General features: G+C 74.0%; 192 protein-coding genes, 1 tRNA gene and 4 pseudogenes. 86 read left to right on the top strand and 111 right to left on the bottom strand.

Going from position 1 to position 229,418, the window contains the following annotated elements; genetic code table 11:
• A partial coding sequence (locus ABT263_RS01930; RefSeq protein ID WP_352286511.1) for a PLL family lectin occupies positions 1-1,161 on the top strand: 1,161 nt, incomplete at its 5' end.
• 93 nt (positions 1,162-1,254) lie between these two features.
• Here the strand turns inward: ABT263_RS01930 and ABT263_RS01935 are convergent.
• The 6 genes from ABT263_RS01935 to ABT263_RS01960 all read right to left on the bottom strand — a co-directional run bounded on the left by ABT263_RS01935 (position 1,255) and on the right by ABT263_RS01960 (position 9,598).
• Entirely contained in the window at positions 1,255-2,100 is an 846-nt protein-coding gene (locus ABT263_RS01935; protein WP_352286512.1) for a DeoR/GlpR family DNA-binding transcription regulator, read from the bottom strand.
• A gap of 126 nt (positions 2,101-2,226) precedes the next feature.
• Positions 2,227-4,452: an RICIN domain-containing protein gene (locus ABT263_RS01940; RefSeq protein WP_352286514.1), complete on the bottom strand. Its 2,226-nt coding sequence runs from the start codon at positions 4,450-4,452 to the stop codon at positions 2,227-2,229.
• A gap of 126 nt (positions 4,453-4,578) precedes the next feature.
• Positions 4,579-6,468, bottom strand: a complete 1,890-nt coding sequence (locus ABT263_RS01945) for a DUF5107 domain-containing protein (RefSeq protein ID WP_352286516.1) — start codon at positions 6,466-6,468, stop codon at positions 4,579-4,581.
• Positions 6,465-7,277, bottom strand: coding sequence for a carbohydrate ABC transporter permease (locus ABT263_RS01950; RefSeq protein WP_352286517.1), 813 nt, complete (start codon positions 7,275-7,277; stop codon positions 6,465-6,467). Before ABT263_RS01950 ends, ABT263_RS01945 begins: the two co-directional genes overlap by 4 nt.
• A gap of 55 nt (positions 7,278-7,332) precedes the next feature.
• The gene (locus ABT263_RS01955; RefSeq protein ID WP_352286519.1) at positions 7,333-8,292 is read right to left on the bottom strand and encodes a carbohydrate ABC transporter permease; all 960 of its coding nucleotides are present in this window, start codon (positions 8,290-8,292) and stop codon (positions 7,333-7,335) included.
• A gap of 7 nt (positions 8,293-8,299) precedes the next feature.
• Positions 8,300-9,598 carry an ABC transporter substrate-binding protein gene (locus tag ABT263_RS01960; protein WP_352286521.1) on the bottom strand — a complete coding sequence of 433 codons (1,299 nt, stop codon included), beginning with the start codon at positions 9,596-9,598 and terminating at the stop codon, positions 8,300-8,302.
• A 192-nt stretch (positions 9,599-9,790) separates the two neighbouring features.
• On the opposite strand from ABT263_RS01960, the gene ABT263_RS01965 reads away from it, so the two are divergent.
• Positions 9,791-11,065: an ROK family protein gene (locus ABT263_RS01965; RefSeq protein ID WP_352286522.1), complete on the top strand. Its 1,275-nt coding sequence runs from the start codon at positions 9,791-9,793 to the stop codon at positions 11,063-11,065.
• A gap of 136 nt (positions 11,066-11,201) precedes the next feature.
• On the opposite strand, the gene ABT263_RS01970 is transcribed toward ABT263_RS01965, so the two are convergent.
• From ABT263_RS01970 to ABT263_RS02000, 7 genes are all read right to left on the bottom strand, one after another.
• Positions 11,202-12,086: a class II fructose-bisphosphate aldolase gene (locus ABT263_RS01970; protein ID WP_352286524.1), complete on the bottom strand. Its 885-nt coding sequence runs from the start codon at positions 12,084-12,086 to the stop codon at positions 11,202-11,204.
• A 31-nt stretch (positions 12,087-12,117) separates the two neighbouring features.
• Positions 12,118-13,035 (bottom strand): 1-phosphofructokinase family hexose kinase, encoded by a 918-nt coding sequence (locus ABT263_RS01975; RefSeq protein ID WP_352286526.1) that lies wholly within the window; start codon positions 13,033-13,035, stop codon positions 12,118-12,120.
• A 58-nt stretch (positions 13,036-13,093) separates the two neighbouring features.
• Positions 13,094-13,978 carry an SIS domain-containing protein gene (locus tag ABT263_RS01980; RefSeq protein WP_352286528.1) on the bottom strand — a complete coding sequence of 295 codons (885 nt, stop codon included), beginning with the start codon at positions 13,976-13,978 and terminating at the stop codon, positions 13,094-13,096.
• A 445-nt stretch (positions 13,979-14,423) separates the two neighbouring features.
• Positions 14,424-15,389 (bottom strand): ROK family protein, encoded by a 966-nt coding sequence (locus tag ABT263_RS01985; RefSeq protein ID WP_352286530.1) that lies wholly within the window; start codon positions 15,387-15,389, stop codon positions 14,424-14,426.
• A 136-nt stretch (positions 15,390-15,525) separates the two neighbouring features.
• A complete protein-coding gene (locus ABT263_RS01990) occupies positions 15,526-16,425 on the bottom strand; it encodes a carbohydrate ABC transporter permease (protein WP_352286531.1) in 900 nt (299 codons plus the stop codon).
• Positions 16,422-17,360: a carbohydrate ABC transporter permease gene (locus ABT263_RS01995; RefSeq protein ID WP_352286533.1), complete on the bottom strand. Its 939-nt coding sequence runs from the start codon at positions 17,358-17,360 to the stop codon at positions 16,422-16,424. The genes ABT263_RS01990 and ABT263_RS01995 overlap by 4 nt, the downstream gene beginning before the upstream one ends.
• 122 nt (positions 17,361-17,482) lie before the next feature.
• A complete protein-coding gene (locus ABT263_RS02000; RefSeq protein WP_352286535.1) occupies positions 17,483-18,757 on the bottom strand; it encodes an extracellular solute-binding protein in 1,275 nt (424 codons plus the stop codon).
• Positions 18,758-19,289: 532 nt separating this feature from the next.
• Between ABT263_RS02000 and ABT263_RS02005 the strand changes: the two genes are divergently transcribed.
• The 4 genes from ABT263_RS02005 to nagA all read left to right on the top strand — a co-directional run bounded on the left by ABT263_RS02005 (position 19,290) and on the right by nagA (position 22,556).
• Entirely contained in the window at positions 19,290-20,177 is an 888-nt protein-coding gene (locus ABT263_RS02005) for a LysR family transcriptional regulator (RefSeq protein WP_329485510.1), read from the top strand.
• Between the two features lie 243 nt (positions 20,178-20,420).
• Positions 20,421-20,837, top strand: coding sequence for a VOC family protein (locus tag ABT263_RS02010; protein WP_329485508.1), 417 nt, complete (start codon positions 20,421-20,423; stop codon positions 20,835-20,837).
• Complete coding sequence (locus ABT263_RS02015; protein WP_352286537.1) at positions 20,834-21,034, top strand: hypothetical protein; 201 nt, start codon at positions 20,834-20,836, stop codon at positions 21,032-21,034. The genes ABT263_RS02010 and ABT263_RS02015 overlap by 4 nt, the downstream gene beginning before the upstream one ends.
• A gap of 349 nt (positions 21,035-21,383) precedes the next feature.
• Entirely contained in the window at positions 21,384-22,556 is a 1,173-nt protein-coding gene (gene nagA, locus ABT263_RS02020; RefSeq protein ID WP_352286539.1) for an N-acetylglucosamine-6-phosphate deacetylase, read from the top strand.
• 67 nt (positions 22,557-22,623) lie between these two features.
• On the opposite strand, the gene ABT263_RS02025 is transcribed toward nagA, so the two are convergent.
• Positions 22,624-23,409, bottom strand: a complete 786-nt coding sequence (locus tag ABT263_RS02025; protein WP_352286541.1) for a DeoR/GlpR family DNA-binding transcription regulator — start codon at positions 23,407-23,409, stop codon at positions 22,624-22,626.
• Between the two features lie 128 nt (positions 23,410-23,537).
• Here ABT263_RS02025 and ABT263_RS02030 point away from each other — a divergent pair, with 128 nt between their 5' ends.
• On the top strand, positions 23,538-24,518 hold the full coding sequence (locus ABT263_RS02030; RefSeq protein WP_352286543.1) for an ROK family protein: 981 nt from the start codon (positions 23,538-23,540) through the stop codon (positions 24,516-24,518).
• 203 nt (positions 24,519-24,721) lie between these two features.
• Positions 24,722-25,396 carry an RDD family protein gene (locus tag ABT263_RS02035; protein ID WP_352286545.1) on the top strand — a complete coding sequence of 225 codons (675 nt, stop codon included), beginning with the start codon at positions 24,722-24,724 and terminating at the stop codon, positions 25,394-25,396.
• A gap of 120 nt (positions 25,397-25,516) precedes the next feature.
• Here ABT263_RS02035 and glsA read toward each other — a convergent pair whose 3' ends face one another.
• The gene (gene glsA, locus ABT263_RS02040; RefSeq protein WP_352286547.1) at positions 25,517-26,881 is read right to left on the bottom strand and encodes a glutaminase A; all 1,365 of its coding nucleotides are present in this window, start codon (positions 26,879-26,881) and stop codon (positions 25,517-25,519) included.
• Between the two features lie 400 nt (positions 26,882-27,281).
• On the opposite strand from glsA, the gene ABT263_RS02045 reads away from it, so the two are divergent.
• A complete protein-coding gene (locus ABT263_RS02045; protein ID WP_352286549.1) occupies positions 27,282-28,583 on the top strand; it encodes a hypothetical protein in 1,302 nt (433 codons plus the stop codon).
• Between the two features lie 84 nt (positions 28,584-28,667).
• Here the strand turns inward: ABT263_RS02045 and ABT263_RS02050 are convergent, their stop codons facing one another.
• Together ABT263_RS02050 and ABT263_RS02055 are read right to left on the bottom strand one after the other, a co-directional pair.
• Positions 28,668-29,564 carry a class I SAM-dependent methyltransferase gene (locus ABT263_RS02050; RefSeq protein WP_352286551.1) on the bottom strand — a complete coding sequence of 299 codons (897 nt, stop codon included), beginning with the start codon at positions 29,562-29,564 and terminating at the stop codon, positions 28,668-28,670.
• 23 nt (positions 29,565-29,587) lie between these two features.
• The gene (locus ABT263_RS02055; RefSeq protein ID WP_352286553.1) at positions 29,588-31,051 is read right to left on the bottom strand and encodes an FAD-dependent oxidoreductase; all 1,464 of its coding nucleotides are present in this window, start codon (positions 31,049-31,051) and stop codon (positions 29,588-29,590) included.
• A gap of 841 nt (positions 31,052-31,892) precedes the next feature.
• Here ABT263_RS02055 and ABT263_RS02060 point away from each other — a divergent pair.
• Positions 31,893-32,636: a class I SAM-dependent methyltransferase gene (locus ABT263_RS02060; protein ID WP_352286554.1), complete on the top strand. Its 744-nt coding sequence runs from the start codon at positions 31,893-31,895 to the stop codon at positions 32,634-32,636.
• A gap of 86 nt (positions 32,637-32,722) precedes the next feature.
• Here the strand turns inward: ABT263_RS02060 and ABT263_RS02065 are convergent.
• Both ABT263_RS02065 and ABT263_RS02070 read right to left on the bottom strand, forming a co-directional pair.
• A pseudogene (locus tag ABT263_RS02065) lies at positions 32,723-33,178 on the bottom strand (hypothetical protein); the annotation flags it as partial.
• A 79-nt stretch (positions 33,179-33,257) separates the two neighbouring features.
• Complete coding sequence (locus ABT263_RS02070; RefSeq protein ID WP_352286556.1) at positions 33,258-33,644, bottom strand: hypothetical protein; 387 nt, start codon at positions 33,642-33,644, stop codon at positions 33,258-33,260.
• Positions 33,645-34,011: 367 nt separating this feature from the next.
• Here ABT263_RS02070 and ABT263_RS02075 point away from each other — a divergent pair, with 367 nt between their 5' ends.
• Positions 34,012-34,467, top strand: a complete 456-nt coding sequence (locus ABT263_RS02075) for an ATP-binding protein (RefSeq protein WP_352286558.1) — start codon at positions 34,012-34,014, stop codon at positions 34,465-34,467.
• A 72-nt stretch (positions 34,468-34,539) separates the two neighbouring features.
• Here ABT263_RS02075 and ABT263_RS02080 read toward each other — a convergent pair whose 3' ends face one another.
• From ABT263_RS02080 to ABT263_RS02090, 3 genes are all read right to left on the bottom strand, one after another.
• Positions 34,540-37,164, bottom strand: a complete 2,625-nt coding sequence (locus ABT263_RS02080) for a SpoIIE family protein phosphatase (RefSeq protein ID WP_352286560.1) — start codon at positions 37,162-37,164, stop codon at positions 34,540-34,542.
• Positions 37,165-37,213: 49 nt separating this feature from the next.
• Positions 37,214-41,809 (bottom strand): HAMP domain-containing protein, encoded by a 4,596-nt coding sequence (locus tag ABT263_RS02085; protein ID WP_352286561.1) that lies wholly within the window; start codon positions 41,807-41,809, stop codon positions 37,214-37,216.
• 359 nt (positions 41,810-42,168) lie between these two features.
• Positions 42,169-42,324 (bottom strand): DUF6131 family protein, encoded by a 156-nt coding sequence (locus ABT263_RS02090; protein ID WP_352286563.1) that lies wholly within the window; start codon positions 42,322-42,324, stop codon positions 42,169-42,171.
• A gap of 212 nt (positions 42,325-42,536) precedes the next feature.
• Here ABT263_RS02090 and ABT263_RS02095 point away from each other — a divergent pair, with 212 nt between their 5' ends.
• Positions 42,537-42,980: a DoxX family protein gene (locus ABT263_RS02095; protein WP_352286564.1), complete on the top strand. Its 444-nt coding sequence runs from the start codon at positions 42,537-42,539 to the stop codon at positions 42,978-42,980.
• A gap of 57 nt (positions 42,981-43,037) precedes the next feature.
• Here ABT263_RS02095 and tkt read toward each other — a convergent pair whose 3' ends face one another.
• A complete protein-coding gene (gene tkt / locus ABT263_RS02100; RefSeq protein ID WP_352286566.1) occupies positions 43,038-45,182 on the bottom strand; it encodes a transketolase in 2,145 nt (714 codons plus the stop codon).
• 225 nt (positions 45,183-45,407) lie between these two features.
• Between tkt and ABT263_RS02105 the strand changes: the two genes are divergently transcribed.
• The 4 genes from ABT263_RS02105 (at position 45,408) to ABT263_RS02120 (ending at position 50,452) form a co-directional block, all read left to right on the top strand.
• Positions 45,408-46,775: a mycothione reductase gene (locus ABT263_RS02105; RefSeq protein WP_352286568.1), complete on the top strand. Its 1,368-nt coding sequence runs from the start codon at positions 45,408-45,410 to the stop codon at positions 46,773-46,775.
• Positions 46,776-46,881: 106 nt separating this feature from the next.
• Entirely contained in the window at positions 46,882-48,603 is a 1,722-nt protein-coding gene (locus tag ABT263_RS02110; protein WP_352286569.1) for a bifunctional phosphatase PAP2/diacylglycerol kinase family protein, read from the top strand.
• Positions 48,604-49,575, top strand: a complete 972-nt coding sequence (locus tag ABT263_RS02115; protein WP_352286570.1) for a YihY/virulence factor BrkB family protein — start codon at positions 48,604-48,606, stop codon at positions 49,573-49,575.
• 10 nt (positions 49,576-49,585) lie between these two features.
• Positions 49,586-50,452, top strand: coding sequence for a phosphatase PAP2 family protein (locus ABT263_RS02120; protein ID WP_352286572.1), 867 nt, complete (start codon positions 49,586-49,588; stop codon positions 50,450-50,452).
• Positions 50,453-50,533: 81 nt separating this feature from the next.
• Here ABT263_RS02120 and ABT263_RS02125 read toward each other — a convergent pair whose 3' ends face one another.
• A complete protein-coding gene (locus ABT263_RS02125; RefSeq protein WP_352286573.1) occupies positions 50,534-50,977 on the bottom strand; it encodes a hypothetical protein in 444 nt (147 codons plus the stop codon).
• A gap of 138 nt (positions 50,978-51,115) precedes the next feature.
• Here ABT263_RS02125 and ABT263_RS02130 point away from each other — a divergent pair, with 138 nt between their 5' ends.
• A complete protein-coding gene (locus ABT263_RS02130; protein ID WP_352286574.1) occupies positions 51,116-51,367 on the top strand; it encodes a hypothetical protein in 252 nt (83 codons plus the stop codon).
• Between the two features lie 81 nt (positions 51,368-51,448).
• Here the strand turns inward: ABT263_RS02130 and ABT263_RS02135 are convergent.
• The 4 genes from ABT263_RS02135 to ABT263_RS02150 all read right to left on the bottom strand — a co-directional run bounded on the left by ABT263_RS02135 (position 51,449) and on the right by ABT263_RS02150 (position 55,286).
• Positions 51,449-51,522 (bottom strand) — tRNA-Met (locus tag ABT263_RS02135).
• 145 nt (positions 51,523-51,667) lie between these two features.
• The gene (locus tag ABT263_RS02140) at positions 51,668-53,302 is read right to left on the bottom strand and encodes an ABC-F family ATP-binding cassette domain-containing protein (RefSeq protein ID WP_352286575.1); all 1,635 of its coding nucleotides are present in this window, start codon (positions 53,300-53,302) and stop codon (positions 51,668-51,670) included.
• A gap of 267 nt (positions 53,303-53,569) precedes the next feature.
• The gene (locus tag ABT263_RS02145; protein WP_329491987.1) at positions 53,570-54,058 is read right to left on the bottom strand and encodes a TetR/AcrR family transcriptional regulator; all 489 of its coding nucleotides are present in this window, start codon (positions 54,056-54,058) and stop codon (positions 53,570-53,572) included.
• A 166-nt stretch (positions 54,059-54,224) separates the two neighbouring features.
• Positions 54,225-55,286 carry an alpha/beta fold hydrolase gene (locus tag ABT263_RS02150; protein WP_352286576.1) on the bottom strand — a complete coding sequence of 354 codons (1,062 nt, stop codon included), beginning with the start codon at positions 55,284-55,286 and terminating at the stop codon, positions 54,225-54,227.
• Between the two features lie 354 nt (positions 55,287-55,640).
• Between ABT263_RS02150 and ABT263_RS02155 the strand changes: the two genes are divergently transcribed.
• Together ABT263_RS02155 and ABT263_RS02160 are read left to right on the top strand one after the other, a co-directional pair.
• Positions 55,641-57,083, top strand: coding sequence for an aldehyde dehydrogenase (locus ABT263_RS02155; protein ID WP_352286577.1), 1,443 nt, complete (start codon positions 55,641-55,643; stop codon positions 57,081-57,083).
• A gap of 85 nt (positions 57,084-57,168) precedes the next feature.
• A complete protein-coding gene (locus ABT263_RS02160) occupies positions 57,169-57,600 on the top strand; it encodes a GNAT family N-acetyltransferase (protein WP_352286578.1) in 432 nt (143 codons plus the stop codon).
• 70 nt (positions 57,601-57,670) lie between these two features.
• On the opposite strand, the gene ABT263_RS02165 is transcribed toward ABT263_RS02160, so the two are convergent.
• The 3 genes from ABT263_RS02165 to ABT263_RS02175 all read right to left on the bottom strand — a co-directional run bounded on the left by ABT263_RS02165 (position 57,671) and on the right by ABT263_RS02175 (position 61,726).
• Positions 57,671-59,284: an alpha/beta fold hydrolase gene (locus tag ABT263_RS02165; protein WP_352286580.1), complete on the bottom strand. Its 1,614-nt coding sequence runs from the start codon at positions 59,282-59,284 to the stop codon at positions 57,671-57,673.
• A gap of 122 nt (positions 59,285-59,406) precedes the next feature.
• Positions 59,407-60,330 (bottom strand): GNAT family N-acetyltransferase, encoded by a 924-nt coding sequence (locus ABT263_RS02170; protein WP_352286582.1) that lies wholly within the window; start codon positions 60,328-60,330, stop codon positions 59,407-59,409.
• A gap of 412 nt (positions 60,331-60,742) precedes the next feature.
• Positions 60,743-61,726, bottom strand: coding sequence for a hypothetical protein (locus ABT263_RS02175; protein WP_352286584.1), 984 nt, complete (start codon positions 61,724-61,726; stop codon positions 60,743-60,745).
• A gap of 131 nt (positions 61,727-61,857) precedes the next feature.
• Here ABT263_RS02175 and ABT263_RS02180 point away from each other — a divergent pair.
• Positions 61,858-62,233, top strand: a pseudogene (locus ABT263_RS02180) (transposase); the annotation flags it as partial.
• Positions 62,234-62,239: 6 nt separating this feature from the next.
• Here the strand turns inward: ABT263_RS02180 and ABT263_RS02185 are convergent.
• Together ABT263_RS02185 and ABT263_RS02190 are read right to left on the bottom strand one after the other, a co-directional pair.
• Complete coding sequence (locus ABT263_RS02185; protein ID WP_352286586.1) at positions 62,240-62,530, bottom strand: DUF2695 domain-containing protein; 291 nt, start codon at positions 62,528-62,530, stop codon at positions 62,240-62,242.
• Between the two features lie 160 nt (positions 62,531-62,690).
• Positions 62,691-63,140: a MarR family winged helix-turn-helix transcriptional regulator gene (locus ABT263_RS02190; protein ID WP_352286588.1), complete on the bottom strand. Its 450-nt coding sequence runs from the start codon at positions 63,138-63,140 to the stop codon at positions 62,691-62,693.
• A gap of 123 nt (positions 63,141-63,263) precedes the next feature.
• On the opposite strand from ABT263_RS02190, the gene ABT263_RS02195 reads away from it, so the two are divergent.
• Positions 63,264-63,665, top strand: a complete 402-nt coding sequence (locus ABT263_RS02195) for a nuclear transport factor 2 family protein (protein ID WP_352286590.1) — start codon at positions 63,264-63,266, stop codon at positions 63,663-63,665.
• An 82-nt stretch (positions 63,666-63,747) separates the two neighbouring features.
• Here ABT263_RS02195 and ABT263_RS02200 read toward each other — a convergent pair whose 3' ends face one another.
• The 10 genes from ABT263_RS02200 to ABT263_RS02245 form a co-directional block, all read right to left on the bottom strand.
• Positions 63,748-63,966 (bottom strand): FCD domain-containing protein, encoded by a 219-nt coding sequence (locus tag ABT263_RS02200; RefSeq protein ID WP_352286591.1) that lies wholly within the window; start codon positions 63,964-63,966, stop codon positions 63,748-63,750.
• 5 nt (positions 63,967-63,971) lie between these two features.
• Positions 63,972-64,394 (bottom strand): hypothetical protein, encoded by a 423-nt coding sequence (locus ABT263_RS02205; RefSeq protein WP_329485468.1) that lies wholly within the window; start codon positions 64,392-64,394, stop codon positions 63,972-63,974.
• The gene (locus ABT263_RS02210) at positions 64,391-65,170 is read right to left on the bottom strand and encodes a class I SAM-dependent methyltransferase (protein WP_352286593.1); all 780 of its coding nucleotides are present in this window, start codon (positions 65,168-65,170) and stop codon (positions 64,391-64,393) included. The genes ABT263_RS02205 and ABT263_RS02210 overlap by 4 nt, the downstream gene beginning before the upstream one ends.
• Positions 65,167-65,946, bottom strand: a complete 780-nt coding sequence (locus ABT263_RS02215) for a DUF2071 domain-containing protein (RefSeq protein WP_352286595.1) — start codon at positions 65,944-65,946, stop codon at positions 65,167-65,169. The genes ABT263_RS02210 and ABT263_RS02215 overlap by 4 nt, the downstream gene beginning before the upstream one ends.
• A 137-nt stretch (positions 65,947-66,083) precedes the next feature.
• Positions 66,084-66,995: a DUF3419 family protein gene (locus tag ABT263_RS02220; protein WP_352286597.1), complete on the bottom strand. Its 912-nt coding sequence runs from the start codon at positions 66,993-66,995 to the stop codon at positions 66,084-66,086.
• On the bottom strand, positions 66,992-67,396 hold the full coding sequence (locus tag ABT263_RS02225) for a DoxX-like family protein (protein ID WP_352286598.1): 405 nt from the start codon (positions 67,394-67,396) through the stop codon (positions 66,992-66,994). The genes ABT263_RS02220 and ABT263_RS02225 overlap by 4 nt, the downstream gene beginning before the upstream one ends.
• A gap of 309 nt (positions 67,397-67,705) precedes the next feature.
• Positions 67,706-68,617, bottom strand: coding sequence for an SDR family oxidoreductase (locus ABT263_RS02230; protein WP_352286600.1), 912 nt, complete (start codon positions 68,615-68,617; stop codon positions 67,706-67,708).
• Complete coding sequence (locus ABT263_RS02235; protein ID WP_352286602.1) at positions 68,614-69,231, bottom strand: TetR/AcrR family transcriptional regulator; 618 nt, start codon at positions 69,229-69,231, stop codon at positions 68,614-68,616. Before ABT263_RS02235 ends, ABT263_RS02230 begins: the two co-directional genes overlap by 4 nt.
• A gap of 155 nt (positions 69,232-69,386) precedes the next feature.
• Positions 69,387-69,683, bottom strand: a complete 297-nt coding sequence (locus tag ABT263_RS02240) for a hypothetical protein (protein ID WP_352286604.1) — start codon at positions 69,681-69,683, stop codon at positions 69,387-69,389.
• An 85-nt stretch (positions 69,684-69,768) separates the two neighbouring features.
• Positions 69,769-70,350 (bottom strand): helix-turn-helix domain-containing protein, encoded by a 582-nt coding sequence (locus tag ABT263_RS02245; RefSeq protein ID WP_352286606.1) that lies wholly within the window; start codon positions 70,348-70,350, stop codon positions 69,769-69,771.
• Between the two features lie 80 nt (positions 70,351-70,430).
• On the opposite strand from ABT263_RS02245, the gene def reads away from it, so the two are divergent.
• A complete protein-coding gene (def, locus tag ABT263_RS02250; RefSeq protein ID WP_352286608.1) occupies positions 70,431-71,093 on the top strand; it encodes a peptide deformylase in 663 nt (220 codons plus the stop codon).
• A 165-nt stretch (positions 71,094-71,258) separates the two neighbouring features.
• On the opposite strand, the gene ABT263_RS02255 is transcribed toward def, so the two are convergent.
• Together ABT263_RS02255 and ABT263_RS02260 are read right to left on the bottom strand one after the other, a co-directional pair.
• Positions 71,259-73,346 (bottom strand): HelD family protein, encoded by a 2,088-nt coding sequence (locus tag ABT263_RS02255; protein WP_352286610.1) that lies wholly within the window; start codon positions 73,344-73,346, stop codon positions 71,259-71,261.
• A 210-nt stretch (positions 73,347-73,556) separates the two neighbouring features.
• Positions 73,557-73,754, bottom strand: a complete 198-nt coding sequence (locus tag ABT263_RS02260) for a DUF8189 domain-containing protein (RefSeq protein WP_352286612.1) — start codon at positions 73,752-73,754, stop codon at positions 73,557-73,559.
• Between the two features lie 74 nt (positions 73,755-73,828).
• On the opposite strand from ABT263_RS02260, the gene ABT263_RS02265 reads away from it, so the two are divergent.
• The 3 genes from ABT263_RS02265 (at position 73,829) to ABT263_RS02275 (ending at position 77,710) form a co-directional block, all read left to right on the top strand.
• A complete protein-coding gene (locus ABT263_RS02265; protein WP_352286614.1) occupies positions 73,829-74,812 on the top strand; it encodes an aldo/keto reductase in 984 nt (327 codons plus the stop codon).
• A 389-nt stretch (positions 74,813-75,201) separates the two neighbouring features.
• Positions 75,202-76,065 (top strand): helix-turn-helix domain-containing protein, encoded by an 864-nt coding sequence (locus ABT263_RS02270; RefSeq protein ID WP_352286616.1) that lies wholly within the window; start codon positions 75,202-75,204, stop codon positions 76,063-76,065.
• Positions 76,066-76,306: 241 nt separating this feature from the next.
• Entirely contained in the window at positions 76,307-77,710 is a 1,404-nt protein-coding gene (locus ABT263_RS02275; RefSeq protein WP_352286618.1) for an amidohydrolase family protein, read from the top strand.
• A 167-nt stretch (positions 77,711-77,877) separates the two neighbouring features.
• Here ABT263_RS02275 and ABT263_RS02280 read toward each other — a convergent pair whose 3' ends face one another.
• The gene (locus tag ABT263_RS02280) at positions 77,878-78,738 is read right to left on the bottom strand and encodes an NAD(+)/NADH kinase (protein WP_352286620.1); all 861 of its coding nucleotides are present in this window, start codon (positions 78,736-78,738) and stop codon (positions 77,878-77,880) included.
• 175 nt (positions 78,739-78,913) lie between these two features.
• Here ABT263_RS02280 and ABT263_RS02285 point away from each other — a divergent pair, with 175 nt between their 5' ends.
• Entirely contained in the window at positions 78,914-79,786 is an 873-nt protein-coding gene (locus ABT263_RS02285; RefSeq protein ID WP_352286622.1) for a serine hydrolase, read from the top strand.
• Between the two features lie 294 nt (positions 79,787-80,080).
• On the opposite strand, the gene ABT263_RS02290 is transcribed toward ABT263_RS02285, so the two are convergent.
• From ABT263_RS02290 to ABT263_RS02320, 7 genes are all read right to left on the bottom strand, one after another.
• Positions 80,081-81,250: an acyl-CoA dehydrogenase family protein gene (locus ABT263_RS02290; protein WP_352286624.1), complete on the bottom strand. Its 1,170-nt coding sequence runs from the start codon at positions 81,248-81,250 to the stop codon at positions 80,081-80,083.
• A 170-nt stretch (positions 81,251-81,420) separates the two neighbouring features.
• Entirely contained in the window at positions 81,421-81,735 is a 315-nt protein-coding gene (locus ABT263_RS02295) for a hypothetical protein (protein WP_352286626.1), read from the bottom strand.
• Positions 81,736-81,887: 152 nt separating this feature from the next.
• Positions 81,888-84,263 (bottom strand): serine/threonine-protein kinase, encoded by a 2,376-nt coding sequence (locus ABT263_RS02300; RefSeq protein WP_352286628.1) that lies wholly within the window; start codon positions 84,261-84,263, stop codon positions 81,888-81,890.
• 2 nt (positions 84,264-84,265) lie between these two features.
• On the bottom strand, positions 84,266-86,515 hold the full coding sequence (locus ABT263_RS02305) for a serine/threonine-protein kinase (RefSeq protein WP_352286630.1): 2,250 nt from the start codon (positions 86,513-86,515) through the stop codon (positions 84,266-84,268).
• Positions 86,516-86,575: 60 nt separating this feature from the next.
• Positions 86,576-86,962, bottom strand: a complete 387-nt coding sequence (locus tag ABT263_RS02310) for a GDSL-type esterase/lipase family protein (protein WP_352286631.1) — start codon at positions 86,960-86,962, stop codon at positions 86,576-86,578.
• 78 nt (positions 86,963-87,040) lie between these two features.
• A complete protein-coding gene (locus ABT263_RS02315; RefSeq protein WP_352286633.1) occupies positions 87,041-88,540 on the bottom strand; it encodes an FAD-dependent oxidoreductase in 1,500 nt (499 codons plus the stop codon).
• A gap of 225 nt (positions 88,541-88,765) precedes the next feature.
• Positions 88,766-89,275: a GNAT family N-acetyltransferase gene (locus ABT263_RS02320; RefSeq protein WP_352286635.1), complete on the bottom strand. Its 510-nt coding sequence runs from the start codon at positions 89,273-89,275 to the stop codon at positions 88,766-88,768.
• 194 nt (positions 89,276-89,469) lie between these two features.
• On the opposite strand from ABT263_RS02320, the gene ABT263_RS02325 reads away from it, so the two are divergent.
• The 6 genes from ABT263_RS02325 to ABT263_RS02350 all read left to right on the top strand — a co-directional run bounded on the left by ABT263_RS02325 (position 89,470) and on the right by ABT263_RS02350 (position 95,973).
• Positions 89,470-90,687: an aminotransferase class V-fold PLP-dependent enzyme gene (locus tag ABT263_RS02325; RefSeq protein ID WP_352286636.1), complete on the top strand. Its 1,218-nt coding sequence runs from the start codon at positions 89,470-89,472 to the stop codon at positions 90,685-90,687.
• 122 nt (positions 90,688-90,809) lie between these two features.
• Entirely contained in the window at positions 90,810-91,196 is a 387-nt protein-coding gene (locus ABT263_RS02330; RefSeq protein WP_352286637.1) for a VOC family protein, read from the top strand.
• A gap of 266 nt (positions 91,197-91,462) precedes the next feature.
• Positions 91,463-91,723, top strand: coding sequence for a co-chaperone GroES (locus ABT263_RS02335; RefSeq protein WP_329485443.1), 261 nt, complete (start codon positions 91,463-91,465; stop codon positions 91,721-91,723).
• Between the two features lie 24 nt (positions 91,724-91,747).
• Positions 91,748-93,193 (top strand): NADP-dependent phosphogluconate dehydrogenase, encoded by a 1,446-nt coding sequence (gene gnd / locus ABT263_RS02340; RefSeq protein WP_352286639.1) that lies wholly within the window; start codon positions 91,748-91,750, stop codon positions 93,191-93,193.
• A gap of 541 nt (positions 93,194-93,734) precedes the next feature.
• Positions 93,735-94,919 carry a zinc-dependent alcohol dehydrogenase gene (locus ABT263_RS02345; protein ID WP_352286641.1) on the top strand — a complete coding sequence of 395 codons (1,185 nt, stop codon included), beginning with the start codon at positions 93,735-93,737 and terminating at the stop codon, positions 94,917-94,919.
• 64 nt (positions 94,920-94,983) lie between these two features.
• Positions 94,984-95,973, top strand: a complete 990-nt coding sequence (locus ABT263_RS02350; RefSeq protein WP_352286643.1) for an SDR family NAD(P)-dependent oxidoreductase — start codon at positions 94,984-94,986, stop codon at positions 95,971-95,973.
• A 117-nt stretch (positions 95,974-96,090) separates the two neighbouring features.
• Here the strand turns inward: ABT263_RS02350 and ABT263_RS02355 are convergent, their stop codons facing one another.
• The 6 genes from ABT263_RS02355 to ABT263_RS02380 form a co-directional block, all read right to left on the bottom strand.
• On the bottom strand, positions 96,091-97,260 hold the full coding sequence (locus tag ABT263_RS02355) for a hypothetical protein (protein ID WP_352286644.1): 1,170 nt from the start codon (positions 97,258-97,260) through the stop codon (positions 96,091-96,093).
• A 169-nt stretch (positions 97,261-97,429) separates the two neighbouring features.
• Positions 97,430-97,918: a GNAT family N-acetyltransferase gene (locus ABT263_RS02360; RefSeq protein WP_352286646.1), complete on the bottom strand. Its 489-nt coding sequence runs from the start codon at positions 97,916-97,918 to the stop codon at positions 97,430-97,432.
• A gap of 116 nt (positions 97,919-98,034) precedes the next feature.
• Complete coding sequence (locus ABT263_RS02365) at positions 98,035-98,394, bottom strand: nucleoside triphosphate pyrophosphohydrolase family protein (RefSeq protein ID WP_352286647.1); 360 nt, start codon at positions 98,392-98,394, stop codon at positions 98,035-98,037.
• Positions 98,395-98,670: 276 nt separating this feature from the next.
• Positions 98,671-99,531, bottom strand: a complete 861-nt coding sequence (locus tag ABT263_RS02370; RefSeq protein WP_352286649.1) for a hypothetical protein — start codon at positions 99,529-99,531, stop codon at positions 98,671-98,673.
• A 25-nt stretch (positions 99,532-99,556) separates the two neighbouring features.
• Positions 99,557-100,120, bottom strand: coding sequence for a C39 family peptidase (locus tag ABT263_RS02375; protein ID WP_352286651.1), 564 nt, complete (start codon positions 100,118-100,120; stop codon positions 99,557-99,559).
• A 312-nt stretch (positions 100,121-100,432) separates the two neighbouring features.
• On the bottom strand, positions 100,433-100,918 hold the full coding sequence (locus tag ABT263_RS02380) for an NUDIX domain-containing protein (RefSeq protein WP_352286653.1): 486 nt from the start codon (positions 100,916-100,918) through the stop codon (positions 100,433-100,435).
• A 783-nt stretch (positions 100,919-101,701) separates the two neighbouring features.
• Here ABT263_RS02380 and ABT263_RS02385 point away from each other — a divergent pair.
• Positions 101,702-104,401: an SdrD B-like domain-containing protein gene (locus ABT263_RS02385; protein WP_352286654.1), complete on the top strand. Its 2,700-nt coding sequence runs from the start codon at positions 101,702-101,704 to the stop codon at positions 104,399-104,401.
• Positions 104,402-104,526: 125 nt separating this feature from the next.
• The gene (locus ABT263_RS02390) at positions 104,527-105,432 is read left to right on the top strand and encodes a hypothetical protein (RefSeq protein ID WP_352286656.1); all 906 of its coding nucleotides are present in this window, start codon (positions 104,527-104,529) and stop codon (positions 105,430-105,432) included.
• A 93-nt stretch (positions 105,433-105,525) separates the two neighbouring features.
• Here the strand turns inward: ABT263_RS02390 and ABT263_RS02395 are convergent, their stop codons facing one another.
• Positions 105,526-106,710 carry a right-handed parallel beta-helix repeat-containing protein gene (locus ABT263_RS02395; RefSeq protein ID WP_352286658.1) on the bottom strand — a complete coding sequence of 395 codons (1,185 nt, stop codon included), beginning with the start codon at positions 106,708-106,710 and terminating at the stop codon, positions 105,526-105,528.
• 289 nt (positions 106,711-106,999) lie between these two features.
• Here ABT263_RS02395 and ABT263_RS02400 point away from each other — a divergent pair, with 289 nt between their 5' ends.
• On the top strand, positions 107,000-108,157 hold the full coding sequence (locus ABT263_RS02400; RefSeq protein WP_352286660.1) for a Dyp-type peroxidase: 1,158 nt from the start codon (positions 107,000-107,002) through the stop codon (positions 108,155-108,157).
• 441 nt (positions 108,158-108,598) lie between these two features.
• On the opposite strand, the gene ABT263_RS02405 is transcribed toward ABT263_RS02400, so the two are convergent.
• Positions 108,599-110,404, bottom strand: a complete 1,806-nt coding sequence (locus tag ABT263_RS02405) for a hypothetical protein (RefSeq protein ID WP_352286662.1) — start codon at positions 110,402-110,404, stop codon at positions 108,599-108,601.
• Between the two features lie 232 nt (positions 110,405-110,636).
• Positions 110,637-111,386 (bottom strand): FadR/GntR family transcriptional regulator, encoded by a 750-nt coding sequence (locus ABT263_RS02410; RefSeq protein ID WP_352286664.1) that lies wholly within the window; start codon positions 111,384-111,386, stop codon positions 110,637-110,639.
• Positions 111,387-111,611: 225 nt separating this feature from the next.
• Here ABT263_RS02410 and ABT263_RS02415 point away from each other — a divergent pair, with 225 nt between their 5' ends.
• The 8 genes from ABT263_RS02415 to ABT263_RS02450 all read left to right on the top strand — a co-directional run bounded on the left by ABT263_RS02415 (position 111,612) and on the right by ABT263_RS02450 (position 121,747).
• A complete protein-coding gene (locus ABT263_RS02415; RefSeq protein WP_502885737.1) occupies positions 111,612-113,186 on the top strand; it encodes an amino acid permease in 1,575 nt (524 codons plus the stop codon).
• A complete protein-coding gene (locus ABT263_RS02420) occupies positions 113,183-114,538 on the top strand; it encodes a glutamine synthetase family protein (protein ID WP_329485423.1) in 1,356 nt (451 codons plus the stop codon). Before ABT263_RS02415 ends, ABT263_RS02420 begins: the two co-directional genes overlap by 4 nt.
• 192 nt (positions 114,539-114,730) lie before the next feature.
• Positions 114,731-115,471 carry a gamma-glutamyl-gamma-aminobutyrate hydrolase family protein gene (locus ABT263_RS02425; protein ID WP_352286666.1) on the top strand — a complete coding sequence of 247 codons (741 nt, stop codon included), beginning with the start codon at positions 114,731-114,733 and terminating at the stop codon, positions 115,469-115,471.
• A complete protein-coding gene (locus ABT263_RS02430; protein WP_352286668.1) occupies positions 115,468-116,841 on the top strand; it encodes an aldehyde dehydrogenase family protein in 1,374 nt (457 codons plus the stop codon). The genes ABT263_RS02425 and ABT263_RS02430 overlap by 4 nt, the downstream gene beginning before the upstream one ends.
• A complete protein-coding gene (locus ABT263_RS02435; protein ID WP_502885738.1) occupies positions 116,838-117,614 on the top strand; it encodes a 3-oxoacyl-ACP reductase in 777 nt (258 codons plus the stop codon). The genes ABT263_RS02430 and ABT263_RS02435 overlap by 4 nt, the downstream gene beginning before the upstream one ends.
• Positions 117,615-118,140: 526 nt before the next feature.
• Entirely contained in the window at positions 118,141-120,231 is a 2,091-nt protein-coding gene (locus ABT263_RS02440) for a transglycosylase domain-containing protein (RefSeq protein WP_352286671.1), read from the top strand.
• Between the two features lie 134 nt (positions 120,232-120,365).
• The gene (locus ABT263_RS02445; RefSeq protein WP_352286673.1) at positions 120,366-120,983 is read left to right on the top strand and encodes a hypothetical protein; all 618 of its coding nucleotides are present in this window, start codon (positions 120,366-120,368) and stop codon (positions 120,981-120,983) included.
• On the top strand, positions 120,980-121,747 hold the full coding sequence (locus tag ABT263_RS02450; protein ID WP_352286675.1) for an isocitrate lyase/PEP mutase family protein: 768 nt from the start codon (positions 120,980-120,982) through the stop codon (positions 121,745-121,747). The genes ABT263_RS02445 and ABT263_RS02450 overlap by 4 nt, the downstream gene beginning before the upstream one ends.
• A 75-nt stretch (positions 121,748-121,822) precedes the next feature.
• On the opposite strand, the gene ABT263_RS02455 is transcribed toward ABT263_RS02450, so the two are convergent.
• Positions 121,823-123,082: a PA0049 C-terminal domain-containing protein gene (locus ABT263_RS02455; protein WP_352286677.1), complete on the bottom strand. Its 1,260-nt coding sequence runs from the start codon at positions 123,080-123,082 to the stop codon at positions 121,823-121,825.
• 165 nt (positions 123,083-123,247) lie between these two features.
• Here ABT263_RS02455 and ABT263_RS02460 point away from each other — a divergent pair, with 165 nt between their 5' ends.
• Positions 123,248-124,471 carry a saccharopine dehydrogenase family protein gene (locus tag ABT263_RS02460; RefSeq protein WP_352286679.1) on the top strand — a complete coding sequence of 408 codons (1,224 nt, stop codon included), beginning with the start codon at positions 123,248-123,250 and terminating at the stop codon, positions 124,469-124,471.
• A 55-nt stretch (positions 124,472-124,526) separates the two neighbouring features.
• Here the strand turns inward: ABT263_RS02460 and rph are convergent, their stop codons facing one another.
• Complete coding sequence (rph, locus tag ABT263_RS02465; protein WP_352286681.1) at positions 124,527-127,124, bottom strand: rifamycin-inactivating phosphotransferase; 2,598 nt, start codon at positions 127,122-127,124, stop codon at positions 124,527-124,529.
• A 772-nt stretch (positions 127,125-127,896) separates the two neighbouring features.
• Between rph and ABT263_RS02470 the strand changes: the two genes are divergently transcribed.
• A complete protein-coding gene (locus ABT263_RS02470; protein WP_352286683.1) occupies positions 127,897-128,127 on the top strand; it encodes a hypothetical protein in 231 nt (76 codons plus the stop codon).
• 134 nt (positions 128,128-128,261) lie between these two features.
• On the opposite strand, the gene ABT263_RS02475 is transcribed toward ABT263_RS02470, so the two are convergent.
• From ABT263_RS02475 to ABT263_RS02485, 3 genes are all read right to left on the bottom strand, one after another.
• Entirely contained in the window at positions 128,262-130,451 is a 2,190-nt protein-coding gene (locus ABT263_RS02475; protein WP_352286686.1) for an alpha-N-acetylglucosaminidase, read from the bottom strand.
• A 201-nt stretch (positions 130,452-130,652) separates the two neighbouring features.
• Complete coding sequence (locus ABT263_RS38835; RefSeq protein ID WP_502885739.1) at positions 130,653-131,573, bottom strand: immunity protein TriTu family protein; 921 nt, start codon at positions 131,571-131,573, stop codon at positions 130,653-130,655.
• A 346-nt stretch (positions 131,574-131,919) separates the two neighbouring features.
• Positions 131,920-132,855: an oxidoreductase gene (locus tag ABT263_RS02485; RefSeq protein WP_352286689.1), complete on the bottom strand. Its 936-nt coding sequence runs from the start codon at positions 132,853-132,855 to the stop codon at positions 131,920-131,922.
• Positions 132,856-133,064: 209 nt separating this feature from the next.
• Here ABT263_RS02485 and ABT263_RS02490 point away from each other — a divergent pair, with 209 nt between their 5' ends.
• Positions 133,065-133,679, top strand: a complete 615-nt coding sequence (locus ABT263_RS02490; RefSeq protein ID WP_352286885.1) for a TetR family transcriptional regulator — start codon at positions 133,065-133,067, stop codon at positions 133,677-133,679.
• A 502-nt stretch (positions 133,680-134,181) separates the two neighbouring features.
• Here ABT263_RS02490 and ABT263_RS02495 read toward each other — a convergent pair.
• The 3 genes from ABT263_RS02495 to ABT263_RS02505 form a co-directional block, all read right to left on the bottom strand.
• Complete coding sequence (locus ABT263_RS02495) at positions 134,182-135,429, bottom strand: serine hydrolase domain-containing protein (RefSeq protein ID WP_352286692.1); 1,248 nt, start codon at positions 135,427-135,429, stop codon at positions 134,182-134,184.
• 197 nt (positions 135,430-135,626) lie between these two features.
• Positions 135,627-135,893 carry a hypothetical protein gene (locus ABT263_RS38840; protein ID WP_502885740.1) on the bottom strand — a complete coding sequence of 89 codons (267 nt, stop codon included), beginning with the start codon at positions 135,891-135,893 and terminating at the stop codon, positions 135,627-135,629.
• A 191-nt stretch (positions 135,894-136,084) separates the two neighbouring features.
• Positions 136,085-136,585: a hypothetical protein gene (locus tag ABT263_RS02505; RefSeq protein WP_352286695.1), complete on the bottom strand. Its 501-nt coding sequence runs from the start codon at positions 136,583-136,585 to the stop codon at positions 136,085-136,087.
• Between the two features lie 267 nt (positions 136,586-136,852).
• Between ABT263_RS02505 and ABT263_RS02510 the strand changes: the two genes are divergently transcribed.
• Entirely contained in the window at positions 136,853-138,022 is a 1,170-nt protein-coding gene (locus ABT263_RS02510; RefSeq protein ID WP_352286698.1) for a serine hydrolase domain-containing protein, read from the top strand.
• Positions 138,023-138,077: 55 nt separating this feature from the next.
• Here ABT263_RS02510 and ABT263_RS02515 read toward each other — a convergent pair whose 3' ends face one another.
• A complete protein-coding gene (locus tag ABT263_RS02515) occupies positions 138,078-139,064 on the bottom strand; it encodes an ArsR/SmtB family transcription factor (RefSeq protein WP_352286700.1) in 987 nt (328 codons plus the stop codon).
• A gap of 107 nt (positions 139,065-139,171) precedes the next feature.
• Between ABT263_RS02515 and ABT263_RS02520 the strand changes: the two genes are divergently transcribed.
• The gene (locus ABT263_RS02520; protein WP_352286703.1) at positions 139,172-140,473 is read left to right on the top strand and encodes an MFS transporter; all 1,302 of its coding nucleotides are present in this window, start codon (positions 139,172-139,174) and stop codon (positions 140,471-140,473) included.
• Entirely contained in the window at positions 140,466-141,269 is an 804-nt protein-coding gene (locus ABT263_RS02525) for a methyltransferase domain-containing protein (RefSeq protein WP_352286706.1), read from the top strand. Before ABT263_RS02520 ends, ABT263_RS02525 begins: the two co-directional genes overlap by 8 nt.
• 78 nt (positions 141,270-141,347) lie before the next feature.
• Here ABT263_RS02525 and ABT263_RS02530 read toward each other — a convergent pair whose 3' ends face one another.
• Entirely contained in the window at positions 141,348-142,355 is a 1,008-nt protein-coding gene (locus tag ABT263_RS02530) for a PI-PLC domain-containing protein (protein WP_352286709.1), read from the bottom strand.
• Positions 142,356-142,517: 162 nt separating this feature from the next.
• On the opposite strand from ABT263_RS02530, the gene ABT263_RS02535 reads away from it, so the two are divergent.
• The 3 genes from ABT263_RS02535 to ABT263_RS02545 all read left to right on the top strand — a co-directional run bounded on the left by ABT263_RS02535 (position 142,518) and on the right by ABT263_RS02545 (position 144,320).
• Complete coding sequence (locus tag ABT263_RS02535; RefSeq protein WP_352286711.1) at positions 142,518-142,778, top strand: hypothetical protein; 261 nt, start codon at positions 142,518-142,520, stop codon at positions 142,776-142,778.
• A 21-nt stretch (positions 142,779-142,799) separates the two neighbouring features.
• Positions 142,800-143,099, top strand: coding sequence for a DUF4352 domain-containing protein (locus tag ABT263_RS02540; protein ID WP_352286713.1), 300 nt, complete (start codon positions 142,800-142,802; stop codon positions 143,097-143,099).
• Between the two features lie 591 nt (positions 143,100-143,690).
• Positions 143,691-144,320: a DUF5134 domain-containing protein gene (locus ABT263_RS02545; RefSeq protein ID WP_352286716.1), complete on the top strand. Its 630-nt coding sequence runs from the start codon at positions 143,691-143,693 to the stop codon at positions 144,318-144,320.
• A gap of 23 nt (positions 144,321-144,343) precedes the next feature.
• Here ABT263_RS02545 and ABT263_RS02550 read toward each other — a convergent pair whose 3' ends face one another.
• On the bottom strand, positions 144,344-144,766 hold the full coding sequence (locus ABT263_RS02550) for a hypothetical protein (protein WP_352286718.1): 423 nt from the start codon (positions 144,764-144,766) through the stop codon (positions 144,344-144,346).
• 205 nt (positions 144,767-144,971) lie between these two features.
• On the opposite strand from ABT263_RS02550, the gene ABT263_RS02555 reads away from it, so the two are divergent.
• A complete protein-coding gene (locus tag ABT263_RS02555) occupies positions 144,972-146,456 on the top strand; it encodes a tyrosinase family protein (protein WP_352286720.1) in 1,485 nt (494 codons plus the stop codon).
• 423 nt (positions 146,457-146,879) lie between these two features.
• Here the strand turns inward: ABT263_RS02555 and ABT263_RS02560 are convergent, their stop codons facing one another.
• Together ABT263_RS02560 and ABT263_RS02565 are read right to left on the bottom strand one after the other, a co-directional pair.
• Positions 146,880-147,602, bottom strand: coding sequence for an aspartate/glutamate racemase family protein (locus tag ABT263_RS02560; RefSeq protein ID WP_352286722.1), 723 nt, complete (start codon positions 147,600-147,602; stop codon positions 146,880-146,882).
• Positions 147,603-147,850: 248 nt separating this feature from the next.
• Positions 147,851-148,030, bottom strand: a pseudogene (locus tag ABT263_RS02565) (hypothetical protein); the annotation flags it as partial.
• A 122-nt stretch (positions 148,031-148,152) separates the two neighbouring features.
• Here ABT263_RS02565 and ABT263_RS02570 point away from each other — a divergent pair.
• Complete coding sequence (locus ABT263_RS02570; protein WP_329485390.1) at positions 148,153-148,464, top strand: NIPSNAP family protein; 312 nt, start codon at positions 148,153-148,155, stop codon at positions 148,462-148,464.
• Positions 148,465-148,771: 307 nt separating this feature from the next.
• Here the strand turns inward: ABT263_RS02570 and ABT263_RS02575 are convergent, their stop codons facing one another.
• Positions 148,772-149,377 (bottom strand): CGNR zinc finger domain-containing protein, encoded by a 606-nt coding sequence (locus tag ABT263_RS02575; RefSeq protein ID WP_352286725.1) that lies wholly within the window; start codon positions 149,375-149,377, stop codon positions 148,772-148,774.
• A 164-nt stretch (positions 149,378-149,541) separates the two neighbouring features.
• Here ABT263_RS02575 and ABT263_RS02580 point away from each other — a divergent pair, with 164 nt between their 5' ends.
• Both ABT263_RS02580 and ABT263_RS02585 read left to right on the top strand, forming a co-directional pair.
• Positions 149,542-150,609, top strand: a complete 1,068-nt coding sequence (locus ABT263_RS02580; RefSeq protein ID WP_352286728.1) for an alcohol dehydrogenase catalytic domain-containing protein — start codon at positions 149,542-149,544, stop codon at positions 150,607-150,609.
• A gap of 30 nt (positions 150,610-150,639) precedes the next feature.
• Entirely contained in the window at positions 150,640-151,635 is a 996-nt protein-coding gene (locus tag ABT263_RS02585; RefSeq protein ID WP_352286731.1) for an alpha/beta hydrolase, read from the top strand.
• Between the two features lie 146 nt (positions 151,636-151,781).
• On the opposite strand, the gene ABT263_RS02590 is transcribed toward ABT263_RS02585, so the two are convergent.
• The 5 genes from ABT263_RS02590 to ABT263_RS02610 form a co-directional block, all read right to left on the bottom strand.
• Positions 151,782-153,482 carry a hypothetical protein gene (locus ABT263_RS02590; RefSeq protein WP_352286734.1) on the bottom strand — a complete coding sequence of 567 codons (1,701 nt, stop codon included), beginning with the start codon at positions 153,480-153,482 and terminating at the stop codon, positions 151,782-151,784.
• Positions 153,479-154,228 (bottom strand): ABC transporter ATP-binding protein, encoded by a 750-nt coding sequence (locus tag ABT263_RS02595; protein ID WP_352286736.1) that lies wholly within the window; start codon positions 154,226-154,228, stop codon positions 153,479-153,481. The genes ABT263_RS02590 and ABT263_RS02595 overlap by 4 nt, the downstream gene beginning before the upstream one ends.
• 177 nt (positions 154,229-154,405) lie before the next feature.
• The gene (locus ABT263_RS02600; RefSeq protein ID WP_352286738.1) at positions 154,406-154,849 is read right to left on the bottom strand and encodes a nitroreductase family deazaflavin-dependent oxidoreductase; all 444 of its coding nucleotides are present in this window, start codon (positions 154,847-154,849) and stop codon (positions 154,406-154,408) included.
• A gap of 220 nt (positions 154,850-155,069) precedes the next feature.
• Positions 155,070-155,765, bottom strand: coding sequence for a DUF1062 domain-containing protein (locus tag ABT263_RS02605; RefSeq protein ID WP_352286740.1), 696 nt, complete (start codon positions 155,763-155,765; stop codon positions 155,070-155,072).
• A gap of 397 nt (positions 155,766-156,162) precedes the next feature.
• Positions 156,163-157,311, bottom strand: coding sequence for a winged helix DNA-binding domain-containing protein (locus tag ABT263_RS02610; protein ID WP_352286743.1), 1,149 nt, complete (start codon positions 157,309-157,311; stop codon positions 156,163-156,165).
• Positions 157,312-157,457: 146 nt separating this feature from the next.
• Here ABT263_RS02610 and ABT263_RS02615 point away from each other — a divergent pair, with 146 nt between their 5' ends.
• A complete protein-coding gene (locus tag ABT263_RS02615; protein ID WP_352286746.1) occupies positions 157,458-158,675 on the top strand; it encodes a glycosyltransferase in 1,218 nt (405 codons plus the stop codon).
• Between the two features lie 58 nt (positions 158,676-158,733).
• On the opposite strand, the gene ABT263_RS02620 is transcribed toward ABT263_RS02615, so the two are convergent.
• From ABT263_RS02620 to ABT263_RS02640, 5 genes and pseudogenes are all read right to left on the bottom strand, one after another.
• Positions 158,734-159,270, bottom strand: coding sequence for a GNAT family N-acetyltransferase (locus tag ABT263_RS02620; RefSeq protein ID WP_352286749.1), 537 nt, complete (start codon positions 159,268-159,270; stop codon positions 158,734-158,736).
• A gap of 94 nt (positions 159,271-159,364) precedes the next feature.
• Positions 159,365-161,371, bottom strand: a complete 2,007-nt coding sequence (locus ABT263_RS02625; protein ID WP_352286751.1) for a P-loop NTPase family protein — start codon at positions 161,369-161,371, stop codon at positions 159,365-159,367.
• 435 nt (positions 161,372-161,806) lie between these two features.
• Positions 161,807-162,490 carry a hypothetical protein gene (locus tag ABT263_RS02630; protein WP_352286754.1) on the bottom strand — a complete coding sequence of 228 codons (684 nt, stop codon included), beginning with the start codon at positions 162,488-162,490 and terminating at the stop codon, positions 161,807-161,809.
• Between the two features lie 551 nt (positions 162,491-163,041).
• Positions 163,042-164,106, bottom strand: a complete 1,065-nt coding sequence (locus ABT263_RS02635; RefSeq protein ID WP_352286756.1) for a hypothetical protein — start codon at positions 164,104-164,106, stop codon at positions 163,042-163,044.
• Positions 164,107-164,244: 138 nt separating this feature from the next.
• Positions 164,245-164,436: pseudogene (locus ABT263_RS02640) on the bottom strand (ADP-ribosylglycohydrolase family protein); the annotation flags it as partial.
• A gap of 121 nt (positions 164,437-164,557) precedes the next feature.
• On the opposite strand from ABT263_RS02640, the gene ABT263_RS02645 reads away from it, so the two are divergent.
• Complete coding sequence (locus tag ABT263_RS02645) at positions 164,558-164,962, top strand: hypothetical protein (RefSeq protein ID WP_352286758.1); 405 nt, start codon at positions 164,558-164,560, stop codon at positions 164,960-164,962.
• Positions 164,963-165,011: 49 nt separating this feature from the next.
• On the opposite strand, the gene ABT263_RS02650 is transcribed toward ABT263_RS02645, so the two are convergent.
• Positions 165,012-165,740, bottom strand: coding sequence for a dienelactone hydrolase family protein (locus ABT263_RS02650; protein ID WP_352286761.1), 729 nt, complete (start codon positions 165,738-165,740; stop codon positions 165,012-165,014).
• Positions 165,741-165,885: 145 nt separating this feature from the next.
• On the opposite strand from ABT263_RS02650, the gene ABT263_RS02655 reads away from it, so the two are divergent.
• The 4 genes from ABT263_RS02655 (at position 165,886) to ABT263_RS02670 (ending at position 169,155) form a co-directional block, all read left to right on the top strand.
• A complete protein-coding gene (locus tag ABT263_RS02655) occupies positions 165,886-166,428 on the top strand; it encodes a GNAT family N-acetyltransferase (RefSeq protein ID WP_352286763.1) in 543 nt (180 codons plus the stop codon).
• 175 nt (positions 166,429-166,603) lie between these two features.
• Positions 166,604-167,281, top strand: a complete 678-nt coding sequence (locus ABT263_RS02660) for an excalibur calcium-binding domain-containing protein (RefSeq protein ID WP_352286764.1) — start codon at positions 166,604-166,606, stop codon at positions 167,279-167,281.
• Between the two features lie 324 nt (positions 167,282-167,605).
• Positions 167,606-168,013, top strand: a complete 408-nt coding sequence (locus ABT263_RS02665) for a YciI family protein (RefSeq protein ID WP_329485370.1) — start codon at positions 167,606-167,608, stop codon at positions 168,011-168,013.
• Positions 168,010-169,155: an RNA polymerase sigma factor gene (locus ABT263_RS02670; RefSeq protein WP_352286767.1), complete on the top strand. Its 1,146-nt coding sequence runs from the start codon at positions 168,010-168,012 to the stop codon at positions 169,153-169,155. Before ABT263_RS02665 ends, ABT263_RS02670 begins: the two co-directional genes overlap by 4 nt.
• A gap of 388 nt (positions 169,156-169,543) precedes the next feature.
• Here ABT263_RS02670 and ABT263_RS02675 read toward each other — a convergent pair whose 3' ends face one another.
• Positions 169,544-170,398, bottom strand: coding sequence for a helix-turn-helix domain-containing protein (locus tag ABT263_RS02675; RefSeq protein WP_352286769.1), 855 nt, complete (start codon positions 170,396-170,398; stop codon positions 169,544-169,546).
• Positions 170,399-170,524: 126 nt separating this feature from the next.
• Here ABT263_RS02675 and ABT263_RS02680 point away from each other — a divergent pair, with 126 nt between their 5' ends.
• Positions 170,525-171,589, top strand: a complete 1,065-nt coding sequence (locus ABT263_RS02680) for an aldo/keto reductase (protein ID WP_352286771.1) — start codon at positions 170,525-170,527, stop codon at positions 171,587-171,589.
• 457 nt (positions 171,590-172,046) lie between these two features.
• On the opposite strand, the gene ABT263_RS02685 is transcribed toward ABT263_RS02680, so the two are convergent.
• The gene (locus ABT263_RS02685) at positions 172,047-173,351 is read right to left on the bottom strand and encodes a hypothetical protein (protein WP_352286773.1); all 1,305 of its coding nucleotides are present in this window, start codon (positions 173,349-173,351) and stop codon (positions 172,047-172,049) included.
• Positions 173,352-173,710: 359 nt separating this feature from the next.
• Positions 173,711-174,970, bottom strand: a complete 1,260-nt coding sequence (locus ABT263_RS02690; RefSeq protein ID WP_352286775.1) for an NADH:flavin oxidoreductase/NADH oxidase family protein — start codon at positions 174,968-174,970, stop codon at positions 173,711-173,713.
• A 90-nt stretch (positions 174,971-175,060) separates the two neighbouring features.
• On the opposite strand from ABT263_RS02690, the gene ABT263_RS02695 reads away from it, so the two are divergent.
• From ABT263_RS02695 to ABT263_RS02705, 3 genes are all read left to right on the top strand, one after another.
• Positions 175,061-175,684: a TetR/AcrR family transcriptional regulator gene (locus ABT263_RS02695; RefSeq protein WP_352286778.1), complete on the top strand. Its 624-nt coding sequence runs from the start codon at positions 175,061-175,063 to the stop codon at positions 175,682-175,684.
• Between the two features lie 100 nt (positions 175,685-175,784).
• A complete protein-coding gene (locus ABT263_RS02700; protein WP_352286780.1) occupies positions 175,785-176,744 on the top strand; it encodes an NAD(P)H-quinone oxidoreductase in 960 nt (319 codons plus the stop codon).
• Between the two features lie 127 nt (positions 176,745-176,871).
• Complete coding sequence (locus ABT263_RS02705) at positions 176,872-177,228, top strand: hypothetical protein (RefSeq protein ID WP_352286783.1); 357 nt, start codon at positions 176,872-176,874, stop codon at positions 177,226-177,228.
• Positions 177,229-177,336: 108 nt separating this feature from the next.
• Here the strand turns inward: ABT263_RS02705 and ABT263_RS02710 are convergent, their stop codons facing one another.
• Complete coding sequence (locus tag ABT263_RS02710) at positions 177,337-178,038, bottom strand: type 1 glutamine amidotransferase domain-containing protein (protein WP_352286785.1); 702 nt, start codon at positions 178,036-178,038, stop codon at positions 177,337-177,339.
• Between the two features lie 252 nt (positions 178,039-178,290).
• Between ABT263_RS02710 and ABT263_RS02715 the strand changes: the two genes are divergently transcribed.
• Positions 178,291-179,265 (top strand): alpha/beta hydrolase, encoded by a 975-nt coding sequence (locus ABT263_RS02715; RefSeq protein WP_352286787.1) that lies wholly within the window; start codon positions 178,291-178,293, stop codon positions 179,263-179,265.
• A 15-nt stretch (positions 179,266-179,280) separates the two neighbouring features.
• Here ABT263_RS02715 and ABT263_RS02720 read toward each other — a convergent pair whose 3' ends face one another.
• Both ABT263_RS02720 and ABT263_RS02725 read right to left on the bottom strand, forming a co-directional pair.
• On the bottom strand, positions 179,281-180,879 hold the full coding sequence (locus ABT263_RS02720; RefSeq protein ID WP_352286789.1) for a succinic semialdehyde dehydrogenase: 1,599 nt from the start codon (positions 180,877-180,879) through the stop codon (positions 179,281-179,283).
• Between the two features lie 15 nt (positions 180,880-180,894).
• A complete protein-coding gene (locus ABT263_RS02725) occupies positions 180,895-181,818 on the bottom strand; it encodes an acetoacetate decarboxylase family protein (RefSeq protein WP_352286792.1) in 924 nt (307 codons plus the stop codon).
• A 626-nt stretch (positions 181,819-182,444) separates the two neighbouring features.
• On the opposite strand from ABT263_RS02725, the gene ABT263_RS02730 reads away from it, so the two are divergent.
• On the top strand, positions 182,445-183,074 hold the full coding sequence (locus ABT263_RS02730) for a hypothetical protein (protein WP_352286794.1): 630 nt from the start codon (positions 182,445-182,447) through the stop codon (positions 183,072-183,074).
• A 107-nt stretch (positions 183,075-183,181) separates the two neighbouring features.
• On the opposite strand, the gene dacB is transcribed toward ABT263_RS02730, so the two are convergent.
• The gene (dacB, locus tag ABT263_RS02735) at positions 183,182-184,789 is read right to left on the bottom strand and encodes a D-alanyl-D-alanine carboxypeptidase/D-alanyl-D-alanine endopeptidase (protein ID WP_352286797.1); all 1,608 of its coding nucleotides are present in this window, start codon (positions 184,787-184,789) and stop codon (positions 183,182-183,184) included.
• Positions 184,790-185,008: 219 nt separating this feature from the next.
• Between dacB and ABT263_RS02740 the strand changes: the two genes are divergently transcribed.
• The 3 genes from ABT263_RS02740 to ABT263_RS02750 all read left to right on the top strand — a co-directional run bounded on the left by ABT263_RS02740 (position 185,009) and on the right by ABT263_RS02750 (position 187,148).
• Positions 185,009-185,527 (top strand): MarR family winged helix-turn-helix transcriptional regulator, encoded by a 519-nt coding sequence (locus ABT263_RS02740; RefSeq protein ID WP_352286799.1) that lies wholly within the window; start codon positions 185,009-185,011, stop codon positions 185,525-185,527.
• A 177-nt stretch (positions 185,528-185,704) separates the two neighbouring features.
• Positions 185,705-186,169, top strand: a complete 465-nt coding sequence (locus ABT263_RS02745; RefSeq protein ID WP_352286802.1) for a hypothetical protein — start codon at positions 185,705-185,707, stop codon at positions 186,167-186,169.
• A gap of 121 nt (positions 186,170-186,290) precedes the next feature.
• Positions 186,291-187,148: an SDR family oxidoreductase gene (locus ABT263_RS02750; protein ID WP_352286805.1), complete on the top strand. Its 858-nt coding sequence runs from the start codon at positions 186,291-186,293 to the stop codon at positions 187,146-187,148.
• Between the two features lie 116 nt (positions 187,149-187,264).
• On the opposite strand, the gene ABT263_RS02755 is transcribed toward ABT263_RS02750, so the two are convergent.
• Entirely contained in the window at positions 187,265-187,780 is a 516-nt protein-coding gene (locus tag ABT263_RS02755) for a MarR family winged helix-turn-helix transcriptional regulator (RefSeq protein ID WP_352286888.1), read from the bottom strand.
• Between the two features lie 128 nt (positions 187,781-187,908).
• On the opposite strand from ABT263_RS02755, the gene ABT263_RS02760 reads away from it, so the two are divergent.
• On the top strand, positions 187,909-189,414 hold the full coding sequence (locus ABT263_RS02760; protein WP_352286808.1) for an MFS transporter: 1,506 nt from the start codon (positions 187,909-187,911) through the stop codon (positions 189,412-189,414).
• Between the two features lie 102 nt (positions 189,415-189,516).
• Here ABT263_RS02760 and ABT263_RS02765 read toward each other — a convergent pair whose 3' ends face one another.
• Entirely contained in the window at positions 189,517-190,287 is a 771-nt protein-coding gene (locus ABT263_RS02765; protein WP_352286810.1) for an anti-sigma factor, read from the bottom strand.
• Positions 190,284-190,868, bottom strand: coding sequence for an ECF RNA polymerase sigma factor SigK (gene sigK / locus ABT263_RS02770; protein WP_502885741.1), 585 nt, complete (start codon positions 190,866-190,868; stop codon positions 190,284-190,286). Before sigK ends, ABT263_RS02765 begins: the two co-directional genes overlap by 4 nt.
• Positions 190,869-191,126: 258 nt before the next feature.
• On the opposite strand from sigK, the gene ABT263_RS02775 reads away from it, so the two are divergent.
• Positions 191,127-192,701 (top strand): molybdopterin-dependent oxidoreductase, encoded by a 1,575-nt coding sequence (locus ABT263_RS02775; RefSeq protein ID WP_502885742.1) that lies wholly within the window; start codon positions 191,127-191,129, stop codon positions 192,699-192,701.
• A 59-nt stretch (positions 192,702-192,760) separates the two neighbouring features.
• The gene (locus ABT263_RS02780; protein WP_352286814.1) at positions 192,761-193,456 is read left to right on the top strand and encodes a fasciclin domain-containing protein; all 696 of its coding nucleotides are present in this window, start codon (positions 192,761-192,763) and stop codon (positions 193,454-193,456) included.
• A 79-nt stretch (positions 193,457-193,535) separates the two neighbouring features.
• On the opposite strand, the gene ABT263_RS02785 is transcribed toward ABT263_RS02780, so the two are convergent.
• Entirely contained in the window at positions 193,536-193,877 is a 342-nt protein-coding gene (locus ABT263_RS02785; protein WP_352286817.1) for a hypothetical protein, read from the bottom strand.
• 256 nt (positions 193,878-194,133) lie between these two features.
• Positions 194,134-194,553, bottom strand: a complete 420-nt coding sequence (locus ABT263_RS02790) for a DUF8189 domain-containing protein (RefSeq protein ID WP_352286819.1) — start codon at positions 194,551-194,553, stop codon at positions 194,134-194,136.
• 284 nt (positions 194,554-194,837) lie between these two features.
• Between ABT263_RS02790 and ABT263_RS02795 the strand changes: the two genes are divergently transcribed.
• Positions 194,838-195,452 carry a dihydrofolate reductase family protein gene (locus ABT263_RS02795; RefSeq protein WP_352286822.1) on the top strand — a complete coding sequence of 205 codons (615 nt, stop codon included), beginning with the start codon at positions 194,838-194,840 and terminating at the stop codon, positions 195,450-195,452.
• Between the two features lie 148 nt (positions 195,453-195,600).
• On the opposite strand, the gene ABT263_RS02800 is transcribed toward ABT263_RS02795, so the two are convergent.
• The 6 genes from ABT263_RS02800 to ABT263_RS02825 form a co-directional block, all read right to left on the bottom strand.
• On the bottom strand, positions 195,601-196,221 hold the full coding sequence (locus ABT263_RS02800) for an L-threonylcarbamoyladenylate synthase (RefSeq protein ID WP_352286824.1): 621 nt from the start codon (positions 196,219-196,221) through the stop codon (positions 195,601-195,603).
• A gap of 223 nt (positions 196,222-196,444) precedes the next feature.
• Positions 196,445-197,548, bottom strand: coding sequence for an o-succinylbenzoate synthase (menC, locus tag ABT263_RS02805; RefSeq protein ID WP_352286827.1), 1,104 nt, complete (start codon positions 197,546-197,548; stop codon positions 196,445-196,447).
• A complete protein-coding gene (locus ABT263_RS02810) occupies positions 197,545-198,402 on the bottom strand; it encodes a GNAT family N-acetyltransferase (RefSeq protein ID WP_352286830.1) in 858 nt (285 codons plus the stop codon). The genes menC and ABT263_RS02810 overlap by 4 nt, the downstream gene beginning before the upstream one ends.
• On the bottom strand, positions 198,399-199,481 hold the full coding sequence (locus tag ABT263_RS02815; RefSeq protein ID WP_352286894.1) for a M20/M25/M40 family metallo-hydrolase: 1,083 nt from the start codon (positions 199,479-199,481) through the stop codon (positions 198,399-198,401). Before ABT263_RS02815 ends, ABT263_RS02810 begins: the two co-directional genes overlap by 4 nt.
• Positions 199,482-199,726: 245 nt before the next feature.
• A complete protein-coding gene (locus tag ABT263_RS02820; protein WP_352286833.1) occupies positions 199,727-201,439 on the bottom strand; it encodes a PucR family transcriptional regulator in 1,713 nt (570 codons plus the stop codon).
• 151 nt (positions 201,440-201,590) lie between these two features.
• Positions 201,591-203,372 (bottom strand): penicillin-binding transpeptidase domain-containing protein, encoded by a 1,782-nt coding sequence (locus ABT263_RS02825; protein WP_352286835.1) that lies wholly within the window; start codon positions 203,370-203,372, stop codon positions 201,591-201,593.
• A gap of 393 nt (positions 203,373-203,765) precedes the next feature.
• Between ABT263_RS02825 and ABT263_RS02830 the strand changes: the two genes are divergently transcribed.
• The 4 genes from ABT263_RS02830 to ABT263_RS02845 all read left to right on the top strand — a co-directional run bounded on the left by ABT263_RS02830 (position 203,766) and on the right by ABT263_RS02845 (position 208,503).
• Positions 203,766-204,716: a ricin-type beta-trefoil lectin domain protein gene (locus ABT263_RS02830; protein WP_352286838.1), complete on the top strand. Its 951-nt coding sequence runs from the start codon at positions 203,766-203,768 to the stop codon at positions 204,714-204,716.
• Positions 204,717-205,008: 292 nt separating this feature from the next.
• Positions 205,009-205,128, top strand: coding sequence for a pyrimidine/purine nucleoside phosphorylase (locus tag ABT263_RS02835; protein ID WP_502885743.1), 120 nt, complete (start codon positions 205,009-205,011; stop codon positions 205,126-205,128).
• A gap of 207 nt (positions 205,129-205,335) precedes the next feature.
• Entirely contained in the window at positions 205,336-206,547 is a 1,212-nt protein-coding gene (locus ABT263_RS02840; protein ID WP_352286840.1) for a 4-hydroxybenzoate 3-monooxygenase, read from the top strand.
• 177 nt (positions 206,548-206,724) lie between these two features.
• Positions 206,725-208,503 (top strand): methyltransferase, encoded by a 1,779-nt coding sequence (locus ABT263_RS02845; RefSeq protein WP_352286842.1) that lies wholly within the window; start codon positions 206,725-206,727, stop codon positions 208,501-208,503.
• A 351-nt stretch (positions 208,504-208,854) separates the two neighbouring features.
• Here ABT263_RS02845 and ABT263_RS02850 read toward each other — a convergent pair whose 3' ends face one another.
• A complete protein-coding gene (locus ABT263_RS02850; RefSeq protein WP_352286845.1) occupies positions 208,855-209,055 on the bottom strand; it encodes a hypothetical protein in 201 nt (66 codons plus the stop codon).
• A 1,037-nt stretch (positions 209,056-210,092) separates the two neighbouring features.
• Here ABT263_RS02850 and ABT263_RS02855 point away from each other — a divergent pair.
• Together ABT263_RS02855 and ABT263_RS02860 are read left to right on the top strand one after the other, a co-directional pair.
• Positions 210,093-211,238: a serine hydrolase domain-containing protein gene (locus ABT263_RS02855; RefSeq protein WP_352286847.1), complete on the top strand. Its 1,146-nt coding sequence runs from the start codon at positions 210,093-210,095 to the stop codon at positions 211,236-211,238.
• Between the two features lie 162 nt (positions 211,239-211,400).
• A complete protein-coding gene (locus ABT263_RS02860) occupies positions 211,401-212,567 on the top strand; it encodes a serine hydrolase domain-containing protein (RefSeq protein WP_352286850.1) in 1,167 nt (388 codons plus the stop codon).
• A 59-nt stretch (positions 212,568-212,626) separates the two neighbouring features.
• Here ABT263_RS02860 and ABT263_RS02865 read toward each other — a convergent pair whose 3' ends face one another.
• Together ABT263_RS02865 and ABT263_RS02870 are read right to left on the bottom strand one after the other, a co-directional pair.
• Complete coding sequence (locus ABT263_RS02865; RefSeq protein WP_352286852.1) at positions 212,627-212,863, bottom strand: ATP-binding protein; 237 nt, start codon at positions 212,861-212,863, stop codon at positions 212,627-212,629.
• A gap of 368 nt (positions 212,864-213,231) precedes the next feature.
• Positions 213,232-216,402 (bottom strand): TIM-barrel domain-containing protein, encoded by a 3,171-nt coding sequence (locus tag ABT263_RS02870; RefSeq protein WP_352286855.1) that lies wholly within the window; start codon positions 216,400-216,402, stop codon positions 213,232-213,234.
• A 572-nt stretch (positions 216,403-216,974) separates the two neighbouring features.
• Here ABT263_RS02870 and ABT263_RS02875 point away from each other — a divergent pair.
• Positions 216,975-217,694 (top strand): 2-phosphosulfolactate phosphatase, encoded by a 720-nt coding sequence (locus ABT263_RS02875; protein ID WP_352286856.1) that lies wholly within the window; start codon positions 216,975-216,977, stop codon positions 217,692-217,694.
• 60 nt (positions 217,695-217,754) lie between these two features.
• Here the strand turns inward: ABT263_RS02875 and ABT263_RS02880 are convergent, their stop codons facing one another.
• On the bottom strand, positions 217,755-220,061 hold the full coding sequence (locus ABT263_RS02880; protein WP_352286859.1) for an ATP-binding protein: 2,307 nt from the start codon (positions 220,059-220,061) through the stop codon (positions 217,755-217,757).
• A gap of 197 nt (positions 220,062-220,258) precedes the next feature.
• Between ABT263_RS02880 and ABT263_RS02885 the strand changes: the two genes are divergently transcribed.
• From ABT263_RS02885 to ABT263_RS02895, 3 genes are all read left to right on the top strand, one after another.
• Positions 220,259-223,105, top strand: a complete 2,847-nt coding sequence (locus ABT263_RS02885; protein ID WP_352286862.1) for a helix-turn-helix transcriptional regulator — start codon at positions 220,259-220,261, stop codon at positions 223,103-223,105.
• A gap of 637 nt (positions 223,106-223,742) precedes the next feature.
• Positions 223,743-225,359, top strand: coding sequence for a DUF6351 family protein (locus ABT263_RS02890; RefSeq protein ID WP_352286864.1), 1,617 nt, complete (start codon positions 223,743-223,745; stop codon positions 225,357-225,359).
• 292 nt (positions 225,360-225,651) lie between these two features.
• Entirely contained in the window at positions 225,652-226,422 is a 771-nt protein-coding gene (locus ABT263_RS02895; RefSeq protein WP_352286867.1) for an alpha/beta hydrolase, read from the top strand.
• A gap of 179 nt (positions 226,423-226,601) precedes the next feature.
• Here ABT263_RS02895 and ABT263_RS02900 read toward each other — a convergent pair whose 3' ends face one another.
• Together ABT263_RS02900 and ABT263_RS02905 are read right to left on the bottom strand one after the other, a co-directional pair.
• A complete protein-coding gene (locus ABT263_RS02900) occupies positions 226,602-227,033 on the bottom strand; it encodes an Ohr family peroxiredoxin (protein ID WP_352286897.1) in 432 nt (143 codons plus the stop codon).
• Positions 227,034-227,181: 148 nt separating this feature from the next.
• Positions 227,182-228,024, bottom strand: coding sequence for an alpha/beta fold hydrolase (locus ABT263_RS02905; RefSeq protein WP_352286870.1), 843 nt, complete (start codon positions 228,022-228,024; stop codon positions 227,182-227,184).
• Between the two features lie 414 nt (positions 228,025-228,438).
• On the opposite strand from ABT263_RS02905, the gene ABT263_RS02910 reads away from it, so the two are divergent.
• Positions 228,439-228,867, top strand: a complete 429-nt coding sequence (locus ABT263_RS02910) for an SRPBCC family protein (RefSeq protein ID WP_352286873.1) — start codon at positions 228,439-228,441, stop codon at positions 228,865-228,867.
• Positions 228,868-229,418: the final 551 nt, after the last annotated feature.

Genomic DNA, 229,418 nt, shown 5'->3' on the forward strand with positions numbered 1-229,418 from the left:
CTGTCGGGCCCCGGCAGCGCCGCCCCCACCGGCGGGATCGCGGCGGTGTCGCGGATCCCGGGCAGCATGGAGGTCTTCTTCGTCGGCGCCAACGGGTCGGTGCAGGACCGGTACTGGTACGAGGGCGCCGCCTGGCAGGGCTTCGAGCTGTCGGGCCCCGGCAGCGCCGCCCCCACCGGCGGGATCGCGGCGGTGTCGCGGATCCCGGGCAGCATGGAGGTCTTCTTCGTCGGCGCCAACGGCTCCGTCCAGGACCGCTACTGGTACGAGGGCGCCGCCTGGCAGGGCTTCGAACTCTCGGGCCCCGGCAGCGCGGCCAGTACCGGCGGCGTCGCGGCCGTCTCCCGGATCCCCGGGAGCATGGAGGTGTGGTTCGTCGGGCCCAACGGGTCGGTGCAGGACCGGTACTGGTACGAGGGCGCCGCCTGGCAGGGCTTCGAGCTGGCCCCGGCCGGCAGCGCCTCCACCCACACCGGCATCGCGGCGGTCTCGCGGGTCCCCGGCAGCATGGAGGTGTGGTTCGTCGGCGCCAACGGCTCGGTGCAGGACCGGTACTGGTACGAGGGCGCCACCTGGCAGGGCTTCGAGCTGTCGGGCCCCGGCAGCGCCTCGATCACCAGTGGGGTCGCGGCCGTCTCGCGGATCCCCGGGAGCATGGAGCTGTGGTTCGTCGGCGGTGACGCCTCCGTCCGGGACCACTTCTGGTACGACACGTCGAGCAAGAACTTCGACCAGGACGTCACGACCGACATCGCCGTCGGAGGCTCGGCGCACGTCGTGATGCGGCAGGACGGGTTCTACTCGTTCACCACGCACGCCCACGACAGCGGCTTCGACAACATCGACTACACCATCTCGGCCGCCGTCATGACGCCGGACGGCACGGTGTTCACCTTCCAGCGCTCCGGCCACACCGAGGGGACCGTCGCCGGACTGCCGTTCGGCACCCCGGACCGCAACGACGACTTCACCTTCGTCGGCAACAACCCGCAGATCACCGCCAAGTGGGACGGCATCCTCAACGGCACCTTCAAGGCCACCCTGGACGGCACCGACACCCTCGCGGCCGGCGTCACGGGAGCCCTGGGCGACCTGGTGAAGGCGATCGTCTCCGCGGCGGGCAAGGCTGCGGCCGAGGCGGTGATCAAGCTCGTCGCCTGAGTGTCCCGACCGCCCCGACCCGGCGGCACCGGCCCGGCTCCCGAGGGGGGAGCCGGGCCGGTGCCCCGCGTTCCGCGCCCCGGTGCCTTCCGCTCAGCGCCGGACGGCGGACGCGCCTCCGGCGGCGTCGACCACGAGCAGCGTGCCCACCCGTCTGGCGGCGGCCGCCCGCTGGGCGGCGGGCAGGTCGGTGCCGGTGACCAGGACGTCGACCTGGTCCAGGCTGCCGAAGACGGCCAGCCCGCCGCTGCTCCACCTGGAGCGGTCGGCGACGAGCACCACCCGGCGGGCGGCGTGCAGGAAGGCCCGCTGGGTGGCCGCCTCGGTGAGGTCGGCGAGGGTCAGGTCGCCCCGGCGGGTGATCCCGCGGCAGTCGAGGAGGAGGAGGTCCAGCCGGGTCGAGCGGACGGCCTGGTCGGCGATCGGGCCCACCAGGGCGCCGGAGGCCGTCCGGAGGCCGCCGGTGAGCGTGACGGCGGCGGTCGGGGCCACCCCGGGCGGACCGTCGGGGTGGGTGAAGACCCGGGCGATCCGGAGGGAGTTGGTGACGACCGCCAGGTGGTCCACGGCGGTCAGGTGCCGGGCGACGGCGTAGGCCGCCGGGCCGGCGCCGAGGCCGACGACGTCGCCCGGCCGGACCAGCGCGGCGGCGGCCCGGGCGAGCACGTCGAGGTTCGGCAGCGGGCCGGTGTCCGGCGGAACCCGGCGTCCGCCCCCGCCCCGGGCGGCCTCGGAGCGGACGGCTCCACCGCGGGTCCGGTGCAGCAGGCCCTGCTCGGCGAGCGCGCACAGGTCACGCCGGACGGTGGCGGCGGAGACGCCGAACTCGTGGGCGAGCTGGCCGGTGACGGCGGTGCCGTGCTCCCGCACACTGGTGTGGATCAGCCGGCGGCGCTGTTCCGCCAGGAGGGCCGCCGGCGGCCGGGTGTCCTGGATCATGTCGTGGGCCTCCTGGTGCACGCGTGGGGGTGGGCACCGCCGTCGTCCTCGCCGGTGTGCCGACGCCGCTCCGGCTCCGGCCCCGCAGGCTGCCGCCCGCGGGGCCGGAGCCCCGGCGGACCAGCCCTAGTTGACGGACCAGATCTGCCGGGCGGACCCGGTGTCCGGCTGCTGGGTCACCAGGGCGCCGTTGGCGGTGCCGGCGGTGGTGAGGAGCAGGCCGCTCGCCTTCGAGGCGACGGTGTAGCCGCCGCTCACCGGGGTGAGGATCCAGCGCTGGTTGGTCGCGCCCGTGCAGGCCCACTGGATGATCGGGTTGCCGGCCGCGGTGGAGCCGCCGCTGTCGTCCAGGCAGAGCGCGGACTCGCGGTTGGTGAGCCGGTAGCTGCCGTCGGACTGCCGGGCGAAGGTCCAGCTCTGGTTGGTGCCGCCGTTGGCGGTCCAGGTGACGAGCTGGGTGCCCTGGGTCTTGGAGTGGTCGGGGACGTCGAGCGCCTGGCCTCCGGTGGTGAGCGTGTGGATCCCGTCGAGTGAGCCGCCGGCGTCACCGGTGGCGGTCAGGGTCAGCACCTGGTCGGCCGCGGTGGCGCCGCCGCCGACGGGGTTGCCGGTGGTGTCGGTCCAGCTGCGGGTGGGCGTGGTGCCGGTCAGCGCGCCGGCGGCGGAGGTCATGCCGAGCACCAGCCCGCTGTAGCGGTTGACCAGCCGGAAGGCGCCGGTCGACGCGCCCGCGGCGGTCCTGCCGGGGATGACGAACCACTGCTGGCCGACGGCGGGCCCGCCCGGTCCGGCCGCGGTGACGGTCGGCGCCGTCCCCCAGGCGCGGCCGGCCTTGCCGGTGGAGCCGACGTCCAGCAGGCCGCCGGTGGCGGAGTTGACGACCCGGTAGGCGCCGTCGCCGGTGGGGGCGAAGCTCCACGACTCCAGGCCCGATCCGCCGGCGGCGGCCGTCGAGGTGGTCGCCTGGCTGCCGGAGACCTGGGCGAGCACCCGGCCGGTTCCGTTGGCGATCCGGTAGGTCTTGGCCGGGTCGACGGGCGCGGGCGCGGGGGACGAGGAGGTGATGCCGAGGTTGACGTACTCGCCGGAGGCGCCCGCCGAGCAGCCGAACGCGCAGTAGGCGCGGAAGTTCTTGCCGACGATCGTCGAGTTCGTCCGGTTCGCGCTGTCGACGAACCAGCGGTACCACGAGGCGGTGTGGTAGCTGCCGGTGTCGCCGATCGGGAACCACTTCTGGGTCGCGAGGTCGTCGGTCGCGTAGAGGTACTGCGGCGAGGTGCCGTCCTGGTTGACCGCCTGGGGCTCACCGATGTACAGGCCGAGGTAGGCGTTGTAGGTGATGTCCATGACGAAGAGCGGCGAGGTCGGCGGCATCTTCCCGGCGGCGATCTGCTGGGCCGCGGTGCCGGTGTTCGCCGGGTCGTACTCCTTGGCGACGGGGGTGTACCCCGTGCTGCTGGCCGCGTCGACCGGGACCATGTTGCTCTCCCGGCCGCCGACGCCGGGCTGCGACCACGCGCCGTCGTACCACTTCTGCCAGGAGTCGGGCGCCATCTTGGCGGACATCGGCGCCCGGGCGACGTGTTCGTAGAACGCCTTCCAGCTGCCGCCCTTGTCGACGATCCGCGAGCCGTAGTAGACGTAGAAGTAGCCGGAGGCGGTGTCCACGAAGAGCCGCGGGTCACCGTCGCCGTAGTCGTAGGTCTGGTTCGGGAAGGCGGCGGTGTCACCGCGTACGGTGCTGTACGGCGAGGTGATGACGTGGTTCCTGATGGTCCACGTCCGGCCCTGGTCGGTCGAGACCGTGTAGTCGATCGCGTCGAAGTGCAGGCCGTCCCCGAACGGCTGAGGGGTGAACTCGTTGTGCACCAGGCCGTACCAGTCGCCGGTGTCCGGGTCGACCCAGACCCCGGTGAGGTCGCAGTAGTTCTTCTGGGCGTAGCCGGAGCCGCTCGGCGCGAAGCTCGACTCCCGGCCGGTGGGGCTGTTGTTGCAGCGCCAGGTCGTGTTGTTGTTCGCGTCCTGCGGGTTGGCGGGGTTCACCGCGTCGCTGATCGCGGCGGACCTGGTGGCGGAGTCGAAGTCCGCGCCGGTGAAGAACTCCCACTCACGCGGGTCGGTGGCACCGTACAGCGCCGCGGACTGCTGGAAGTAGAAGGTGCCGTCCTTGTCGGTGTACGGGGCCGCCGTGGTGTCGGTCGGGGTGGGGTAGCGGCCGGTGGAGCCGACGCTGACGGTGTAGCCGGTGACGGCGGGGGCCGCCGACGCGGGTGGGGCCGCGAGGGCGCCGCCGGCCAGGGTGAGGGTGGCGGCCGTGAGGGTGGCCACGAGGGTTCTGGGAAGGGATGGCACGAGCACTCCTTCGGGGGTGGGGGCGTACTGCGGTGCGCGGACCCGGGGTCGGTCCGCGGCCGCGGCGGCCACGGAGGGAGGGCCGCCGCGGCTCCGCCCCGCCGGGGCGGGGCGGAGGTCGGGGGGTCAGGTCTGCGACATCCGGAAGTCGTAGACCGGCGGGACCGGCGTCCCGGGGTGGACGGCGAGCCAGAGGGTGTCCAGCGAGTCCTCGCCCTCGCGCATGTTGTCGACCTGGATGCCCTCGGCGAGCAGCCGGCGCACCCGGTCCTGGTCGCCCAGGGCGTGCGCCGCCCTCGCCTCGGCGAGGCGGATCCGGCCGTGCCGGCGGGCGCTCCCGGTCAGGCCCTCGACGACGGCCAGGGCCTGCCGGTGGCGGCCGGCCGCGGCCAGGGCGTCGAGGAACTCGACGGTGAGCTCCAGGAGGTCCGGGCGCAGCCGGAACGCGTGGGCCAGCAGGTCGGCCGACTCCTCGGGGGAGTCGGTGAGGAACGCCAGGGCGCGCAGCGCCCACGGGGTCGGCCGTTCGGCGACGGAGCGCTTCCAGGCGGTGCGGGCGGCGTCGTCCTCGCCCTCGGACAGGTACACGAGAGCGAGCTGGTGGAGCACGTGCCAGTCCGGCTCGGCGGCCTCCAGCCGTTCGCGCCAGTGGCCTCCGGTGACCGGGGCGGCCGGCGGGTCGCAGAGCGGCAGCCGGCCGGTGGCCAGCAGCTCGGCCCACGGCCGCTGTTCGGCCCGCGCGTCACCGAACGGCCGGGCGGCCGAGGCGGGCAGTGCGCCGGCCGCGATCTCCAGCGCTCCCCAGCCGGACCCCTCGCCGAGCAGTTCCGTCGGTTCGCCGAACTCCGCCACCCGGGACAGCGCGTCCTCCAGGCGGCCGGGCGGGACGAGGGCGGCCAGTGCGGCCGCGGCGGCCGCGCGGGCCGTCCCCCAGTCGCCGTGCGCGGCGGCCGGGTCGACCTCCAGCAGCCCGTAGGCCTCGACCCAGGACCAGCTCTCGCCGGCCGGCATCGGCAGGTGCTCCAGCTGGGTCCTGGCCAGGCCGGCCTGGATCTCCAGGTAGGGCGCGTCGGGACCGGAGAGCCACTCCTGCCAGTGCGCGCCGCCGGTGGCGGTGCCCCAGTGGAAGAGCTTGCGGCCGCGCAGACGGTCGGTCGAGGCCTGCACCAGGCCGGCGCCGGTGCCGTCCAGGGCGGTGATCCACCGGCGCTCGGCGTCCGGGATGTCCAGGAAGTAGTCCGCCGCGCGGGGCAGCCGGCCGGGGTAGCTGCGGTCGGCCCCGTCGTAGTCGGGGAACGGGACGTGCCGAAGGTCGGCGGTGTAGTCGAAGTGGAAGGCGTGGTCGGCGGGGCCGACCACCCTGGTTCGCCCGGTCTCGGGGACGGCGATGTTGGACCACCAGTAGACCGGGACCTCGGCGTCGTTCGGGTTCTGGACGGAGACGTGGACGTACAGCACCGGCGAGCCGGCCGGCAGCCAGGCGTCGATCTGCAGCACCAGCCGCCGCAGCCGTTCGAACTCGTACATCCGCAGCACCGGCGTGCCGTCCGCGGTGGTGGTCCGGACGGCGTGCAGCGGCTCGCAGGTGAGCGGCCAGTGCCCGGTGGTGCCGAGGTTCCACTCCACCCCGCCGGCGATCCAGGCGTCCCGCAGGGCGAGGTTGGCGGGCTGCAGGACGGGGTTGCGGTGCAGCAGTTCGCGACCGGAGGGGCGGTGCACCAGGGACCAGAGCCGGCCGCCGTAGCCGGGCAGGAAGGTGGCGGTGAGGTGCTCGTTCTCCAGGACGACGGTGGGCAGTTCACGCGTGGTGCGGGAGCGGTCGTAGCGGTCCTGCCGGGTGTAGGGCAGCAGGGTGTGCGGGCGGCCGTAGCCGAGGTTGCGGCGCATCTCGGGGTCGGTGGCCCCGGCGTCGTCGGCGGTGCGGGCGGGCAGTCCGCGCAGGATCGGGAGGCAGCCGGCGGCCGGGTCGGCCGCGCCCTCGATCCGCAGCAGGCCGGTGCGCAGGGTGGAGGTCATTTGCCGATCCCCACCGTCATGCCCTGGATGATCCGGGTGCCCAGCCAGGAGAAGAGGGCGAGCATCGGTGCGAGGATGAGGCAGACGCCGGCGAACATGGTCCCCCAGTCCATTCCGTTGAGCTGCTCGGTGGCGACGAAGTTCGCCAGCGCGACCGGCAGCGTGATCTTGTCCTCGCCGTGGTTGAGCACCAGGGCGAAGAGGGTCTCGTTCCAGGCCCCGATGACCTGGAGCAGGAAGGCGGTGATGAGTCCGCCCCGGGCGACCGGGACGATCACCTGGAGGAAGGTCCGCAGCGGCCCGGCCCCGTCGAGGGTGGCGGCCTCCTCCAGGACGGCCGGGACCCCGCTGAAGAAGCCGGTCAGCAGGTAGACGGTGAACGGCATCGCCAGGCCCACGTAGACCAGGCCGAGGCCGAGCAGGCTGTCCGTCAGGTTCACCTGGGCCAGGCCGATGAAGAGCGGCACGACCAGGACCTGCCCGGGGACGCCGAGTCCCATGGCGAAGGTCATGGTCAGCGCCGAGGAGGTGCGGGTGCGGCGCCGCGCCAGCATGTAGGCGGCGGGTGCGGCCAGGGCGACGGCCGCCACCGAGGAGAGCGCGGCGACGAGCACGCTGTTGAGCGCGGCCCGGCCGAAGCCGCCGTCGTCCAGTGCGCGCCCGTAGTTGTCCGGGTGCGGGTCGGTGGGCAGGCCGAAGGGGTGGGCGAAGATGTCGGTGCTGCCGCGCAGCGAGGTCAGGAAGACCCACAGGATGAGCAGCAGGTCGACGGCGACGACGACCCACACCACGCCTCTGGCGATCCGCATCGCAGGCCCCGCGGCTCTGTGCTTGGTACGCACGGGAGTTGCCTTTCTGAGGGGGTCAGTATTCGACGGCGGCGCGGCGCATCAGCCGGCGCAGCGCCAGCGTGATCACCCCGACCATCACCAGGCTGACCAGGGCGGCGGCGGTGGCCATGCCGAGCTGCGGCGCCGAGGTCTGCGGGAACGCCTCGGCGTAGACGTACATCGCGGTGTTCCAGGTGTCGACCGGGGGCTGGCTGGAGTTGCTGCCGCCGTACATCAGGATCAGTTCGAAGATCTTCACCGAGCTGACCGTCCAGAGCACGGCGCAGACCGAGATCACGTCCCAGGCGAGCGGCAGGGTGATGTGCCGGAACCGGCGGAAGGCGTTGGCGCCGTCCAACTCGGCTGCCTCGTAGAGGTATTCGGGGATCTGGTCGACCGCCGCCATGATGATCGCGGTGTAGTAGCCGGTGGCCGTCCAGACCAGGGTGGCGACGATCATCGGGAAGAGGTTGTCGGTGGCGAGCCACTTGGGCGGGGTCGCGGTGCCGAGCCAGTGCAGCACGGTGTTGACCGGGCCGTCGGGGGAGAACAGGAAGCCGGCCGCGATGCCGAACACCATCGCGTTCACCAGGCACGGGAAGAAGAGCACCGAGCGGGCGAACAGCCGGGCCCGCATCTCGCGCAGGACCAGGGTGAGCGCCAGGCTGATCGCGAAGGTGATCGCGCCGCCGACGAAGAGGATCTCCAGTGTGTTGACCAGGGAGGTCCGGAACGCCGCGTCCTCGAAGAGGATCCGGTAGTTCCGCAGGCCGCGCCAGTGCTTGGCGCCCATGCCGTCCCACTTGTAGAGGCTGGTCCAGGCGGCGTAGCCGATCGGGACCAGGAACAGCACGCCGTAGACGAGCAGCGCGGGGCCGACGAACGGCCAGAAGACGCGCCGGTGCTGGCGTTCCAGCGGTGAGGTGCCGGCGTTCACCGGCTGCGCGCGCCCGCCGCCGCGCACGGCGGGCGGGTCCTGGAGTGCGGTGGCCATCGTCGCCTCAGCCCTGGCTCTTCCAGAAGGAGGCCTGGTCGGACTTCATCTTCGCGACGAACTGCTCGGCGGAGGTCTTGCCGTGCCAGAGGTCGAGGAAGTTCTGGTTGAAGACCTTGGTGGGGTAGTCGCCGGCCACGCCGTCGTAGGTGAGGCGGACGGGCGCGGCGTCCAGCGCCTTCTGGATGTCGGTGAGCGCGGCCGGGGCGGGGATGTCGGAGCGCGGCGTGATGTTCCCGGCCTCGGTGGAGATCCCGGCGAGGGTCTTCTTCTGCAGGAAGTAGGCGATGAACCTCTTGGCCGCGGCGGAGTGCTTGGCCTTCTTCGGTATCGCGAAGCCGAACATCATCGAGTCCGCGTTGACGGCGCCGGGCGGCAGCATCGCGCCCATCTTCCAGTCCGCGGGGAGCTGCTTGGCCACCTCGTCGGTGACCCAGCTGCCGTCCGGGTAGAACGCGGCCTTGCCGGCGGCCCAGTTGGTCTCCTGGGCGGGGAACTTGGTGGCGTCGTAGCCGCTGATCAGGTGGCCGCCCTTCACCAGTTGCTCGGTCTGCCTGGCGGCGGTGAGCACGGCCGGGGCGTCCCAGCCCGCGCCGGACGGGTCGGAGCTCAGCGCGCTGAAGCCGACCCCGCCGGCGGACAGCAGGTAGTCCAGGATCAGGCCGTTCTCCCAGGCGAGTTCGCCGTCGGTGGCCAGACAGGCCCGGCCCCTGGCCTTGAGCGCGTCGCAGACCTTGAGGAAGTCGGCCCAGCTGGCCGGCGGGCTCGGCATGGCGGCGGCGATGTCGGGGTCGGCCGTGTTGTAGAAGAGGGCGCCCGAGGAGATCTCGTACGGGATCACGTAGTGGTTCCTGCCGTCCGGGTCCTTGGGCAGGGCGTCCAGGTACTTCGCGGGGACGACGTCGGACACCTTCCTGCCCTCGCCGGGCACCTCCATGCCGAGGACGTCGGACAGGTCGAGCGCCTGGCCGGCCTGGGCGGTCGCCCCGTAGACGCCGTCGGCGCCCTGGTCCCACAGGTCGGGGGCCTGGTTGGTGGCGATCGCCGGGCCGATCTTCTTCTTGACGTCGCGTCCGGCCCAGGTGATGTCGACCTTGATGCCGGTGTCGGTCTGGAACTGGTCGATCGCCGCCTTGATCACCTTGGCCTGGGCCTCGTCGGCCCGCCACATCGACCAGTAGGCGAAGCTGCCGGACGAGCCGCCGGCCGTGCTCTCGGAGCCGCTGCCGCAGGCGGTGGCGGTCAGGGCCAGCACCGCCACGGTGGCGGTGCCGAGGACCCGGGTGGTGGTCGAGGTTCTGCCCATCGTGTGATTCCTCTCCAGGGGACAAGCGGTGGAGGGGGCCTGGGGGGAAGGCCGCACCCTCGGGCTTGTTAGTTCGGCTAGTGTCTGAACTAAGGTGGGTATTGTCAAGGTCCAGCGCCGGCAAGGCCGTTATTCCGATCGCCGCGACAACTACCATGGGCGCCGTCGGCACCCTCGGGAACAGGAGAGACAGTGCAGGAAGCACGGGGCAGTGGCACCACCGGGGCCGCCGGCATCATGGCGGGCTACCCCGACGCCGCCGACAAGGGGTCCATGCGCCGCAACAACCTGGGCCTGGTGCTGCGCCTGCTGAGGGAGAGCGGCGAGCAGTCGCGCACCCGGATCGCCGCCGTCGCCGGGCTGCCGAAGGCCACCGTCTCGGTGCTGGTCACCGAGCTGATCCAGCGCGGCCTGGCCCGCGAGGGCGAGCTGGACCGGGCGGGCGCGGTGGGCCGCCCGCACCGCATGGTCACGCTCGACGGGCGCTGGGTCTGCGGGGTCGGCGCCGAGCTGGGCGTCGATCACATCACCGTGCTGGCGGTGGATCTGAGCGGCACCGTCGTCCACGAGCGGCGGCGCGGGATCGACCTGCCGGAGCTGAGCCCGCAGGAGACGCTGCACGAGGTCGCGGGGATGGTCCGCGCCTGTCTGCGCGAGATCGGCGCCCGGGGGATGAGCGCGGCGGGCGTCACCCTGGTCACCCAGGGCGAGGTCGACGCTGGGTCGGGCACCGTCCTGGTGGCCACCAACTTCGGCTGGCGCGACGTGCCGGCCGCCGCCGAACTGCGCGCGCGGCTCGGCCCGGCCGCCCCGCCCGTCCTGCTCGCGAACGACGCCGAGTCCGGGGCACTGGCCGAGTACCTCCGCGCGGCCGCCGACGACGTCCGCGAACTGGTCTACGTCACCGGCGGGATCGGCGTCGGCGGCGCCAGCCTCTCCGGCGGCAAGCTGCTGCGCGGCTCCGAGATCGGGCACATGCACGTCGACCGCCGGGAGCGCCCCTGCGCCTGCGGCCGGACGGGCTGCTGGGAGACCGCGGTGGGCCTGCAGGCCTTCCTGGACGCGGCCGCCGACCGCACCGACCGGGTGCACGACCGGTCGGTCGACCTCGCGCAGCGCCTGGACGAGCTGCTGGCGCGGGCCGACCGGGGCGAGCCGCGGACGCTGGCTGCGCTGGCCCTGATCGCGGACGACCTGGCCCTCGGGCTGGGCATCCTGGTGGACGTGCTGAACCCGCCGAGGATCGTCCTCGGCGGGTACTTCGCGGTCTTCGGCCGCTATCTGGTCGACGCCGTGCAGCGGGTGCTCGACGAGCGCCGGATCAGGCCCACCGCCGAGCGCGTCGTGGTGGCCGCCTCCACCCTCGGGCTCTCCAACGCGGCTCAGGGCGGGGCGTATCTGACCCTGGAGGGCATCTTCCTCGACCCGACGAGCGCGCCGGAGCGCCGGGTGGACGCGGGCGCCTGAGGAGGCCGGTGCGGGGAAGCACGCCGAGGGGCCGCGACGGCCTGCCCGGCCGGCGCGGCCCTGTCCGGTGCGCCATTCCGCGCGGTTCCGCCGGCCCGGGCCCGCGGGACCGGCGGGCCGGGCCGGCCGCCGCCCGTCAGCCGCTGGAGACCGGGACGCCGCCCCGGTCCGCCGCGCCGACGGTCGTCAGGAGCTGGGCGGTGGTGTCGGTGACGGCCTCGCGGCCGGCCGCGAGGTAGTGCCGCGGGTCCACGCCGTTGGGGTCGCCGCGCAGGTGGGACCGGATCGCGCCGGTCATGGCGATGCTCAGGGCGGTGCCGATGTTGACCTTGCTGATGCCGACCCGGATCGCGCGCTGGAGTTCCGGGTCGCTGACGCCGGAGGAGCCGTGCAGGACCAGGGGGAGGTCCAGGGCGTGGTGCAGCGCGGCGAGCAGGGTGTGGTCGATCGTCGCGTCGCGGGTGGTCATGGCGTGCGAGCTGCCGACGGCGACGGCGAGCGCGTCGATGCCGGTCTCGGCCACGAAGCGCCGGGCCTCGTCGGGATCGGTGCGGGCCCCGGGGGCGTGGGCGCTCAGCGGCCCGGTGCCGTCCTTGCCGCCCACCTCGCCGAGTTCGGCCTCCAGCCAGAGGCCGTTGGCGTGGGCCCAGTCGGCGGCCCGGCGGGTGGCGGCGACGTTCTCCCCGTAGGACAGGTGCGCGGCGTCGAACATGGCGGAGCTGAATCCGCAGTCCGCGGCCTCGCGGAGCAGCGCCTCGCTCTTCACGTGGTCGAGGTGGAGTGCCACCCGGGCGCCGCTGCGGCGCGCGGCGCTGACGGCGGCCGCGGCTATCGGGTGCGGGCGGCCGCCGTGGAACTTCACGGCGTTCTCGCTCACCTGGAGGATGACCGGCTCCCCGGTGGCCTCGGCGGCGGCGACGACGGCCTCGATGTGTTCCAGGGTGATGACGTTGAACGCGGCGACGGCGCCGCGCCGGGCGGCGGCTTCGGCGACCAGTTCGCCCGTGGTGCTGAGAGGCATGGCGGACCCTTCTCGGGGTGAGGGTGGGTGGTCAGGCCGGGACGACCTGGACCTGGGGGACCAGACGCCGGTAGCCGTCGCGGTCGAACATGCCGGCGTAGCGGGCCTGGACGGTGGCGGCCGACAGCGCGACGGCCCGGGTCAGCGCGACCGGCAGCGGGGTGTGCTCGGCGAGGCCGACGGCGAGGGCGGCCACCACGGAGTCCCCGGCTCCGGTGGGGTTGCCGCTGATGCCGGCGTCCGTCGGGAGGAAGGCCCGCCAGGCCCCGGCCGGGTCGACGGCCAGCAGGCCGTCCGGCCCGAGGGAGGCGACGACCGTTCCGGCGCCCGCCCGCACGAGCGCCCGGGCGGCCGTCGGCGGATCGTCCGTCCCGGTGGCCTCCCGCAGTTCGGCGCCGTTCGGTTTGATGATCGTCGGCCGGGCGTCGAGGGCTTCGGTGAGCGCCGGGCCGGCGGCGTCGAGGATCACCGGGACACCCCGGTCGCGGGCGAGCCGCACCAACGCGGCGTAGCCGCCGGGCGGAACGCCCCGGGGCAGGCTGCCGGACAGCACCAGGGCCCGGGCGGCCGGCACCAGGCTCGCCACCCCCGCGCGGAGCGCGGTCCACTGGAGCGCGGACAGCTCCGGCCCGGGTTCGTTGAGCATCGTGGCGTCCCCGTCGTGCACGACGGCGATCGTCCGCCGGGTCGCCGCGCCGGTGAGCGGGATCGCCAGATGGACGATCCCCGACCGGTCGAGGTCGGCCTTGACGGCGCTCCCCGCGGCCCCGCCGAGCGGCAGGACCGCCGTGGTCCGCCGCCCCAGGGCGTGCAGCACCCGGGCCACGTTGACGCCCTTGCCGCCGGCCTGCTCGTGGACGGTCTCCACGCGGTGGCTCTCGTGCGGCCGCAGCGCGGCGAGGGTGTAGGTGATGTCGAGCGCCGGGTTGGGCGTGACGGTCACGATCACGACGGCTGCCTCCCTGCCGCTGCGGTACGCCCGGCCGCGGGGAGCTGGACGGTGGGGGTCACGCGTCGGCGAGGATCACGGAGCGCGTCAGGTTGCGCGGCTGGTCGGGGTCGAGGCCCCTGGCCGCCGCGACGGCGACGGCGAGGCGGTGCACGCGGACCAGCTCGGCCAGCGGGTCGAGCCGGCCCTCGATCCAGTGGGCACCGGTCGAGTCGACCTGCTCGGCGAGGCCGACCGGGGCGTCGCCGAGCATCCAGGTGGCGGTGGACGGCGCGGCGATGCTGATCGGGCCGTGGCGGTACTCCATGGCCGGGTACGACTCGGTCCAGGCGAGGGCCGCCTCGCGCATCTTCAGCGCGGCCTCGTTGGCCAGGCCGACCGTCCAGCCGCGCCCCAGGAAGGTGAACTGGCCGCACTCGACCAGGCCGGCCGGCAGGGGCTCCGCCAGGGCGCGGCGGGCGTCCTCCTCCACCGCCTCGGTGTGCAGGCCCAGGTGCGCGCGCAGGAACGTCAGCGCGGTGGTGGCGAAGCGCGTCTGCACGACGGACCGCTCGTCGGCGAAGTCCAGGACGACGACGTCGTCCGCGGCCGACATGACGGGCGTGTTCGGATCCGCCGTGATCGCACTGGTCCGGACCTTTCCGCGCAGGCCGTCGAGCAGTTCCAGTACCTCGGTCGTGGTGCCGGAGCGGGTGAGTGCGATCACGCGGTCGTAGGAGCGGCCGGTCGGGAACTCGGACGCGGCGAACGCGTCGGTCACGCCCTGGCCGCCCGACTCGCGCAGGGCGGCGTAGGCCTGGCCCATGAAGTACGACGTCCCGCACCCGACGACGGCGACCCGCTCGCCTGCTCCGGGCAGGGCGGGGTGGCCGGCCGCGGCCAGGGCCGCCGCGCGCGCCCAGCACTGCGGCTGGTCGGCGATCTCTGCCTCTACGTGCGTCATTGCTGACCCCTCTCAAGATCATCTGATGAAAGCTGAGCTAGATGATGCACATTTAAGCATCTTCAAGCATGTGATACCAGGGTGGTGCGGCCCGATGCCGACTTTGAAGTGCGCATGCAGAAGTTCCCTCGCGATCGGCCTCGACCGACCGTCCGACGGATCAACCTCGGGGAATGGCGCGTGAGCTGGGGCGATCACCCGGGCGTGGAGCGGGGAGCGATCGCCGAACGACGCCGTTCGCCGTCTCGGAGGGCGTGATCGCCCATGAGTCAAGAGTGAGAGTTTGCGACAGTATTGATCGCAGATTCCCCTAGGATCCGGGCGCGCGCCCGCGGACCCCCGCGGGGCCGCGCCGGGTCCTGCCGGACGAGCGGTGCGGGCGGGGGCGGTGCGGGGGGCCGACGGGGGCCGGAGGGGCCGGAGGGGTGCCGGTACGGCGGCCCGGTCAGTGACGGCCGGGAGCGCCCAGCGCTGTTCCCAGCCGGTCCACCGTGTCCCAGGCGTGCAGCCCGGCGCCGAGGCAGCCCGCCTCGTCGCCCAGCGCGGCGGCCACCAGGCGGGGGCGCCGGTGGAACGTCAGTCTCCGGTCGAGGCCGGCCCGCAGCGGGTCCAGCAGCAGGCCGGCCGACTCGGCGAGCCCGCCGCCGAGGACGACGACCTCGGGGGCGAGCAGCGTCACGGCGGTGGTGAGCGCGGTCGCCAGCCCGTGGACGGCGCGCTGCCAGACGGCCAGGGCGGCCTCGTCCCCCTCGGCGAGCAGGGCGGCGACCTCGGCGGCGCCGTGGACGGGCCGGCCGGTGCGGGCGCTGTAGGCCGCGGCGATGCCCGCCGCGGAGGCGATGGTCTCCAGGCAGCCCCGGGCGCCGCAGGGGCACGGCCGGCCGTCCGGTTCGACGACGAGGTGGCCGAGCTCGCCCGCGTAGCCGCCGGCGGTCAGCAGCCGGCCGTCGTGGACGATCGCGGCCGAGATACCGGTGCCGATCGCGACGAACAGCGCGTCCCGGGCGCCCCGCGCGGCGCCCAGCCGGACCTCCGCCAGGCCGCCGGCCCGTACGTCGTGGCCCAGCGTGACCGGCAGTCCGGTGCGTTCTTCGAGCAGGGCGGCCAGCGGCAGGTCGCGCCAGCCGAGGTTGGCGGCGTAGACGGCCACGGCCCGCTCGGCGTCGACGATGCCGGGGACGACCACCCCGGCCCGGCGGACGGTGAGGCCGAGGTCCGCGGCCTGGCCGGCGAGGGACCGCAGGGCCGCCGTGACGGCGTCGACGACGGCCTCGGGCCCGGCCGCCCGGGGCGTGCGGCGCCGCTCGGTGAGCAGGACGCCCGACCGCCGGTCGACCAGCGCCCCCTTCATCCCGGTGCCGCCCACGTCCAGGGCGATGACGCACTCGTCGGGCCGGGCGTGCTCAGCCATCGCGCGCCTCCGATGCGATGGGGTGACGGGCTCTCGTACTGCTCTCGGGCACGGTGGGCTCCCTGGTGCTCGGGGGGTGGTCACAGCGGCCTGCCGACCGCCGGTCCTCGACGGTCGGCGGGTGCGGGCCGGCGGGCTACTTCACGGATCCGGCGGTCAGTCCGGAGACGACCTGGCGCTCGATGAAGGCGAAGAGCACCACGACCGGGAGGATGGCGACGATCGACCCGGCGAACAGGAAGTTCCACTGCACGGTGTAGTTGCCGACGAAGCTGTTGATGCCGACGGTGAGCGGCTGGCTGTCGGGCACGGTGGACAGGGTCAGGCCCATCACGAACTCGTTCCAGGCCGCGATGAAGGTGAAGATCACGGCGGTGACGACCCCGGGCAGCGCGAGCGGGAGCGTGACGCGCAGGAGCGCCTTGAACCGGCTCAGACCGTCGATCATGGCCGCCTCCTCCAGCGCCACCGGGATGGAGCCGATGTAGGCGCTGAGGATCCAGATCGCGAACGCCAGGTTGAAGGCGGCGTTGCAGAGGATCAGCGTCCAGACCGAGTTGAGCATGTCCAGCTGGTAGAACTCGCGGTAGAGGCCCACCAGGAGCGACGTCGGCTGGAACATCTGGGTGACCAGCACGAGCAGCAGGAAGAGCTTGCGTCCGCGGAAGGTCATCCGGGCCGTGTAGTAGGCGGCGGGCAGCGCCACCAGCAGGACCAGCACGGTGGACCCGCCGGCCACCAGCAGGGTGACGCGCAGGTTCGAGCCGAGGTTGGACTCCCGCCAGACGTCGACGAAGTTGGACCAGGCGAAGTGCTCCGGGAGGTAGGTGTTGTCGCGCAGCTCGTCGGCGGGGCGCAGCGCGGTGATCACCATCTGCGCGTAGGGCAGCAGGAAGACGGCGGCCAGCAGCCAGGCGGTGGCCGCGACGACCACGGTCCGGGGGCGCAGGCGCCGTGCGGCCGGCGGCGCGGCCGGGGCGGCGGGCCGGCGCCGGCGCTGCGCGGTACGGGGCTCGGTGAGGGTCTGCTGGGTCATCGGTTCTCCTCCTCGTTCCAGCGGCTGACCTTGAGGAAGAGCAGCACCATGACGACGACCAGGGCGAAGTTGACGACGGACATGGCCGCGCTCTCGCCGATGTCGGTGTTCTTCAGCTGGTACATGAAGACCGTGGTGGTGGCGGTGTCGCTGCTCGGCCCGCCCTGCGTCATGCCCCAGATGATGGGGAAGGAGTTGAAGACGTTGATCAGGTTGATGACGACACCGACGAGGAAGGCCGGGCGCAGCAGCGGCAGGGTGATCAGGCGGTAGGTGCGCCAGGTGCCGGCGCCGTCGACCTCCGCCGCCTCGTAGAGCTCCGCGGGCACGGTCTGCAGACCGGCGAGCAGGGTGTAGGTGGTGAAGGGGAGCGAGACGAAGACCGCCACGAACATCATCCACGGCCAGGCGGTGGACGGGTCGCCGAGCCAGTCCTTGGGGCCGTCGATGATCCCGAGGTCGACCATCGCGGTGTTGAGGACGCCGGCGGTCTGGTTGAGCATCCACTTGAAGCCGATGGCGGTCATCAGGACGGACGCCGCCCAGGGCGCGATCAGCGCCCAGCGGGTGAGGCGGCGGCCGGGGAACTGCTGGTTGAACAACTGGGCGAGGGCCAGTGAGGCGACCATGGTGATGCTGACGACGACCACGGTCCAGACGACGGTGGCGGTCAGGACGTGTCCGAGGTCGGTCTCGTCGAAGAGCTTGCGGTACTTGTCGAAGCCGGCCGAGCCGCGGACGAAGCCGCTGGTGCTGATCCGCTGGAACGAGGTGTGGACCATCTCGTAGACGGGCCACAGGACGACGGCGATGATCAGCAGGACGGCGGGGCCGATCCAGGGGAGCGGGCCGAGGCGGTCGAGGCCGCGTCGGCGGGAGGGCTTCGGGCCGGGGGCCGGCCCGGCCGCCTTGGTGCGGGAGGGGTTGAGGGACACCGGAGGCGCCTTCCGTGCGCGTGCGGCCTGGGTGCCGCACGGAGCGGGACGGTGGTGGTGCGGGGGGCGGCGGCGCTGAGTCAGGGCGGTCCGCCGCCCCCGCGGTCGGGGGGCCGGGGCGCCTACTTGGTGTCGGCGGCCGCGGCTTCGGCCTTCTTCTGCAGGTCGCCCAGCACCTTGGCCGGGTCCTCCTTGACGGCGGTGCCGATGGTCTTCTTCATCTCGGCGGAGACGGTGTCCCAGCTGGTCTTGCCGAGCGGGTAGAACTTGGCCTGCGGGAGCAGCGCGAAGAACGGCTCCAGGTCCTTGTGCCTGCCGCTGGCCGTCATCTCGGTCAGGGTGTCCTGGGTGACGGGCATGAGGTTGTAGAGCTCGTCGAACTTCAGCGTGTTCTCCTTGGAGTACGCGAAGTCCAGGAACTGCTTGATCTGCTCCTTGTGGCCGTTCTTCTTGAAGGCCATCGTCCAGTCGGCCACGCCGAGGGTGGACTTGAGCGCGCCGTCCTTGCCGGGGATCGGTGCGACGCCGTAGTCGACCTTGCCGTCGGCGGCCATCTGGATCAGGGACGGGTGGCCGTTGAGCATGGCGGCCTTGCCCGCGGCGAAGTCCGCGAAGGCGGTCTTGCGGTCGGTGGTGGCCGGGTTGGCGTAGGTCAGGCCGGGGTCGACCAGGTTGGTCTTCAGCCACTTGAAGGTGTCGACGTTGGCCGCGCTGTCGAGCGTGTAGTTGCCCGAATCGTCGGTGATGGCACCGCCGTTGCCGAACTCCCACATCGCGCTCTCGCCCTGGGCCTCCTCCGGGCCGAGGGGGAGCGCGTACGGGGTGACGCCGGGGACCTTGGCCTTGATCAGCTCGGCGTCCTTCTTGACGTCGTCCCAGCTCTTGGGGGCCTCGGTGATGCCGGCCTGGGTGAACAGGGCCTTGTTGTAGAAGAACGCGCGGGCCGAGGAGACGAACGGTATGCCGTACTGGACGCCGTTGACCTCGCCGGCCGAGGCGAAGGTGGAGATGAGGTTGGCCTTGGTGGCCATCGAGATGACGTCGTCGGCCTTGTAGAGCAGGTCGTCCGTGACCTTGTCGGCGTACCCGCCGGTCTGCAGGATGTCGGGCTCGTTGCCGCTCTGGATCATCGTCTTGACCTGCTTGTCGATGTCGTTCCAGTTCACGACCTGGACATCGACCTTGATCTTGGGGTTGGCGGCCTGGAAGCGCTGGGCGACGTCGTCCCAGTAGGCCTTGGAGCTGTTGCTCGCCTTGTCCCCGTAGTCGGCCGCCACCAGCTTGAGGGTGACCGTGCCGTCCGCTGACGCGCTGTCGCCGCCGCTGCTGCCGCAGGCGGTGAGGGCGAGCGCGCCGACCGTACAGGCGGACAGGAGCGTGAGCGCGCGGTTCTTCATGGGAGACCTCCTCTGGCCCCGGGGGCGATGCCGGGTGCCGGACGTGTTCTTCGAGCCACGGAACGTCGCATCCGGGCTGCTGGGAGGACCGTCGTCAGACCTGCTCGACCGACGGAGAGACTGCGACTTGCTGCGCGAATATGCGCAAATCTAGCAGCAATGAATCATCTTGTGGCGTCTTCTGATGGCTCAGTGTTCATCAGCCGTTCGAGCCGGTCCAGCCCCGTTGCCAGACCGTTGTCAATGCGACACCCACTATCGACCCTTGACGTGTCATCGCGATACACCCCGTGACGAGTCAGCTGCACTGCGCGCCCATGCTCGGAAATCGACCCGAAGAATCACAATCAATCACGCCAAGCGGCCCCGCGTCGTCGTCGCCGGGAGGGGCCTCGACGGCGCGTCCGCCCGCTCCCGGAACCGTCGGTCCGAGGCCCCTCGGCGGCGGCCGCCCGTCATACCGGCCAGGGGGCGGGCGCCGTAGACTTCGCGGCGATCGGAAGATCGGCACGGGGAACATCGGGGGACGCTGGTGGAGCTGCGGGACATCGAGATCTTTCTGGCGCTGGCCGAGGAACTGCACTTCGGCCGGACCGCCGAGCGGCTGCACATCTCCCCGGCCCGGGTCAGCCAGGCCATCAGGAAGCAGGAGCGCAGCGTCGGCGCGATGCTGTTCGAGCGCACCAGCCGGACGGTGCGGCTGACCGAGGTCGGCCGGCAGCTGCGGGACGACCTGCGGCCGTGCTACCAGGGCCTCCAGGACTCGCTGGAGCGCGCGCGGATGGCCGCCCAGGGGGTGAGCGGGCGGCTGCGGGTCCTGATGATGCCGTTCAACGTCGGCGACCTGCACGTGTACTGGAAGACGTTCCGCAAGCGCCACCCCCAGTGGGAGCTGCAGGTCCGGCTGTCGGTCCTGGACGACCCGTTCGGCAAGCTGCGCGACGGCGAATGCGACGTCTTCGTCGCCTGGCTCCCCGTCGAGGAGCCCGATCTGACCGTCGGCCCCACCCTGTTCACCGATCCGCGCATCCTCGCCGTGGCGGCGGACCACCCGCTCGGCGGCCGGTCGTCGGTCCGGCTCGAGAACCTCGCCGACTTCCCGCAGGGCAGCGGCCGGATCGGACTGGACTACTGGGAGGAGGGGTACCTGCCCTTCACCACCCCCAAGGGCCGCCCGATCGAGCGCGCGTACCAGGTGACGCACTCCTCCGAACTGATCGACCTGGTCGCCATGGGCGACATCGTCCAGCCCTTCCCGAGCCACGTCACCCGGTACTGGGGCATGCCCGACGTCCGCTGGCTGCCGATCACCGACCTCGCCCCGCTCTCCTTCGCCCTCGTGTGGCGCACGGAGGCGGAGGACGACGCCATCCGCGCCCTCGCCGCCACCGTCCGCGACCTCGGCGTGTTCGCCTTCTAGGGCCCGCCCGGCGGACCGGTCGGGCGGGTGGTCCGCCGGACGCCCGGAGCGCCTCGGGGCGCCGGGAACCGGGCGACGTACTCGGCGAAGGGCGGGACGCTTTCTGGGGTCCGCGTCACGCCGTCCGCCTCACGCCTTCCGCGGCGGGGCCGCTCGGCCCGACCGGATCGTGAAGCCGGGGGTTAACGATCGTTGCGAGAATCGCCGTTGTTCGCTCCCGGCACGGCGATCAGGCTGGACGGCATGAACATCACGTCCACCACCGTGGCGCTGGTGGTCGGTGACCCGGCCGCCTCCAGCCGTTTCTTCACCGAGCACCTCGGATTCCGTGAAGTCCTGCGCACGGACGGCTTCGTCCAGCTCGAACGGGACGACGCCGCCACCGACATCACCCTGGTCCTGTCGGACTTCGCGGTGGCACCGAACCCCCCGCTCGACGGCTACGTGTCGTTCACCGTCACCGGCATCGCGGAGGAGGCGGCCCGCCTGGTCGCGGCAGGGGTGAAGGTGACCGCGCCGCTGACCCTGCAGCCGTGGGGCGCGTGGACGTTCGGGGTGCTCGACCCCAACGGCATCGACGTCCAGCTCGCGGAGTGGAGCGAGCCCGGGGGAGCGGCCCGGTCCTCCGGCGTCCGCACGGGCGAGGGCGGCCGGCCGTGACCGACGTCCATCCGTCGCCGCTCGTCGAAGGGCCCGCCCCCGCCCTGCTGGACCCCGCCGTCGGTCCGCGGGCGCCCGGCGGCGACCGGAAGGCCCTGGGGGGAGGCGGCTTCGGGGTGGTCGCCGACACGGTGTTCGGCCTGTTCGTCCCCGCGCCGCGGACGGAGCCGCCCCGGTGCGGATCCTGCCGGCCCTGACCGCCGGACGCTGCGCGCCCGCAGCGCCCTCGCCGTCGCCGCGGCGGCGACCAGCAGCAGCACGCTCACGATCCCGGTCAGGAACACCCGTGACGCCTCCGGGCGGACCGCCGATGACTGCGCGCCTCGTCGGCGGTCCGCCCGTCCCGGCCCCCGGGAGCCCTTGCGTGCAACTTTCGGCTCATCCACAATGATGAGATCTGATCGCAGAGCCCGCGAGTGCTGCACAAGAGTGCAGATCTGCCGCGTCCAGCGCCCTCCCGGGGCCGCCCTGCTCCTCGCCGCACGACCGCCGCAAGAGAGGCTCCATGGACCACGCGAACGCTGCCCACGGCCCGACGGGCGCCGCATGACCGCCACCCGTACCTCCCTGTCCGGGGCTCGCCTGGTGACCGCCACCGGCACCGTCGACGGCGGACGCCTCACGGTCGAAGGAGCCCTGATCACCGGGTTCGGGGGCACTCCCGAACCCGGTGACGTGGATCTGACCGGCCACCTGGTCGTGCCCGGTTTCGTCGACCTGCACGTCCACGGCGGCGGCGGCGCCTCGTACACCTCCGCCGACGGCGGGGAGGTGATGGCCGCCGCGCGGTTCCACCGCCTGCACGGGACCACCACCACCGTCGCCAGCACCGTCACCGCCGAGCTGGACGAGCTCTGCCGCCAGGCCGCCGTACTCGCCGAACTCGCCCAGGACGGCGTACTGGCCGGGGTCCACTTCGAGGGTCCGTTCATCGCCCGCGGCCGGTGCGGCGCCCACGCGCCCGCCCTGCTGCGAGACCCCGCCCCCGAACCGCTGCGCCGGCTGGTGGACGCCGCCAAGGGCCACGCCCGCATGGTCACCCTCGCGCCGGAGCTGCCCGGGGGGCTCGACGCCGTCCGGACCCTGGTGGACGCGGGGGTCGTCGCGGCGGTCGGCCACTCGGCCGCGGACTACCGCACGGTCCGCGCCGCCATCGACGCCGGGGCCACCGTGGCCACCCACCTCTTCAACGGCATGCCCGCCCTCGGCCACCGGGACCCCGGGCCGGTCGGCGCGCTGCTGGAGGACGACCGGGTCACCGTCGAGCTCATCAACGACGGCGTGCACGTGCACCCCGCGGTGGTCGGCCTCGTCCACCGCGCGGTCGGTGCCGGGCGGATCGCGCTGGTCACCGACGCGATGAGCGCCGCGGGCATGGGCGACGGCGCCTACCGGCTGGGTCCGCTGGACATCCGGGTCCGTGCCGGCGTCGCGGAACTCGCCGACGGCAGTTCCATCGCCGGCTCCACGCTGACCCTCGACCGGGCGTTCAAGCGGGCGGTGACGGTCGACGGGTTCACTCCCGAGCAGGCCTCGCGGTCGCTCTCCGCGGTGCCCGCCCGACTGCTGGGGCTGGGCGACTCCGTTGGCTCGCTGGAGACCGGCAAGCGGGCCGACCTGGTGGTGCTGGACGCCGCCCACGACGTCGTCGCCGTGATGCAGAAGGGCGTCTGGGTCGCCGGGGCGGGCCATCTGCCGACGCTCCGCGCGAAGTCCTGAGGCGGTCGCGCGCGAAGGGGCCCGGCGGCTGCCGGGCCCCTTCGAACGTCGCGCGTGCCGGGGGCGGTCAGACCGAGTGCACGTCCACGCCCTGGGCGATCAGCTGCTCGACGATCTCCTCCGGGGCGTCCTTGTCGGTGATCAGCACCGTGAACTCGTTGACCGCGCAGACCTGCGCGAAGGCGCGGCGGCCGATCTTGGTGGCGTCCGCGACGATGATCACCTTGTCCGCCCGCTCGGCCATGGCGCGGTTGGCGCTGGCCTCGCCCTCGTCGTGGGTGGCGGCGCCGTTCTTGGCGTCCACGGCGTTGACGCCGAGGATGGCGTAGTCGAGGGCGAGACCCTGGAGCACCATGGTGGCCAGCGGCCCGGTCAGCTCGTAGGAGTTCGGGCGGGCCACTCCGCCGGTGACCACCGTCTTCACGTACGGGCGCACGGCCAGCTCGTTGGCGATGTTGATCGCGTTGGTGACGACGGTCAGCGCGGTTCCGTTGCTGTGTTCGGCGAAGTCGGGCCGGGTCGCGAGCTCCCGGGCGACCTCCGACGTGGTGGTGCCGCCGTTGAGGCCGACCACCGCCCCCGGCGGGATGAGCGCGGCCGCGGCCTTGGCGATCCTGAGCTTCTCGTTCGCCTGCCGGGCGGTCTTGTACCGCAGCGGCAGGTCGTACGCGACACCGCTCAGCACCGCGCCGCCGCGGGTGCGCACCAGCAACTGCTGGTTCGCGAGCTCGTCCATGTCACGACGCACGGTAGCCGCGGAGACGCTCAGCAGCTCGACGGCCTCGCCGACCTCCAGCCGACCCCGGTCGCCCAGGATCTCCAGCAGACGCGTCCACCTCTCGTGCGTCCCCATGGTCTCTCCCTTACATGTCGTGTCGGCAGGTGAAGCCTATCGCGGGCGCAGTGACCGAACCGCCAGAGATCGTGCATCTCTGTGATTGGATTAGCTAGACAGTTATCATATTCGATCACGGGGAGCAGGTGGAGATCACGGCTGCGGAGAACCCCGTCGCCCCCCACGCCGAGGTCCCGAGCGCCGTGGTGATCGGGCTGGAGGTCGGCGTCGCACAGATCCGGGCCGTCGCGATCGCGCCGGACGGCTCGCTCGTGCACAGCGGCCGGCGGCCGACCCGCGCCGACCGCGGACCGGACGCCGTCCTGGAGACCGTCCTGGAGTACGCCGCCGACCTCGCCCGGCACCACGCGCCGTCGGCGGCCGGCATCGCGGTGCCCGGCCTGGTCGGTGAGGCGACCGGCACCGCCGTCTTCGCCGCCCACCTGGGCTGGCGCGGGATTCCCGTCCGGTGCTGGCTGGCCGAGGAACTCGACGTCCCGGTGGCCTTCGGCCACGACGTCCGCGCCGGTGGCCTGGCCGAGGCCCGGCTCGGCGCCGGCCGCTCGTGCCGTTCCTTCCTCTACGTCCCGGTCGGTACCGGCATCGCCGCCTCGATGGTGCTCGACGGGCACGCGCCGGGCGGCGACGGCGAACTCGGCCACGTCGTGGTCCGCCCGGGCGGCGAACCCTGCCCCTGCGGCGGCAACGGCTGCCTGGAGACGATCGCCTCGGCCGCCGCGATCGCCCGCCGCTACCGCCTCGCCACCGGCGAGGCGCGCGTGACCGCCAGAGACGTCCAGGCCCGGGCCGCGGCGGGCGACGGGACGGCCGCCGCCATCTGGCAGGAGGCCGTCGAAGGCCTCGCCGAGGTCCTGGCCGCCGCGGTCGGCGACACCTCCCCCGAACGGATCGTCATCGGCGGCCCCCTGTCCCTCGCCGGGCGGACCTACCTCGACCCGCTCCGGAAAGCCCTGTCCGGGCGCCTGACCTCCCCGGACCCACCCCGCATCGTCGCCTCCGCCCTCGGCCGCCGGGCCGCGGCACTGGGCGCGGCCCTGCTCGCCCAGGACCTGCGCCCACCCCGTCACCCGGCCGGCGCGGAGGCCGCCGGGCACCACTCCGCGTAGCCGGGGGGTGGCGAGACGCCGAACTCCCCATCGCCCGGAGTCCGGTACCGGTGGACGTGTCCGGCCGCGAACGAGGGTGCCGGGGGCGGGTGACGAGGGGGCAGGTCCGGGGTATTCACGTAACGGTTGGCCCCAGGGTCTTCCTAAACGATCGTCGGAGCCACTAGACCCGAGGGACAAGCCGCGACGAAACGAGCAGGACGATGACGAACCCACCCCCCGGCTACGGCTACCCGTCGGACGAGAACCCGTACGGCAAGCAGCCGCCGCCGGCGCAGCCGGGCTACGGGGCCCCGCAGGGCCCCTACGACCCGCAGCCCGGTGCCGCCTACCCGCCGCCCGGCTACGCCCAGGGCGCTCCCGGCTACCCGCCGCCCGCGCAGGGCTACCCGCAGGGCGGCGGCCAGCTCCCGCCGTGGGTCGGCCCGGCGGGTCCGTACGGACCGCCGCCGCCCGGGAGCCGGACCCTGGCCACCCCGGCCGACCGCTTCCTGGCCCGTCTGATCGACCTGGGCGTGCTGCTGATCCCGTTGATCGTGCTCCAGCTGGCCTTCACGACCGTGGCGGGTTCGATCCTGGCCGCCGTCATCGGCGCGCTGGTCGTCTTCGCCTACGAGGCGGCGATGATGCTCAGCCAGGGCCAGCAGACCGTCGGCAAGAAGGCGATGAAGCTGCGGGTGGTCTCGGCGACGCACGGCGGCCGCCCGAGCGACAACGAGCTGTGGACCCGCAGCGCGGTCTACGGCCTGCCCCAGGCGGTCTACTGTGTCGGCTCGGTGTTCTCGCTGGTGAACGTGTTGTCGCTGCTCTGGGACAAGCCGCTCCAGCAGTGCTTCCACGACAAGGCGGCCAAGACCGTGGTGGTCAAGGAGTCCTGACCGCGGGCCGGTCCGCCCGGCGGGCCCGATGGAGCCCGGTCGCCCCGATCGCAGTCGGCGGCGACCGGGCTCCGTGCGTTCTGGTCGCACCGGGCAGCCCGGCAGCACGCCCCGACGAGGTCAGCTCGGGGCGGACGGGGCGAGGGGCGCTTCGCCGGCCAGGAGCCGGTCCTCGCACCAGGCCACCGCGTCGTCGCGGCTGGTGAAGGCCTGCCAGTCGGGGTGCCCGTCGGCCGCGGCCAGGAACGGCTCCTGGGCGGCGACGACGATCCGGTGGCCCCGCTGAGCGATGTCCGCCAGACCGGCGGCGAGCATCGCGGCGGAGCCGGGGCGGATGCCGGTGACGGCCATCAGGTCCAGCACCAGCCAGCCGGGTGTCGCGGGGACGGCCCCCTCGACGGCGCCCAGCAGCTGCTCGGTCTCGGTGAACTCCAGCTCGCCCTGGGCGCCGACGGCGATGATGCGCTGCCGGCTGCGGTTGAGCAGCGCGGTCTGCTCCGGGCTGCGGGTGCGGGAGGAGCGCGCCCCGTGCCCGGTGTCGGTGACGGTGGCCGTCAGGTGCACCGGTGCGTGCATGAGGTGGAGGGTGAGCCGCTCGGACATCGCGGTGAGCGCGGCCACGCCCCGCACGGAGTTGCCCTCCCGGTCCAGCGGCGGGCTGTAGACCGCGACCCCGAACCGGCCCGGGCTGGCCGCGATCAGCCCGCCGGCGACCCCGCTCTTGGCCGGCAGCCCGACGTTCAGCAGCCACTCCCCGGCGCCGTCGTACATCCCGCAGGTGGCCATGACCGCCAGGGTCCGCACCGCCACGCTCCGCTCCACGACCCGCTCGCCGGTGACCGGGTTGCGGCCGCCGTTGGCCAGGGTCGCGGCCATCACCGCGAGGTCGGCCGCGGTGACCAGGACGGAGCACTGGCGGAAGTAGGTGGCCGTCACGGCGTACGGGTCGTCGGTCAACGAGCCGGCCGAGCGCATCAGGTAGGCCAGCGCGCGGTTGCGGTCGCCGCTGGCGGCCTCGGAGGCGTACACCTCCTCGTCGTAGCCCAGTCGGCGGCCGGCGAAGGCGGACAGGCAGTCCAGGATCCGGGCGGACCGCGCCTCGGGGTCGGCCGCCGCGACCAGGGCGGTGGTGGCGATCGCGCCGGCGTTGACCATCGGGTTGGCCGGGCGCCCGGTGACCGGCTCCAGGCTGATGGCGTTGAAGGCCTCGCCGCTGGGCTCGGCGCCGACCCGTCGGAGCATCTCGTCGGGCCCGAGGTCGGTGAGGGCCAGTGCGTAGACGAAGGGCTTGGAGACCGACTGGATGGTGAACTCGGTGTCGGCCTTGCCCGCTTGGTAGCGGCGGCCGCCCATGCTGGTGAGGGCGATCCCGAAGTCGTCGGGGTCGGCCTGGGCGAGCTTCGGGATGTAGGAGGCGACTTCGCCGTCCGTCAACCCGCTGATCCGCCGGTGCAGTTCGTTGAGCGCCTTCGTCACCGGGTCCATGCGCGCACCCCTTCCGTTCCCGCTCCGCCGTTCCGGGCTCCTGGGCCCAGGGCGCCCGCTGCCGCTGCCCACCGGGAGGCCCACCGGCCGGCTCACCGGTCGGGTGGGGCCGGCCGAAAGCCGCGCTCAGCAGCATGCCAGGGGCGCGGCCCGCTCCCGCCCGCGACGCACCGGCGGCGGTCGCCGCCCCGCCGACCCGGGGGGTCGCCGGTGCCCGGCGCGCCCGGTGCACGGGGCCCGCTCGGGCGCGGCAGCCGTTCAGCGGGTGCCGGGAACGGACGCTGACCGGCCTTGGTGTGATGAGCCCTCTATTCGGGACATCTCGCGGAAGGCTGTCCGGATCCCTCCGCAGGCCCGATCCTGGACGGACGAGTGGTCACCCACCCCGGGGGAGTGCCGAGTGTGGTCCGCAGCTGTCTCCTGGTCCCTCCCCGAGGGCGCCCCGGGCCCGTGGCAGGACGTGCTCTTCCGGGCCCTGCTCACCGTCGTCGTCCTGTCGGCCGCCCAGGAGCCGCTGCGCGGGCTGGGAGTCGGTGCGACCTGGCGGCCGGGCACGCTCGGCGCGCGGGTGGGCGACCGCCTCGTCGGGCCCGCGGTCCGGACCGCCCTCGCCGCCGTGCTGGTGCTCGCCGGGTGCGCGTTCACGGCCGGTCTCCTCCCGGTGACGGCGACGGTGGCCATGGCCGCGGTCTTCGTGCCGGTCACCACCGTCCACCTGTCGCAGGAGTTCGCCGGGTACGTCACCGAGGACGACGACGGCACCCGCCACTTCAAGGTGCACCACCACCTCCACCTGACCGGGATGGCGCTGCTCGCCATGGCGGGTGCCGGGCTCGCCGCCGCTCCCGGCGCCGGTCCGCACCGGATGACCGCGTCGATGGCCGGAGGACTGTGGGGGGCGGTGGCGGCCCACTACTTCGTCTCGGCCGTCTCCAAGGTGCGCAAGCGCGGGCTGCGCTGGCCGGACCGCCGGCTCTTCCCCTTCTACCTCACCCTGTTCGACCGGTTCCGGACCGGGGACGGCGAGCGCGTCCGGGACGCCGGCCCGGTCCGCCTCCTGGTCCGCCGGCCGGGCGCGGGCGTGCCGCTCCTGTGGGCGACGCTGCTGCTGGAGGCCGGCACCCCGCTGATGCTCGCCGGGTTCTGGCCGCGCGCGGCGATCGGTCTGGGCCTGGTGCTCTTCCACCTGGGCTCGCGGTGGCTGCTCGCGGTCGACTTCCGGGAGAACGCCGTGCTGGCGGGGCTGGTCGCCCTGCCGCTGCCGGCCGGTGCGGGGCCGGGCCTCACCCCGGACTGGACGGGCCCGGTGGCGTTCGCGGCGTGCGCGGTGCTCTCGTTCGCCCTGGACGACCGGGTCTACCCCTTCTCGAACCTGCCCATGTTCGCGGACGCCTACCGCCCCTCGCCCGTGGTCACGCTCCGCTGCTCCAACGGTGCGGACATCCTGCCGGCCCCCGCGACGGCGGGCTGCTCCACGGCCGGACTGTCGCGCGAGTACGCCGCCGCCGACGGCGATCCGGACGCCTTCTGCGCACGGGTGCGCGAGCGGGTGGCCGCCACCGGAGCCGTCCTCCCGGCGGACACCGCGGTGTGGGTCGAGACCGTCGACGTCACGCCCGGCGGTACGGTCGCCGCGGCGCTGCGCCGGCTCCGGCCGCTCGCGCCGGTCGACGAGGAGCGGGAGCCGAGCCCGGGCGCGTGACCCGCCGTCGGGCCGGGGTCCGGGCGCGGTGCGCCCGGTGCTCCGGTCCGAGCACCGGCCCGGCGGCCCGGCCCGGCGGGCAGGTCAGCGCCGGGGCTTGTGCGCGAACACCCAGCGGTTGCCCGCCAGCGCGTCGTTCTGCTCGGGCAGCGGGCCGCGGCCGTGCCGGTGGGTGAACTCGAAGGGGGTGCTGACGGAGGTGGTCCAGCCCCGGTCCGCCAGGGCGCCCGCCGAGTCGGGCCGGGGTTCGAGGTTGAACAGGGTGAGCAGGTCGATCCCGATCTGCTCCCTCGTCGCGGTGTAGAGCGGGCTGTCGCGGTACCGCAGCAGGTCCGGTTCGAGCTTGGCCTCGTACGCCAGGGCGCTGCCGCCGGTGCTCAACCGGTCCACCGCGCCGACGAGGTGCGACTCGACGGCGCTGGGCAGGTAGAACAGCAGCCCCTCGGCCAGCCAGACGCTCGGGACGGCCGGGTCGAAGCCCGCGCCGGTCAGCGCCCCGACCCAGTCGGCGCGCAGATCGGCCGGGACGGGGACGCGCGCCGCCCTCGGGACGGCGGACAGCCCGTCGAGGACCCGGTGCTTGAATGCCAGCACCCCGGGCCGGTCGATCTCGAAGACCACGCAGCCGGGCGGCCAGTCCAGCCGGAACGCCCGTGCGTCCAACCCGGCTCCGAGCAGCACCACTTGGCGGGCGTCGGCGCGGACCGAGCGGAGCAGGAAGTCATCGAGGACCCTCGTTCGCAGACCGAAGTAGCGGGCGAACCGCCCCCAGAGCGGGTTCGCGTCCCCGCCCGGGGCCTCCCGCCCCCGGACCGGCCAGCCCGCGGAGGCCGGGGCGGCGCGCACGAAGTGCTCCGCGAAGGCGTCCTGGGCCAGGCTGTCCCGGCGGTGGGTCTCGATCGCCCGTGCGGCGGCGACCAGCAGCGCGGTGACCCCGACGCCCCCTTCCACGCCGCTGTTCCGATCCGTGGTCTCGGTCATGCGTCCCTCCCTGGGGTGAAGCCCTACCGCGAGGGCGTGGTCGAGGACGGCGCTTCCGTCGCCGGCCCGGGCACCGGGTGGCCGGCGGTGCGGGGCGTCGGCGTGGTGCGGGCCGGCGGCGCGGCACGGCGGCGACGCAGCGCCGCGCCGACGACCTTCCGCAGGACGGAGGGCTGGAAGAGCAGGGTGGGCGGCGCGACCATGTTGGCGACCCGGACGAACCGGGACCACACCTCCGGGTCGTGCACCGACACCGTGAAGACCTGGGAGTTGTACCAGTGGGCCACCCGGGCCGGCAGCGGCCGCTCGTCCGGGTTCCACATCAGGTCCGAGTTGCTCGACAGCGTCCAGGGCACCAGCAGCACGCGGGCCAGCCGGCGCTGGAACCGGCGGCCCAGTCCGTCCAGTCCCTCGCCCCCGGCCCGGCGGGCGGCCAGCATCCGCTGCAGGAGCCGGGCCTCCAGCGCCGCCACGGTGAGCCCCTGCCCGTACACCGGGTTGAACACGCAGACCGAGTCGCCGACGGCGAGCAGGCGCTCGGGCCAGTCCCTGGCCCGGTGGTACTGGCTCCACTGGTTGTTGGGATTGACGTACCGGCGGGTCGGCTCCGGACGGGTGCGGCGCTCGATCAGCTCGGCCAGCAGGGGGTTCGCCAGGCTCCGGGCGAAGTCGAGGTACCCCTGGTCGTCGGTCGGCGGCACCTGGTCGTCGAAGCCGAACAGCGAGCACGTCCAGCGGTTCCGCTCGACGGCCAGGATGACGCCGCCGCGCGGGATGCCCGGCGCGAAGGTCATCTGGTAGGCGGCGTCGAAGTCCGGGCGGTCCCGCTCCGGCCGGGCGAAGACCATCGAGGTGTAGGTGATCTTCGCCTTCACCACCCGCGGCGCGGGCACCCGCACGCCCAGGGCGTCGAGCCGGCCGTCCAGCCCGCCGGCGCGCCCCGAGGCGTCGACCACCAGGTCCGCCGCCAGGGTGGCCGGCTCCTCGGCGCCGGCCACCCGGTACACCACCCCGGTCACGGCCCCGGGACGCTCCGCGAGCAGACCCTCGCAGCGTGCCGGGGCCAGCAGCCGCACACCGGGCAGGGCCAGCACCCGGCGCCGCAGCCGGCGTTCCAGCTCGTCCCGGGTGAACGACTGGATCAGCACGCCCGTCGGGTGCCGCGGGGCGAAGCCGGCCGGCTGCAGGAAGCTCATCCGCTCCCCGTAGTCGTAGACCGGGGCGCCGAGTTCGCGCAGTTCCTCGCGCAGGCCCGGGAAGAGCGTCTCCAGCACCTCCGCGCCCCGGGCCAGCATGGCGTGCGCGTGGTGGCCCTGTGGGGCGTGCGGGTGGACGCCGGTGTGCTCGTCCACCTCGTCCCGCTCCAGGAGGACGACCTCGCGGAAGCAGTCGGTCAGCACCCGCGCCGTGACGAGACCGGCGTACCCGCCGCCGATGACCACGGCCCTCTCCCAGCGGCGGTCCGACTCGTGCGCCCGCGTTCCCATGGACCCCTCCTCCGACGGCCCGGTGCCCGTCTCCCGCACCAGGGTGCAGGCGCGTCGGGACGGCTGACCAGAGCGCCGCCCGCCCACTGCTTCCACGCGCCCCCAGCGTGCCCCGTCGCACTCCGTCGGTCGTACCGCGGCCGCCGGGGGTCCGTCCGGGCGGGGCGGCGGGGGTCGGGGAGCCGTCCCGCGTCGTCCTGCCTGAGGATCCGGTCCTCGGTCTCCGGAGGTACCCGCGTCCGCCGGGTGAAGGAGACTGTGCCGCGGCGGAGTTGGGTGAATCCATGCGGACCGGGCGGAACCCCGGTCGCCTCGGCCGGCCCCTCGCGCCCGACCGGCTCGCCAGAGTGGGTCGCCGGCTGCTCCCAGCCGCCGAGGGTACGAACGCCGCGCGGCCGACGCCACCGCGATGTTCCCCGACACCGTGCCCGTGCTCGGCACCACCTCCCTCACCGGCGCCGGCCGCGACCCGGCCGAGCCGCCCCGCCGGGCGACCACCACGCTGCGCCTGCACGCCGACGGCCGGATCGACCTGCGCCGCCACGGCGCCCAGGACCACCCCCACGGGAGCGCCGACCGGTACCTCGAACGGATCCGGGCCGGCTACGGGGCGCGGCGGCCCCGAACGGCCGCCCCTGAACGAGGTGTGACGTCGTGTCGGGACGCCGATGCCCGCGCGTCACCCGGCCGACTTCTTTGTGTCATCCGCCAGTACGGCCGTCGCACCGCGCGGAGGAGACTCGTCGCCACGGCCCCGGCGGGCCTCCACCCGCCGCGTCCGGCGAGCCGGAGTGGCCGCGTACCGGACGAAGCACGGGCGAAGGACAGAAGGGGGCGGCACGTGAGCGTGCAGCAGTACGACGGGATCGGCGAGGCGTTCGAGGGTTTCAAGTCCCTGCCGCTGATGCGTTACGGGGAGGTGCCGAGCTTCCTCGGCATGGTCGGGGACGTGAAGGGCAGGTCGGTCCTCGACCTGGCGTGCGGCACCGGCTTCTACAGCAGGGAGTTCAAGCGGCGCGGCGCCTCCGAGGTGTTCGGCGTCGACATCTCCGTCGAGATGATCGCCGCCGCGCGGGACATGGAACGGCGTGAGCCGCTGGACGTGCGCTACGAGGTCGGCGACGTCGCCGAGCTGGCGCCGCTGGACCGGCGGTTCGACCTCGCGCTGGCCGTGCAGTGTCTCAACTACGCCGAATCCGTCGAGCAGTTGGAGCGGATGTGCCGCAACATCCATCGGAACCTGGTGCCCGGCGGCGAGTTCTTCGTGTTCGCCCAGCGGCCCGACTACGCGTTCGACTGTCCGTCCCTGGAGCGGTACGGGTTCCACTGCGAGCCGACCGGTGAGGAGGCCGGGACCGGTCCGCGGGTGCGGGTCACGGCGCTCCTCGACCCGCGGCCGATCAGCATCGTCAGCACCGTTCCGCGTCGCGAGGTCTACGAGGAGTGCCTGCGGGCGGCCGGATTCCGTGACCTGGAGTGGGTGCCGATCCAGGTGTCCGAAGCCGGCCTCCGCGAGTTCGGCGCGGAGTTCTGGGCGGACCTCCTGGCCAAGCCGCCGCTGGTGATGCTGCGCTGCCGTGCCTGAGGTGTGTGCCTGAGGTGCGTGCCTGAGGTCGCTGTCGGGTCCGGCGCCGAAGAAGCTTCGGCGCCGGACCCCGGGCACTCCGGCCCTCAGAGCGGGAGGACGGGACGGACCGAGAAGTCCTCGCAGAGACCGTCCCCGTCCGGGCCGTGGACGAACTCGGCCATGAAGGGGTTCCGGTCGGCCGTGGCCAGCGGGAGCCACCCCAGCAGGAAGCCGTACCCGCCGCACACCGACTCGCCGCCGTCCCCGCCGTGGACGGACGCGGTGTCGCTGCTCACCTCGGTGCGGTAGGTGTCGTAGGCGATGCGCAGCCCGAAGGCGTTCGGCCGGCTCTGCGGCCCGTCCGGCTCTCCGTGGGGGATGCGGTCGAGCGGGCAGTCGTCGCCCCAGCGGAAGAGGGTGGTGGCGCCGGCCCCGCAGGCGTGCTCCCACTCGTCCGCGCTGGGCATCCGCAGCCCGCGGGCCGCGAGGACGGCCGGCATGTCGCAGGAGGCCTCGGTCAGCTCCTCGTCCTCCACGGCCATCAGCACGGTGACCAGGGTGCCGCGGTCGGCCGAGCGGGCAGGCTCCGGCCCGTCCTGGCGGAGGTCGGTCGTCGGCTACCGCTCCCATGGCGCGCAGTCAGTGGTTCGCGTCCTGGGCCTGCCAGATCAGTCCCCGCCCGGCGGCCGCACTGGCGTAGGCGTCGTCCCAGTTGTCGTAGTACAGGGTGCCGGCCGCATCGTTGAACCGCGATGCGGCCCCCCGGAGGAGGTCCTGCAGCTCCTCGGTGAAGCACGGAGCCGCGTAGGACAGCTGGGCGGCGTCCGTGAGGCCGACGGCGGCGTTGCCCTTGTCCCGGTAGCTGATGGCCTGCTGGGCCTGGGCGGCGATGTCGTCGATGGTGTTGAGGGCGCTCCCGCAGGCAGGTGTCGCGGGGCGGGCGGTGGCCGTCGTGACGACGCTGCCCAGGCCGAGGGCCATCGCCGCGGTGACCACGGCGAAGCGGCCGAGGGTCTTTCGCATCATGCTTCCTCCACTCATGCCGCCGGAGCCGTGCGCGATCTCCGGGGCTCGTTCCCGGTCGAGGTGTCCCGCCGGGCTCTCCACCTTCGCGAGAGCTCAGGTTGTCCACAACAGGAACGGGCGGAACCGCAGTTCGGCCGCGGACAATGGCCATTGTCCGCGGCCGGAAGCCGTGCGTCCGCCGTCGGCGGCCGGGCGTGCCGGTCCGGCCGGGCGCCCGCCGCGCCCCGTCGCGGCGCAGGAGGGCGCCGGCGCCGACCGACGACGGGCGGGATCACCGCCCGGCATCGGCTCCGGCCCTCGGGTGCGTGGGGGCGGGTTTTGGGGGCAGGCGCTGGATACGGACTGAAGAGGGACGGAGGATCGGGCCATGGGCGACGCGTCGGTGAGGGCCACGGGATGGGCCCGCTCATTCCCCATCGCGGGCGGTGTCCGGGCGGGGCGGCGGTGGACTCGGAACCACCTGCGCTCGCTCGCGTGGACGCGGGACGCGCCCGAGACCGTGGACGCCGTCCTGCTCACCGTCTCCGAGCTGCTGACCAACGCCCACATCCATGCCCACAGCAGCGCCGAGCTGGTGCTGGTGTGGGACGGCCGGTGCCTGCACGTGTCCGTCCACGACGGGAGCACCGCGGTGCCGGAGCCGCGCAGCGCGGGCACCGACGCGCTCAACGGGCGGGGGATGGCGATCGTGGACGCCCTCGCCGACGAGTGGGAGATCCGCCGCCAGCAGGAGGGGAAGACGGTGATCGCCTGTTTCCACCCGCCGGGCGAGCGGGACCCGCACCCGCGCGACACCGCCGGGCGGCTGTGTGGCCCGGCCTGAAGGCGCCCGGCCTGAGGGCCCGCCGGGGGCCGCCCGCCGGTGTCGCGGTCGGCCTACGTCACGGACCGCCGCTCAGCGGACCTTGATGCCGATCAGGCAGGTGTCGTCGTCGGTGTCCGCGTTGCTGTACCGCAGCAGGTGGTCGAGCCGCCGCTCCAGCTCGGCCGGGTCGTCCGAGCGCTCCGGCGCCTCGGCGCCGGCGAGCAGGTCGTCGAGGGAGTCCTGGAGCGAGCGGTCCCGCCGTTCGATCAGGCCGTCGGTGTACAGCATGAGGGTGTCGCCGGTCTTCAGCTGGATCTCGCCCTCCTCGTACTCGGCCTGGTCGATCGCGCCGAGCAGGATGCCGGCGACCGCGGGCAGTTTGCGGGCCTGGCCGTCGCGCAGCAGGAGCGGCGGCAGGTGGCCCGCCCTCGCCCAGTGCAGCACGTGGGTGCGCGGCTCGTAGAGCGCGCAGACGGCGGTGGCGGTCACGTTGTCGGTCAGGTGGTGCGTCACGCTGTTCAGCCAGGCGAGGAGCTGGGCGGGGCCGGCGCCGGTGGCGGCCAGGCCGCGCAGCGCGTTGCGCAGGGCGACCATGCCGGTGGCGGCATCGATCCCGTGGCCGGCGACGTCGCCGACGCACAGGAGGACCTGGCCCGTCGGCAGTCCGACGGCGTCGTACCAGTCGCCGCCGACCAGGTGGTCCTTCTCCGCCGGGCGGTAGCGGACGGCGACCCGCAGGTCGTGCAGGTCCAGGGAGCCCCGGCTGGGCGGCATGATGGCGTGCTGCAGTTGCAGGGCGAGCCGGTTGCGCTCGGCGGACTGCTGCTCGGTGTGGGCGAGTTGGTCGCGGGTGGCGGCGAGGGCGACCTCGGTCCAGTGCTGGGCGGAGACGTCCTGGTAGGCGCCGCGGACGGCGATGATCCGGGCGTCCGCGCCGATGACGGGCTCGGCGACCACCCGGATGTGGCGGGCGATCCCGTCGGCCCGTTTCAGCCGGAAGGCGGTGGAGGCGGACCGCCGGTGGTGCAGCAGGGTGCGCAGGAACCGGCCGATGGTGTGTCCGTCGTCCGGGTGGGCGTGTTCGGCCAGGTTCTCGATCGACAGGGGGTCGGCGGTGAGCGGCAGCCCGTGGAGGTCGAAGAGCGTGTCGTTCCAGGCGATCTCGCCGGTCCGCAGGTTCTCCTCGAAGCCCCCGATCCGGCCGAGCCGCTGGGCGTGCTGGAGGAGGTTCGCGACCTTGGCCGTCGCGTCCTGCGTCCGCCAGAGGACCACCACGTGGGAGCCGTGCCGGCTGATGTCGACGGCGGCCTCGGTGGTCAGCGGTACGCCGCCGACCAGCGCGGAGAGGCTCATCGCGGGGGAGCGGAACGACTCGCCGGTCGCCAGGACGTGCTCGATCTTCTCGAAGAGGCCGCCCGGCTCGGCGGCCAGCGGGTAGGCCTCCAGCAGGCGGGCGCCGGCGATGCAGCTGCGGGGCCGGCCGGCGAAGTCGACGAAGCCGGGGTTGATGTGCTTGATCAGGTAGTCGGTCGGCAGGTCGGCGGCGCCGAACACCGGCTGCAGCACCAGGCAGGGGTGGGGCATGCCGTGGACCAGCTCCAGGAGTTCGGCCGTGCGCGGTGCCTGGGCGTCCGCGTCACCGGCCGGGCAGGACTCCAGGGCGGTCGCGCAGAGTTCGGCGAGCGTCTCGAACTGCCGCTGGAGCGACTGGGACCGCGGCGGGAGCGCGCCCGGCCAGCAGATCTCCAGCACGCCGGTGATCCGGCCGCCCGCCCCGGCGGGCACGGCCAGCCGGCCGCCGGTCAGCTCGCGCTGCCCGATGGACGGGAGGCCGGCCGCCGCCAGTGACTCGTACGCGGTGGCGGCCCGCGCGACGAGCGCCTGGCGGGCCGGGGTCTGCACGCCGGGGGGGACGTGCCGCCACAGCGGCGCCTCCTGGGCGCCGAAGCCGGCGCTGCCCGCCAGCGTCAGGGACTGGTCCGGATTGGCCGACCAGATCGCCACCGCCTGCGCCCCGAGCGGCCGCAGCGCGTGCTCCAGGGCCGACTCGGCGACGGCCTGCACATCGTCGGCGCCGAGGATGCCCGTCTCCGCGCTGCGCAGCCGCAGGCCGACCGGCGGCTCGCCCGCGGCCGCCACGAACTCGCGCGCGACGTCGGCGATCCGGTCCCGGGAGGCCTGGTTGACCACGTCGGCCGCCAGCTCCAGGACGGACACCTTCGACCGGCCCGCGAGCCCTTCGAGCTGCCGGTACGCGTCGGTGGGGCCGCAGCCGAGGCGCTCGACCAGGACGCCCTTCGCCAGCTCGACCAGGGCCCGGCCATCGGCCTCGGACCGGGCCAGGGCGAGTTCGGCGCGCAGCCGCTCGACGGTGGACATGAGGTGGCCGACGACGCCTATCTCGGCCGCCGTCGCGGGCGCCCGGGTGGCCGCGTTCCGCTGGGTGACGGGCCAGGAGTGCCCGCCGGCCTCCCAGTCGGAGCGGCTCTCCCAGTCGGGGCGGCTCTCCCGCTCGGGGCGGCTCTCCCGGTCGGGGCGGCTCTCCCGGTCGGGGCTGCTCTCCCGCTCGGGGCGGCCCTCCCAGTCGGAGCGGCCCTCCCGCTCGGGGCGGCCCTCCCACTCGGGGCGGCCTTCCCACTCCGGGCCGTCCTCCTGGTCCGGCACGGCGAGGTACGGTCGGCTTCCGGCGCCCCGAAGCGGCTCGCGGTCGCGCATCGTTCCCTCCTCGGATTGTGTGGTCTCGGCCGGCCTGGGCGGATCGCGACTACGGGCGCAGCCAGCGCTCGATGCAGGCGATGAGGTCGCGCGCGTCGACGGGCTTGGTCACGTGGTCGCTGGCTCCGGACGCGAGGCTCTTCTCCCGGTCGCCCATCATCGCCTTGGCGGTGACGGCGATGATCGGCAGGTCGGAGTGGTCCGGCATCGCGCGGATGGCGGTGGTGGCGGCGTAGCCGTCCATCTCCGGCATCATCACGTCCATCAGGATCAGGTCGATGCCCGCGGTCCGGGTGAGGGTGTCGATCGCGGCGCGGCCGTTCTCGGCCTGGAGGACCCGCATGCCGTGCAGCTCCAGGATCCCGGTGAGGGCGTACAGGTTGCGGTCGTCGTCGTCGACCACGAGCACCGTCCGCCCGGCGAGCGAGCCGTCGACGTGCTGGGCGAGCGGGGTCGCGGTGTCCTCGGCGCGCACCAGGGGCAGGACGTCGCCCGGCTGCTCGGCGCTGAGGTGCAGGGCGATGCGCTCGCGCAGCTCGTCGAGGCTGGACAGCAGCTCCAGGGGCTGCGCGGCGGCGCGTTCCTGGAGCAGCCGTTCCTGTCCGGCGCCGAGCCGGCGGTTGTTGTGGGCCAGGACGGGCACGCTGTGCAGCGCGGCGTCCGCCGCCATCTCCTCCAGCAGGTCCAGCGCCGCGCCGTTCGGCAGGTCCAGTTCCAGGACGACGCAGTGGCACGGCATCGCCGCGAGCGTCTCCGCGGCCTCCCGCGCGCCGACGGTGGTGATGATCTCGACGCCCTCGCGGGGGTCGCCGAGGTCCGCGTGGCGGGTCAGGTCGGCGATGGCGCTCTCCGCGACGAGGGACAGCAGCCCGCGCGGGCGCTCCTCGATGACCAGCAGCCGCTTGGGCTGGGCGGCCGGCGGCGGCGCCGGGTGGCCGGCCGGCTCGTCCTGGTGGGGCGCCGCCGCGTCGGCCGGCCCGGCCTCCGCGGTGGACTCGGGCTGCCGGCCGCTCAGTTCGACGTAGTCCGCCCGGGCGGCGGGCAGGTAGAGCGTGAAGACGCTGCCCTGACCGGGGGTGCTGCGCGCGGTGATGGCGCCGCCGAGCAGGAAGGCGATCTCCCGGCTGATCGACAGGCCGAGCCCGGTGCCCCCGTACTTGCGGCTGGTCGTCCCGTCGGCCTGCTGGAACGCGCCGAAGACGCTCTCCAGGTGGTCGGGTTCGATCCCGATGCCGGTGTCCACCACGTGGAAGGCGATGACCGGCCCGTCGTCGCGGCGGGCCATCTCCGGCACGTCGGCCGGGTTCGCCACCTCGATCCGCAGCCGGACGCTGCCCCGCTGGGTGAACTTGACCGCGTTGGAGAGCAGGTTGCGCAGCACCTGGCGCAGCCGGTAGTCGTCGGTGAGCAGCTCGGCCGGTACGTCGGGGGCGGTGGTGACCTCGAAGGTCAGGCTCTTCTGGGTGGTGAGCGGGCGGAAGGTCACCTCGACGTAGTCCAGCAGCTTGCGCAGCGGAAGGCGCTCGGGGGCGACGTCCATCTTGCCGGCCTCGACCTTCGACAGGTCGAGGATGTCGTTGATCAGCTGGAGCAGGTCCGAGCCCGCGGAGTGGATGATGCCGGCGTACTCGACCTGCTTGGCGGTCAGGTTGCGGGTCGGGTTCTGGGCGAGCAGCTGGGCGAGGATCAGCAGGCTGTTCAGCGGGGTGCGCAGCTCGTGGCTCATGTTGGCGAGGAACTCGGACTTGTAGGTGGAGGCGACCGAGAGCTGGTGGGCGCGGTCCTCCAGCTCCTGGCGGGCCTGCTCGATCTCCAGGTTCTTCGTCTCGATGTCCCGGTTCTGCGCGGCGAGCAGTGCCGCCTTCTCCTCCAGTTCCGCGTTGGAGGACTGCAACTCCTCCTGGCGGGCCTGGAGCTCCTCGGAGCGGGCCTGCAGTTCGGAGGTGAGGCGCTGGGACTCGCCGAGGAGCTCGTCCGTCCTGGCGTTGGCGACGATGGTGTTGACGTTGACGCCGATGGTCTCCATCAGCTGTTCCAGGAAGGCCCGGTGGACGGGGGTGAACGCGCGGACGGAGGCGAGTTCGATGACGCCCAGCACCTGCTCCTCGACGACGATCGGCAGCACGATCAGCGAGGCGGCCTCGGCCCGGCCCAGGCCGGAGGAGATGCTGACGTAGCCGGCGGGCAGCGAGTCGACCGCGATGGTGCGCCGGCTGCGGGCGGCCTGGCCGACGAAGGACTCGCCGAGCCGGAAGCGGGTGGGGGTCGCGCCCGGCGGGAACGCGTAGGACCCGATCAGCTGGAGGAAGGTGGTGGAGGCGCCCTCGGCGGTCGCGGCGGTCTCCTCGGCGAGGTAGAACGCCCCGTACTGGGCCGAGACGAGCGGGGTGAGCTCGTCCATGATGAGTTCGGCGACGACGGGGAGGTCGCGCCTGCCCTGCATCAGGCCGGAGATCCGGGCGAGGTTGGACTTCAGCCAGTCCTGCTCCTCGTTGGCCCGGGTGGTCTCGCGCAGGGACTCCACCATGAAGTTGATGTTGTCCTTGAGGTCGGCGACCTCGCCGGAGGCGTCCACGGTGATCGAGCGGGTCAGGTCGCCCTCGGCGACGGCGCTGGTCACCTCGGCGATGGCCCGGACCTGGCGGGTCAGGTTGCCGGCCAGTTCGTTGACGTTCTCGGTGAGCCGCTTCCAGGTGCCGGAGACTCCCTCGACCTCGGCCTGGCCGCCGAGCCGTCCCTCGCTGCCGACCTCGCGGGCCACCCGGGTGACCTCGGCGGCGAAGGCCGAGAGCTGGTCGACCATGGTGTTGATGGTGGTCTTGAGTTCCAGGATCTCGCCGCGGGCGTCCACGTCGATCTTGCGGGTGAGGTCGCCGTTGGCCACGGCGGTGGTCACCTGGGCGATGTTGCGGACCTGGCTGGTGAGGTTGTGGGCCATGAAGTTGACGTTGTCGGTGAGGTCCTTCCACGTCCCGGCGACGTTGGGCACCCGCGCCTGGCCGCCGAGGGTGCCCTCGGTGCCGACCTCGCGGGCCACCCGGGTCACCTCGTCGGCGAACGCCGAGAGGGTGTCGACCATGGTGTTGATGACGCCGGCCAGCGCGGCGACCTCGCCCTTGGCCTCGACGGTGATCTTCTGCGAGAGGTCGCCCTTGGCGACGGCGGTGGCCACCTGGGCGATCGAGCGGACCTGCCCGGTCAGGTTGGAGGCCATCACGTTGACGTTGTCGGTGAGGTCCTTCCAGGTGCCGGACGCACCCCGGACGGTCGCCTGGCCGCCCAGGTTGCCCTCGGTGCCGACCTCGCGGGCCACCCTGGTCACCTCGTCGGCGAACGCGGACAGCTGGTCGACCATCGTGTTGATGGTCTCCTTGAGTTCCAGGATCTCGCCGCGCGCGTCGACCCGGATCTTCTGCGAGAGGTCGCCCAGCGCGACCGCCGTCGTCACCTGGGCGATCGAGCGGACCTGCGCCGTCAGGTTGTCCGCCATCACGTTGACCGACTCGGTCAGGTCGCGCCACGTCCCCGAGACGTCCCGGACGTCGGCCTGGCCGCCGAGCCGTCCCTCGGTGCCGACCTCGCGGGCGACCCTGGTCACCTCCCCGGCGAAGGAACTCAGCTGGTCGACCATCGTGTTGATGGTCTCCTTGAGTTCCAGGATCTCGCCGCGCGCGTCGACCCGGATCTTCTGCGAGAGGTCGCCCTTGGCGACGGCGGTGGCCACCTGGGCGATCGAGCGGACCTGCGCCGTCAGGTTGCCGGCCATGAAGTTGACCGAGTCGGTGAGGTCGCGCCAGGTGCCGGCCACTCCGGGGACCTGGGCCTGGCCGCCGAGCCGGCCCTCGGTGCCGACCTCGCGGGCCACCCTGGTCACCTCGCCCGCGAACGCGGACAGTTGGTCGACCATGGTGTTGACGGTGTTCTTCAGCTCCAGGATCTCGCCCCGGGCGTCGACGGTGATCTTCTGCGAGAGGTCGCCCTTGGCGACCGCCGTGGTGACCTGGGCGATGTTGCGGACCTGGTCGGTGAGGTTGCCGGCCATGAAGTTGACCGAGTCGGTGAGGTCGCGCCAGGTGCCGGCGACCCCGGGGACCTGGGCCTGGCCGCCGAGCCGGCCCTCGCTGCCGACCTCGCGGGCCACCCTGGTCACCTCGGCGGCGAAGGAGGACAGTTGGTCGACCATGGTGTTGACGGTGTTCTTCAGCTCCAGGATCTCGCCCCGCGCCGCCACGTCGATCTTCTGCGAGAGGTCGCCCTTGGCGACCGCGGTGGCGACCTGGGCGATGTCCCGCACCTGCGACGTGAGGTTGCCCGCCATCGCGTTGACCGAGTCGGTGAGGTCCTTCCACGTCCCGGAGACTCCGGGGACCTCCGCCTGCCCGCCGAGCCGGCCCTCGGTGCCCACCTCGCGGGCGACCCGCGTCACCTCGGAGGTGAACCGGGAGAGCTGGTCGACCATGCCGTTGAAGACGGTGGCGATCTCACCGAGCAGCCCGTCCGCGTCGTCCGGCAGCCGGGTGCCGAAGTCGCCGTCGCGGACGGCGGTCAGGCCGCCGAGCAGCCGCCGGAGATCGGGTTCGTCGACCTGCGCGGTGCCGTCGCCACCGCCGGTGTGTGCGGTCTGGGACCTCGTCGCGCCAGCCATCGGACGCCGCCTTCCTGATTGAGCACCCGGCCGCGGATCAGGCCCGGTCCCCGGGTGCCACACGGTCGGAAGCCGTATGAACCCCGGGGACCGGGCCTCGGAACATGCTGTCGGGGACGCTACCGTACGTGTTCTGTCGAGGGCGAACTCCCCTCATCCCTGCCCGGAACGGATCGGCCCCACCCGCCGTTCGCGGTCCTGGCGGGTTGCCTCGGGGGCAACGGCGAGGCGGACGGTGGCGAGGACGGGGCGGGCAGGCAGCTCGGCTGCCCGCCCGTGAGGGCCCTGGGGCCGGGAAGGCGGCCGGCACCTCCGGCGGTCCCGGGACGGCGCTGTGCTCGGTCGGTCGACGGCCTCCCTCACCAGTAGTGCTTGCGCCCGCCGACGGCGTGCCCGACCGCTCCCAGGATCCACAGGATCAGTCCCACGACGACGAGGACCGCTCCGATCGTCCACAGGAAGCCGAGGCCGGTGAGGAGACCGATGACGAGAAGGATGATTCCGAGGACGATCATGCCGCGCTCCTTGGGCTCTGTGAGCTCTTCCCCCGCGCCGTGCGTCTGCCCGATTGCCGACGGGTCAACCGGCCCTCGCCGGTTTGTTGTCGCCCGGACGGGTCGGCCCACCCGAACGAGCCCGAGGGGACCCGCCGAGCCCCGTGCCGCCCGTCGGGGGAACGCCCCGCGCGACGGGGATTGGCCGCCGGTGGACCGGAAAGACGCCGGGTATGTCCATCCTGCGAGCCTGTGCACGACCGATGCTGGCGTCGATGTTCCTCTACGGAGGCGCCGACGCCCTACTGAACCCCGCCCGGCTGGAGGTCGCCGCCGAACCGGTGGTCGACCCGCTCGCCGAGCACGTCCCGGCCGTTCCGCGCCGGCCCGAAACGGCGATCCGGCTCAACGCCGGGGTCCAGGTGGTGGCCGGCGCGCTGCTGGCGTCCGGCCGTCTCACCCGGCCCGCCGCGCTCGCGCTGGCGGCGACCCTCGTCCCGGTCACCCTGGCCGGCCACCGGTTCTGGGAGGTCAAGGACGAGGAGGAGCGCGCCCGGCAGCGCATCCACTTCCTGAAGAACCTGTCGATGTGCGGCGGCCTGCTGATCACGGCCGCGGACACCGGAGCGGGGCCGTCGCTGGCCTGGCGCGCCCGGCACCGGCGGTGGACCGGCTGACACCCGCTCCCGGTGCGGCCGCCCGCGACGGGCGGGCGCACCGGGGCGGACCCGGCGTCAGCCGGCCGCCGCGAGGCTCTCCCGCGCGGCCCCGGCCACGGCCTCGGCGGTGAGGCCGAACTCGCTGTACAGGCGCCGGTAGTCGGCGGAGGCACCGAAGTGGTCGAGGCTGACGATCCGGCCGTGCGGGCCGACCAGCTCGCGCCAGCCGAGCGCCACGCCCGCCTCCACGCTCACCCGCGCCGCCACCGCGGGCGGCAGGACGTCGTCGCGGTACTCGCGCGGCTGCGCGGCGAACCACTCCAGGCACGGCAGCGACACCACCCGGCTCGCCACGCCCTCACCGGCCAGCTGCTCCTGCGCCGCCAGCGCGAGGTGCACCTCGGAGCCGGTGGCCAGCAGCAGGACCCGGGGCGGGGCGCCGTCGGCCGGGTCGCGCAGCACGTAGCCGCCGCGGGCGGCGCCGTCCGCCGGTGCGCACCCGCCGGTCCCGCGGTCGAGGACGGGCACCTTCTGCCGGGTGAGGACGAGGCCGGTCGGCCGGTCGTGGTGCTCCAGCAGCGCGTGCCAGCAGGCGGCCGTCTCGTTGGCGTCGCAGGGACGCACCACGTCGAGGCCGGGGATCGCGCGCAGCGCCGCGAGGTGCTCCACCGGCTGGTGGGTGGGGCCGTCCTCGCCGAGGCCGATCGAGTCGTGCGTCCAGACGTAGACGGTCGGGAGCTCCATCAGCGCGGCCAGTCGCACCGCGGGCCGCATGTAGTCGCTGAAGGTCAGGAAGGTGCCGCCGTAGGGGCGGGTCAGGCTCTGCAGGGCGATCCCGTTGAGGATGGCCCCCATGGCGTGCTCCCGGATCCCGAAGTGCAGGGTGCGGCCGTACGGGCCGCCCTTCCACTCCGCGGTCTCCACGCCCTCGGGCAGGAAGGACGGCTCGCCGTCCATGGTGGTGTTGTTGCTCCCGGCGAGGTCGGCCGAGCCGCCCCACAGCTCGGGCAGCACCGGTGCGAGCGCGGTGAGCACCCGGCCCGAGGCGGCGCGGGTGGCCAGCCCCTCCCGGTCCGGGGGGAAGGCCGGCAGGTGGTCGGCCCAGCCGTCCGGCAGCCGGCGCTCCGTCAGCCGGTCCAGCAGCGCCGCGCGCTCGGGGTGCTCGCCGCGCCAGCGCTCGTAGCGCGGGGTCCAGGCCTCGTGGAGTTCACGGCCGCGCTCGCGTGCCCGGCGGGTGCGGGTGAGGACCTCGTCCTCGACGGTGAAGCTGCGCGCGGGGTCGAAGCCGAGCAGTTCCTTGGTGGCGGCGACCTCCTCGTCGCCGAGCGCGGAGCCGTGGGCCTTGCCGGAGTTCTGGAGGTTGGGGGCGGGCCAGCCGATGACCGTCCGCAGCACCAGCAGCGAGGGCCGGGTGGTCTCCGCGCGGGCGGCCCGGAGCGCGTCGAGGACGGCGTCGACGTCCTCGACGTAGCGGCCGGTGCGGGTCCAGTCGACGGTCTGCACGTGCCAGCCGTAGGCGCGGTAGCGGGCGGCGACGTCCTCGCTGAACGAGACGTCGGTGTCGTCCTCGATCGAGATGTGGTTCTGGTCGTACACCATGGTCAGGTTGCCCAGCCGCTGGTGGCCGGCCAGCGAGCTCGCCTCCGCGGTGACGCCCTCCATGAGGTCGCCGTCCGAGGCGAGGACGTAGACGTGGTGGTCGAAGGGGCTCTCGCCGTCCGGGGCGTCCGGGTCGAGCAGGCCGCGTTCCCGGCGGGCCGCCATCGCCATGCCGACGGCCGCGCCCAGCCCCTGGCCGAGCGGGCCGGTGGTGATCTCCACGCCCCGGGTGTGCCGGTACTCGGGGTGGCCGGGGGTGGCGGAACCCCAGGTCCGCAGGGCTTCCAGGTCGGAGAGCTCCAGGCCGTAGCCGGTGAGGTACAGCTGGACGTAGAGGGTGAGGCTGGTGTGTCCGCAGGACAGCACGAAGCGGTCGCGGCCCAGCCACTGGTCGTCACCGGGGTCGTGGCGCAGGACGTTCTGGAACAGCAGGTGGGCCAGTGGCGCCAGGCTCATCGCCGTCCCGGGGTGGCCGTTCCCGGTGCGCTGCACGGCGTCGGCCGCGAGCAGCCGGGCGGTGTCCACGGCCCGGACGTCCACGGCGTCCCAGCCCGCCCGTGCGGCGACGGGGTCGGCCAGCGACTGGTGGCGGGTCGCGGGGTGCTTGTCGGGGGGTGTCACGGGTGTCCTCCCAGGGGGCCGGTCGGGGTCGGTGAGGTCGCCGGGGACGGTTCGGCGCGTCCGCGCGGCCTCCAGCGCCTACCCGGTGACCGGACCCGCATGGCCCGATCCGGTCCGGGATTCACCCGCCCGGTCCGGCCGGCGCGCGGCTGCCCCGTCCGCGACCCGAAGGGCGGCCCCTCCGCACTCCGGTGTCGGGGCGGCGCGCGGGGGTAGCCTCCGGACATGCCACACCACGATCTTGTCGTCCTGGGCGCGGGCTCCGGCAACACGGTGATCGACGACCGCTTCGGCGGCCTCGACGTCGCCGTCGTCGAGGAGGGGCCGTTCGGCGGGACCTGTCTGAACCGGGGCTGCATCCCCAGCAAGATGCTCGCCCACACGGCCGACGTCGCGGACACCGTGCGGGAGGCCGGCCGCTTCGACGTGGACGCCGCACCGGGCGTCCTGCGGTGGCCACGGGTACGCGACCGCGTCTTCGGGCGCCTCGACGGGCAGGCCGCGGAGGGGGAGCAGGGCCGGCGCGACTCGGACTTCGTCACCGTCCACCGCGGCCGGGCGCGCTTCACCGGCGAACGGACGCTGGTGGTGGAGGGCGACGGGAGAGAGGTGCACATCACCGCGGACCGGGTCGTGGTGGCGGTCGGCAGCCGCCCGGTGGTCCCGCCGCCGGTACGCGACAGCGGGCTGCCCTACGAGACCTCCGACACGATCATGCGGCGCCCGACGCCGCCGCGGCACCTGGCCGTCCTCGGCGGCGGCTACATCGCCGCCGAGCTGGCGCACGTCTTCCACGCGGCCGGCAGCCGGATCACGGTCATCGAGAAGCAGGAGACCCTGCTCGCCCCGCAGGACGAGTCGGTGTCCCTCGCCTACACCCGACTGGCCCGCTCCGCGTTCGACGTGCGCACCGGCGTCGAGCTGACCGGACTGGAGGGGGAACCGGGCCGGCTGCGGCTGCGCCTGGACGACGGCTCCGCGGTCGAGGCCGACGCCCTGCTGGTGGCGGTCGGCCGGACCCCCAACAGCGACACCATCGACGCCGACCGGGCCGGCATCGCCCTGCGGGAGGACGGCCGCGTGGTGGTGGACGCCCACCAGCGGACCACCGCGCCGGGCGTCTTCGCCCTCGGTGACGTGTGCACCCCCGTGCCGCTCAAGCACGTCGCCAACCGGGAGGCGCAGGTGGTCGCGCACAACCTGCTGCACCCCGACGACCTGATCGCCACCAGCCACGACGCCGTCCCCGCCGCGGTCTTCACCCGCCCCCAGATCGCCCAGGTGGGCCGGACCGAGCAGGAGTGCCGGGACGCCGGCCTCGACTACACGACCGCCACCCGCCGGTACGCGGACGTCGCCTACGGATGGGCGCTGGAGGACACCGCCGGCTTCTGCAAGGTGATCGCGGACCCGGGGACGGGCCGCCTGCTGGGCGCCCACATCCTCGGCCCGCAGGCGTCCACCCTGATCCAGCCCCTGGTCGTCGCGATGAGCCTCGGCATCGACGTCCCCACCCTGGCCGGCACCCCGTACTGGATCCACCCCGCCCTCACCGAGGTCGTCGCCAACGCCCTGCTCGACCTCGACCTCTGACGGCGGCGCCCGGCCGGGCAGGCGGCGCATCCCGTCCGGAGGGCGCCGTCCGGAGGGGATGCGCCGGCCCGGCCATGAAACGGCGGTGTCCGGGCAGACGAATGGCGTGACCACAGGGGTAAGGCGTCCGCTCCGAACGATCGCACCGGCACTGCTCGCCCAGACGGTGCTCATGGTGCTGGCCGGTCTCACGATCACCCACCCGCCGCTGCACCTCTGGCGGCCGGGGGAGAACGCGCTGACCGACCGGCTCGCCGCGGGCCGGGTACCCGTCCTCGACACCGTCACCGCGTGGCTCTCGGTCCTCGCGAGCACCGGGGCCGTGATCGCCGTGGCGGGCGCCGCCGTGCTCGCGCTGCTGCTGGGCGCCCGGCGGTGGCGCGAGGCCGCCTTCCTCGGCGGCGCCGTCGCCGCCCAGTCCGCGGTCTTCCTGCTGGTCACCCTGTGCGTGGACCGGCCCCGGCCGACCGCGCCCCGGCTCGACGGCGCACCGCCGACCTCCAGCTTCCCGTCCGGCCACGTCGGCGCGGCGGTCGCGCTGTACGGCGCACTTGCCGTCCTCGCCGCCCTGCGTCTGCGGGGACCGCTCCGGCTGCCGCTGTGCGCCCTGGCGGCGCTGCTGCCGGTGCTGGTCGGGTTCAGCCGGCTGTACCGCGGCATGCACCACCCGACCGACGTGCTGGCCGGGCTGGTGAACGGCGGCGCCGTGCTCTGGATCATGTGGCGGGCTTTCCTCTCCGACCCTAGGGAGACCACCGTGGCAGCCGTACCCGATCACCCGTCCGCCGGCCGGGCGGTGGTGGTCTTCAACCCCGTCCTGGTCGACGAGGACACCCTCGACCGGATCGACCGCGTCCTCGCCGGCCACGGCTGGGCGGCGCCGACCAGAACCGCCACCAGCGAGGCCGACCCCGGCCGGGGCGCCGCGGCGGCCGCGGTCGCCGCCGGGGCCGACCTGGTGGTGGCCTGCGGCGGCGACGGCACCGTGACGGCGTGCTCGCACGCCCTCGCCGGTACGGGCGTCGCGCTGGCCATCGTCCCCTGCGGCACCGGGAACCTGCTCGCCCGCAACCTCGGCCTGCCGGCGGACCCGGCGCGGGCGCTGGCGGACGCCCTCGCCGGCGGGCCCCGCCGGATCGACCTCGCCACGGCCGACGGCGACGGCATCACCGCCACGGTGGTCAGCGCCATGGCGGGCATCGGCCTGGACGCCGCGGCGATGGCCGGCACCAGCCGCCGCGCGAAGAACCGCTGGGGCTGGCCCGCCTACGTGCCCCCGCTGCTCCGCCACCTCGGCGACCGCCGGATGCGGCTCACCGTCACCCTGGACGACGCGCGCCCCATCCACCGGCGGGCCGCGATGGCCGTGATCGGCAACGTCGGCGCACTCCAGGGCGGGATCCGGCTGCTGCCCGGCGCCCGGCCGGACGACGGCCTGCTCGACCTCGTCCTCGTCCACCCGCGCGGCCTCGCCGGCTGGCCGGCGGCGGCGGCGCGGCTGCTCACCGGGCGGACCGGCGCGGGGGGCGGGTCGGCGCCGTTCGAACACTTCCAGGCGCGCCGGATCCACCTCACCGCCGACCGGGACCAGCCGCGGGAGCTCGACGGGGAGTGCCTGCCGGCCGGCCGCACCCTGCGGCTGGCCGTCCGGCCCGGCGCCCTGCTGGTCCACACGCCGACGGCCGGCGGGCCCCCGGTCGGCGGGCCCCCGGGCGAAGGAGCCGCGGTCGACGGAGCCGCGGGCGACGGGGCTGCGGGCGACGGGGCTGCGGGCGACGGGTCCCACCCGGTCGGAGCCGATCCCGTCCCGGCCGAACGGAGCAGCTGAGTGGGAACCGCCACCCGCGTCGGCCCCCGCGGCCGCGAGCCCGAGGAGCTCTCCGCCGACGAGGCCGTCACGACACTGCGCGCGTACGGCCGGTGGCAGCTGCTCAGGGACGCCTTCCTGCGCTTCCGCTACGCCGACGGCTTCAGCCACGCCCGGGCCCTCGCCTTCCAGACCGTGCTCGCCCTCGTCCCGTTCGCGATCGCGGCGGTCGGCCTCTCGTCCGTGCTGCACACCCAGTGGCTCGGCCGGGTGACCGAGCTGACCATCGCCCGGCTCACCGCGGGCCCGAGTTCCGACCTGGTCGACCAGGTCCTGCGGAGCGGCCGCGAGCGCGCGGGGGACGGCGGGAGCGTCGCCCTGTGGGGCGGCGCCGTGTTCTCCCTCGTCAACGTCGCCACCGCGATGTGCCAGATCGAGCGCGGGGCCAACCGGATCTACGGCATCGAACGCGACCGGCCCTTCCACCGCAAGTACGCGCGCGGACTGCTGATGGCCGTGCTGGCCGGTCTGCCGCTCGGCCTCGGCTTCGTCCTGCTGGTGGCGGGCCGGGAGATCGCCGCGGCGGTCGTCGAGGCGGGCGGACCGGGAACCCATCGGGAGGCCCTCGTCTGGGCGGTCCTGCGGTGGCCGGCCGGCATCGTGCTCGCCCTGCTGTCCGCGAGCGTCATCTTCCACCGGGCACCGCGCCGCCGACAGCCCGGCCACACCTGGCTCGCCTTCGGCGCCGCCGTGTACCTGGTGCTGTGGGTCGGCCTGACCGCCCTGCTCGGCCTGTACCTGCGGCTGAGCAACTCGATCGACGCGGTGTACGGGCCGCTGAGCGTGATCATCTCGCTCCTGATGTGGGCCTACCTGACCGCGATCGCGCTCTTCCTCGGGATCGCCTTCGCCGCGCAGCTGGAGGCCGACCGGGCGGGCGTCGAGGAGCCGGTGCTGCCCGACCCCGAGGATGACTCCGCAGGTCGTGGGTAGACGAGCCGTGATGACAGCTGACCGGAGGCCGCACCGAAGCCCCGCCCGTACCCGGGTCCCCGCGCTGCGCCGGCTCTCCCGGCGCTGGCTCACCCGGCGCCGCTTCTCCCAGCGCCGGGCCGACCGGCGCTTCGGGGAGCGCCTGCTCGGGGCCGTCCTGGCGTTCGCCGTGGCGGCGGTGCCGGCCGCCGTCCTGCTGGTGCTGATCGAGGCCGGCTGGGAGCCGCTGCGCGAGCTGGACGCCGGCGCGGCGGTGCACCTGAACGAAGTCGTCCGGCACCACCCGCTCCTGCTGGAGACCACGCGGGTACTGAGCAACTGGGTCTGGGACCCGGTCACGATGCGCCTGCTGGTGGCGGCCACCGTCGGCTGGCTGCTGTGGCGGCGGGCCTGGCGGCTGGCCCTGTGGGCGGCCCTCACCGAGCTGGCCGCCGGTCTGACCGGCCTGCTGGTCAAGGTGACGGTGGCCCGGGTCCGGCCCCGGCTGCCCGATCCCGTCGCCCACGCGCCGGGCTTCTCCTTCCCGTCGGGGCACGCCATGACCGCCATGGCCTCGTGCGCGATCCTGCTGCTGGTGCTCCTGCCGGTCGTGCCCCGGCGGGCCCGCCCGGTGGCCTGGGCGATCGCCGCGGTGACCGTGCTCGGGACGGGTCTGACCAGGATCGCCCTCGGCGTGCACTGGGTCAGCGACGTCCTCGGCGGCTGGCTGCTCGGGTTCGCGCTGGTCGCTTCGACCGCCTGGGCGTTCGAGGCCTGGCGGCGGGAGAGCGGCCTCCGCACGCCGAGGCTCCCGGAGGGCCTGGAACCCGAACTCGCCACGGACGACGACCCCGGCCCGCGGCCGGCCGGCAGCCGCCCGCACCGACCGGTGGGGTGAGGCGCCGGCCGGCCGCCGGGGGCGGGCGGGAAGCCGGAGCGGCCCGCCGGTCGGACCGGCGGGCCGCCCCGGAGGCCGAGGTCAGAAGAGTTTCTTGAACAGGCGCGACGCTCCCTTGACCACCTTGTCGCCCCCGAGCTTCTTGGCCAGCGGCCAGCCGACGGTGCTCAACGTCAACCTGCCGACCGAGTGCATGAACTCCTTGCTGGTCCACCCGTACCCGTAGCCGGTCAACAGGACGTTGGCCACGCCGGCTTCCAGGGACATCCGCGTGAGCTGGGCCGACGCGGCGGGACCGATCACCGGGATGAACCGCGCGGGCAACGCCAGCATCCCGGTCACGGAACTCACCTGGCGGGTCGCGGCCGCGTACTGGCGGGCCAGGGCCCGGTAGTCCGGCGGGCCGGGGAGCTCGATGCCGCCGTTGGGCCTGGGCAGCGGCGTGACGCTGTCGTTGCGCGGGTGGTCCGCCGGGTTGACGTTGTTCGCGGCGACCTGCCGGGCCTGCTCCGCGGCCCTGGCCACCTCCTGGGTCTGCTCCTGCGCGGTCTTCCGGACGCGATCTTCAAGGAGCGCGGGATCAGGCTCAAGCGGGGCGACGGACACATCACCCTCGCCACCTGCGACAGCGCGCCCGGCCTGCTGGAGGTCACCGCCCGGGCCATGCAGACGACCGACCCCGTCGGCCACGGCCGCTTCTGCTTCAAGGTCACCGGCGCCCCCGGTTACCTCGGCCTCGAACTCCCCGCCGTGTACGGGGCGAAGGGGAACGACTACGCGGTGAGCGTCCACATGGTGACGGGCACCGAGGCCAAGTCCTTCGACCTGCAGAAGAACAAGTGGACGCCGGTCGGCGAGACCGCCGATCCGCAGGAACGCGACTTCACGCTGCTGGAGATCGTCGCCAAGGCCTGAGCGTCCGGCGGATCGGGCACCGGGTGAACGAACAAGGCCCGGGGCCGGCGCACACTGTGCGCCGACCCCGGGCCTTCGTCGTAGCGGGGACAGGATTTGAACCTGCGACCTCTGGGTTATGAGCCCAGCGAGCTACCGAGCTGCTCCACCCCGCGTCGGTGAACCCGACTGTACGCCATGACGGGGGCGTGGGCGAAATCAGCGGCAGCGACCGGGCGGGCGCGGCGCAGCCGTGCGGCCCGGGGGCCTCGCGGGCCCGGCCGGCGCCGTCCCTCCGCGCCGGCCGGACCTGAACGGCGCTCACGCCTCGGGCGCGGCCACCTCCTCCAGCGTGCCGCCGGCCAGTCGCAGCCACCGGTCCACCCCGATGCCGGCCAGGAAGCGCTCGTCGTGGCTGACCACGACGAAGGCGCCCTGGTAGGAGGTGAGGGCGCTTTCGAGCTGTCCGACGCTCACCAGGTCGAGGTTGTTGGTCGGCTCGTCGAGGAGGAGCAACTGGGGCGCGGGGTCGCCGCACAGCACACAGGCCAGGGTGGCGCGCAGCCGCTCGCCGCCCGAGAGCACACCGACCGGGAGGTGGGCGCGGGCGCCGCGGAAGAGGAAGCGGGCGAGCACGTTCATCCGCTCGGGCGCCGGCAGCTCCGGTGCGGCCGCCGCGAAGTTGTCCGCCACGCTGCGGTCCGGGTCCAACAGGTCCAGCCGCTGGGAGAGGTAGGCGACCCGGCCGTCCGAGCGCCTGAGCCGTCCGCCGTCGGGGGCGAGGTCCCCGACCAGCAGGCGCAGGAGGGTGGTCTTGCCGGTTCCGTTCGGTCCGAGCAGGGCGATCCGCTCGGGCCCGCGGACGGTCAGATCGACGCCGCCACCAGCGAACAGGGGCGTGCCGCCGCGCAGCACCTGGAGGTTCTCGCCGACGAAGAGGTCGCGCCCGCTCGGCACCCGGGTGCCGGACAGGTCCAGGGTCAGGCGCTGGTCGTCGCGCAGGGCGCGCTCGGCCTCGTCGAGCCGGGCCCTGGCCTCGCCGAGGCGGGCCGCGTGGACCTGGCCGGCGCGTCCTGCGGACTCCTGGGCGCCGCGCTTCATGGTCCCGGCGAAGATGCGGGGCAGACCGGCGTTCTTGAGGTTGCGGCCGGCGTTGCTCGCCCGGCGGTCGGCGCGCTCCCGGGCCTGCTGCAACTCCCGCTTCTCCCGCTTGAGTTCCTGTTCGGCGTTGCGGATGTTCTTGGCCGCGACCTCGCGCCCGGCCTCCGCGGCCTGCTCGTAGGCGGTGAAGTTGCCGCCGAACAGCCGCAGTTCGCCGGAGTCGAGCTCGGCGATCCGGTCCATCCGGTCGAGCAGCGCACGGTCGTGGCTGACCAGCAGCAGGCAGCCGGGGAAGTCCTCCAGGACGCCGTGGAGCCGGTGGCGGGCGGCGAGGTCGAGGTTGTTGGTGGGTTCGTCGAGCAGCAGCACGTCGGGCCGCTTGAGCAGTTGCGCCGCGAGGCCGAGCTGGACGATCTGGCCGCCGCTGAGGGTGCCCAGCCGTCGGTCCAGGCCGACGCCGGCCAGGCCGAGACGTTCGAGCTGGGCGAGGCTGCGCTCCTCGACGTCCCAGTCGTCGCCGATGGCGGTGAAGTGCTCCTCGGCCACGTCACCGGACTCCATCGCGTCGATGGCGCGGATCACCCCGGCGACGTCGAGGACGTCGGCGACCGCGAGGTCCGCCGTCAGCGGGAGGTCCTGCGGCAGGTAGCCGGGCGTGCCGCTGACGGTCAACGATCCTGCGGAGGGCGTCAGTTGACCGGCGATGAGCTTGAGCAGCGTGCTCTTGCCCGCGCCGTTGGGAGCGACCAGACCGGTGCGGCCGGTGCCGAGGGCGAAGGAGAGGTCGTGGAAGACGGGGGTGTCGTCGGGCCAGGAGAAGGAGAGCTGGGAGCAGACGATGGACGCATCGGACATGAGGACAACCCGGAGGATGGGCAGGCGGAGACACCTCGGCCTGCGAGCAGACAGGGGGAAGGGGAACGACGAACGAAGCCGTTGGCCCGGGGCACCGATGCCCGCCGACGGCTTCAGGACCGGGTCTCACCCGGAGATGTCGTCGTCACCCGCCATGTCTGCTCCACGCTTTCCGTCAGATGGGTTTTCCGCCGTCGAGCATAGCACCGTGTGTGGGCGATCGGTCGGGGCCGGCCTGCGGGGGGCCGGCGCGCCGGGCCGGGCGCGTCACGGCGCGCCGGCCCCCCGCAGCAGGGTGTCGACCACCAGGTCGGCCGCCGGTCCGGCGGCCAGGTCGGGCGCCTGACGTGTCACCAGGTGCACGAGCTGGGGCAGCAGGGCGGCGACCCAGCCCTCGGGGAGGCCGGGGCGCAGCAGCCCTTCGGTGACGGCGCGTCGGAGGAAGTCCCCGACCTCGGCGACGGAGCTGTCGCGGCGCCTGCGGGTTTCCTCGTCGGCGAGCATCCGGGCCAGGTCCACCGGCCAGGCGCGGTTGACCTCGATGACGTTCTCCACGTAGCGGTGCAGGGCCACGGCGACGGGGGCCTCGCGCAGGCGGGCGTCGGCGATGGCCCGCTCGACGGCGTCCAGGCGGGCGGAGTGGATCGCGGTGAGGAGTTCCTCGCGGGAGCTGAAGCGCCGGTAGACGGTCCGCCGGTCCACCCCCGCCTCGGCGGCGATGCTCGCGATGCTCGCGCCCGGGTCGGCGGCCAGCATCCGCGCTCCCGTCGTCAGGACGGCTTCGATGTTCCGCGCGGCGTCAGCTCTCACGGGGGGAGTTTAGCGGCGGTGTGCAGCTTCGGCTCGCGACCACCTCGTCGCTGTGTCAGTAGTGCGGGTACCTGCGCCGGGAGGGGGCCGGTCCCCTCCCGGCGGCGCGCCTTCAGAAGTGGTCCACGTCCACGACGGCCTGGGCGAACGCGGTCGGCGCCTCCTGAGGCAGGTTGTGGCCGATGCCGCCGAGCGTCCGGTGCTCGTACTTCCCGGTGAACATGGCCCGGTACGAGGCGCCGTCGCCGGGAGCGGTGAACGGGTCCAGCGCGGGGTCGAGGGTGATCGTCGGCACCCCGATGGTCGGCTTCAGGGCCAGCCGGTCCTCGTAGCGGTCGTAGCGGCGCTCCCCGTCGGCGACGCTGAGCCGCCAGCGGTAGTTGTGGATCACGACCGCGGCGTAGTCGGGGTTCTCGAAGGCGGCCTCCGTGCGCTCGAAGGTCGCGTCGTCGAACTTCCAGGTGGGGGAGACCTGCTGCCAGACGAAGCGGGTCAGATCGTGGCGCAGGCCCTTGTCCTCCATGGCCTTCCTGCCGCGTTCGGTGGCGAAGTAGTACTGGTACCACCAGGTGTGCTCGCCCGCCGGCGCGATCGGGTCCAGCTGTGCCCGGCGGTTGGTGATGAGGTAGCCGCTCACCGACACCAGGGCCTTGACCCGTTCGGGCCACAGGGCCGCGAGGACGTCCCCGGTCCGGGACCCCCAGTCGAACCCGGCCACCACGGCGCGGTCGATCCGGAGGGTGTCCAGCAGGGCGACGACGTCCATCGCGATGGCGGCCTGCTGGCCGTTGCGGAAGGTCCGGGGCGACAGGAACCGGGTGGTGCCGTGTCCGCGCAGGTAGGGGACGATCACGCGGTACCCGAGGCCGGCCAGGAGCGGCGCGACGTCGACGTAGCTGTGGATGTCGTACGGCCAGCCGTGCAGGCAGAGCACGACCGGTCCGTGCGCCGGGCCGAGTTCGGCGTATCCCACGTTCAGCAGCCCGGCCTCGACCTGCTTCAGCCGCGGGAAGGACGTGTGCGTGCCCGGGGTGATCGTGGGCACGACCGGGGCCGCGCCGGGGCCGCCGGGGACGGGCGCGGCGTCGGCCGTGCCCGGCAGGGTGGCCATCGAGACCGCGGCCGCACCGGCACCCAGTCCCAGGGCCCTGTTGAAGCTACGCCTGTCGATCATGTTGAGCCTTCCGTGTGACGCGGATGTGTCCCCGGACGGGGCGGGTGTCCGTCCTGCCCGGCGCACCGCACTCTTCCGTTCCCGGCGGGCCGGCACATCAGTCAGTTGACGGTCTGGGCGGCGGCCGCGACGCGCCCCGCCGGGCGTGTCCGGGTCCGCAGTCGAATGACTGATGCCGCGCGCCGACGCCGTGCGGAACCGTCGTGACGGGGCGAGGCCCCCCGGTCCGCGCGGCATCGGACCTCGGCGGTCGGACGGACCGCCGGCACCGCACCACCATCAGATGCCACGACATCGAGTTGCATCAGCAAGTAAGTGCTACTGTCGAGTGACAGATAGCGAGGGAGTGGAAGCGTGATCGTCTATGACCGGCTCTTCATCGCAGGCGCCTGGACCGAGCCGAGTGAGGCCGCCCTGCTCGACATCCGGTCCCCGCACGACCGGACGGTGATCGGCCGCGCCGCACAGGCCCGGCGGGCGGACGTCGACCGTGCGGTGGCGGCGGCCCGGGCCGCGTTCGCCGAGGGCACCTGGCGCGACACCCCGCCGCCGGAGCGCGTGGCGGTGCTGCGGCGCTTCAACGCGCTGCGCGAGCGGCAGGCGGAGCGGATCGCTGCCCTGATCGCCGCCGAGAACGGGTCCGCGGGCTGGTTCACCCGGGCCGGCCAGCCGGGCCTGACCCGCCAGGCCAACGCCTACCTGAAGGCGGCGGAGGAGTTCGGGTGGGAGGAGACCCTGCCGCCCTCCGACCCGGCCTCGCCGGTGCGGAGCGTGGTCCGTCGTGAGGCCGTCGGCGTGGTGGCCGCCGTGATCCCGTGGAACTCGCCCTTCTCCTCCGCGACCACGAAGATCATCCCGGCGCTGCTCGCCGGCAACTCGGTGGTCCTGAAGGTCTCGCCGGAGAACTCGCTCAGCATGGGCCTCCTCGCCGACCTGCTGGCCCAGGTGGGGCTGCCCGCCGGGGTGATCAGCGTGCTGCCCGCCGACCGCGAGACCAGCGAGTACCTGGTCTCCCACCCCGAGGTCGACAAGATCGCCTTCACCGGCTCGACCCCGGCCGGCCGGCGGATCGCCGCGATCGCGGGTGAGCAGCTCAAGCGGGTCAGCCTGGAGCTGGGCGGCAAGTCCGCGGCCGTCATCCTGGCCGACGCCGACATCCACCGGGCGGTGCAGGGGCTGAAGTTCTCCTCCCTGCTCAACAACGGCGAGTCCTGCATCGCCCAGACCCGCGTCCTGGCCCCGCGCAGCCGCTACGAGGAGGTGGTCGCGGAACTCAAGGCGCTCGTCGAGTCCCTGAAGGTCGGTGACCCGGCGGACCCGGACACCTTCATCGGACCGATGATCCGCCCCGACCAGCAGGAGCGCGTCCGCCGGTACATCGCGATCGGCATCGAGGAGGGCGCCCGCCTCGTCACCGGCGGCCCCGAGGTCCCGGCGGGGCTGGAGGGCGGCAACTACGTGACCCCCACCCTCTTCGCCGACGTGGACAACGCCATGCGCATCGCCCAGGAGGAGATCTTCGGCCCCGTCCTGGTGGTCATCCCCTACGAGGACGAGGACGACGCCGTCCGCATCGCCAACGACTCCGAGTACGGCCTGTCGGGCGGCGTCTGGTCCGCCGACGAGGAGCACGCCCTGGCGGTCGCCCGCCGGATCCGGACCGGCACGGTGACCGTGAACGGGGCCGGTGTCGGCTTCGACGGCCCCTTCGGCGGCTTCAAGGCCAGCGGCATCGGCCGCGAGTTCGGCGCCGTCGGCCTCGGCACCTACACCGAGTACAAGACCATCACCCTCTGACGCGCGCCCGCGCGGCGGTGGCCGGACGCCCGGCCGCCGGGCCCGCACCTGGAACGGTGGGGGCCCGGCCTGGTTGGATTCCGGTATGACGAATGACCTCTCCGACGGCTACGAGATCTCGACGGACCCGGCGCGCCTCGATGCCGAACTGATCCACCGGTGGCTGTCCCAGGACGCCTACTGGGCACGCGGCCGCCCCCGGGAGAAGCAGGACACCGCGATCGCCGCCTCCCTCAACTTCGGCGTCTACGACCGGGCTGCGGGTACCCAGCTCGGCTACGCGCGGGTGGTCACCGACCGGACCACCTTCGCCTGGCTCTGCGACGTGTACATCGAGCCCTCGGCCCGTGGCAGGGGGCTCGGCACGGCCCTGGCCGCCGCCGTCCGCGACCACCTCGCCCCCTACGGGCTGCGCCGCGTCATGCTGGCCACGGCGGACGCCCACGAGGTCTACGCCAAGGCGGGGTTCGTGCCGATGGAGAAGCCGGAGAAGTGGATGGTCCTCGGCGAGGAGTGAGAGCGCCGCGGGGCGGGGAGCACCCACAAGGCTCCGGCCGTCCCGGGGTGGGGACGGCCGGAGCGGCGCGCTACTTCGCGCAGGTCCGGTCGCCCTTCGGCAGCCGGCCCCCCGCCAGATAGGCGTTGACCGTGTCGTCCACGCAGGCGTTGCCGTACATGCCGTACAGCCCATGCCGGTTGGCGCCCTCCAGGGTCAGCAGCCGGGAGGCGGGCAGCAGGCCGTGCAGCGCGACGCTGTCCCGGTAGGTGGTGCGCGGGTCGCCGGTGGCGGCGACTATCAGCACCTCGGCGTCGCGCCGCACCTCGGTGCGGGCCTCGCGCGGGCGGTCCCAGAAGGCACACGGGTTGATGTTGTTGACCAGCGGGCCGAACAGCGGGTGCTCGGCCCGGCTGCGCTCGATCTCCCGCCAGTACGCCTCGGGGTCGCGCGGCGCCGGGGCGTCCGCGCACAGGATCGCCTGCTGGGAGCTGCCGGTGGGCGACGCCTCTTCGCTGAACGCGAACCGGAGGACGGCGGTGAAGGCCGCCGACGGCAGGGCCGGCCGCCCCGCCGCCGCCTCGCCGAGCACCGCGACCTGCTCGGCCAGGTTCGCGCGTGCGGCGTCGGTGTCGTCCGCGAGTCCGGCGAAGACCAGGAGCGGCACCCGGGTGTCGTCCAGTCGGAAGGTGTCGGCGCCGCTGCCGACGGTCAGCGGGGCCCGCGCCGACGCCTCGACGAGCCGCCGGATGCCCGCCGTCACCTCCTCGGCGGTCCGGCCGAGCCGGTAGGTGTCGTGGCGGCCCGCCGCCCAGGCCGCCCAGTCGGCGAGCGCCTGCTCGTTCTCCGCCAGCAGGCGGGGGAGCATCACCGGCCCGTAGGAGCGCGGGTCGAGCGCCCCGTCGAGGACCACCCGGTCGTAGCGGCCGGGGAACATCTGGGTGTAGACCGTGCCCAGGTACGTCCCGTACGAGACCCCCAGGTAGGAGATCCTCCGCTCGCCGAGCGCGCCGCGGATCACGTCCATGTCGCGGGCCGTGTTGCGCGTGCTGGCGTGCGGCAGCAGCGGTCCGGCCGCCGCCCGGCACTTGGCGGCGAGGTCCTTCTGGAGAACGACCTGCCGGTCGAAGCTCGCCCGGCCGAGCCCGGCCGAGACGAGGTTGGTGCCGATCGGCCAGCCGCAGTCCAGCGGGGTGCTGCGGCCGACGAAGCGCGGGTCCATGCCGATGATGTCGTAGCGGCCGGCGGTCTCCTTGAGCGCCGTGTGGACGCGCGGCGGGGTCCCGAGGGTCTCACCGCCCGGGCCGCCGTCGTTGAGCAGCAGCGGACCGATCCGGTGGCGGGTGTCGGTGGCCTTGATCCGGGAGATCGCGACGGTGATCGTACGGCCCCGGGGGTCGCCGTAGTCGAGCGGCACGGTGACGTCGGCGCAGGTCGCGCCCGCCTCCTCCAGGCCCGCGCCGACCTGGTCGTCCGGGCCCTGGACGCAGCTGCGCCAGTCGAGGGGCTGGTGGTAGAAGCGCTCCAGGCCCCGGGGGGTGGAGGCGGCGCTGTCGGCGGAGGCGGACGCCGCCCCGGCGGCGGGGGCGGTCACGGCGGACGCCACCGTCAGGCAGGCGGCGAGGGCGAGGCCCGCCGCCGTGGCCCGGCGGGCGACCGGCCGTGCCACGGCGGCCGGACCGAAGGGAAGCTGATGAGCTGTCATGTGACCAACGCTAGGAACCTGGCGGCCGAAGATCACGGCAGCACGCCCCCGGACCCGCCCGGGGGACAGCCCCCGCCGCCGCCTTCCCTTTCGGGCAGGAGCACCGGCCGTCGGCCGCCCGGTCAGGAGTCCCGGCGGAGGCGGGTGACCATGGTCAGCGCGTCCTCGCCCTCGCGCGGGTCGTGCACGCGGAAGCCCTCGCGCTCGTACAGCCGGAGGGCGGGGTTGTCCCGCTCGACGCTCAGCGAGACGCGGTCGACGCCGGCCTCGGCGGCGGTCCGCAGCAGACGCCTGATCAGCAGGGTTCCGATGCCCCGGCCACACTGGGCGGCGGTGATGCCGATGCTCAGCTCCGGCACGGCCGGGTCGACGAAGCCGTAGCCGGGGTCCTCCGCCGGGAGGTACCGCAGCCACGCGGCGCCGACCGGGAGCGGCTGCCACCCGGTGGCCTCCCCGGTCGAGAGGGCCACGATGCCCAGGTCGCCCCGACCGGGCCAGCCGTCCACGTAGTGGGCGTTGCGCGGGTCGGAGAGCACCGCCTCGCGCGAGACATCCCGGCCGGGTGCCCAGTTGACGGCGGCGACCACCAGGTCGCGGAGGAACTCGGCGTCGTCGGCGAGCGCGAACCGCGTGTGGATGTCGGACGGGCCCCCGTCGGGGTAGATGTCGTCCTCCCTGCCTTCGGGGGCGATCTGCCGCAGCCTCGGGCCGTGGAACATCCAGACCCGGAAGTAGGACTGCTCCTGGTCCATCACGAACAGCTGCACCAACTCCGGGTGGACCCACGGGACGCGCTCGACATGGGCGACCAGTCCGGCGAGGTCCGCGTGGTTGAGCGCACCGGCGAAGACCTCGCACTCCGGGTACTTGCCGCCGCCCCAGTGCGTGTCGCTCCCGGTCGTCTCGTTCAGCGACCCGACCCACCCGACGGCGCCCGGTTCGTAGCCGCGTCGCGGGGCGGACGTCCGCAACCACTGGCTCAGCGCTTCGACGGCCGGCCGGTCGGTGAACTCGACGGAGATCATGATGTTGGCCACGTGACTCACGCCGGAAGTCAACACGACCACTGATCGACCTGCCACCGAGTTCCCGCGTGGTGGGGCACCGCCGACGGTCGGGCGGTCTCCGACCCCGGCGCGGCGGCAGCGGTCCCTGCGGGATGCTCCGCACATGCGGGTGCTGCTCGACGGGCGCCGCGCCCGTCTCCCGGATGCTGCCGCACTCCGACGTCCGTACTCCGACTTCCAGGTCGGACCGGACCGGTCGGTGTCCGTCGAGGCGGGCGATCGGCTCTCGTACGAGGAGGGCGACATCGTGTCACCCGCCCCGGCGGTGGGTGGCAGCGGCCCCGGGCGGGCGACAGCTACCGGATCTGCCGCTGAACCGTTCGCGGCCCCGCTCCGGGAGGACCGGCTCCGCCGCGTGCCCGCCTGTGGGGCACCGGGTGACCGGCGGCGCTCAGCCCGGCTGTTGGTCGTCGTCGCTCTGCGACACCCGCAGGCGCTCGGCCGCCTCCTGGAGGGCTTCGTGGGCCTTGGCGGCCCGGTCGTCGGCGGTGCGCGCCGCGTCCTCGGCGGATCGCGCCTGCTTCTCGGCGCGCGTGAGGCGCTCCCGGGCGAGGGCTTCGCGGTCCTGCGCCTCGGCAAGCGCGGCCCTGGCCTGCCCGGCTTCGGTCTCCGCCCGTCGGCGGGCCGACTCCGCCTCGTCGAGGGCCCGAGCGGCGTCCGCGGCCCGGGCATCGGCCGTGTCCGCGGCCCGTTCCGCGCCGGCCAAGGCCTTGCGGGCCTGTTCCTGTTCGCGCCGGCGCCGCCGTTCGGCCGCGGCCTGTGCCTTCGTGGGGCGCGAGTCGCGCGCCGACACGGGGGACGTTTCGGCGGCCTTCTTCGTCGCGGCCCCGGTCCCCGGCTTCCGGCTCCCCGGCTTCCCGGCGCCCGGCTTCCCGCTGTCCGGCTTCCCGGCGCCCGGCCACAGCACCGGGTCCAGCGGAGCCGTCAGCCGCCCCGCCGCGAGGGCGCGGGCGGCGTCCGGGTCCGCCAGCGCGGCGCCCAGCGTCCGGTCCACCTCGGCGACGGCGTCGGCGCCGAGCGGGTGTCCGGCCTCCGCCGCGTCGCGCTCGGCCTGCCCGGTCAGCGCCCGCACCAGCTGCCGCCGCTGCTCGGTGAGCGTGCGCAACTGCTCCCCGGCGAGGTGCTCCTGGGCGTCGCGCAGTGCCTGCCCGAGGTCCAGCAGCTGCCCGACGAGGTCGCCGTGCCGGTGGGCGAGGAGGTTGGCGGCCCAGGCGGCCTGGGTGGGGCGGCGCAGCGCACGGACCTGCTGGGCGAGCTGCGGGTCGGTCTTCTTCAGGGCGTCCGCGTGCCGGTTCCGGGCCGCCGTGAAGTCCTGCGGGGCGAGGGTGTGGAGCTCGTCCGCGATCGCGTCGAAGTCGGGTTCGTTGCCGGCCATCGTTCGGGACCCTACGGGCGCGGGCCGCTCCGGCCCGGTACGACTCGCCCGGTCGGGCACGGTCGACACCGCCGGCCGCCGGCCGGGTCGTCGGCAGTGGACCGAGCGCGGCCGCCAGCAAGAGGACCCGCCACATCAAGAAGACCAAGAACCGCACCAAGTTCCTGGGGTTCTGCCGCTTCCTGCGCTCACTGCATCCGGCGGGCGTGCGGATCGCGATCGTCTGTGACAACTCCTTGCCGCACCTGACGACGAGGCGGTGGCAGCGGGTCAGGACATGGGCGGCCGCGACCAACCTGGAGATCGCCTACACCCCGACCAACAGCTCCTTGCTCAACCGGGTCGAGGCCCAGTCCACCACCCTGCGCTACTTCGCCCTCGACGGCACCGACCACGCCAGCCACAAGGCCCAGGGGCAGCATGATCCGCCGCTGCATCATCTGGCGGAACAAGCACGCCACCGACGAACGCCTACGCGAGGTCGTCACCAGGGCGAACGTCGCCTGAGCGGCATCAGACCCGTTCGTCTGGATCCACGTTCGCGAGCACCTCGCAGTCGCAACCGCCGCCATCGGCCAGCAGGCCCGCTTCCAGCTCGGACCACGCCACTGAACTGGAGTCGGCCCAGGACCGGGAGTGCCTCAGCGTGTGATCACATCCGGCCTCCGCGAGACGCTCTTCGACGTGACCGAGGAGGTCGTCGAGCTGTTCACGGTCGATGCCGAGAAGGTTCCACTCATCACGCTTGCGCTCTGCCTTGTAGGCGTCGCGAAGGATCCGCCGTCGTTCCCTCTCCGAAGACATCTGCGCAACTCGTTTCTCATCAGACCAGCTGGAGCCCCAACCCTAAGGCCGTCGACACCTGAGCCCGTAGCCGGGACGGAATCACGATGTCGTCCTCTGAACAGGGCGAAGGTTGTCCTGATGCGGCACTGTCCGTACCCCGGCCGGTGCCCCGGCCGCGTCACTCCGGTCGGAGCAGGCTGCCCGTGACGAAGCGGTGGAAGCCGCGGGCGAAGGCCCGGGCCTCGTCGGCGGGCCAGTCGGCCAGCGAGGCCTCGATGTGGGCGGCGAGGCGCTCGCGCGTGGTCCGGATGACGCGCTCGCCGGCGTCGGTGAGGGTCAGCAGCGTCGCGCGCCCGTCGTCGGGGTCGGGGACGCGGCGCAGCAGGCCGCCTTCTTCGAGGCGGCTGGCGCGGCGGGTGACGCCCGAGCGGTCGAGGCCGATCTCCTCGGCGAGTCTGGCGGCGCTGCACGGCCCGGTGCGGGCGAGCGCGCTGAGGACGGGGTAGGTGACGGCGTCCAGCGCCCCGTCCAGGCCGCTGGTCAGGAGCTCGTAGAGGTGTGTGCGGGAGCTGCGTCGGAGGACGACGGCAAGTGCGTCGGCGATCTCGTGTCCCACGTCGTTCGGCATGCGTCCAAGAATAGCGTGCGCAACGCACGCACCGTGGGGTACTGTTCAGATGCGTGCTCGACGCACGCAAAGTCTCGTCACTCCGACGCTCACGCGTCACTCCGACGCCCAAGGGGACCCGTCATGACCACCGCCACGCGGACCGACATCGCCACCGCGCTCACCGACCTGCTCTTCACCCCCGGGCTCGACCTGGCCGAGGCCGTCGACCGGCACTTCGCCCCGGACTACCGCCAGCGCACCGACGGCAGCTGGGCGGACCGGGCGGAGTTCACCGCCCACATCGCCCACCTGCGCGAGGTCGTCGCGAGCGGCCGCGTCGAGGTCCTCGACGAGCTGGTCCAGGGGGACCGCTACGCCGACCGCCACGTGGTCGACGTCACCAAGACCGACGGCTCCACCGTGCGCATGGAGGTGTACGTGTTCGCCGAGTTCTCCCCCGACGGCCGGTTCCGCCGCCTGGAGGAGACCACCCTGATGCTCCGGGGCGGCGAGGAGGACCGCGACCTCGGCAGCGCCCGCTGACCGACGACGACCCGGCCCCGCCCTGCCACCCCGCCGAGCGCGGCGGGGCGGAAGGGCGGGGCCGCCGTCCGTCCGGGGCCGCTCAGTCCTCCTCGGCCACCTCGTGGTCGGCCTGCGAGCCGATGTGGGCCCGCGCGGCCCGCTCGGCCGCCTCCGGGTCCCCGCTGCGCAGCGCGGCGGTGATCGTGTCGTGCTCCTCGAGGACGGCCTTCCAGTTGTGGAGGACCGGACGACGGTCCCGCCACAGGCGGTTCCGCCGGGCGGTCGTCGGCGCGGGAACCGCCCGCCGGGGCTTCGGCACGGACCCTAGAGGACCCGCCAGAGGGCGAGCGCGAAGACCGCGGCGACCCAGGTCCAGAGGACGGAGAGGCCGATGTGCGCGGCGGTCCGCAGGGGGTCGCCGCGCCAGAGCCTGGGGGAGAAGACGGCGAACTCGAACAGCCAGCGCAGGCCCCAGAAGAGCGTCTGCCCGGCCAGCAGGGCGGTGCCCAGGCGGGTGCCGGCGAGGAGGTCGGGGGCCAGGCAGAGCGGCATCAGGCCGAGCAGCGCGCAGGTCAGCGCGATGAAGAAGAGGTGGACGTAGGAGACCTGGCGGGTCAGCAGGCTGGCGCCGGACAGGTCGGCCGGCCACTGGACGATGCGTGGCAGGACGGCGTGGAACAGGCCCATGCCGACCAGGGCCGCGCCGACCAGCCTCAACTGGGCTTCCAGGGTGAACAGTTCGGTCATGCGTCGGGGCTCCGGAAGGCGAAGGCGGTGATCAGTGTGGCGATCCGGCGTTCGGCGGCCGGGTGCAGTCCGGCCTCGGCGGCGTGCCGGAGCCAGGTGGCGCGCGGCTGGAAGTGCCAGGCGCCCGGGCCGTAGGCGGCGGTGTTGGCGAGGTCGCGCAGGTGCTCCACCAGCAGCAGGGTACCGCCGGGCCGCAGGGTGCGGACGGCCTCGGTGAACAGCGCCGTGCGGTCGGCGGGCCGACGCAGTTCGTGGGCGGCGAGGACGGTGAGCACGGTGTCGAGGGAGCCGGTGGCGGCGGGCAGGGCGTCGGGGCGGGCGGAGACGGTGCCGGGGGCGGGCGGGGCGTGGCGACGGGCGCGCCGGATCGAGCCCTCGGTGGTCAGGGCCGGGTCGTAGAGGTCGGCGACGAGCTGGCGGGCGGTGGGGTACCGGGCGGCGATCGGGCGGCTGGCCTCGTCGAGTCCGGTGCAGACGACCAGGTGGTCGCCCGGGCCGTCGGGGAGCAGCTCGGACAGCCAGTCGTAGGAGTGAAGTTCGGAGCGGTCGTAGACGTGCCAGGTGGCCAGGGTGCTGGTGGTGAGGAGCGCGGCGGCGCCGGCCGAGGCGGCGCGGGCGAGGGCGGCGGGCCGGGCGGGGAGGCGGCGGGCCAGCGCCCAGCCGGTGGCGGCGGTGACGGCGCCGGCGGCGTACATCGGCCAGTTGTAGCGGATCACCTCGCGGACACCCGAGGGGCGCCGCGCGGGCCCGGCGGGCCGGGCGGGCCGGGCGTTCATCGGCGGGCTCCGTCCAGGGCACGGCGGTGGCCGGCCTCCCAGCCGTAGTCGACGTCGGCGACGTGGAAGGCGTTGGCGAGGACGGGGCGGCTGCCGGTGAAGGGGCCGTGGTCGAAGAAGGTCAGCCGGGGGACCTCGACCGTCACCGGGACGGGGTCCCAGTGGGTGCGGGTGGCCTTGACGACGATCATGGAGCGGGTTTCCGGCTCGTACTCGAAGGTGTAGGGCAGCGGTCCGGCGAACCGGCGCGCGGCCCGGGCGTCGGCGAACGGACTGCCGGGCGGTAGGGGGGCGGGGCTGCTCGCGAGGTCGGCGCGCACATGCAGGTCGGCGCGGCCGTCGGTGCTGAGCACCTTGAACTCCAGGGTGTCGCCGAGTACCCGGGTGCCGATCCTGGCGGAGCGGTAGTGGTAGCGGGAGAAGAGGTTGCCGCCGGCGGCCATCAGCCGGTTGTCGGTGTCGGAGCGCAGGATCCGCAGTCCGCGCATGGTGCGCCCGCCCGGGGTGGGGAACCGGGTGAAGATCCGGTAGCCGGTGAGGATGAAGTCGCGGCCGAGGCGGGCGGGCAGGGCGGCCGGGCGCAGTGCGCGGGTGTCGACGACGGCGGCGGCGACGAAGCCGTGTTCGGTGCCGGTGGGGTCGGTGTAGGTGTCGAGGGCGAGGCCGGGCGGCACGAGGGGCGCGAGGAGGTGCGGCGGGAGGGCGTAGGTGAGGACGAGGGAGTGCGCGAAGTGGGTGCGCATCGGGAAGGGGTGGCGTTGGAGCAGGTGTCGCACGGTCGACTCCGGTGGTGGGCGCGAAGCGGTGGGTGGTCTACGGAACCGGGGGCCTTGAGGGCCGGGGGCTTTCAGAGCCGGTGGGCCCTCAGGTCCGGGCGGTCTTCGGAGCTGAGTGGTCCTCGGAACCGGGGCCCTCAGAGCCGGAGCACCCGGATGACGCCCCAGAGCAGGGAGCGGTCCTCGGCGGCGGCGCCCGGGCCGGCCGGGCCCGGTTCGCGGATGCTGCGCAGGACGGCGGTTCCGCCGGGGCGGACGGCGTGCTGGATGGCGGCGCGCAGGCGCCGGGCGAAGGCCGGGCCGGGGCCGTCCAGGACGTTGGAGAGCGTGACGGCGTCGTAGTGGCCGGCGGGGGAGCGTTCGAGGTGGTCGAGGACGTCGCCGGCGAGCAGCCGGACGGGGGCCGCGGCCGGCTCGGCGGGGATGGCGGGCGACCCGGGCAGATCGCGGCCGAGGAGCAGGCGCCAGGCGTAGGGGTTGCCGGCGTTGGGGTGGCGGGCGACCCCGCGGGCCAGCCGGGCCCGCAGGGCGGTGTCGAAGCGGTGGGGCAGGACGTCCCGGAAGGCGGGCCGCACGGCGGTGGCGAGCGTACCGGCGGGGCGCAGGGCGGTGGCGAGCAGCAGGCGCAGGCCGGGTCCGTCGAGCCGGTGGCGCCAGTGGCGGGCCTGGGCGGCGGGGTCGTCCAGGCGCAGGAAGCGTTCCAGGGCGGCGGGTCGCCAGGCCGGGAGGACGGCGGCGGCCGCCGCCCGGCCCGCGGCGAGCAGGTGTTCCGCGGAGCCGGTGGCCGCGGGCGCGCCGGTGGTGAGCCGGCCGCGGGCGTAGGCGAGCTGGGCGGGGTTGAGGTCGATGGCGGTGACCTCGTACCCGGCGGCGGCCAGTGCGGCGGCGGTGTCGCCGGCCGAGGCGATGCAGAGCACGCGGGCGCCCGGTGCCGGGAACGCGCCGAGTTCGACGGCCGGGTCCTCGTACATCCGGCCGAACAGGACGCGCGGGCGGCGGGTCTGGAGGCTGAGCAGTCGGCCTTCGGTCCAGGGCGTGGCGGTGCTCATGCGGCGACCGCGATCGGGCGGGTGCGGTCGCGCCGGGCGGCGGGGAGGGTCCAGACGAGGGCCAGGAAGGCGATGTCCTGAACGACGAGGCGGCCCGGTTCGGGGATGCGGTCGGCGCCGAACAGCAGGCCGCCGGTGTTGAACCCGACGACCAGCAGGGTCTGGACGATCGCGGCGAGCCTGGCCCGGCGTCCGCTGAGCACCCAGGCGCCGAGGGCCAGCTCGGCCAGGCCGATGGTGATCAGCAGGGGCGTCACGGCGCTCCCGGGCAGGAGCGGCAGGCCCTCCACGATGGCGCGCTGGTCGGCGCGGCCGGGGAAGATCTTGCACCAGAGGCCCTCGTAGCCCCACATCAGGGCGACGGCGGAGGCGGTCAGCCGGGTCTGCCAAGGAGTCGGCACGGTGGACGGTCCTTTCTTCCGCTGCCGGCGAGCGCGGGTGCGCCGGGGCAGGGCGGGGCACGGCGGGGTGGCCCGAACCCCCCGGTCGGGGTCGGGGGCTCCCGTTCGGGATCATCATGGCGCACGGGTTTGAACATGTTCAACTGGGGGGTGTGCCGATGTGCCGGGCGGGCGCGCGGGCGCCGTGTCCGCCCCGGGGACGCCGAAGGGCGCCCGCTCGGATCGAGCGGGCGCCCAGCGGCGGGTCGGAGGGCGGGCCGGTCGGAGCGGGCGCCCACGGTCGGGACGGCGGGCCGGTCGGAGTGACGGTCAGAGCGGATCTCCCAGCGGCCCGAACTCCGCCTCCAGGGAGTCGGCCCAGTGGGCGGCGAAGTCCGGTCGCGTGCCGTCGGCGTCGGTGAACCCGTACTCGCGGTAGAGGCCCCAGGTGGCGAGCGCCCGGCCGGTCTTGGCCATGACGGCGGGGTCGGCGGCCAGCGCGGCGACCGCCCGCCCCAGGTAGGCGGGGGTTTCCGAGTGGGCGAAGTTCGGGTCCTGGGCGACGCCGTCGCGCCAGTTGGCCTCGGTCACCCCGAAGTGCTCCAGCACGGCCTCCGAGCGCAGGAAGCCCGGCGTGATCGCGACGGCCGCGACGTCGTGTGCCTTCAGCTCGGCGGCCTGCGCGACGGCGAGGCGGATCACCGCGGACTTCGCGAGGTCGTAGAAGAACGAGCCGCGGTAGCGGGCGGTGTTGCCGTCGGTGACCTCCACGACCAGACCGCTCCGGCGCGCGACCATCAGCGGCAGCGCGAAGCGGCTGGTGATCACATGGGTCTCCACCGCCCGCCGCAGCAGCCGGAGGCCGGTGTCGAGGTCCTGCTCCCACAGCGGGTGCGTCCAGTCCGTCAGCTGGTCCCCGCCCCACACGGAGTTGACCAGGACGTCGAGCCGGCCGTCCTGTTCGGCCGCGATCCGGTCGACCAGGGCGCGGACCTCCTCCGGGCGGCTGTGGTCGGTGCGGACGGGGATGCCGACGCCGCCGGCGGCGGTGATCCGCTCGGCGGTCTCCTCGACGGTCTCCGGGCGGTCCAGGTCGGAGCGCCCGGCCGTGCTGCTGCGGCCGGTGACGTACACCGTCGCGCCGGCCGCCCCGAGCTCGACGGCGATGCCCCGCCCGCCGCCCCTGGTCCCGCCGGCGACCAGCGCCACCTTCCCCGCCAGCGGCCGGGTGTCGTTCGTCATGCTTCCTCCAGGTCGTGGCGGTGCCGGGGTGGGTGGTGCGGGGCCAGGAGGGCGTCGAGTTCCCGGCGCAGCCGCTGCGCGAGGGTGCCCCGGTGGTCGAGCGCCCAGACGAGGCCCACGCCGGCGGTGACCGCCTGGACGGACCCGGCCACCGCCGCGACGTCCGTCCCGGCCCGGAGTTCGCCGGCGGCGACGGCCTCCGCCAGCAGTGCCCGGATCACCCGTTCCTGGGCCCGGTGGGCGGCCAGGGCGGGCTCGTAGAGCTGCGGGTCCGTGAGATCCGTGCACAGGAAAGCCAGGTGGTTGGCGAAGCTCTCCGGTGTGGCCATCGGAGCCATCGACTCGACGACCAGCGCGGCCAGCGCCCCGAGGACCGATGGGTGCGCCTCCCGCACCCGGCCGTGCAACGCGTCCGCGTCCTTGACGGACTGTTCGGCGAGCGCCACCAGCAGGCCGTGCTTGGAGCCGAACCGCTGCACGAGGGTGCCGGGCACCAGCCCGACCTCGCGGGCCACGGCGGCCAGCGTCAGCCCGGCGGGGCCCACCCGGCCGATCACCTCGGCCGTCGCGCGCAGGATCACCACGTCGTCCACGCCTCGGGGACGTCCGGCCATCGCTACCCCCTCATTAGTAAATGCCTGTTCATTTATTAAAGCCCCCGATCGCCCGCAGGGCAACCGGGGGCCTCGGGCCGCTGCGACGGCCCGTCTCACCGCCGACGGAACCGGGCCCCTCGATCACGCGGTCAGGGGGGCATGAGGCCACGGGGTCACGGGGTGGCGTCCAGCTCCGGGCCGCGGCCGTCGACGGGGGCGGCCGGGGTTCGCTCCGGCCACCGGAGCCGCACCCGTTCCAGGGGTACGGGCGCCTCGGGAATCCAGTGCTCGCGCGTCAGCGGCCGCCCGCCCGGCGCGAACTGCCGGGCGGCGTGCTCGGCCGCGGCCGCCCGGGTCAGCTCGAAGCGGTGGCGGTTCAGGTGGTCACGCACCTGCCGCCAGCGGGCCCGGCTCGCGGCCGGGGTCACCTCCGGCGTGCCGTCCGGCGCCGGCTGCGGGGTGGTGGACACGGTCCTCCTCGGGGTTCGGCGGTCCCCATCCACCGAAGGGGACGGGGACCGGCCGAGTATGCCGAGCCCGGCGGTTGCCGGCCGCTCAGCCCCGCCGGCCCTGGTCGCCCGGCTGATCGGGGAGCAGGGGGAACAGCCGGGTGATGAGGGCCACCGGTCGGGCGCCCTCGGGTCGGGCCAGGGGGCGCTGTTCGCGGTGCTGGTAGGGGGCGAGCGCCTGCCGTACCGCGGCCGCGACCCCGCTCATCTCCTCGGGCGTCAGATAGGCGACGGCACTGAACGCCTCGTCGTGCCGCCACGCGGCGGGCGCCAGCTCGCGCTGGCCGAGCCAGCGTCGCCAGCTCTCGTCCTCCAGCCCCCGGGCCAGGTCGTCGAACTCCTCCGCCGAGGGAGCACCGGCCTCCGGCGCCTCCTGCCGCAGACGCCAGGGCCGTGCGCGGCCCCCGGTGTGCGGCGCTTCCTCGATGAGTCCGTGCCGGGCGAGCTGCCGCAGGTGGAACGAGCAGAGCCCGGAGCTGTGCCCCAGCCGCGCCGCCGCCTCGGTCGCCGTGACGGTGCCGACTTCGGCGAGCAGCTCCAGCAGCGCCGTGCGGACCTCGTGCGCGGGCAGCCGGTCCTCGGCCTGCCGGGACCGACCGGGCGGGGTGTTGACGTCTTCTTCAGTCACTTTGCAAAGTCTGCTACTTTGCAAAGTGACTGGCAAGCGGTCCATCGCAGGTGGGCCAGAGGGTGAGTGGGGGAGACAGCATGTCCGTTCGTCACGAGCGGCCCGGTCCCGTCGACCGGCGGGTCCGGGTCCAGGGCAGACCGGTGGACTCCTACCCGGCGCTGTCACCCGAGGCGGAACGCGGCTCGGTCCGCCGGGTCACGGAGGCGGGCGAGGAGATCCTGCACCGCCCGTGCCGGGAGGTCACCGAGTTCGGCACGCCCGAACTGTCGGCACTGATCGACGACATGTTCCTCACCATGCACGTGGCCGAAGGCGCCGGCCTGGCCGCCAACCAGGTCGACGTCGACCTGCGGCTCTTCGTCTACGACTGCCCGGACGACGACGGGATCCGGCACGTCGGCCACATCCTCAACCCGGTCCTGGAACTGCCGGAGCCGGGCGACCGCCGACTGGTCGACGACCTGGAGGGCTGCCTCTCCGTGCCCGGCGCCGCCATGGCCGTCCCCCGCACCGACCACGCCGTCGTGCGCGGCTTCGACCAGGACGGCAAGCCGCTCGTCATCGAGGGGACCGGCTACTTCGCCCGGTGCCTGCAGCACGAGAGCGACCACCTCGACGGCCACACGTACCTGGACCGGCTGTCGAAGCGGGACCGCAAGGACGCACTCCGGCAGACGGCGGACCGCCGCGAGACCGTCTTCGCCCAACGCGCCGCCAGGGCCGCCACCTTCGCCCGCTGATGGGTCCGGCGGCCGGGACCGCCGGGGGCCCGTGCTCCCCGCTCGGACCTGCCCCGGCCTGGCTCGACGATCCCGGTCGGGTGGTCTGACGGGTGGTCTGACGGGTGGTCTGGCGGCTGCGGTGGCGGGCCCCGGCCGCCGGGTGACGGCCGGGGCCGGGCCGTGTCAGCCGGTGGCCTCCGCGGCGAGGGTGCACAGGCGCTTGGTGGCGCGGGTGAGGGCGACGTACAGGTCGCGTTCGCCGCCGGGGCGGGCGGCGGTGATGCCGTCCGGGTCGAAGACGACGGCGGTGTCGAACTCCAGCCCGCGCGCCTGTGAGGCCGGCACCAGCCGGGCGTGCCGTTCGACGCCCGCGGCCGCGAGCTGCGCCGTCCGGTCGTCGGCGCAGATCACCCCGATCAACTCGCCGGGGTGCGCGGCGCCTTGCTCGCGCAGCTCCCGCAGGAGGGCGGTGACGAGCGACGCGCGGTCCGCGGCGAGGGTGCGCGGCACCTCGCCGTGCCGGATCGAGCGGATCGGTGTGCGGTCCGGGGCGATCCGGGCGAGCAGGTCCTCGGTGACGGCGAGGATCTCCTGGGTGGTCCGGTAGCTGACGGTCAGGGTGCGCAGGTCGTAGCGCCGTCCGAGGTCCGGGCCGAGCGCCTCCTTCCAGTCCCGGGCCACCGTCGCCGGGCCCGCCTGGGCGAAGTCCCCGACCAGGGTCATCGACCGGCCCGGGCAGCGGCGCACGATCATCCGCCACTGCATGGCGGTGAGTTCCTGCGCCTCGTCGACGACGACGTGCCCGAACGTCTGCTCCGGCGGGCCGTCGACCAGGCCGGCCGCCTCGTCGAGGAGCGGCACGTCGCCGTCCGTCCAGGGCGCCTCCGGAGTGCGCCGCAGCAGGGCCAACTGCGCGTCCGTGAACCGCTGCAGGTGCCCGGCCGGATCGTCGCCCTCCGCCAGCAGGGTGTGGACCACCTGGCCCGGCGTGAGCCGGGGCCAGAGGTCTTCGACGGCCCGGTCGAGCGAGGCGTCGTCCAGCAGGTCGGCGCGGACGGCGTCGGCGTCGAACTCGTCGGCCCCGGTGGCCGGCGCGTCGTCGAGACCGAGGCGGCGCAGGTCCGCCGCGGCGGCCCGGTCGAGGTCGAGTCCGGTCAGCTCGGCGACCTGGGCGTCGATCTCCTCCAGCACCTCGGCGCCGCTGCGGGCCAGCTCGTCGACGAGGGCGTCGACCAGCAGCTCCTTGAACAGCCGGCGCGCCGGGTTGTGCGCGAGAGCGTTGCTCCGCGCCGACTCCCGGGCCCGGACGACCTCCGCCTCCGGGAGCCGGATCCACTCCCGGCCGACCCGGACCTCGAAGTCGCCGCCCGGGGCCTGCCGGGACCGGACCACGGCGGCCAGCGCGTCGGCGAGTACGGAACTCCCCTTGAGGCGCGCCACCTCGAAGGGGTCCGCCGCGCCCGGTGCGACGCCGGCCAGTTCCTCGCACGTCGCCAGGACGACGTCGTTCTCGCCGAGCGAGGGCAGCACCTGGGAGATGTAGTCGAGGAACCGCGCGTTCGGCCCCAGCACGAGCACGCCGCGCTCGGCCGCCCTCGGGAACGCGTACAGCACGTACGCGGCCCGGTGCAGCGCCACCACCGTCTTCCCGGTGCCCGGACCGCCCTGCACCACCGTCACCCCGCGGTGCGGCGACCGGACGATCGCGTCCTGCTCGACCTGGAGCGTGGCGACCGCCGCCCCCATCCGGCCGGTCCGCCTGGCCTGGAGCGCCGCCGCCAACGGACCGTCACCGACCACGTCCTGCTCGGTCGGTGCGGAGCCGTCGAGCAGTTCGTCGCTCACCCCCACCACCGTCCGGCCCGTCAGCCGCAGATGGCGCCGTCGCCGCAGTCCCATCGGGTGCACCGGCGTCGCCTCGTAGAACGGCCGTGCGGCCTCGGCCCGCCAGTCGACCAGTACCGGCAGCTCGTCGGAGTCCCGTTGCAGCCCCAGCCGCCCGATCCGCAGGACGGTCCCGTCCGCCAGGTCGATCCGGCCGAAGGCCAGCCCGTCCTCGGCCCCCTCCAACCGTCGTACCTCGCGCGCCAGTTGTCCGGCCGCCAAGTCCCTCTCGTACACCTCGCCCGCGCCGTCGGACGGCGCCGCGAGGACGCGCGCCAGCTGCTCCCGCACCCCGGCCAGCCGCTGGTCGAACAGGTCGCCCAGGGCGGAGACGTGAACCCGCTCAAGCTCCACCTCACGGGCGGCAACCTCGTTGATCTGAGACAAGAAAGCCCTCTCGGCTCGATCCACCACTGTTTCGAGGCGCCACTATGCAGAGGGAATCCGGGAAAGTAAATATTGACCGAACCGGGTGGAATATGACCTCTGGTGCACACCACCGGGCCGGCCTGCCGTTCCGGGGGCCGGATACCGCCGACCCCCGGCGCCCGGTCGCGTGGTCGGCCGGTTCGACCGGTCAGGGCTTGGTTCGGCCGGTCAAGGACTGCCGAGTGACTGCCAGTCCGACCAGGCGGTCGAGCCGGCGGTGACCTGCCGGATGTGCCGGATGCTGCCGCCGGTGAAGGGGGCGAAGACCTCCAGCCGGCCGTCGGCGTTCGGGGCGACGACCGGGGTTCCGGCGACGAGGCGTCCGAGGGCGTCACGGCCGGTGCGCGCGTAACGTACGGGTGTCAACTACCTGCCGCCGGTGCCCGCACCGGGCCCACCGGTCACCGGTCACAGGTCACCGGTCACGTAAGGGGAAGATCATGGAAGACCGAGCACTGGGCAGCCAGGGCCTGACCGTAGGCGTACAGGGTCTCGGCTGCATGGGGATGAGCGCCTTCTACGGCGCCACCGACGAGACCGAGTCCCTGGCGACCATCGACCGTGCGCTGGAGCTCGGCGTCACCCTGCTGGACACCGCCGAGAGCTACGGACCGTTCCGCAACGAGCAGCTGCTGGCCAAAGCGCTGCACGGGCGCCGGGCGGACGCGGTGGTGGCCACCAAGACCGGGGTGGAGCTCGCGGACGACGGGCGGGCGTCCGGGCTCAACGGCCACCCGGAGTACGTGCGGCGGGCGCTCGACCGGTCGCTGCGGCACCTGGGCACGGACTACGTCGACCTGTACTACCTGCACCGCATCGACCCCGGGGTGCCGATCGAGGAGACCGTCGGCGCGCTGGCCGAGCTGGTGGCCGCCGGCAAGATCCGCTACATCGGCGTCTGCGAGGCGTCCGCGCGGACCGTCCGGCGTGCCCACGCCGTCCACCCGCTCACCGCCGTGCAGACCGAGTACTCGCTCTTCGAGCGCGGCATCGAGCACGACGGCGTGCGGGAGACGCTGCGGGAGCTGGGCATCGGTCTGGTCGCCTACTCCCCGCTGGGCCGCGGCTTCCTCTCCGGCGCGATCACCAGCCCCGACGACTTCGCCGCGGACGACTGGCGCCGGACGGATCCGCGCTTCCAGGGGAAGAACTTCGACCGCAACCTGGAGGTCGTGCGCGAGGTCCGCCGGCTCGCCGCCGCCAAGGGCGTGACGCCCTCCCAGCTGGCACTCGCCTGGGTCCGGCACCAGGGCGCCGTCGCCATCCCCGGCACCAAGCGCCGCAGCTACCTGGAGGAGAACGTCGCCGCGACCGAGGTGGCCCTCACCCCCGAGGACATCGCCGCGATCGAGGCGGTCGCACCCCACGGCGCGGTCACCGGCGACCGCTACCCGCCGGAGTACATGAAGACGCTCAACGGCTGACCGCCGGCCGACGGAGCCCGCGCTCCGGGGGTGTCAGCGCCACCAGGAGGGTGCGGCGGCCACCGCGGCGTCGACCAGGTCCGCCTTGGTCACGGTGTCGTCGCCGAGCCGGGCCGCGACGGCACCGGCGAGCCGTGCGCCAGAAAGGCGGCGACGACGGGCCGGCCGGCGACCGGGACGTCCGGGACCGGGGGCGGGGTTGCCTGGGTGCGGCAGGGCCAGGCTCACCGGCCGCCGACCGGGTAGGAATGACCTCGTGCCGCCGGGCACCGCGGACCGCGGCCCGGCGATCCGATCCGCGTCGGATCGGCCCCGCGGGTGCGGTACGGGACGCCCGGGCCTCCGCACCGCACCCACGGGGCCGGCCTCCTCCTCCACCGGGTCGGGTCATGAGCGACAGCAGCAGTTCCTTGGGCGAGTACCTCCGAGCACGGCGCGAAGCCCTCCGGCCGCAGGGCGTGGGCCTGCCGGAGCACGGTCGCCGTCGGGTCCCGGGGCTGCGCCGCGAGGAGGTCGCGATGCTGGCGGGCGTGAGCGCCGACTACTACACGCGCCTGGAGCAGGGGCGCGAGACCAATCCCTCGCCCCAGGTCGTCGACGCCGTCGCGGCCGCCCTCCACCTCGACGGCGAGGCGCTCGACCACCTGCGCCGACTGGTCCGGGCGCCCCAGGAACGCCGGGGCGCGCCCGCCGGGCACGAACGCGTCGACCCCCAGCTGCGGCGACTGCTCGACAGCTGGCCCGACACCCCCGCCTTCGTCCTGGGGCCCGCCCTGGACGTCCTGGCGCACAACCGCCTCGCCGGTGCCCTGCACAGCGGGTTCCAGCGGTTCGACAACCTGGTCCGGATGGCCTTCCTCGACCCCGCCGGCCGCTCCTTCTACCGGGACTGGGCGCGCTCCGCGCACTCCTGCGTCGCCGAACTCCGCGCCGCCCACGGACACCACCCCGACTCGCCGCGGATCGCCGAAGTCGTCGCCACCCTGCGCGCGCGGAGCCCGGAGTTCGGCGAGCTGTGGGCCCGGCACGACGTGCGGGCCAAGACCCAGCAGTCGAAGCGGCTCGCGCACCCCGAGGCGGGCGCCCTGGAGATCGAGTTCTCCGCCTTCACCGTCAACGGCGCACCGCACCAGCAACTGGTCGTCTACCAGGCCGAACCCACCGCTGCCGCCGCCCTGGCCGGACTCCGCGCCCGGGCCGGGCTCACCCCGACGACGCGAGTGGCACCCGCCCGCGCGCTCAGCACCGGCTGACCCGGCGCCCCCTTCGCGCCACACCCCCGACCCCGCGCGTCCTCCCGCCACACCCGCAACCCGGCCCGCCTTCATCGAGGCGGCCCGGGTGTTCCGTATCCGTCGGCGCGGGTCGACACCGGCGCGCGCCGCGGCGGGTGGGTGCCCGGCACCCGGGGACGGCGCGGCCTGGTTCCGGCCACGGCGGAGCGGCAGTCTGGCTCCGCGGCAGTCGCCGTACCCACCGCCGGAAGGGAACCCCGTGCACGTCCCCCACGCCCGCCCCACCGCCGAAGACGCCGCCCTCGCCCGGATCCGGAGCCTGCCCGCCGACCGGCGGCGGATCCTGTTCACCGGCGCCACCGTCGTCACCATGGACCCGGCGCTCGGCGTCCTCGACCGGGGTGACCTGCTCGTCGAGGGCGACACCGTCGCCGCCGTCGGGCCCGGCCTGAGCGCGGTCGACGCCGTGGTCGTCGACGCCACCGGCACGATCCTCTGCCCCGGTTTCGTCGACACCCACCGCCACGCCTGGGAGGCCCAGTTGCGCCGGATCATGCCGGACGTCGACGACCTGGGCGGCTACGTCACCGCGACCCTGGCCGGTTACGCCACCGTCTACCGGCCCGAGGACATGTACACCGGGACCAGGCTGGCCGCCCTGACCGCGATCGACAGCGGCATCACCACCATGCTCGACTTCTCCCACAACTCCCGTACCGGCGACCACTCCGACGCCGCCGTCCAGGCCCTCCTCGACACCGGCATCCGCGGCGTGCACGCCTCCATGGGCCCGCACTTCGGCACTTGGGACCAGCAGTGGCCCGGCGACCTCACCCGGCTCAGGGACCGCTACTTCGGTAGCGACGACCAACTGCTCACCCTGCGCCTGGCAGCCCTGGCCACCGAGGAGATCGCCGGCCCCGCGCTCGCCTACGGTCCCGCACTCGCCCGCGTCGCCCAGGACCTGGGCATCGGCGTGAGCGTGGACGCCGTCTTCGGCACGGCCTCCTCCGAGGCGGTGCTCCGCTGGGCGGAGCACGGCATCCTCGGCCCCGACGTCACCCTGATCCACGCCACCGGGCTCACCTCCGACGCCTGGAAGGCCATCGGGGAGACCGGCACCACCGTGGCGCTCGCCCCCACCTCCGACGCCCAGATCGGCCTGGAGACCGCGATCCCCGCCGTGGACGAGGCCCTCGCCGCCGGCGTCCGCCCCGGCCTGAGCATCGACGTCGAAGTCGCCCTGGCCAGCGACATGTTCACCCAGATGCGGACCCTGCACGCCATCCAGCGAATGCGCGCCGTCAACGCCGCCCACGGCACCGACCGGCAGCCCTCCCGGATCACCACCCACGACGTGCTGGACTTCGCCACCCTCCAGGGCGCCCGCACCAACGGCCTCGCCGCCGTCACCGGCTCCCTCACCCCCGGCAAGAAGGCCGACCTGCTGGTGGTCCGGGCCGAGGACCTCAACAACATGCCGCTCAACGACCCGATCGGCACGCTCGTCCTCGGCTCCGACGCCCGCAACATCGCCGCGGTCATGATCGACGGTGAGCCCCGCAAGTGGAACGGACACGTCCTCGACGTCGACCTGACCGCCCTGCGCGCCGACGTCCACGCCTCCCGCGCCCACGTGCTGAGCGCCCCGGCCGCGAGCTGAGTCCGGGGCGTGACCACACCGCCGGTACTGCGGTGACATCGCCGGGGCCGCCCCCTCACCGGCCGCCGACGAGCGGCTCGGGCGACGACGACCGCCTCCGGCCGACCCGAGCAGCGCACCGGCCGGGCACCGTCGGGAGACGGCCCTTCCTCGGGGGAGGGCCGTCCTCAGGCGGGTTCCGCCGAGCCGGTGAGCCGGAGCTTGCGCTGGGCGCGCTGGTAGAAGGTGGTGCGGCCGAGCCGGACGACCCGCGAGGCGGCGGGGAGCATCGTCACCTCGACGACGTCGCCCGGCCGGACGCGGCCGACCAGCAGGCCGTCGGCCTCGATGGCGAGGTCCCCGCTGTGCGGCAGGACCTCCAGGGCGAGCCGCTCCCCGCTGGAGAGGAACACGGACCGGTTGAACGCCGCGTGCGGGGCCACCGGCGTCACCAGCAGGCCCTCGGCGTTGGGGGAGACGATCGGCCCGCCGGCGGAGAAGCTGTAAGCCGTGGAGCCGGTCGGCGTGGCCACGACGACGGCGTCGGCGGTGTACGACACGAAGGGCTGCCCCTGGACCCGGACCGCCACGGCCGCCGACCGGTGCCCGGGGCTGCGCAGCAGCACCACGTCGTTGAGCGCCGTCTCCCGGGAGTCACCGAACGTGGCCTGGACACCGGACCGGGACTCCACGGTGAACCGCAGATCGTCGATCGCGTCGAGGGCGTCCGGCAGCTCCGGGATGTCGACCTCGGCGAGGAAGCCCAGCCGCCCGACGTTGACGCCCAGCACCGGGACCCGGCCCCCGGCGACCAGCCGCATCGCGCGCAGCATCGTGCCGTCCCCGCCCAGGCTGATCAGCAGATCGGCGGTGGCGGCCATCTCCTCGGCCCCGACCGCCACGGCGTCGCACCCGATCCGGGCCACCTCCGCCGTCAGCCCGAGGACCTTGGCGTCCCGCGCCCGGCTCCAGCGGACCACGGTGGCCACGGTGGGTGCGCTGGTCCGTTCGGGGTGGAGCACCAGCCCCACCGTGCCGATGAATCCCATCCCGGACCTCCTCGATCCCGATCGGCCCGCCTCGCTCCTCCCAGCATCCACCCGGACCGGGGGCGACGTCACCGGGACCCGGGCCGGCGCCCCCGGCACGCCGCCCCGCACACCGCCCCGGGCGGCCACGGTGCGTCATCGGCCGGGCGCCCGTCCCGTCCGCGATGATCGGGCGATGACCCTTCCGCTCCCCGCCGGCAGCCGCACCACGACCAGGCTGATCACCGCCGCGACCCTGCTGTTCGTGGCCTCGGAACCCGCACCGGCCGTCACCGGCCCCGCAGGCCCGGAGTCCGGCCGCTGCTCCTCGGCGGCCCACTCCCGGCCCGCCGAGGAGCTGACGAGGGCGATCACCCGCGTGGTGTCGGAGCGTCACAGCACCGTCGCCGTCGCGGTCGAGGACCCGGGCACCGGGCTGTCCTGCGCGGTCCGGGCCCGCGAGCGGTTCGACTCGGCCAGTGTCATCAAGGTGACGATCATGGGTGCGGTGCTGCGCCGCGCCCAGGACGAAGGGCGCGCGCTGACGCCGTTCGAGGAGGACAACCTGCGGCCGATGATCGTCCAGTCGGACAACGACGCGGCCACCGCCCTCTGGCGGGACCTGGGGCGGGCGCGGCTGGCGGAGTTCCTGCGCCTCTCCGGCATGGCGGACACCGTCCTCGCGGAGGGCGACCGGTGGGGGCGCACCCAGATCACCGCCGGTGACGAGATGAAGCAGCTCGCCGTCTTCGCCGCACCGGGCCCGGTGCTCACCCCGGAGCACCGCGCGTTCGGCCTGGACCTGATGAACCAGGTCGAGGAGGACCAGGCCTGGGGCGCCCCGCTCGGCGCCCCCGACGGCACCACCGTCCACGTGAAGAACGGCTGGGCGCCGCGCGAGCGCCACGCCTGGCACGTGCACAGCCTCGGGATCTTCACCGACCCGGGCGAGCCGTACCGCATCGCGATCCTCACCCGGGACAACCCCAGTGAGGAGTACGGGATCGACACCGTCCAGGCGGTCGCGCAGGTCGTCCACGCCGCCCGGGTGGCGGCGGCGAGCCGGTGACCGACCGCCGCCGCCACCCGGGCTCCCCGGCCGGAGCCGCCTCCGGCACGGACGGTTCGGCGAGGTGTCCGACCAGCGCGTGGACACCCGGCTCGGCGAGCTCCGCCCGCTGTTCCTCGCGGCGTACGAGGCCACGGACGGTGTCGCCCCCGGCGAGCAGCTCCCGCGTGAGCAGGGCGCCGACCCTGTCCGTGACACCGAGGATGAAGACGTCCACCGCGAAGGCTCCGATCGTTTCGGCAGATCGGTCCGGGGGAGAGGCACCCGGCAGCGCCCGGGGGTCCTGGGCGGGTGTCAGACGAAGGCGCCGATGCCCGTCGCGGCGCGGCCGACGATCAGGGTGTTGATCTCCCGGGTGCCCTCGTAGGAGTAGAGCGCCTCGGCGTCGGCGACGAAGCGGGCGATGCTGTAGTCCAGCACGATGCCGTTGCCCGCCAGCAGCTCGCGGCCCCAGCCGACGGTCTCCCGCATCCGGCTGGTGCAGTACGCCTTGGCCAGCGCGGAGTGCTCGTCCCGGAACGTGCCGGCGTCCTCCAGCTGCGCCAGCCGCACCACCATGCCCAGGCAGGCGGTGGCGTTGCCGAGCATCCGCACCAGCAGGTCCTGGACGAGCTGGAAGCGGGCGATCGGGCCGCCGAACTGCTCGCGCTCACGGGTGTAGTCCAGGGCGATCCGGTAGGCGCCCAGCATCACCCCGACCGCCTCCCAGGCCACCCCGCTCCGGGTGTGCCGCAGCACGTCGGCGGTGTCGCGGAAGCCCTCCGCCCGCTGCAGCCGGTCCGCTTCGGGGACCAGGCACTCGGTGAGCACCACGTCCGCGTTCTCCACGGTGCGCAGGGCCATCTTGTTCTCGATCCTGGTGGCGGTGAAGCCGGGGTTGTCACCGTGCACCACGAAGCCCAGGACGTGGCCGCTCTCCTCGTCCTTGGCCCAGACGACCACCAGGTCCGCGAAGGTCGCGTTGCCGATCCAGCGCTTGGCGCCGTTGAGCACCCAGGTGTCGCCCTCGCGCCGGGCGGTGGTGCGCAGCCCGGCGGCGACGTCGGAGCCGCCCTGCGGCTCGGTCAGCGCGAAGGCGCCGATCTGCTCCATCCGGGTCATCGCCGGGAGCCAGCGCTCGCGCTGCTCCGGCGAGCCGCAGCGGGCGATGCTGCCCATCGCCAGCCCGGCGTGGACCCCGTAGAAGGTCGACAGGGAGGCGTCCACCCTGGCCATCTCCAGGGCGATGAAGCCGTTCAGCAGGCTGCTGGCGGGATTCTCCCGGTAGGCGAGGCCGCAGATGCCCAGCTCGGCGTAGCGGGGGATCAGGTGGTGCGGGAACGCGGCCCGGCCCCACCACTCGTTGGCGTGCGGGGCGACCTCCTGCCGCAGGAAGTCACGGACCCGCCGCAGCACCTCGGCCTCCTCGGGGACCAGCAGGTCCTCGAACCGGTACAGGTCCTCGACCAGTACGTTGTCGGTCATGGGTGTGCTCCTCGGCTCGGTGACGACAGGGGCGGCGACATCGGTGCCGCCACCATGCCCCGCCTACCCCTTGATCGCTCTCCAAACGCAGCCCGGCGGACGGGTGACCCCGTACGGCACCGGCCCGGCCGCGGTCGACGTGCGGGAGGCGCGGATGCCGGCGGGCCGACTCACGGCTCCTGGGCGCGGCCCGCGGCGGCGGCCCAGGCGAGGCCGATCACCACGGCGAGCACCATCAGCACCGCGCCGAGCCCGATGGACGTCCAGCCGCCGCTGGTCAGGCTGTTCAACTGCTCCTGGTAGGTGGCGTCGTGGGGCTCGGGCATGCCCTCGGCGAACGAGCCGGTGACCTTGGGGTGGCAGACGTCGCCCGGCACCATCGGTTTGCCGTAGCAGGTGGGTACGGCGGTGTTCAGCTTGCTGACGCCGGACAGGATCAGGCCCGCCCCGCCGGCGAGTACGAGCAGCAGGATGACGAATCCCATGACCGGTGCGGACCCCCGTCCCGGCGCTGCCGCCGAACCGGCGCGCCCTCGTTCGCTTCGACGCGGCACCCGGCCCGGCCGGTTCCGCTGCCCGGCGGGTTCCTCGCCCCGACCGGGTTCCCCGCCCCGCCCGGCTCCCGGCCCGGGCGGGTTCAGCCGTGGGCCGCCTTGCCGTCGGCGGCGATCGCCGCCAGGCCCTTGTCGGTCGGGCCGTAGATCCGCCCGTCGCCCGCCCAGTACGGCACGGGGGTCGTCGAACCGCCGTTGGGGTGGAACCCGAAGGTCCAGCGGGGCGTGCCGGTGGCCGGGTCCAGGGCCCAGACCTTGCCGTGGACCCAGATGTAGACGGTGCCGTCCGCGTAGTGCGCCGCCATGTCGAGGAGCGGCGCGCTCGGCAGCGAGCCCGACCAGTGGACGGCGCCGGTCCGGGCGTCGAAGGACTGGACGACCACGACTCCCTTCGCGTAGTGCGATCCCACGGCGAAGACGGTGGCGCCGTCGGGGCTCGCCACGGCGCCCCGGAAGTTCCACTCCCCGGCCGACTGCCACACCACCTTGCCGTCCGCCGGGTCGACCGCGTACAGCCGGTCGGCGAGGTGGAGGAAGTAGCCGCCGGCCGAGGTGTGCGGGCCGTCGGCGAAGTAGGGCAGCCCGGGCACGAGGGCGCCACTGCCGGGGGCCAGCTGCTCCCAGAGGCTCTTTCCGCCGTTGCCGGTGTCGAGCGCCTCCAGCTTCCCGGTCCTCCGGTAGGTGGTGAGGTCCATCGCGTAGGTCTCGAACAGCAGGCGGGTCCCGGCGGACGGGACGGAGAGCCTGGAGTTCTCCAGGACGTCGTGCGGGCGCACCAGTTGCCACCGGAGCCGGCCCGTGGCCGGCTCCACCGCCCAGACGAAGGCCGCCGCGTAGGTGACCGGGGCGGTCGGGTCGGCCAGGTGGAAGGTGCCCTTCGCCTCGCCGGCGACGTAGACGAGGCCGTCGAGGAGGCCGACCACCGAGGCGGACGGCGAGACGTGCAGGTCCGGCGGGGAGAGGGTCCAGGCGGCGGCGCCGGTCGCGAGGTCGACGGCCTTGAGGGCGTACGTCAGGTTGCCGGGGCCGCCGTAGCCCATCAGGTAGGCCATGGTGGCGTCGACGGCCACCGGGCGGTCGCCGAGGCCGGCGCCGGACGGCGAGGTGTAGTTGGTCAACGGCCCCCAGCGGGTCTGCCCGGCGCGGTCGACCGCCCACACGCCCGTCATCCCGGCGGCCACGACGGTGTCGCCGCTGCCGGTCAGCGCGATCACCGGTTCGACCAGCGGAACCGTCCAGAGCGGGGTGGCCACCACGTCCGTGTCCAGCGAGCGCGAGTAGTCGGTCGGGTCGGCGGCCGGCGCCGTCGCCGGCGGGCCACCGGCACCGGGGGTCTTCGGCTTCTCGGGCGCGCCGCCGCCGGTGAGGAACACCGTGCCGCCGCCGGCCGCGGCCACCACGACCCCGCCGGCCAGGCCGAGCAGCAGCTTGCGGCGACCGGGGCGGGGCCGGACGTCGACCGGTCCGAGTCGCACCGTCTGCCGCGCGGTCGGCGGCGAGTCCGGGCCCGCCGCCGGCTGCCCGGGCGGCAGCGGCGGCAGGGGCGGCAGCCCGGACGGCGGCAGGGCCGCCGCGGCGGACGACGGGGCCAGCACGGCCGCCGCCTCCTCGATCGCCGCGACCAGCGCGGGGTGCAGCCACGTCCCCGGGGTCAGCGGTCCCGCGCCCTGGGAGGCGGCGAGCTGCTGCGGCGTCGGCCGGTCGCCCGGGGCCTTGGCCAGGCAGGCGGCGACCAGCAACCGAACTCCGGCGGGCACCGCCGCGAGGTCCGGCTCCTCGTGCACCACCTGGTACAGGACCTGCAGCGGATGCCCGCCGCCGAACGGCGCGGTCCCGCCGGTACCGGCGTAGGCCAGCGTCGAGCCGAGCGAGAACACGTCGCTCGGCGGGCCCGCCCGCTCGCCGCTCGCCTGTTCCGGCGACATGAAGGCGGCCGAGCCGAGGACGGTGCCCTCGGCGGTCAGTGCGGTGCCGTCGGCCGCCCGGGCGATGCCGAAGTCGATGACGTGCGGCCCGTCCAGCGCCAGCAGCACGTTGCTCGGCTTGAGGTCCCGGTGGGTCAGCCCGGCGGCGTGGATGTTCCTCAGTTCCTCGGCGATCCCGGCCGCCAGGATGCGCAGCACGTGCTCGGGGAACGCGCCGACCAGCCGGACCGCCTCGTCCAGCGCGATCCCGGGCACGAAGGCGGTCGCCATCCAGGGCACGGGCGCGTCGGTGTCGGCGTCCACGACCGGGGCGGTGAACGCGGAGGAGGCCGCCCGGGCCGCGTTCACCTCGGCCCGGAAGCGGGCGCGGAACCCCGGGTCGGCGGCCAGTTCGGGCCGGACCACCTTGACCGCGACGGTCCGGCCGCCCGCCGACCGGCCGAGGTAGACCACCCCCATGCCCCCGGCGCCCAGCCTGCCGAGCAGGGCGTACGGGCCGGTCCGGGTGGGGTCGGCGGGTTCCAGCCGGCGCATGCTCAGGCCCCTTTCGCGGGCAGCGAGGTGATCGTCCGGGTCGTCGTGTCGGAGACGCAGAGCCGTCCGGCGCCGGCGCTCCAGGCCAGCTTCGTGGCGTCCCGGCCCTTGAGCCCGGAGTACTTCCAGCGGGCCTTGCCGTCGGCCGGGTCGAGCGCCCACAGCACGGCGTCGGCGCCCATCCGGTAGAGGTTGCCGTCGGCGCGGAGCAGGCGGGCCCCGAGGAAGGGGGCGTCGGGGGAGTCGGGCGGCAGCGGGGTCCGCCAGCCGGGGCGGCCGTTCGCCGGGTCCACGGTGCCGATCGAGCAGCCGCCGTCCCCGTCCCGCCAGAGGAGGTAGAGCAGGCGGCCGTCCTCGCTGGTGGCGAAGCCGTCACCGAGCTTCGAGGCGCCGACGACGCCGCTCGCCGTCCACGCCGGGCCGCCGGTGTCCGGGTCCAGGGCGGTCAGCGTGCCGTCCTTGTCCGGGGCGAGCACGTACCTCCCGGCGGTTCCGAGGCCGAACGCGGCGAGCCTGCGTTCCCAGACGGTCCCGCCCTTCGCGTCCAGGGCCTTCAGCTGGTCGAGGTCGGAGACCACGATCCGGTCGTCCGTCGGCACCGTCGACTGGAGCAGCATGGTGTCCTCGCCGTGGAACCAGAGGCTCTGCCGGGTGGCGAGGTCCACCGCCCAGACGTGGGTGCCGGCCGGGACGAGGTCACCGTGGTCGTTGCCGTCGCCCAAGCCGAGCCAGTAGGCCTTGCCGGCCCGGATCCCGGCGAAGGAGAGGACGCCCGCCGCGTTCTTCCGGCCCTGCGGCAGCCGCCAGTCGAGTCTGCCCTCGGCCAGGGTGAACGCCAGGAGCTCGGGCGCCGTCGGCGACCCTCCGAAGGCGTAGAGCCGGTCGCCGTCGAGCCCGGCGACGGACCGCGGGGTGGTCGGGTCGATCGCGAAGGCGCCGCCCACGGTGGCGCCGTCCACCGTCCACCTGGTGCGGCCGGTGTCGTCCACCCCCCAGATGTTCAGGATGGAGACGCCGACCACCACGCCGTCCGCGGAGAGCACCTGGGGACAGGGGTTCGGCTGGGTCGCCTGCCAGCTCGGCCCGATCTCGGGCACGTCGGCGCCCGAGGGGCGGACGGGGGCGGACGGCGTGCTGCCGGCCGTGCTGCCGGCCGTGGCGCCGCGGCCGCCCCGGTCGTTCAGCAGCGCGATCGTGGTGGCGGCCCCCGCCGCCGCGAGCACGCCGCCGCCGACGCCGAACAGCACCGTCCGGCGGCTCGGGCGGCGGGCGGGCACCGCGTCCTCGGGCGGCCGGCCCCCGGGGCCCGGGTCGGCGGGCAGCGGCGGCGCCGCGGGGGGAGCGCCGGGCGGGCCCGGATCCGGGAGGGGCAGGGCGGTCAGCACACCGCGTGCGGCGATCACGTCCGTCGCGACGGCGGGCGGGAGCCAGCCGTCGGCCGGGTCCGGGCGGCCGATCCGCTCCACCAGCTCGACCAGTTGGCGCGGTGTCGGGCGGTGGTTCGGGTTCTTGGCGAGGCACCCGGCGACCAGGTGCCGGATCCCGTCCGGCAGGCCGCTCAGGTCCGGGTCGGTGTTCACCACCCGGAACAGCACCGCCGCCCCGGCGCCGTCGCCGAACAGCCGGGTGCCGAGTGCGGCGTAGGCGACCGTCGAGCCCAGCGCGAACACGTCGCTCGCCGGGGTGAGCGGCTCGCCCAGCGCCTGTTCCGGCGACATGTACGGCGCCGACCCGATGACCGCGCCGGTCGTGGTCAGCCCGGTGCCGTCGGCCGCCCGGGAGATCCCGAAGTCGATGACGTGCGGCCCGTCCAGTGCCAGCAGCACGTTGCCGGGCTTCAGGTCACGGTGGATCAGCCCGGCCCGGTGCACCTCGGTCAGCGCCTCCGCCAGCCCGGCGGCCAGCGTCCGCACGGTCACCCCGGGCAGCGGGCCGTGCCGGGCCACCGCGTCCTGGAGCGGGACGCCGACCACGAACGCGGTCGCCATCCAGGGCGTGGCGGCCTCGGTGTCGGCGTCCACCACCGGGGCGGTGAACGCCCCGGAGACCTGCCGGGCCGCCGCGACCTCCTGCCGGAAGCGCGCCCGGAAGGACCCGTCCCCGGCCAGCTCCGGCCGCACCACCTTGACCGCGACGGTCCGTCCGCCGGCCGACCGCCCCAGATACACCGCGCCCATGCCGCCGGCCCCGAGCCGCCCCATGAGCGTGTACGGCCCGGCCTGACGTGGGTCCCCGGCCCCGAGTCGCTCCAACGTGTCCCCCTCCCGTGAGCCCTCACAGGCTAGGGGGAACGGTGGGGTCATGACAGGCGATCACCGGTTTCCCGCGGGAACCCGGTCCGGCCGGCCGCTCAGCAGGCGGTCGTAGCCGGCCGCGAAGTCCTCCACGGGGATCACGTGCCCCTCCGGGGCGATCGTGTGCCAGCCGACGTCGTTGATGCCGACGAGGACCGACACCACGTCCGGGCGCGCGTCGAGCACGTCCGCCTGCCAACGGGCTTCGAGGTCCCGCACCTTGTCGCCCGGGACCGCGGAGTTCAGCCAGGTCACGGCCCGCTCGGGGTGCCGCAGCCCCCACTCGCCCGCGATCCGCAGCGGGTAGCCGGAGCCGAGGCCGTGCTCGGTCGCCGGCCGCCCGCAGTCGGTGATCGAATCGCCGGTGAACATCACCGTGCTCCCGGGGCGGAGGTTGATCGTCATGGGCGTGCTCCTGGAACTCGGTCGAGCAGGGGAGAGGAGGGGAGAGCAAGGGAGAGGAGGGGAGGAGCCGGGACCGGGTCAGGACGCCGGGGCGCCGAACCACCGGTCGGCGGCGGAGGCGAGCGACTTGCGGTCGGGGTCGTGGCCGTCCGCCCAGGCGACGGTGCCGTCGGGCCGGACGAGTACGGCGCCGAACCCGAGGTCGTTCGCGGCCGGCCCGGCCGCGTACCGGATCCGGCGCTCCCGGTGCCCGGCCGCCTCGCGCAGGTGCCGGTCGGCCGTGAAGTCGAGCAGGACGCCCCGGCCGTCCCGCAGCAGCTCGCCGAGGCGGGTCCCGTCCCCGAGGAGGAAGTCCGGGGCGCTGCGGCCGACCAGCGGGTTCTCGTCGCCGAGGTCGTAGCGGACCGAGGCGCCCGATATCCGCTCGAACACGAAGGTCGCTCCGTCACGGGTGCCGATCAGCTCGCGCACCACCGCCTGGATCGCCCGCCCGTGCGGGTCCGGCCGCATGGCCGCCACCTGGGCGCGCGTCCAGTCGAGCACCGCGGCGCCGACCGGGTGGCGCTCCCGGGTGTAGCTGTCGAGGAGTCCGTCCGGCGCGTGCCCGTGCACGGTCGCCGCGAGCTTCCAGCCCAGGTTCACGGCGTCGCCGATGCCGGTGTTGAGCCCCTGGCCGCCCAGCGGGGAGTGGATGTGCGCGGCGTCGCCCGCGAGCAGGACGCGCCCCTGCCGGTAGGTCGTCGTCTGCATCGCCCGGTCGGTGAAGGTCGACACCAGGTCGACCCCGCCCAGCGTCACGTCCGTCCCGGAGACCCGGCGCAGCACCGACTGGAGGTGCTCGCGGGTGGGCGTCTGCGAGCGGTCGAACGCGCCGCCGTCGAAGTCCATCATGGCGAGGTGGCCCTTGCCGGGCATCCGGACGTACAGGCCCGTCGGTGTGAGGTTGAAGCCGAAAGCCAGCTCCTCGGGATCGGCCAGGGTGGCGCGCATCGAGTAGCCGGTGAGCTGCGGCCCGGTGCCGACGAAGTCGAAGCCCGTGAGCCGGCGCACGGCACTGCGTCCGCCGTCGCAGCCGACGAGCCAGCGCGCCGGGTACGCGTCCTCGCCCGCCCGGGCCACCACGCCCTCGTCGTCCTGGGTGACCGCCGAGACCGTGACGCCGCGCCTGATCTCCACGCCGAGTGCGGCGGCCCGCTCGGACAGCAGTCCCTCGACCACGTCGAGGGACGCCATCATGCTCTCCGTGGCCGAGCCGGGAAGCCGGAACGGCAGGGCGGCGACATCGATCCTGGCCGGGTCGAGCATCATTCCGCCGAAGTGGCCGCCCAGGCGCGGCCGGGCCGACTCGGGAGCGTGGTCGAGACCGGCGGCCTTCCGCAGCCGGTCCAGCAGCCCCCGGCGGTGGAACGCCTCGGCCGACGCGGTGTTGAGGCCCCGGCTCCCGAGCGGCGCCGCCCGCCAGGGGGAGCCGGGCTCGGCCTCCCGTTCGAGAACCAGGACCGAACAGCCCGCGAGGCCGAGCTCGCAGGCGAGGAACAGACCGACCGGGCCGGCGCCCACGATCACCACGTCATGCACGGGAACTCCCCTCCGAAGCCTGAACCCTTCAGGCACTCCGAGGTTCCACCGGGCCACTGATGGATCGCACACAGCTCACTGACACGGCATCACAGGCCGCTGACAGCAAGCCCGCACGGGAGGGCGATCCAGGCGGTGCGCCGGCAGCACGACCGGCCGGAGGGGGCCGCCCCGGCCGCCGCGGTGTGGCGCCGGGGCGGCCGCGGCCGGCGGGAGACGGCCCGGTCAGGCGCCCTCGACGGACTCGGTGCGGTGGACGCGCAAACCCCGGCGCAGGTAGTTGCCCAGCGCGGTCGGGTGGTCGTTCGAATCGGTGTGCAGCCACACCCTGCGGACCGACTCCGCCTCGAACGGCTCGGTCGCCCAGGCCTGCCGCAGGGCGAGGGTGAGCGCATGGCCGCCGAGCCCTTGCCCGACGTACTCCGGCAGGAGCCCGAAGGTGACGATCTCCACCTCCCCGCCGGCCTGGGGCTCCAGGGCGGCTATCCCGGCCGTCGTGCCCGACAGTTCGACCAGCCAGTACTGGCGGTGCGGATGCGCGCGCGCCAGCTCCGTCCACTGCTGGTCGGTCCGGCTGGAACTGCGCCAGCCGTACGCGGCCCCGACCCGGGCCTGGACCGAACGCACCAGCGCCGACAAGCCCTCCTCGCGCCGCAGCTCCATCCCGGGCACCGCCCGACCCGGCGTCAGCTCCTCGCGACCGGTCATCTCCAGATACGTGACGATCTTTCCCATCCCGGCACGCTACCGGGCCGGGCGCCGCTCCCGCACCGGAGGGCGCGAGCACCACGGGCCGACCGGGGCCCGGGGCCCGAACCGGGGGCCGCGGTAAGCACCGTAGGCCTCGGACGTCATGATGGACCGGATTCTCCGGCAGCCCCACCGGACGACCCTCACCCTGCGACCGACGGCACCCTCCTGGAGACGACATGAGTCCCGCCCCGCTTCCCCTGCTGCTGCCGGACGGCCGGCCCGCCGCCCGCGCCTGGACGCTGGACCCGGCGCTGACCCACCTCAACCACGGCTCCTTCGGCGCCGTCCCGGAGGCCGCGCAGCAGGAGCAGCAGCGCCTGCGCGCCGAGATGGACCGGGCGCCGGTGGTGTGGTTCCCGGCCCTGCCCGGGCGGGTGGCGGCCGCCCGGTCGAAGGTCGCGGACTTCCTGCGGGTCGACCCGCGCGACCTCGCCCTCGTGCCCAACGCCAGCGCGGGCGCGAGCGTCGTGTACGGCAACCTCCCGGCCCGGCCCGGCGGCGAGGTGCTGGTCACCGACCACGGCTACGGCGCCGTCACCATGGGTGCCGAGCGGCTGGCCCGCCGCTGGGGCGGCAGCGTCCGGACGGCACGGGTGCCGCTTGACGCCACGGCCGAGGAGGCCTGCGCCGCGGTGCTCGCCGAGGTCACCGACCGGACCGCGCTGATCGTCCTCGACCACATCACCTCGGCCACCGCCCGCTGGATGCCGGTGAAGGAGATCGGCGCGGCGGCCCGGGAGCTGGGCGTCCCCCTGCTGATAGACGGGGCCCACGTACCGGGCCTGGCCGAAGACCCCCTGGCCGGGCTGGAGTTCGACGTCTGGGTCGGCAACCTGCACAAGTTCGGCTGCTCCCCGCGCGGCGCCTCGGCCCTGGTGGTCCGCAGCGAACTCCGTCACCAGCTCTACCCGTTGATCGACTCCTGGGCGGCCGAAGCCCCGTTCCCCGAGCGCTTCGACACCCAGGGCACGATCGACGCCAGCAGCTACCTGGCGGCCCCGGAGGCGCTGGGCTTCATCGAGCGGACCTGGGGCTGGGCGGCCGCCCGCGACTACCTGCGCGAGCTGGCGGACTACGCCGAACGCATCGTCGGCGAGGCCGTCACGAAGCTGACCGGCGAGAGCGCCGCCGTCGACCTCGGCATGCCGGTGAACGCCCTGCGGCTGGTCCGGCTCCCCGACGGCCTGGCCGCCACCCGACTCGAGGCCGACGCCCTGCGCGACCGGGTCGCGGCCGAGCTGGGCGTCGAGGCCGCGTTCACCAGCTTCGACGGCGTCGGCTACTTCCGCCTCTCGACCCACGTCTACAACACGGCCGCCGACTACGAGGACTTCGCCGAACGCTGCGTCCCCGTGCTCGGCAGCTGGGCCCGCGGTACGGCGGAGCGGCACTGAGCCGGCCTCCGACGGGAGGCCGCCACCTCCCGTCGGAGTCCTCCGAGCCGCCGGGGACGGAACCGGCGGCTCGGGAGAGCACCGAGGCCGGCCGCCCGGCCCGGCTCCGTACACTGGCGGGCATGGCATGCCGCATCAGTGAGCTGGTCATCGACTGTGCCGACCCCGAGCAGCTCGCCGTGTTCTGGAGCGAGGTCCTCGGCTACGTCGAACTCGGCCGGGAGGCCGACGGGAGCATCGAGATCGGGCCGCCCGGCGTCGGCTTCGGCGGCCCGCAGCCCACCCTGGTCCTCAGCCCCAGTGGTGACCCCCGGCCCGGGAGGAAGCTCCGGCTGCACATCGACGTCAGCCCCACCGACCGGGACCAGGACGCCGAACTGGCCCGGCTGCTCGCGCTCGGCGCCAGGCCCGTCGACATCGGCCAGACCGGCGCCGAGGACTGGCACGTGCTGGCCGACCCGGAGGGCAACGAGTTCTGCCTCCTGCGCACCCGGCTCCAGCCCCGCTGACCGCTGAGCCACCGCCCGCGGCGCTGCGCTGTCCGGGTGTGGTCCGGGCGAGGTGGCGGTGCGGTCCGCCTGTGGGCCGGGTGAGGTCCGCGGAAGGGCCCGGCGAGCCCCGGGAGGCCGAAGGCGCGCGGCCAGACCGTGCAGGATCCGGGAACCCCGGGAGAATCGGAGGCGGACCGGTTCGGCCGCGCGACGGCCGCCCGGTTCCGCCGGTTCCGCCGGTTCCACCGCCCGCACCCGTACCGCCCAGTGCAGAGGAGCACCCCATGCCCGACTTCCACCCGGAGCACGATCGCCTGGTCGTCAGGCCGATCGGGGAACCCGCCGCCGACGCCGACACCCGTACGGGCGAGGTGGTGGCGGTGGGACCCGGCCGGCCGCTGGAGAGCGGCAAACCGCACCCGGTGGACGTCAAGGTCGGCGACCGGATCGTCTTCGCCACGTTCTCGGGCTCGGAGATCGAGGTCGCGGGGGAGCGGTACCTGGAGGTCCCCGAGGACGAGGTCCTCTCGCTGTCCGCCGAGTAGGAGCCCGCCGAGGAGGAGAACGTCATGACCGAGCAGCCGAAGGCCCGGATCGGCGTCACCGGACTGGCCGTGATGGGCCGCAACCTGGCCAGGAACTTCGCCCGCCACGGCTACCGAGTCGCCGTGCACAACCGCACCCGGGCCAGGACCACCGCCCTGCTGGAGGAGTTCGGGCACGAGGGCGAGTTCGTCCCGGCCGACTCGCCGGAGGCGTTCGTCGCGGCGATCGAACGCCCGCGCATGATCGTCATCATGGTCAAGGCCGGGGAGCCGACCGACGCGGTCATCGACGAACTCGTCCCGCTGCTCGACGAGGGCGACGTGCTGGTGGACGGCGGGAACGCCCACTTCCTCGACACCCGACGGCGGGAGGGCGCCCTGCGCGGGCGCGGGCTGCACTTCGTCGGCAGCGGCATCTCCGGCGGCGAGCAGGGCGCGCTGGAGGGCCCCAGCATCATGCCGGGCGGCACGGCGGAGGCGTACCGGCTGCTGGGACCGCTGCTGGAGGACATCGCGGCCCGGGTCGACGGCAAGCCCTGCTGCACGCACGTCGGACCGGACGGCGCCGGCCACTTCGTCAAGATGGTCCACAACGGCATCGAGTACGCGGACATGCAGCTGATCGCCGAGGCCTACGACCTGCTGCGGCACGCCGCGGGCCTGCAGCCGGCGCAGATCGCCGAGGTGTTCCGCACCTGGAACGGCGGGCGGCTGGAGTCCTACCTGATCGAGATCACCGCGGACATCCTGGCCCACACCGACGCGGACACCGGCCGGCCCTTCGTCGACGTCGTGCTGGACCGGGCCGAGCAGAAGGGCACCGGGCGCTGGACGGTCCAGACCGCGCTGGAGCTCGGGGTGCCCGTCGGAGGCATCGCCGAGGCGGTCTTCGCCCGGTCGCTGTCCGGCGGCGTGTCCCTGCGCGAGGCGGGCCGCGGCCTGCCCGGACCGACCGAGACCTGGCTGGACAGCGCCGCCGCGGACCGCTTCGCCGACGACGTCGAGCAGGCCCTGTACGCCTCCAAGATGGTCGCGTACGCCCAGGGCTTCCAGCAGATCCAGGCCGGCAGCGCCGAGTACTCCTGGCGGATCGACCCCGGCGAGATGGCCGCCATCTGGCGCGGCGGATGCATCATCAGGGCCAGGTTCCTCGACCGGATCAAGGCCGCCTACGACGGGAACCGGGAGCTGCCCACCCTGCTGACCGACGCCCACTTCACGGAGGCGCTCGGGTCCGCCCAGTCGGCCTGGCGGCGGGTGGTCTCGACGGCGGCCCAGCTGGGCGTGCCGGCGCCGGGCTTCGCGACCGCGCTCGCGTACTACGACAGCCTGCGGGCCGAGCGGCTGCCGGCCGCCCTGGTCCAGGGGCAGCGGGACTTCTTCGGCGCGCACACCTACCGGCGGGTCGACCGCGACGGGGTCTTCCACACCCGCTGGGAGGAGCCGCAGCGGCCGGAGGAGCGGCGCTGAGCGGCCCGCCCGAAGCGTGGCTCGGCCCTCCCGGGTCCACCCGGGAGGGCCGAGCCACGCGGGCGCCACGGGTCAGCCGGGGGTCAGCCGGTGGTGACGACCGTCCGGAGGCGGGCGGCGCCGGCCGCTTCCGCTGAACTCCATGGTGTCCTGCACGTCCTGCACGTCCTGTGCGGTGCCCGAGGGTGTTCGGGCCGGACCTCTCCCCAGCACTGGCACGACCGGGTACTGATGCGCACGACCGGGTACGGGCACGACCGGGTACGGGTACGACCGGGTGCGGGTACGGCACCCCGCGCGGAAGGCACATCCGCACCCAGCAGAGCAGTGTCGGCCCGATCGCGCACGGCGGGCGAGGGCGACGGCGGCGACCCGCACCCCTGCGCGGAAGCCGTTTCACGTTCCCGTGCCCGGGCAGGCGCGGGCCGTGCGGGACGGCGGGCACCAGTCGCCTCCCGGTGGGCGCGCACCGGCGATCGCGCGTCCGCGCGGCTCGCGTGCGAGCCGCGGCGCCGAGGGGGATCCAGCGAGAGGAGTGGCCGTGAAGGCTCTGACCTGGCAAGGAAGGCGGGACGTACGGGTCGAATCGGTGCCCGATCCCGTGATCGAGGACCCGACCGACGTCATCGTGAAGATCACCACCACCGGACTGTGCGGATCGGACCTCCACCTCTACGAGGTCCTCGGCCCGTTCCTGGATCCGGGCGACATCCTCGGCCACGAACCGATGGGCGTGGTCCAGGAGGTCGGCCCCGAGGTCACCGCCGTCCGGCCCGGCGACCGCGTCGTGGTGCCCTTCAACGTCTCCTGCGGCACCTGCTTCACCTGCGCGCAGGGTCTGCACTCGCAGTGCGAGACGACCCAGGTCCACGAGTACGGCACCGGGGCGTCACTGTTCGGGTACACGAAGCTCTACGGCCAGGTGCCCGGTGGGCAGGCCGAGCTACTGCGCGTGCCCTTCGGCAACACGCTGCCCATCAAGGTGCCGCAGGGCCCGCCCGACGACCGGTACGTCCTGCTCTCCGACGTCCTCCCGACCGCCTGGCAGGCCGTGGAGTACGCCGACGTGCCCGACGGCGGCAGCCTGGTCGTCCTGGGCCTCGGGCCGATCGGCGACATGTGCACCCGGATCGCCGCCCACCGCGGCGCCGGCCAGGTGATCGGGGTGGACCTCGTACCGGAACGCCTGGAGCGGGTCCGCGCCCGCGGGACCACCGTCCTCGACCTCGACCGGCACGGCAAGGGCCTGGCCGACACGATCCGTGAGATGACCGAGGGCCGCGGCCCGCACGCCGTCATCGACGCCGTCGGCATGGAGGCGCACGGCTCGCCGGCCGCGACCCTCGCCCAGCAGTCCACGGCGCTGCTGCCGAGCTCCCTGGCCGCCCGGCTCATGCAGCACGTCGGAGTGGACCGCCTCCACGCCCTCCACCTCGCCATCGACATCGTCCGCCGCGGCGGCACCATCTCCCTGTCCGGGGTCTACGGCGGCATGACCGATCCGCTCCCGATGCTCACCCTGTTCGACAAGCAGATCCAGCTGCGCATGGGCCAGGCCAACGTCCACCGCTGGTCCGACGACATCCTCCCGCTGCTCTCCGACGACGACCCGCTGGGCGTGGAGGCCTTCGCCACCCACCATCTCCCGCTCACCGAGGCGCCCGACGCCTACCGCCTCTTCCAGAAGAAGCAGGACGGCGCCGTCAAGATCCTCTTCAACCCCTGATCCCCGTCCCCGACTGATCCCCGTCCCCGACGCCGCACCGGCGTGACCGCTCCCGGGAGCCCCCATGTCCCGAACGCTGCACCGCTTCGCCGACCGGACCGCCCTGGTCACGGGCTCGTCGCGAGGCCTCGGCCTGCTCATCGCCCAGGAACTCGCCCGGCGCGGCTGCCGGGTGATGCTCTGCGCCCGCGACCCGCGCGAGCTCGGATTCGCCGAGAGCCGTCTGCGTGCCGAGGGCGCCGAGGTGGCGTCCGTGGTCTGCGACATCACCGACGAGTCCGCCCCGCGCGCGTTGCTGGACGCGGTGCACGACCGCTTCGGGCCCCTGGACGTCCTGGTCAACAACGCCGGCATCATCCAGGTCGGCCCCTTGGACGCGTTGCGGGAGGAGGACTTCCGCGAGGCGATGGAGACGATGCTCTTCGCCCCCTTGCGGCTGACCCTCGCGGCCCTGCCCGACCTGCGGGCCAGTACGGCCGGCACGCTGGTGAACATCTCCTCCGTCGGCGGACGCATCGCCGCACCCCACCTGCTCCCGTACGCCACCGCGAAGTTCGCCGCGGCCGGTCTGTCGCAGGGACTGCGGGCCGAACTCGCCGGAGCGGGAGCGGGAGCCGGAGCTGGCGAGGGGGCCGGCGTCAGCGTCACCACCGTGCTGCCCGGCCTGATGCGGACCGGCTCGCACACCGCGGCCCGCTTCCACGGCAGGCCCGGCGCCGAGTACAGCTGGTTCGCCGCGGCGGCGTCGCTCCCCCTGCTCTCCATGGACGCGGAGCGCGCCGCCCGCGCCATCGTCCGGGCCGCCGAGCGCCGCAGGCCCGAACTCGTCCTCACCCCGGCGGCCAAGGTGGGCGTCCGGCTCCAGGGCCTCGCTCCCGCCACCACGACCCGCCTGCTCAGCCTCGCCGCACGGATCCTGCCGGGACCGGGGCAGGACCCGCGCCGCAACGTCCGCGGGTCCCGGGCCGCGGTCGACTCGCCGCTCCCCGCAGCCGTCACCGTGCTCGGCGACCGGGCGGGGCGCCGCTACGGCGAACCCGGACCCGGCCGCTGACGAGCTCCGGGCGGACCCGCGATCCCGGCGGCGTGTCCGGTCCGTCGCCGCCGGCCCGCGCCGGGTCGCGCCGGCGGAGCGGCCGCCGCCGGTGGCGGTTCGGCGGCGGCTGCGGCGTCAGACCAGCCGGTCGCGATCGCGGGCGGCGACGGCGCGCACCCGGGCGGCGAACTGACCACGGCTGCGCTGCTGGTGCAACTCCTCCGCGGCCTCCTCGTCGTCCTCGTGGGCGGGGGTCTCCGGGGTCGCGTCCTCGTCGTGGTCGGAATCGGTGTACTGGTCGTGCAGGAGCCAGCAGCCGTGGATGCCGGCGAGGAGGTCTTCGAGGAGGTCGCGGGCGGGACGCCGCGGGTCGAGGGGGGTCAGGCGCAGGCCGGTGTCCTCCGGGTCGAGGCCCCCGTCGCCGTCGCCCTCCGAGTACTCGGCGAGGGCCTCCTCGAAGTCGTTGAGCTGGTCCCGCAGGGCGGTGGGGTCGGGCAGCAGCCCATCGGCCACCTGTAGGGCGTGCCGGACGAGCCCGGCGACGGCGTCGTGCGGGGACGCTCCGGCGTCGATGAGTTCGAGGACGAGGGTGGGGGTCTCATGGGCGAGCGCCTCGATGGCGTCGGCTTCGAGCACGACGGTGGCGCGGTCGTGGCCGGAGGCCTCGGCGGCGATCTCGGCGGCGGCGGTGAGCCAGTGGGCCGCGGCGACGGCCGCGGCGGTGGGGTCGATGCCGGAGAAGAGCTCAGCGGGGCCGAACGGGTCCTGACGGAAGAGGTGGTCGGCGGCGGCGACCTGGGCGGGCGAGGCGTCCTCGCGGCTGAGCAGGACGGCCTGCTGGGCGCGGCCGGAGAGGTCGCCGAGTTCGGCGCTCTCCACGGCGGCGAGCTCCTGGGCGGCCTCGGCCAGGACGGTGGCGCTGAGTTCCGGGTCGCCCAGGCCCACCAGGGCGCGGCCGATCCGGTTCGCGGACTCCACCAGGGGGCTGTAGGAGACGGTCAGCATCCCGCCCTGGGGCAGGTTGGGGCGGGCGACGGCGGCGGCGACCTCGCCGAAGGCCTCGCGCTCCCGCTCGCGCCGCCATCCCTCGCTGCCGGACTCCAGGGAGTCGGCGGCGCTGGCCGGGTGGGTGTAGGTGCGCCAGGCCGCCTCGGACAGCTGGGTGAGCGTGCCGGCCAGGCGCAGCAGCACGGCGGTGTCGGCCTCGGCGGGGAGGACGGCTACGCGGGCGGAGAGGTCGCCGCCGCCGGTTCCCCAGGCGGCGATCAGCTCGTGCCGGGCGGGGTCGACACTGTAGCGGGTCATGGCGGCGCTCCTTCGGATCGTGTCGGCGCACCGACTGGCCTGAGGTGATTGTGGCGTGCGCCGCGGCCGGGGGTGAGCTTTTCCGCCCGGTGACGCACCGCACGAGGGCGGGGTGCTTCGGCGGAGCCTGCGGCACCCAGCCGACTTCGTCGGTGCAGCCCGTCCTCGGCTACGTGAGGTCCTTGCGCATCAACGTGCACACGGTCTCGTACCGTTCGACCGAGCCCTCCGCGGTCTCCACCTCCCAGGAGTCCGGCTCGCGGCCGTAGGCCCGGTAGCCGAGCCGCTCGTAGAGGGCGCGGGCCCTGGGGTTGCCCTCCTCCACGCCCAGTTCGGCCACGGTCAGACCCCGGGCGGTGATCCGGGCCTCCGCGGTGGCGATCAGCAGCGCGCCGATGCCGCACGACCGGAGCGCCGGATGGACGCCGAGCTGCCAGAGCGTGCCGGCACCGCTCCTGACCGTGTAGTCGACGCCGCCGATCGCCACCGGCAGGCCGGCGGGCCCGTGCACGGCCAGGTAGTCGACCTCACCGCGCTCGGCCCGTCGCACCTGGTCGGCGAGCCTGCGCACATGCAGGGCGGAGCCCGCCCAGCCGCACGAGGGCAGGTCCTCGTGGGTGAGATCGCGCACGGACAGCGAGACCCTGATGTCGGTCACCTGGACCACCTCCAGCCTGAGAGGCTCCACCAGACGTCGGCGAGGCGCAACACCATTCGGGGCGTCCGCCCCGGGGCGGGGCGTTCGTCGCTCGTGCCGCGCGGCGCCCGGCTGGGTCAGGGCGCGGCGGGAGGCGGCGTCGCTCCCGTGGCGAGCTGCGCGCGGACCCGGGCGGCGAGAGCGGACATGTCGGCCGGGAACCGGGCTTCGAGGTCGATGCCGGTCTCCTCGGCGATCACCAGGAGGGAGAACAGGCAGTCCGACAGCTCGTGGGCGAGCAGCTCGCGGCCGCCCGCCACGTCGGTGCGGTGGCCCTCGTGGGCCATCACCAGCTTCGCGAGGTCGCCCACGTCGCCCACGAGACCGAGCGCGTAGTCGGTGAGGTCCCACCGGCGGCCGAGCCGCTGCTCGTTCAGCCGGTCGTAGGACTCGCGGACTTCGCGCACCGCGTCGTGCAGCCGCTCCCGGTCGGACATGGTCGGCTCCCGTACGGACGGCGCCGGGCATGCGTCGTCATCACGTCGACGCGCGCCCGGCGACTCACCTGAGTCGCTGTCGGTCCCCGTTCTATGACGCCTCGTCAGTCCTGACAAGTCGATTCCCGGTCGAACCTCTCCCGAGGGATTCACCCTGCGGTACGTCGTGCCGCTCGACGGCGTCGTGGGACAGCACCGGTGGGCGGCTTCGCCCCGACCCCGGCCGGCGGCGGGGTCGGGGCGATGGTGGCCCCGTTCAGGCGACGGTGGCCGCGTTCAGGCGACGCTGTCGCGCCGACGGCGGCGGAGGAGGGCGAAGGCGCCACCCGCGAGCGCCAGGGCCACGCCCGAACCGCCGACGAGCACGGGTGTCGAGGAAGGGGCGGCTGCCGACTTCTTCGCGACGCCGTAGCCGCTGGACATGCCCGTGGTGTCGTACACCGAGCCGGGCAGCTTGTCGGCGTACCGGGCCTTGACCAGCTTCTGGTACGTGCTCAGCGAGACCGCCGACTGGCCGTCCAGCCCCTGTCGCGCCTGGTCGTTGAGCGGTTCGACCGTGGTGAGCTTCAGCTGGTACCAGCCGCGGATCTGCGGCTCGGAGAACACCAGCGTCCCCACCGTGGCCCTGCCCGCGAACGTGGCGTCGCTGTCGCCCTCGCGCACGGCCGCCAGGTGCCACCCGCCGCCCTGCGTGGGGGCGAGCATGACGGTGGCGTTCCGCCCGTTGACCGGGGCGTTCAGCGCGGAGACCAGATAGCTCAGCTTGACCGCCTCGGTGGCGATCGGCAGGGACGTCCCCGCGGCGAAGCCGGGAGTGATCTCGTTCAGCGCCAACGGGTCCTTGACGGTGAACGCCGGCAGGCCCTCGCACGGGTCGGCCTTGTCGGGGATCGCCTGCGGTGCGCCGACCGCGTCCCCCTGGGGCACCGGCACGCTGAGGAAGCGGCAGACGGTGGCGCGGACGTCGGCCGACTTCACCAGGTCGAGGGCGGCCTGGTAGTCCGGGATGTCCGCCGGGAGCGGGTCCATGGGCGCGGTCGCGTGGGCGGGGCCGGCGACTGCCAGCAGCGCGGCCGCGCTCAGTACCAGGACGGTGGTCAGGCGGGAGCGGCGGGAGGCCGCCCGCTTGCTGGACATTCTTGCTCGGTGCATGCCGCCTGCCTTAACGGGAGATGCCGATCCGGGAGTGGGTCCACTTGAACGAGCTGTTGCTGACGTAGTCGTTGTAGTTCCACCACGTGTAGGTGGCGGTGTCCGGCCACGGGTCGGCGACGCCGATGGTGTTGTTCGACGTGTCGAAGCCGTAGACGACGTTCATGTGGCCACCGCCGGACGTCCACCCGATGCGGGCGGCGACCGGGCGGGCCGCCTTGACGTCGGTGTAGACCTGGTTGAACGTGGCCGCGCTGTTCAGGCCCGAGCCGGGGTGGGCCATGCCGAGGCTGTTCCAGCCCCTGGCCATGTCGTCGAGTGTGGCAGGCTGGTTGTTGCAGCCGTAGGAGGGCTGAGCCCGGGTGCAGAAGTCCGTCTGTGTGCTGCCGTAGCCCTGGAACTTGGCGATCGTCAGCCCGGAGGCGACCCAGCACCACTGGGTCTTCTCCTGTTTGTACATGCCGATGTTGTCCTGCCCCGCCTCGGCGTGGGCCGGGCTCCCTACGGCGGCGAGCAACCCCGAAACCGTCAGTGTGACGGCCATCGTCGTGGCCGCGAACGTGGATCTGCCCATCTTCCTGCCTTCCCGCGAAGGTGCGATGCGTGCCGGGGGATCTGGCGCAGCTATGACAGCACGAATTCGCGCTGTCACCCATGGTGTGTATAGAAACTGCACCTACAAGGATGAATCGTCATATATGCAGGGCCGACGACGCCGAGGACCTCACACCGGGGGAGGTGATCCCCGCAGTGCGGTTCCACTGCGGGGCCGGGGCGGGCGCGGGCGTCATCGCGGCTCACCCGGCCGGCGGGAGAGCGGGGGCGGCGGGGGATCGAGGCGGACGAGGTGCGGGTCGGGCGGTCGGCGGTGTCGGCCCACCGGGTCTCACGCGCCGACGAGCGCACGCGGGTCGGACCCTTCGCCGCCCCAGCCGTGGGTGGAGAAGCCGCGGCCCCCGCCCCGGTAGAGCGTGAGGGCGGCGTGGGCGGTGGCGAACATCGGCAGCGGTTGCGCGTCGACCGGGGACCAGGGGGCGCCGAGGTGCTTGTCCGGCTCGGTGTTCGTCAGTTCACCGCTCCAGGCGGTGGCGAGGAACACCGACAGCAGGAACGGGCCCTCGCCGTCCCAGCCCTGGCGGACCTGGATCGTGTGCACGAGCCGTAGGCCCCCGGGATCGGTGATCAGCCCGGTCTCCTCCCGCAACTCGCGGGCGGCGGCCTCGTCGAGCCGCTCGCCCTCCTCGACCTTGCCGCCGGGGATCGTCCACGCCGGCGTCGCGCGCCAGCCGTGCGCTGCGTAGCGGAGAGTCGCGACCAGATCGCGGTGCTGGTCGTGGACGATGACGGACACGGCCTGGCGAAGGATCTCCACGGTGCTACCTCCGGGGGCTGCTCGGCTGACGGGGACTCGCGGTGGCCGCGGGACGCGCCGGGGCGTCCGCGCTCATGCCGGCCGGCGCGCCGTCCTTCGGACAGTGAGCGTCAAGTGTGCTGTCCGCGGGTGGAGTTCGCGCGGGCACCTCGGGTCGGGTGGCGTCTGATGATGGTGCTGTTCGAGTGCGGCGTTCAAGCGGATTTCCGTCGGGCGTGCCCGGGGCGAACGGGGACGTTTCGAGCACCGTGCGCGCTTCCGGGGACGCCCCGAGGTGGTCGCGAGGGAGTGCGGCGAGGGTGGCGGAGCCCAGTGCGCAGGCGGCGAGCGCGCGTTCGAGCGCTGGCGGACCGTGCGGCTTCGCGCCGGTGGCGGGTGTTCGTCGGGTGGGGAGGGTGCGCGGCGGACAGTCGTCGGCGGATTCACCCGATCGGCTGGCGAGCTGCCCGGGAAGGTTTGGGGCGTCGGCATGTCGGGGTCGGCGGTCGGTCCGCGGACGTACCGCCCGCGGAACTCCGGGTCGCCGCCGAGATCGGGGACGGTCACCTGATGGAGCGTCAAAATGACGATTGTGCCCGCACCTTCCTTGCGACGCCTTTAAGCTTCCGCTGAATGGCGGGTGCTCCGTCACTCCACACGGCTCCTCACGCGGCCGGGCGCAGGCCCTCGACGATGAGAGTGGGAATGACATCTACAAGTGATCGGTTGAACGGCTCCGCGCGCGGGCCGGGTTGGGGGCGGTCGGGCTCGCCCGGCCGCCGGGCCGTGGCGAGAACCGCGGCAGTGGCACTGGGGATCGCGGGCTGCTCGCTGGCCGTCGCGCCGGCGGCGTTCCCGCAGTCCGGCGACGGGTCGGTGACGGTCCGGGTGGTGCGGGCGGTGGACACGAGCGGGGTCTGGACGCCGGCGCTGGAACCCGGGCTCGCGGGTGTCACGGTGACGCTCACCGACGACGCCGGCACCGCGGTCCAGGGGGCGACGGCGGCGGACGGCACGGTCACCCTCGCCCCGGCGGCGAAGCTGTCCGGCGGCAAGTACCGCGTACAGGTGGTGAATCCGAAGCCGGGCGTGCTGTTCCCGGCCTTCGCCTCCCGGGAGGGACTGGACGGCGCTCCGAACAAGCTGAGCAGCAACGAGGAGTTCGTCGACCTCTCCGGCGGCAAGAACGTCGCGTTCACCACGGGGCTGTGGAACCCCGGTGACTACTGTCAGAAGAACGCACCGCTGGTGACGACCTGTCAGCCCGCCGCGCGCGAGGGCGGCGCCCAGCGCACGCTGGTGTCCTTCCCCTACAGCGCGCGCGGCCAGGACGGCGTGGACGTGAATGCCACGGACATCGCCACCGACGCCGAGACCGGCACGATCTACGGCATCGGGTGGAACCGGTCCGACCGGCGGGTGTTCTCCTCCGCGCTGGCCAAGCGCACCACCGACTACGGTCCGGGCGGCGCCGGGGCGATCTACGTCACCGACCTCGCCCAGAAGAGGACGACCCTGTTCACCACCGTCCCGGAGGCCGGTGCGACGGTCCACGGCGGTGGCACCGACGACGCCTTCCTCGGTGTGCCGGGCAAGGAGAGCCTGGGCGGCCTCAAGATCACCGATGACGGCCGGGACCTCTTCGTCGTCAACCTCAACGACCGCAGGCTCTACCGCTACGACGCCACCGCGCCCACCGCGGCGGCGCCGAAGGCCTCCTACGCCGTCCCGGATCCGGGCTGCCCGGCGGCGGGGGACTGGCGCCCGTTCGGCCTGGGCCTCCAGGACGGCAAGGGCTACCTCGGCGGGGTGTGCTCCGGCGAGTCCACCGGCAAGGTCGCCGACCTCCGGGCGGTCGTCCTGCCGTTCGACCTCGCCACCGGGGTGTTCGGCAAGCCGGTCCTGGACCAGCCGCTCGACTACCCGCGGCAGTCGACCGTCGGCGGTGGCCCGTGCGACGGCGCGGGCTGGTTCCCGTGGACGAGCACCTACCCGACGTCGCAGAACGGCAACCCGTGCGGCGCCTCCACCATCGCCAACCCCGAGCCCGAGCTGGGCGAGATCGCCTTCGAGGCCGACGGCTCGATGCTGCTGGCCTTCCGCGACCGCTTCGGCGACCGCGCCCCGGCCGCCCCCGCACCGGGCTCCGTCGCCGTCGTCATGTCCGGCGGCGACCTCAACAAGGCCTGCCCGGCGGGCGGCACGTTCGTGCTGGACACCAACAACGGCTGCGGGCTGTCCCCCCGGGGCACCCGGTTCTTCGACACCAGCTGGGGCGGCCACCGCAACACGGCGTTCGCCGGCATGGCGCTCTCCAAGGCCGAGAACACCATCGCGGTCTCCGCCTTCGACCCCAACCACACCGCCTTCGGGTACGGCACGTCGTTCCTCCAGCGCGACGGGCAGCAGGACCCGAAGTTCGGCCTGCGGCTCAACCCGCCGGGAACGGTGGCCCCGTTCGGCAAGGGCGCGTCGATGGGCGACCTGGAGGTCCTCTGCGACCAGGCGCCGCTGCAGATCGGCAACCGGGTCTGGTACGACCCGGAGCGCACCGGCGTCCAGCGGCCGGGCCAGCGCCCCGTCCCGGGCGCGACCGTCCACCTCTACGACGAGTCGGGGAAGCTCGTCGGCACGACGAGGACGACCACCCGCGGCGAGTACTACTTCGACGACTCCGACGTGGACGGCGGCCTCAAGCCGCGCACCAAGTACACCATCAGGCTGGACAACCCGGCCGACTACGCCAAGGGCGGCCCCCTGTACCAGTGGGTGCCCACCGACGCGGACGTCGGCGACAACCACTTCGTCGACTCCAAGGGCGTCGTCCCCGACGGCGGACGGTTCCCCGAACGGGCGCTGACCACCGGCGGGCCGGGCGAGAACGACCACACCTTCGACTTCGGGTTCCGCCGGCAGGAGGGCGCGCTGCGCCTGGTCAAGCACGACCAGGACGGCAAGCCGCTGGCGGGGGCGAGGTTCCAGCTGTGGCACGAGACGAACGGCACCGACGGGCTGCAGCCCACCGGTGACAAGCCGGACGCGAAGCTGGGGAGCCCGTGCACCACCGGCACCGACGGCCTGTGCCGGGGCGCCGGTGAGCCCGGGACGTACTACTGGCAGGAGCTCAGCCCGCCCGAGGGCTACGCGGCGCCGGACACCACGGTGTTCGGTCCGCTGGTGCTGACGTCCGAGAACCTCGCGGACGGCGTCTCGGTCACGGCGGTCAACCGGCTGCTGCCCACCCCGTCGCCCACCCCCACGCCGACGACGCCGCCCGCGACGCCGACCCCGACGGAGACGGCCGGCGTCCCGCCCGCCTCGAACCCGCCGGAGCCGCCCGTCGTGCCGGCCGCCGCACCGGGCCCGCCGAGGCCCGCGCCGGGTTCGCCCCTGGCGAGCACCGGCACGGGGCCGCTCGTTCCGATGGCCCTCGTCGCCGTGGCGCTCACGGCGCTCGGCGGGGTGCTGGTAGGACTGCGCGGGCGTAGGGCCCGGCACCGGTAACACCCCGGCCCGGCCGTCGGAGCCCGACGGGCCGGCGGCCGGCAGGGGCGGATCGGGCGGGTTCGCGGACCATCGGGTCCGCGAACCCGCCCGAGTGTGTCACCGACGTGAGAGAGGGCACGGTCATGGCCCGGAGCAAGTCCGGCGACAAGAGGGCCGGGCGGAAGCCCGGTGACAGCACGGCCGGGACGAAGCCCGGCGACAAGACGGCCGGGAGGAGGCCCGGCGGTCCCACCGCCCGGTGGAAGTCCGGTGGCGCCCGCACGCCGCGGCGGGTCGGCTGGCTCAGGGCACTGCTGGCGGTCGCCGTGTGCGGGGCCGCCACGGGCGGCGTGGTCGTCTACCGGAACGCGTCCGACAGCACCACCAGTCGGCCGGTGACCGTCGACGAGGCATCGCGCATCGCGGTGTCGCGCCTCAACCTGTACCAGGCGAGCCCGGCGACGGTGACCCTCACCGCGGCCGAGGGCGGTGGCGTGATGGTGCGGGTGGAAGGGGTCGTGGACTACCGCACGCACCGGGCGGCGGGCCGTTACCGGGTCACCGGGCCCACGGGTGAGCTGGACCACGGGCTGATCGTGTGGGACGGCGCCGGCCTGGGGCTGGCGCCGCAGGCGGGTGGTGGCGGCGGCCCGGCCTGGCAGCAGGCCGAGCACATCCCCCGCCCGGGCTGGTCGCCGCGCGGCTACACGGCGGACCCCCTGGACTCCGGCCTCCAACTGCTGATCCAGCTGGGCGCGGACCGGCCCGACAACCCGTTGCTGCTCGCGCAGTCCGGTCCGCGATGGCTGGGCCGCGACCTGATCGACGGCCGGAGCTACGACCGGTTCTCCGGACCGCGCTCCGGCGACGCCGCGCACGGGGCGGGGGCCGACGGTGAGTTGTCGCCGCTGACCTACTGGATCGACGGTGACGGCGGTCTGCGGCGGGTGACGATGCGGATGCCCGGCCTCGGCACCCCGACGACCGTCGAGATCACCGGGCGCGACGAGGCGGCGAAGCTGCCCGAGGCACCCTGGGCCGCCGGCTGACACAGCGCTGCCGGCCGGGCGCGGCCGGGGTCCCCCCGGGATCCCCGACCGGCGGGCAGCGCTGTCGGCCGGCCGGGCTCGGTTCGGTCGCGCTCAGGCCGGTCCGGCTCCGTTCGGCTGCGGCATGGCGGCGACGTCGGTCGGCAGCGGGTAGCGGTTCGGATCGACCGGTCCGGGCAGGTCCGTCGCCGGGCGGCCGGGCGCGGTCGGATCGGGCATCGACGGCTGGGCGGGCGGCACGGGCACGGAGTTGAACGGTGTCCCGGGCGGTGGTTCGACGGCGGCCGGCCGACCGGCCGGGACGGCCTGGCGCGCGGCGCCGCCGCACCCGGCCACCTCCTCCAGCCCGTTCGGGCTCTGCGTCGCGGGCGAGTTGCCGGTGAAGCAGTTCCCGGGATCGGTCGAGGCCAGCACGAGGTCGACGCCGTTGGCCGTGGCGTGGTTGCCCTCGACGCGGTTGCCGACGGCGGGGTGCCCGGGCGGGTCGGTGATGACGACCCCGGCCGCGCGGTTGTCCTGGACGAGGTTGCGCAGCACCTGGTTCGCGGTGCCGCCGCCGATGCCGATGCCGATGCCGAAGCCGCCGTCGGCCTGCTCGGGCGAGTCCGCGGCGTTGTTGCCGGCGATCACGTTGCCGGCGATCACCGCGCCGTGCTGCGGGGCGAGGGCCTCCAGGTCGTTGGAGTTGACCGTCACGCCGACGCGGTTGCCGACCACGCGGTTGCCGAGCACCGTCAGGTTGTCCGAGGCGTTGGTGATCTCGATGCCGACCGCGTTGCGTTCGACCGTGTTGCCGCGCACCAGCGTGTCGCAGGGCTTGCACTGGCCGACGTAGATGCCGGAGTCGGCGCCGCCGGAGGCGTAGGAGTCCTCGATGACGCCGCCGCGAGCGTCGAAGGCGTAGATGCCGTAGAGCCCGTTGTTGTACGCCGTCACCCGGGAGGCCCGGAAGCCCTGCACCGGCGGGAAGCGGACGGTGTCCAGCGGGTCGTAGGCCGAGCCGCCGGCGCCGTGACGCTGCAGTTGGTCGTCCGTGACCCCGGTGAACAGGACGCCGTTGGCGAGGTAGCCGCGGACGGTGAGGTTCTCCACCACCGAGCCGGCGCCGGTGACGGTGATGCCGTTGACGAGCCGCACCCCGCCGTCGAGGACCACCGCGTTCCGGTCCGTGCCGCGCACGACCACCCGCGGCACGGTGACCCGCACGCTCTCGCGGTACACCCCCGGCTGGATCAGCACGGTGTCACCCTCGCGCGCGACGTCCACCGCCTGCTGCACCGTGGCGAAGTCCTCCGGTACGCGAACAACGTTCCCGGCCGGATGCGGTTTCCCGGACGGCTCGGAATCCGTCGCCGAGCACCCCGTCGCCGCCACCGCGACCAGGGTGACCAGCACCGACAGGCGTCTCGGCAGCGAAGCCCGGAATGCGGCGGGCCGGGCGGCCCGAGCGGACAACAGGCGCTGAGGAGAGGGGATTTGCATGATACGTGTTCTATCGTCTCCAATATCGGCCATGCATACCGAACCGGGAAATCCGCAGGAACCGGCACGACCAGCCGCGGCCGGTTTGGGACGCAGGGCCGTGCTCGCGGCGGGCGCGGTGCTGGCCGCCGGGATCGGCGCGGCCGCCGAGGCGCTGGCGGGCGACGTCCTGACGCCGGACGACCGGTCGCACCCCGCCGGCCCGCCGCCCGGGTCGGCGGTCCCCTTCCACGGGCCCCGGCAGGCCGGGGTGACGGAGCCTCAACTGCCTGTCGCACAAATGCTGTCGTTCGACCTCCCGCCGACCACCGCGGCCGCGGACCGGCAGACCCTCCGCGCCGTCCTCGACGCGCTGACCCGAACCCTCTCCGGCGCGGCCGCCGGTACGCTGCCCGACCCGCGCCTGGGGACGGGCGTGCCGACCCGGCTAACCTCCCTGGTCGGCGTGGGTCCCGGACTCGCCTCCCGGCTCGGCCTGAACGTGCCCGCCGCCCTGGCCGACCTGCCGCCGTTCCCCGGCGAGCGCCTCGACCCGGCGCGCAGCCACGGCGATCTGGTGGTCCAGCTGTGCGCCGCCGACCGCTGGACCCCGACCGTCGTCGCGGAACTGGCCACCGCCGCCGCGAAGGCCGCCGGCCTCGTTCCCCGCTGGACCCAGTCCGGTTTTCTGCCCCTCACGCCCCGGGGCGTGACACCGCGGAACCTGTTCGGCTTCAAGGACGGCACCGCCAATCCCGACGACGACGCCGCCCGGCAGTGGGTCTGGGGCCCGCCGGGGCCGCACGAGAACGGGACCGTCCTCGTGTACCGCCGGATCCGGATGGACGTCGACGGCTTCGCGGCGCTCCCCGGGGAGCGGCAGGACGCGGTGATGGGCCGCCGCGGCGGCGACGGCGTCCCGCTCACCGGCGCCGCCGAGCACGACGACCCGGACATCTACGCCAAGAACCCGGACGGCTCCTACGTCATCCCCGCGTCCGCGCACGTCCGCCTCAGCAGCCCCCGTCTCGACGGCGGCGCCCGGATGCTCCGCCGCAGCTACAGCTACGACGACGGCCTCGACGACCGCGGCCTGCTGTTCTGCGCCTTCATGCGCGATCCCGCCCTGTTCACCCGGGTCCAGAACCGCCTGGCCGAACGCGACGCGCTGGGCCCGTTCGTCGAGCACCGGGCCTCGGCCGTGGCCTACGTGCTCCCCGGCGCCGCACCGGGCGGGACGCTCGGCGAACAGCTCTGGGCGTAGGGCCGCCGGCGGTCGCGCCCGCCGGGCCGGGTGAGAGCTCCGGCCCCCGGCACATCGCTGGGAGGACCGGCGACCGGTCCTCCCGGCTCGCGTCCGCCCTGACCCGGCTCCGGGCCCGGTGCCGGTACCGGGAGTCGAAGACCCTTCATGGGTGATCCTCCTTGGTGGGGCAGGGCGTTGTGACGTCCATGGTCTAGACCAATAGCACGCACCTTGCGTCGGAAGTACAGGGCAAACTCCTGATCGATGTCAGTGGACCACGAGCAACATTTGGCAGTCATTGATCAACATTCGTCATTCGTCATTCGTCATTCGTCATTCGGCTGGTTCTGGTTCATGAGACGGCCCCGGTCCCGGCGCATGAGGCACATGCACCAGGCCCCGCCCCCCCCGGGACCGCGGGGGCGGGGCCTGGTGCCGGTCAAGGTGCCGCGGGGGTCCTCACAGCTCCCGGACCTGCGGCGGGTTGCCGCCGGAGGAGATGGAGAGCGTCCCGTGCTGGATCTGGAGGTTGCTGTTCCTGACCAGCATCCCGTTGCCCTTGGCCATCGAGACGCTGCTGTCGCCGTAGGTGACGGCGATGCCCTGGGCGAAGGTCACCCACTGCGTGAACTCGTTGATCCCGTAGAAGAGGATCCGGTCCGGCATGGTGACGAACATCCGCTCCCCCTCGTGGTAGAGCTTCATCCCCCCGGTGGCGGTGAGCAGGCCCTTCACCCGTACCCCACCGGTGACCCAGGCCTCACCGGAGACGCGGGCCTGCTCGGTGCGCAGCACGCTGAGATCGGCCTCGCCGGCGGTGACGGTGCCGAGTTCGTGGCCGCCGTCGCGCAGGACGCGGACGCCGTTGGCGGGGAATTCGATCCAGCCGTCGGTGGTGCTCCGGCCCTGGACCCACTTGGTGTTGATGCCGTTGAGGTCGGCCTTGTCGGCGGCGATGACGCCCCATTCCTGGCCGCCGTCCTTGTGGACGTCGATGCCGTTCTGCAGGAAGTCGATCCAGCCCTGGCCGCCGTCGCGGTCGCCGACCCACGTGGTGTTCAGGCCGTTCAGCTCGGCCTTGTCGGCGGTGAGGGTGCCGAGGTCCTGGTTGCCGTCCTTGTGGAGGGTGGCGCCGGGCTGGGTGAAGTCGATCCAGCCCTTCCCGCCGGCCCGGCTGCCCGCCCACGTGGTGTTGACGCCCTCCACGTCGGCCCGGGCGGCCGTGAGGACGCCCAGGTCGCTGTTGGTGCCGTGGTACACGTTGACGCCGATGTCCGGGAAGGTGATCCAGCCGGCGCTGTCGGTCCGCCCCTGGACCAGCCGGGTGGTCACGTTGTCCACGTCGACCTTGTTGGCCTGCACCGTCCCCAGGTCGCGCTTGGCGTCGCGGACCTCCAGGCCGTCCGCGGTGAAGGTGACCAGGGCCTTGTTCGCCGTCCCCTCGATCCACGGCGTGCGCGTCCCGCTGTCGAACTCGGGGACGAGCGCGTGGACGGTGGTGGTGAGGAAGTACCCCCGCTGCTGCCCGCCGCCGGGGGCCTTGGCGACCAGGGTGTACGTGGTGCCGCGCTTCGGGGCGGCGGTGGGCCAGCTGTAGTCCCGGTGCGCCCCCGCGGCTCCCTGCACGGCCGGCTCGCGGTGGACCTCGGCCCCCGTCGGATCCAGGATCGCGTAGTCGAGACCGGTCGGCCCGTCCCACTGGAGCAGCAGGGTCTCGCCCGCGTCACCGTTCACCAGGGACCGCTGCGCGCGGAAGTTGCGCGGGACCCTCGGCGTCTGCTTCACCAGGCCCAGGGTGGTGGTGCAGTGGTCCCGCCGCATGGGTTCGTTGGCGTCGCCGCCGCCGGCCTTCTCGCGGATCTCCAGGAGGGTGAGGCCCGCGCCCTCGGAGACCGGGATGTTCTCCAGCTTCAGGACCAGCGCCCCGTGGCTGCTCAGGAGCGCGTTCCTTCTCGTCGGGGGCTGCGCCTGGGAGAGCTGTGCCCGGAAGTGGCCCTGGGCGCTGCCCCAGCGGAACTCCAGCGCGTCGTCGAACGGGCTCTGGTACGTCCGCTCGACGCTCGCGGTGACCGCCGCGGCGTTGGCCGTCAGGTCGGAGGACATGGCGAGCAACGGCATCACCACGTCGATGTACTCCCACTCCACCTGGGACTGGTGCGTGTTGGAGACGATCACGTAGACCGTCCCCAGGGAGGGTTCGTCCTGGAGCGACGCCTGGAGGGACGTCGGATCGGCGACGAGCTCGTAGTGCAGCAAGGATGACACAGCGCGGACTCCCTACCTCGGTGTTCCACACGACGGGGCGGCCGACAGGACGGGTGCCAACCGACCCGTCGACGGTAGGCACCGCCCTGCGGCCCGGGTGCCGCGATTGCCCGGAGCTGGCCCGAACCGGTCCCCGTCTGGCCTGAACTCCCTTGAAAGTCAAGGAAGTTAGGGTGATCGGTGGTTCGTCCGGGGCGGGAGCGGAGTCCAGCCGGGACTTCGCAAACACCCCTTAGGCCAGGAAGCCCCGGAGCAGGGCGGCCGTCCCGGCGAGGTGCTCCTCGGTGGCGCGGCGGGCGGCCTCGCCGTCGCCGTCCAGGATCGCCCGGACCATCGCCCGGTGCTGGTCGGCGGCGTGCTCGATGTTGCGGTCGAGCATCGGGATGGCGTTCAGCAGGTCGTTGAGGCGCATCCGGGCCTCGGCGATGCCGGTGGCCAGCGTGCGCGAGCCGGTGAGCTCGCCGACGGCGAGGTGGAAGCGCGAGTCCAGCTGGCGGTACCGCTCCGCGGGTGCGCCCTCCAGGTCGGCCAGCCGGCGCTCCAGGTGGGCGCGCTGGTCGGGGGAGAGGGTGCGCCGGGCGGCGGCCTCGGCGGCGCCGGTCTCCAGCACCAGGCGGTAGGTCAGCGCGTCCTCCAGTTCGCCGCCGAGGTCGCGGACGGCGCGGCGCAGCTCGCCGACGTCCGGCGGCGGCATCCGGTAGGTGACGAAGGTGCCGCCGTAGCGGCCGCGGCGCGACTCGACGCAGTCGGCCTCCTGGAGCGTGTGGAGGGCCTCGCGCAGGGTCTCGCGGCTGACCCCGAGCCGGGCGGCGAGGTCGCGCTCGGCGGGCAGCCGGTCGCCGTGCCCGAAGACCCCGAGCTTGATCGCCTGCAGCAGGCGTTCGACGGTCTCCTCGAAGGCGTTGCCGGTCCGGACGGGCCGGAAGATCGCCCCGGCCTGCCAGTCCAGGCGCGCCTGTTCGCGTGCTTCGTCGACGTCCACGCCGGAATCGTACCTATGAGCGCCCTCCGGCACGCACCTTCCGACTCGCGCCCCCGGAGCCCTTGACGCGGCCCTGCCGCTGGGTGAACGATGCTGCTCACCCACCTCAATGGTCTGGTTCCAGACCATTGGAGAGCCGCCCGACCGTCTGACCCGCCGGGAGCCGCGCACCACACCGCCGTGGTCGCGCACGGCCCGGCACACCCTCAACCCCCAGGGGTGCCCATGACCGACGAACGCTCACCCGACCACCCTGCCCCGCCGGTGTTTCCGGACGGCGCGCCTCCCGTTTCCGCCGACGAACAACGCCTCCGCGAGCTGGGCTACACCCAGGAGCTCGCCCGCTCGATGTCGGGATTCTCCAACTTCGCCGTCTCCTTCTCCATCGTCTCGATCCTGTCCGGCTGCCTCACCCTGTACGGGACGGGGATGAACGCGGGCGGACCCGCCATGATCATCTGGGGCTGGCCGGTGGTCGGCCTGCTGACGCTCTGCGTCGGGCTGGCGATGGCCGAGATCTGCTCCAGCTACCCGACCGCCGGCGGCCTCTACTACTGGTCCGCCAAACTGGCCCGCAGCCGGGGCCCGGCCTGGAGCTGGTTCACCGGCTGGTTCAACTTCCTCGGCCAGGTCGCGGTCACCGCCGGCGTCGACTACGGCGCCGCCTTCTTCACGAACGCCTTCCTCAGCCTCCAGTTCGGCTTCGCGGCCAGCCCCGCGCACACCGTGGAGATCTTCGCCGTCATCCTGGTGCTGCACGGCCTGCTCAACACCCGGGGCGTGCGGCTCGTCGCCTTCCTCAACAACCTGTCCGTCTGGTGGCACCTGGTCGGCGTCGCCGTCATCGTCGGGGTGCTCGTCCTCGTGCCGGACCGGCACGCCTCGGCGTCCTTCGTCCTCACCGAGTTCGTCAACAACACCGGCTTCCACAACCAGCTCTACGTGGCCATGCTCGGTCTGCTCCTCGCCCAGTACACCCTCACCGGCTACGACGCCTCCGCGCACATGACCGAGGAGACCCAGGACGCGGCCCGCTCCGGCCCGCGCGGCATCGTCAACGCCATCACCGTCTCCCTGGTGGCCGGCTGGATCCTGCTGCTCGGCATCACCTTCGCCATCCGCGACTACGACGGCGCGCTGCACAGCGACACCGGGGTGGCGCCCGCCCAGATCTTCATCGACGCGATCGGCACCAACGGCGCCGAACTGCTCCTGCTGATCGTCATCGGCGCCCAGTTCTTCTGCGGCATGGCCTCCGTCACCGCCAACTCCCGTATGATCTACGCCTTCTCGCGTGACGGCGCACTGCCCGGCTCCGCCCTCTGGCACCGCATCGACCCGCGCACCCAGACCCCCACCAACGCGGTCTGGCTGGCGACCGGCGGCGCGCTCCTGCTCGGCCTGCCCGCGCTCTGGAACTCCACCGCGTACACCGCCGTCACCTCGATCTCGGTCATCGGCCTGTACATCTCCTACGTCATCCCGGTCTACCTGCGGCTGCGCCAGGGCGAGGCGTTCCCGCGCGGCCCGTGGCACCTGGGCCGCTGGAGCCGGGTGATCGGCACCGTCGCGGTCGGCTGGACCGCCGTGATCACCGTCCTGTTCATGCTCCCCACCGTCAGCCCGATCACCGCCGAGAGCTTCAACTACACGCCCGTCGCCGTCACCGTGGTGGTCGGCTTCGCCGGCCTCTGGTGGCTCGCCTCCGCCCGCCACTGGTTCACCGGCCCCCGCATCCACGAGACCCCGCCGGGGCCCGCCGCACCGGACGCCGAAGACGCCGAACTGGAGATCCGTTGAACAGCAGGCTCACCCTCGACGAGCTGCGCGCCCGCGTGGCCGACGGCTCCGTCGACACCGTCGTGCTCGCGATGACCGACATGCAGGGCCGCCTCCAGGGCAAACGCGTCGCCGCCGGCTACTTCCTGACCGACGTCGTCCCGAACGCCGCCGAGGGCTGCGGTTACCTGCTCGCCGTCGACATCGACATGAACACCGTGGACGGCTACGACATCTCCTCCTGGGAGAGCGGCTACGGCGACCTCACCCTGCGCCCCGACCTCGCCACCCTGCGCGCGGTGCCCTGGCACCCGGCCACCGTCATGGTCCAGTGCGACATCACCCAGCACGACGGCACGCCCGTCGCCGTCTCCCCGCGCCAGGTGCTGCGCCGCCAGCTGGACCGGCTGGCCGGGTACGGCTGGCAGGCCCAGGCCGCCACCGAGCTGGAGTTCATCGTCTTCCGGGACACCTACGAACAGGCCTGGGACAAGGACTACACCAAGCTCACCCCGGCCAACCAGTACAACGTGGACTACTCCGTCCTCGGCACCGGCCGGATCGAACCCCTGCTGCGCAGGCTGCGCAACGGCATGGCGGGCGCCGGCCTCACCGTGGAGTCGGCGAAGGGCGAGTGCAACCTCGGCCAGCACGAGATCGCCTTCAAGTACGCCGACGCCCTCACCACCTGCGACGACCACTCCGTCTACAAGACCGGGGCCAAGGAGATCGCCGCGCAGGAGGGCTACAGCCTCACCTTCATGGCCAAGTACGACGAGCGCGAGGGCAACTCCTGCCACATCCACCTCAGCCTCCGCGACGAACAGGGCGCGCCGGTGTTCGCCGGGGACCGGCCGAACGGGTTCTCCCGCACCATGGAGCACTTCCTGGCCGGACAGCTCGCCTGCCTCGCGGACTTCGCGCTGCTGTTCGCCCCCACCGTCAACTCCTACAAGCGGTACGTACCGGGCAGCTTCGCGCCCACCGCGATCGCCTGGGGACGGGACAACCGCACCTGCGCCCTGCGGGTGGTCGGCCACGGCCCCTCGCTGCGCTTCGAGAACCGCGTCCCCGGCGGCGACGTCAACCCCTACCTCGCGGTCGCCGCCCTGATCGCGGCCGGCCTGCACGGCATCGAGCAACAGCTGGAACTCGAACCGGAGTTCACCGGGAACGCCTACGCCTCCGACGCCCCCCGGGTACCGGCCAACCTGCGCGACGCGGTCACCGCCTTCGAGCGGAGCGCCGCCGCGGGCGAGGCCTTCGGCAAGGACGTCGTCCGCCACTACGCCCACGCCGGCCGGGTCGAACTCGCCGCCTACGACCGGGCGGTGACCGACTGGGAGCGCCGCCGCGGCTTCGAACGGCTGTGACCGCGCCCGACGACCCCGCCCCGACCCCGGGCGACCGACACCGACCCGACCCCGGGCGACCGACACCGACCCGCCCCCGGGTGCCCGACACCGATGCCCCCGACCGACACCGACCCGCCCCCGGGTGCCCGACACCGATGCCCCCGACCGACACCGACCCGCCCCCGGCGACCGTGACCACAGAGAGCGACCGTGAACCCTGACCGACGACGCCCCCTGATCGGCATCACCAGCTACCAGGACGAGGCCGCCTGGTCCGTCTGGCGCCAGCGCGCCAGCCTCGTCCCGCAGACCTACGTCGACTCCGTCGCCGCGGCGGGCGGCACGCCCGTGCTGCTACCGCCGCAGCCCGGCGACGCCGGCCCTCTGCTGGACGCGCTGGACGGCCTGGTGCTGGCCGGCGGACCCGACATCGACCCCGCCCGCTACGCCGCCGAGGCCGACCCGCGGACCGGCCCACCGCACCAGGCCCGCGACGACTGGGAGCTGACCCTGCTGCGCGGCGCCCTCGACCGCGACCTGCCGGTGCTCGGCGTCTGCCGCGGCATGCAGCTGCTGAACGTCGCCCTCGGCGGCACCCTCCGCCAGCACCTGCCCGAGCGGAGCCACCAGATCGTCCCGGCCGAGTTCGTCCGCCGCCGCGTCGACGTCGAGGCGGGCAGCCGACTGGCCGCCGTCCTCGGACCGGCCGCCGAGGTCAACTGCTACCACCACCAGGCCACCGACCTCACCGGCAGCGGACTGCGCGTCACCGCCCGGGCCGAGGACGGGACGGTCGAAGCACTCGAACTGCCCGGCCACCGCTTCGCGCTGGGCGTCCAGTGGCACCCCGAGACGGACCCGGACGACCCGCGCCTGTTCCGCGCGCTCGTCGAGGCGAGCCGCCTTCCCGCCGATCACGCTTGCGCACGCTCCAGGGAGACGACCCGATGACCGACCCCGACCTCCACCAGGTGGTCAACCCCGCCACCGAGGAGGTGATCAGCACCGTCGAACTGGCCGGCCTCGCCGAGACCGACGCCGCCGTCGCCCGCGCCCGGGCCGCCTTCGACACCTGGCGCCGGGTCGCCCCCGCCGACCGGGCCCGGCTGCTGCGCGCCTTCGCCGCCGCCGTCGACGGCGACCGGGAGCACCTCGCCGCCCTGGAGGTGGCCAACGCCGGCCACACCATCGGCAACGCCCGCTGGGAGGCCGGCAACGCCCGCGACGTCATCGAGTACTACGCCGCCGCCCCCGAACGGCTCTTCGGCCGGCAGATCCCGGTGGCCGGCGGCCTTGACGTCACCTTCCAGGAACCGCTCGGCGTCGTCGGCGTCATCGTGCCCTGGAACTTCCCGATGCCGATCGCCGCCTGGGCCCTGGCCCCGGCGCTGGCCGCCGGCAACACCGTCATCGTCAAGCCCGCCGAACTCACCCCCCTCACCGCCCTGCGGCTGGGCGAACTCGCCCTCGAAGCCGGCCTCCCCGAGGGCGTGCTGCAGATCCTGCCCGGCCGCGGCCCGGTGGTCGGCGCACGCTTCGTCACCCACCCGGACGTGCGCAAGGTGGTGTTCACCGGCTCGACCCGGGTCGGCAAGGAGATCATGGCGGGCTGCGCCGCCCAGGTGAAGCCGGTCACCCTCGAACTCGGCGGCAAGAGCGCCAACCTCGTGTTCGCCGACGCCGACCTCGCCAAGGCCGCCGCCACCGCCCCCTACGCCGTCTTCGACAACGCCGGCCAGGACTGCTGCGCCCGCTCCCGGATCCTCGTCGAGGCCTCCGTCCACGACGAGTTCATGGCGCTGCTGGAGCCGGCCGTGCGGGCCGTGCGGGTCGGCGACCCGGCCGACGAGAAGACCGAGATGGGCCCGCTGATCTCCGCCGCCCACCACGCCCGGGTCGCCTCCTACGTCCGGGACGAGTCGGCGGTCGCGTTCCGGGGCACCGCCCCGGACGGCCCCGGCTTCTGGTTCCCGCCGACGGTGCTGGCGCCCGTCCGGCACGACGACCCGGCGTTCACCGAGGAGATCTTCGGACCGGTCGTCACCGTCGTCCCGTTCCGCGACGAGGAGGACGCGCTGCGGATCGCCAACGCCACCGAGTACGGCCTCTCCGGGTCCATCTGGACCAGGGACGTCGGCCGCGCCCTGCGGGTCTCCCGCGGCGTCGAGGCCGGCAACCTCTCCGTCAACTCGCACTCCTCGGTGCGCTACTCGACGCCCTTCGGCGGCTTCAAGCAGTCCGGGCTCGGCCGCGAGCTCGGCCCGGACGCCCTCGCCGCCTTCACCCAGACCAAGAACGTCTTCATCTCCACGGAGGAATGATCAGCATGAGCGAGCGACTCGACGGCCGGGTGGCCGTCATCACCGGTGCGGGCAGCGGCATCGGTCTGGCCACCGCCCGGCGGTTCGCCGCCGAGGGCGCCAAGGTGGTCTGCGTGGACCTCGACCCGGAGACCGGGTCCAAGGCCGCCAACGAGGTCGGCGGCCTCTTCATCCAGGCCGACGTCACCGACGAGGACGCCGTCCGCGACCTCTTCCAGCGGGCCGTGGACGAGTACGGGCGGCTCGACATCGCCTTCAACAACGCCGGCATCTCCCCGCCGGACGACGACTCGATCCTCACCACCGGCCTGGACGCCTGGAAGCGCGTCCAGGAGGTCAACCTGACCTCCGTCTACCTCTGCTGCAAGTACGCGATCCCGCACATGCAGCGCCAGGGCAAGGGCTCGATCATCAACACCGCCTCCTTCGTGGCGGTGATGGGCGCCGCCACCTCGCAGATCTCCTACAGCGCCTCCAAGGGCGGGGTGCTGGCGATGTCGCGCGAGCTGGGCGTGCAGTTCGCCCGCGAGGGCATCCGCGTCAACGCCCTCTGCCCGGGGCCGGTCAACACCCCGCTGCTCCAGGAGCTCTTCGCCAAGGACCCGGAGCGCGCCGCCCGCCGCCTCGTCCACATCCCCGTCGGCCGCTTCGCCGAGCCGGAGGAGATCGCCGCGGCGGTCGCCTTCCTGGCCTCCGACGACTCGTCCTTCATGACCGCCAACACCTTCCTCGTCGACGGCGGCATCTCCGGCGCCTACGTCACCCCGCAGTAGTCCCGACCGCACCGCCAGGACCGGCCGGCGCACCGCGGGGTGCGCCGGCCGGTCGTGCGTTCCCGACGGCCCGGTCACCGTGCAGCGGAATCCCCGTGTGCGTGCAACCTTTCGACCCGCTCACCGCATCTACCTGATGTCAGGGTGCTGTGAGGGGGAGGGGTGCTTCAGGTGTAGTCACGGATCCGCGGACCCGGGGCGGGTGTCGGCGCCCGGTCGCCGCCGGACCGGCGGTTCGTCGGCGTTCTCCTCATCGGGGGGCCTCTCGGGAATTCACCGGAGATCCTTGTTCCGGCATGCCGTCCGAAGAAATGCGCGGCGGAATTCACGGGCAGCCTCCGGGTGTCTGTGACACGGCCGGGACATTACCGTTCGACTGATCGTTCGATGCGTCAGAAATGGGCGCTAGCATTCCGGCATGGCTTCTCAACTTCCCCCGATATGGAATGCGTCCGACGCCGGAGAGAACCCCCCGGCGCGAAGTTCGCCGCTGCGGCTGGTCCGCCACGGTGGGACCTTCCTGGGCGTGAGCGTGGTGTCCGGTGCGCTGCTGGCCGGTGTGGCCCTGCCCGCCGTCGGCGCGTTCGGGCTGACCGCCAAGAGCACGGCGGAGAGCTTCGAGGACATTCCGGGCGAATTCAAGACGCCGCCGCTGACGCAGGCCACGCAGATCTTCGACGCCAAGGGCGGGCTGATCGCCAAGGTCTACGAGCGCGACCGCACCGTCATCCCCGCCGACCAGATGTCCCCGTTCATGCGCCAGGCGCAGGTCGACATCGAGGACGCGCGCTTCTACGAGCACGGCGCCGTGGACCTCAAGGGCGTGCTGCGGGCGGCTGGCAAGAACGCGGAGAGCGGTACCGCCTCGCAGGGTGCCTCGACGCTCACCCAGCAGTACGTGAAGAACGTCAATGTGGAGAAGGCCGGCGAGGACCAGGCGGCCGTCCTGGAGGCGCAGCGCAAGACACTGGGCCGCAAGATCCAGGAGCTGAAGGTCGCCATCAAACTGGAAGAGGAGATGACGAAGGACGAGATCCTCACCAACTACCTGAACATCACCTATTACGGTCACGGCGCGTACGGGGTGGAGGCGGCCTCGCAGCGCTACTTCGGGAAGAGCAACAAGGACCTCACCGTGGCCGAGGCCGCCACGCTGGCCGGCATGGTGCAGAACCCCTCGCTGTACGACCCGGTGCGCTTTCCGGAGAACACGGTGAAGCGCCGGAACGTGGTGCTCGACAAGATGGTCGAGAACAAGCACCTCACCGCGGACCAGGCGAAGGAGGCGAAGGCCGCGCCGCTGGGTCTGCAGTACCGGGAGCCGCAGAACGGCTGCATCACCGCCCAGGCGGGCATGGGCTTCTTCTGCGACTACGTCCGGCACGTGGTGAAGCAGGATCCGGCGTTCGGCGCGAGTGCCGCCGAGCGGAAGAAGTTCTGGGACCAGGGCGGTCTCAACATCTCCACCACCCTGGACCCGGACAAGCAGGCCGCCGCCCAGAACGCGGTGACCACCAGAGTGAAGGTCACCGACTCGGTGTCGGCCGCCGCGACCATGATGGAGCCGGGTACCGGCAAGATCCTGGCGATGGCCCAGACCCGCCCCTACGGCCTGGACCCGAAGAAGAACCAGACGGTCGTCAACCTCAACGTCGACGCGGCGATGGGCGGCGGCAACGGCTTCCAGCCCGGGTCGACCTTCAAGCCGATCGTCGCGGCCGCCGCGATGGAGGCGGGCCTGTCGCCGGTCACCGAGTACTCCTCCCCGAACAAGCTCGAGTACCCGACGATGAAGACCTGTGCGGGCACCTGGAAGAACACCGACAAGCCCAGGACGGTGGTGCCGAACGAGTCCGCCAGTGAGAAGGGCCCCTACCAGCTGAAGGAGGCGATGGCCCGCTCGATCAACACCTACTTCGTGCAGATGGAGCAGGAGATCGGCCTCTGCTCGGTCAAGCAGATGGCGAACAAGCTCGGCATCACCACCCGGGCCAGCGGCAAGCCCCTGGACGAGGTGCCGGCGATGGCGCTGGGCGTGGAGGAGATGAGCCCGCTGACCATGGCCAACGTCTACGCGACCTTCGCCGCCGGGGGCAAGTACTGCGCCCCGACCGCGATCAACAAGATCACCACCGTGGACGGCAAGGACATCGCCGTCCCGGCCGCCAACTGCGGCCGGGCGTTCTCCGAGTCGACGGCCCAGGTGCTGAACACCATCCTCAACGGCGTGACCGCGGACGGCACCGGCTCGGCGCTCAACCTGGAGGGCGACCGGCAGATCGCCGGCAAGACCGGCACCTCGGACAAGAAGCGGGCCGCCTGGTTCAGCGGTTACACCCCGCAGCTCGCCACGTCGGTCTGGCTCGGCGGGCCGGCCGGCGGTGTCGAGATGCGCAACATCACCATCGGCGGCAAGCACTTCTCGGAGGTGTTCGGTGCCGACGGTCCCGGCCCGATCTGGCAGCTGGCGATGAACCTGGCCCTTCGCGGGGAGCCGAGGAAGTCCTTGAAGATGGCCGACATCCCCGACCCGGCGCCGAAGACCGACCCCAATGCCAGCGGCTCGACCCCGCCGTCCGCTCCGCCGGCCACCACCCCGGCCGGTCCGCAGCACTGACGCCCGCGGGTGGTCGGGCCACGCGCCCCGACCACCTGCCGTGATTCTCCCGTCGCCGGGCCGCCGGGCCGCCGGGCAACCGGGCGGCCCGGCGGCTCAGGGGCGGTGTCGGAGGTGCCCGTTAGCCTGGCGCCATGCCTTTGATGAGTCACGCCGTGCTGACCGACCCGGAGTTCCTCGTCCCACCGGTCCCCGACTCCCCGCCGGGCGGCGTCGCCTGGCTGAGGTCGTCCGTCGCGCGCTTCAGCAGCGGCGCGGCCCACCGCCGCAGACGTGCGCTGGCGGAGGCCGAGCTGGCGTCCCTCGACCCGGACGCTCTGCGGCTGCGGGCGGCCGAGCGGGGTGACGGGCCGGTCGAGGTGCTCGCCGAGGCGCTCGGCCTGCCGCCGGAGGTGGCCGGGGACGTCGCCCTCGTGGCGGCGTCGTACCAGCCGCACACCGCGGTCACGGAGGAGGCGGACCGGGCGCTCGCCCGGCTGGTCGAGGTGTGCGGAGGCGTCGCCGACGAGGCCACGGCCAACCGGATCGGGCTGCTCGTCCAGGCCTGCGACGCGACCAAGGCCCTGGTGGCCCACACGGTGGCGGGGCGCACCGATCCGCCGGTGCCCCTGACCCGCCGGGTGGCGCCGGACGGCACGCTCGTGGAGGTCGGCCTGGCGGACGCACCGTTCGGCGCCGGCCCGCACGCCTGCCCCGGCCGTGCGCACGCGCTCGCCCTCGCGGCCGGCCTGGTGGAGGCGACGGCCCGATGACCACCGCCTTCCACGCCCTGCACCACGGGGGCCGGCCGCTGCTGCTGCCCAACGCCTGGGACTTCGCCTCGGCCGCTGCGCTGTCCGCCGCCGGGTTCGCCGCCATCGGCACCACCAGCCTCGGCGTGGCCGCGGCCAACGGCATTCCCGACGCCGCGGGCCTGGCCCGGGACGAGACCGTGGCACTGGCCGGGCGGCTGGTCCGGCTGCCCTGTCCGGTCACCGTCGACATCGAAGCCGGCTTCAGTACGGACCCGGCCGAAGTGGGCGACCTGGCGGTCGAGTTGGCCGAGCTGGGAGTCGCCGGGGTCAACCTGGAGGACGGCCGCGACGACCACCTGGCCGACCCCGCGGCGCAGGAGGCGCTGGTCCGCGAGGTGAAGCGCCGGGCGCCGGGGATCTTCCTCAACGCCCGCACGGACACCTACTGGCTCGGGGTCGAGGCCTCGGTGCCCGCGACGCTGGACCGGGCGCGACGGTACGTGGACGCGGGCGCGGACGGCGTCTTCGTGCCCGGCCTGGCGCGCGAGGGGGACATCGCCGCCGTGACGGCCGCGGTGCCGGTCCCGGTGAACGTCCTGCACCTGCCGGCGCTGGGCCTGGACCGGCTGGCGGAGCTGGGCGTGCGCCGGGTCAGCACCGGCTCCCTGCTGTTCCGTGCGGCCCTGGGCGCCGCGGTCGGCACGGCGGTCGCCGTCCGTGACGGCGGACAGCTGCCCGCCGGCATCCCCGGCTACGCGGAGGTCGACGCGCTCAGCGGGTAGCCCGGGGCCGACCGGCCGGGGTGGCCGACGCCGCCGCACGGGGCCGGCGCCGGACACCCCGGCGGTCCGGGGAGGTCACGGCGTGGCGTGGCGGAGGATGTCGAGGACTTCGTCGGTGATCGCGGCCTCGTTCCGTTCCAGGTCCGGGCCGGTGAGCCGGTCGGTGTGCTCGGGGAGGCCGGTGAGCACGGGGGTGTGGAGGTGGCCGCCGGGCAGCCGCGGGGCGAGTTCCAGCCGCAGTCGGTTGGAGCGGTAGGCCACCTCGTTGGACAGGTACCCGCCGCCCCCGCCCTCGACGGCCCGGGAGCCCGGGGTGGGACCGTCCTCGCGGTCGACCGGCGCGTCGCCCCCGGCGGGGATCTCGGTGACCACGGTGTTCAGCTGGACGGGGTACGGCTGCTGCACGGCGGTCATGGCCGCGGCGGGCAGTGTGGTGGCGATGAACTCGGCCCCGGGCCCCATGCCAGGGGCGGTCACCGGGTGCTCCCGGGTGCCGCCGGAGAGCGTGCCGGTGTTGTCCGGGTACGGGTCGGCGGAGCGGGCGCGGCCGGCCCAGGCCTCCACGGTGAACAGCCCGGGGTAGCCCTGGCTGATGGTGGTGATCTGGTCGGCGGACCGCGGGCCGGGGGAGAGGCGCGGACCGAAGGCGCGCTCGACGATGCCGTGGTCGAAGTCGGCGTAGCGGACGGGGAGCAGTACGGCCCGGATCTCGGCCCGGGTGCCGTCCGCCAGGGTGATCCGCAGACCGTTCAGCCGCAGGGCGGCGGCGCCGGAGGGGTTGGCGCGACGGAGCTCGCCGTCGAGGCCGAAGGGGTCGAAGCCGCTGACGAACACCCGGCGCACGCCCGGCGTCCCGCTGAACTCGTTGTCCAGCAGCCCGCGGGAGGCGTCCTCGAACCGCGAGCGGAGGTCGGCGGTGTCGATGGGGAAGGCGGGCTGCCACTGGGCGAGCCGGACGGTCATGGCCAGCCGCGTCCAGTAGAGCGGGCGGTCGTCCCGGGCGGGCAGGTCGCCGCCGCGCCGCCGGTCCTGGGCGCGGTCCACCGCCGCCCGCCAGAGCGCCCGGCCCCAGGCGTCCACGAGCTCCCGGGCCTCGGCGGCGTTCCGCGCGGAGCACAGGGCGGCGGGGAACCTCCCGACGAAGTCACCGAGCCCGGCCCGCTCGGTGAAGGCGGCCGCCCTCGGATCCGCCAGCCGTGCCTGTTCGGCGTCGACCGGGGGCGCGGCGGCGGTGCGACAGGCGGGCTGGGCCTGGGCCGCCGCGCTGGTGGGGAACAGGGGGAGGGCGAGCGCGCCGACGAGGCTCGCGGCCAGGAGATAGCGGGTGCATGTCATGAAGTGTGACATTACATCGGTCTGCTGACGCTCCGCCAGATCGTCTCGGGGCAGTCTGCCCCGCTGCTGCCGGCGGCACCGGGCCCCGGCGTGGACGGTTGACACCGTCGTGCCCCGGTCCCTAGCGTGAGGCGCTCCGTCATTACCGGCCGGTAGGGAACGCTCATGGATGCCGAACGCCCGTACGACCTGGTCCTGTTCGGCGCCACCGGCTTCACCGGCGCGCTGACGGCCGAGTACCTGGCCCGGAACGCGCCGGCCGGCTGCCGCTGGGCGCTGGCCGGACGCAACCGGGGCAAGCTGGAGGCGCTGCGCACGCACCTCGCCACCCTGGAGCCGGGCTGCGCCGACCTCCCGCTGCTCATCGCGGACTCCACCGACCCCGGCTCGCTGCGGGAGGTGGCGGCCGCGGCCCGGGTGGTGGTCTCCACCGTCGGCCCCTACCTCAGCCACGGGGAGCCGCTGGTGGCCGCCTGCGCGGACGCCGGCACCGACTACGTCGACCTCACCGGCGAACCCGAGTTCGTCGACCGGATGTACCTGCTGCACCACCGCCGGGCCGTCGAGACCGGCGCCCGGCTGGTGCACTCCTGCGGCTTCGACTCGGTGCCGCACGACCTGGGAGTGCTGTTCACCCTGGAGCGGATGCGCGAACTCGGTGCGCTGCCCGACGGCGCCGCGGTCTCGGTACGGGGCTTCGTCCGGGCCGGCGGGACGTTCTCCGGCGGCACCTTCGCCTCCGCGCTGACCGCGATGTCCCGCCCCCGCGCGGCCGCCCGGGCCGCGCGGGAGCGCCGCGCCGCCGACCCCCGGCCGGCCGGCCGCAGGATCAGCGCCAAGGCCGGCCCGGTCCGGCGGTCGGCCGAGGCCCGCGCCTGGGCGGTGCCGATGCCCACCATCGATCCGCTGGTGGTCGCCCGCTCGGCCGCCGCACGGCCGGACTACGGCCCGGTCTTCCGCTACGGCCACTACGCGGCGGTCCGGCGGCTCCCGGTGCTGCTGGCCGGCGGCGCCGGACTCGCCCTGCTGGCGCTCGCCGCCCAACTGCCGCCGCTGCGCCGGGCGCTGACCGGCCTGCGCAAGCCCGGCGCGGGGCCCAGCGCCGAGCAGCGCGCGGCCTCCTGGTTCACCGTCCGCTTCGTCGGCGAGACCGGCCCCGGGCACCGGGTCTTCACCGAGGTGTCCGGGGGCGACCCGGGTTACACGGAGACCGCCAAGATGCTCGCCGAGTCGGCGCTCAGCCTCGCCTACGACGAACTGCCGCCCACCGCCGGCCAGGTCACCCCGGCGGTCGCGATGGGCAGCGCGCTGATCGACCGCCTGACCGCGGCCGGTCTGCGCTTCACCGTCCTGGATGCTCCGCCGGCCACCGCCCCGAGCCGGGGCTAGCGCCGGGCACCACGACGGCAGGGTCCCGGCGCACCCCCCGGCCGGGCCGGCGCGGTCAGGACAGGATCTCGATGAACCCGTCGGTCCCGTGCACGCGGATCCGCTGCCCGTCCCGGATCAGCCGGGTGGCCCGCTCGACGCCGACGACGGCCGGCAGGCCGTACTCCCGGGCGATCACCGCGCCGTGGGTCATCAGGCCGCCCACCTCCGTCACCAGCCCCGCGATGCCGACGAACACCGGCGACCAGCTGGGGTCCGTGAAGGCCGTGACCAGGATGTCGCCCGCTTCGAGATCGGCCTTCGCCATGTCGAGGACGACACGGGCCCTTCCCTCGACCGTCCCGGCGGACACCGGTACGCCGACCAGTGCCCCGGCCGGAACGTCGTCGCGCCGGTACGACCCGGTCAGGGCCTCGCCGTCCGAAGTGAGCACCCGGGGCGGCGTGAGCGCGTGGTACGAGCGGAACGCGTCCTTGCGCCGCCGGAGGAGCCCGGCGTCCACCCGGTGCGTTCGCACGACGGTGTGGAGTTCCTGGAACGTGAGGTGGAAGGCGTCCTCCCGCTCGGTCAGCACACCGGCCTCCACCAGGCGTTCGGCCTCCCGGACCAGGGCCTGCTTGTAGACGGCGTAGCGGCTGATGATGCCGTACTTGGGGTACTCCCGGTACCCGATGAAGGTGCGGACCCGGTCGATCATCGCCTTGGTCTCGGCGGCCTTGAGGTCCCCCTCCGGCAGGGCCCGCAGGCGGGTGAGCACGTCCTGTTCCTTCTGCTCGGCCTTCCGCCGCCCCTGCTCGAAGCGCCGTGCGGCGGCGCCCGGTTCGAAGTTCCGGACGTGGTCGAGGATCACGGGCACCAGCGTGTCGGGGCGTTCGCGCCACCGCGGCCTGGTGATGTCGATCTCGCCGACGCAGCGCATGCCGTACCGGTCGAGGTAGGCCTCGATGGCGTCCCGCGCCTCGGTCCCGCCCGCGAGCTTCGCCAGGTCGTCCAGGAAGTCCTCGTCCTTGACGCCCCGCAGGAAGGCCACCACCTCCGGGTGCGGGCGGATCACGTCCGCGACGTCGAGCAGCGCCAGCCCCATCTCCGACGTGACGTTGTCGGGGGCGGACAGCGTCAGGGTGTCGGCCGCGTTCTTCTCGCCCAGCCACTCCCGCAGCTTGTCGTTGAGCCACCAGGTGGCCTCCATCCCCGCCATGATCACCTGGAGGCTCAGCGGGTCGCTGAGCACCCGCTTGTGCTCCTCGAAGGCCTCCAGTAGGAACTCGAACAGCGCCGGTCCGGTCTTCGTCCGGATGTCGCGCTCCAGAGCGGCGACGGACGCCCGGCTGCGTTCGATCAGCCCGGTGACGATCGCCGGATCGGTCGCGATCGGGGTGGGCGCGCCACCGGCCGGCGGGCCGACGGGCGCCGTGTCTGGGACCGTCGGGACGAAGTCGCCGCGGTCCAGGACGGTCTCCAGCGCGTCCCTGACCAGCGGATCGCCCCTCCCGATGAGGTCCAGGAGAGCGACCCGGCCGGTGGGCGAGGCGAGGCGCGGGGTGACGTCCACGAACAGCCTGCCGCCGGCCTCGTGCATCGCCACCATGGCCGTCAGCTGCCACATGGAGTACCCCAGCGGCTTCATGGGGTCGGTCATCATCTGACCGTGACCGACGGAGACGTAGACGTGGTTCTCCCGGTCGCCGCGCTCGGGGACCGGGAACAGCGTCGTGACCGGCCGGCTCTGCACGATCCGGAAGCCGTCGTCGACCAGGCACCACTCGATGTCCTGCGGGGTGCCGAAGTGCGCCTCGATCCGCCGCCCGAGCCGCACGAGCCGGAGGACCTGCGCATCCGTCAGCGCGGGCTGCTCGCGGCGCCGCGGCTCGACCGCCACCTCCCGCGTGCCGCCGCCCGGCAGGGCGTACAGGGCGCGCTGCTTGGCGGCGATCGTCCGGACGACGACCTCGTCGCCGCGCACCTTGAAGACGTCCGGGTTCACCAGCCCGGAGACCAGGGCCTCGCCGAGGCCGAAACCGGCGTCCACGGTGGCGACCGTCCGGTCGCCCGTGACGGGGTCGGCCGTGAACAGGATGCCGGCCGCCTCCGGGAGGACCATCCGCTGCACGACCACGGCCATCCGGACCGTACGGTCGTCGATGCCGTTGCGCCGGCGGTAGACCACCGCCCGCTCGGTGAACAGCGAGGCCCAGCACAGGCTGACGTGCCGGAGGACCGCCGCCGGCCCCACGACGTTCAGATAGGTGTCCTGCTGGCCGGCGAAGGAGGCCGTCGGCAGGTCCTCCGCCGTCGCGCTGGAGCGGACGGCGTAGGCGGCCCGCTCGCCGAACCGGCCGAGTGCGCCGGTGATCTCCGCCGCGAGGTCGTGGGGGAGGGCGATCTCCTCGACGGCCCGACGGATCCGCGCGCTGAGGGTGCGGACCCCCTCGCGATCGTCCGGGTCCAGGTGCGGGAGTCGGTCGAGCAGACCGTCGATCGACGGGGCCTCCGCCATGATCCGCCGGAAGGCGTCCGTCGTCACGCAGAAGCCGTCCGGTACGTGGACGCCTTCGATCCGCGACAGCGCGCCCAGGTGCGCACCCTTGCCGCCGACGATCGCGCTCTGGCTCTCGTCCACCTCATGAAGATCCCGCACGTACTGCTCATTCATTGCCGTACCTCCGGGGCAGCCGTCTTCCCTTGCACTGCGGCGGCCGGTCGGATCACCGGCGCCCGCGATTTCGTCGAACTTCCTGTCGAGCACGTTCCTCATTCCCGCCGGCCGTTCCGCCGGCGCGTCGGCCGGGGCGCGCCCCCGCGCGTCGCATCGGGCACCCGCGACTCCACCGCTGGTCCCGCCACTTGCCCCGCCACTGGTCCTGCCACTGATTCGACGCCACCGTGCCCGCCGTGCGTCGACAGCGACACACGGCGGGCGCACCCCGATTTCCGCAGGTGGTGGCTTCGGCCGACGATTCTGCACCGTGCCGGGGGCCTTGCGGCAAGCCCCCCGCTGCGCTATATCTTGATAACGGCAAGGAGAGTCTTCTCCTTGCCTTCGCCATTTCCGAGGCCCATTCCCGTCCGATGGAATGACGGGCTTCTCGCGCGTGCGGGCCCACCGCCGTCCGCCGGATCCGGACGTGGAGCGGGTGGTGCGGGTGGGGTGGTTCACCCGGCGTGGTGCGTGAGGTGGGCACGTGCCGGGTCCGCACCGGCGGTGCTGCTGTTTTCGGCCGAGCCGCGTCGGACCCGGGTGTGTTGTGCAGGAGTCTTCACAGGTGGCGGCGCCGGTTCCGGTTTGCGGTGCTCCATGATCCGATGGCTTCCGGCCGAACTTCCCGAGGCCCATTGCCGCAGGTGCCGGGACTGGTGGAGGCTCCCCTTCAGACAGCGAGGGTGCGGCCTCCAGGTGTTCCTCTACGAGATTGGACTACACCATCATGGCGATTCGCAGAGTGGTCTCCTCCGTGGCCCTGGCCGGCGTCCTGGCCGGCGGCGCGCTCCTGGCGGCCCCGGCCGCCCAGGCGACCGGCTTCACCTACATCGGGATGTACCCGAGCGCTGCCGCGTGCGAGATCGCGGGCAAGGCCTACGTGTCCTCGGGCCAGGCGGTCACCTACTTCTGTGACGCGGCCCCGAACACGGCCCGCCTCTCCGTCTGGTTCTACTGATCCGCCAGCTGTACTGACCCGCGGGGCCGGTACCCGGAAGGGTGCCGGCCCCGCGGTCCGCCGAAGGGGCGTGTCACCGGTAGGGTCCGGCCGTTGTCGGAGCCGCGTGGAACGGGTGGCGCTCACCGCCCCGTTCAGCCCGGCAGGGCCTTCGCGACCTCGCGCGCCAGGTCCACCTGGTCCCCCGAGGGGGAGGTCGGAAGCGGCGCGGTCTGCCGCGACCATGCGTCGTCCATGGCGAACCAGTCGATCGACGCCGGCGGCGCGCCGCTCGTCAGAGCCTCGTCCAGCGACGAGAAGTAGGAGCTCCACCGCCGGGCGTAGAGGCCGGCGACCAGGCCCGCCCACTCCCGGTTCGCGTAGTCGTGCAGCCCGTGGACGTCGCTCGGGACGCGGCCGCTCCACTTCGCCAGGACCGACCGTGCGTCGTACTCCAGCCGGTCGCGCTCCGCCGCGTCGGCGCCCCACGAGCGGGCGGCGGCGATCCACGGCCCGACCATGGACCGCGCGTCGGTCCCGGACAGGCGGTCGACCAGCGCGAGGTCGGCCTCCCACTCGCGCACCAGCGACCGGAACAGCGTCCGGTTCCGCGCGTGGTAGGCGCTCGCGATCTGCGGCAGCAGCGCTCGCGCCCGGTTGTCCAGCGCCTGCCGGGCGACGTTCACCAGGTCGAACCGGTACGCGTCGCAGGACCGCAACGCCGGTGACACCAGCAGCAGCTCGTCGAGCGCGGCCCGCACCCGTGCCGGGTCGTAGCGCGTCGCCGGGGGGCTCCACGTCGCGGCGGTCGCCACGGTCAGGCTCGGGCGCGCCGCGAACAGGCTGTCCTGCGCCTCGCTCCACCGGCCGGACGGCATGCTGTACGGGCCCTGCCGAAGGGCCTCCCACGCCGCCGCCGCATGCGGGTCGGCCGCGCCGTAGCGGCGCGCCGCGTAGGCGGCGAACCACGCGGTCTGATCGATCCCGGCGGGCTCCCAGGCGAGCCGGCCGAACAGCTCGAACGCCGCAGGATCCGTCCCCACCGCCTCCGGCAGGTACGCGATGCCCTGCAGTGCGCTGCCCGGCTTGGTCCGCCACTGCTGGAACCGCCGCACCCACACGGCCGAGTTCGCACCCGGCGAGGTGTGGCCGCCGAAGTTCGGGATCGTCCCGAAGGCGTACGGGGCGCCCTGCCACTGCGGCTCGCGGTCGAGTCCGTCGTAGCGGTCGGCCAGGCCGTCCAGGATCAGCATCCGGCCGCGGTCCACCCCCGACAGCACGGCGCCCGAGGGGTTGCTCTCCCAGCCCAGGATCGCCCAGGTGGCCTGCGGGTGCGCCGCGAGCAGGGCCCGCTGCACGGCCCCGGCCGCGGCGCTCACGTCCACCGGCCCCGCGGTGCCGCCCTCGTGCAGCAGGTCCATCTTGTACATCGCGCTGTCGCCGAACGCCTCGCGCTGAGCGCGGTAGTAGGCGGCCGCGAGCCTCGGGAAGGCCGCGCTCGTCGGGTCGAGCCAGTCGGGACGGTCGAGCCCCACCCAGGTGCCCTGCGGTACCACCCTGGCGTCGGCGTTCCTCGCAGCGAAGCCGGGGGGAACGGTGCCGAAGAAGCCGGGCAGCACCGGTGTCATCCCCAGACCGCGGAGGTGGTCCGCGATCCGTCGGCCCAGGGCCGCCCGGGCGGTGAGCAACCGCTCGGACTCCGGCCCGCCGACGCCGCTCAGGTTCTGCAGCAGCCACCAGCTCTGGTGCGCGGGGGCCGGGATCCACGACCGCAGCTCGGCGCCGCTGTAGCCGAAGCCCTGGAGCGCCCGGTAGTAGGGGAGTTCGGCGCCGGTCTGGACGAACACCTCGTTGAAGCCGTGGAGCGCAAGGACGTCCGCCTCGTGCTGGTACGCGGCGAAGTCCCGGTAGGCGCCCGAGTAGCCGGCGTCGGTGTCGTTGAGCGCGTAGCGGTGCGGGACGACGGCGGTGCGGCCGACCGGGGAGCCGACGCCGGGCAGGACGGCGGGCAGCGCGCCCAGCGAGTCTCCCGGCAGGCCGATGTCCACGTGGGCGACGTTCTCCAGGTACCAGCCGGCTCCGGTCAGCAGACTCGCCGGCGACGTCCCGGACACCGTGACGGCCCCTGCCGTGCCGGACACCGAGAACGAGTCCCCGCCCGCCCCCTTGGCGACCGGGACCAGCGTGAACTGGTCGTGCTGCGCCGGCAGCAGACGCGCCAGAGCGGCGGCCGCCGGACCGGGATCGAACGCCGGCCCGGCGGCCGCGCCGGCCGGAGCCCCGGCGAGCGCCCCGGACACGGCCAGCGCGAGCGCCAGCCCCGACCGCCCTACGGTGGAAGCCATGGTCACCGGGGTCTCCCATCGAGTGCGGGGCGGGTCCAGTCCTTCCTCGAATATGGGGGCCGAGGGGCCGCTGCCGGACGTTCTACCGGCCGGTTCGGCGGCGGGGGGCGCGGCGTTCACCCGTTCGACGCACCCGGGGCCGAAGCCGAGCTGCCCCGGCGCGGGCGTCACGGGTAGGCGTCCCCGCCCCCGCCCGCGCGGTCAGGCGTCGGTGCCGGGGTCGGCCCGGTCGAGGGCGGACGCGAGGACGTCGTGCAGCTCCTGAGCGGTCGTCAGGTCCCGGTGCTCGGGGTGGTTGTCGCCGGTATCGAGGTCCACGTCGTCGAGTTCGGTCTCGCCGCTGCTCCAGACGGTGATCATGATGGCCCGGCGGCCGGCTTCGAGGGTCAGCCAGGCGCTGTTCTTGAGCCGGCCGTCGTCGGGGGAGTGCCCCAGTTCGGTGGCGATCCCGCGTGCGCGGACAGCCGACTCGTTCGCGGCGAACCAGTCGGCGAGCGCGTGGGTGAGGTCCGGCAGCCGTGGGCTGCCCCCCGCCGTGGGGTGGGCGAGCTGGAAGGCGAGCCGTTCGTCGGCCCGGTCGCCGATGCGGGTGAGCACGGTGTCCAGGTCGATGAACTCCTCCCAGGCCGCCCTTTCGCTCGCCGCGGCGAGCCTGGCGACGACGAGGTCTTCGAGCCCGGGGACGCGCTTGTTCTTCCAGCTCGTGTCGGCCAGGCTGACCAGGAGGTCCTCCGTCCCGGCCGCCTCGGCCGTCCAGGCGGCGTGCGTCGCGGCGAAGCGTGCCCGGTCGGCACCGACGCCCCGGGCGAGGAGGAGGTCCCGGCCGGCCTCCTCGTGCCGTGCGCCCGGACCGCACAGCTCGGCGGGGTGCAGCGTCTTGCCGATGTCGTGCGTGGCGGCGCCGAACAGGACGGCATCCGGGTCGATCCCCAGATCGAGGCCGCGGGTGGCGAGCCATTCGAGGAGTTGCCCCGCGACGTCGTGGACCACGCGGAGATGGGCGACCAGACGTGGCGGAGCGTCGACATCGTGCAGCAGTTCGGCTGCTTCGACCGGCAGCGGCCGCAGCCGGGGCCGGTCGGTGTCCTGGAGGGCGATCGACAGTACTCGGGAGGTCGTCACCGCGACAGGGTAGCCGGTGGTATCGGACGATTCAGGGGGTTTGCCGTAACGCTCCTCCCGGCCTCCCCGGCCTCCCCGGCCTCCCCGGCCTCCCGGCCTCCCGGCCTCCCCGGCCTCCCGGCCTCCCGGCCTCCCCGGCCTCCCGGCCTCCCCGGCCTCCCGGCCTCCCCGGCCTCCCGGCCTCCCCGGCCTCCCGGCCTCCCCGGCCTCCCCGGCCTCCCCGGCCTCCCCGGCCTCCCCGGCCTCCCCGGCCTCCCCGGCCCCCAGTCCTCGGTCGAGGTGTCCGGAGGTCCACCATGGAGTCCCTTCGTCGACCGGCTGCCCTGTCAGGAGTGCTGACGGCCCTTCAGCCGGCGTCCGGGAGCCCGTACCGGACCTCGGTCAGCCGCTCGGACAGCTCCCAGAGCCGGCGCCCGGTCTCGGCGTCGGCCGCGGCGGGTGCGAGTGCGACCCGAACCGGGGCGCCGCGCAGTTCCCCAAGGCCGCTCGGGCCGATGAACTCACCGCTCGCCAGTCCCGGCCGGGTCGCCGCGTAGAGCTGGGGGAGTGCGCCGCGGTCGGGGTGCTGGCCGAGCGGCCGGGCCAGCCGGCCGAAGAGGAAGCGGTACAGGGCGGTCGGTGTGCCGGTGACGATGTCGGTGGCGCTGAAACCGGGGTGGGCGAGCAGGCTGCGCACCGGGCTCCCGGCGGCGGTCAGCCGCAGGTGCAGTTGCCGGCCGAAGACCGCGTTGGCGAGCTTGGACTGGTTGTAGAAGGCCATCGGCGCGTAGTGCCGCTCACCGGCGAGGTCGTCGAAGCGGATCCGCCCGCGCCGGTGGTTGAGGGAGGTGACGGTGACCACCCGGGGGTCGCGGCCCTCGGCGAGCAGGTCGAGGAGCAGGCCGGTGAGGGCGAAGTGGCCGAGGTGATGGGCGGCGAACTGCAGCTCGTGGCCCTGGGCGCTCAAGGTGCGTGGCGGCGCCATGACGCCGGCGTTGTTGACGAGGACGTCCAGCCGGCCGTGGTCGGCGCGCAGGCCGGCGGCGAAGGCGCGGACCGAGGCGAGGTCGGCGAGGTCCAGCCGGCGCACCTCCAGTCGTGCGCCTGGCTGGTCGGCGCGCAGCTCCGCGACCACCCGCCGGCCCTTCTCCTCGTCGCGCACCGCCAGCACGACGTGGCCACCGCGGTGGGACAGCGCGCGGGCGGTGGCCAGGCCGAGGCCGCTGGTGGCGCCGGTGACGACGAAGAGCCTCCCGGTCTGGTCCGGGATCTGCTCGGCGGTCCACTTCTGATGTTCAGTCATGCGGCACATGCTGACGTTGCTGTCACTAGGTGTCAAGATGCGCCCGAGTGCCGCCCAGGGCATCGCGCTACCATGAGCCGGTGACCTCCCGCCCTGCCCCGGACCGCCCTGCCCCGGACCGCCCCGCCCCGGACCGCCCCGCCCCGGACCGTCCCGAACCCACCCGGCCCGCCGGCCGGTCCGGTCCCGCCGCCCGCCCCGGTCTGACCATGGCCGAGCGCAAACGCCGGCTCGTCGCCGCCGAGTTGGCCGAGGCGGCTCTGCTCCTGCTGGCGGAGAACGGCTTCGAGGCCGTCACGATCGACGAGATCGCGGTCACCGCCGGAGTGTCCAAGCGGACGTTCTTCCGGTACTTCGCCTCGAAGGAGGACGTGGTCGTCCAGGTGCTGGCCGATCTCGGCCCCGGGATGTGCGCCGAACTCGCCGCCCGCCCCGCCGCGGAACCGCCCTCCGTGGCGCTCCGTCACGCGGTCTGGACCACGCTCGCCGCCTGCGCCGACGGCCCGGACCACGCCGGCCACGGTGACCGCGCCCTGCGCGTGGTGCAGCTGATCGTGCGGACGCCCGCGCTGCTCGGCCGCTTCCTGGAACGGCAGGCGCAGTGGCGCGACGAGCTGGCGTCCGAGCTGGCCGCCCGACTCGGGCTCGATCCCGCCACCGCGATGTACCCGCCCCTCGCGGCGGGGATGGCACTGTCCGCCTTCGACACGGTGCTCCGCCGATGGAGCGACAGCGACGGCACCGAGGACCCGGCCGCGCTGATCGACCACGCCTTCGCCGTCCTGGCCCCGGCCCTCGACGCGGTCGGGGCTTCGCGGGCGTGAGGACGTCCGGACCGCGACGGTCGCGGTGCCCGGGCGTGCCCACGGGCTTGCGTCCGGCCCGCGGGTGCGGCGGGGATCGCGGGCATGATCAAGGGTGTCCTGTTCGACTTCTCCCGGACGCCCACCCTCGACGGCGCACAGGGCGTGCGCGACCGCCCGCGCTACCCGGCCCCGCAGGTGCCGCCCACGGCCCCGACCACGCCGGCCCGCCCGGCAGTGCCGCCGCCACGGCGAACGACGGCCCGGCCCAGGAGACGCAGCCGAAGGCGGATGCCGCCGAGAGCGCCGGCACGCAGGCCGACTCCGACGCGACGCAGGGCAACTGACGTACCCGCACGCTGCCGTGGGCGTTCCACCTGGTAGGGCGAAGGGCCTGCCCCTCTCTCCGGAGGGACAGGCCCTTCGCCCTGTCAGCGGTCATCCGGTCACCCGTCGAACCCCGGACCGCGGACGGTCGCCCACCCGGACCGGCGCGCGCCGGTCGACCGGGCCCGACACGTCCTCAGCCGAAGTCGGGGATGGGGTGGTCGGGGGCGAGTGCGGCGGCGACGCGCTGGGCGATGGTGTGGGCGCTGTGGCCGCCGGGGGCGGTGGGGCCGTCGGTGGCGGTGGGGCCGTCGGTGGTGGAGACGGCGATGGCCAGGTGCTCGCACGGGAGGTAGTTCTGCGAGGCCGAGTAGCCGAAGAACAGCGGGTGCTGGGAGATCCATTCGTTCAGCACGAGCACGCCCATCCCGTAGTGGGTGGCCGGGGTCTGCGCGATGCAGACCGTGGCGGGGCACTTCTCGGTCGGCGTGCCCAGGCCCACCGTCCCCGGGTTGAGGAACTCCCGGTAGGAGGACGGGGAGAGCAGTTCGCCCGAGCCGAGGCCGACGGCCGAGCGGGCCAGGTCGCAGATGTCGGTGGTCTCCACCGCGCCGGGCGCGGTGGTCCACGAGGGGTTCCAGAAGGTGGACTCCTCGTAGGTGCCGCGATCGGAGGTGAAGGCGTGCAGGACCGGTGTCGGGATGTCGGGCGTGAAGCTGTTGCTGGTCTCGTGCAGTCCGAGCGGGCCGGTGACCAGCTGCTGCAGCAGGACGTCCAGCCGGGTGCCGGTGATCTTCTCCAGCGCGGCGCCGAGCAGGACGAAGTTGGCGTGCGAGTAGCTCCAGTTGGTCCCCGGCTCGTACCAGAGGTCCTGGCCGGTGGAGATGCCCACCAGTTCCTCGGGGGTCCACTGGCGGAACGGGTCCGCGTAGACCGTCTCGCCGAAGCCGGGGCTGGTGACGTAGTCGACGAGGCCGGTGGTGGAGGCGCCGAGCATCCGCAGGGTCATCCGGTCGCCGTAGTCGTGCGGGAGGTCGGGCAGCCAGCGGCCGATCGGGTCGTCGAGGCGGACCTTGCCGTCGTCGACCAGCCGCAGGAGTGCGGTGCCCAGGTAGCTGATCGCGATGTTGCCGTTGCGGAAGTGCATCGCGGGCTCGGCGGGGACCCCGGTCATCGACTCGCCGAGGGCGGAGGTGAGGAGTTCGCGGCCGTCGACGGTGACCCGCAGGATCACGGACTTGAGGTCCATCTCCGTCTTGGCCTGCTCGGCGATCCGCAGCACGTCGAGCGCGGCGCCCTCGGTGGGGGCGGCGGAGCTGACGCACGGTCGGTGGTGGCCGGCGGTTCCGGCCGCACCACTGGCGGTCGTGACCGGGGCGCTGAGGGCGACGAGCACGGTGGCTGCGGCGAGGCACAGCAGGGAGGTCCGGCGGGAGGGTCTCATCCCCGCAGTATCGGCACGGGAGCCCCGGTGCCCCGCCCTATCGGCCCTCGACCCGCGCGGGCGTCACCCGTCGGGCCCGCCGCCGGCGTCCTCCCCGCGTACGTGCGGCACCGCCCACCGGTACCGCTGCCCTGTCCGCGGCCAATCCGGGTTGTCCGCCGCCCAGCTGCGGTTGCCGCGTTCCTGTAGATGGACAATCACATCCGCGTGGCGTCGGTGGCCGGGCCCGGCTGGGCGAGGGCGGTGTGCAGCGGACAGTCGGTGCCCTGGGCGCGGTAGCGGGCGACGACCTTGTCGCGCCACCGCTGCCAGGCGGCCCACGAGGTGAGGGAGCCGAGCTCCGGCTGCTGGTCGTCGATCACCCGGGCCGCACCGATGTCCATGGAGTTGACCCCGGCGACCCCCAGGCGTACCAGTGCCTCGCCGGGGGCGGGGGTGGGGTCGGGCAGCTCGGTCCAGTGCATGACCTCGGGGCCGCCGTGCTTCTCGATCCGGATCGCGTGCAGGGTGCCGCCTCTCTGCAGGGCTTCTTCGTGAGGGAACGGTCAGCACGTTAGGCGGCTCACAATGGACCGGCAAGCCCAAAACCCGCGCTCGGAAGGCCGGTTGGCGACTCCGGGGGCCGTGGGGCCCTCGGGCCGGACCGGGTTCGGGTTCAGGTCAGGGTGACGGTGAGGGCGGAGTCGTCGCGGCTGAGGTGGTCGATCCGGAGCTCGCCGGAGGCGCCGGTGTAGTCGCCCGTCCCGCCGGTGATCGCGAAGGTGTGGGACCACGGCTGGTAGCCCAGCGCCACCTCGGTCACCGCCGGAAGCGGCCGCTCGAAGGCACCGGCGGCGGTGAGCATCCCGTCGGTGAGGCGCAGCGCCACGGTGGCCAGGACGAGGGACCCGGTCGGCCCGACGGTGATGGGCAGGCTGTGCGCGCTCTCGGTGCCGACCGGATTGTCGTCGGTGTCGCGGAGTTCGTAGTGGACGAAGTACGGTGCGCCGGCGGTGAGGACGCCCGGGATGTCGGCCGCCGCTCGCCTGCCCTTCAGGTTCAGGGTCGAGGCCCGCCGGCTCGCCCGGGCGGTCCCGGTCGCGCCGAGGGTCGCACCCATGCCGACTGCTGCCGCGGATGCCACGCGCAGGGCGTGCCTGCGGTCGATGTTCGTCATCACGTTCCCGATGCCTGGTGGGGTGGTGGGCGGACGCACGAGCGGTGCGCCCGTGTCCCGGTGGACACGGCGGCTGCCTTCCCCGTTCCGCGCGGTGCCTACCCCGACCTGCTCCGGATCCCCTCGAACGGGCTATGGAGCGAACCGGAGGGTGCGGGGTGGGGACAACCCCCGTACCGACACGGACGTCAGCGGGATGGGCAGCCGGTGCGGCGGCCCGGCACGATGAGTCAGGACGAACACGGGCAACGAGGACAGGAGCAACCAATGAAGGTACGTACGGGGGCCGCGGCCGTGTGGGTGGGGATGTGCGTGGTGGCGGCAGCGGGCATCCTCCCGGGGGCCGCGGCCGCGGCGGACCGCCCGGCGGCCCCACCGGCCGGCCTCAGGGCGGCCCTGGAACAGACGGTCGCGGACGGGTTCCCGGGTGTCGTGGCGTACACCCGGAACGGCGAGCGGGAGTCCCGCGCGGCGGCCGGGCTCGCCGACACCGCGAGCGGCGAGCGGGCCCGGCCCGACCAGCGCTTCCGGATCGCCAGCAACACGAAGTCGTTCGTGTCGACGGTGCTGCTGCAACTGGAGGGCGAGGGGCGGCTCTCCCTCGACGACAGCGTGGAGAAGTGGCTGCCGGGCACGGTCCGGGGGAACGGCAACGACGGCGCGGCCGTGACCGTCCGCCAACTGCTCAACCACACCTCGGGCATCTACGACCCCACGACCGAGCCGGCGTTCTTCGCCCCCTACCTGGAACACCACGACCGGGACCACGTCTACACCCCGCGGGAGGTGGTCGCGCTGGCCGTCCGGCACGCGCCGCTCTTCGCCCCCGGCACCGACTGGGCGTACTCCAACACCAACTACCTGCTCGCCGGGCTGGTCATCGAGGCGGTCACCCATCGCAGTGCGCCCTCCGAGATCCAGCGGCGGATCATCGCGCCGCTCGGCCTCAAGGACACCTCCTTCCCGGTGACCGACCCCGACATCCACGGCCCCCATCTGCACGGCTACGACCTCGCGGGGCACGATGTCACCCGGTTCAGCCCGTCGTACGACTGGACCGCCGGCGCCATGATCTCCACCGTCGACGACCTGGCCCGGTTCCACCGGGCCCTGTTCGCCGGCAGGTTGCTGCGCCCCGCCCAGCAGCGCGAACTCCTGACCACGGTCGACTTCCCCGACAAACCGGCCTACGGACTCGGCGTGCAGCGCCGGGACGTGGCGTGCGGCACCGAGCCGGACACCAGGCAGGTCGGTACCTGGGCGACGGACGGCGGCGGCCCCGGCTACACGAGCGTGTCCCTCACCACCGTCAACGGTGAACGGCAGCTCGTCCTGGCCGTCAACCTCTACGACCTCGGGGCCGACCTCAAGGGCGCGCCGCCCGTCCCGCGGAGTACGGGACTGATGGAGGCGCAGACGGCCGCCCTGTGCGGCTGATGCCCCGACAGCTCGGAGTCGACCTCCCGTCACCCCCGGGGCCGGGCGGTCGGTGCTACGGCCCGGGCGGATCGGGGGAGCCGAGCAGTTGGTCCCCGAGGTGGCTGCGGCGGTAGAGGACTTGGCGGCCGTCTCGGGCACGGGCCACCAGGCCGGTCGCGTGCAGGACGCGCAGGTGCTGGGAGACGGCGCTGGGGGAGACGTGCAGGCGGCGGGCGAGTTCGACTCCCGCCAGGGGCTCGTCGAGGAGGGCGAGCAGCCGCGCCTTGGGCGGGCCCACCAGCGCCGCCAGCGCCGGAGCATCGGGCGCGGGCTCCCGGGACCAGAGGGTCGCCACACCGCGGCACGGGTAGGAGAGGGCCGGCGCGCCGTCCGGGCTGAGCGGGGGCGCCGGCTTGTGGGCGAAGACGGACGGCACCAGCAGCAGACCGCGCCCCGAGACGGCGACGTGGTGGCGGCTGATCATGTCGGCGATGCGCAGCACCCCGTTCTCCCAACGCAGGAAGGGATGCATGTCGGCGAAGAGCAGACGGGCGCCTCCGACGGCCAGCCGGCGTGCCCGGTAGGTCATGTCGGCCTCCAGGAGGAGCCGCATCCGGGGCCAGCTCGGCCGTACGGCCAGCTCCCAGTACCGCTCCAGGGCGTCGCAGAGCGCGTCCCGAAGCCGCGCGGGGTCCGAGCGGGCCCCCAGGAGGGGTGCGGGGAGCCGGTCCGGCGCGTGGGTGGCCAGCAGGTCGGCCCGGACGACCTCCGGAGCGGTCCGGCGGACGACGGCCAGCTCCTCCTCGAAGGGCGGGGCGAAGCCCTCCGGGCGCGGGGTCAGGAAGTCGGGCAGGGTGCGCCGTGCGGAGACCACGGAGAGCAGCAACTCGGTGTCCGGCCCGGCCAGACGGGGGAGGACCGACCGCCGCCACGGCAGGTGGAGCGCGGCGAGGCCGGGCTCGCGGAGCACCCGCAGACTCACCACGGCCTCGTGCAGGGGCGAGAGGGCGAAGCGGGTGTCCGCGAGATCCTCGACGCCCAGTTCGAAGCTGACGACCATGAAGCCCCACGCTACATCCCTTGGCGGCGGCCACCCGGGTGCCGTGGACTGCCCCGCATGACACCTGAAGCGAACCCGGCCACCGTCGCCCTCGGCGGTGAGGTGGGATGAGCCGCCGCCTTCTCCTGCTCCTCTCGCTGACCTGTGCCTTCGGCGTGGGCAACCTCTACTTCCCGCAGGCGATCACCCCACTGATCGCCGCCGGGCTCGGCACATCGGTCGATTCCGCCACGCTCGTGGTGACCGCGGTCCAGATCGGTTACACGGTCGGGATCTTCCTGTTGGTGCCGCTCGGCGACCGGCTCCCCAACCGGCCGCTGCTCGTCACCCTGCTCACCCTCAGCGGTGTCGGGCTGCTGGCGGCAGCCTGCGCCCCCACCCTGCCGGCCCTGGTGGCCGCCGGAGCCTTCGTCGGCGCCACCACGGTCGCCGCGCAGATCATCTCCCCGATGGCGGCCGGGATGGTGCCCGCCGACCGGCGCGGCGCGGTGCTCGGCACCCTGCTGAGCGGCTCCATCGGCGGCATGTTGCTGGCCCGTACCTTCGGCGGCGCGCTCGGCGAGTGGCTCGGGTGGCGGGCCCCGTACCTGGTGGCCGGCGCGCTGGTGCTGGCACTCGCGGCGGTGCTGGCGCGCGCCCTGCCGGACGGGACCGCCGCCACCGCGCCGCCCACCCGGCAGCCGTACCCCGCGCTGCTCGCCGAACCGCTGCGGCTGCTGCGCGCCGAACCGGAGCTGCGCCGCTCCTGCTTCTACCAGGCGACGGTCTTCGCCGGCTTCTCGGCCGTCTGGACCTGCCTGCCGCTGCTGCTCGCCGAACCGGCCTACGGGCTGGGCGCCCAGGCGGTCGGGATGCTGGCGTTGGTCGGCGCGGCGACCATGGTCTGCACCCCGCTCGCGGGTCGCCACGTCGACCGGCGGGGCTCCGACCCGGTGAACCTGGCCGCCCTGCTCGGCACCCTCGGCGCGGCGGCGGTCCTCGCGGCGGGCGGCTGGGGCGGCACACCCGGGCTGGCGGTCCTCGTCCTCGGCACGCTCCTGCTCGACGTCGCGATGCAGTCCGGCATGATCGCCAACAAGACCCGGGTCTACGAGCTGCGCCCCGACGCCCGCTCCAGGCTCAACACCGCCTACATGACCTGCGGTTACCTCGGCGGCAGCGCCGGCTCCTGGCTCGGTGTCCGCGTCTACGGCCTCGCAGGCTGGCCGGCCGTCTGCGCCCTGGTGGCGCTCCTCGCCGTCCTCGCGCTGGCCCGCCACCTGGCGACGCCGCTCCGGCGGCGCGGGACGGACCGGGCCGCCGGAGCGGCCGGACCGATCGCGGCGCACTCCACCGGCGAACCCACCGGCCTCCCGGCCGGAGGCCGGTGCGCGGTGCCGGTGCAGGTGCCAGAATCGCCCCATGAGTGAGCACGGCACCGACCACGGCTACCTGCTGGACAACAAGCAGGCCGAGGCGGGCGTTCGCTTCGGCGCCCTCGCCGAGCTGTTCGACCAGGTGACGTTCCGGCACGTCGACCGGATCGGCATCGGTCCCGGCATGCGGTGCTGGGAGGTCGGCGCCGGCGGACCGTCCGTCCCCCTCGGGCTGGCCGAACGCGTCGGCCCGACCGGGGCGGTGGTCGCCACCGACCTCGACGTCGGCTGGACCAGGGACATCGCCGGCGGCGCGATCGAGGTGCTGGTCCACGACGTGGCGGCCGATCCACCGCCGCCCGGCGGCTTCGACCTGGTGCACGCCCGGCTGGTCCTGGTGCACGTCGCCGACCGCGCCGAGGCCCTGCGCAGGATGGTCAGCGCGCTGCGCCCCGGTGGCCGGCTGCTCCTGGAGGACGCCGACCCCGCGTTGCAGCCGCTGCTCTGCCCGGACGAGTCCGGCCCCGAACAGCGGCTCGCCAACCGCTTGCGCGCGGGGTTCCGCACCCTGATGGCGGCGCGCGGCGCGGACCTCGCCTACGGGCGGACCCTGCCCAGGGTGCTGCGCGAAGCCGGCCTGGAGGACGTGCGGGCCGACGCGTACTTCCCGATCACCTCACCGGCGTGCGCCGTACTGGAGGACGCGACGGTGCGGCAGATCCGCCACCGTCTGGTCGAGCACGGGCTCGCCACCGACGAGGAGATCGACCGGCACCTGGCCAACGTCGCCACCGGGCGGCTCGACCTCGCCACCGCTCCGATGATCTCCGCATGGGGACGCCGCCCGTAGTCCCGCCCGACGGCTGTCGGACCGGTCCACGGGCGGCGCCGGTCGCCGGACAGGGGGCTCCCGGCCGCGACGGTCCCGCTACCGGAAGAGGCGGTCGCCGGAGTTGGCCATCCGGTGGGTGCCGCTGTGGCGGTTCACCCAGTCACGAACCAGGTTGACGGCGTTGGCGCACTGCCAGCTGTTGTCGTACTCGCGCACCCCGGTGAAGGCGCCGTAGCCGGCGATGATGCCGTCCACGCGGGCGTCGCCGAGGAGCTTGTCGACGTACCACGGGTCGTTGTACGTGGTCGTCCAGGACAGCGTGGCCGCGAGCCGCCCGGCGGCCCGGTCACCGGCGCCCTTCTTCAGCTCCGCGCAGGTGTTGTAGGTGGGTTCCGTGCAGTTGCCGAACCCCTTGGTGATGTCGGAGTCGCCGTAGTCCATCGCCCGGTGCCCGGCCGGGAACCCGTTGCCGGACCGGTTGAAGGCGCCCTGGACCTGGTCGCGGGTCCCGGTCGAGGTGATGCCCTCCAGCGGGCCGAGCCTGCCCGCCAGGCTCTGCCAGCCCCGGCCGCCGACGTCCGGGGTGCTGCCGCCGTGGTACTCGAAGAAGCCGTAGAGCACCTGGATCCCGGCGGCCGTCAGCCGCTGCGCCTTGTCACGCAGCCCGGCGACGCTGCACGTACGGTTCGGCTGCTCCCCGCAGTAGTTCGGGTCCTTGATGTCCAGCCAGACCAGGGCGAGCCGGCGTCCCGCGTTGGCGTTGGAGAGGATGCGGTCGATCATGCTGTCGAAGCTGGGGCCCAGTCGGTTCTCACCGGCCGAGGAACAGTCGTGGTAGGCACGCCATTCGTTCGGGTTCCACCACGCGCAGACGTCGATCTCGATCGCGTTGGCGCCGTGGTTGAGCGCGGCGTCCACGCCGTCCAGGGTGTCGACCCGGTGCGCGATGGCGTAGATGGCCTGGCGCTGGTCGGCGGCCGAGGCCGCGGGGGCGGCCGGAGCGGCGGTCGTGGTGGGGGCCGCGAGGGCGGGTGTGGCCAGCGCGAGCAGCGCGGCCAGGGCCGCGGCCGTGGCGCGGAGGGAGCGGCGGACGGACAGCTTCATCGGTAGGTCCTTCCTGTGCGGGATCCGGCCCAATTGTCCCGTGCACGACAATGAAGGGGGAGTGTCTTCTCGGCCAACTTCGTGCACGGACTTGCTGTGCGGGTATCGACTGGCTCCGAGGGGGCGGCCGCGTCGTGCGCGATACGCCGGGCGGCGTCGGGCGTGTCGCCGGACACCGGTAAGTTCGTGGCCGCCGAGGTGCGGGCCGTCCACCAGGAGCAGCGGGCGGAGGAGGCGGCCGCGCGCGCTCGTGCGGACGCGCTGACCAGGGCCGCCGAGGAGCGGGCGGCGAAGGAGAAGGACCGGATCGGGACCGAGCGGAGGCGGATCGAGGCCGGACGGCAGCGGATCGAGGCCGAACGGGAAAAGGCCGCCGCGAAGGAGAAGGCCCGCCACCTGTCGTTCGGCCAGTCCTGCACCTAGGGCGACGGGTTGAAGGTCACGATGGCCAGGACGGAGCCGTACGTCCCGAGTTCGGCGGTCTTCGATCCGCTCAAGGACGCCAGGATCGTCCAGGTGAGGATCACGGTCGTCAACACCGGGGCCACGGACCTCTCGCTCTACGGATCGGGGACGCCCATCGTGAAGAACGCCAAGGGCAATCTCGTCCTCTCGCTGACGGACGGCAGCGGACGGCTGGAGCTCCTCAGCGGTTCTCTCGCGCCCGGCCAGGAGGCCGTGGGCCTGTCCGCCTACGCCCTGCCGAAAGGCGCGGCCGACCCGTTCACCGTCGAGTTCGACTAGGGACCGGCCTGCTGCGCAAGGGCGTCGTCTTCTCGGGTCCGCCCAGCTGACCCGACGCACCCCGCGACGGGGGCTGCTCCCGTCACGGGCCCTCCGGCGATCCCTCGCGGGCGCCGGTCGAGCGCGAAGAGCGCGATGCGGTGCCGCTCCAGATCCACGTCGACGATCGTCACAGTGAGGAGGTCGCCCAACCTCGACGACGTCCTCGGGTCGGCCCGCCACCGCGCCCGGACGACGCCGTCGCCGGTGCCCTCGCCTGCTCGCGCTGCCGACCGGTGGGCGTGCACTGGTGCGCGTCTCGCCCGGCTGGGTGCGGGCATCCTCACCTGCTCGGTCGTGGCCGTCCGTGGTGTCGCCGCTCGACTGCGAGTGTGCCCGCGCGCCAGGGCCGGGAACCGGTGGCCGGGCAACGCTCCGTAGTCGATGACGCTCCGTCAGTTCAACCGCGTCGCAGCCCCGGTCACTCCCTGTTCCCACGGTCGAGGGGACCGGCGGTGACCGCCGGCCGGGCGGTCCGGTTTCCCCGTGCGCCCCGCCGCACCGCGACCTACCGTGGAGATGAGGGGTACGGCCATGGAACGGGGGTCTCCCGTGCAAGAGCCCGTGATCGCCACCGCCCTGCTGATCGCGCTGACCGGCTGGTGTGCGGTCCACTGCGCCCTCGCCGCCGCGGGGCGCGGCTGCCCGGACCGCCGGCTGGAGCCGATCGAGTTCGTGACGGCCCTCGCCATGGTCGCCATGGTGGCACCGGCGGCGGACCCGTTGCCGCGAGTCCTGTGGGCCGCCCTGCTCGCCGCGGCCGCGGCCTGGCCGGCGCTCCTGCTGGCGGGGCGGATGGGCCGTCACCACCGCTCGGCCCCGATCGGCGCCCTGCGTCACTATCCGCACCACATCCTCAGCGCGGCGGTGATGGCCGCCCTGGTGCTGCTGATGGCACCGGCGCAGCACCACGCGGGCGCCGGCCACACCGGTGGCAGCCATGCCCCGGTGCCGGAGTGGGTCCTCCTGGCGCTGGTCGCCTACTTCCTGGTCCACGCGGCCCGCGGCGCGGGCACGCTCCTGCCGCGCCCGGCCGCCGGGGGCCGCCCGCGGGGGGAACGACCGGCAGGGCGGCCGGCCCGTGTCCGCGGACCGGCCGCCCTGACCTCACCCGACCTGGTCGCCGCGCGGCGCACGGTGATGTCGATCGGCATGGCCTACATGCTGCTCGGCATGAGTTGACTGCGGGCCGTCCGGTGACCGGGTCACGCACCGTCGCGGCGCACCGCCAGGAAGCTCGCGGTCTGCCCGGCGGGGCCACCCGAGTGCGGCTCCGCGCGCAGCACCGCCCCGGCCAGGACCATCCGCTGGTCGATCCCGGTCTCCCAGTGGCGCAGGACGACGCCGTCGTACTCGTAGTGGAGGTCCGCGACGGGCGGTCGGCCCCGGCCGCTCAAGGTGAACGGGAGGCGGGGCGAGTCCTCCGCCCGGCCGACCATATCCATGATCAAAGCCGGTTCCTCCCCCGGATCCGAGAGGATCAGTTCACCGTGGAGGGCGCCGTCCGGTTCGGCCGTGAGCCGCAGCGTCGCCTGGGCGAACCGCAGGACATTGAAGTCGTCGACGGGATCGGGCCGTTCGAGGAAGCTCCGGTAGGTGTACGTGCCGGTCAGAGCGCTGACGTTCATGGCGTCCCTCCTGGACGGGTGAGGCGGATCGAGCACCTCGTTCCAGGGTCCTGCGGGCGCCCCGTGCCGCCCACCGCTGCTCGTCCGGACAGCGGGCCCGGTTCACCTCCTCGAAGGCTTGTGGACGAAGCACCACGGGGCGGCCGCGGCCGCCCCGGGAATCCGGGCCGCCCGGCCAGGGCGCCCGGCCCACCCTAGGAGTGACATGTCGAACGGAACGTTCATACGAAGAGACGCCAGCAAGATGGCCGAGTGGGATCCGGTGCTGTACTGGTACGCCCGCGCCGTCGGAAGGATGCAGCAGCGATCCGCCACCGACCCGACGAGCTGGGTCTTCCAGGGGTGCATCCACGGCATCCCGCCCACCGTCACGCAGACGCACGAGGCCTTCAGCCAGTGTCCGCACGGAGGCTGGTTCTTCCTGCCGTGGCACCGGGGCTACCTCTGGTACTTCGAGCGGATCATCCGGGCGGCCATCAAGGAGATCGCCGCCGAGGAGCACATCACGCCCGACCCGTCCACCACCTGGGCCCTGCCGTACTGGGACTACGCGCTGGACCCACCCACCGCCGGCCCGCCCCCGACCTTCACGACGCGCGCGCTCCCGGCGGCCTTCCGCAGCCCGAAGATGCCGGACCGCCCGGGCGGCACCACCCTGACCGTCGACAACCCGCTCTGCCTCCGGGACGACCTGGAACCGACAACCGAGGCGGAGTTCTGGGCCGCCCCGCATCGAGCCAAGGACAAGAACGCCGCCCATCAGGTCCTCCCCTACGTGGACCTCAACCCCTTCAGGGCGATGAGCGCGACGATCTTCGCTGCCACGAAGAGGCTGTCAGCGGTCCAGCCGACCTTCGGCAGCGAGGTCAGCTACACCGTCATGCCCCACTTCCAGTCCGGCTTCGGCGAGCTGGAGAACGTCCCGCACAACCAGGTCCACGGTGGTGTGGGCGGCTGGATGGGCCGGGTGGAGGGCTCCGCCCGCGATCCGATCTTCTGGCTGCACCACGCCAACCTCGACCGGCTCTGGTCGGGCTGGCTGGACAAGGGCAACCAGAACCCGGACCACACGTCCTGGCTGGACCACGAGTTCATCTTCTTCGACGGGAACGGACAGGAGGAACGGCCCACCAGCAAGGTGGTCATGGACGACGCGCGCGACTACGCGTACGAGTCGTTGACCGACGGGTCGGGCACCCGGCCGGTGATCCTGCCGCCGGTCCAGGCCCCACGGGCGGGCGAGCGGGTCCTGGCGGCCTCCGTCGCCAACCCCCGGCAGCCGCTCGACGTCCGGGCGGCGACCACGGTGTCCCTGGAACCCAGCGGCGTCGAGGGCGCCATGCGCTCGCTCGCCGCCCGCGACGAGCCGCAGACCAACCTCATCCTCACCGTGCACGACGTGTACACCGAGATCCCGCCCGGGACGCCGTTCCACGTCTTCCTCAACGGCCCCGGCGGCGACCTCGACCCGGAGGGCCCCTACTTCGTCGGCTGGATCTCCTTCTTCGGCATGGCCGGCGCCGGCGGGCACGACGCCAGCTACGACGTCACCGAGCAGGTCCAACGCCTCAAGGACCAGGGGCTGATGCCGGACGGTCCGCTCACCGTCTCGATCGTGCCGTCCATCCCGCAGCCGGCGACGAACATCCCGCAGCCCAGCTTCGAGAGCGTCAGCCTCACCAGCATCTGATCGTCCCCGTCCCCGTCCCGGGAGCCCCGGCGGGTGCGCCTCGGCGCGTGGATCGTGCTGACGCGGAAAGCTGCGCGAGTTGCCCGAGCACCTCGGCCGCCGTGTGGCCGAGGTGCTCGCGCGCCCCCGCCGCGGTCGGGGCGCCCGATGCCGTACGCGTGCCCGAAGCAGGAGATCTTCGGTTCCCCCGGCGCCGCCCGGACGACGTCGATGTCCCGTGCCGTGTTGCGGGTGGTGATGTGCGCCAGCCCGTCCCCCGCCTTCGCCCGGCACGTGTCGGCCGCCGCCCGGGCCCGGGCCACGTCGGCGGCGAACGTCTCTTCAGCGAAGGGGTGTTGAAGGTCCCGTGTGTCGTCGTTCGTTCGCTCGTCTTTGCGCGGGGGGAATCCCGCCCGCGAGCTCCGCACTCCGTCTCGGCGGTGGTCAGCGGGATGCGGTGGGTCCCCCGTGCCGGGTGCCGGACAGCGCCGCGTGCACGGCGGCCGCCGCGTGGAGTCGCGCGGTGGGGAAGACCGGGACGGGGCTGTCCTCGGAACTGATGAGGAGCTCGATCTCGGTACAGCCGAGAATGATCCCCTCCGCACCGTCGGCCACCAGGTCCGTGATGACCTTCCGGTAGGCGGCGCGTGACTCCTCCCGCACGACGCCCAGGCAGAGCTCCTGGTAGATGACGCGGTGGACGATCGCGCGCCCGTCGGCGTCCGGGACGCGCACATCGAGTCCGCCGGCTTCGAGCCGGCCCCGGTAGAAGTCCTGCTCCATGGTGAACGCGGTGCCCAGGAGACCGACCCGGCGCAGGCCCGACGCCCGCACGGCCGTCGCGGTGGCGTCGGCCAGGTGCAGCAGCGGAATGGAGACCGCCGCCTCGACCCGGTCCGCGACCTTGTGCATGGTGTTGGTGCAGATCAGCACCATGTCCGCGCCGGCCGCCTCAAGCGCCCGGGCGGCCGCGGCCAGGATCTCGCCGGCCTCCGTCCAATGGCCCTGCACCTGCAACCGCTCGATCTCCGCGAAGTCCACCGAATAGATCACGCACCGCGCCGAGTGGAGTCCGCCGAGGCGCTCCCGCGTGAACTCGTTCAACAACCGGTAGTACTCCGCCGTCGACTCCCAGCTCATCCCACCGATCAGGCCGATCGTCCGCATCGCCACACCCTCACATCGACTCCGAGCGGCACCGCGGCCGCCGCGCGATGCCTCGCCATAAGGAATCCAGCATGGCAGACGCTGATGTATAAGCTTCCCTTGGCTGTCGTGAAGCGTCCGAGGCAAAGGGGCCGGGGGACATGACAACACCGCACCTGGGTGCCTCGACGGCGGAGCCCCCCGCCGCCCGCCGTCACCCGGCCGCACCGGCTGCGCCGCAGGTCAGACGGCGGAGCGACGCGTTGGCGCTAGCGCAGCGGCCCGCACTCGTCGACGAGGACGGGCGGTGCCGACAGGAACACGTCGGCGTCCGCAGGGCCGTAGGCGATGTTGAAGGTGTCCAGCCAGTACGACCAGTCCTGCATCCCCGCCGCGCTGCTGAAGCGGTAGTTCACTTGCCAGCGCACCCGATCGGACGGACCGAGTCGTCGGCCGATTCCGGGCCATCGGGCGTAGGCCGGCACCTCCAGCTCGTGGGGGGGCGCTTCGATCTGGTCGAGGACCTCGCCGCCCGTTGCGTTCGGGTCGGCGCGGCCGCTTTCATGGGGGCATGATCACCATTCATCTGAAGTACGAGATCGACGCCGACAAGCTGGCGGACTTCGAGGAGTACGGCCGCCGCTGGGTCGGGCTCGTCAACCGGTTCGGCGGGACGCACCACGGCTACTTCCTGCCGAGCGAGGGAGACAGCGACATCGCCTACGCCCTCTTCTCCTTTCCCGGCTTCGCCGCGTACGAGCGGTACCGCACGGACAGCATGACCGACCCGGAGTGCCAGGCCGCCTTCGAACTGGCCCGGAGCACCGGCTGCATCAAGCGGTACGAGCGCCGTTTCCTGCGCCCGCTGGACGTCACCTCCTAGGCCGGGGCAGGGGCTTGGACCGGCTGCCCCGGACGCCGGGGCTCTCGGGGCAGCCGGCGGACCGACCGCACGTCCGGCACGGTGATCACACCCGTGCGTCCGGTCCGGCGTCGCCTGGCGCCGGACCGGGTCGGGACGGCACGCGACGGCCCCGGGGCGCCCCGGGGGCGCGACCGGGACGGGGATCCGGTGCCGCGGAGCGGATGTGTCCGGCAGCGGAGCCGGACAGATGGTGACCCGGGCGGCCGACGGCCCGCCCGGTGCGCGCGGGGCCGTCGGCGCGCCCGCGCCCCGGGGCGAGCACCGTTCAGGCGCCGTCGGTGGGTGTGTGCAGCCTGGCCCGGTAGGCGCGCTTCTTGACGAGGGCGCCGCAGGTCTTCATCGAGCACCAGCGGCGGGCGCCCGCGCGGGAGGCGTCGACGAAGGGGACGCCGCAGTCGGGGTTCCCGCAGATGCGGACCCGGGTGCGGTGGTCGGACGCGCAGAGGTCGATCAGATCCCGGGCGACCATCGAGAGCACCGAGGTGACCGCGTCGCCGTGCCAGCGCACGGTGCTCCCGTCGGGGGCGAGCTCGGGGACCGAGGCCGGTTCGGCGGCGGCGCGATTGACGAGCGCGATGTCCTCGGGGGCGGGCGGGACGGTGTCCGCCAGGGCGCGGCCGGTCCGCTGGATCGCCTCGCGCAGGTGCCTGGCCCGGCCCAGGTCGGCCTCGGTGCAGGGGGGCGGCGTCGTCGCGCAGGCGCTCTGCACCGCCCAGCGGCTCAAGTCCTCGGGCCGGGCCAGTCGTTCGAAGGGCGTGTCCGTGCCGCGGTCGGCCAGGGTGCCGGCGAAGGCGAAGCACAGCCGCGCGTCGTCGAAGCGGAAGTCGGCCTTGGCGCGCTGGCGTCCGGCGCGGCCGTCCTTGTCATCCATGTCCACCACTTTAAGCGGTTGACACGGTTCCGGACAAGCGGCTAGCTTCTGGTCCACCGCTTGAACCGGTGGACACGGCGTCGAACGTGCTCCGTTGTCCGCCGCACCCCGCCACATCTCTCCGCACCCCGCCACATCTCTCCATCGCACGAGGAGGCCGCGCCATGCGTGCCGCAGTCATCGAGGAACTCCACCAGCCGCTCGTCCTCCGCGACGTGCCCGATCCCGTCTGCCCGCCGGACGGCGCGATCCTCCGCGTCGGCGCGAACGGCATCTGCCGGACCGACTGGGCCCTGTGGGCCGGCGAGTTCTGGACGGGCGGCCCGCGGGTCGAGGCCCCGTTCGTCCTCGGCCACGAGTTCGCGGGCACCGTCGTGGAGGTCGGCCGCGAGGTGCGGGGGTGGCGGGAGGGGGACCGCGTCATCTTCCCGATGAATCCCGGCGAGGGCTCGTGCGAGATGTGCCGCAGCGGCAACCAGCACGTCTGCGAGCACGTGGACTCGCTCGTTCCCGGGGTGTCCTACTGGGGCGCCTTCGCCGAGTACGTCATGGTCCGCTTCGCCGACGTCAACCTGGTCGCGGTGCCGGAGGGCGTCGGCTTCGTGGACGTCGCCGCGCTGGCCTGCCGCTACATGACGGCCTTCCACGGGGTCGTCGACCAGGCGCGGGTCCGCGGCGGTGAGTGGGTCGCGGTGTACGGGGCCGGGGGCGGCATGGGGCTGTCGACGGTGGAGATCGCCGCGGCCACCGGAGCCAACGTCATCGCGATCGACATCACCGAGGAGAAGCTGGACGCCGCCCGAGCGCTCGGCGCGGTCCACACCGTCAACGCGGCGGCGGACGACCCCGCCGAGGCGGTGCGGACCCTCACCGGTGGTGGCGCACACGTGTCGGTCGACGCCGTGGGCATCGCCGCCGCCTGCCGGAACTCTGTGCTGTCCCTGCGCACCCGCGGCCGCCACCTCCAACTCGGCCACACCACGGCCGCGGAGAGGGGGGAGGTCGCGCTGCCGATCGACGTCATGATGGTCAAGGAGCTGGAGTTCCTGAGCGCCTTCGGCATGCAGGGCCAGCGCTTCGGCACGATGCTGAACATGATCGCCGCCGGCCGCCTCAGCCCCGGCCGCATCGTCTCGCGCACCGTCGGCCTCCACGAGGCGAGCGGGGTCCTGGAGTCCCTGGAGACGTACGGGCCCACCGGTGTGGTCGTCATCGACGCGTTCCGTCCCTGATCCCTCCCCCCCCTGAAAGTAGGCACCACCATGAACGTACGCGCCACCATGCCCGTTTCCCGTCAGCTGATGGACCGGGAGCTGAGCCTGGCCCTCGACGGCGTCCCCATGACCCCCAACGGCGCGTTCGACCTGACGGACCTCGCCGCGACGCGCGCGGCGTTCCGGGCCCAGGCCGAGTCGGCCGCCGACAGCCTGCCCGGCGACCGGTCCGTCACCGTCGAGGAGCATCTCGTGAGCCGGGCGGACGGCCCCGACGTGCCGGTACGCCTGCTGCGGCCGACGGCCGCGCCGGGACCGCTGCCGGTGCTGCTCTGGTTCCACGGCGGCGGGCAGGTGCTCGGCTTCGCCGCCCAGGACGACCCGTGGCTCAAGCGGCTGGGCGCGAGCCTCGGCTGTGCCGTCGCCGTGGTCGACTACCGGCTCGCTCCGGAGACACCCGCCCCCGGCGCCGCCGAGGACGGCTTCACCGCCTACCAGTGGCTCGGCCGCGAGGCGGACGCCCTGGGTCTGGACAGCGCCAGAATCGGCATCGCGGGCCAGAGCGGCGGCGGCGGCATCGCGGCGGCCACCACCCTCCTGGTCCGTGACCGCGGCGGCGCGGCGCCCCTGTTCCAGTCCTTTACGTATCCCATGCTCGACGACCGCAACCGGACCGCGTCGAGTCACGAGATCACCGACATCGGCATCTGGGACCGCTCGACCAATCTGCTGGCCTGGAAGGCGATCCTGGGCGACCGCGCCGGCACCGACGACGTCTGCCCGTACGCGGCCCCCTCCCGCGCCGCCGACCTCGGCGCCCTGCCGCCCACGTTCATCGCCGTCGGTGACCTCGACTGCTTCCGCGACGAGGATCTCGACTACGCCACCCGGCTGCGCGCCCACGGCGTCCCCGTCGAGCTCCACCTCTACCCCGGCGCGTATCACGCCTTCGACCTCTTCGCCCCCGACTCCCGACTGGCCACCACCTTCCACCAGACCTGGTCCAACTACCTCGCCCGCCAGTTCCACAGCACCCCTGCCTGACCGGGGCTGGGCCGGGGGCAGGGGTGGGGCGCGGGCTCGGTGGGCGGCGGCTCGGTGGGCGGCGGCTCGGTGGTCGTGAGGGCGAGCGGCCCGGGTGGTGGTGCGCCGACGTGTCCGGAGCGACGACCCGCGACGTACGGACGGGGCTAGGGAGCGCTCGTCCCCGGGCGGGCCTTGCTCATCTTCGTCGCCCTGGCCTGCGCCCAGCGCAGGAGCAGGACGGCGACCACCACCGCCATCAGGGCGGCCTTGCCGACCGGGACGGCCGTCCCGCCGCGCAGGGCGGTGGAGAACATCGGCGTCAGCACCGCCACCGCCACGGCAGGCCCGGCCGCGTACCAGGCGGCGAACAGCAGCGGGCCCGTCCCGCCGCCCGCGCCCTGGGCCGGGGACAGCATCAGGTCCTTGCGCAGCACCCCGCGGCAGGCGTTCACCAGCCCCGCGGCGACCAGTGCCGGCGCGGAGGCCGGGGCGAGCCAGGCGGCCGGGCCGCTGCCCGCGGCCAGCAGCGCCCCGGCGCAGGCCAGCCCCAGCAGGAGCCCGGCCACGGTCGGGACGATCGCGTGGCGCAGCATCAGGGGGGCGAACGGATAGGGCGACCAGGAGGCCCGCCGGACGTCGTCCGTCTCGATCCGGGCCGGCTCCAGCAGCTGTGCCACCGCCAGGTAGCCGAAGACCAGGGCGGCGGCGGTGGTCAGCCAGGACAGCCCACCGGTGGCGCCGTGCGCGAGGACGGCGCAGAGCAGCGCGGGCACCGCCAGCACCACCGCGCGGCCCAGCCGGGCGGGCGAGCGCAGCAGGGCGAGGGTGTCCCGCCACGGCACGACCTGCCACGCCCGCCGGGGCGCCGGCAGCCGGAGCCTGCGCTGCCGGTCGCTGCCGTTGGCGCTGTTCACGGCCAGTCGTGCGCTGCGCAGCTCGACCGTGCGGAGCGCGGCCAGCACCCCGGCGGCCGTCCTGGCCCGCTCCCGCAGCCGGGCCAGTGGCACCGTCGCGGCGGCCCGGTCGGCGAGCGCCAGGGCGGCGACGGTCGACAGCAACAGCAGTGCGGCGGCCGCCCAGCCGCCCGCCGCGGCGGCCGGCGTCGGCGCCAGGGCGGCGATCGCGGCCCAGCCCCACGGCCCCGACCACAGCTCGACCAGCTCCAGCCAGTGCACCGGGTGTCCGGCGACGGCCAGCGCGCTCTGGCCGGCCAGCGCGATGATCAGCACGGTCAGGTACGGAGTGAGCCGGCGCACCCAGCGGGCGGTGCGGTCACTGCGCTCCACGACCAGCGCGGCGCAGGTGGCCAGCAGCGGTACGCAGAGCCCCCCGAGCAGGCACCAGCCGAGCGCGGCCGGCAGGCCGACCCGAACGGTCAGCCCGAGCGCGACCATGCCGCCGACCGCCGCCACCAGGCCGGGGAAGGCGGCCACGGCGCAGGACAGCCAGAACCACGGGCGGAGCACCGGGCGGGGCCGGACGGGGTGGATCAGCAGCCAGTCGGTCGCCGCCCGGGGCGGCACCACCGGGCCGCGCCACAGGCCGTCCCGGACCAGCAGGACGAAGGTGAGCAGCCCGATCGCGGTGATCCCGGCGGGCATGGCGGCGAGCAGATCACCGCCGTGGCCGGTGTAGTCGGCGCCCATGGAGGCCTGGAGGAACAGGCCGAGGCTGGGCACGCCGCCCCAGATGATCAGGATGAGGACCACGCAGTAGACCGCGAAGCCGACCGACTTGGCACGGTTGCGCCGGTGGGGGGCCCGCAGGGCGCGGAGCAGGGCGAGCGTCTCGTCGGTCCAGTCGTCGTCGTCCGTCCAGGCCTCGACGGCGAGGTCGCGGTCGGCCTCCGGGTGGGTCGTGGTCACCGGGCACCCGCCGAGCCGGCGGCGGTGCGGGTCGCGAGATCCGCTGCCAGGACCTTGCGGGTCGCGCCCTGCTTCAGGATCTTGCCGTCCTCCAGCACCACCACCCGGTCCGCCACGTCCAGGGCGAGGTCGGTGTGGTGGGTGACCAGGAGCACCGCGACGCCGTCGGCCAGCTCCGCCCTGAGCAGGTCGGCGAGGTGGCGGCGGGCGTCCGGGTCGAGCCGCTGCTCGGGCTCGTCCAGCAGCAGCAGGTCGCGCGGGCGCACCAGCGCGCACGCCAGCAGCAGGGCCTGCATCTGTCCGGAGGAGAGGGCCGAGGGCAGCGCGTCGGCCCGTGCCGTGAGCATCCGGTCGGTCAGTACCTGGGAGACCCAGTCGGGCGCGTCGGCGACCCCGTGCGCGACCGCGACCAGGAGCAGGTGCTCGCGGACGGTCAGGTCGGGGTAGCAGGCGACGGTGTCGCCGACCACCGCCACCCGGGCCCGGACCCGGGGGTCGTTCTCGTCCATCGGGATGCCGTCGAAGACCACGGTGCCCTTGCTGGGGGCGTCGCGTCCGGCCGCGACCCTGAGCAGGGTCGACTTGCCCGATCCGTTGTGGCCGAGCAGTGCCACGCACTCTCCGGCGGCCAGCGACAGGCTCACGGGGTGCAGCACCTCCCGCTCGCCGTACGAGCGGCTGACGCCGGTCAGCTGCAGCAGGGGCTTGCGAGCCGCGGCACGTGGTTCGGCGGCGTTCTTGGCCATGGGGAGGGCGCCTCTCGACGGGGTGTCCGGCCACAGTACCGATCCACCGGCGGCCACCCGGGTGAGGGTGGCGCCGGCCCGGAGCCGGTGCGGACGTCGAGCCCGGTTCGGCCCGCGGTGGGCGTGGGGCGCACCGGGGGCCACCCGCCCGCCCGCGGTGCGCTCCACGCGCGCCGGTCAGGCGGGGTCGATGACCACGATCGGGATCTCGCGGTCGGTCTTGGCCTGGTACTCGTCGTACGCGGGCCAGTGGCCCACCATGACCGGCCAGAAGGCGGCCCGCTCCGCGGCGGTGGCGGTGCGCGCGGTGCCCTGGACGATCGTCGGGCCGACCTGGACGCGGACCCGGGGGTCGGCCGTCAGGTTCCGGTACCACAGGGGCGCGTCGTCGGCCCCGCCCTTGGAGGCGACGACGAGGTAGCGGCCGCCGTCCTCGCCGTAGATGAGCGGCGTGCGGACGGCCTGCCCGGAGACCCGGCCGACGGTGGTCAGCAGGAGGGTCTGGGTGCCCTTCCAGTGCTGCCCCTCGGCGCCGTTCGAGCCCACGTACTGCTTGACGTGGTCCAGCTGCCAGGTGCCCGGCGCGGGGTCCTTGGGGTGGTCCCAGTCGATGTCGGTCACGGTGTCCGCCTGCCTTCGTGTGGAAATGGGTCGACGGTTTCGACAACGACTGCCAACGCCTCCGGGCACGGTCGTCCCGGGACACTGGTCCGGGAGAACCTGCGGGGGCACGCGACGGGGCGACCCAGGGGTGCTGCGGGGAGGCAACGGTGGCGCCCGGTCGGGTGCCGCGGCGGTGGGGCCTCCCGACGACTCGAAGGGAGGCCTCACCGGTTCTCTCCTACGCTCCCGCCGACCGCGACAGCTGCCGCGCCGTGTCGAGCGCTCCGAGAGGGTGCGGAGCAGTGCGCGCGCCGATCGGCGTGGGGGTGTCGAGGAGCGTCGCGGGCTTCGCCACGTCGACGGAGCCGGGACGGTGGATCGTGAGTTCGAAGTCCCGGTGCGCCTTGGCGCCCAGGGCCGGTGGCAGGTGGATGCGCCCGTCCCCGAGCATGCGCCGGATCCGCGCGCGGCTCAGCCCGAGCCCGAGCGCGAGGAGCCGCTCGACGCGGATCGGCGCGGGCAGCTCGAAGGTGACCAGCACCCTGAGCGGGGTCGGGTCGTCGAGCGCGTAGAGGGGCGTGCGGGTCTCCAGGCCCCAGGTGCCGGTCCAGTCGAGGCGGTATCCGGTCTTCGCGGCGAGTGCCGCACTGATCGTCAACTCCCGCACCACGGCGGGGTCATTGGTCTCGTACGCCACCCGGCGGGCAGGCTCCAGCGACGAGACGTGGACGCGCTCGTGGACGGGCACCTTGGACGTCCGGTCGCACCCCGCGCAGCTCAGGAGGAGCCAGACGTCGAGGAGTTTGCCGTTCGCGTTGACGCGGATCTTGCCCGAGGGGCGGTGACGCGTGCTGTAGCAGTCCGGGCACTGGCGCACGATGGTGGGCAGGGCGGACTGGCGCACGGCCCACAGGGCCTTGCGGTCGGTATGCATGGAGGTGATTGCTTTCAGGACTCGGCAGGAGCTCTCGCAGGCGGTGCTGCGGCTCCTGGATCTGACGGATGCACACGCGGGCGCGACTGATCGCCTCGGGGCCGAGCCATCAGGCTCCGAGATCGATCGCGCGACAGGGTGGTTCTCGCTACGTGGCAGCCGTTACAGGTCCATGCGGGCGATCCTGATCGAGGTCACCGCTCGAAGGCAAGCCGTTTTTCGTCGGCCTCGGCCTCGGCCTCGGCCTGGGACTGGGACTGGGCCTGGGACTGGGCCTGGGCCTGGGCCTCGGCCGGAAACAGGTGCGGGTGCGGGGGCGGCGTCAGGTCGCCGGCAGGGTTCCGGCCTCCTCAGTGACGGATCATGCGCTCAATGTGGACCGATGGATCAGACGGCATCAGGCCGGTGTGAGCAGACGCGTCTCGGCGGCGGGCAGGCCCTTGGCCCACCAGTGGTCGTAGCGCCGGTAGACCCGCGGGTCGCGGTCGGCGAGGAAGGCGAACAGCGCACCGGCCTCCGCGGCCAGCGCCTCCCAGACCTCCTCCGGGAGGGGGTGGAAGGCGGTGGCCTCGATCCCCGCGTCGACGCTCCGCCAGACGCCGGCGACGTGGCCGTCGACCAGCAGGGTCGGCAGCACGTCCCCGTTCACCCGGATCACCAGCTTGCGGTAGGCGGCCGGGAGGACCCGGCTGCGGTCGGCGTAGACCAGCAGGGTGCTGTCCCACATCGGCAGGAGCCTGGGCGGCGCCGGGGTGTCCTCGTCCGGCCGGGGCGCGCCGGGGAGGTCGAACAGCACCGTGCCGTCGGGGCCCTCCAGCTCTTCGAGTTCGTCGCCGAGTGCCTGTACGGCCCTTCTGACGCGGGCCCGTTGGATCATGGCGAACTGCGCCATGTCCGCCACCGAGGCCGGGCCGAAGCCCTCCAGGTAGCGGCGGATCAGCGGCCCCGTGCTGTCGAGGACGGCGTGGGGGTCGGTCAGCACCGGCCGCGTGGCGGCGGCGACGTACGACGGCCGGGGGGCGAACGACCAGGGCCCGCCGGCGGGCACGTGCCACAGCGGCGCGTACTGCCGCAGCATCCGCCACGCCGGGAGCTCGACCGGTGTGCCGCGGCGTTCGCCGAGCCAGGCCTGGGCCTCGGCGCCGGTCCGCGGCCGGTCGGCGAAGTCCAGCAGCTCGGGAAGCAGGGCGTCGGCGTCGGCGGCGGTCAGCCCGGACGCCGTGAAGCGCGCGTCGCCGAGCCTGGAGGCGCGCAGGGTCGGCTCCACGGCCTCGCGGAAGGCCCGGTAGTCCTCGCTGTGGACCAGGTGCAGCGTGATCCGCATCAGCGTCGACCGCACCACCCGCAGCCCGGCCACGGCGCTGTCGAGTCCGGCCGGGTCGAATCCGCTGATCCGGTTCCACAGTGCCAGGTAGGGCGAGGCGGGCTCCTGCGCCTGGAGGGCGACCACCCGCCGCACCGCGTCGGCGGCGTCGATCGGCTCCCGCGCCAGCAGCAACTGCCGGGCGAGGGTCGAGCGGTTGAGGGCGCGCGCCGTGATCACCATGCCCGCATTCTCCCGGCTCGCCGCTCCCCGGGAAACCCGCGGGCCGGTCAGCCGACGAGAGGTGCCGGTACCGCCGCCCGCCCGGAGCGGCTGGTGGGCTCCCGGGAAGGGTGAACGGGGCGCCGCCCGTCGGGGAGAATCGCGGCATGCGGATTCTGATCATCACCGCCGGGTCGCGCGGCGACGTCGCACCGTTCACCGGCCTGGGGCGACGCCTGCTGGACGCCGGACACGAGGTCGCCGTGGCGGCCCATCCGGCCTTCGCCGCACTCGTCGGCGGGTGCGGCCTCGGGTACCGGCCGCTGCCGGGGGACCCGGAGGAGCTGATCCGCGGCTGGTCCCGGGCGGCGTCGCGGGCGGAGGCCCGGGCGCTGACGAGGGCGTACGTGGACGGGCTCGCCGACGGTGTGGAGCGGGCCGTGGCGGACGGTACCGACCTGGTGCTCACCGCCTTCGCCCCGGCTCCGCTGAGCGAGACGGCCGGGGAGGCGCTCGGCGTGCCCGTCCTCGAAACCCACCTCGTACCGGCGTTCGCCACCCGGGAGTTCGCGCTGCCCGGTGCGACGGACGCCGACGGCCTGGGACCGGAGGGCAACCTGGCCGCGGGCCACGACGTGGTGCGCCGCCGGGACCAGCTCTTCGCGGGCGCCGCCACCCGGCTGCGGGCCCGCCTCGGGCTGCCCGAAGCGGCACCGGCACCGTCGGAGGCCGACCGCGGCCCGGTCTTCGCCGGCTTCAGCCCCTCCGTGCTGCCGCGCCCGGCGGACTGGCCGACCCGGGTCGAGGTCCCGGGCTACTGGTGGCCGGCCCGGCCGGACGGCTGGCGGCCCCCGGCCGAGCTGGCCGACTTCCTCCAGGCCGGGCCGCCACCGGTGTTCATCGGGTTCGGCAGCATGGCCCCGGGTCACGGGGAACGGCTCAGCGACCTGGTGGCCGCGGCGGTGAAGCGGGCGGGGGTGCGCGCGGTGGTCCAGGCGGGCTGGGCCGACCTCGGCGGCGGTGGCGACGACGTCCTCGCCATCGGCGACGTACCGCACGACTGGCTCTTCCCCCGCACGGCCGCCGTCGTCCACCACGCCGGAGCGGGTACCACCGGGGCGGGGCTGCGCGCCGGGGTACCGGCCGTACCGGTCCCCGTCATGGCCGACCAGCCCTTCTGGGCGGACCGGCTGCACCGGCTGGGCGTCGCCCCGCTGGTGCTGCCGTTCGAGGAGCTGAGCGCCGAAGCCCTCGGGACCGCGATCACGGCCTGTACGACCGAGCCGGTCCACCGGAGCCGCGCGGCCGAACTCGCCCGGCGGATCGCCACGGAGGACGGCGCCGCCGCGGTGCTCGCCCACATCGACACGGCCTACGGCCGGTGAGACCGGGGCTCGCCCGGGCCTCCTCGCGGCCGGGCAGAGCCTCCGCCGTCGCCGCGCGCTACGGGGCGGCGTAGCAGCGGACGGCGACCAGCTGCTCCGGGCTCCAGCGCTGTTCGACCGTGGCCAGCAGCCGCCAGCCGAGGCGCTCGTAGAGCGCGGCCGCGGCGGTGTCGGACGCCACCACGTCGAGCACCGGGTGCAGAGCGCGGGCCCGGGCCTCCTCGGCCGCCCGCGCCATCAGCAGCGCGCCGATCCCGCGGCCACGGGCGGACGGGGCGACGAACAGCCGGCTGACCACCGCCGTCCCGTCGACGCCCACCCCCGCCCGAGCGCTCCAGAGCCCCGGCGCCGCGTCGCCCGCGCCGCTGCGGGACAGGACGACATGGCCGGCGATCCGGCCGCCCAGCTCCGCCACCCACGAGCCGATGAGGACGGGGGGCGTGAGCCATGACGTCGGCGCCTCGGGCCAGTTCACCGGGTAGCCGTCCCGCGCATGGACCTCCGCCAGGACCCGCACGCACGCACCGAGGTCACGGTCGTCACGACACCGGACCCCCGGGGCGGTGCCCGGGTTGGACCCGCTCTCACTCCTCATCGCGGCATGGAACCACAGTCCGGCGCCCGTGACCAGCCGCTTCCTGCCGGTGCCGGGAGGGGGACGGCCGGCACACGTGTGCGCTCGCGCCGCCTCACTCGGGACCGGGACCGTGCAGCTCCAGCCGCCACAGCGCCTCACTGAGCAGGTCCAGCCCCTGCCGTAGATGGCGCCGGTAGGTGCCGTAGGGGAGGCCGAGCCGGCGGGCGGCGGCCTCCTGGGTGGGCGCACCGGAGAAGTAGCCCGCGGTCACGGCGTCGCGGGCGCGGACACCGCGCGGATCGCGGGCGAGGTCGTCGACGCTCCCGCGCAGCAGGGCGCGCAACTCCTCGACGGGCTCGCCGAAGTCGGCCGCCAGGCGGGTGCGGAGCAGCGCGCAGGCGGCGAAGGCGCCCGCGTCGCGCCAGTGCGTCAGGGCGTCGCGGACGGCCTGGTCGAACGCGGCGCGCGAGACGCCCGACGGCCCGGCCAGGGTGGGCACGGCGGTGGCCGCTATGAAGTGGCGGAGCCAGGTCTCGACGGGCACCTGGCGCCAGTCGACCGCGAACAGGCCGTAGGTGTGCTCGCCGACCCGCGGCCGGGCGCCGGTGTCGGCGAGGCTGCCCTTGACGCGCGCCGACCACGTCTCGGCGTCCCGCCAGACGGCGAAGCCGTAGGCGCGGCCGCGGGCCCGGGCGGACTCCGCCTGGGCGCGGGAGCTGCTGAGGTCGATGACGCGCGAGGGCACCTGGTACCGCTCGGGGTAGACCGAGAAGCGGCTGACGCCGATGTGCTCGCCGGGCCGGACCGGCCCGGCGGCCTGGGCGTACTCCCAGGCGGCCGCCACGACCGGGTCGGCGGCCAGGTCCTCCGGATCGGCGGGGGCGGGCAGGGCGAGGCGGACCGTGAAGGCCACGGTGCGGCCCGTGCTCACCAGGCGGTAGACGCTGAAGGCCTGCGGCTGGCGCCGCGCCCAGTAGCGGACGAGCTCCGCCGAGGCCGGGCCCTCGGTCTGCTCGGCCATCCGCAGCACCGTGTCGAGGTCGTCCGGGTGGAGGGGCCGGTCGTGCACCTCGTCCTCGCGGGAGAAGGTGCGCAGGCGGGCGACCATCTCCCCCTCGCGGAAGAGGTAGAACAGCTCGTCGGTGACGGTCCAGACCCGCTCCTCCGGGGCCTCCCGCAGGATGCGCAGGTACTCCTCGGCCAGCCGCCGGCGCATCGTCACGAAGGCGTTGGGGGCCCGCCAGCGGAGGTCGGCGGCCAGCGTCTCGCGGGCGGCGTCGTGCGGGTGGAGCCCGCGGTGGGTGGACTCCATGAACGGCAGGTCGCGCAACCAGGTGAAGAGCGGGTGGGCGTCCTCCTCGGGCAGGACGGCGGCGAGCAGCTCCTCGGAGGTCGAGTAGGCCTGGGCGGCCAGCTCCAGCGCGCGGCGGTGGGCCGCCGTCGGCACCTCGCCGATCAGGCCCGACAGCAGGGTGCGCAGGACGTCCGCCGAGGGCGCCCAGACCTCCTCCCTCGTCCAGTCCGCCATGCCGGACGCGGCCGCCAGGGAGAGCGCCAGCGGGTTGCCGCCGGCGAAGCGGAGCACCCGCTCCCGCAGTTCGGGCAGGACCTGCGCGGTGGTGAGCAGGCTCCGGGCCTGTTCCTCGGTGAACTGCCCCAGCTCGCTGACGTGGAGGAGTCCGGCCCAGGCGGGATCGGCCGCCCACTGCGGCTGGGGCGCGAGGCGGCCCGCCAGCACCACCAGGGTGTCGGCGGCGGCGCGGGGCAGGAAGCGCTGCCACAGCCAGCTCTCCAGCCACTGGCAGTGCTCGAAGGAGTCGAGGAACAGCACCGTGCCGGGGGCGGTCAGGAAGGAGGCGGCGGCGCGCTCGAAGTCGGCCGGATCCCGGCTGACGAAGCGGCCGTCCAGCTCCAGCAGGGGCCGTCCCGCCGTGCGGGCGTGGTCCGTGAGGCGGCGCAGCAGCGTCGACTTGCCGATGCCGCCCGGACCGGACAGGTAGAACGCGAACGGCGCCTGCGGGTCCCCGGCCAGGGCGCGCGCGAAGTGGGCGAGCTCCTCGTCGCGGCCGATGAAGGCCCGGACCCGGGCGCTGCTCAGCCGCTCTCCGACGGTTGCCATGGCGGCTCCTCTTTCCTCGTGTCGGCGGTGGTCCGTGGCGTGCGTACCGTCTGCGGTGGTGACGGGGGCGTGCTCGGCGGCGCAGTCCTCGGACAGGATGCTGAAGCGGGGGTCGACCATGGCGGGGCGGACCTCTCGGAGAGCGCGGGCGCACGAGGAGCGCCGGGTGACGGTGACGTAAGGGGTGAGCGGCCGGCTTCGCTCTCAGACGGGGGCCGAGCGGCGGCGGGGTCTCCGGCGGCCGGGGCCGCGGAGGCGGCGGAACGCGGATCCGTGCACCGTGTCCGGGCGGGTGAGTTCGACTCTCCGCGCCGTGACCGGGACGGCAACTCGCGTTCTGGGCAACGTCGTATCGGTTCCTGCCTCGGGACGGCGGAGGTGATCCGACGTCAGGGCGGCCCCGCAGAGGCCTGCCCGTGCATGTTGACGTGCGCACTATAACCTGACGATCGAATGATCAGAGCTGCTCTGATCCGAGGACCGGGCCGTTCGTCCCGGGAGAATCGCGGGCCGCGGCCGGTGGCCAGAGCGAGGTCCATCGATGGTGCCTCGCCGAGGGGTTCGGCGCAGCCCGAGCACGGACGGCGCCTCGGCGATCGCCAGTTCCTGCACGCCGGCCTGCCACGGTGTCGGGCTGCGGCGGTGGCGCCGCCGACCGGACGGCACGGACCGCGTGGCGTCCAGCCGGGCGGTGATCACCGCCTGCGGTGCGCCGCGTCGCGCCCGTGACGTGGCGCGCCGCGTCCGCGTCGCGCCGGGCGTCGTCGGTGGTTCGCCGCGTCCCGGCGGCCCCGGGGGCCGCTCCGGCGGATCGACGGGGATCGTGCCGTCGGGGCGGATCGGCTTCTGGGGTGTCGGGCCCCAGGGGCGGAGCAGGGTGCACTTCTGCAGCACGGCGACGTCCCAGTGGTGGATGGCCCGCAGCTCCGCCGCCGCCCGGGTGCAGGGGCGACAGTCGGCCAGGTGGTCCGCCAGCTCCGGGGTGGCACCGCCGCCGGTGATCTCGTCGGCCAGTAGGGCCGCCAGATGGCGACACCGGCGTTCCTGCGAAAGGGAGTTGTGGACCCGCAGGTAGGCGTTCAGCAGCTCCCGCCGCAGCTCGGCACCCGGGGTTCGCACGGGCTGACGCGTGGGCACTTCCTCCGGTGCGAGTGATGCGACCAGGCTGTGCCACACCTCCGTCACGGTGTGCTCGGCGAGTTGGTGGAGTGCCGGGAGGAGCAGCGATTCGGCCTCGGCTCCGCGGAGGGCCCGGGACACAGCCGGCGGGCGTGTCACCGCCGCGTTGGCACAGCCAGTGCAGGAAGGGGGGTGACAGCGCCGCGTGCCGCTCGCTGTCGGCCCGCCGGGCGGCCAACCGGCGGGCTTCGTGCAGGAGACAGGTGATCCAGGTGGTGCGTGGGGGGGCTCGCCCGACGGAGCACCGCCCGGAACGGCGCCTCGGGCGGGCCGTCGGCACCGGCGCCCGACGCGTTACTCGATCGTGACCTGTCCTTCCTCGGCTGCCGAGCGGGCTCGTCCCGCAGGTGCTGGGTCGAGGGTGGGGTACGGGCTCACCACGCGTGCGGGTGACGCGCGGCCGCTTCCAGCGGAGACAGGCCGTCGACCGAGACCAGCTCGTCCAGCCGCTCGACACCGTCGTTGCCGAGGCCGAGCCCGGACGCCACCGATCACTCCGCGCCGACACCCGCCCGACGGGCAGGTCGCGTCCGGAGCCAGTAGGAGCGGGCCGCGACGGTCAGCGCGAGGCCGTAGACGGCGAAGGCGACCAGCCCGATCCAGCCGACCAGCAGCGCGTCGCCCGAGGAGGGGAAGTCACCGGGCCGGATCGTCACCACACCGGCCGCGGCCAGGGCCAGGTATCCGACTCCCACCACGCCGTAGGGGGCGAGCGTGGCGGCGCCGAGCAGAGCCGGGGCGAGCGGGAGCCAGCGCGGCACGCGCCGGCTGCGGAGGAACGGCAGCGGGCGGGGGAAGAGCTGTCCCCACGGGCGGACCAGGCCCCAGAGGAGGAAGACGCCGAGCGCGGCCAGGAGTGCGGTGGGGTCCAGGCCGCAGGACTCCAGGGTGAGGAAGACGCCCGAGGCGCCGTTCCGCTCCGAGATCGCGAGCGTCTCCGCACCGGTGAGTCCCGCGAACGTCCCGCCGGACGCCCAGACCAGCTTCATCGCCGTGTACGGGAGAAAGGCCAGTGTCCCGGCCCAGGCGGCGAGTTGGACGGCCCGCGGCGCAGCGGTCGGCGCCCGCACAGCAGTACCGCCGGTACTGCCGATTCCGGTGGTACCGGTGGCTTCGCCGGCCCGGTCGGAGCGGGCCGTGGCCGCGAGCAGGCCCGCTCCGACCGCTGCCAGGGCCTTGTTCGCCGCGGCGGCCGGGTGGTCCACGCCCTGACCGAACAGCAGCGTGATCACATCCATCAGCAGGCTGAACGCGGTGACTCCCGCCAGCCCGCAGGTCACCAGGAGCAGGACCCGTAGCGCGGGCCGCAGTCCGTACCGCACCACCGCTCCGCTCGCCGTCGTCGCCAGCGTCCCTGTCGCCACGACCGCCCAACTCAGCGCGGCGGCGGCCGAGTCACCGCCGCGAGGGAGCAAGGAGGTCCCGCTCAGCGCGCACGCCAGGCCGAAGGCGGCGTACAGCACCCCCCACAGCAGGGTGGCCCGGGCCACCCAACCCGGCCACCGTTGCCACCGGGCGCTCGGGAGCGCCCTCATCGTCCGTTCGGCACTCGTCATGTTCCCCACGGTGCACCGTCCGTGGCGGTGCGCCGTCAGCCGCCGGAACGATCTCCCTCCCCCTGCCGGGTGAGTGCCCCCGGGGTCCCGGGTGCGCTCCGCGGACACGATCGGGACCCCGGGGGCACTCGGGCGAGGTCACCCCCCGAGGCGGCGCGCCAGGTCGACAAGGTCGGGCAGCAGCAGGACCCGTCCGCCGGAACCCGGCAGCGGGACGTTCAGCGGTGCGGTCCACCGGGCAGGGATCGCGTCCAGCCCGTAGCGGGCGCCCGCGAGCCCGCCGGTCACCGCGGCGACGGTGTCCGTGTCGCCGCCCAGGTCGACGGCCGCGTGCGGTCCGACACCCGGGAGTGTCGGTGGTGGGGGCTAGGTTCGGGGGGTGAGCGACTACTACGACCTGTTCCTGGCTGTGGATCTCCCGTCGGACCTCCCGGCGTCGGTCGTACAGGAGGTGAGATGGCTCCTGGGTCAGGCCGACCGGGCACCGGCGACGCATGCTGCCGTCGACTGGGAGGACTCCGGCCACGAGCCGTGGCCGGTGTTCGACGGAGGATCGGCGAGCCACTCGTTCGCCGGTGCGGACACCGCCTTGCTGGTCCGTGCCGTCGATCGGGCGGACCCCGAGGGGAGCGCCCCCTGGGCGCTCACCCTTCGCACCGGTGTCCACGAGGACGAGTTCGGGGTGGTGATGGAGGCGGTGGAGTGGCTCCTCCGGAAGGCGACCGGCGTCGGATGGGTGGGGTTCGTCCGCAGTTCGGCCTCGGAGGGCATCCGTCATGTGATCCGCCGGCAGGACGGGTTCGATCTGGTGGATGTCCGTTCGGCCGGTCCGCGGGCCCAGGTCTCCTGGTCGTAGGGCGACGGCCTGTCCGGACATTCCCGCGGGCGCGTCCCGGTCGGCCCGCTCACTCCGTCACGGGCAGGCACTCGGCGAGCAGGCCGACGATGTCGCGCCAGGCCCGCCGCGCGTGCCGCGGGTGGTGGCCGACGCCGGGGACCACGCTCTGGTCGACCGGCGGGTGGTGGAAGGCGTGCAGGGCCCCGCCGTAGACCACCAGGCGCCAGTCGACGCCGGCGGCCTGCATCTCGGCGGCGAAGGCGTCCCGTTGCCCGGCGGCCATGATCGGGTCCTCCGAGCCGACCCCGGCCCACACGGGGCAACGGATCCGCGCGGCCTCGCCCGGGCGGCCCGTGGTCAGTGCGTTGACCGTTCCGATCGCCCGCAGGTCGACGCCGTCGCGTCCGAGTTCCAGCGCGATCGCGCCGCCGGTTCCGTAGCCGATGGCGGCGATCCGGTCGGGGTCGGTCCGCGGTTCGGCACGCAGCACATCGAGGGCGGCGTGGCCGATGCCCCGCATCCGGCCGGGGTCGGCGAGCAGCGGCATCACGCGGGCCAGCATCTCCTGCGGGTCGGTGAACCAGTGTCCGCCGCCGTGGAGGTCGAAGGCGAGTGCCACGTAGCCCAGTTCGGCGAGGGCGTCGGCCCGGCGGCGCTGGAAGTCGTTCAGGCCCGGCCCCTCGGGGCCGAGCAGGACGGCGGGCCGGCGGTCGACCCCGGCGGGGAGCGCGAGGTGCCCGGCCATCGTCAGGCCGTCGGCGGGATAGGTGACCGTGCGTGTGGTGACCATCGTCATGAGACGGGACTGTACTGATCGTCGCTCCGGACCGGGGCGGACTCTCCCCTCAGCGAAACGGAGCAGGTGCGGGCCCCGCCGCTCCCGCCCACCCTGCGGTGAAGATCCTCTCCGGCCCCCGACGGTCGAAACTACACTTCACCGCATGCCATATGACGATGTGACACTGCGCCCCGTGGCCGAGAGCGAGCTGGGCACCCTGGAGGAACTGGTCCAGAACCCGGAGGCGGTCGGGACGTTCCAGTGGTTCGGCTGGACCGACCCCGGGTCCTGGCGGCGGCGGTGGGCCGAGAACCGGCTGCTGGGCGACGACCGCGGACAGCTGGCCGTCGCGGCCGGCGGCGAGTTCCACGGGTTCGTCGGCTGGCGGCGGGTGGACGTCGTGCCGCGCTCCTACTACTGGAGCATGGGCATCCAGCTGCTCCCCGGATCGCGAGGGCGGGGCATCGGGACTCGCGCCCAGATCCTGCTGGTGGACTACCTGTTCGCGTACTCGCCGGTCGCGCGGGTGGAGGCCGACACCGAGACGGAGAACTTCGCCGAGCAACGCGCGCTGGAGAAGGCCGGGTTCACCCAGGAGGGTGTGCTGCGCAACGTGGTGTTCCGCGACGGGCAGTGGCGCGACAGCATCCGCTACAGCGTGCTGCGGGACGAGGCGGCCGCCCGCCGGACCTCCGCCGAATCGTAGGCGGCGCGCGGGCGGGCGGGCGGGTGGCCGGGCGGGTGGCCAACTGACGGAGCGCCCGGCCCCGGGGCCCACTCCCGGGGCCGGGGTGCCCGATGTGTGGAATACCGGTCGAAGCCGTTCACGGTTGCGGCACGATGTGCGCCTACCACCTGTGATCTTGACCCGGGGAATCCGCGTGAATTCGACCCATGTCCACACCCCCGCGCCCGCCGCGGCGCCCCTGCCCCCGCGCACCAAGGGGCAGATAGCCCTGCGGGTGCTCGCCCTCTGGCTGCTCCCGCCGCTCGGCGCACTGTGGGCGTGGCGCTCCAAGCGGCTCACCAAGGGCGCGAAGCTCGCCGTCACCGTGCTGGCCGCCGTCTGGCTGCTGATCTTGATCGGCGCCTCCGGCGACTCCAAGGCCGAGCAGGACAGCAAGCCCCCGGGCCCGGTGAGCTCCGCCCCGGCCGAGCCGGCCGCGCCCACCACCCCGCCCGCCGGGACCACCCCGCCGGCGCCCACCACCCCGCCCGCCCCGGCCGCGCCCGAACCCGCCGCCACCGAGCCGCCCGCCGCACCCAGCCCGGTGCCGACCACCGCGCCCCCGGTGCCCGCGCCCGTCCCGGTCGCGCCCAGCACCCCCGCCGCCGCCCCGGCTCCGCCGAAGCCGCCGGTCCCGGAGACCAAGCCGCCGGTGACCACCCCGAAGCCCCCCACCAGCGAGCCGGAACCCACCACCCAGGCCCCGGCGGCGGCCTACTACAAGAACTGCGCCGCCGCGAAGGCCGCCGGCGCCGCACCGCTGCACCGGGGCGACCCGGGCTACCGCGCCGGGCTCGACGCGGACGGCGACGGCGTCGCCTGCGAGCGCTGAGCCCCGGAGGAGGGGGCGGCGCCACGGCCGGTCCACGTCGACGACGATCCGGACCGGCCGTCGGCCCCTTCCTCCCGCGGGGGCACCCGTCCGGACGCGTCGCCGTCGGCGGGCGCGGGGGCCGCCGACGAGCGGTGCCGGGCCCGGCTCGGTACGGGACGGACCGGTGGGCGGCCGGCGCACGGCGGGCGCGAACCGGCCGCGCCGCGAAGGCGTCGAAGTCCGCGGAAAGAATTTCGCGAAGGGGTGTCGAGAACCCGCGCCCGGCTCCGTCCCAGGGGTGAAGACGGCCACAATGGGCCGTACCTCACCAAGGAGAACACCATGGCCAAGTACCTGCTGCTCAAGCACTACCGGGGCGCGCCGGCGGCGGTCAACGACGTGCCGATGGACCAGTGGGAGCCGGAGGAGGTGACGGCCCACGTGCAGTACATGCGTGACTTCGCCGCCCGGCTGGAGGGCACCGGCGAGTTCGTCGACAGCCAGGCGCTCTCCCCGGAGGGCACGTTCGTCCGCTACGACGGCGAGGGGCGGCCCCCGGTCACCGACGGTCCGTTCGCGGAGACCAAGGACCTGATCGCCGGCTGGATGGTGATCGACGTGGAGACCTACGAGCGCGCGGTCGAGCTGGCCGGCGAGCTGTCGGCGGCCCCGGGCGCGGGGGGCAAGCCGATCCACGAGTGGCTTGAGGTGCGCCCGTTCTACGGCGAGAAGTGCACGGCCACCGAGTGAACGAAGCACTGCTCCGGGCCCTGGTGCCCGCGGTGATCGGTGTCCTCGTCCGTCGCGGAGCGGACTTCGCGGCGGCCGAGGACGCCGTGCAGGAGGCCCTGGTCGAGGCCGTGCGCAGGTGGCCGGACGACCCGCCGCGCGACCCGAAGGGCTGGCTGGTCACGGTGGCCTGGCGCAAGTACCTCGACGCCGTCCGGGCCGACACCTCCCGGCGGCGGCGCGAGGACCTGGTCGAGGCCGAGCCCGTGCCCGACCGGGGCGAGGCGGTGGACGACACGCTCCAGCTGTACTTCCTGTGCGCGCACCCGTCCCTGACGCCGGTCTCCGCCGTCGCGCTCACTCTGCGCGCGGTCGGCGGCCTGACCACGCGGCAGATCGCGCAGGCCTACCTCGTGCCGGAGGCGACCATGGCCCAGCGGATCAGCCGGGCCAAGCGGACCGTCTCCGGCGTCCGCTTCGACCGGCCCGGTGACGTCGCCACCGTGCTGCGGGTGCTCTACCTGGTCTTCAACGAGGGGTACTCCGGGGACGTCGACCTCGCGGCCGAGGCGATCCGGCTGACCCGCCAACTGGCGGCCGGCACCGACCACGTGGAGGTCGCGGGCCTGTTGGCGCTGATGCTGCTCCACCACGCCCGGCGCCCGGCCCGGACCAGCCCGGACGGCAGGCTCGTGCCGCTCGCCGAGCAGGACCGCGGCCTGTGGGACACCCGGCTGATCGCCGAGGGCGTCGACGTGCTCCAGGCCGCCCTCGCCCGCGACCGCCTGGGCGAGTTCCAGGCCCAGGCGGCCGTCGCCGCGCTCCACGCCGACGCCCGGACCACCGAGGAGACCGACTGGGTGCAGATCGTCGAGTGGTACGACGAGCTGGTGCGGCTCACCGACAGCCCGGTGGCACGCCTCAACCGGGCCGTCGCGGTGGGCGAGGCCGACGGCGCCCGGGCGGGGCTGGCCGCCCTGGCGGAGCTCGACCCCGCCCTGCCGCGGTACACCGCCGTCGCGGCGTACCTGCACGAGCGCGACGGTGATCCGGCGACCGCGGCACGGCTCTACGCCCAGGCCGCCCGGTCGGCGCCCACCCTGCCCGAACGCGACCACCTCACCCGGCAGGCCGCCCGGCTCAACGCGCAGCTGCGCCGGTGACGCGGCGGGCCCGGGCCGGTCGTAGCGGTCCTCCGTCGGCAGCCGCTCGACGACCTCGACGTCGAACGGCTGCCGGGTGTCGCGTCCGTGCCGGCCGTCCGGGCTGTGCACGGAGACCTCCCCGCCGAACAGCGGGCCCGTCCGCACGGCGGGGGAGATCCCGGACGGGAGCGATCACGGTCGTGCCGCTCTTCCGGTAGCCCGGGCCCGAAGGCGTGGCCCCGACCCTCCGGTAGCCCGGGCCCGAAAGGTGCGGCGCAGGCGGCGCTTGTCCAGGGACACCTTGCACGTCCGGGGGGAAGAACGGCGGGCACGGCGTCCTCACCCACCTCGGCGTCGACACCATCCAGCGCAAGTGGTCACGCTTCCTGTCACCAGCCGTGAGTTGTCAGCCTTCCTGGCGCCCGTCACCGCCGCACAGCCGGTGCAGGGCTACGCGGCTCTCGTCGTCCGCGCCGCGGTAGACCAGAAGCCGGAGCTCCGGGTCCTCCAGCGGGAGCAGGACCTCGAAGTCGACGGCGATCGTCCCGGCGGCCGGGTGCCGCAGCAGCTTGCGACCGCGGCCGTTGACGCGGACCTCCCGCTCGGCCCAGAGCCGGGCGAAGTCCTCGTCCTGCGCGGTGAATTCGGCGATCAGCCCGGCCAGTGCCCGGTCCTGCGGGTGGGCGGCCCAGGCCGCGCGCAGATGGGCGACGCCGTCCCGCAGCACCCTCTCGCGGTCGGCGTAGAAGCCGCGCATCGGCGGGTGCAGCAGGCAGAGCCACATCGCGTTCCGCCGCTCCGGCGGAACGGCGTCGAACTCCGGTAGCAGCCGGGCCATTTCGGGGTTCCAGGCCAGCAGGTCGTAGCGGTGGTCCAGCAGCGCGGCGGGTAGCGGGGAGAGGTCGTCGACCAGGTGGGCCAGCGACGGCGCCGGACCAGCGGCCGGCCCGCCGGTGGTGCCGGGGCGGCGCCGTCCGGCCAGGTCGAAGAGGTAGTCGCGTTCTCCGGGTGCCAGCCGCAGGGCCCGGGCCAGTGCCGCCAGCACCTCCGCGGAGGGCCGTAGCCCCCGGCCCTGCTCCAGCCGGACCACGTAGTCGGTGCTGACTCCGGCCAGCTCGGCGACCTCCTCGCGGCGCAGTCCGGGCGTTCGCCGGGTCCGCCGGTGCGCGGGCAGGCCCAGCCGGTCCGGGTCCAGCCGTTCGCGCCTGCTGCGCAGGAAGGCGCCCAGTTCCTCGGTGGTGTCCATGGTGCGGGTCGTCATGACCGGTCCAACCGCCAGGCTGGGACCGGTCTTCCCAGGAAAGTCCCTCCCTTATCCGGGACCCGCCGTCGCTACAGACTCGGTCCCGGCAAGGAACACGAACACACGCGAACACAGGAGAACCCGATGGCACTGGCCCTCGACGACTACCGGCTGCTGGGCCGCTCGGGACTGCGGGTCTCACCGCTGGCCCTGGGCACCGCGACCTTCGGCACCGAATGGGGATGGGGCGCGGAACGGGCCGAGGCCCGCAAACTGTTCGACCGCTACGTCGGGCTCGGCGGCAACCTCCTCGACACCGCCGACACCTACACCGACGGCAGCTCCGAGCGCCTGCTGGGCGAGTTCGCCCATGAGGAGCGCGAACGCCTGGTGCTGGCGACCAAGTACTCGACCCTGCGCCGCCCCGGCGACCCGAACTCCGGGGGCGGGCACCGCAAGGCGCTGTTCGGCTCGGTGGAGGGCAGCCTGCGGCGGCTCGGCACCGACTACCTCGACCTGCTGTACCTGCACGTCTGGGACTTCCGGACCTCGGCGGAGGAGGTGCTGCGCGGCCTGGACGACCTGGTCCGGCAGGGCAAGGTGCTGTACGTGGCGATCTCCAACACCCCGGCCTGGCAGGTGTCCCGGATGCAGGCGATCGCGGACCTGCGCGGCTGGTCGCCGCTGGTCGCGCTGCAGGTCGAGTACAGCCTGATCGAACGCACCGCGGAGCGCGACCTGATCCCGATGGCCCGGGAGCTGGGCCTGGGCGTGGTCCCGTACTCGCCGCTCGGCGGCGGGGTGCTCAGCGGCAAGTACGGCCGGGACGACGTGGGCGCGACGGGCGCCGGCCCCGACGGGAGCACCCGCCGGAGCCACAACCTCGCCCTGGGAACCCTCACCGAACGCAGCCTCGGCGTGGCCGGGGTGGTCCGGGAGGTGGCCGACGAGGTGGGGCACACTCCGGCCCAGGTGGCGCTGGCCTGGACGCTGCGGAACCCGGGCGTGACGACCACGCTGCTCGGCGCCCGCACCTGCGCCCAGTTGGAGGACAACCTGGGCGCCCTGGCGGTCGAGCTGACGGACGCCCAGCTGGCCCGGCTCGACGCGGCGGGCGCGATCGCCCTCGGCCAGCCGCACGAGCTGCTGGTGAGCGAGCCCATCCGCCGGGTGACCACGGGCGGCCTGCGGATCGAGAGCCGCCGCTGACCCGGCCGCCGGCGGCGGGAGCCGGAGTCCGCACTCGCGGTCGGTTCACCGTCCGGGCGAGCCACGTCCGGACCGCTTCCGCGTCGGCGACGGTCGGACCGGTTCCCACTCTCGTGACCAGGGTCCAACCAGCGCGTCACGACTCAGGAACCATGGATCGGCTGTGTGGATCTTGGTGACCACCAGCTCGCGCACGGGACAGATATCGCGCGTCGGCGCAGGGTGTGACGGGGCGCGGTAGTTGTCACCACTGATGCACATCTACCAGGGCACGTGCCGGGTGTCTGCCGCGATACCTGTCATCGAATTGGCAGAGAAACCGTCATCAGGCGAGGATTTGGCAGGCTATCTGTCACTCATGCCTACGGGCACGGGAGCTGGTCCAGCGAGGTATCTGTCGGCTGGTAGTGGCGGGGCGGTGCCGGGCTGTCGGCGCGGCACGACCCCGCCCCGTGTCTCACTCTGTCGGGGTCCAGGTGATGACGACGGCTCCGCTGTGGCCTGCGGTGCCGGAGGCTCCGGATTGGCTGCGATGGCCGTAACCGCCCTGGTCACCGCTCATGCAGCTCGAGCCGCCGCCGAAGCTGGGCTTGTAGCAGCCGCCGCGGCCGCCGGAGGCGCCACTGCCGCCTGAGCCGCCCGCGCCGCCGTCTCCTCCGGCGCCGTAGGACTTGCCGCCGGAGGAGACGGCGGCGCCGCCCTTGCCTCCTTGGCCACCGTTCCCGGGTGTGCCGCCGCTGCCGCCGCTCACCGTGCTGTTCTCGATGCCCTTACCGCTCTTGCCGGCACTACCCGCGCCGCCGGCCGTGCCGGGGGTGCCGCGGGTACCGTCGCCGCCCGGGGTCGCGGTGTGGGGCAGGGACTCGAAGCTCTCCTCGCAGGTTGCCCTGGTTGCGCTGGCCTTCCCGCCGGTGCCCGCGGTGCCCGGGGCGTTCGCGCCGGCTCCGCCGGTTCCTGGGGCGCCCTTGCCGAACGTGCCGTCCCAGCCTCCTCCGCCGCCCGAGCCTGCGCTGCCGGCTTTCCCAGCAGCGCCACCCTCTCCACCAGGGGCACTGACGAACGGCCCGTCCGGGTCGTCTTCATACTCGTCCTCGCCCCTTTCGATGAGGCCCTGGACGGTCGTGGCGTGCTCCCCGGGGGCGTTGCCGGGCCGACCTGCATCGCCGGTCCACCCGGTGCTGCCGTCGTATCCGCCGGGATGGAACAAGCTGCTGCCGCCTGCGCCTCCCGGGTCGGTGTCGCCCCTGCCGGCTCCTGCGGCGCCACCGGGGCCGCCGCTGCCGACCTGGATGAGCAGTGTGGTTGCCGTGATAGTGCAGGTGACGAACTCCCCGGCGCTGCCACCACCGCCGCCGCCACCACCTGCCCCGCCGCCACCGCCGCCTCCACCACCACCGGCGTTCGCGGCCAGCCCCCCTCCCTCGCCGCCTCCACCTCCGGTGCCGCCGGTAGAGCCACCGCCACCACCGCCACCACCGGCGCCACCGCCGCCGGCGCCCCAGAGCGAGATCGTGATCTGCCCGTATCCGTCGGGGTGAGTCCACACGTATGAGCCGGGCTTGTCGAACACCGCCTCCTGCGCGACTTCAGCCGCGTGGACGGGGCCGGCCACACCCACGGGCACCAGGGAGCTGATGACGGCCATGGCCACGGCCACGCGCCGGGCCGTCCGGCGCGCCGAACGCGCAGCGTCAGGACCGGCCGAGGTGAACGGTTTCACGGCCGCGGGCAGAGCGGCGGTCGGCAAGGAAAGGATCTTCATGCCAGGACTAACGGCATCCGAAGCCGTCCGGGCACGCCCCGTCACGGTCAGTTCACCGCCACGGTCGGGCCCAGCCCTCGGGCTCAGCGTCGCAGGGAGCGAACGCGCGCTGCCTTTGACGAGTAGCCCCTGCTTTTCACCGGCTGTAGGGGCGACTCCTCATGATCCAGGACGCGATGCTGGGAAGTTGTCCGCCCGCTCCTGGTGACATCACGTTGATGCTCATTGACCCCGTCGAAGCCATCAGACCCGCCGACGCGGATTGAAATCCGTCATGGCAGCTTCGGCCGGAAAGGCACATACGCATGCATCCTGGGCCCCTGACGCCGGACAGCGGAGACCAGGATGCGTGCCGGCTGCTACGGGTGTCGGTGGCCTGCGGCCTTCAGGCGCGTGGGCAGCCACGCACGATAGCGGCGCAGGGCCCGGCGCTGCTGACGCTGCTCCCCGAGCAGGGCGATCGCCGGGTGGATGCCGGGCCTGGGCTTGCTGCCGCGGGCGATGCGGCGCAGTTGGCGGCGGACCTGGGCCATGCTGGCGGCTGAGGCGAGGGGCTTGTCCTTCCAGGTGACCGGTCGCATCTGGCGGTCGGCCTCGCGGCCGTTGAGCCAGTGGTTGGGGAGGTCGGGGGTGACGGCGAGGGCGGTGCCCATGCCGACGAGTGCGACGCCGCTGGCGAGGACCTGTTCGGCGGTGGTGTGCCGGGTGATGCCGCCGGTGAGCATCAGCGGGACGGGGCTGGTGGTGACCAGGTCCTTGGCCAGCTCCAGGAAGTACGCCTCGCGGGCCTGCGTGCGGGTGTCGGTGGCTCGGCCGGTCATGGCGGGGCTCTCGTAGCTGCCGCCGGAGAGTTCGACCAGGTCGACGTCGAGCAGGGACAGCCACTCGATCACCTGGCGTGCGTCGTCGGCGTCGAAGCCGCCGCGCTGGAAGTCGGCGGAGTTGAGCTTCACGGCGACGGTGAATGACGGGGAGACCGCGGCGCGGACGGCGCGGACGGTGTCCAGGAGCATCCTGGCCCGGTTCTCCAGAGAGCCGCCCCAGGCGTCGGTGCGCTTGTTGACCAGGGGTGACAGGAACTGCGACAGCAGGTAGCCGTGTGCGGCGTGGATCTCCACCCCGTCGAAGCCGGCCTGTTCGGCGCGCGCGGCCGTGACGGCGAAGCGCTTGACGGTGGCCTCGATCTGCTGGGCGGTCATGGCGCTCGGTCGGCCGAAGCGGCCGCTGTGCTTGCCCAGGTCGACGCCGAGGTCGGACGGTCCCCAGACGACGCCGGGCATGTCGGAGGCGACCTGGCGGCCGGGGTGGTTGATCTGCATCCAGATCGCCCCGCCGGCGGACTTGCCCGCCTTCGCCCACTCGGCGAAGGGCTCCAGGGGCGCGGCCTCGTCCAGGACGACACCTGCGGGGCCGGTCAGGGCCTCGGCGTGGACCATGACGTTGCCGGTGATCAGCAGCCCGGTGCCGCCGGCGGCCCAGCGCCGGTACAGGCCGACCAGCTGCTGGTCCGGGAGCTGGCCGGTGCCGGCCATGTTCTCCTCCATGGCCGCCTTCGCGATCCGGTTGGGCAGCACCGCCCCGGAGCCCAGGGGCAGCGGCGTGAACAGTTCGCTGGCCATCTGATTCTTCCTCTTCCATCGACTAGGATGTGTACATCGCTTACATTAAGCCAATAATGTAGGCGGTGCAAACATTGGAGAGAGTGACCCATGACACAAGTGAGTGCCTCGTACCACCACGGCGATCTGCGCGCCGCATGCCTGCGCGCCGCCCGGGAACTCCTGGAGGAGGACGGGAGTGCCGGGCTGTCCCTGCGGGCCGTGGCTCGACGGGCGGGGGTGTCGGCAACCGCCCCCTACCGCCACTACGCAGACCGCGACGCGCTCGTCTCGGCGGTCGCGGCCGAGGGCTACGCCGAGCTCGCCGACCACCTGGCGGCGGCGCACCCGTCACCGCGCACGCCCGAGGACCTCGCCGAGGTCGCGGTCGCCTATGTCCGGTTCGCCCTGGAGCGTCCGGCGTTGTTCCGGGTGATGTTCGCCGAGCCCTGTGATCCGACGAGCGAGGAGCGGGTCGCGGCGACCGCCGCCATCTGGGAGTACGTCCGCGGCATCGTCCACGGCGTCTTCGCCGGCTCCGACCCCGAGGCCCTGTCCACCGCCGTGTGGGCCGTCGTCCACGGCCTGGCCTTCCTGCATCTGGACGGGAAGCTGGACACCTCCACCCCCGGGGCGGTGTCGGCCCAGGTCCGAGCCGCCGTCCAGGCACTGCTGACCGCGACTCCTGGGCGGCCCCAGCCGAAGGCCGCGACGGCCGAGCAGGTCGACGCCTAGCAGTGGCCGAGCCAGGCGGGTAGATGTTGACACTGCACACTTAGTGAGCCTAATGTGTGCAGTGCAAACATTTCTTGGCTCATGCGAACGGACTTGCACCATGAAGGCAATAACGATCAAGGAATTCGGCGGCCCTGAGGTCCTGGAGTGGACCGAGGTCGAGGACCCGACCCCCGCGGCGGGCGAAGTCGTCATCGACGTGGCCGCCACCGCCCTCAACCGGGCCGACATCATGCAGCGCTGGGGCCTGTACCCCCTCGCCCCCGGCACGTCCCCCTACCCCGGGCTGGAGGCGTCGGGGCGCATCAGCGCCATCGGCGAAGGCGTCACCGGCTGGAAGATCGGCGACGAGGTCTGCGCCCTGCTCACCGGCGGCGGCTACGCCCAGAAGGTCGCCGTTCCCGCGGGCCAGCTCCTGCCCGTCCCCAAGGGCCTCAGCCTCGTCGAGGCGGCGGCCCTGCCCGAGGCCGTCGCCACGGTGTGGTCCAACCTCGTCATGACCGCTCGCCTGGAGCACGGCGAGAGCCTCCTCGTCCACGGCGGCGCCGGCGGCATCGGCACCGCCGCCATCCAGATCGCCAAGGCCCTCGGAGCCCGCGTCGTCACCACCGTCGGCGGCCCGGAGAAGGCCGCCCGCGCCCGGGAGCTGGGCGCCGACGTCACCGTCGACTACCGCACCGAGGACTTCGCCGAGCACGCACCCTACGACGTCATCCTCGACGTCATCGGGGGCCAGTACCTCCAGCGCAACATCAGCTCCCTCGCAGCGGACGGGCGCCTGGTCGTCATCGGCCTGCAGGACGGCCTGGAGGCCCCGCTCAACCTCGCCGAGCTGGTCTTCAAGCGCGCCTCCGTCCACGGCACCACCCTGCGCACCCGCCCCGCCGCCGACAAGGCCGCGATCATCGCCGAGGTGCGCGCACGGGTCTGGCCGATGATCGAGGACGGGACCGTCAAGCTCGTCGTCGACCGCGCCCTCCCGCTCGCCGACGCCGCCGAGGCGCACCGCCTCATGGAGGCGGGCGGACACACCGGCAAGATCATCCTCGTCAACGACTGAGCGAAGGAACTCCACCGACACCGGCCCCTCGCTCACCCCCGACCCCACCAGCGAGAGCTTCGCCATCGCCGGCCAGACGGCCAGTGGCGGGGCCCGCTTCGGCGCACCCCGCATCGCCCGGGCCGTCGTGGACGTCCGCGAGGCCGCGTACGCGCACCTTACGGCGGCCTCCCTGCCCGAGGCGGAGGGCCGCCACCTCGTCGTGGCGGAGACCACCGACATCGTGGACCTCGGCCGCAGGCTGCTTCCCGCTCACGGGGCCGAGCCGGGGCTGCTGCGCCGAGCGGCTCCCGAGCCCCTCGCGGTCGCCCTCGCGCCGGTGATCGGACTCCCGCGCGAGTACGTGCGCCGCAACATCGGCTTCGACCTCCGCAGCGACAGGGCCAAGAGCCGTCGTGCGCCGGACGCGCGCTACCGGCCCGCCCAGACGTCCATGGAGGAGATGCCCGGCCAGCTCGCCTCGTCCAAAGCGCCGAAGAGCTGAAGCACAGATCCGAAGCCGGAGCAGGGTGGCGGACCGCGGTCCGCCACTCTGCTCCGCTTGTTCGGACCGTTCGCGATCCCGGCCTGAAGAACCGGGCTCGCGCCCGTGTCAGTGGGCCAGGTCGGCCACCATGCGGTGGGCGAGCTGCTTGGCCGAGCCGGGGTTCTGGCCGGTGTAGAGAGTGCGGTCGACCTCGATGTGGGGCAGGAGCGGGAGCTTTCCCTTGGCGTAGTGCGCCCCGCTCTCGCGCAGCCGGTCCTCCAGGAACCAGGACGCCTTGCGGCCGAAGCTGTTCAGCTTCTCCTCGAAGTTGGACAGCGCGGTGATCCGGTATCCGGCGAAGGGCCAGGAACCGTCGTTGGTCCTGGCCGCGAGCAGCGCGGCAGGGCCGTGGCACAGCAGACCCAGCGGCCTGCCGGAGGCGAGTTGCCTGGTGAGGAGCGCTCCCGAGACCTCGTCGTGGGAGAGATCTTCCATGGGGCCGTGTCCCCCGGGGTAGAAGACGAGGTCGAAGTCGTCGGGATCCACGTCGCTGAGGGAGGCCGGGGCGTCCAGTGCGTCCTGGATCGTGGCGAGGTAGTCGGCGACTTCGCGGAGGGTGCCCGGAAGGCCGGCGGTGCGGCCCATGCTGATCCTGTCCAGGGTGGGTCGCTTCCCGCCGGGGGTCGCGATGGTGATCTCCCATCCGGCCTCGGTGAAGATCTTGTGCGGCATCGCCAGTTCCTCGCCCCAGTAGCCCGTGGGGTGCCTGGTGCCGTCCTTCAGCGTCCAGTGGTCGGCCGCCGTGACGACGAAGAGGGCACGGGTCATGTTCTCGCCTTTCCGGGTGATGACGGGGCCGTCCGTCCGAACGGCTGCCGTCGTGTTCCGTTTGTCTCGATCTTCGGCGCCGCCGTGGGCGCCCGCCCGGTGAGAGCCGCGGTCCGCGGCCAGGGCTACAGGTTGCGCCTCGCGCGCGGGATCCGACGATAGGAGGAGGGGAGGTTCGGCCGGGGGTTCGTCAGGCGCGGCCGGTGAGGCCGCACGAGCACGGCACACGTGTGCCCGCGACATGGAGAGAAGATGACTGAGCTTCCTGCGCCGATCACGCCGTACCTGGAGCCCGCCGCGAAGGAGTTGTGCGACGCGACCGATCCGCACCCGCGGCTCTACGAGGTCCCGCCGGAGAAGGGCCGAGAGATCCTCCTCGGCCTGCAGTCCGACCCGAGCGTGCCCCGTCCCGAGGTCGACGAGGAGTGGGTCGAGGTGGACACCGGTGAGTGGGGCACCGTGCGAACCCGCATCATCCGCCCCAAGGGCGTCACCGGACCGCTGCCCGTGGTGTTCTACATCCACGGCGCGGGCTGGGTCTTCGGCGACGACAAGACCCACGACCGCCTCTTCCGGGAGCTCGCCGTCGGCGCGGGCGCGGCGGGCGTCTTCCCCGTCTACGACCGCGCGCCGGAGGCCAGGTACCCCACCCAGGTGGAGCAGAACTACGCCGTAGGCCAGTGGGTGCTCCAGCACGGTGCGGAACACGGCCTGGACACCTCGCGCATCGCGGTCACCGGGGAGTCGGTCGGCGGCTGCATGTCCGCGGTCTTCGCGCTGATGAACAAGGAGCGCGGCGGCATCGGCCTCAAGGCCCAGGTCCTGCTCTACCCGGTGACCAACGCCGACTTCGACACCCCGTCCTACTTGCAGTTCGCCGAGGGCTACTACCTCACCCGCGACGGGATGAAGTGGTTCTGGGACGCCTACACCACCGACCCGGCCCAGCGTGCCGAGCCGCACGCCTCGCCACTCCAGGCCCCACTGGAGCTGCTGCGGGGGCTGCCCACCACCCTGGTCATCACCGATGAGGCCGATGTCCTGCGCGACGAGGGCGAGCAGTACGCCAACAAGCTTCGCGAGGCCGGCGTCGACGTCACGTCCGTCCGCGTGGCCGGCATGGTCCACGACTTCCTGCTCCTGGACAGCCTGCGCGACACCCGCGCCGCCAACGTCGCCCGCAAACTCGCCATCGATGCCCTCAGGACAGCGCTCCACGGCGACTGAGCGGCCCCACACTGTTCAGCGGACGCCGAACGCCTTCATGGCCCTGAGCGTGCCGGTCAGCAGGGCGGCCCAGGTCTCGGGGCTGACGCGCTGTGGCGGGTAGAAGCCCTGGATGCGCTGGTGGGCGACGGTCTGGGCCTCGGTGTACTTGAGGATGCCCTCGGCGCCGTGGCGGCGGCCGAGTCCGGAGTCGCCCATGCCGCCCATCGGCGCGTCGATGCTTCCCCACGCGGCGGCGAAGGCCTCGTTGACGTTGACGGTGCCGGCGTGCACGCGGGCGGCGACGGCTCGGCCGCGCGCCCCGTTGCGGGACCAGACGCTGGCGTTGAGGCCGTACGGCGTGGCGTTGGCCCGTGCGATCGCCTCCTCGACGTGGCGGAAGGAGTAGATGGAGACGACCGGGCCGAAGGTCTCGTGGTCGTACACCGTCATCTCGGGGGTGACGTCGGTGAGGATGGTCGGCTCGTAGAACAGGGGGCCGAGGTCCGGGCGGGCCCTGCCGCCGGCCAGGACGGTGGCGCCCTTGGCCACGGCGTCGTCGACGTGTTCGGTGACGGTCCCCAGCTGGGACGGCGTGGTGAGGGAGCCGACGTCGACGCTGTAGTCGTACGCGGCGCCGATCCTGAGCCTCTTCGTGCGCTCGACGAACGCGGCGACGAACTTCTCGCGGACGGACTCGGCGACGTAGAGGCGCTCGACGGAGACGCACAGCTGGCCGGCGGAGGGGAAGCAGGCGTTGACCGCGCCGGCGGCGGCCTTGTCGATGTCGGCGTCGTCCAGGACGATCATCGGGTTCTTGCCGCCGAGTTCGAGGGAGGCCCCGATCAGGCGCCGGCCCGCGTCGCTCGCGATCTGGCGTCCGCTGGCGGTGGAACCGGTGAACATCATGTAGTCGGCGCCTGCCATCAGGGCGCCGCCGATGGCACTGCCCCGGCCGACCACGATCTGCCACACGTCGGCCGGTAGTCCCGCCTCGTACATCAGGTCGAGCGACCACAGGGCGGTGAGCGCGGTCTGGGTGTCGGGTTTCTGGACGACGGCGTTGCCCGCCATGAGCGCGGCGATGGCGTCGCTGGCGGCCATGCTCAGGGGGTAGTTCCACGGGGAGATCACCGTGACGACGCCCTTGGGGTGGCGCAGTTCGGTGGTGTGGGTGAGCAGCGGGATCGCGCCGCGGCGGCGCTTTGGGCTCAGGTACTTGGCGGCGTTGCGCGCGTAGTAGCGGGCGACGATCCCGATGTCGACGACTTCGAGGAACGCGTCGCGGCGGGTCTTGCCGTTCTCGGCCTGCATGAGGTCGAGCGCCTCCTCCTGGCGGGCGAGGACGAGGTCGTGGAAGCGCAGCATGATCCTCTTGCGCTCCGCGATCGGCGTGGCCGCCCAGGTGGCCTGGGCAGCGCGGGCGCGGGCGAACGCGGCCTCGACGTCGTCGGGGGTGGAGATGGGGAAGTCGCCCAGGGGGTGGCCGGAGTACGGGGTGCTGGTGGTGACGCGCGCGGCGTTCGGTGCGGCGGAGACCCGTGCGGTCAGCCGCTCGATCAGCGCCGGGGTGATGGAGGCGGGCAGGCCCTGGGCGCGGGCGGCCGTGGGGCTGGCGGTTTGTGCGATGGCCATGGCGAGGGTTCCTTGCTACTTGTTCCGGCGCTGGACCGAGGTGGGGACCGGCATGTGGAGGGCGAGCTGGCCTTCGGTCATCACGTCGAACTGGATGGTCCGCATCGGCTTGAGCGAGCGCAGGTCGTCGGACATCCGGCCCTCGCCGAGCTGGAGGCGGACGTCACGCGGCAGGCGCGTCGTGCCGGCGTTCAGCACGTTGGTCTGGCTCAGGGTGGAGTGCCATGCGCCGTTGATCGTCGTGTAGGAGGTGAGCGAGCTGACGCGGTCGCCGCTCAGGTGGGCGGTCTGCTTCGGCGTGGTCGCCTGGAGCGACAGGTCGAGGCCGCCGGCGTGGTTGGTGACCCGGGCGGTGGTGCGGCGCTCGTCGATGTCGACGTCGAGGCCGGTGACCCACTTGGGGAAGCCGTAGCCGTCGTGGCCGCGGACCTGGGCGATCTCCGTGCTGACCGGCAGGGACAGCACGTAGGAGTCGAGGTGTTCGTTCTTGAGGCCGGCGACGAGGTCGAAGAATCCGAGCTTGCCGTGCCGCGCGGGCTTCACGGCGATGCCGACGGCGGCCTCGGTGTAGAAGTCGATGTCGCACACGTCGTAGCGGAAGAACATGACCGAGATCAGCCCGAGGCCCGGGGCGATCTCCAGCGGCGCGAGCTCGCCGGGCAGCCGGGTCCGGATCGCGCTGGAGGGCGCCAGCATGGTGATCCGGGCGGTCGAGACGCTGTAGTAGAAGTTCGGGGTCAGCGTGGGGCCGATCGGGGAGTCGACCTTGATCTTGGGCAGCTGCCGGAAGAAGTCCACCCCGCTGACGCGGGGGTCCCGGGCGATCTCATCCAGGTCGGGGTTCATCCGGTACCGGTCGTACAGACCCCCCTTGGGGACGGTGACCGTGCGGCCGCCCAGGTCGACCTTGACGGTGGTGTCCTTCTGCGCCGAAGACATGGCCCGGCTCCTCACTAGTCATGTAAGCGGTGTACACATGACTATAGGGCGCGATGTAAGCACCGTCAACAATGGGGTGCACGGGGATTCCGCGGATAGGCACGGCCGCCGGGGTTGGCCAGCCGACCATGCGGCCAGCCGCCCACCGAGGCCGTCGTGCTGGCGGCTGGGCACCTCCAGCAACGATGACTCCCGCATGCTCAGGCCGTGCCGGGCCTGCAGCGAATGCTCGACGCGCACCTCGACCCTGCCCTGCAAGAGGGACAGGGCGGCCCAGCCGCCGGCGAGAGCGGTGAGCGCGGGATCCATGGCGACCGCGTAGACCCTTCCTTCAAATATCCGTTAATTCAAATACCAGCGTGCGGCTGTATACCGCTAGAGCAGCTAAATCCCGTGTGGCCTCTGCCGCTCGGCCGCTGGCGCCATGGCGGTCGACCCCACTGGTGCCGCACGCGGCGGCGATCCTCCCGCCCGCCCGGGGTGACGCCCCGTCCGATCCCCCGTTGGGCTTGGGGCCAACAAGCCTGCCTTGGTGACGCCTGTCGTGCTTCGGCACAGCAGGGCCCCATCCGGCGGCCCGCGAGCTGACGTTTGATCACTCGAACAAACAATCGAATAATGGGTTCATGACCTCGGCCGTTCCGTTCTCCCGCCCCGTCCGCCCGCCCGAGCGGCCCGGCGATGCCGAGCGGGCGCCGCGCGAGCTGATGACCCTGCCCGGAGCGTCCCGGGACGTGCGGCGGTGGCGGCTGGTGGAGATCCGGCTCGGCGGGGAGTGGCGCCCGGGGATGCTCACCGTGTGGCGGCGCCCGCCCGGCGCCGCCTGCTGGGTGGTCCATGTGCGCTGGGCGCCCGACACGGACAGCCCACAGCCCTGGGGCTGGTTCCTGTACACGGAGGAGACCGTCCGGCCGCTGCCCGAGCCGCAGGACGCGCCTCCCGCGGCCGCGCCGTTCCTCGGCCGGTGGCGGGACGCGGTGGCGGTGCCCGCCGAGCTGGCCGGCACGCCCGCCGAGGACGGCGCCGACCGGTGCTGGCGCCTGGCCTGGGCGCGGGTCGGCGGCCACTGGCGCTCCTGCCTGGTCACCGCCCGTCGCCGTCCGGGCCCGGAGCTGCCCTGGATCGCGAACGTACGGTGGGGCGAGGACAAGGACACCGCCTGGCTGATCGCCGACCCCGCCACCCTGCGGCCCGTCCCGCCGGGCCGATCGCCCGCTGCGGACGTCGACAGCGGTCCGGGTCCGGCAGCCCGGTGACCCCGGCCCCGCGCAGTGGTGCGAGGGGGTGGCGCCCGGCAGCAGAAGCGGCAGAGTCGGCCCCCGCCGGTCACCGTCCGGCCGGGCCCGCCGAACGGCCTCGGACCTCAGCCGTTGCGTGCCTCGGCCTCCTGCTGCAGCAGGCCCGCGATCCGGGACAGGTCGTTGATCTCGTCGAGGAAGCCCTCGATGTCGGGCGCGGACGCGCCGTTCACGGCCAGGTAGAAGGTGTTCAGCCGGCCGTGGCCGGCGTCGAGGTAGCCGCCCAGGGTCTGGGCGCCGACGGCGAGCCGCTGGTTGAGCCCGTCCTCGCCGACCACGCTGCCGGGCTTCGCCCAGACCTTGCCCTTGCCGGGGCAGGTGGGGCAGCCGGCGCACGCGCCGGCCAGCGAGCCGTCCACGCCGAGGATCGGCAGCGCGTCGCGGAAGCGGGCGGCCTCCGGGGTGTTCTGCCAGTAGTTCACGATGTCGGTCTCGATCCTCGGGGTGACCCGGTCGACCGGGTTTCCGCCGCGGCCGTCGAGGAGTTGGGCCTGGGTCGGGTCGATCCCGGCCCCGCGCAGGAACTCGTTGAGGACGGGGAAGCCGTCCTCGCACTGGTGGCTGCCCGCGGTCACGGCCATCAGGCAGATGGCCAGGTTGGCGCCGAGGTTGTGGCTGACCTTGAGGATCAGCTTGGCGTACTTCGCGTAGACCGGGGAGACGTAGGCGGCCACCCGCCGGGTGCCGTCGTAGGAGTCCGGCACCTTGTCGGTCGGGTTCGGCCCGGTCGGCGCGGCGGTGACCGTGACGCCCGCGCGGCCGAGGGCCTCGATCAGGGCGGTGCGCCCGAACGCGGCCGGGTCCTGCACCGGGGAGATCCGCAGGGTGGGCGGGGCGTCGGCCGCGATCGTGCCGGAGACGGTGATCCGGGTGCCGTCGGGGGAGGCGGAGACCGTCAGGTCGGTCGGACTGCCCGCCGCGACCGTCCGCACCGTCGACTCGACCTGGTACGGCGCGACCTGGGGACGCCAGGTCAGCTGCGCGCGCTGGCCCGGGGCGGTCGGGGTGGTCAGCAGGTCGATGACGTTGTCGTTGACGATCAGCGGGGTGGGAGTCGGGTCCAGGCCGGGGAAGGAGCTGAAGAGCCGGGTGTCGACGGCGACGTCGCCGTCGATCCGGGTGAGTCCGGCATCGCGCACCTGCCGGGCGATCAGGTCGAGCCCGGCCAGCGGGTCCTCGGGGGTGAGGGTCGCGCCGGGCACGTCGTTGGCGTAGGTGTGGTCGATCGGGGTGTAGGAGACCGAGCCGTCCGGGGCGGTCCGGCCACCCATGGTGAGGTCGCCCTGGCCGATCAGGACCAGGTTGCCGTCCAGGGCCGAACCGTTCTGCTGCCCGACGGCCTGCACGGGGGTGGTGAACTCGTGGTCGCCGCCCAGCGCGTGCCAGGCGCCCGAGACGCTGAGCAGCTTGGCCGTCGAGCCGGGGAGGAAGAACTGGTCGGGGAACTGGGAGTGGATGATCTCGCCGGTGGTGCCGTCCCGCTCCAGCAGTCCCCACTGGGCGTGCTCGTAGCCGGGCTTGGCCATGATGGCCCGGATCTCGGCGCTCAGCTCGTCGCCGTGCGCGGCGGCCGGCGCGGCGGTGCCGAGCGTCAGCGCGGGGACGAGCACGGTCGCGAGGCTGGTGAGGAGGGCCGCGGCCCGGACGCGCCGACTTCTGGGGGTCGAACTCATGGATCCACCTGTTCTGGGCCGGGTACCGGCGCCGTCCTGAGGTCGGACATTCCGCGAGACATACCCGGGCGGTGGCCCCGGCCGGTGGGGCCGGAGCGCGGTTCACCCTCCCGCCACGCGTCCTGCCGTCACTCCGGGGTTCCGGCCGTCGGGCGGGTGCCATTCGCGAATGCCCGTGGCTCCTTGACGGGCCAAGTCATTAGCTGCCATATTATCTGCATGACGAGGGACGGTGGCGACGGTGAGCAGCCCACGCTGGAGCAGGCCGGATGGCAGCTGCGGCACTACGGGCTGGAGGTCGATCCGCAGGCGGTGCTGGTCGCGGTGCGACTGATCTCCGCGGGCGCGAGAGTCGGCCGGGCGGCCGAGGCGCACTTCGCCCGGTTCGGGCTCTCGACGGGCCGCTACCGCCTGCTCTCCGACCTCGAAGGTCACGGGGGAGAGAAGTCCCCCTCGCAGCTGGCGGCCGATCTCGACGTCTCCAGGGCCACGGTCACCGGCCTGCTCGACGGGCTCGAACGCGAGGGTCTGGTCGCCAGGCGCCCGTCCACCGAGGACGGGCGCGGCACGGTGGCGGTCCTGACCGCGCGCGGTGCGCAGCGCCTTCGCGACATGGCGCCCGAGCACTTCGGGCGACTGGAGGCGATGGTGGGCGGGCTCACCGTCGAGGAGCGCACGGTGTTCCTGGACCTGCTCTCCCGCGTCGTGCGCGGCAGTTCGGCGCTGACCGCCGACTGACCCCGGCCCATTCGGCCGACCCCGGCCGTGGGCCGGCCCGGGCTCCCGTCCCGTGGACGGGAGCCCTTTTGACGGAGCAGTAATTAGCCAGCTAATTACCTGACCGGAGTAGGCCCGTCCGGCCGCCCGGTCGAACCCTTTCGCCTTTCGGAACCCGAACGAGAAGAAGAGGCCGACATGCCCGAAACGAAGGACCGAACCGCCCCGAGCCGGGCGGCCGCCCGGCCGTTCGTCCTGTGGCGCGAGGTGCTGACCGCCTACGCCGCTCCCGCGTTGATGGCCGGTACCGCGGGGGTGGTCACCGGTCAGGCGGACCTCACGGTGGCGGCCGTCACCTCCATCGCCGGCACCTCCGCCGTGGTGGCCTTCCTGGTCGGCGCCTGGCTGCGGCACGGCGGGCGGCCACGGCGCTGGACCCTCGCCCTGCCGCGGCTCGTGCTGACCGTGCTGCTCGTCGTCGCGACCGCCGGCGTGGCGGCGGGGCTGGGGTGGTTCGTCGCCGCATGGCTGCCGGCGCACACCGCGCTTCCCGCCGCCCCCTGGCTGCGGCGGCTGCGCATCGACCTGCCCGTCTCCGCCGTGCTCGCCACCACCATCGTCACCCTGCGCTGGCGCGGCACCGTCGCGAAGCCCCGGCCGTAGCCCCTGCCCCGGCCGTAGCCCCTGCCCCGGCCGTAGCCCCGGCCCCGGCCGTCACCGAACCCGGCGGCACCCGCCGCCGCGGAACACACCAGGTATGTGAGGACACCCGATGATCGTTGTCATGGGAGCGACCGGAACCACCGGAACCGCCCTGCTCCACAGCCTCCGCGCACTCGACGTACCCGTGCGCGCCCTCACCCGCACCCCGCAGCGGCCGCTCCCCGGCGCCGCCGGCCCGCGGCACGACCGGCTCGTCGAGGTCCGGTACGCCGACGCCGGCGACCCCGACTCGCTGCGCGCGGCCTTCGAGGGCGCCGACCAGCTCTTCCTCGCCATGGCCAACAGTCCCGAGCAGGTCGCGCTCGAAACCCGCGTCATCGACATCGCCGTGGTCAGCGGCATCGGACACGTCGTCAAGGTCTCCGCCCCGGCTGCCGAGCCGGACTCGCCCGTCGCGATATCCCGCGGACACCACGCCGTCGAGGCACACCTGCGCGCCTCCGGACTCACCGGCACCGTCCTGCGGCCCTACGCGTTCATGCAGAACCTCCTGCGCCTGGCGCCCGCCGTGGCCGAGGGGGTCGTCCTCGGCGCGATGGGGGAGGCGCCCTGCAACTACGTCGACAGCCGCGACATCGGCGACGTCGCGGCCGCCGTGCTCACCCGCCGTCACCTCGCGGGCGGCACCTACACCCTGACCGGACCGGAAGCCGTCTCCCACCCCGACCTCGCCGCCCGGCTGACCGCGGTCACCGGCCGCCCGATCCGGTACGTCGACCTCGCCCCGGACGAGATGCGCGACAACCTCGTCCACCGGGCCGGCATGCCCGACTGGCTCGCCGACCACGTCGTGGAGATCCAGCGACTGGCCGTCGCCCGCCCCGAGACACCCACCAGCACCGTCGCCGACGTCCTCGGCCGCTCGCCCCGCACCCTCGACGCCTTCCTGGCCGAACACCGGCACCACTTCGACCGGTAGCCCGCCGGCGGCGCCCGCCCCGGCTCCGGCGCGGGAGTCGCGCCCCGGGGGCCCGACCGCCGCGGACGCTGTGGGTGGATGGCTGGCCCTGGCCGTGACGACGGCCTTCGCCACCCCTAGCCGGCGCCGGCGGTCCCCCGGGGGGAGCCGGGGGGCGGGGCCACCGGGCTCCGCTCGGCTAGGTGGGCGTCCATGGTGGCGTTCAGAGCGGTGATGAACTGCTCGAACTGTTGCAGGAGTTGTGGCGGGTAGGGGGCCATCACGGCGTCGAGGCGGTGGGCGAGCGGGCCGAAGAACTCGTCCGCCCGCTCCTGGATGTGCGGGCCGCCGCGCAGGGTGACGATGCGCCGGTCGGAGTGCTCGCGGGTGCGGGTGATGTGCCCGGCCGCTTCGAGGCGGTTGAGGAGCGCGGTGGTGGCTCCCGTGGACAGGGAGATGCGCTCGCTCAGCCGGGCCGGTGACAGTGGGGCCCCGCGTTCCTCGGCGGCGGCGATCTCCAGCACCGCGGTCGCGTCGGTGGAGTGCAGGCCCAGCCAGGCGGCGAAGCGCCGGCTGAGCTCGGCGTAGTGGCCGCCATGGATCCGCAGCCCCTCCATCAGCCGCTCGCGCCGCGCCGCGCCACCGTCGCCCATCGCTTCCTCCACAGGCACTGCCACCTCGTCTCGCCCGCCGGGCGTCCAGGTGGGCGGCCCGCCTTTGACAACCTACCCCCATCAATTTACCTTCATCATGGAATTACTTCACCATGGAGGTATCTGACGTGCGTGCCCCGTCTCCCATCCCTGACAGGACGACCGAGCCCTACCGGTGGCGGTGGCTGATCCTGGCGGTGATGATCGTCGCGGAGATCATGGATCTCCTGGACGCCTCGATCGTCAACGTTGCCGGGCCGGACCTGGAGAGGTCCCTCGGCGCCGGTTCCGTCGGACTGCAATGGGTGATCGGCGGCTATGCCCTCACCCTGGGCGCCGGGCTCGTGCTCGGCGGCCGGCTCGGCGATCGCTTCGGCCGACGCAGCATGTTCCTGATCGGCTTGGCGACCTTCACCGCGAGCTCCCTGCTGTGCGCGGTCGCGCCGAACATCGAGTCACTGATCGCCTTCCGCCTGCTGCAGGGCGCCGCCGGAGCGATGCTGCTGCCCCAGGGCCTGGGCCTGCTGCGGGAGAACTTCTCCGGCCCCGAGCTCACCAAGGCCTTCGCGGTCTTCGGACCGGTCCTCGGCCTGGGCGGCATCATCGGCCCGGTCCTGGGCGGCTTCCTCATCGAGGGCGACTTCTTCGACCTGGGCTGGCGGTCGGTGTTCCTGGTCAACCTGCCCATCGGAATCGCGGCACTGATCGTCACCGCGAAGTTCGTGCCCAAGAAGGCGGGCGACCGCTCCGTACGGGTCGACATGACCGGCGCCGCGCTGGTCGTGGCGTCCTGCGCCCTGCTGGTGCTGCCGCTCAACCAGGGGCAGGAGAACGGCTGGCCGCTGTGGACATGGCTGTCCATGGCCGCCTCGGCGACCGGTTTCGCCCTCTTCGCCCTCCAGCAGCGCCGCACGGCAGCCGCGGGACGCGAGCCGCTGGTGACCCCGGGCCTGCTTCGCAAGCCGGCCTTCACCGTAGGCCTCGGCGGCCTCGCCCTGTTCTTCGGCGGGCTCATCGGCACCCAGCTCGTTCTTACCCTCTTCCTCCAGATCGGCCGGCACTTCACCGCCGGTGAGGCGGGACTGGGCAACCTGCCCCTCGCGGTGGGAACCGCGATCGGCGGCGCGGTCAGCGGCGCGTTCCTCGCGGACAGGATCGGCCGCAAGGTGCTGCAGATCGGACCGCTGGTCCAGCTGGCCGGCGCGGGCGTGCTGTGGTTCGAGCTCGACGGCCTGGACGTTACCTCGTTCTCGATCTGGGACATCGCCCCCGGCGTGGCGGTGGCGGGCATCGGCGCCGGCCTGGTGATCGCCGCCCTGTTCAGCTTCATCCTGGCCGCGGTCCACGACGACGAGATCGGTTCCGCCTCCGGTGTCCTGTCGGCGGTCCAGGCGGTCGGCGGTTCCATCGGTGTCGCGGTCTTCGGCTCGGTGTTCTTCGCCCAGGCCAAGGCCGGTGACTTCACCGGCGGCTTCCACCGCGCGCTGATCGTCCAGGCCTGCCTGCTGGCCGTCTTCTTCGCGATCACCTTCCTGCTGCCCAAGAAGGGCCGCCCCGAAGAAGAGCAGCACGGCACCGCCACCGCCACCGCGCCCGCCACCGGCTCCGACGCGGAGCGGCACCTCACCGCGTGAAGCACAGCTGGGGAGGGCGCCCACGGAAGCCCGCCGAACACCGCCGTCCGCCGCACCGCGGCCGGGTCACCTCCTCCTGACCCGGCCCCGGACGGCCGTGCGTCAGGTCCGCCCCAGCCGCAGGGCCAGCACGGGCTCGCCGGTCGGCCGCACCGACCCGCCGGCGGGCTCCACCGTCAGGCCGACGGACCGGGCACCGTCCAGGGGCGCGGTGAGCAGGAGGGCGCCGTCGCCGTCCGGCAGCAGACCGGCCGGGAGGTAGGTGCCCGCGCGGTCGAGCCAGAGTTCGTAGACGCGGCCGGGCCCGGGATCGGGAAGGCCGGTGGCGAGGAACCCGGCCCGGTTGCGGTCGGCCGACCAGACCACGGTGCCGGCACCCGAACCGGCGGTGACGGTGCTCACCCGGGCGTCCGGGGCGGTCAGCAACTCGCCGAAGGCCGCCTGCCGGGCACGCAACTCTTCGGCGACGGAACGCGCCCGCCGGGCCTGCTCGTGCTGCTGCACGGCGAGGACACCCAGCGCGCTGGTCGCGGCCAGCGAGGCGGCCAGGGCGAACCGCGGCCAGCGGGCCCGCCGGCGGACGCCGGGCGGCGCGACCCGGGGCGCGGCCGCGCCGGTGTGCCGGGGGAGCGGCGGCAGCTGGTGTTCCCGCTCCAGCCGGGCCAGCAGCGCCGCCCGCAGCCGCGGCGGTGGCTCGACCGCCTGGGCCGTACCGAGCCGGCTCAGGGCCGCGGCGAAGCCCGCCACCTCCTCCCCGCAGCTCCCGCACCCGCCGAGATGCGCCTCGAAGGCGTCACGTTCGTCCGCGTCGAGGGAGTGCAGCGCGTACGCGCCGGTGAGCAGGTGGAGATCGCTGTCGGCGGGGGCGGTCATGATCCGGCTCCCAGGCAGTCGCGCAGCCGGATGAGACCGTCGCGCATCCGGGTCTTGACGGTGCCCAACGGGGTGCTCAGCCGTTCGGCGACCTCCCGGTGGGTCAGGCCCTGGTAGAACGCCAGCACGACGGACTCGCGCTGCAGATCGGTCAGGCGCCGCAGGCAGTGCCGGACCTGTTGTCGCTCCATCCGGGTACCGGCTCCTTCGGCGGCCTCGTCGAACGGCGTCTCCCGGCTGCCGGCGGCCACCGTCCGGTCGCGGTCGGCCGCCGCCTCGCAGTGCCGGACCCGGTCCACGGCACGGTGGTGGGCGATGGTCATCACCCAGGGCAGCACCTCCCCGCGCAGCGGGTCGTAGCGGGCCGCGCCGCGCCACACCTCCAGCATCACGTCCTGCGTCACCTCCTCCGACTGGGCCTCGTCCCGAAGGATCCGGCGAACCAGGCCGAACACCGGGCCGGCCACCGCGTCGTACAGCCGGGCGAACGCCTCGTGATCACCGGCGGCGACGAGCGCCATCACCGCCTTGAGGTCGCCCGGCGGCTCGGAGCGGCCGGGCAGGAAGGCGACGGCGGTCACCTGCCACGCCCCCGTGATCCGCAACTCCGGTGGCCGGCCGGGCGGATGCACCGGCGAGGCGTACCGGCCGGACGGTCGCGTGCGGCAGGCACGGCGACCGCCCGGGCCTGGTTCGGGGCTTCAGGAATGTCGTTCATCGGTCGCACGGTATTCGCCCCCGGCGGGCCGGCGGATTGCCTTCGGACGGATCCGGTCGCCTCCCTCACCCGATCGAGTGAAGCCGGGCGACGGACCCATCCGCGGCGCGGAGCCGACCGAATGGGGAGTGTGAGCAACGATGTGACCACCCGACGCGCCGGGCGCCGCGACCGTGCCGGAGCGCTGCCGGCCCTGATGGCGTTCGGCGCGGCCGCCGCCTGCGCGGCCCTCGCCGTCGGCGAGACGGCGGCGGCGCTCCTGCGCCCGCAGGCGGCCCCGGTGATCGCGATCGGCTCGGCCGCGATCGACCTCGCGCCCACCGAGGTCAAGGAGTGGGCGGTGCGCTCCTTCGGCACCTCCGACAAGACCGTGCTCCTCACCGGGATCTACACCGTCATGGCACTGCTCGCCGCCGCCCTGGGGCCCGTGGCGGCCCGCCGCCGCGCCGCGGCCGTCGTCCTGCCGGCCGCCTTCGGCGCGCTCGGCGTCTGGGCGGCACTCGCCCGCCCGGGCGCACGGCCCGTCGACGCCCTGCCCTCGGCTGCGGCCGCGCTGGCCGCCGCCGCCGTCCTGCTCGTCCTGCTGCCCCGCCGGACCGCCGGGGGACGGCCCCCCGTCCCCGGCAGTCCGGGGCGCCGGGAGGTCCTGACCGCGGGCGCCGTCGTCGCGCTCTCGGCCGGTCTCGGCCCGGGCGCCCGGTACCTGTCCGACCGGCGGACCGACGTCGGCGCCGCCCGCGCGGCCGTCGTCCTCCCGCCACCGGCCCGCCCCCTGCCGCCGCTGCCGCCCGCCGCCGGGCCACGGATCCCCGGACTCCCCCCGCTGCGCACGCCGACCGCCGACTTCTACCGCGTCGACACGGCCCTGACCCTGCCCCGGATCGACCCGCGCGACTGGACGCTGCGGATCCACGGCCTGGTCGACCGGCCCCTGGAACTGTCCTTCGACGAGCTGCTCGCGCTGCCGATGGAGGAACTCGACCACACCCTGACCTGCGTCTCCAACGAGGTCGGCGGCCCGTACGCGGGCACCACCCGCTGGCTCGGGGTCTCGCTGCCGGGCCTGCTGCGCCGGGCCGGTCTGCGGACCGGTGCGGAGCAGCTGCTCGGCCGCTCCGAGGACGGCATGACCATCGGCACACCCGTGGAGTCGGTCCTGGACGGCCGCGCCGCCCTGCTGGCGATCGGCATGGACGGCGCGCCGCTGCCCGTCGAACACGGCTTCCCCTGCCGCACCGTCGTCCCGGGCCTCTACGGCTACACCTCCGCCACCAAGTGGCTGGTCGACCTGGAGGTCACCACCTTCGCCGCCCGCGACCCGTACTGGGTGCAGCGCGGCTGGGACCGCACCGGCGAGGTGCGCACCGCCTCCCGCATCGACGTGCCCGCCGCCTTCGCACGGGTGCCGGGCGGGGACGTCACCGTCGCCGGCACGGCCTGGGCGACCCACCGCGGCGTCGCCGCCGTCGAGGTCCGCGTCGACGGCGGGCCCTGGCAGGAGGCGGTGCTCGCCGCCGACGCCGGGCCCGACGTGTGGCGGCAGTGGCACCACACCTGGCGCTCGGCCGCGCCCGGTACGCACCGCCTGGAGGTCCGCGCCACCGACGCGACCGGGGCCGTTCAGGAGGAGACCCGCAGACCGCCCTTCCCGGCCGGTGCGACGGGCTGGCACAGCACCGTCGTCACCGTCCTGTGAACCGTCCGCCCCCCGCTCCGAGCGGGACGGCACCACCCATCCGAAAGAGAAAGAAACCGATGACCACCATCCTGCGCCGCAAGCCCGTCACCGCCCTGCTCGTCGGCGGCGTCCTCGCCGCCACGCTCACCGCCTGCGGGGGCGACGACAGCTCCACGGCGGCCGGCCCGGCGCCGACCGCGGCGGCCGCGACCACCGGGGCCGCTAACCCGGTACCCGTGCCGGACTCCCCGGCCGCCCAGAGCACGGCCGGGGCGAGCACGGCCGGACAGGCGATGACCGGGCAGCCGTTCGGCGTCGCCTGCACCGCCGTCCCCAAGGACGGCGCCGGCTCCTTCACGGGCATGGCCGCCGACCCGGTCGCCACCGCCGCCTCCAACAACCCGCTGCTCTCCACCCTCGTCACCGCGGTCAAGAAGGCCGGTCTCGTCGACACCCTCAACTCCGCGAAGAACATCACCGTCTTCGCCCCCACCAACGACGCCTTCGCCAAGCTGCCCAAGGCCGACCTCGACGCCGTCCTCGCCGACAAGGACAAGCTCACCAAGATCCTCACCTACCACGTCGTCCCGCAGCGCCTGGCCCCGACGGCCCTGACCGGCGCGCACAAGACCCTGGAGGCCGACGAGGTCACCGTCACGGGTGCCACGCCCGAGTTCGCCGTCAACGGGTCCGCCAAGGTCCTCTGCGGGAACGTGCAGACCGCCAACGCCACCGTCTACATCGTCGACACCGTGCTGATGCCCGCCTCCTGACCCTTCGTCGCCCCACCGACCGCGGTCCCCGGCCCCATGTCCCAGGGCCGGGGGCCGCGTCCACCGGGCGAACGGCCCCTCACTCGTGCGGCCCGGCCTCCAGCGCGGCACGCAACGCCCCCGCGACGACCATGACGCCCAGATCGACGACGACCCCCTCGGCGTCCCACACGCCGTCGTCGGTGATCATCAGGCCGATCAGGGCCAGGTCGCCGGCGTCATTGCGCAGTTCGTACTCCGCGATGGTCTCCTCGCCGACCTCGCCCAGCTCGTCGCGGTCCCAGGCGGCGACCGCCGACTCGGCGACGGAGCGCGGCAACCGCACGGTGATCCGGCCGACCTGGGGATCGAGATGGGCCCCGATCGCCGCCAGCACGGCACGGTCCCGCTGGTACCTCACGTACTGTTCGCGATCTTCCATGGGGCCGAGCCTACCCAGGCCGATCGGGGTCCCGGTGCGGAAGCCGGTGAACGGCGGGGGCGGTGGCCCTCCGTGGGAACGCCCGGCAGCCGAAACGACCAACTCCCCGCCGGACACCGGGCGGGGAGACCGTCGCCAGGCTGTGGTCGGCGGCGCGACGTCACGACGACGCGGCTCGGCCACGCCCTGCCACGGCTCGCCGCCGACGTCGACGCGCGCACGCTCGCATGCCCGACGGGCTGGGGGAGTCGGGGTGCTAGGCGATCCGGGCCCAGGCCGTCCAGCTGCCGTTCGCGGCGTGGCTCCGGGCCCAGAGGCCGCCGTCCGTGCCCCTCGCGCCGACCTCGAACTGGCCGCCGCCCGTGTCCGAGGCGATGATGCCGACGCCACCGATCAGGTAGCCGCCCAGGGACGTCCAAGCGGTCTTCTTGCCGGCCGCGCTGCTCGAACGCGTCCACACGGCGTGGTCGGTGCCGATGACGAACACCTGTCGGCGACCGTCCCGGTAGCCGTACTCGGCCATGCCGGGCTGGCCGAACTCGCCGCCGCAGAGGTACTCGCCGCCCCAGGCCGGGCTGGTGCAGTGCATCGGCTCCGCCACCGCGCTGGCGGGCGCGGCCATCGACGCGACACCGGCGAGAACGGCGGCGGCCACCGCCGTCTTGATCTTCTTCACGGGCACTCCTCAGTAGCGCGGACCGGAGCCGCCCGTCCGGCGGACGGCTTCCTCTGTCGAGGTGACGGCTGCTCAGGGCCGAGGGGTTCACCGGGCCTTCGCGGGGTGCGCGTTCGCGCAACCGCGCGGTGCCGCCGGGGCAGGCCGTGGCTCGCCTCCCCGCCGCCCGCCCGCCCGTCCCGGGTCGGCGAACCCCGAGCGCGTCCTGTTGAGGGCGAGTGGCGTGCGTCACATACTGCGGGCATGACGGATGAGTTCAGGCGGCGGATGGAGTCCACCTCGACATGACACGAATCATCGCGGACATCTCGGTCTCCCTCGACGGCTTCGTCACCGGACCGGACCCGGGCCCGGACAGCGGGCTGGGCACCGGCGGCGAGGCGCTGCACACCTGGGCGTTCTCCGACGACCCCGACGACCGCCGGCTCCTGCGCGAGGCGACCGGCCGTTCGGGCGCCGTCATCCTCGGCCGCCGGCTCTTCGACCTGGTCGACGGGCCGCACGGCTGGGACGACGAGACCGGGTACGGCGCCGAGGAGGTCGGCAAACCCGCCTTCGTCGTCGTGACGAGCTCGCGGCCGGAGTCGGTCCGACTCGGCACGCTCGACTGGACGTTCGTCACCACCGGTCTGCCCGATGCCGTCACCGCCGCGCGCCGGCACGCCGAGGCGGCTTCCGCGAGCAGCGGCCGGGACCTCGACATCGTCCTGATGGGCGGGGGCGCCCTGATCCGCTCGGCGCTGGACGCCGGCCTGGTCGACCTGCTGTCACTGCACCTGGCCCCCGTCCTGCTGGGCGCCGGCACACCCCTGTTCACCGGCGCGGTGCCGCGCACCCTGGCACAGCGGAGCGTCCTCGCGACATCGACCGCGACGCACGTGACCTACGACGTCCACTGACGGCGCGTTCCCCAGGCGCCCGGCCGGCCGCGGGAGGGACCGGAGTACCGGTCCCTCCCGTGCCCCGACGTCGCCAACGGCTCGTCGGCCCGCTCTCAGCCCCCGGCGAACCGGCCCTGGACCCCCCGGTCGGCCCCTGGCCGGGGCGTCACTCGAAGCGCGCGGGGTCGCCGGCGCCGCGCCGGACGATCTCCGCCTCGCCGCTGGAGAAGTCGACGACCGTCGTCGGTTCCGTGCCGCAGTCGCCGGAGTCCACCACGGCGTCCAGCACGTGGTCGAGGCGCTCCTTGATCTCCCACCCCTGGGTCAGGGGCTCGTCCTCGCCGGGGAGGAGCAGGGTGCTGGAGAGAAGGGGCTCGCCGAGTTCGGCGAGGAGTGCCTGCGTGACGACGTGGTCGGGGATCCTGACCCCCACCGTCTTCTTCTTCGGGTGCATCAGCCGGCGCGGGACCTCCTTGGTGGCGGGGAGGATGAAGGTGTAACTGCCCGGCGTCGCCGCCTTGATGGCGCGGAAGACGGCGTTGTCGATGTGGACGAACTGGCCCAGCTGGGCGAAGTTCTCGCACATCAGGGTGAAGTGGTGGCGGTCGTCGAGCCGCCGGATCGTCCGGATCCGTTCGAGGCCCTCGGTGTTGCCCATGCGGCAGCCGAGGGCGAAACAGGAGTCGGTCGGGTACGCGATCAGGGACCCGGAACGGAGGCTCTCGGCCACCGTGCCGATGGTGCGGGCCTGCGGGGTCTGCGGGTGAACGTCGAAGTACTTCGCCATTGGCCGACCCTACGGGATCCACGGGCCGCCCCGCGCCCGGTCCGCGCCGGAGGCCGGAGTCTTCCCCCGGCAGCCGGCGCGGACCGGGCGCACGTGCGCTCCTTCCGGAGGGCGGCCCGGGGCCCCGGCGGGACACGGTCGCGGCGGCGGTGGTCCACCGGTTCGGTGGACCACCGCCGCCGGTCGGCGCGGCCGATCGGCGGGACACCCTCCCCGCGTTCGGTTACAGGGCGATCCACTCGGTGGAGGTGGTGACCTCCTTCAGGAGGTCGGGCAGGGGTTCGACGCCGAGGCCGGGGCCGGTGGGGACGGCGAGGTGGCCGTCGGCGAGGACGAACGGCTCGGTGATGTCGGTGGCGAAGTAGCGGTGGGAGCCGGAGGTGTCGCCGGGCAGGGTGAAGCCGGGGAGGGCGGCGAGGGCGACGTTGGCGGCCCGGCCGATGCCGGTCTCCAGCATGCCGCCGCACCAGACGGGTATGCCGTGGGCGCGCGCCAGGTCGTGGATGCGGCGGGCCTCCAGGTAGCCGCCGACCCGGGCCGGCTTGATGTTGATGACGGAGCACGAGCCGAGCGAGATGGCGGCCGCGGCGTCCGCGGCGGATTCGATGGATTCGTCCAGGCAGATCGGGGTCCTCAGCAGTTCGGCCAGCCGGGCGTGCTGCACGAGGTCGTCGTTGGCGAGCGGCTGCTCGATCAGGAGCAGGTCGAACGCGTCGAGTTCGGCGAGCTGCCGGGCGTCGACGAGGGTGTAGGCGGCGTTGGCGTCGACCTGCAGGAGGAGGTCGTCGCCGAAGCGCTCGCGGACCGCGCGGACCGGCTCGACGTCCCAGCCGGGTTCGATCTTCAGCTTGATCCGGGCGTAGCCCTCGGCGACGTAGCCGTCGACGGCGTCCAGGAGTTCGGGGATCGAGTCCATGATGCCGACCGAGACCCCGCAGGGGACCTTGTCGCGGGAGGCGCCGAGGTACTGGGCGAAGGACTCGCCCGATGCCCGGAGCTGCGCGTCCAGGACGGCGGTCTCCAGGGCCGACTTGGCCATCCGGTGGCCGGTGAAGGGCTCCAGCACCCGGCCGACGGTGTGGGCGTCGATGCCGTCCTTGGGCAGCGCGGGGACGAGGAACCGGCGCAGGACGTCCTGGACGCCGTCGACGTACTCGGAGCAGTAGCGCGGCTCGGACATCGCGGCGCACTCGGCCCAGCCCTCGCCGTCGGCGGTCTCGACGCGGACCAGCAGGACGTCGCGGCCGGTCTCGGTGCCGAAGGAGGTGCGGAACGGCGAGACGAGCGGCAGCTGGATCCGGCGGAGTTCGATCCCGGAGATCTTCATGACTGGTGGCTCCTGGCGAGGGTCGGGGTGGCGGTCGTGGTGGCGGTCGAGGTCAGGGTCGTCCGCGGGGCGGTGGCGCCGGTGCGTCGGACGAGGTAGGAGCGCCGGTCGTGGAGGCCGGTGACCCGGGCACCGTCGGCGAGCAGCTCGCCCAGGGTGTGGCGGACGGCCAGTCGCCAGGCCCGGGCCGCGCCGGGGTCGGTGCGGCGCAGCGCCTCGATGTCCTCGGGGAGGTCGATGAGGACGCACTCGGCGTCGATCGGGCCGGTCTCGGGCCGGCCGTCGCGGTCGCGGACGGCGTGAGCGGTGCCGGGCGGCGCGGTGACGGGCGGGCAGGTGCCGGCGACGGTCGCGGTGACCGGCGGGGCGCTCAGGTCCCAGGTCGCCAGGACGCGGTCGGAGTCGTCGCCGCCGTTGATGGCGTCGTCCATGCGGCCGTAGAAGGACTCCAGGTACTCGGTGGGCCGGGCGCCGAGTTTGACGAGGTTGAAGTAGGCGTTGCGGCGGATCAGCGGGTCGTAGGTCCAGGTGATGCGCCGCAGTCCGCGCTCGAGTGCCCACCGGCGCTGGTGGAGCTTCAGTGCCAGGCCGATGCCGCGGCCGGGGGCGGCGCCGGTGATGTGGGAGTGCAGGGTGGTGCCGGGCGGGGTGGCGAGGAAGGCGATCGACGCCCCGACCAGGTGGCCGTCGCGGTACGCGCCGGCCACGTAGTTGCCGGCGTGTGCGAGGGCGCGCATCACCTCGACCGGGACGGGTGTGCCGCCGCTGTCGGTGCGCCAGATGTCGGCGTAGAGGCGCTTCACGTCCTCGAAGTCCTTGAGGTCGTGGAGTTCGCGTACCTGGAACGCGGTCATCGCAGGGCTCCGGTGAGGTGGGCCAGGAGGCGGGCGCGGCGCGGCATCTCGGCGGTGCGGACGTGTTCGTGGTCGGCGTGGGCGCCGTCGCCGACGGCTCCGAGGCCGTCGAGGGTGGGGCAGCCGACGCCGGCGGTGTAGTTGCCGTCGGAGGCCCCGCCGACGGCGGCCTGCCGCAGGGGAGGGAGCCCGAGCGCGGCGGCCCGCTCGGCCGCCAGCGCGAACAGCGCGGCGGAGGCGGTGGCGTCCAGGGGCGGGCGGTTGGGGCCGCCCCGGAGGTCGAGGCGCGCGCCGGGCAGGTGGGGCCGGAGCGTGTGCACGAGGTGGTCGACCGTCTCCTGCGCCGCGGTGCTGGGGACCCGGACGTCGATGGTGAGGTCGGCCCGGGCCGGGACGGTGTTGGTCGTGGTGCCCGCGGACAGGAGGGTCGGGGTGACGGTGGTGCCGGGTCCGGTCCGCCCGAGCACGGTGTCGGCGATGTCCTGCAGCGCGAGGACCTGGTGGGCGAGTTCGACGGCCGCGTTGACGCCCTTCCGCGGTTCGAGTCCGGAGTGCGCGGCGCGGCCGTGCACGGTGAGGTCGTAGATCGACACGCCTTTGCGGGCGGTCTTCAGCGCTCCGCCGTCGGCGGAGGGCTCGGCGACGAGGGTCGCGGAGCAGCGGCGGGCGGTTTCCTCGACGAGGGTGCGCGAGGTGGCGGAGCCGACCTCCTCGTCGCCGGTGACGAGCACGCAGATCCCGTCGAGCGTGGGGAGGGAGGCGAGGGCGTGGAACATCTGGACCAGGCCGGCCTTCATGTCGAAGACGCCGGGTCCGCGCGCGATGCCGTCCGCCACGGACCACGGGTGGGTCCTGAGCGAGCCGACCGGCCAGACGGTGTCGTGGTGGCCGAGCAGGAGGACGCGGGGCGTTCCGAAGGTCCACCGGACGTGGGTGACGCCGCCGTTCACCAGCAGCCGGGCGGGGGCGCCGAGCAGGCGGGCCCCCTGGGCGGCGACGACCCGGGCGCTGCGGGCCACCGCCTGGTGGTCGGCGGAGTAGGACTCGCAGGTCACGAGCTCTTCCAGGTCGGCGAGCATCGCGTCGAGCTCCGGCGCGAGGTCTGCGGGCGGGGGCGCGGGCAGGGGCGGGGTTCCGAGGTCGGCCGGCACGGGAGGGTCCTCCTGGGGTGGGGTGACACCCACGCTAGGCAGCGCCGACGGCCGCGCGTTCGTCGTCCCGTCACAACGTGGGACGGCCCGTTCGTACGCGGGACCCAAGAGCCCGGACGCCGCGGTGCGCCGGACACGGCGCCGGAGGCGGCAGCGCCCGGGCACCCGGGCGGTCAGCCGGAGGCGGTGGTCCGGCCCCCGCCCGCTCCTGAGGCGGGGTCCGCACCACCGCGCTGCGAGGGCATCAGGCGCAGTTGCAGCATCGCCGCGAACCGGGCGGCCGGGTCCTGTAGGTCCAGGCACCCCACCTCGGCCACCCGGCGGATCCGGTAGCGGAAGGTGTTGGGGTGGACGTACACGCTCGCCGAGGCGGCGATCACGTCGCCGAAGGCGTCCAGCCACGCCCGCAGCGTCTCGACGAGGTGGGCGTTGTGCTTGGCGTCGTAGGCCACCAACCGGGCCAGTGGCGCGGACAGTTCGTCGCCGTGGGTGGCGGCGAGGTCGCGCAGCTCCAGCAGCAGCGCGTCGGTGTTGACGTCCGTGATCGACGCGACCCCCGCGCCCGACCGCCGCTCGAACAGCACCCGCAGCGCGCGGTCGGCGTTCGTCCTGGACCGCGCCAGGGCGGTGGGCTCCTCCGCCACCGACCCGATGCCGATGACCGCGCCCGTCCGGTTCCCGGTGCGCTCCAGGAAGTCCGAGGCCACCTGTACGGCACGTTCGCGCCGATGGGCCGCCTCGCCCCGCACCGGGAACAGCGCGTAGGCCACGTCGCCCAGGAGGGCCACCGCCGAACGCGGCTGGACGGCGGTGAGGTGGATGGCCAGCGCGCCGGCCAGGCGCTGCCGCTCCGCGGTGACGTGGGCGTGGTCCTCACCCGGGCGGTGTGCCAGCCCCAGGGCCATGACGAGGGTCGGCTCGTTCGCCAGGCCCAGCCGGCCGAGCGCGTCGGGCGCGCCGGCCCCGCCCTCCAGCACGGTGGTGACCAGGTCGGTGCGCAGCCGGTTCTCGGCGTCGGCCCCGGCGCGGTGGCGCAGCATGTGCAGGGCGACGAGCTTCGCGGCGTCCTTGAACGCGGCCTCCCTGGCGGGGGTGAGCGGTTCGCGGACCGCGGCCCACACCGAGCCGAGCACCTCGTCGCCCGCCCGTACCGCGATCGCCACGCGCGGCAGTGCCGTCTCGCCCTCGCCGACCGCCGCCGGTGCGATCCGCACCGGGTCCTCGCTGCGGTAGATCTCCCGGAAGACGCCGCGGCTCTCCATGAGCCGCACGTACCGGTCGGGGACCTGGCGGGCCAGGATGGTGGCCACCCGGGCGGGGTCCGCTTCGTCCTGGCGGCCGGAGAAGGCCAGGATGCGCTGGCAGCGGTCCTCGATGGTGATAGGCGCGTCCAGCAGGGTGGCGACGGCGTTCGCCAGGGCGAACAGGTCGCCCGAGGGCACCCCTCCCAGGGTCTGCCCGCCGCTGTCCCCGATGTCGCCCTCGGCCAGCAGGGTGCGCAGCATCGCCGCCAGCTGGGCCCAGGAGGCGCCGCGGGTCAGGGCGAGCAGGGGTATCCCGGTCTCGGACACCGCCCGCGCGAGGGCCTCACCGTCCTCGACCGGCCCGCTCCCGACCGGCCCGTCCCCGACGGGCCCCCGTACGACCAGGGCCGCGACGCGGTGGGTCGCCAGTTCGTGCAGCAGCCGGACGATCTCCTCGGAGCCCCGGACGCCGGCCCCGAGCACGATGGCCCGCGGCGGGTACTGCTGCTCGTCGTACGGGTCGTGGATCCCCACGCCGCCGATCTCCGGGGCCAGGCCGACGTCGCCGTGCAGCAGGTCGAGCAGCGTGGGGCCGAGGTCCCGCAGTACCCGGCCCAGGCCGCCGGCGGAGTGCGTCGCCATGTGCCTGATCATCTCCGCAGGTTAGGGGCCTGACCGCGCCCCCGGCTCGGTACCCGCGGACCAGGCTAAGCCCCCGCGTTCGTCGCCCGGGACGAACGCGGGGGTGGGCTGTTCGACGGGTCCGGTGCCGGCACCGGACCGACCGACGGTGTCAGCCCTTGCCGCCGGCCTTCAGGACCTCGGCCGCGGCCACGCCGGCCGCGCTGTTGCCGTGGCCGCCGCCCTCGACCTCGGCCGCCACCGCGAGGTCGTCGCGGTAGGCGATGAACCAGCTGTTGGTGCCCTTGCCGGCACCGGCCTCGACGGTGCCGGTCTTGGCGCCGATCCGCCCCGACAGCCCGGACATCGGTGCCCGCGCGGTGCCCTGGGTCGCGGTCTTCGCCATCATCGCCCGCAGGTCCCGCGCGACGCCCTCGGGAAGCCTGCCGGGGGCCGTCACCCGCTTCGCGTCCGGCACCAGGACGGGCTGGCGGAACGTTCCGCTCTGCACGGTGGCCGCGACCGAGGCCATCAGCAGCGAGTTCACCTGGATCTGGCCCTGGCCGATGAAGGTGGCGGCCGCCTCGTCCTTGCTCTTCGGCACCGGGATGGTGGCGTCCCTGCTCGGGATGCCGATGTGCCACTCCAGGCCGAGGCCGAACTGGTTGCGGGCGACCTCGGGCACCGTCCCGAGCTGCAGCTTCTCCAGGCCCTTGTCGATGAACCCGGTGTTGCAGGAGCGGGTGAAGTCGTCGGTCAGGGTGTAGCCGGGGAAGTCGCCGGGCTCGTCGTTGTGCCAGGCGCGCGGGGAGTTGGTGGTCTCCTTGCACGGCACCACGGTGTCCGGCCCGACCCCGGCCTGGAGCAGGGCGGCGGAGGTGATCACCTTCATCGTGGACCCCGGCGGCTGCCCGCCGCCGACCGCGCGGTTGAACCCGTCCGGCGAGGAGTACGCGAGGGCGAGGATGTGGCCGGTGCTCGGCTGGACGGCGACCAGCGAGGCCGGCTTCCCGCCCGCGGCCTGCTTCTTCACCGCCTCCTCGGCCACCTGCTGGAGGCCGGCGTCCAGGGTGAGCCTGATCTCCGGCGCGTTCGCCGGGGTGAGCACGAACAGCTGCTCCGGTGCCTTCGCGCCGCCGTCGGAGATCACCACGGCCTGCCCGTCGACGCTGGACCCGCCCCGGGTGGGGGTGATCTGGGGCAGCACGCTCCTGAGCGACGGGAACGCGTCGAGCGGCTTGCCGTTCCGGTCGACCGGCTTCGCCACCGGATCGGGCAGCAGCTTGATGCCGATCGTCTCGCCCGCGTCGAGATGCGGGTGGATCACGTGCGGCGACCAGCGCACGGCCACCCTCCCGTCGGCCGCCCGCAGCACCGTCAGTGCGCTGTCGTACTCCCAGGCCTCCGCGGTGCCCTCGAACTCCGCCTTCGCCCGGAAGCCCACCGCGGGCTCGCTCGGCGTCGCGGACGCCACCGGGCCGGTCCCGGCCAAGGTCAACGAACGCGGCTTCACCGCGTCGCGGAACGCCGCCAGGGCGGTCCGCGCGGTCTCCTGGCGGTCGGTGAGCGCCGCCGCGGCCGCGACGTCCCCGCGGCCCCAGGCCGCCAGGAAGTCCTTCGCCACCGCGTCGGCCTCCGCGGCGGTCGGCGCCGGCTGCGCCGACGCGGCCGCGGCCGGGGACTCCTGGTGGTCACCGGCCGCCGGGCCGTTGCCCGTCACGGCGTTCACCACGTTGTAGGCCCCGTACCCGCCGGCGGCCAGCAGCCCCACGACGGCTGCCGCCAGCGCGCCCTGCCAGACCCGGCGTCCGGCGGAGCGGCGCGGCGGTTCCTCGTCCTCGATGTCCTCGGCGTCGTCCGGGTACTCGGTGTGGCTGGGCGGGCTCCCGATGGACTCGGGGTCCGACCGGTGGTCGTCGGCGTACGCGCCGGATTCCTCGTGTTCTGCTGGCACTGCGTTCCCCCCGTTGGTCCCCGGTCACGGGTCCGTTCCCCCGTCGTTCCGCTCCGCCTGGCCGCCGTGGCGGCCGGACGGCTCGGGCGGCGTCCAGCATAGGCGGGCCGGGCTCGGCGACCGGCGGAGGGGAGGCCTTCCTTCGTGTGCGCAAGGGCGCCATCGGTGTCGCCGGAGGCCCTCGGGGTGTCGCGGCCGATTGGCGGCGAGGCCTGTCCGCGGGCGGCGGCGCGGGACCGTGCGGCACCGGTCGCCGTCCAGCCGGTATCCCAGAAGGCTGGGATACCGGCCTTGGCTGCGTACGGACAAACTGGCGCGTGGCCGGCCACTGCGGAGGGGCGTTCCCGCGCAGGATCCGGCATTCCCCCGTACCGACGGCTTCCGGAGGCAGTCTTGCTCGTATCCCTCAGGCGTACCCTGCTCGCGATCCTGCTCGCCCTCACCGGGCTGCTCCTGCTGCCGGGCGGCGCGTCCGCCGACACCCCGGCGTCGGTCCTGTTCAACCAGTACTCCCAGCGCTGCCCCGACGCGAGGTCGGGGATCCAGGACATGCACCCCTGCGCGCCGTCCGACAACCCCGGTATGTGGGTGATCAAGCGCGTCGCGGGCTACCCCGAGCGGTTCACCGTCACCACCAGCAGCCCGGACGGCGTCCTCTGTCTGACGGCCGACGACCTGCCGATGACCACCGGCTGTGTGGCTGGCTACACCAGGCAGCAGTGGGAGATCACCCCGTTCGAGGCGGAGCCGGCCCTTTACGACCTGGTCGGCCTGCGGCTGAAGAACGTGGGCACGTCGGACTGCCTGGACAACTCGCGCAAGAACTTCGGAGGCTGGAAGCTGGTCCTGAGGGGCTGTGACGGCGGCAGTTACCAGCAGTGGGACGTCTACCGCAGCACCTACGACGCGGTCTTCCACGCTCCTCCGGGCCAGCACAAGGGCATGACCTGGGGCACCCTGGAGCAGCGCGCCGACAACGTGGTGCACGTCGGCTTCGACAACCTGACCAACAGCGACCCGTACAACGGCGACACCGCGGCGAACGCCGTGCTGCCGGTGCTGTGCATCAGGCAGGACGGCCGCCCCGCTCCGGCGGGCGTCCCCACCAGCGGCTTCCACAGCTGGGCCGGCGGCGAGGTGAAGGTCACCCCGGCGCTGCCCGGCTACGAGCTGACCAGCCGCGCCGTCGCCGACCAGAAGTGCGCGACCGTCTTCGGCGCCGGCTTCCGGATGGCCGAGTTCCACGACGGCACCGGCTGGGGCCTGTGGGCCAACGGCACCCTGCCCGCCAACACCCGCTTCTGGACCGCCATCAGCGGCCAGTCGGCCAACCCCTGGGACTGACCCACCGGCCCCGGAGAGCGGGCGCCGACGGTGGCGCCCGCCCTCCGGGGCCTTGCCGTGCCCGGCCTGCCGGGGGCAGGTCCCTGTCGGTGGGTGGTGGTAGGCCTGGGCGCACGAGTGACACGAGGACTCCGCCGCTCCCCGACGGCGGCGGCGAGGAGTTCTTCCGGCGCGGCTGCCGGGTTCTGACGGAGGGTGGGATCGAGGACCGGGAGCGGGCCCGTGGCCTCTTCGGGGACGCCTGCGCCCGGGGCGGTCCGCCGATGCGGTGGCGGGTCGCCGAGGCTAGTACGTGGGCCTGCACTCCTGGGAGACCTTCCGGACCGGCGAGAGCTTCGACGTCCCGGCGGACAGCACGTTCCAGCTCAAGGTCGAAGCCGACACGGCCTACCTCTGCGAGTACCGCGACTGACACCGCCCCGGACCACCCGTTCCGGCGGAGCGGCAACGGCGGCGCCTCCCCCGGGGGGGCCGCCGTTGCCGCACGATTTCCTCGCGACGGCGAATATGACGGCCACGCGCCGATTTCTGTGGCTGGCGTAAAGATTGTCATCCTATTGGTCAATTCGGGTTACCGGCGCCATGGTGGTCGCAGATCGGTGACTATGATCCACTTCTTGTGACGAACAGTCAGAGCAACATAACAGCAGTGCAGTCGGCCGACGTCGTGATCCTCGGGGCGGGCCCGGCCGGTCTCCTGCTGGCCAATCTGCTCCAGCGCGGCGGAATCGACTGCGTGGTCCTGGAACGCACCGACCGCACCCGCGTACGGACCCGGGCGCGCGCGGGCTTCCTCGCCCCCAACACCCTGCGGATCCTGGACCGCCACGGCCTGGCCGAAGGCCTGCACCGCAACGGCAAGCAGCACGGCGCCTGCGAATTCCGCACCGCCGAAGGCCGCTTCCGCCTGGACTACGGCAAGCTCGGCCGACGCGAACCGCACACCGTCTACCCCCAGCAGTACCTGGTCACCGACCTGCTGACGTCCTACCTGGCGGCAGGCGGGCGGGTGCACTTCGAGACCGAGGCGCTCGCCGTGCACGACACGGGCACCACCCGCCCCACCGTCGCCGTACGGGAGGCGGACGGCCGCCTCGCCCGGTGGCAGGCCCGGTACGTGGCCGGCTGCGACGGCCGGCACGGCGCGGCCCGGCGCTCCCTGCCGCCCGGCACCGTACGCCACCACCGGGACCACGGGATCTCCTGGCTCGGCCTGCTCGCCGAGGCGCCGCCGAGCCTGGACGCCGTGGGCTACGCCGTCCACGACCGCGGCTTCGCCGGGCACATGGCCCGCACCCCGGAGGTCACCCGCTACTACCTGCAGTGCGAGCGCGGCACCGCGACCGGAGACTGGTCCGACGGGCGGATCTGGGACGAACTCGACACGCGGATGTACGCCGCCGAGCACGGACCGCTGCACCGCGGCCGGATCCTCGAACGCGGGGTCGTCGACTTCGAGTCCGACGTCATCGAACCGCTGCGCCACGGATCGCTCCTGCTGGCCGGGGACGCCGCGAGCCTGATCAGCCCCTCCGCCGCCAAGGGCGCCAACCTGGCCGTCCTGGAAGCGGAACTCCTCGCCCGGGCCCTGATCGCCGACCTCGCGCACGGCGACTCCGAGGCGCTGGACCGGTACTCGCGGCAGGCCCTGGAGCACATCTGGCGGGCGCAGGAGTTCTCGCTCTGGATGATCCGGCTGCTCCACCGCGAGCCCGCCGCTCCCGTAGGCGAATCGTTCTTCCACGAATCCTTGCGCCGCTCGCGCCTCGAATCCCTGCGCACCTCGCGCTCCCACCAGGACTGGTTCGCCGAGAGCTACACCGGCGTCTGAGCCCTCCCGCTCCACCCCGCTCCGCCCGGCCCCGCGCCGGCCGACCCCGCTCCGCCCGACCTCGTTGTGCCCGGCCCCGCCGTGCCCGCCACGCTCCGCCCGGCCCCGCGCCGGCCGGAGGCTGTCGGCTGCCCGCCGCCCGTCGGACTCCCGAACACCCGGACAAGGAACCGCACCATGCCGACCACGATGACGCCCCCGGACACCGACGATGTCACCCGCCTCCTCGCGGCGGCCACCTTCGTCCGGGAACACGACAGCACCACGCTGCTCCGTCTCCTGCTGCCCGGCCTCCCCGGCCCGCGGCTGCGGGCACTGGCGGACCACTGCCGCTTCGCCCACGCCGCGGTCCTGGTCTTCCCGTCCGACCGGGACGCCCTGCACGATCAACTGGCCGCCTGCGACCTGACCGTGGACGTACCGTCGACGCCCAGCACCGTGGTCCGCGAGCGGCTGGCACTGCGGCACGGCCACGACCCGGCGGGCCTGGACGTCGCCATCCTGCGGCCACCGCTACGCGGCCCGCTCGGTGAGCGCCGGGTGGTCGAGGTGTTCGCGCTGACCGTCCCGCCGGGCTCCGGCCTGGCCGCGCTCGCCGCGCACGAGCGGGTCGCCCAGCACGAGGCGCACCTCGCCTTCGAGGTCGAGTCCGCGGACCCGCTGGTGCTGGACGGCCTGTGCGCGCTGCTCGCCCGGCACGGCGCGAGCCCCGACGGCGGCGGCTACAACCCGCACGAGGACGGCACCGTCCTGTACTTCACCGCCCCGGCCGGGTCGCGGACCGGGTACCGGCGGCTGGAACTCCACGTGGCGGGCGCCCACCCGGACACCCTGGCCGCGCACCTGGGCCGGTACCCCGCCGGGCCGGACGAGGACCGGGGGCAGGCCCGCCCGGACGGGCCCGCCGATCCGCACCGGGAAGCGGAAGCGCTGCTGCACCTGCTCACCGGGGCCTGGACGACCCAGGCCCTCGCGGTGTTCGCCCGGCTGGGGCTGCCCGACGCCCTGGACACCCGCACGGGAGCCGGCGCCGAGGCACTGGCGGACCGGATCGGCGCCCACCCGCAGAGCCTCGCGACCCTCCTGCGCTACCTGGTGATGCTGGACATGGTCGCGCAGCACCCGGACGGCTTCCGGCTCACCGGCACCGGGGCGCTCCTGAGGGCGGACGCCCCGGGGTCGATGCGGCCGCTGGCACTGATGTACGGCGGCCCGTTCTACCACTCCTTCGCGGAACTGGAGCACACCGTGCGGACCGGCGAGGCCGCCTTCGACCACCTCTTCGGCGAGAACCACTTCGACCACTTCGCCCGGGACCCCGAACTCGCCGAGCAGTTCGACCGGTCGATGGTCGCGAGCACCCGGATGTTCGAGCCGGTCCCCGCACATCCGGCGATCCTGGCCGCAGGCCGGGCCTCCGTTCGCGGCACCGTCGTCGACATCGCCGGCGGGACGGGCGAGCTGCTCGGACGCGTCCTGGTCGCCAACCCCCGCCTGCGCGGCGTCCTGCTGGAACGCCCGCACGTCGTCGCCGCCGCCCGCGGGCAGCTGGACGCGGCGGGCTGCGGCGAGCGGTGCACGTACGTCACGGGTGACTTCGCGGACGTGCCGCCGGGCGCGGACGTGTACCTGCTCTCCCGGGTCCTGCACGACTGGAACGACGAGCGCTGCCGGGACATCCTGCGCCACGTGTCCCGGGCCATGCCCGCCCACGCCGACCTGCTCATCGTCGAGCGGGTCCTGCCGGCCGACGGTTCGACCTCGCTGGCCACCGCGTGGGACCTCCACATGATGTGCAACACCGGAGGCCGCGAACGCCGCGCCGACCACTTCGTCCGGCTGCTGGCCGACGCGGGCCTCGAACTCGTCGACGACTCGCCGCTGCCGCTCGGTGGCACCCTGCTGCACGCGCGCAAGGCCGGGGTGCCGGCCCCGCGCGGCCTGACCGCCGGATGACGGTCGCGGCGGGTGATGGCGATCGGTGATCGGGCCATGCTGACGGTCCTGGGTGACGAGGTCCTCGACCTCGCCACCCTGCGTCTGACGTCGCCCGCCACGCTCCGCCGGCTGGGCGAGCCGCTCGGTCTGGTGCCCGCGGTCTGAAGCACGTCCGAGGGTGCTGGAACACGGCCGTTCCCGCAGGCGGCGGTGTTCGGGCCGTGTTCCGGCACCCCGGAGGGCCGACCTCCCGTACCGACTGCAGACCCGGTCGGCGTGGACGCCGCGACCGGTCCGGCCGGGACGGCGGCCTGTTCGCGGCCTACGCCCCGCTGATGGAGAACCCCGGGCGGTGCGTCGTGCGGGGGCTCAGTGCGCTTCGCGGGGGTGCCCGGCGACGCGGCGGGCACCGGCGGTGATCCTCTTGAGGAGCAGGCTCGGGATGGGCGTGCTCAGGGGCCGGTACGCGGCCGGTGCGTCGGCGGCGCCGGGGCGAAGCGTCGAGGGGACGGCGGGGACGGACCGCGTCGCGGCGGGGCCGCCGCCGGTGAGTGTCTGCCGGTTGCGCACGTGCTGCTCCAGGTGGCATTGAGGCGATGGTGATGTCGGCGGCCGCGGGCGTCGAAGTCGAGGGTCGGCGTCGAGCCGTACGGCCTGCGGATGCTCGGTACCGCGCAGTGCAGAAGCAGGTAGGTGAGCGCCGCCCTGACGCGGTCTGCGCGGTCTGCGCTGTCTCCGCGGACGGCGGCGAAATGCTCCCTGCGCGTTTTCTACCCGCTCCGCATGCGCGGAGTCCAGGGGTTGCCCGGAGTTCCGTGTGTTCGTCCGAACGCTCGTACCGGCTCCGTGGCGGGTGCTCCACGGAGGGCCACCGCCGGGACTCCGCCGGACCGTGTGTGCCGCCCCGCGGCCCCAGCCGGCCGGGCCGGGGAAGGACGCCCAGCCGCCGGCCGGGGCCCGGCCGACACCGAGCGAGCGGAGCTTACGGAGGGCGGACTGGTCCTGGGGGCCTCCAGCCACTCGACGAACTGCCGGAAGGAGAGGAGCCGGACGTCGGGCTTGCCCGCGACGGTCCTGATCGTCTCGGTGGAGGCGCGTTCGAAGGCGGCGAGGTAGCAGTCGCGGCCTGGGCGCGCCACTCCGGGTACCTGGCCGGGGGCCGGTGTCGGCGGTGGAGCCGTCTCCGATCGGCGTCGCCCGACCCACGCGCCGCATCAGGCGGCGGCCCGTGCCCGGAGCGCTGCCAGCGTCCGCCGGACCGTCCGCCGAGTCGACCGGTCCGGAGCGGGCGGCGGCGCACGCGACCGGACTTCCGGCCGCGCCGGGGGCCGACGCGCTCGGGTGAGGGTCCGGTGGCGGGGCCCGGAGGCCTCGCCACCGGTGCCGAGCCCGGGAGCGCTCCGGGCCGACGTCCCTGCCGCGCGGTCCCGATGACGCCACGTCAGTTCCCGTCGGTCCCAGGAGTACGGTCCCGGCCGGGACCGCTCGCCCGGAGCCTGCTCCCACCTGCGGTTCGTCCTGGCTGCGGACGAACTCCGCGGTCCCCGAATGGTCTTCTTGATCAAGACCGGGGACCACCGGCGTCATTGATCAAGAGAGGTCCTTCCATGAACGAGTACGTCCCGCAGAGCCGGAGCCGCCACGGTCGGCGCTGGGTGGCGACCACGGTGGCCGCGGGTGTGGTGGCGGCCGGGGTGCTGGCGCCGACCGCGGCGTTCGCGGGCGGGCGGCCCGACAGCGTCCAGTCGAGCCTGAACGCCCTGGTGAAGGAGGACGGGCTGCCGGCCGCGCTGGCCGCCGTGAAGGGTCGCGACGGCCGCACCCGCACCTACACCGCGGGGGTCGGGGACCTCGCCACCGGGGCCAAGGTCCCGATGGACGGCCAGATACGGATCGGCAGCAACACCAAGACCTTCACCGCCGTGGTCGTCCTCCAGCTCGTCGCCGAGGGGAAGGTCGGCCTGGACTCCCCGGTGGAGAGCTACCTGCCGGGCCTGGTGCGCGGTGACGGCATCGACGGGCGTCACATCACCGTCCGCCAGCTGCTCCAGCACACCAGCGGCCTGCCCGAGTACGTGGACAAGGACGCCATCCTCACCGACCCGACGCGGTACTACGAGCCGCGTGAACTCCTCGACGCGGCGCTGGGCCAGAAGGCCCGCTTCGCCCCGGGGACGAGCTGGGAGTACAGCAACACCAACTACCTGCTGGCCGGCCTGATCATCCAGAAGGTCACCGGGCGGCCGCTCGGTGAGGAGATCGGGCGGCGCGTCGTCGACCGGATCGGCCTGCGGCACACCTACGTCCCCGCTCCGGGGGACATGGGCATCCGCGAGGCCCACCCCAAGGGCTACAACCGCGGTGCGGACGGCTCGCTCCGCGACTACACCGAGCTGGACCCGTCCTGGGGCTGGGCGGCGGGCGCCGCCGTCTCCACCCCGAGCGACGTCACCCGCTTCTTCACCGCGCTCCTCGGCGGCCGCCTGCTGCCCCCGGCGCAGCTCGCCCAGATGCGGACCACGGTGGCCGCCGACGCGGTCGCTCCGGGCGCCCGCTACGGACTGGGCCTGGTGAGCCGGCCGCTGTCGTGCGGCGGCGTGGCCTGGGGCCACGGCGGGACCATCCCGGGCTACGACACCGCCGGAGGAGCCACCGACGACGGCCGGGCCGTCAGCCTCGCGGTGACCATGATCCCGGGCGGCGAGACCGGGCAGCACGTGGAAGCCGCGGTGGACGCGGCGCTGTGCCGTTGACCCTCCCCGGCCGGACCGGAGCGTCCGTACCGGCATGACCGGCATGACCGGCATGACCGGCGGGTGCCGCGCGCCACGGTGCGCGGCACCCGCGCCCCGTCGGTCACCTGATCGGTCCCCCCTATCAGTTCCCCCAGCATTCCCCAGCAGAGGAGTTCCACCGTGAGCGAGTACGTCCCGCAGAGCCGGACCCGCCGTGGCCGGCACCGGGTGGTGGCGGCCGTGACCGTCCTGGCCGCGGGCGCCGTGGCGGCCGGAGCGCTGGCGCCGACGACGGCGTTCGCCGGCGGTCGGCCCGACAGCGTCCAGTCGAGCCTGAACGCCCTGGTGAAGGAGGACGGTGTTCCCGCCACGCTGGCCGCCGTGAAGGGCCGCGACGGCCGTACCCGCGACTACACCGCGGGGGTCGGCGACCTCGCCACCGGGGCCAAGGTCCCCGTGGACGGCCAGATACGGGCCGGCAGCAACACCAAGACCTTCACCGCCGTGGTCGTCCTCCAGCTCGTCGCGGAGGGGAAGGTGGGCCTCGACGCGTCCGTCGACACCTACCTGCCGGGCCTGCTGCGCGGCGACGGCATCGACGGGCGCGCCATCACCGTCCGCCAGCTGCTCCAGCACACCAGCGGCCTGCCCGACTACATGGACGCGCCCGCCCTCGCGGACTTCACCACCGTGCAGTACCGCTACTTCGAGCCCCGCGAGCTGCTCGACGGCGCCCTCGTCCAGAAGGCCCGCTTCCCCGCCGGCAGCAGCTGGGAGTACAGCAACACCAACTACCTGGTCGCCGGACTCCTCGTCCAGAAGGTCACCGGACGGCCCGTCGGCGAGGTGATCACCAAGCGCGTCATCGACCGCGTCGGCCTGCGGCACACCTACTTCCCCGCCCCGGGCGACACCGCCGTCCACGAGGCCCACCCGCACGGCTACTTCCGCGGCTCGCCGGACGCGCCGCTGGTCGACTACACCGAGATGGACGCCTCGATGGCCTGGGCGGCCGGGGGGATCGTCTCCACCAACACCGACCTCAACGCGTTCTTCGCCGCGCTGCTCGGCGGCCGTCTCCTGCCGCCGGCCCAGCTCGCCGAGATGCGGACCACCGTGCCCGCCGAACTGCTGGGCCCGGGGGTCCGTTACGGACTGGGGCTGCAGAGCAAGCCGCTCTCCTGCGGCGGCCTCGCCTGGGGCCACGGCGGCACCTCTCCCGGCTACCGGACCAGGGGCGGGGTGACCGACGACGGGCGGGCCGCCACCATCACCGTCACCGCCGTCCCGGGCGCGACCGGCGCGCAGCACATGGCGGACGCCCTGGACGCGGCCCTCTGCCGCTGACCCGCCCCGCTGACGGCCCCGCGGCCCCGCGGCCCTTTGGACCAGGGGCCGCGGGGCCGTCAGCCGAGCTCCTCCGGTCCGCCGCCGACGGCCGCGACCGGCAGGGTGGCCAGCACCCGGAAGCCGCCCCCGTCGACGCTGCCCGCCACCAGGCTGCCGTCCTGCAGCGCGACGCGTTCGCGCATGCCGATCAGCCCGTACCCGGTGCGGCCCGCCTGCGGCCCGGGCCCGGCGGCCCCCGCTCCGGCACCCACCAGGGTGTCCGCCGGTGCGGCGGCGCCGTCGTCGGTCACCACGACGGTGATCCGGTCCTGGTGGTACGTCAGTTGGTCCTGGTCGGGGCCGTGCGGCGGTCCCCGGGCCCCCGCGCGACCCCGCCGCCGGGCCGGGACGGGCCTAGGGGGGCAAGGGACGGGGGTGTGCCGACCGGGGGTGTGCCGACCGCGCCGCGTCGAGCGGAACGCACGCGTCGACATCGGGGCGGGGATGCACGGCCGGAGAAGGAGATGTCCGAGTACGTCATGGTGTCGGCGTCGATGACCATCGCGAGGCCACGCCTGCCGGCCTGCCTGCGGGCACCGGTCGCCCACCCGTCCTCCCGGGCGGAGGACGGCCGTCCGCGCTGCCCGGTGGGGGCCGGGCAGCGGGAACGGCCGTCGGCGGACTACGGGGTGGGCGTCCAGCGCTGGGCGCCGGTGCCGTTGCAGGTGGCGAGTTCGAGCTTGGTGCCCGAGGCGGTGGCCGCGCCGACGGGGGTGAGGCAGCGGCCGCCGTTGGTCACGGTGCCGGCGCCGCCGAGCTGCCACTGCTGGCCGCTCGACCCGTTGCAGGTCTGGACGGCGGCGACGGCCGCGCCACCGTCCAGGCAGCTGCCACCGAGGCCGGTGAGGGTGCCGTTCGGCTGGAAGGTCCACCGCTGGTTGGGTCCGCCGTGGCAGCCGTAGAGGGCGGGCTGGGTGCCCGGGGTGCTCGCGCTGCCCGGTAGGTCGACGCAGCTGGAGGAGGCGGCGTTGACCAGCTCCGCGTTGCTCGGCAGCGGGGTGGGCCGGCCGGTGGCGGTGATCTCCGCCGCACTGGTCCAGGGGCCGCGGCCGCCCGCCTCGGTGAGGGCCCGCAGCCGCAGGTAGCGGCCGGTCGTCGGGCTGAAGGTGACGGTCTTCGCCCCGGCGGAGTCGGCGAAGGTCCCGGTGGCGACGGGCGTCCCCCAGGTGTCGGCACTGTCGGAGACGTACACCTCGTACGACCCGATCCGGCCGTTGCTGCCGCCGTCCTGGCGCGGCAGGTAGGTCATGCCGTCGACGTTGTAGCGGGCGCCGAGGTCGATCCGGACCTCGTGCGGCAGCGGGGCGTTCCCGGCGGACCAGGCGGTGTGCCAGAGGGTCGCGGGGTCGCCGTCGAAGGCATTGGCGGCCGCGCCGTTCTCGGCCGCGGTCTCCTGGCTGTCGGCGGAGACGAGCTTCCAGCCGGCCTGCGGGATCGGCGTGGCGGAGGTCGGGATCGCGCTCCCGGCCGCGACCGTCACACCGGACGCGGTCACGGTGAACGCGCCGGACCTGTCGCCGGCCTTGATCCACAGCACGCCCGAGCGGTCGGCCGCGTCGAAGTACCAGCCGGTGGCGGCGCTGTCGTAGGCGCTCTTCGAGCCGTACGCGGCCAGCCGGGTGCCGCCGACCGAGACCGCGCTGGGGGCCGAGGCCGCGTGCACGCTGAACTCGTAGCCCCGGGAGGCCGGCTTGCCGGTGTAGGACCCGGTGCTGGCGCCGACGTCGATGGTGACGGTGCCGGTGCCGGCGGTCGGCGCGGTGACGTTCACCGGCTGGGTGGCGGAGGCGCCGCCCTGGTAGGCGCGGGTGATCCCGTCGTCCTCGTAGAGGCTGAAGGAGGAGTTGCCGCGCGGGTAGACGTCGTATGTCAGGGTGGAGACCGGCTTCTCCCCGGTGTAGTTCATCTGGGGCCACATCGGGACGATGCCGCCGCCCTTGACGAACAGCGGCAGGGTGTCCAGCGGCGCCGCGTAGCCGTTGAGCCAGCCCGGACCGTTGTAGGCCTTGCCGGTCCAGTAGTCGGTCCAGGTGCCGGCCGGCAGGTAGATGCCGTCGCGGGTGGTGGTGTCGGTGACCACCGGGGCCACCAGCAGGGAGTCACCGGCCATGAACTGACCGCTGGTCAGATTGCCCCGGGCGACCGGATCGTCGGGGTACTCCAGCACCATCGCCCGGGTGGAGGGCACGCCGGTCTGGGCGGCGGTGTGGCTCATCGTGTACAGGTACGGCATCATGCGCATCTTGAGCTGGAGGTACTTGCGGTTGATGGACAGGTACGGCTCCGAGAAGCGCCAGGGCTCCTTGTCGTTGTACCCGGCCGAGGGAGCGGACGGGCCCCAGCCGGACATGGTCATGAACGCCGGGGTGAACGCCTTCCACTGGAGGTCCCGGACGTAGGTCTGCGGGCTGCCGCCGAAGATGCCGTCGACGTCGCCGGACGCGTAGTTGAGGCCCGAGAGCCCGGCTCCGGTGATGGCGGGCACGTGCCAGCGCATCGCGTCCCAGGTGCCGGAGGTGTCGCCGGTCCAGACGACCGCGTTGCGCTGGGTCCCGGCCCAGCCGTCCACCGTCCACACGTAGCGCCGGGCGTCGGAGTTGTCCTCGATGCCCTTGACGGCCTGCTGGACGCCGTCGAACGCGTACTTGTAGCCGCCGCCGATCCACGCGACGTCGGTCTTGACGCCCCGGCTGCCGGCGGTCCTGACCTCGTCACCGATGGTGGACAGACCGGTCGACGTCCACAGGCCGGTCTGGAACCCCTTGGCCTTCAACCCGCTGACGGCGCCGGGCAGATCGGTGTAGCCGCAGCCGTAGCCGTCGTTGGGCAGGAACCAGCCCGACGGCATGTCGGCGTTGCGGGCGTCCGTCGCGTAGCCGACCACGTCGGGTGTCGTCTGGTGCCGGACGCGGTCGTGGTCGCCCTGGTAGGTGGGGTTCGAGGCGTTGAAGCAGTCGGCGTTGCCCAGTTCGAAGCCCCACATCGGGGCCAGGAAGGGCTTCCCGGAGACGTCGGTGTAGGAGTTCAGCACGCCCTTGAGCGAGTCCCCGACGACGTACCAGGCGTCGAACCGCTTCTCGTTGTGCGTGAACGAGCCCGGTGCGCCGAAGCTGTAGCTGCCGGGGGCCCAGGTGTTGCGCATGACGCCGTAGCCGTTGGTCGACATGTAGAACGGCGCCGGGCTGGCGTTGTCGTTCTCCCGCCAGGTGTTGCTCACCGAGATCGGCACCGTCTTGCCGCGCAGCGCCCACTCACCCAGCCGCAGGCCGGTCCCGTAGAACTGCTCGTCGGCGCCCTGGGTGAGGTACTGGGTGGTCTGGGAGGCCGTCCAGCTGGTGGGCTGGGCCTCCTGCCAGATCGGCGTGGTGTTGTCCGCCCGGTAGAGGGCGAACCGCAGCGGCGACTTGTAGACCCTGATGGTCATCGCGTCGGTGTTGATCCGGTAGTAGGCGCCGGCGTCGGAGTGACTCGTCACCACCGGGCCGAAGTCGGTCTTCACGGCCAGCGCGGAGCCGGCGGGGTCGTCGGTGAAGGCGCCGGTGGGGGAGAGCCAGATCCGGAAGATGTCCGCCCGGGCGATCGCCACCCGGGCCTTCGCCCCGCTGGACGTGCTCACCGTGTAGGTGCTCCCGGACTGCGTGAGCCCGGTGGCGTTCCCGGCGGTCGAGGCCGCGGCGGCCGAGGCCGGGCCGGTGACGGAGAGCACCGCCCCGACCAGTACGGCGACGAGCCCGGCCGCTGACGGCCGCCCCCCACCCCATCGTTGCCACCAGCGGGTTGTGTTGCGAGGCATGCGACGTCCTTCACGGGAGAAGGTCCGAACCCGCCGGCGAACGCGACGGGCGACTGGCCGAGTGGGCAGCGTAGGCATGACACCACTCACCAAAAGTGCAGTCAAGAGAACGAACATGAGCGCAAGTGCTTCTTTTGACTCAGATAACTGCAACTAAGCCGTGGTCGGGACCGCTCGCGCGGGTTCGCTCCGGCCGCTAAGCCGGCGTCATGGCCGAGTTGGTGCAGGTGCGGGAGTTCGATGGGCGATTTGTCCAGAAATAGCGGCGCGATGGTGCGGGAATCTGCAGGGAGAAGCCAGGAAAACCGCACCCGTGATCAGACGTGCGAGGTATCGGACTCCGAGGTACCGGTTCGGGCGAGGGCGCCCAGGAGGGCCGCGGCCAGCCCCGAGGTGCTGGCGGTCGGGGCCCCGCCGACCGTACCCGGCGTCGCGACCTGGTCCGCCGGGTGGCCGTCGCCCTGGTGGAGTGACCCGCGCTGCGCCGGGGCGGCTGTCCGGCGGGGCCACCGGCGCTGTGAGGCGCGTCACTGACCGGGCGCGCCGGGGCCGCCCTGCGTGATCATGACCGGATGGACACTCGTTTCCTCGGCATCGCCGAGTTGGCCGAAGCCCCGTCCGTGGCCGTCGTGGTCGACGTCATGCGCGCCTTCACCGTGGCCCCCTGGGCCTTCGCCCGAGGGGCGGAGAAGATCGTTCTCGCCGAGTCGCTGGACGATGCCCTGGCACTCAAGGCCCACCACCCGGAGTGGCTGGCGCTCAAGGACGGTCCGCCCGCGCCCGGTTTCGACCTCGTCAACTCGCCCGGCCTGCTGCGCTCCGCCGACCTCGGCGGGCGCACCGTGGTCCAGAAGACCACCGCGGGGACGGTCGGCGCACTCGCCGTCAGGGACGCGGCACTGGTGCTGTGCGCGGGCTTCGTGGTGGCGGAGGCGACGGCCCGGCTGCTGCGGGCGCGCGCGTGCGACAGCGTGACCTTCGTGGTCACCGGCGAGGACGGGCACGCCGAGGAGGACCGGGCCTGCGCCCGGTACATCGCCGGGCGGGCCACCGGTGCCGGGACGGACGCCGCCGAGTACCTGCGCCGCGCCGGGGGGTCACGCGCCGCCGCCGAGCTCGCCGAGGGGGTGCGGCAGGGAGCCCACCCCGACGATGTCGCGCTCTGCCTCGAACTCGACCGGTTCCCGTTCGCCGTGGTGGCGACCTGGGAGGACTCGCTGATGGTCCTGCGCCCCCATCCGGTGCCCGCGCCGGCCGACGGGGCTTCGGTCCGGGCGCTCCCGGGCGGGTAGCGGGGCACCGGTCGGCGGCGCCGGGGGAGCCGGCCCGGGCCCGGGGCGCCCGACAGGCCGTCAGTCGACCGCGTGGGCGGACGAGCCGGCCGGCTCCCGGCCGGTCAGGGCGCGGCCCCGCATCTCGTCCGCGCGGGAGTTGCCGAGCGCGCTCAGCAGGTCCGCGGCCCGGAGCCAGCTGGCCCGGGCCGCGCCGGTGTCCCCGAGGGCCTGCTGGGTCCCGGCCAGGTGGTCGAGCACCTCGGCCTGGTTGTACCCGTCGAGCAGCTCCTCGTAGAGCCCCAGCGAGGTCCGGAAGTGGTGGACGGCCTCGTCCAGTTCGCCCACGTGGTGGAGCGCGTAGCCGATGCTGTCCCAGGTGGCGGCCTCGCTGAAGCGGTTGCCGGTCTCCTGGAGCAGCGGCAGTGCCTCGCGGCAGGTGGCGATGGCCTCGCGGTGCCGGCCCAGCAGGGTCAGGTACCAGCCCACGGCGTTGAGTTCACGCGCGATGAGGTTGTCGTCCGCCAGGGTCCGGTAGATCGCCAGGGCGGTGCGGGCGTGGCCGAGGGCCTCGTCGTGCCGCCGCTGCCGGCCGCGGACCCAGCCGAGACTGCGCTGCGCGTTGGCCTGGGCGAGCAGGGGCAGCAGGTGGAGCCGGCGTTCGACGTGGCCGACCGCCCGGTCCGCCTCCTCGCTGCGGCCGGTCTCGGCGAGGGCGCGGGCCAGCGCGGCCGCGGTGCTGCAGATGCCCTCCGGATCGTCGAGCAGGAGGGCCGCCTCCAGCGCCAGCCGCTGCATGGCGATCTCGTCGGCCCACTGCCCCCGGGCGGAGAAGTGCGGGATGCAGTCGTGGGCGAGGCCCATCCGGTAGTGGAGCAGCCGGGGGTCGTCGCCCGTCCGCAGCGCGGCCAGGATGGTGCGCTCCTCCCGCTGGAACCAGGCCCGGCCCTGTCCACGGTCGTCGAAGGGCAGCAGCACCGTCCCGGGCGCCGGTGCGTGGTCCAGCTCGTGGACGGGGCGGGTCTCCGACGCCCGGACGGCGGCCCGGGCGTTGTGGCGGAGGTAGTCGAGCAGCCGGATCTCGGCGGCGTAGCGGTCGTCGCGCTCCTGGTCGAGCAGGTCCCCGGCGTGCTCCCGGACCAGGTCGTGCAGGACGAAGCAGCCGTCCGCGTCACGGCTGAGCAGACTGGCGGCGACCAGGGAGCGCAGCAGGCGGCGGGCCGTCGCCATCGGCTCGCCCGCGGCGGAGGCCGCCGCCTCGGCGGAGAACACCGGGCCCGGCAGCACGGTCAGGTGGCGGAAGAACCGGGCGGCCGCCGGGTCGAGCGCCCGGTAGGACCAGGAGAAGACGGCCCGGACGTCGGAGTGCGGGTCGTCGGTGGTGAGCGCGTCCAACCGGGAGCGGGCCCCGGTCAGTTCACCGGCGGCGACCCGCAGCGCCAGGGCGGGCTCCGCGGCCAGCTGGGCGGCGACGATCGCGACGGCCAGCGGGAGGCGCCCGCACAGCTCCACCAGCTCGGCCGCCCCGGCGGGCTCGGCGGCCACGCGCTCGGGGCCGATCCGTGCGGCCAGCGCGTCCAGGCTCTCCTCGGCCGTCCACAGGCCGAGGTCGACCAGCCGGACCTCGTCGGTGGTGGCGAGTCCGGTCAGGTGGTTGCGGGAGGTGATGACCGTGAGGCAGTGCGGAGACCTCGGCAGCAGCGGCCGTACCTGCTGCGAGTCGCGCGCGTTGTCGAGGAGCACGACCATCCGGCGGTCGGCCAGCAGCTCCCGGAACGCGGCGGCGCGCTCCTCGGCGCCGTCGGGGATCGACGCTCCCGGCACCCCGAGCGCGCGGAGGAAGCCGCCGAGTGCTTCGGCGGGGTCCAGCCCGGTGCCCGAGGGGTCGAAGCCGCGCAGGTTCACGTAGAGCTGGCCGTCGGGGAACCGGTCCGCGACCCGGTGCGCCCAGTGGACGGCCAGGCTGGTCTTGCCCACTCCGGCCATACCGCCCACGGCGACGACCGGCGGGTGCTCGGCCCGGTCGCCTGGGCCGCCGCCGAGGTGCCGGACGCGGGCCAGGACGTCGTCCCGCCCGCGGAAGGTCCGGAGGGCGGGCGGCAGTTGGCGGGGGACCGGTGGAGCCGTGGCGGCGGTCGCCGTCGTCGTCGCCGGGGCCGGGTCGGCGGTGCGCCGGGCGGCGGCCGTCAGCGTGCGCCGTTCGTCCTCGTCCAGGGCCAGGGCGTCCATCAGCTCGTCCAGCGTGCCGTGCCGGGGGACGCTGCGGCCGCGCTCCATGTCGCCGATCGCCCGCACGCTGACGCCGGACGCGCCGGCGAGCCCGTCGAGCGTCAGCCGGGCACGCCCGCGTGCCGCCCGCAGCAGCGCGCCGAAGGTCGCCTGCTCCATCGCCCCACCCCCCCGACCTGCTCCCTCGACGGAGATCATCTCATCCGGGCGGGTCGGTTGTCGCACCCGTCCACCGGGAGGCGGCGGGCGAAACCGCCTGCCAACCGCCCGTCAACTGCCTGGCCCCCGGGCACCGGAGGAGGAGAGAGTGGGCGCGGGGCCACAGCCGGCCCGCCGGGCGGAAGGAGCAGCACACGGTGGAGTCCCTCGTCACGCCCATGGTCGGCCGGGAGGCCGAGCGGGCCGTCCTCGCCTCGTTCCTGGCCGCGCCGCAGGGCCAGGCCCTGGTGCTCAAGGGCGAGACCGGTGTCGGCAAGAGCGCCCTGCTGGAGCACGTCGCGCAGTACGCGGGCGGCGTCGGCTACCGGGTGGTCCGGGCGGTCGGCGTCGAGGCGGAGTCGCACCTGCCCTTCGCCGGTCTGCACCAGCTGCTCCACCCCTTGCTCCCGTACGCCGAGCGCCTGGACGACGTCCACCGGGTCGCCTTCGACGTGGTCTTCGGACGCAGCCAGGAACGGGCCCCGTCCGTCATGGCCCTGGGGATCGCGGTGCTCGACCTGGTCGCGGTCGCGGCCGCGCAGGAACGCCTCCTGCTGGTGCTGGACGACGGCCAGTGGCTCGACGCGGCCAGCGTCGAGGTCTGCGGGTTCGTCGGCCGCCGCCTCGCCGGCGACACCGTGAAGCTGCTGGTCGCCCTGCGGCCGGAGAGCTCCGCCGGGTTCGACGCGGCCGCGCTGCCCGCGCTGCCGGTGCCGCCGCTGGACGGGCCCGCCGCCGAGCGACTGCTCGACGAGCGCCACCCGCACGTGGACCCGCGGGTCCGCCGCCGGGTGCTCGACCAGGCCCAGGGCAACCCCCTCGCCCTCCTGGAACTCCCGTCCTACCTGGGCGGGAGCGCCGCACGGCCCGCCCCCGGGGAGCCGGACGGCCATGAAGTCGTCCCGCTTCCCGACCGGTTCCGCCAGGTCTTCGGCGCGCGCATCGCGGCGCTGGGACCGGCCGCCCGCGCGGAGCTGCTGCGCGGCGCCCTGGACGGCGTCAACGCGGGGGCCCCGGCCGGTCCGACCGCGGGTGCGCGCTACCGCATGCGGGACGTGGACGAGGCGGCGGCCGTCGGCCTGCTGGACCAGGACCACTTCAGCGGCGAGTTCGTGTTCCGGCACCCGCTGGTGCGCTCGACCGTGGTCCGGGCGGCCACCCCGAACGAGCGGCGCGCCGCCCACGCGGCGCTGGCCGAGGTGCACCGGGACGACATCGAGCGCCGGGCCACCCACCTGGCCGCCGCCGCGGTCGATCCGGACGACGAGGTGGCCGCCGCCCTGGAGCAGGCGGCCGCGTCGGCGACCCGCCGGGGCGGCGCGGCCGCCGCGGTGACCTGGCTGACCCGGGCCGCGGAGCTGAGCCGGACCCCGGAGGACCGCTCCCGCCGGCTCGGGGACGCGGCGTTCGTCGCGGGGCACGCCGGACTGCTCGACCAGGCCCAGCGCCTGGTCGGCGCGGACGGCGCGCCCGGCCGCGCCGGGACGACGGCCTCCGCCCTGGCCTTCGCGTACGCCGTCCTCTACGAGGACGGGGACGTGCGGTCCGCCCACCGCCAGGTGGCGGCGGCCGTCGAGCGGATCGTCGACGGCGCCGCCGGGCAGCCGGTCGGCGACGCCCCGGCGCGGACCATCGGGGGTGCGGCCGGGCGGACCGCCGGTGGTGCCCCCGCGCCGAGCGAGGAGCTCACCCGGCTGGTGAACCTCCTGCTCGCCGTCAGCCAGTACGCCGGCGACAGCGCGTCCTGGCAGCGGACCCACCGCCTGCTGGACTCCCTGGGCGGCCTGGTCCCCCCGAACTCGCGCCTCTACCAGGACGCCTGGTGCGACGTGGTGCGCCGCGGCGCCGGGGTCGGCGAGCGCGTCGCCGCGGCGTTCGCCGCCTACCCGGACCTGGACCCGTGGGACATCACCCGGCTGGGCGTGGCCGCCTACCACGTCGACGCCCTGAGCCACTACCGGACGTACCTGCGGCGGAGCGTGCAGCGCGAACTGCGGGCCGGGGCGGTGGGCACCGGCATGACCATGCTGCACCTGATCATGCTGGACCAGACCGCCTCGGGTGACTGGGAGGCGGCCGAGCGGACCGGACAGCAGGTCCTGGAACTGACCCTGGCCCACGGCCATGTCCTCTTCGCCCAGCAGAGCCGGGCCTACCTGGCCGTGCTCGCGGCGCTGCGCGGCGACCTCGACCGCGCACGGGACCTGCAGGCCGTGGTCGACCGGTGGGCCCGGCCGCGGCGGATCGGCTTCCTCACCCAGCTCGCGGACACGGTGGGGACGACGGCCGCCCTCGGCGAAGGGGACTACGAGGCCGCCTACCTGTGCGCGATCGGCATCACCGCCCCCGGCGTCCTCGAACCCTGCGCGCACCAGGCCTCGCGCACCGTGCTCGACCTGGTGGAGGCCGCCCTGCACACGGGCCGTGCCGAGCAGGCCCGCCGGCACGCCCTGGCGGCCCGGGACGCGGGCCTGCCCGAGGTCTCGCCCCGGCTGGCCGTGATCACCTTCGGAGCCCTCGCCATGACGGCCGAGGACGGCGCCGAGGCGGCCGAGATGTACCGCCGGGCCGAGGAGCACCCGGCCGCCGGTGACTTCCCGTTCGAACTGGCCCGCATCCGGCTGGCGCACGGCATCCGGCTGCGCCAGCACCTGGGGCCGCGGGCCGCCCGCCCGGTGCTCGGCGGGGCCGTCGAGACCTTCGAGCGGCTCGGCGCCCGGGGCTGGGCCGAGCGGGCCCGGGCCGAACTGCGGCTCTGCGGCGCCCCGGCGCACTCCGCCGCGGCGCACCCGGCGGCGCTGACCTGGCAGGAGCGCCGAATCGCCGACCTCGCCGCCGGCGGCCTGACCAACAAGGAGATCGGCGAGCGGACCCACCTCTCGCCGCGCACTGTCAGCTCCCACCTGTACCGGGTGTTCCCCAAGCTGGGCGTGACCACCCGCGCGGCCCTGCGGGACGCCCTGGCCGCCCTCCCGGACCAGCCGGCGGAGCAGCCCGAGCGGTAGGGGACTCCTGCTGCGCGTGCGACCCGGATCGTCAGACAGGCGCAGGGCCCTGACCGCCCCGGGCTCAGAGCAGCGTGCCGCACCACACGTTCCGGGCCAGCCAGTCGTCCTGGCTGTACGAGCCCCGTGCGGGCCCGGCCGGCCTCGGCCGCATCGTCGGTGCCGTGTTCGCGGGGCTTCACAGGGACCTCCGGCTGGCAGGTGGCGGATGTGTCGTACCCGGGGAACGTGGCAGCGGTCCGGCGGATTCCCGCGCCGGGGCGGGAGTTCCCACGACCTTGGAAGCCGACCCCGGAAGCCGACCCTGGGAGGGCGGCCCGGGTGGCCGGCCCTGCCCGCAGTCGGTCCGGCCGTGTGCCGGACCGGTTTGACGGTGCGTGAGGTGTGCACCGCGGCCGTGTCCGGCCGGTACGACTGCGCCGACGGCGCTGCCCGACCGGCAGTCGGATGACTGATGCGGCGGTGGGCGGCCGGGGCACACAGTTGACCGGCGATCCCCGGTCGCGGGCCCGACCCCGGTCCCCGCGAATCCGCCGGGAGTCGTGGTCCGCCCCCGACCGGCGGCCGCCGCCCCGCCCGACCGAACAACGCCGTCCCGTCGGGCACCACACCACACCACCCCTGGGAAGGAACCTCCATGAACCGACGCTTCCTGGCCGCCCTCGCCGCCGCCGTGCCCCTCGCCGCCGCGGTGTACGCACCCGGCGCCTCGGCCGCCGCGCCCGACTCCGCCGCCCCGCACGGCTGTACCAGCCCCGCGGTGCACGCCCCGGCGGGCACCGCGGTGGAGCGGGTCGCCGCGGTCGCCCACGCCGCCGGCACCTTCGACGTACCCGCGGTGTTCCCGCAGCCGGCGGCCCAGGTCCCGGACGTCCCGGCGTTCTGCGACGTGACGATCACCCTCACCCACCCCGGCCAGGGCGACCACGCCACGGTGCGGGTCTGGCTGCCGCAGCAGAACTGGAACGGCCGGCTGCAGACGGTGGGCGGCAGTGCGTACGCCGCCGGCGACTACGGAGCGGGCCTGGCCGGCGCGGTCAAGGGCGGCTACGCCGCCGCCACCACCGACGCGGGCGTCGGCACCTACCTCGACACCACGTGGGCGCTGAAGGCCGACGGCCGGGCCGACCGGGCGCTGCTGGAGAACTTCGCCTCCCGCTCCGAGCACGAGGCCGCGGTGGTCGCCAAGGAGGTCGTCGCCGCCCACTACGACCGGGCCGCGTCCTACTCCTACTTCAACGGCTGCTCGACCGGCGGGCGCCAGGGCTACGCGGAGGCCCAGAAGTACCCGGCCGACTACGACGGCATCCTCGCCAACGCGCCCGCCGTCAACTGGGACGAGTTCGAGGTGGCCACGCTGTGGCCGCAGGTGGTGATGAACGAGGCCGGGACCTTCCCGACCGCGTGCGAGTTCAAGGCCTTCACCGCCGCCGCCGTCCAGGCCTGCGACCGGCTCGACGGCGCCGCGGACGGGCTGCTGACCGACCCCGACGCGTGCGGCTTCGACCCGCGCCGGCTGATCGGCACCACCGTCGAGTGCGACGGCGGGCGGCTGACGATCACCGCCGCCGACGCGGAGGTGGTGCGCCGGATCTGGGACGGCCCGCGCACCGCCTCGGGCACGAAGCTGTGGTCGGGCGTGCCGATCGGCGCCGACCTGGCCGGCCTCGCCGGCAGCAAGGTCGACGAGACCACCGGCGAGCGGGTCGGTACGCCGTTCCCGGTACCGGCCGCCTGGGTGTCGACCTGGCTGAAGAAGCAGCCGGCCTTCGACCTCACGACCCTCACCACCGGCCGGTTCGCCCAGCTGTTCCGGCAGTCCGAGGCCGAGTACGACCGGATCATCGGCACCGACGACCCGGACCTGTCCGGCTTCCGGAAGGCCGGCGGCAAGCTCCTCACCTGGCACGGATCCGCCGACCAGTTCATCCCCGCCGCCGGCACGGTGCAGTACCGCGAGCGGGTCGAGCAGCGGATGGGCGGGGCGAAGAAGGTCGACGACTTCTACCGCGTCTTCCTCGCCCCGGGGGCGTCGCACTGCGGACTCCTCGGCCAGGGCGCCGACCTCGCCGCACTGACCGCCTGGGTCGAGCACGGCGAGGCCCCGCGGACGCTGCCCGCCACCCTGCCGACGGCCGACGGCCGGACCGTCACCCGCGACCTGTGCGCCTACCCGCTGGTCCCCCGCTACCAGGGCCACGGGGACACCGCCGACGCCGCCGACTTCCGCTGCGGGCCCGCCACCCGGCACTGACCCGCCCCCCAGGCCGTCCCGGCCCGTACCCCTCTCCCCGGGGTGCGGGCCGGGACGTTTCGGTAGGGGCGGCCGCTGCGCCGCACCGGTGCCGCGCCGCACCGGTACCGCGCCGTGCGGGCCCGGTGGTGTCACCCGTTGGCGGGTGCCGCCCGTTGGTGTCGGTAGCCCACGGCCTCAGTCATTCGACTGATCCCGTGGGCGACGCCCGGACGGATGCTGGAACGGTCGCCGCACGCCGGTGCAGGCCGACATCCCGCTCGGAGGGCCCGTTGTGATCCGTACTCCCGTCGTGTTCATCCATGGCGCGTGGCTGCACGCGCTGTCCTGGGAGTGCTGGGTCGAGCGCTTCACCGGCCACGGCTACCTCGCCCACGCGCCGGGGTGGCCCGGCGAGGCCGCCACCGCTCGGGAGGCCCGCGAGCACCCGGACCGGGTGCCCGACCTCGGCCTGGACGGCCTCACCGACCACTTCGCCGGGATCGTGCGCTCCTTCGAGGTCCCGCCGGTGATCATCGGGCACTCGGTGGGCGGACTGGTCGCGCAGCACCTGGTCGGCGCCGGTCTGGGCCGGGCCGCGGTGGCCCTCGCCCCGGCGCCCGTCAACGACGTGGCGATGCGCTGCCCGGACTGCGCCTGCGCGTCCGCGCGCCTCGCCGTCCCGCTCACCCCCGAGCGCTTCCGGGACCTCCTCGGCACCACGGTCGGCGGCGCGGAGGGCGAGCGGCTGTACGACCGCTACGTCGTGCCCGCCCCGCGCCGCCTGCTAGCGGACCTCGGCTGCGGCGGCGGCCCCCGGCACCCGAGCACCTCGGCGGACACCCGGAACGCGGCCCGCGGGCCGCTGCTGCTGGTGTCGGGGCAGGAGGACCTGCTGGTGCCCGACTGCGTGACCCGCGCCGTCTACAAGGCGTACGGCGACTCCACCGCGACCACGGACCTCAAGCAGTTCGCCGACCGGGGCCACTCCCTGGTCATCGACAGCGGCTGGCGGTCCGTCGCCGACTACGTCCTCGACTGGCTCGCCGAGCGGGGCGTCCGCCCCACCGCCCCGGCCCGCTGACCGGCCGGGAGCCCGACCGGGGCCGCGCGCCTGTGCCGGCCCCCGTACTCCCGGCCGGTCCGGTCGGGAACACGACACGACCGAGGGCCCCGCCGTGGCGGGGCCCTCGGTGCGTGCGCGTCATTCGCTCTGTGCGCGTCAGAACGTGGTCACCGCCGCCGCGGGTGACTCGGGCCGCGTCAGCCGGCCACCGCGCTCGCGCGGACGGTGACCGGGATGTTGCCCCGGGTCGCCTTGGAGTAGGGGCACAGCCGGTGCGCGGCGGCTCCCAGCTCCTCGGCCATCGCCTGTTCCACGCCGCCGAGTTCGAGGTCGAGCACCGCGCTGAGGCCGAACTCCCCGTCGTCGTCGTGGGTCAGTGTGGCCTCGACCGTGACGGCGGTGCTGGTCAGCCGGACCTTGCGCTCGGCGGCGGCACGCCGCACCGCGCCCAGGAAGCACGCCCCCCAGCCGGCCGCGAACAGCTGCTCCGGGTTGGTGGCGCCGCCCGCGCCGCCCAGCGCCTTCGGGATGGCCAGTGCGGTGCTGAGCAGGCCGTCGCTGGCGGTGACCTGCCCGCCGTTGCGCCCCTCGCCGGTCACCGTGACCACACCGGTGTAACTGACTGCCATGTCCTTCTCCTCGTACGTGTCGGTCCGGCGCTCCGCGTCCGCGGTCACCGGTTGGGATGCTGACTCCTGCTGATGGAGTGTCAGATGTGCGGTGCCACTGCCGGGGCGGGCCGGCCGCCGCACCCCGGCAGCCGCCGCCCCGGCCGCCTCAGCGGGTGGTCCGGGCGGCTTCCTCGATCACCTGCGCCACGGTCCCCGGATGCGACACGGCGACCGAGTGCGAGGCCGGGACGAGGGTGACGCGGGCGTGAGCGCGGCGGGCCATGAAGAGCTGGGCGGCCTCGGGGATGTTCAGGTCCTGGGTCGTGACGACGTCCCAGCTCGGCTTCTCCGTCCAGGCGGCGACGGTGGCCGGCTCCTGGAGCGCGCTCTGGGCGATCGGGCGCTGGGTGGCGGCCATGAGCGCCGCCTGGGCGGCGGGGACGTCGGCGGCGAACTGGTGGCGGAACGCGTCCGCCCGGATGAACAGGTCGGTGGTGGCCGTGCCGTCGTCCAGCGGGTAGGTGACCGGGTCCAGCGCGTCCCCGAGGGTGGACCCGGGGAACCTGCCGGACAGCTCCAGCGCCGTCTCCCCGGGCGCGGGCAGGAACGCCGCCACGTACACCAGGGCCCTGACCTGCGGGTCGTTCGCGCCGGCCGCGCTGATGACCGAGCCGCCGTAGGAGTGGCCCACCAGGATCTTCGGCCCCGGAACGTGCTGGAGCACGCCGCGCAGCGCGACCGCGTCGGAGGCGGGACCGCGGAGCGGGACGGCCGGGGCCACCACTGGGTACCCGTCCGCCTGGAGCCGCTTGATCACGCCGTTCCAGCTGGACGCGTCGGCGAACGCGCCGTGTTCCAGGACGATCGTCGGCCTGACGCCGACCGCGACCGGCGCGCTCGCGTTCGCGGTGCCCCCGGCCACGGCCGTGCCCAGTACGACGCTCGCGGCCGCGGCCCAGACCGCCGCCGTCGCCAGCCGGCGCTTCCGGGTGCTCTTTCCTGCTGCCATGGGACAGTCCTTCCGTTCGGTACGGGTACGGGTACGCGTACCGGTACGGGTACGCGGGTCAGTGGGCCGATGCGGCGCCCCGAACCCGTCCGAGCGGACGGTGGGCGTCGCGGCGGTTCCACCCTCGCGGCACGGGCGGCGCCGCGGATCCGTCGAATGACGGTCGGTCCCGGCACCCGCCGACGGCCCGGCCGGGGCGAACGAGCGAGCCGCCGACTGCCCGTCACCGCCCCGCCCCGCCACCCGCGGACGGCGAAACCCCCACCCGGCGCCGGTACTTCGTACCCGGCGGTCGACGTAGTGCCATGACGCGGGCCCTGTCCTCGGTCAACTGACGGATGCCGTACCCGCGTCCGCGCACCAGGGTGGGTGCGACCGGGCCCAGCCCGCCCCGCACCACCTCCGGAGGACCTCGTGACCGTCGTCAACTTCCAGCTGATCTCCTCGCTCGACCCGGACGCCGTGCTGGCCGTCCTCACCGACTTCGGCCCGGCCCGCGCCCAGACGTGGCCCACCATCGACGCGGCGCACTTCGCGGTGCACGGCGCGGGGGAGGGCTGGGCCGAGGTGACCGAGGGCACCGCCGCCGCCTGGGAGCGCGCCCGCTACGACTGGAAGCCCGGGGGCGACGAGGTCACCATCACCACCCTCGACTCCAAGCTCTTCGGGCCCGGCGGCGGCTGGGTCTTCCGGCTGACCCCGGAGGGCGACGGCACCCGGGTGGACGTCCGACTGACCAGGACCCCGGACACCCTGAAGGGCAAGCTGCTGGCCTCGCTGCTCCCCGTCGTCGCCCCGTCCTCCCTGCGCAAGTCCTTCGCCGGCCCGCTGCGGGCCCGCTGACCCCACCCGGCGAGGCCGACCGGGGCCGTCCCGCGCCCGGGGCGGCCCCGACACCGGTCAGCTGGCTGTCGCTCCGCGCACTCCGCGCCCGCCCCGGCGACGGAGTGCGCGGAGTTCGAGCGCGCTGAGAAGCACGACGACGGCCGGGCCCGCGTACGCGAGCGGATCCCCGAGGTGCTCGGGCACGGCGACGACACCGCCGGTGGCGGACCTGCCGGGCACGGCCTTCGTCGCCCGGGTCATGACCGCGACCGAGCGGTACGGGAACGGCCTGGTCCGCGCATCGTCGGACCGGGTGGACCGTCGCGGACCGGGTGGACCGTCGCGGACCGGCTGGACAGCCGCGGACAGGGGCGGACAGTCCCCGCCCCGCACGGACCTGGGAAGTGGACACCGCCCGGCGCCAGTCTGTGCGTCATGAACCTTGCGCACACCCGGAAGGGCCGAACGGCCCGCAGTCGCCCGGCGGTGGCGGGCCGGGGGTACTTCTGCCTGCCGGAGGTGGATCTCGACCTGCCCTTCCAGCGCGGCATGTCGGACCTGATCCGGGC

Source organism: Kitasatospora sp. NPDC001603, assembly GCF_040298365.1.
In the GTDB taxonomy this organism is placed as follows: domain Bacteria; phylum Actinomycetota; class Actinomycetes; order Streptomycetales; family Streptomycetaceae; genus Kitasatospora.

Coding starts and splice junctions, on each gene's coding strand:
- ABT263_RS01935 (WP_352286512.1), bottom strand. CDS start 2,100: ATGATCCAGGACACCCGGCCGCCGGCGGCCCTCCTGGCGGAACAGCGC.
- ABT263_RS01945 (WP_352286516.1), bottom strand. CDS start 6,468: ATGACCTCCACCCTGCGCACCGGCCTGCTGCGGATCGAGGGCGCGGCC.
- ABT263_RS01950 (WP_352286517.1), bottom strand. CDS start 7,277: ATGCGGATCGCCAGAGGCGTGGTGTGGGTCGTCGTCGCCGTCGACCTG.
- ABT263_RS01955 (WP_352286519.1), bottom strand. CDS start 8,292: ATGGCCACCGCACTCCAGGACCCGCCCGCCGTGCGCGGCGGCGGGCGC.
- ABT263_RS01960 (WP_352286521.1), bottom strand. CDS start 9,598: ATGGGCAGAACCTCGACCACCACCCGGGTCCTCGGCACCGCCACCGTG.
- ABT263_RS01970 (WP_352286524.1), bottom strand. CDS start 12,086: ATGCCTCTCAGCACCACGGGCGAACTGGTCGCCGAAGCCGCCGCCCGG.
- ABT263_RS01980 (WP_352286528.1), bottom strand. CDS start 13,978: ATGACGCACGTAGAGGCAGAGATCGCCGACCAGCCGCAGTGCTGGGCG.
- ABT263_RS01985 (WP_352286530.1), bottom strand. CDS start 15,389: ATGGCTGAGCACGCCCGGCCCGACGAGTGCGTCATCGCCCTGGACGTG.
- ABT263_RS01990 (WP_352286531.1), bottom strand. CDS start 16,425: ATGACCCAGCAGACCCTCACCGAGCCCCGTACCGCGCAGCGCCGGCGC.
- ABT263_RS02000 (WP_352286535.1), bottom strand. CDS start 18,757: ATGAAGAACCGCGCGCTCACGCTCCTGTCCGCCTGTACGGTCGGCGCG.
- ABT263_RS02010 (WP_329485508.1), top strand. CDS start 20,421: ATGAACATCACGTCCACCACCGTGGCGCTGGTGGTCGGTGACCCGGCC.
- nagA (WP_352286539.1), top strand. CDS start 21,384: ATGACCGCCACCCGTACCTCCCTGTCCGGGGCTCGCCTGGTGACCGCC.
- ABT263_RS02025 (WP_352286541.1), bottom strand. CDS start 23,409: ATGGGGACGCACGAGAGGTGGACGCGTCTGCTGGAGATCCTGGGCGAC.
- ABT263_RS02035 (WP_352286545.1), top strand. CDS start 24,722: ATGACGAACCCACCCCCCGGCTACGGCTACCCGTCGGACGAGAACCCG.
- glsA (WP_352286547.1), bottom strand. CDS start 26,881: ATGGACCCGGTGACGAAGGCGCTCAACGAACTGCACCGGCGGATCAGC.
- ABT263_RS02050 (WP_352286551.1), bottom strand. CDS start 29,564: ATGACCGAGACCACGGATCGGAACAGCGGCGTGGAAGGGGGCGTCGGG.
- ABT263_RS02055 (WP_352286553.1), bottom strand. CDS start 31,051: ATGGGAACGCGGGCGCACGAGTCGGACCGCCGCTGGGAGAGGGCCGTG.
- ABT263_RS02070 (WP_352286556.1), bottom strand. CDS start 33,644: ATGATGCGAAAGACCCTCGGCCGCTTCGCCGTGGTCACCGCGGCGATG.
- ABT263_RS02075 (WP_352286558.1), top strand. CDS start 34,012: ATGGGCGACGCGTCGGTGAGGGCCACGGGATGGGCCCGCTCATTCCCC.
- ABT263_RS02080 (WP_352286560.1), bottom strand. CDS start 37,164: ATGCGCGACCGCGAGCCGCTTCGGGGCGCCGGAAGCCGACCGTACCTC.
- ABT263_RS02085 (WP_352286561.1), bottom strand. CDS start 41,809: ATGGCTGGCGCGACGAGGTCCCAGACCGCACACACCGGCGGTGGCGAC.
- ABT263_RS02090 (WP_352286563.1), bottom strand. CDS start 42,324: ATGATCGTCCTCGGAATCATCCTTCTCGTCATCGGTCTCCTCACCGGC.
- ABT263_RS02095 (WP_352286564.1), top strand. CDS start 42,537: ATGTCCATCCTGCGAGCCTGTGCACGACCGATGCTGGCGTCGATGTTC.
- ABT263_RS02105 (WP_352286568.1), top strand. CDS start 45,408: ATGCCACACCACGATCTTGTCGTCCTGGGCGCGGGCTCCGGCAACACG.
- ABT263_RS02120 (WP_352286572.1), top strand. CDS start 49,586: ATGACAGCTGACCGGAGGCCGCACCGAAGCCCCGCCCGTACCCGGGTC.
- ABT263_RS02130 (WP_352286574.1), top strand. CDS start 51,116: ATGCAGACGACCGACCCCGTCGGCCACGGCCGCTTCTGCTTCAAGGTC.
- ABT263_RS02140 (WP_352286575.1), bottom strand. CDS start 53,302: ATGTCCGATGCGTCCATCGTCTGCTCCCAGCTCTCCTTCTCCTGGCCC.
- ABT263_RS02145 (WP_329491987.1), bottom strand. CDS start 54,058: ATGCTGGCCGCCGACCCGGGCGCGAGCATCGCGAGCATCGCCGCCGAG.
- ABT263_RS02150 (WP_352286576.1), bottom strand. CDS start 55,286: ATGATCGACAGGCGTAGCTTCAACAGGGCCCTGGGACTGGGTGCCGGT.
- ABT263_RS02160 (WP_352286578.1), top strand. CDS start 57,169: ATGACGAATGACCTCTCCGACGGCTACGAGATCTCGACGGACCCGGCG.
- ABT263_RS02165 (WP_352286580.1), bottom strand. CDS start 59,284: ATGACAGCTCATCAGCTTCCCTTCGGTCCGGCCGCCGTGGCACGGCCG.
- ABT263_RS02175 (WP_352286584.1), bottom strand. CDS start 61,726: ATGGCCGGCAACGAACCCGACTTCGACGCGATCGCGGACGAGCTCCAC.
- ABT263_RS02185 (WP_352286586.1), bottom strand. CDS start 62,530: ATGTCTTCGGAGAGGGAACGACGGCGGATCCTTCGCGACGCCTACAAG.
- ABT263_RS02190 (WP_352286588.1), bottom strand. CDS start 63,140: ATGCCGAACGACGTGGGACACGAGATCGCCGACGCACTTGCCGTCGTC.
- ABT263_RS02195 (WP_352286590.1), top strand. CDS start 63,264: ATGACCACCGCCACGCGGACCGACATCGCCACCGCGCTCACCGACCTG.
- ABT263_RS02205 (WP_329485468.1), bottom strand. CDS start 64,394: ATGACCGAACTGTTCACCCTGGAAGCCCAGTTGAGGCTGGTCGGCGCG.
- ABT263_RS02210 (WP_352286593.1), bottom strand. CDS start 65,170: ATGAACGCCCGGCCCGCCCGGCCCGCCGGGCCCGCGCGGCGCCCCTCG.
- ABT263_RS02220 (WP_352286597.1), bottom strand. CDS start 66,995: ATGAGCACCGCCACGCCCTGGACCGAAGGCCGACTGCTCAGCCTCCAG.
- ABT263_RS02230 (WP_352286600.1), bottom strand. CDS start 68,617: ATGACGAACGACACCCGGCCGCTGGCGGGGAAGGTGGCGCTGGTCGCC.
- ABT263_RS02235 (WP_352286602.1), bottom strand. CDS start 69,231: ATGGCCGGACGTCCCCGAGGCGTGGACGACGTGGTGATCCTGCGCGCG.
- def (WP_352286608.1), top strand. CDS start 70,431: ATGTCCGTTCGTCACGAGCGGCCCGGTCCCGTCGACCGGCGGGTCCGG.
- ABT263_RS02265 (WP_352286614.1), top strand. CDS start 73,829: ATGGAAGACCGAGCACTGGGCAGCCAGGGCCTGACCGTAGGCGTACAG.
- ABT263_RS02270 (WP_352286616.1), top strand. CDS start 75,202: ATGAGCGACAGCAGCAGTTCCTTGGGCGAGTACCTCCGAGCACGGCGC.
- ABT263_RS02280 (WP_352286620.1), bottom strand. CDS start 78,738: ATGGGATTCATCGGCACGGTGGGGCTGGTGCTCCACCCCGAACGGACC.
- ABT263_RS02285 (WP_352286622.1), top strand. CDS start 78,914: ATGACCCTTCCGCTCCCCGCCGGCAGCCGCACCACGACCAGGCTGATC.
- ABT263_RS02290 (WP_352286624.1), bottom strand. CDS start 81,250: ATGACCGACAACGTACTGGTCGAGGACCTGTACCGGTTCGAGGACCTG.
- ABT263_RS02295 (WP_352286626.1), bottom strand. CDS start 81,735: ATGGGATTCGTCATCCTGCTGCTCGTACTCGCCGGCGGGGCGGGCCTG.
- ABT263_RS02300 (WP_352286628.1), bottom strand. CDS start 84,263: ATGCGCCGGCTGGAACCCGCCGACCCCACCCGGACCGGCCCGTACGCC.
- ABT263_RS02310 (WP_352286631.1), bottom strand. CDS start 86,962: ATGACGATCAACCTCCGCCCCGGGAGCACGGTGATGTTCACCGGCGAT.
- ABT263_RS02320 (WP_352286635.1), bottom strand. CDS start 89,275: ATGGGAAAGATCGTCACGTATCTGGAGATGACCGGTCGCGAGGAGCTG.
- ABT263_RS02325 (WP_352286636.1), top strand. CDS start 89,470: ATGAGTCCCGCCCCGCTTCCCCTGCTGCTGCCGGACGGCCGGCCCGCC.
- ABT263_RS02330 (WP_352286637.1), top strand. CDS start 90,810: ATGGCATGCCGCATCAGTGAGCTGGTCATCGACTGTGCCGACCCCGAG.
- ABT263_RS02335 (WP_329485443.1), top strand. CDS start 91,463: ATGCCCGACTTCCACCCGGAGCACGATCGCCTGGTCGTCAGGCCGATC.
- gnd (WP_352286639.1), top strand. CDS start 91,748: ATGACCGAGCAGCCGAAGGCCCGGATCGGCGTCACCGGACTGGCCGTG.
- ABT263_RS02350 (WP_352286643.1), top strand. CDS start 94,984: ATGTCCCGAACGCTGCACCGCTTCGCCGACCGGACCGCCCTGGTCACG.
- ABT263_RS02355 (WP_352286644.1), bottom strand. CDS start 97,260: ATGACCCGCTACAGTGTCGACCCCGCCCGGCACGAGCTGATCGCCGCC.
- ABT263_RS02365 (WP_352286647.1), bottom strand. CDS start 98,394: ATGTCCGACCGGGAGCGGCTGCACGACGCGGTGCGCGAAGTCCGCGAG.
- ABT263_RS02370 (WP_352286649.1), bottom strand. CDS start 99,531: ATGTCCAGCAAGCGGGCGGCCTCCCGCCGCTCCCGCCTGACCACCGTC.
- ABT263_RS02375 (WP_352286651.1), bottom strand. CDS start 100,120: ATGGGCAGATCCACGTTCGCGGCCACGACGATGGCCGTCACACTGACG.
- ABT263_RS02390 (WP_352286656.1), top strand. CDS start 104,527: ATGGCCCGGAGCAAGTCCGGCGACAAGAGGGCCGGGCGGAAGCCCGGT.
- ABT263_RS02415 (WP_502885737.1), top strand. CDS start 111,612: ATGACCGACGAACGCTCACCCGACCACCCTGCCCCGCCGGTGTTTCCG.
- ABT263_RS02430 (WP_352286668.1), top strand. CDS start 115,468: ATGACCGACCCCGACCTCCACCAGGTGGTCAACCCCGCCACCGAGGAG.
- ABT263_RS02435 (WP_502885738.1), top strand. CDS start 116,838: ATGATCAGCATGAGCGAGCGACTCGACGGCCGGGTGGCCGTCATCACC.
- ABT263_RS02445 (WP_352286673.1), top strand. CDS start 120,366: ATGCCTTTGATGAGTCACGCCGTGCTGACCGACCCGGAGTTCCTCGTC.
- ABT263_RS02450 (WP_352286675.1), top strand. CDS start 120,980: ATGACCACCGCCTTCCACGCCCTGCACCACGGGGGCCGGCCGCTGCTG.
- ABT263_RS02455 (WP_352286677.1), bottom strand. CDS start 123,082: ATGACATGCACCCGCTATCTCCTGGCCGCGAGCCTCGTCGGCGCGCTC.
- ABT263_RS02460 (WP_352286679.1), top strand. CDS start 123,248: ATGGATGCCGAACGCCCGTACGACCTGGTCCTGTTCGGCGCCACCGGC.
- rph (WP_352286681.1), bottom strand. CDS start 127,124: ATGAATGAGCAGTACGTGCGGGATCTTCATGAGGTGGACGAGAGCCAG.
- ABT263_RS02470 (WP_352286683.1), top strand. CDS start 127,897: ATGGCGATTCGCAGAGTGGTCTCCTCCGTGGCCCTGGCCGGCGTCCTG.
- ABT263_RS02475 (WP_352286686.1), bottom strand. CDS start 130,451: ATGGCTTCCACCGTAGGGCGGTCGGGGCTGGCGCTCGCGCTGGCCGTG.
- ABT263_RS02485 (WP_352286689.1), bottom strand. CDS start 132,855: ATGACTGAACATCAGAAGTGGACCGCCGAGCAGATCCCGGACCAGACC.
- ABT263_RS02490 (WP_352286885.1), top strand. CDS start 133,065: ATGGCCGAGCGCAAACGCCGGCTCGTCGCCGCCGAGTTGGCCGAGGCG.
- ABT263_RS02495 (WP_352286692.1), bottom strand. CDS start 135,429: ATGAGACCCTCCCGCCGGACCTCCCTGCTGTGCCTCGCCGCAGCCACC.
- ABT263_RS38840 (WP_502885740.1), bottom strand. CDS start 135,893: ATGCACTGGACCGAGCTGCCCGACCCCACCCCCGCCCCCGGCGAGGCA.
- ABT263_RS02505 (WP_352286695.1), bottom strand. CDS start 136,585: ATGACGAACATCGACCGCAGGCACGCCCTGCGCGTGGCATCCGCGGCA.
- ABT263_RS02510 (WP_352286698.1), top strand. CDS start 136,853: ATGAAGGTACGTACGGGGGCCGCGGCCGTGTGGGTGGGGATGTGCGTG.
- ABT263_RS02515 (WP_352286700.1), bottom strand. CDS start 139,064: ATGGTCGTCAGCTTCGAACTGGGCGTCGAGGATCTCGCGGACACCCGC.
- ABT263_RS02520 (WP_352286703.1), top strand. CDS start 139,172: ATGAGCCGCCGCCTTCTCCTGCTCCTCTCGCTGACCTGTGCCTTCGGC.
- ABT263_RS02525 (WP_352286706.1), top strand. CDS start 140,466: ATGAGTGAGCACGGCACCGACCACGGCTACCTGCTGGACAACAAGCAG.
- ABT263_RS02530 (WP_352286709.1), bottom strand. CDS start 142,355: ATGAAGCTGTCCGTCCGCCGCTCCCTCCGCGCCACGGCCGCGGCCCTG.
- ABT263_RS02540 (WP_352286713.1), top strand. CDS start 142,800: ATGGCCAGGACGGAGCCGTACGTCCCGAGTTCGGCGGTCTTCGATCCG.
- ABT263_RS02550 (WP_352286718.1), bottom strand. CDS start 144,766: ATGAACGTCAGCGCTCTGACCGGCACGTACACCTACCGGAGCTTCCTC.
- ABT263_RS02555 (WP_352286720.1), top strand. CDS start 144,972: ATGTCGAACGGAACGTTCATACGAAGAGACGCCAGCAAGATGGCCGAG.
- ABT263_RS02560 (WP_352286722.1), bottom strand. CDS start 147,602: ATGCGGACGATCGGCCTGATCGGTGGGATGAGCTGGGAGTCGACGGCG.
- ABT263_RS02570 (WP_329485390.1), top strand. CDS start 148,153: ATGATCACCATTCATCTGAAGTACGAGATCGACGCCGACAAGCTGGCG.
- ABT263_RS02575 (WP_352286725.1), bottom strand. CDS start 149,377: ATGGATGACAAGGACGGCCGCGCCGGACGCCAGCGCGCCAAGGCCGAC.
- ABT263_RS02580 (WP_352286728.1), top strand. CDS start 149,542: ATGCGTGCCGCAGTCATCGAGGAACTCCACCAGCCGCTCGTCCTCCGC.
- ABT263_RS02585 (WP_352286731.1), top strand. CDS start 150,640: ATGAACGTACGCGCCACCATGCCCGTTTCCCGTCAGCTGATGGACCGG.
- ABT263_RS02595 (WP_352286736.1), bottom strand. CDS start 154,228: ATGGCCAAGAACGCCGCCGAACCACGTGCCGCGGCTCGCAAGCCCCTG.
- ABT263_RS02605 (WP_352286740.1), bottom strand. CDS start 155,765: ATGCATACCGACCGCAAGGCCCTGTGGGCCGTGCGCCAGTCCGCCCTG.
- ABT263_RS02610 (WP_352286743.1), bottom strand. CDS start 157,311: ATGGTGATCACGGCGCGCGCCCTCAACCGCTCGACCCTCGCCCGGCAG.
- ABT263_RS02615 (WP_352286746.1), top strand. CDS start 157,458: ATGCGGATTCTGATCATCACCGCCGGGTCGCGCGGCGACGTCGCACCG.
- ABT263_RS02620 (WP_352286749.1), bottom strand. CDS start 159,270: ATGAGGAGTGAGAGCGGGTCCAACCCGGGCACCGCCCCGGGGGTCCGG.
- ABT263_RS02625 (WP_352286751.1), bottom strand. CDS start 161,371: ATGGCAACCGTCGGAGAGCGGCTGAGCAGCGCCCGGGTCCGGGCCTTC.
- ABT263_RS02635 (WP_352286756.1), bottom strand. CDS start 164,106: ATGACGAGTGCCGAACGGACGATGAGGGCGCTCCCGAGCGCCCGGTGG.
- ABT263_RS02650 (WP_352286761.1), bottom strand. CDS start 165,740: ATGACGATGGTCACCACACGCACGGTCACCTATCCCGCCGACGGCCTG.
- ABT263_RS02655 (WP_352286763.1), top strand. CDS start 165,886: ATGCCATATGACGATGTGACACTGCGCCCCGTGGCCGAGAGCGAGCTG.
- ABT263_RS02665 (WP_329485370.1), top strand. CDS start 167,606: ATGGCCAAGTACCTGCTGCTCAAGCACTACCGGGGCGCGCCGGCGGCG.
- ABT263_RS02675 (WP_352286769.1), bottom strand. CDS start 170,398: ATGACGACCCGCACCATGGACACCACCGAGGAACTGGGCGCCTTCCTG.
- ABT263_RS02680 (WP_352286771.1), top strand. CDS start 170,525: ATGGCACTGGCCCTCGACGACTACCGGCTGCTGGGCCGCTCGGGACTG.
- ABT263_RS02685 (WP_352286773.1), bottom strand. CDS start 173,351: ATGAAGATCCTTTCCTTGCCGACCGCCGCTCTGCCCGCGGCCGTGAAA.
- ABT263_RS02690 (WP_352286775.1), bottom strand. CDS start 174,970: ATGGCCAGCGAACTGTTCACGCCGCTGCCCCTGGGCTCCGGGGCGGTG.
- ABT263_RS02695 (WP_352286778.1), top strand. CDS start 175,061: ATGACACAAGTGAGTGCCTCGTACCACCACGGCGATCTGCGCGCCGCA.
- ABT263_RS02700 (WP_352286780.1), top strand. CDS start 175,785: ATGAAGGCAATAACGATCAAGGAATTCGGCGGCCCTGAGGTCCTGGAG.
- ABT263_RS02710 (WP_352286785.1), bottom strand. CDS start 178,038: ATGACCCGTGCCCTCTTCGTCGTCACGGCGGCCGACCACTGGACGCTG.
- ABT263_RS02715 (WP_352286787.1), top strand. CDS start 178,291: ATGACTGAGCTTCCTGCGCCGATCACGCCGTACCTGGAGCCCGCCGCG.
- ABT263_RS02720 (WP_352286789.1), bottom strand. CDS start 180,879: ATGGCCATCGCACAAACCGCCAGCCCCACGGCCGCCCGCGCCCAGGGC.
- ABT263_RS02725 (WP_352286792.1), bottom strand. CDS start 181,818: ATGTCTTCGGCGCAGAAGGACACCACCGTCAAGGTCGACCTGGGCGGC.
- ABT263_RS02730 (WP_352286794.1), top strand. CDS start 182,445: ATGACCTCGGCCGTTCCGTTCTCCCGCCCCGTCCGCCCGCCCGAGCGG.
- dacB (WP_352286797.1), bottom strand. CDS start 184,789: ATGAGTTCGACCCCCAGAAGTCGGCGCGTCCGGGCCGCGGCCCTCCTC.
- ABT263_RS02740 (WP_352286799.1), top strand. CDS start 185,009: ATGACGAGGGACGGTGGCGACGGTGAGCAGCCCACGCTGGAGCAGGCC.
- ABT263_RS02745 (WP_352286802.1), top strand. CDS start 185,705: ATGCCCGAAACGAAGGACCGAACCGCCCCGAGCCGGGCGGCCGCCCGG.
- ABT263_RS02750 (WP_352286805.1), top strand. CDS start 186,291: ATGGGAGCGACCGGAACCACCGGAACCGCCCTGCTCCACAGCCTCCGC.
- ABT263_RS02755 (WP_352286888.1), bottom strand. CDS start 187,780: ATGGGCGACGGTGGCGCGGCGCGGCGCGAGCGGCTGATGGAGGGGCTG.
- ABT263_RS02765 (WP_352286810.1), bottom strand. CDS start 190,287: ATGACCGCCCCCGCCGACAGCGATCTCCACCTGCTCACCGGCGCGTAC.
- ABT263_RS02775 (WP_502885742.1), top strand. CDS start 191,127: ATGGGGAGTGTGAGCAACGATGTGACCACCCGACGCGCCGGGCGCCGC.
- ABT263_RS02780 (WP_352286814.1), top strand. CDS start 192,761: ATGACCACCATCCTGCGCCGCAAGCCCGTCACCGCCCTGCTCGTCGGC.
- ABT263_RS02785 (WP_352286817.1), bottom strand. CDS start 193,877: ATGGAAGATCGCGAACAGTACGTGAGGTACCAGCGGGACCGTGCCGTG.
- ABT263_RS02795 (WP_352286822.1), top strand. CDS start 194,838: ATGACACGAATCATCGCGGACATCTCGGTCTCCCTCGACGGCTTCGTC.
- ABT263_RS02800 (WP_352286824.1), bottom strand. CDS start 196,221: ATGGCGAAGTACTTCGACGTTCACCCGCAGACCCCGCAGGCCCGCACC.
- menC (WP_352286827.1), bottom strand. CDS start 197,548: ATGAAGATCTCCGGGATCGAACTCCGCCGGATCCAGCTGCCGCTCGTC.
- ABT263_RS02810 (WP_352286830.1), bottom strand. CDS start 198,402: ATGACCGCGTTCCAGGTACGCGAACTCCACGACCTCAAGGACTTCGAG.
- ABT263_RS02815 (WP_352286894.1), bottom strand. CDS start 199,481: ATGCTCGCCGACCTGGAAGAGCTCGTGACCTGCGAGTCCTACTCCGCC.
- ABT263_RS02820 (WP_352286833.1), bottom strand. CDS start 201,439: ATGGCGACGCACTCCGCCGGCGGCCTGGGCCGGGTACTGCGGGACCTC.
- ABT263_RS02845 (WP_352286842.1), top strand. CDS start 206,725: ATGCCGACCACGATGACGCCCCCGGACACCGACGATGTCACCCGCCTC.
- ABT263_RS02855 (WP_352286847.1), top strand. CDS start 210,093: ATGAACGAGTACGTCCCGCAGAGCCGGAGCCGCCACGGTCGGCGCTGG.
- ABT263_RS02870 (WP_352286855.1), bottom strand. CDS start 216,402: ATGCCTCGCAACACAACCCGCTGGTGGCAACGATGGGGTGGGGGGCGG.
- ABT263_RS02875 (WP_352286856.1), top strand. CDS start 216,975: ATGGACACTCGTTTCCTCGGCATCGCCGAGTTGGCCGAAGCCCCGTCC.
- ABT263_RS02880 (WP_352286859.1), bottom strand. CDS start 220,061: ATGGAGCAGGCGACCTTCGGCGCGCTGCTGCGGGCGGCACGCGGGCGT.
- ABT263_RS02890 (WP_352286864.1), top strand. CDS start 223,743: ATGAACCGACGCTTCCTGGCCGCCCTCGCCGCCGCCGTGCCCCTCGCC.
- ABT263_RS02900 (WP_352286897.1), bottom strand. CDS start 227,033: ATGGCAGTCAGTTACACCGGTGTGGTCACGGTGACCGGCGAGGGGCGC.
- ABT263_RS02905 (WP_352286870.1), bottom strand. CDS start 228,024: ATGGCAGCAGGAAAGAGCACCCGGAAGCGCCGGCTGGCGACGGCGGCG.